Raw genomic sequence first — 230,686 nt, forward strand, 5'->3', positions numbered from 1 at the left:
TGAACAGCGAATCGGTCCTTTATTAAAGGAATTTCGTTTGCAACAGAAAATGAATTGGTTCCCGGCTCATTTCTCTAAAGGGATGAAGCAAAAGGTGATGATTATGAGTGCTTTTTTAACGGAGCCTTCTCTTTATATTATTGATGAACCCTTTGTTGGACTCGACCCGCTCGGTATTCAATCGTTGCTGGAGTGGATGAATAAAATGCGTGATAACGGAGCGGGCATTTTAATGTCTACGCATATTTTGGCAACGGCTGAAAAATATTGTGATTCGTTCATTATTTTGCATAATGGCGAGATTCGTGCACAAGGAACGATTGCGGAGCTGCGGGAGCAATTCCAGTTACCGGACGCTTCTTTAGATGATATTTATATTCAACTGACAAAGGAAGAAGAATGATGAAAAACATTGAGCAATTATGGAAAAGTAGGCTCGATTCTTATTATGGCGAACTGCGCAAATATTTGCGTTATGTGCTAAACGACCATCTGTTATTTGTGGCTGTATTTGGGCTTGGTGCACTACTTTATTATTATAGTGGCTGGGTGAAAACGCTTGATGACAACTTCCCGGCACCGCTCGTTATGGCTGTTACACTGGGCGCGCTCCTAGCTTGGAGCCCGGTTTACACCTTTTTAATGCGGGCAGATACCGTTTTTCTATTACCGCTTGAAGAAAAGATGAACAGTTATTTTCAAAAAGCCATTCGGACAAGCTTTTTTTCACAAATTTATTTATTGATTGCAGGGATGGCTTTCTTGATGCCGATGTACGCTCAAGTAAAGGGGGAGTCTGCTCAATCCTTTTTTCTTTGCTTACTCGTGCTATTAGGCTTGAAAATATGGAATTTACATATTCGTTGGTATGTGCTCAAACAGCAAGAGCGAGAAGGTCATTGGAGTGATTTAGCGATCCGTTTTATTCTGAATGGCGTCTTGCTTTATTTCTTATTTTCTAGCTCGAACTTCCTTTTTGTTGCGGCGGTAGCTGTCATTATGATCGGTTACTTCCTATATTTTAAGAAAGCAGCCGAGCGATTGACATTAAAGTGGGAGACACTTGTGGACTTAGAAGAGAAGAGAATGGCTGCTTTTTATCGCTTTGCTAATTTATTTACCGATGTTCCTCATTTGAAAGGAACAGTTAAACGACGTCAATGGCTTGATCCGCTGTTAGGGAAATTGCCGTTTAGTCAAACATCGACGTATGCCTTTTTGTTCCGCCGTACGTTCGTCCGAATGAGCGAATATTTTGGGCTATATGTCCGTTTGACGGTGATTGCCGCACTCGTGATCGGCTTTAGTGATCAAGCGATATTGCAGCTGATCATTGCATTGTTATTCATTTATTTAACAGGTTTTCAACTGTTGCCGATGATTCGGCGTCATGAAATGAAAATATGGGTCTCTCTTTATCCGGTTCCAACATCTGAAAAAAGAAAGGCGTTGTTGCAGCTTTTAGGCGGTTTACTTATGAAGCAAGCCATTATTTTCGGAGGGATAACGACGATTAGTCAAACACTTGCTCAAGGAGGTCTGGTTTTAATAGCGGGTCTACTTTTTGCAGTGGTTTTCACAAAACTGTATGCGCCATCTCGATTGAAGAAGATGGAGGAGCTATAAAAAATGGCGGCACCGCTGACGGTGTCGCCATTTTTTATTACTGGTCTTCTTTCGGAATGTTGTAGGTCGTGACGTATGATGGGCTTGAGAAGATTTTCGGCTGCTTATCGACGCCTTCTTCCGAGCCACGTTTTGCATGGGCTTTATTGAAATTTTGCGAGTTTTGCCAGCCTTGAAATGATTGCTGATCTTTCCATTGGGTCATAATAATATACGTATTCGAGTTCATCGGACGAAGCACGCGAATTGCAATAAATCCTGGCACTTCTTCAATGAGACGCGCTCGATTTTTAAAGCGGTATTCAAAAATAGGTCGACCCTCATCTGTTACTGGAATATTGTTGAAGACGACATAACCGTGATCCGCCAATTCACCTGATGCATCAATAGCTTCATACTTACGAGGTGATTGAAAAAGCGTTTTCTCTTCCGTTTCGTGCAAAAGTGTAGCTCCCTCTGCATTCTCCATCACAATTATCTTTTCGGCAGCATGTTTGTCTTTCAGTTTCTTTAAAAACTCAAACGTGCCAGATGTAATATATACATTCATTTTCGTCACCTCAATTGATATGGTAGTTACTTTACTATATCACTTTACACTTAGGATTTTCCATGTATTTGCTTTTCGTTTTCCTTTATCTCGTACGGCTCGTTCCAGTTCATACGTCGCTGAGCAAGCGCCTTCCAGATTTCGAGGTGTCCAGCTCCAGGCGCTAGCGACTAGTGAACTTCCATGCTCCTCCTTGCGATAAGTCAACATCGATTCACTGACGTTCATCGTGTTTCCTTTATCTCGATCGGATCATTCCAGTCCATACGTCGCTAAACAGCGCCTTCCGCTTTTCGTGTTGGCCAGCTCCAGGCGCTAGCGACTAGTGAACTTCCATGCTCCTCCTTGCGATAAGTCAACATCGATTCACTGACGTTCATCGTGTTTCCTTTATCTCGATCGGATCATTCCAGTCCATACGTCGCTAAACAGCGCCTTCCGCTTTTCGTGTTGGCCAGCTCCAGGCGCTAGCGACTAGTGAACTTCCATGCTCCTCCTTGCGATAAGTCAACATCGATTCACTGACGTTCATCGTGTTTCCTTTATCTCGTACGGCTCGTTTCAGTTCATACGTCGCTGAGCAAGCGCCTTCCGCTTTTCGAGGTGTCCAGCTTCAGGCGCTAGCGACTAGTGAACTTCCACGTTCCTCCTTGCGATAAGTCAACATCGATTCACTACGTTCACCGTGTTTCCTTTATCTCGTACGGCTCGCTCCAGTTCATACGTCGCTAAACAGCGCCTTCCGCATTTCATGTTGTCCAGCTCCAGGCGCTATCGGCTCGAGGTCAAAAGTCAATCTGTCCAAAAGGTTAAAGAGCAACCTTTCAGCCAGCTCGTCTTTTGCTTGTCGCCGATGGACGAGCGCCTTCCGCTTTTCTGGTCTTTGGCGAATTTATGACATTTGTGCAGTCTTGCTATACTTTTATTCGTAAAACATCTATAGTGTAAAGCGTACAAAAGACAGGGATTTTCATTTATTTCCGAGTAAGGATTTTATATAATGATGGATAGCGACTTTAAATGCGGGGAAAGGTGGAAAAATAAACGTGATGAGAACGATTAATGATACTTTTTTAAAAGCAGCAAAAGGGGAGCAGACAGATTATGTTCCAGTATGGTATATGCGTCAAGCTGGGCGTTCACAACCCGAGTATCGCAAGCTGAAAGAAAAATATTCACTGTTTGAAATTACCCATCAGCCAGAACTATGTGCGTATGTAACGAAATTGCCAGTTGAGCAGTATGATGTCGATGCGGCGATTCTTTATAAAGATATTATGTCACCGCTTCCAGCGATCGGTGTTGATGTAGATATTAAGTCTGGAATTGGTCCGGTGATTAGTAATCCGATTCGTTCATTAGCGGATATTGAGAAGCTTGGAGAGATTGATCCAGCCAATGATGTTCCTTATGTCCTAGAAACGATTCGTTTGCTGACGCAAGAACAGCTGAACGTGCCATTGATTGGCTTTGCTGGAGCGCCTTTTACATTAGCAAGTTATATGATCGAAGGTGGACCGTCGAAAAATTACAACAAAACAAAGGCGTTTATGTACGCTGATCCAAAAGTATGGTTTGCTTTAATGGACAAGTTAACGGAAATGACGATCATTTATGTGAAAGCTCAAATTAAAGCGGGTGCTCGTGCGGTGCAAATTTTTGACTCATGGGTTGGCGCATTGAATGTACAAGATTACCGCACATTTATTAAACCTGTTATGGAGCGTATTTTTAATGAACTGCGTCCTGAAGGAGTTCCATTAATTATGTTTGGTGTCGGGGCGAGTCACTTAGCGATGGAGTGGCATGATCTTCCATTAGACGTTGTTGGCTTGGACTGGCGTTTACCGATTCAAGAAGCACGCGCAATGGGCGTGTCGAAAACGGTTCAAGGGAATTTAGATCCAGCTATTTTACTAGCGCCATGGGAAGTGATTGAGGAACGAGCAAAAGCGATCATCGACCAAGGAATCCAACAACCTGGCTATATCTTTAACTTAGGTCACGGGGTCTTCCCGGAAGTAAACCCGGACACATTAAAGCGTTTAACTACATTTATTCACGAATATAGTGCCGAAAAGCTGAAATAATAAGGTTCTTTTTGGAAAACTTAAAGAAGACATGTTGAAATAGAAAAGTATTTCCATTCCTACGAGGTGAAAGCAATGACAAAAAGAAAAATGGGTTTATTAGTAATGGCTTATGGCACGCCATATAAAGAAGAAGATATTGAACGATATTATACTCACATCCGTCGTGGCCGCAAACCGTCTCCAGAAATGCTTGAGGATTTGCGCTCTCGGTATGAAGCAATCGGAGGAATTTCTCCACTTGCTAAAATTACACAAGAACAAGGGGAAAAGCTAGAGCAGCATTTAAATGCTATGCAGGATCAGATTGAATTCAACATGTATCTCGGACTGAAACATATAGAGCCATTTATTGAAGATGCCGTTGGACAAATGAAAGAGGACGGAATTGAAGAAGCGATATCGATCGTATTGGCTCCACATTTTTCTACGTTTAGTGTGAAGTCTTACAATGGACGAGCAAAAGAAGAAGCAGAAAAGATCGGTGGACCGACTATTGTGTCTGTTGAGAGTTGGTACAAGGAGCCTAAGTTCATCGAGTACTGGGCAGAAAAAATCAAGGAAACCGTAGCCTCTATGACGGAAGCAGAACGTGAAAACTATACATTGATCGCTTCAGCGCATAGTCTGCCAGAAAAAATCATTCAAATGGGCGACCCGTATCCTAACCAATTGAAAGAAACAGCCGATTTAATTGCTGAAAAAGCAGGCGTGAAAAATTACGAGATCGGCTGGCAAAGTGCCGGGAATACACCTGAACCATGGATCGGACCAGATGTACAAGATCTAACTCGCGATCTATTTAATGAGAAAGGCTATCAAGCGTTTATATATGCACCAGTCGGGTTCGTCTCTGATCATTTAGAAGTCCTATATGATAACGATTATGAATGTCAAGTAGTGACGAAAGAGATTGGGGCTAGCTACTATCGTCCAGAAATGCCGAACGCTCAGCCATTATTCATTGAAGCTATGGCGAGTGCCATTATGAAGCATTTAAAAACGAACGCAAAATTATAAAAAGAAGGCGATGCAACTGTGTTGGGAGAAAATAAGAAAGTAGTTGTAATCGGTGGAGGGATTACCGGTTTAACAACCGCTTATTACTTGCAAAAGCAAGCAAAAGAAAATCAGCTTGCGCTCGATATCACATTAATTGAGGCGACTCCTCGTCTTGGTGGTAAAATTCAAACTGTTCGAAAAGATGGCTTTGTGATTGAAAGAGGACCTGACTCTTTTCTTGAAAGAAAGGCAAGTGCGGCTCGACTAGTGAAAGAAGTCGAACTTGGAGATCAGTTAGTCAATAACTCTACTGGCCAATCTTATGTATTAGTGAACGGCAAGCTTCATCCAATGCCAGGAGGCTCTGTGATGGGCATTCCAACACAGGTCGCTCCTTTTATCACAACCGGTCTTTTTTCAATCCCTGGAAAAATGAGAGCGGCGGCTGATTTTGTTTTACCGAAATCCGACCCTCAAACAGACCAATCGTTAGGCCATTTCTTTAGAAGACGTCTTGGAGATGAAGTGGTAGAAAATTTAGTCGAACCTTTATTATCAGGAATTTATGCTGGTGATATTGATAAGCTAAGCTTAATGTCGACATTTCCACAATTTTACCAAGTGGAGCAAAAATATCGTAGCCTCGTATTAGGGATGAAGAAAACGACACCAGCCCCATCAAAGCAAGCTGGGACGACAAAGAAAAAAGGTATTTTCATGACGGTGAAAAATGGGCTAGAGTCGTTAGTAGAAGCGATCGAACAGAAGCTGAATAAAGGTTCTATTTTAAAAGGAACTAGAGTCGATACGATTGAACGCCAACAAGATGGGGGATATGCGCTTGTTTTAAATAGTGGAACGATCCTCCATGCGGATAGTGTTGTCGTGACGACCCCTCATTTTACTTTGCCAGCGATGATGCCACAGTATCGCTTTTTCGATGGACTAAAGGATATGCCAGCTACATCTGTTGCGACAGTTGCGATGGCTTTTCCAGAAGAAGCGATTACAAAAGATATTGATGGCACGGGATTTGTTGTGTCTCGAAATAGCGATTATACGATTACAGCTTGTACGTGGACGCATAAAAAATGGCCGCATACAATACCAGATGGCAAAGTGTTGTTGCGCTGCTACGTTGGGCGAGCGGGTGATGAAGCAGTCGTCGATTTATCAGATGCTGAAATTGAACAAATCGTGCTTGAAGACTTGAACAAGACGATGGCGATTACAGCGACACCAGACTTCACGATCGTTAGCCGTTGGAAAAAAGCGATGCCACAATATACAGTTGGGCATAAACAGCGCATGGCGGATATGTATGAGCAGATAGAAAAAGAGTTACCTGGTCTATTTATTGCTGGAAGCTCCTTCGAAGGGCTAGGGCTACCGGATTGCATTGATCAAGGAGAAGCAGCTGTTCAAAATGTGCTGCAATTTGTGCAGTAGAAAAAGAAGGTATCCATTTTTAGGGTACCTTCTTTTTGATTGCTTATTAGTAGCAAGGTGACTATAAAGTGAAACTTCAATCAGTGGGGGTTTTCTTCATGCCCCCACTGATTGTTAGTTGAACTAATCGGGCTTTTACGGGCTGTTGATCTCCCACCTACACGTCTGCGCTTTTTCTGCCCTGTTGAGGCGGGAGTCTTACAGCCCGTTAATGCGGGATAAAAAAATGTTGCAATTGCTGTGGAGATATAGTAAATTAAATTACATACAAAATGACCGTTTTGTTCATTTGGTCAGAAAAGGAGCGATGACATGTCTGTTGACCGAAAGCAGCAAATTATCGAAGCGGCTACGAAATCTTTTTCGCTGTTTGGTTATAAGGCAACAACAATGGATCAAGTAGCAAAGCTAGCGAATGTCGGCAAAGGGACGATTTATACTTTTTTTAAAAATAAAGAAGAGCTTTTTGATGAAATTGTGCAGTTGCTTATTTCTGAAATGCGCTATCAAGCGGAAGCGGCAGCGGACCCAAACAGCTCTTTTCACGAAAATGTTCATCGAGCGCTCTTTCAAATTTTGCAATTTAGAAAGGAGCATCAGCTAACGATTAAATTGTTCCAAGAAGGCAAAGAGATGGGAACACCAGCTGTGCTTGATGTAATGAAGAAAATGGAAGATGCTGTTCTTTCTTTCATTAAAGAAAAAGTTGCTTGTGCTATTCAAGCTGGAGAAATTAAGCCTTGTAACCCAGAGATTACGGCGTTTATTATGTTTAAACTCTATATTTCCTTAATCGTTGATTGGGAGCAGCATAAAGAACCTTTGAGCGAAACGGATATATTAAGCTTATTTGAGCTTCATTTATTTGAAGGATTATCCTTATAAGGAAAGTCCTTTTCTTTTCACCAAAAATGACCATATGAACAAAACAGTCATTAGTTACTGTTTTTATAGGAGGAGAAGATGAAACAATCATTATTTATGGCTGAAATGAAAGCCATTGTCACCAACCGTAAACTGTTAATTCCGATTGCAGCGGTGCTTTTTATTCCACTTTTATATGCAGGAATGTTTTTATGGGCATTTTGGAATCCATATGAAAACTTAAAAGAGTTACCTGTAGCGGTTGTTAATAAAGATAAAGGTGCCGATTTTGAAGGCGAGAAGCTAGAGCTAGGTAAGGAACTAGAAAAAGAAATAAAGAAAAGTGATGATTTTGATTTTCATATTATGAGTGAGGACGAAGCACAAAAAGGGCTTAAAAACTTAAAGTATTATATGTTAATTGAAGTCCCAGCTGACTTTTCGAAAAATGCAACAACCTTACTAGATGATCAGCCGGAGAAGCTAGAATTAAAATATATCCCTAATGAAGGGCATAATTTCTTAACTTCGCAAATGGGTGAAACAGCGATGAAAGAAATTCGAGCTTCGCTTCAAGAAAATATCACTAAAACGTATTCAGAAACGATCTTTGATAAAATTAAGGAAATGGGTGATGGGTTAGCAAAAGCGAGTGATGGGGCAGGCGAGCTAGATGAAGGAGCGCTTGACCTTTCAGATGGTGCCGAAAAAATTAAAGAGAACTTATCTACCCTTGCTGAAAAATCTGTTCAATTCTCGCAAGGGGTATCTAAAGCAGGAGATGGAACGAAAGAGCTTGCATCGGGTGCTTCTCAATTGCATTCCGGTTTGACTCAGCTAGAAGATGGAGGAAATAAACTGGTAGCTGGAGGAAAAGAGTTGCAAAGCGGTACAGGAGAGCTTGCGGCTGGAGTTTCTAAAGTGCAAGGTGGCCTTCATACTGTGGATGAGAAGATGGGGGCATTAACAGCTGGAACAGAGCAAGCAAAAGCAGGCGTTCAACAATTTCAAGAGAAGCTTCCGGCTCTTACAGAAGGTACGCAAAATTTAGCTGCTGGTGCGAACGAATTAAATAGTGGTTTAAATCAGTTTGAACAGCAATTAATTTCGCAACTAAATAGCGGCATGAATCAACAGATGGAACAATTAATGCCGGCATTACAACAAAGTATGACACCGGAACAAATTGCTGGGTTGAAACAACAAATGGAGCAGCAGCAACAGCAAATGGAACAGCAAGTGAAAGGCGCTGTTGGTCAGCTGAGATCGGGTACTGAGCAACTAGCTGCTGGTTCTAAAGAATTAAATGGAGCAATCAGCGGACAATTGGCTCCTAATATTGATCAATTAAATAGCGGATTGGGAGAATTACAACAAGGACAGCAACAATTAAAAGCCGGTGTTCATGAGTTAGCATCGGGAGCTGATCAATTGGCTACAGGCGTTGACAAACTACAAGCTGGACAAAAGGAATTTGTCGACAGTGTCGGATTATTGTCTAGCAAGATAGGTGAAGCAGAGGCTGGCGCAGCCGAGCTAGCAGGAGGTGCGACCACATTAAGCAATGGCTTTGGTCAACTAAATGAAGGGTCTGCTCAAATGTCTGAAGGGACGAATAAATTAGCAGAAGGTTCTAAAGAGCTAGCTGATGGAACAACAAAGCTAGAGGAAGGAACGAATGAGCTTCATACGAAACTAGAAGATGCAGCAGATCAAGCGAACGAAGTAAAGGCGACCGATAAAACATATGATATGGTCGCTAATCCAGTGAATGTGGAGAAAGATGGAATTAATAAAGTGCCAAACTATGGTACTGGTTTTGTTCCATACTTCTTATCATTAGGGTTATTTATAGGGGCTATCATATTAACGATCGTTTTCCCGTTAAGAGAGCCGGCTGTGCGACCTAAAAGTGGGTTTAGTTGGTTTGTAGGTAAATTCGGTGTGCTATGTGTGTCAGGTGTCCTACAATCCCTCTTAGCGATAGCGATTTTACTATTTGGTTTGAAATTAGAAGTTCAAAATGTACCACTGTTTATAGTGATCACGATTATTACAAGCTTAACGTTCATTGCGCTTGTGCAAATGCTTGTGACGATCATGGGAGACCCTGGAAGATATCTTGCGATGTTAACTTTAATTTTCCAATTAGCAACAAGTGCAGGGACATTCCCATTAGAATTAATTCCAAAAGCATTACAACCGATTCATTTTGTCCTGCCAATGTCTTATTCCGTTTCTGCGTTTAAAGCGGTCATTTCGATAGGGGACTATACATTTATGTGGCAGAACGCTATCATTTTAGGAATATTCGCTGTTGTTTGCCTATTGGTGACAATTGTCTTCTTCAGAGGAATGTACAAACGCCAATATGGTCATCAAGCGGTAACAAATGAACAGTAAAAGATCTATGCTGAAAAGCGGCTTCGCTTTTCAGCATTTTTTTCGTTTTTTCTTCAAATACATTTCACATTTTTTTCTTATAATAGAGAGTAAAAAGAACGCTGGAGGAGGAATATGATGAAAATTCGCTTGTTTTTGTTCGTTATGGCTTGGATAGGGCTTATATCCGGCTGCAGTCATCCTTCATATCCGGCCATTAAAGAGGAAAATTATTTATTGACGTTGAATTTAAGAGATTCCTCTTTAACGTTTATTGATCAAAAGGGAGAGCGAATTGCGGATTGGGTTTTGGAGGACTTGTATACAGGAGGAGCCTTATTTCCAAATGACGACCGCTTACTGCTCTATGGTACGCAGCTAGACCGCGCAGCTATTTTTTCATTATCTGAAGGAAAAATGTTGGATGAATGGAAAGTTCGTGAAGGGACAACAGGCGCTCTTTATTTAAAGGATAGCAAGGAAGTGGTACTTGCTAATAAAAAAGATCGATCGCTCCACTTTTATAATGAAAAAGGAAAAGAAACCGCCATTGTGAAAACGGGGAAATATCCGATGTCACTAGCCGAACATCAAGGAATGCTTTACGTCATTAATTATCAAGATACGATTCTTTCAGAAGTAGATCTGAAGAAGAAAAAGGTCGTTAGAGAGTTTACCATTCCTTCTTCCTCAACAGGGCTAATGATTGAGCCGAATCAAAGGGAATTGTGGATTGGTGGACATGGTCACGGGAAGGAACCGCAATCTCAAGTTCAAGTGTATTCGCTAGATACCGGACAAAAAATCGAGAAAATTAATACCCCGATCATGCCGGTTAACTTTGCTTCTGATGGGAATTATCATTACGTGGTTAGTCATGGATCGAATATGATTTATATGTTAAACGACAAGAAAGAAATAAAAGCAAAGCTTAAAGTTGGAGCGAATCCGTTTACGATTGAGCCATTTGCTAATGAAATTGTCATAGCAGGATATGACAGCGATGAGCTTTATTTTCTTGAAAAGGGGAGCTTAAAGCTTGTTAAAAAAGTAAAAACAGGAAAAGGCCCATTTATGATGTTTGTAAAGGAGGAGAACAAATGACTCATATTTTAATTGTGGATGATGAAGAAGATATGCGCCAACTTATCTCTATGTATTTAGAGAATGCTGGCTTTACAGTGAGCCATGCGGAAGATAGTGAAGCAGCAAGTAAACAATTAGCAAAAGGGAAAATAGATCTTGTGTTACTAGATATTATGCTTCCCGGAAAAAGTGGCTTCGAGATTTGTGCAGATATTCGTAAAACAAGTGAAATTCCGGTCATATTTTTAACTGCCAAAGGGGAAGAGTGGGATAAGGTGAAAGGGTTGCAAATTGGCGGTGATGATTATATTGTTAAGCCGTTTTCACCAGGTGAATTAACAGCGAGAATTCGGGCGGTGTTACGGCGTTTCCATAAGGAAGATACACAAGCAACAACGATTGAAAAAGCAGGTGTTTTAGTAAATTTAAGCTCTCATGCAGTGAAAGTGAAGCAAAAGTCAATTCCGTTGACGTTAAAAGAATTTGAATTATTATTATTGCTGATTAAAAATATTGGTCGCGTCTTTTCGCGTGAGCAGCTGTTAACGATGATTTGGGGCGATGATTACAGCGGCGGGACGAGAACGGTAGATACTCATATTAAAACGTTGCGAATGAAGCTTGGTAAGGAGGTTGGAGCAGCCGTAGTAACCGTGTGGGGAGTCGGCTATAAATTCGAGGAACCGACTGTATGAGCTTAGCGAAAAAGCTGCGGCTGACTCTATTCATTACATTGGTACTTTCGATCGGCTTTGCTTATGCCTTGTCCTATACGCTCTATCAAAAGCTATATGTTGACAGTGTCGAAAAAGAAATGCTCCAAGTCGGCAAAAGCTTGGCGTTAGATTATGATGGCGGGGAACTGACTGATGAATTGATCAAGCAGATCGATTGGTATAATGAAAAGGCTAAGTTTGAAGTGTTTGCAGTTCGAAACCCAAGAGAGCTGGCTGCTTGTGTGCCCTTTGAAATCGACTATGATACATTAATCGGCCCAGCTGAGCGTGAGCAATTGTTGAAAAATGAGCCGGTCAAAAAGGTCGGGTATATGGCCCGATTTGATCGCAAAATTATTTCGGTCGTCGTTCCTTTATTGGAAGAGCAAAGACTGCAAGGGATCATTTATTTATATTTGCCACTGGAAAATATGGAGGAGTTAACAGCTGATTTAACGATTTATTGGGGGATAGGTGCTGCTTTATTTTTTATTCTCTTGTTAGTGATTGGAACAAAATGGGCACGATACTTAACGCGCCCGCTCGAAGAAATGAAGCGAGCAGCTGTCAAATTGTCAGAGGGTGATTTCTCGACAAGGGTCCATGTGAAAACGAAGGATGAGATTGGTCAGCTTGCCGAAACCTTTAACCATATGGCCGAGTCGATTGATGAGGAAGATGAAAAGAAAAAAGAATTTCTCGCTACTGTTTCTCATGAACTACGTACACCACTTAGTTACATAAAAGGGTACAGTGAAGCTCTTTCGTCTGGTATGGTTAAAGGAGAGGAGGGAGAACAACAATATGTTCACATCATTACGAGAGAAGCGAAAAGGATGGAACGACTTGTCAATGATTTGCTTGAGCTGATTAAGTTAGAAGGTGATTCCTCCGCTATCGAAAAGGCTCCGTTACCATTGGCTGAAACGATTCATCAAACCCTTCAAAAGCTAATGCCTGCGGCCAAACAAAAACAGGTCAATCTGACAGAAAAACTTGATCATAATATCATTATTGAAGGAGATGAATGTCGTCTTGAACAAGTGATCGTGAATGTAGTCGATAATGCTTTACGGTATACTGAGGCAGATGGCTTTATTACTGTACACTTGTTTGAACGAGAGGGCAAAGCGGTGGTGAAATGCAAAGACTCTGGTATTGGTATCCCAAAAGAAGACTTACACAAGATTACAGAGCGGTTTTATCGTGTCAACAAGGCGCGGACAAGAGTAGATGGTGGAACTGGTTTAGGATTATCAATTGTTGAAAATATCGTGAAAGGCCATCAAGGACGATTAATGATTGCTAGTGAGTATGGTCATGGAACGACGGTGACAATTGAATTCCCTTTGCTTGAAGAGGATGAATAAAGGAGACGAAAACATGAAGAAACAATGGACGATGATAGTTATGATTTGTGCCCTCTTTCTATTAGGAGCTTGCGGACAACAAAAGCAACAAAATGAAAATGCAGCACCACAACCAATTGAAGCACAATTAACTGTACCTGAAACAGCGGCTGTGAATGAAGAAGTCACATTTACAACGAAAGTGACTCAAGGAGAAGAAACGGTAGAGGATGCTGATGAAGTACAGTACGAAGTGTGGCAAGAAGGCAAAAAAGAAGATAGTGAAATGATCGAAGCAGAGAAAGATGAAGAAGGCAATTACGTTGTTAAAAAAACATTCGAACAAGACGGTATATATCAAGTCCAAGTGCATGTAAGCGCTAGAGGACTACATACAATGCCTAAAAAGCCAATCACTATTGGACAGCCAACTGATGCGACTACAGCCCCATAAGAAACATAACATAAAGAAGAAAGAACCCACTCAAGGCGACGGCAGGTTCTTTCTTCTTTTTATGTTATGGAATTGGAGTTAACGATTTGAAAGATTAAAGATCTTGGATATCTGTACAATCATCACAGTGGTTGCCATAGCACTCATGCTGTTCCTCGATATAAGAACCGCATTTTGTACATTGTTTTGCAGGGATGTTTTTGAAAAAATCAACGATATTCTTCACCATTTTTGTGTTCCCCCTCATTTTTGTTATATAACTGATCTGCTTTATATGTTTATTGTATTATAACAGAAAGTTGTCGTCAACGGTTTTTAGGAATTTTCAGAAAAAATAATCAATAGAAAGAAAAACTCGATCAGTTGAAGTAAGCAGAGTTGCAGAATAAAATGAGAGAGAAATGGAATTGAATAGAGAGGTGTGTAGGGTATGAAGGTTACGATCATCGGGTGTTGGGGCGGTTATCCGAAAGTCAATGAAGCCAGTTCTGGTTATTTATTTGAAGAGGACGGATTTAAACTGCTCGTTGACTGTGGCAGTGGAGTATTATCGAAATTGCAACAGCATGTAATGCCAGAAGAATTAAGCGCAATATTACTTTCTCATTATCATGCCGATCATATAGCGGATATCGGTGTACTACAACACGCTTTATTGATTCAGAAGCATTTAGGGAAAGAAGTGACCACCTTACCGATCTACGGTCATAACGAAGATGCTGCATTCGCTTCGCTTACATATAAAGATTTGACAGCGGGAAGAGCGTATCAATCGAACCAAACATTAACGCTTGGTCCGTTTACGGTCGAGTTTTTACGTACGGTTCATTCTGTACCATGTTTCGCGATGAAAATCTCAGCTCATGATCATACCGTTGTTTACACAGCAGACTCAGCTTTTCAACGACAGTTTATTCCATTTGCGAAAGAATGTGACTTGCTGCTTTGTGAAAGCAATTTTTATAGTGGGATGGATGGTCAAGCAGCTGGGCATATGACGAGCACAGAAGCGGGGAAGTTGGCTCACTCTGCCCGCGTGAGGACATTAGTGCTAACGCATTTGCCACATTTTGGAGAGTTAGCTAAACTAAAAGAGGAAGCAGAAGCTGAATTTCGTGGTACAGTATTATTAGCGAAGCAAAGTTTGGAAATAGAGATATAAATGGGGGATGAATATGTTATTTATTGATAATCAAGGAATCACAGATCCGAGAATCAACTTAGCAATTGAAGAATATGCAGTGAAGCATTTAGATATTAACGAAACCTATTTGCTCTTTTATATTAATGAGCCTTCCATTATTATCGGTAAAAATCAAAACACGATAGAAGAAGTAAATATGGACTATGTTGAAAAAGAAGGCATTCATGTTGTACGACGCTTATCTGGGGGCGGTGCGGTGTATCATGATTTAGGAAATTTGAATTTCAGCTTTATCACTAAGGATGATGGCGACAGCTTTCATAATTTCCGTAAATTCACCGAACCAGTGATTGCTGCCTTAAATAAGCTTGGGGTGCAAGCTGAGTTAAGTGGAAGAAATGACATTTTGGCGAACGGGCTCAAGATTTCTGGCAATGCTCAGTTTTCAACGAAGGGCCGGATGTTCAGCCACGGTACATTACTGTTTAATACGAATATGGACGAGGTTGTTTCCGCTTTAAAGGTAAGAAAGGATAAGATTGAATCGAAGGGAATTAAGTCGATTCGCAGTCGGGTGACGAACATTGCTGAGCTCATGGAGCAAGATATGAGCATTGAAGACTTTCGTTCATTTTTATTACAAGCGATTTTTGAACAAAAAGAGCCGATTCCACAATATAAGCTTGAAGAAAAAGATTGGGAAATCATTCAGCAAATTTCTGAAGAGAGATATAAAAATTGGGATTGGAATTTTGGGAAATCACCTGCTTTCAATATTCAACGTTCTCATCGCTTCCCGGTAGGTTTGATCGATGTTCGATTGGATATTAAAAAGGGGCGAATTCAACATTGCAAAATCTTCGGTGACTTTTTTGGTGTTGGTGAAGTGAGTGAAGTTGAAGAAAAATTAATGGGGATACGCTATGAAAAGAATGAGATTGCTCAAGTATTAGACCAGCTTTCGCTCCCTCATTATTTCGGGAAAATGACGCAAGAAGAATTTTTACAGTTGTTGTATTAAATAGGAAGAGGTTGCTTTGCTTTACGTTGCAAGGTAATCTCTTCCTATTTTTGGTTAGTATTCCTTGCGAGTTTTATTATTTTCATATATAATAAAGATTGAAAATTCAAAAATGAATGACTATTCATTCATTGCAAAGGGGAGTATGGGATGAATCTTTCAGTAGCATTGTCAGAGTCAGTGGCGAAATTTAAGGGGAAAACTGCGTATCATTTTTTAGACAAGACAGCTACATATGAGGAATTGAATGCAGCTGTCAATCAGTTTGCCTCGGGACTTCATCAGCTTGGGATTCAAAAAGGGGATCATATTGCACTTTTATTAGGGAATTCTCCTCACTTTATTATTTCTTTGTATGGGGCGTTGCGAGCTGGAGTAACGGTTATTCCAATCAATCCACTTTATACGCCAGATGAGATCAGCTATATTGTGAATAATGGAGATGTAAAGGGTGTCGTTTTACTCGACAAATTACTTCCGCTTGCCGAAAAAATGAATCAATATTCACCTTTTATTGAGCAGTACATCGTTTGTGAAACAAATGATGAATATGCTAAGGGGATTGATCTGACGTTTCCTAAATTGAAAACGTTTTCTGATTTGTTAAGTCTAGGACAACCTGATTATCAAGGGCCAGAGCTTTTAGATGATGATGTCGCGGTGATTTTGTATACGTCTGGTACAACAGGTAAGCCAAAAGGCGCGATGCTTACCCATCATAACTTGTATTCTAACGCACGAGATATAGGTAGTTACCTACAAATATCACAAGAAGATTGCGTTATCACTGTTCTTCCGATGTTTCATGTGTTTTGCTTAAGTGTCTCGTTAAATGCGCCATTAATTAGTGGTGCAACGATTTTGATTTTTCCACAGTTCAGTCCGAAAGAAGTGTTTGCTTTGGCGAAACAACATCAAGCGACCGTATTTGCCGGTGTTCCAACGATGTATAATTTTCTTTATCAATATCCTGATGGAGATATTGAAAGTTTTTCGAGTATGCGCTTATGTATTTCAGGAGGCTCATCTATGCCGGTTGCGTTGCTTGAAAACTTCGAGAAGAAATTTAATGTTACCGTTTCAGAAGGATATGGATTGTCTGAAGCAAGCCCAGTGACCTGCTTTAATCCATTAGATCGACCGCGAAAGGCGGGTTCGATTGGCTGTTCGATTGTGAATGTAGAAAACAAAGTAGTCAATGAACTAGGAGAAGAACTACCACCAGGAGAAGTAGGTGAATTAGTTGTTCGCGGTCCGAATGTGATGAAGGGGTATTATAAAGAGCCTGAAGAAACGGCTACCGCTTTGAAAGATGGCTGGTTGCATACCGGTGATTTGGCTCGAATGGATGAGGACGGCTATTTCTATATTGTTGATCGAATGAAGGATCTTGTGATCGTGGGGGGCTATAACGTGTACCCTCGCGAAGTAGAAGAAGTTCTCTACAGTCATCCAGATATTGTTGAAGCAGTTGTAGTAGGTGTTCCCGATCCTAATTATGGAGAAAGCATACTTGCTTTTGTTGTTGCGAAAGGTGAGCATTTAAATGAAGCGGTTGTCATCGATTTTTGTCATCATCGTCTTGCGAAATATAAACTCCCGAGGAAGGTAGAATTTTTAGAAGAGATTCCGAAAAATACAACGGGCAAAATTTTAAGAAGGTCATTAAAAAAACAAGTACAACAAAGCTAATCTTATTATAAAGCTTCTTCAGCTAACGAATCAGTTAGGCTGAAGAAGCTTTTTTAGGTCTAAATTTTCTTCTTTAGGACTACATATAATAGAGGAAGGAGGGAATGGTGTGAAAGCAAAGTGGACGGCTCTAGTGATTATAGGCTATTTGTTGTTTTCAGCGTTTATGTACTACTATTTATTTGTAATGTCAACTGGAGATCTTCCTGATATTTATAAAGGGACAAGTGCTGACCCGTCTACTTTTTTAAACGAACAGGAACGTTCTTTAAGCGGTGAGTTTTCGAAAATCAAAAATTTGCTCTTCTTTCTGAGTGCGCCACTTGAATGGGTTATCTACTTTTTCATCGTTCTGTTTGGCTTATCTCATCGATTTGAAAAGTGGGCACAGGAAGCCGTACGCATCACTTTTTTGCGAACGTCGATTTATTTGTTTTATTTGTCTGTTTTTACGTTTATCGTGACATTCCCACTACAATATATAAGCTTTCATTTTTCTAAAGTGTATAATATTTCCGCGCAAACGTTTTCTCAATGGATGAAAGATGAGTTGATTGATTTTTGGATTGGTTACGGCTTAATGATGATTTTGATCTTTGTGATGTACGAGCTGATGAAAAGGTTCAAAAAAAGATGGTGGCTTGCCGCTTGGATGCTGTTTGTACCTTTTACAATCTTTTTAATGTATATTCAACCTGTCTTTATTGATCCGCTTTATAATGAGTTTTATCCGCTCAAAGATAAACAGCTAGAAGCGAAAATTTTATCGTTAGCTGACCAAGCGGATATTCCTGCTAATCACGTGTATGAAGTCAATATGTCGGAAAAGACAAATGCTTTAAACGCTTATGTCACTGGAATCGGTGGCAATGCCCGTATCGTTTTGTGGGATACGACATTAAATAAGCTAAATGAAGAGGAAATTTTGTTTGTGATGGCTCATGAAATGGCGCACTATGTGAAAAAGCATATTTATATTGGGATCGCTAGTTACTTAGTTCTCGCTTTTGTCGGCTTCTGGCTCATAGCTAAAATGATGGAATGGTTGATCAGTCGGCAAGGAGAAAAGTTAAATATAACGGATATCGCCCAATTGCGAACGTTGCCGTTAATTTTTATGATGATCTCGATGCTGTCATTTGTTGCTAGTCCATTTTCAAACGTCCTTTCTCGATTTGAAGAGAAGCAGTCCGATGCGTATGCGATTGAAATGACAGGCGATAAAGCAGCTGCCATTAGTGCCTTTCAAAAGCTCGCAAAGGAAGGATTATCCGAAGTGAAACCACCATTGCTTGTGAAAATTTTTCGTTACGGTCATCCTTCGATGGCGGAAAGGATTTATACGATTGAGACGTATCCATTAAAAGAAATAAAGGAGAAAAAGGGAAAAAATTAAAGGGATATGTAGAACATACTGATAAGTGCCGGGTTTCCTCTTTTTAAAGGGACTCGGCACTTATTTTAAGTTGATGTCTTATGTGTTATAGGAGATTTTTGGTAGAAGAGGAACTCAACGAGAAGAAAATCATTAGGAATTGAAATTTTTCTCTAATTCATTCAACTGATGGGATAGCTTCATAAATGCTTCGCGATCTCCTTTGTCGAGGGTTTGATCAATTGCAACCATGATCCGTTGTTTTTCTTGTTTAAAAAGAATGTCATTTAGCAATTTGTCGATATATACATCGGTAGCATTTCTTTCTTTCTCACGTGGCATCGGGGACCTCATCATTTCAGTAAAATAGTTGTTGTTTTCCATTTTTCATCACCTCGGATACCTTTTTTTTATTATATATGATTTGAAAATAGTAATCAACAGAAATTTTTAAATTTTTAGAAAAATTATTTATTTGTTCTTTGAGACATTAACGGAGAGGGGGTGGTATGATAAAGGTAATAAGTCGAAGGGAAGTGTAAATGGTGGATATTACCTGTGATAATTACATTATTCGTCCTGAAGTGATGTTTATTAAGGCGGTAGAACGAAAGGGAAAAGAACATACAATTGTCGTCGAAGAAAAACGAACATTTGAAGTAACGATGAAACCTCTAGATCTCATCAAAAAAAGTTGTATCGCTTACGGAGCCACTTATAATGGCAGAAGAGCCGCTAGTAAACATTGGCTAGCCACAGACAAAAAACTCCCCATCAACATTGATCATTTGGAAGGAACATACCTATTCCCACTTGCCTCTCACATCGCTAAAGGGAATGGGTGGATTTCTTTATTTAAAATAGAAAGCTTTTCAAAATTGGACAGTAAACACACATCGGTCTTATTTACAAATGGTCAACGATTCTCTTTCCCTATAACTGAACGATCGTTACAGAATCAACAAGGAAAAGCCTCGAGATTAAACATCCAGTTAAAACAACAGATACATAATTCATATAGATGAGATTACAGAAAAGAAAATACATCGATTGGATTGAAATTCCATATTAAGAAGTCATCCATCGCTGTTTTTATCGAGAAATATGATAAAATGAGAAGAAATCAATGTAAAGGGTTAGCTGCTATGGATTTGAACGATATTAAAGAGTGGTTCACACTCGAACAGATCATGGACTTAATTGATCGTTACCAGTCATTCGGTCCGATTCCAGGATTCATTTTACCGTTGCTAGAGGCATTTCTGCCGTTTTTGCCACTATTCGTCTTTGTTTTGGCAAACGTCAATGCGTTTGGCTTATGGTTTGGCTTTATTTTGTCTTGGGGAGGAGCGGTGACTGGTGCGTTTATTATTTTTTTGCTCGTCAGAAATTATGGCCAGCGACGGATGCTTTCTTTTTTGCAAAGGCATGGACAAGTCAAAAAATTAATGAATTGGTTGGACCGTCACGGATTTGGTCCCGTCTTTTTGCTTCTTTGTTTTCCGTTCACCCCTTCTGCCGTCGTCAATATTGTGGCGGGGCTTTCTAACATTAGTGTGACACAATATTTATTAGCGGTTATGACAGGGAAGTTTGTGATGATTTTAACGATTAGCTTTGTTGGATATGATGTGGCAGCGCTTATTGAGCAGCCGATAAGAACAGCAATCGTAGCAACGGTTATTTTCATATTATGGCTAGGTGGAAAAAGAGTAGAAGCTCGCCTAAATAAACAAGAAATGAGAGAAAGGGGCTGATCATATGTCAGCTCTTTTTTGCTTGCTGAAGTAAGGGAACATTTTGATAAACTATGTTAAAAATTTAATCAGCTTTTTCGTTATAATAAAGTAAATATGTTGGGAGGAGAAAGGTATGTCGATTCAGTTTATACTCGGTCGGTCTGGAATGGGGAAAACCGCTTCTATATTAGAGAATATAAAGAGTCAAGTGAAAGAGCAGCCGATAGGGGAGCCTGTTATTTATCTTGTTCCGGAGCAAATGACCTTTTTGTCAGAATACAATTTAGCAGCTGACTCGGCACTTGGTGGAGTCATTCGTGCACAAGTTTATAGTTTCACTCGTCTTGCATGGCGTGTATTGCAGGAAACAGGAGGGATGAGCCGAAAGCATATCTCCTCGGCGGGATTAAATATACTCATTCGCAAAATTATTGAAGATCAAAAAGAGAATTTGAAAATCTTTGCTAAAGCAGCGGATAAAAATGGATTTATTAGCCATGTAGAAGCGATGCTAACAGAGTTTAAACGTTATTGTGTGGGACCAGAGGAGTTAGCTGAAATACGAGAGGAAGTTGACTCAAAAGCGTTAGCAGATAAGCTTCACGACTTGCAAACGATCTATAGCGAATTTGAGCAGTCTCTTATTGGCAAATATGTCGATTCTGAAGACTATTTACGTTTGCTAGCAGAAGCGGTTGCTTCGTCCGCTTATTTACAACAAGCAGAAGTGTATATCGATGGATTTCATAGCTTTACCCCACAAGAATATGAAGTCATTGAGCAACTGATGAAACATGCAAAAAAAGTAACGATCGCTTTAACAGCCGATCAAACGTTTCGAACAAACATCCCGGAAGATACGCATTTATTTCGCCAAACGGGTGAAACGTATTCCACTCTTTATGAACTAGCGAAAAACAGCGGTGGGCGAATAGAAGAAGATCAGCTTTTGACGAGGTCAAGACGCTATAAAGAGGAGAGTTTGCTCCATTTAGAAACTCATTTTGATCACCGTCCAGTGAAGACATATAACGATTCGACAGCGATTTGTTTCTTAGAGGCGACGAATCGACGAGCGGAAATTGAAGGGGTTGCGCGAGAAATACGAAAGCTAGCGCGAGAGGATGGATATCGTTATAAGCAACTGGCGATTCTTGTTCGCAACGGTCACGAGTACCAGCAAGTGATTGAAACGGTATTTCATGATTATGATATTCCTTTTTATATCGATAAAAAAAATCCGATGCTCAATCATCCCGTTATTGAGTTAATTCGCGCAACGTTAGAAATTTTGGCTAGTCATTGGCGATATGAACCCGTTTTTCGAGCGGTCAAAACGGACTTGTTATTTCCGTTAAAGAAAGATTGGAACAGATTACGCGAGCAAATGGATCGCTTAGAAAATTATGTGCTCGCCTATGGTATCAGAGGGGATCGCTGGACGAATGGAGAGCAGTGGAGCTATCGCCGTTATCGTGGATTAGAAGGCGTTCATCGCGGGCAAACGGATGAAGAACAGCGAATCGAGAACGAATTAAATGAATTAAAGCTGATTATTGCCGAGCCGATTTCGCGGTTGTCTCGCCGATTGAAACGGGCGAAAACGAGCAGAGGGTTTTGTGAAGCATTTTATTTATATTTAGAAGAGTTAGAGATCCCTAAAAAACTGGAAAGCTTAAGTGTAGAGGCGCAAGAACGTGGCGATTTAATTACGGCGCGAGAGCATAGTCAAGCGTGGAGTGCGGTGATTGAATTGTTAGATCAGTACGTAGAAGTGCTTGGAAACGAGGCAATGACAGTGAAGAAATTTGCGGCCACAATCGATGCTGGACTAGAAACGTTGAAATTTGCAAATGTGCCTGCCGCTGTCGATCAAGTGATGGTAGCGAATCTTGAGCTTTCTAGGCTCGCAAATGTGGATGTCGCTTTTGTGATCGGTGTCAATGATGGCGTGCTACCTGGCAAGATGCAAGAAGATGGCGTACTAGCAGATGAGGATCGTGAACGGTTGCTTTCACAAGGGGTAAAGCTTGCAGAAAGCAGTAAGACGAAGCTACTTGATGAAGAGTTCATCGCTTATAAAGCGTTCGCGACTCCAGCTAGCCAATTATATCTTTCCTACCCGCTTGCTGATGAAGAAGGCAAGGCATTGCAGCCCTCTCTGTTTATCAAAAGACTAAAGGAGATGTTTCCACTCGCCGAGACGAAACTGCTTGCTAATGAACCGTCAGATTTGCAAGAGCAAGAAGGGTTGCAATACGTTTGCCACCCGAATCCGACGCTATCGTATATCACGACTCAGCTTCAACAAAAAAGGCTTGGCTATCCAATGTACGATTATTGGTGGGATGTTTACAATTTTTACGTGAATACACTAGAGCAAAAGGAAAAAGCAAGCATCGTATTTTCCAGCTTATTTTATAAAAATAAGGCGGAAGTGCTGGAGGAGCAGGTGAGCAAAAATCTATATGGGGAAGAGATTCTTGCTAGTGTTTCAAGAATGGAATTATTCAATAGCTGTCCATTCTCTCATTTTGCCAATCATGGTTTGAAGCTACGAGAACGAGACATGTATCGACTGCAAGCACCAGATATCGGAGACTTATTCCATGGGGCTCTAAAATGGATCACGGAGGAAATTGCAAAGCGAGGGTTACACTGGGGTCAGCTGACGGAAAAGCAATGTTTACAGCTGGCAAAAGAAGCGGTCGTTCATTTAGCACCAAAACTACAACACCAAATTTTATTAAGCTCAAATCGTCATTTATATATTAGTCATAAGCTGGAGCAAATTATCGGTAGAGCTTCTTATATGTTAAGTGGTCAAGCTAAGAGGAGCGGTTTTGCGCCTGTTGGAATTGAACTTGGCTTTGGACCGAAAGCGGAGTTACCGCCACTTTCCTTCACGTTAAAAAATGGAACGAAGATGGAATTAGCAGGAAGAATTGACCGTGTTGATCAAGCCAAAAGTGATGAAGAAGTATATTTGCGCATCATTGATTATAAATCAAGTAGTCGCGATTTAGATATGACAGAGGTGTATTATGGGTTCGCCCTGCAAATGCTGACGTATTTGGATATTGTGTTAACACACTCACAGCAGCTTGTCGGCAAACAAGCACATCCGGCAGGTGTTCTATACTTCCATGTTCACAATCCAATCATTAATAGTAAACAAATGATGACGACGGAACAAATTGAAGAGGAAATTTTTAAAAGCTTTAAAATGAAGGGACTTGTACTGGCAGAAGAAGAGGTTGTTCGATTAATGGATACGAGCCTTGAGGGAGGAAACTCAAAAATTATTTCGGCCGGGATTAATAAATCTAATGGCAAGCTTGCGAAAAGTTCCAAAGTTGCGCATCGACAGCAGTTTGAACAGATGCGTCAGCACGTTCGCAATATTTACCAACAATCAGGGGATGATATTGTCGCTGGTCGGGTCGATATTGCCCCTTATCAATATAAAAAACGAACCCCTTGTGATTTTTGTTCTTATCGACCGGTTTGTCAGTTCGACGACATGATCGAAGACAATCAGTATCGTACGATTATGCCGCAAAAGAAGGAAGAGATTTTTCAAAAGATGAGTGAAGAGAGGGATATATGTGAGTGAGCGATGGATACCAGAAAAGCCGGCGGGGGCGACTTGGACAGATGATCAATGGAAAGCGATCACAGCGACAGGCACCGATATTTTAGTAGCCGCTGCCGCTGGTTCAGGAAAAACAGCGGTGCTCGTTGAACGGATTATTCGTAAAGTGTTAAATGAAGACGAGCCTATTGACATTGATGAGCTTCTTGTAGTGACGTTTACGAACGCCGCAGCTGCTGAAATGAGGCATCGAATTGGACTTGCCTTAGAAAAAGCGATGGAATCTGATCCGATCTCTAAACATTTGCGAAAACAGTTAAGCTTATTAAATAAAGCATCGATCTCGACATTGCACTCTTTTTGCTTAGAAGTGATTCGTAAGTATTACTATTTGATTGATGTCGACCCTTCCTTTCGAATTGCTGATGAGGCGGAAGGGGCATTGTTAAGAGATGAAACGTTAGACGATTTATTTGAAGAAGAATACGGCAAAGAAGGAAATGAAGACTTTTACCATTTAGTCGATACGTTTTCTAGTGATCGTAGCGATGCGCAATTACAAATGATTGTGAGTCGACTTTACGATTTTGCTAAGTCGCATCCTCAACCAGAAGAATGGTTACAGCGTTTGCCGCAGCTATATGATGTCGATGAAGAGACGACTACTATCGATGATTTGCCGTTTATGGAAGCGTTGAAATTTGACATTGAGCTACAGCTTGAAGGGGCGGAAACGCTCGTTAATGAATTGGTGGCAATAGCGAATATGTCAGGTGGGCCATCTCCACGAATGGTGAATTTCATGGCTGACCAACAAATAGTTCAGCGGCTTCGCGAGTCTATTTCCTCTTGGAAAAAGTTATATGAAGAAATGCAGCTGGTGAAGTTCTCCACGTTGAAAACTTGCAAAGGCGAGGAATATGACCAGGAGCTAGTGGATCAATCAAAGAATATTAGAGATGAGTTAAAGAAAATCATCACTTCTTTAAAAGACGACTATTTTTCCCGCAAGCCTGAAACCTATTTGCGTGACATGAAAGAAATGAGAGACATCATCGCTTCGCTAGCTCAGCTAACCCGTAAGTTCGCCGATAAATTTCAAGCGATGAAACGAGAAAAGGGGCTTGTTGATTTCGGTGATTTAGAGCATTTTGCTTTAGCCATTTTAGCTGAACGAAAAGACGGAGGAGATGAATTAATTCCTTCTGAAGCGGCACTGTTATACCAGAAGAAATTTAAAGAAGTGCTCTTAGACGAGTATCAAGACGTCAATTTCGTGCAGGAGTCGATTATTCGTCTAGTTACATCAGGGGTGGAAGAAGAAGGGAACTTATTTATGGTTGGGGACGTAAAGCAAAGCATTTATCGTTTTCGTCTAGCAGAACCGAATCTATTTTTGAACAAGTATAGAAGGTTCTCAACAACGGGTGAAAACACAGGTATGCGAATTGATTTAGCGAAGAATTTTCGTAGTCGTCAAGAAGTGCTTGCTGGAACAAATTATTTATTTAAGCAGATCATGGGTGTGAAAGTGGGAGAAATCGAATACGATTCACAAGCTGAACTAGTCAAGGGAGCTAATTATCCAGAGGAGCCTGCTATGCCTGTAGAAGTCGCCATTATTGAGCAAGCGGGCGCAGTGGAGCAAGAGGATGAGGCGGGTCTAGAGGATGCGGAGCAATCGCAGCTAGAAGCGAGGTGGCTCGTACAAAAAATTAAGGAATTGGTGCAATCAAGATATCCAGTCTATGATCCGAAAACGAAAACCGAGCGCCCGATCCAATATCGTGACGTTGTGATTTTGCTGCGCTCTATGCCTTGGGCTGGAGAAATCATGGAAGAAGGAAGACGGTCGGGCGTTCCCATCTATGCGAAGCTGTCTGGCGGTTATTTTCAAGCGACAGAAGTGGTCATTATGCTGTCATTGTTAAAAGTGATCGACAACCCATACCAAGATATTCCGCTTGCTTCTATACTGCGTTCACTGATTGTGAACTGTTCAGAAAATGATTTAGCGACGATTCGTCTTGCCTCTAAAAAGGGTACCTACTATGAGGCGGTTCAAGCGTTTGCTAAAAAGAAGCCGGTCGTAGAGCATGAAGCCCTTCATGAAAAGATAAATAAATTTCTTGAGAAGTTATCCAATTGGAGAACGCTCAGTAGAAATGGAGCGTTATCTTCTCTCATTTGGCAGCTGTATCGAGATACGCATTTTTATGATTTTGTAGGTGGAATGCCGGGTGGACGGCAAAGGCAAGCGAACCTTCGTGCGTTATATGACCGAGCCAAACAGTATGAAGAAACGTCCTTTAGAGGGCTGTTCCGCTTTTTACGATTAATTGAACGGATTCAGGAGCGAGGCGATGACCTTGGGGAAGCGAAGGCATTAAATGAGCAAGAGGATGTCGTTCGTTTAATGACGATTCATGCCAGCAAGGGATTGGAGTTTCCGGTCGTTTTTGTGGCGGGGCTTGGTCGCCAATTTAACTTAATGGACATTCGTCAATCGTACTTATTCGATAAAGACTATGGGATTGCTGCCAAATATACGAATATAGAAAAACGTATTAGCTATCCATCCTTGCCACAGCTCGCTTTAAGGCGGAAAAAGCGACTAGAGCTGTTAGCGGAGGAAATGCGTGTCCTTTACGTGGCGTTAACGCGAGCGAAAGAGAAGTTGTTTTTACTCGGAACGCAGAAAAATATAGAGAAATCGCTAGCAAACTGGGAAAAAGGATGGAGTAGTACGGACTGGTTATTAAGTGATACCGATCGAGCAGCGGCGATGTCTTATTTTGATTGGATTGGTCCAGCTTTAGTGAGACATCGGGATTGGTCGCTTAGTGATCAGCCGAATCTTGATCATTTGGCAGCTATCCATCATCATGCCTCAAAGTGGAAAATTGAAATCGTGAATCCAGAGAGCTTGTTAAAAGATGAGGAAGAGGCGGATTCACAACAAGTCGATTGGCAAAATAAAGTAGAAAACAATGAGCCAATCGATATTTCTTCCACGTATAAACAACAAATTATCGAGCGCATGAGCTGGCAATACTCGAACCTAATGGCAACGAAACTGCGTTCAAAGCAGTCGGTATCTGATTTAAAACGGATGAATGAGATTTATAATGAAGGAGCAGAGAATGAATTAGTGAGAAGCTTTCAGCGCCCGATTTTCAGTCGCCCGGCTTTTATGCAGGAAAAGGCGCTTTCTCCGACGGAAATCGGAACAGCTGTGCACACGGTAATGCAGCATGTACCACTAGACGGACAGCCAACGGTGGCAGACATTCATTCTTTGCTAGAGAGGCTCATACAGCGGGAATTATTAACGACTGAACAGGTAGAGATGATTGACTCGAATCGCGTCGTTTCATTTTTTGAAACAGAAGTGGGGCAAATGTTGCTGCGGGCTGATCATGTATATCGAGAAACTCCATTTAACATGGGAGTAAAGGCTAGTGAATTACATGTAGATTGGAGCGACCCAGAAGAGGTTGTCCTCGTTCAAGGGGTCATCGACTGTTTAATGGAAGTCGATGGTCAACTATATTTGCTCGATTATAAAACCGATCAAATTACCGGTCGCTTTGCGGGAGGGTTTGCTGAAGCTCGTCCAGTCCTTGAGGAGCGCTACCGCTTGCAAATCGATTTGTATGCTAAAGCGGTTGAACAAATTTGGAAACGGAAGATCGCTCGAAAATATTTATTCTTTTTTGATGGGGCTCACGCTCTACAAATAGATTAATGAACAGCCTGACTTCTTCATTAATGAAGAAGTCAGGCTTAAATCGTTATAAAGTACCAACTATCGGTTGATCAACGCCAGTACTATCTAAAATGGTATTCGTATTTAAACAAGTGTAAGTGACGATAAATGGTCCTGTGTTAGACGATCCTGAGCCTAAGGATGATTTGCTACTCTCTTTAGGTGAGATCACTAATGTATCACCGTAATGGACAATGCCGCCAGACATATTAAATATTTGTAAAGGCCCGATAATGGCAGGCATAAAAATTCCACCTTTTAACTTTGGATTTGTTTAGATGTTAATTTTCGTACGTGTTGAATTCGGCAATATCCTGTTGCTTCATGAGCGGACCCAATGAGACCAACAGCAGCAGTTGATATACCTGTAATATGCACTTGACCGACATGAATAAATGGATAAGCATTAACAATCGATGCTTTCCTCTGTTTCTTAGGACAGAGGATTGTCGGAGGTGGTAATACGACACCTAGTTTCTGAGAGGTATCGATAAAGCCTTTGCTTTGTTCTTGCACCGCATAGACGGTTGAATAGGCTTGTGATTGATGGATGTCCCCAATTTCTAACACTGAGCTGATGAAAATGGTGTTTGCTTCAAGATGATCGATGATAGATAGACGCATGCCCATGACTAAAGTGGAACAAAAGGGCTGATGATTAATGATTCAGGAGGCGTATCAAACGATGAGTACAATGTGATCGTATCGGTGTCTCCAACTTGAAAATAAGAAGAACTTGAGACGGCAATAATTGAAATCTGTCCTACTTCTAATTCACGATTCATCACTTGTAAATTCAACGTACTCACTCCATTTCTGGTATTTTACTAATAAATATGGCGATGGCTTGCTCGATATCTGCTTTTATTTTCGCTAGCACTTTTTCCTTCACTACTTCAGGAGGTTCTTCTTTACATTGATTTAAGTAAAAGCCGATTCTTTCAGGTAATTGCTTTGTCAAATCCCTTTCAATATGTTCTTTCATTTCAGGATTCACTGATCTGTGCAATTGCCCTTCATATGTTTCAATTAATCGATGTAAATTTTCAGCGATAAAGCGATTAGAAGCATCCAATAGTTGCGGCAGTAATGACTGATGATCGGATGAACTTTGCCCTTTTACATTGACAGCGTAATCTTTAATGCCAGATAGCTCACTAGGGCTTAAGCCGATGTTCAACGTACCGGCTAGTGTTTCAACTTTTAATTGGTCAAAGGAATATTCAATTTTATCGACTGAAACGGGAGGGCGCTTTTTTAACTCAACGATCTCTTGTTGAAGTGTTTGCACTTTTTTCGCCAAAGCATGAATTTGTTGCTGTTGCTGTTGAACGTACTGCCAAAGGTTTTGGATATCTTGTGATCGAATCATTAAAGTCCCTCCGTTCAAAAAGAATATTACCGTGGAAGTGGAATAAGAAATGATGGTGTTGGACTAGCTTCTATAGTGACGGTTTCATCTGTTACTGGAGGTGCTTGTTGGGTGAAGCCACCTGTATTCAATAAGTAAGAGGCTTGCTCTACTTGACCGCTTGTGCCGATTTGGAACATCGAGGAGTTGGAAATACTAGTAATATTAATAAATCGAATATTTATCGTTTGGGAAATATGAATGTTCATTAGCTTCCTCCTTACACAGAGCCAATAATCCCTTGGTCGATCCCATCGATATCTAGCATGTTAGTGCTAGATATATTGGAAGATACCGTGAGTCCGTGACCAGTATTAAACGAACCAGCTCCAGAAAAGGTTTTTGTTTGTGCGACGGGATGGATTTGGAATACATCGCCGACATTGAACACGCCGCTTGAAGAGACAGTAATCACAGTTATTGTTCCTACGAGTGCCGGCAAGACATTTCACACCCTCATTCCTTGTATTTAGTGATATGATATGTAAATAAACAAAAATTGTGAAAATGGAAGGGATGAAGTGTGTTTGTATGGCAATCGTAGAAGAAAAACCCCGCATTCAATCGTTAGATAGCTTGCGAGGATTAGCATTGCTCGGGATTTTTTTAGTGAATATGATCTCTTTTCATTCACCTTATTTGTACTACAATCCGTTTGAATGGTGGGATGCAGCTCAAGATTTTCAAAATTATCGTTGGATTGATATTTTCGTTCAAGCAAGCTTTTATCCACTGTTTGCGATGATGTTTGGATTTGGGGTTGCGATGCAACGAGAAAGTGCAATGGGACGAGGAATGTCGTATACTTTAATAGGGGTTCGACGCTTTTCTTTCCTGTTGTTCATTGGAATTATTCATGCGTTTTTGATTTGGTCTGGTGATATTTTAATTAATTATGCAGTGCTGGGCTTTTTGCTTTTATTGTTTTTACGCTTATCTGGAAAAACATTAATAATAATCGGAAGTTCGCTATTATTTATTCCTACTGTTTTTCTAGGTGTACTTTCATTATTGATGGCGAAAGTCGATCCTACCGGTGTCGTGCTGTGGACTGATATTATGGGAATCAATCAGTCAATGGCTGCGTACGGAAGCGGTAGCTTTATGGAGATCACTGCTCAGCGTTGGACGGACTGGTTAGTGACGAACGGACCGGATTCAGTAATTTTTCAGTTGATTACTATCTTTCCTCATTTGTTAATTGGTGCTGGCGCTCAGAAGTTGAATGTGTTTTCTAGATGGAGTGAGCGACCAAAGTGGGCGATGATGACATTTATATCGTTCTTTCTGACGGGCGTGATATTGAAATCATTGCCATATGTTGTGGAGCCGAATCTTGCTTACGTACTCATTCAAGATTTCATCGGCGGCCCGCTGTTGGCGATTAGCTATGCAGCATTAGTTATTGCTTTGGGAAAATGGAAGTATGCAGACAAAATTGGGAAACCGTTCGCCTCTGTTGGCCGAATGTCATTAACGAATTATTTATTGCAATCTGTCATAGGTACATTGATTTTCTATCATTATGGACTAGGATTCTATGGTCAAATTACGTTAACAACAGGTGTTTGGCTCGTACTCGCTATTTTTGCCGCCCAAGTGGTACTTTCTGAATTATGGTTATCTAAGTTGAAGCGAGGCCCGATGGAATCTCTATGGAGAAAGGTCACGTATTTGACTAAATAAAAAAATAAGGGGGAGAAATGATGAAATTTATTAGTTTTCGCATAAATGGACAAGAAACATATGGGGTATATGATGAAAAAGAGAAGCTCGTTTGGGATGTAGTCGCATTAGCTGGTGAGCAATTGCCAAACACGCTCATTGAAGCGATTGATCAAGTAGAGAACTTAGTAAATGTTGTTGCGGAATATGTAGCAGAAGCGGGGAGCAGTGCAGCTATTAGCGCAAGTGAGATTGAGTGGCTAGCACCGATCCCGCGTCCATCTAAAAATGTGATGTGTATCGGTAAAAACTATCGTGATCATGCGATTGAAATGGGTGGGGAGGAAAGTATTCCAACTAATTTAATGGTGTTTACAAAATCCCCAACAGCAGTTATTGGCTGCCAAGATGAGATTCCGGCTTATTCTAATTTGACGGAGGCTCTTGATTATGAAGGGGAGCTAGGTGTCATTATTGGGAAGCGTGGAAAAGAAATCAACAAAGAAGCAGCACTTGATTATATTTTCGGCTATACGATCATTAATGATGTGACGGCTCGTGATATTCAAAAACGCCATAAGCAATTTTTCCTTGGAAAAAGCTTAGATGGCACTTGCCCAATGGGACCGTGGATTGTGACTGCTGATGAGATTGAAAACCCGCATCAACTAAATATTGAAACGAAAGTGAATGGAGAAATCCGTCAGCAATCGAATACACAGTATTTTATTTTCCCGATTGATGAAATTATCTCTACACTATCGAAAGGAATGACGTTAGAACCTGGTGACGTCATTGCGACCGGAACTCCAGCTGGTGTAGGCTTTGGTATGACCCCACCTAATTTGCTGAAAGCCGGCGATACAGTGGAAATTACGGTTGAAAAAGTCGGTACTTTACAGAATAATGTTCGCTAAAACCGAACCTTTACTTTTCTTCCAATTCCCGAACGTGTTACTATGAGGAGGGTGAGAAAGGAGGGGGAGGAAACGTGGAAGCTTTATTTTTTAACAGTACCCATTTACATATTACAACATGGGTGATTGCGGTTATCTTGTTTTTTATCGCGCTTGGAAAATATTCAACAGGTGCACATATGGGGTTAAGACTATTGTATATTCTTGTGTTAGGCACAGGCTTATTGCTTTTCATAAAACATCATTCGATCGATGACATGCTGTATGGTATGAAAATGCTTGCCGGTATTTTAACGATTGGTCTAATGGAAATGGTGTTAGTACGCAAGAAAAAAGGCAAAGAGACAAGCAAAGTGCTAGTTGGTGCAGTTTGGTTGCTAATTATCACTATTTACTTAGGGTTCAAATTGCCAATGGGATTATAAACTTCTTAGTTTAATATGTACGAGAGCCTAGCTTCTTTACTGAATAGTGGAGAAGCTAGTTTTTTTTGATTTTCTCGTGACCACGCCAATATTTGTATTTTTATTGAATTTTCTTTATTGTGATTTGACGTAATGTGTACAAAAGCGTAATCTTAAAAGCGATATGATCATTTTTAGATACGGGGGGAAGCGGAAGTGAAAGGAAGGTTGTGCTCGCTTATACTGTTACCGTTTCTTCTTTTATATGCCTTTCCTGTTAGTGCGGCAGAAAAAGAAGAACGTAAATGGCAAGATGAAACCATGTATTATTTAATGGTGGATCGCTTTAATAATGGTGATAATCAAAACGATCAGGAAGTTAATAATAATGATCCTTCAGCTTATCAAGGTGGCGATCTTGCAGGAATCATTGGTAGGATGGATCATATAAAGGATATGGGATTTACAACGGTGATTTTAAGTCCTGTTTTTCAAAATGAAAAAGCTGGCTATCATGGCTACTGGACGACCGATTTTTATAAAATGAATAAGCAATTTGGCACGATGAAAGAGCTGAAAAAGCTAGTCAATGAAGCACATGAACGTGATTTGAAAGTGCTGGTCGACCTTCCGTTGACGCGTGTGAGCACAGCTCATCCTTGGACGAAAGATGATCAAAAAGCCGATTGGTTCACTAATAAACGTGAAGCCGCACCTGAGAAATGGCTTGGGGAAATGGCGACACTTAATTTAGAAAATAAGGCAGTAACGAAAGAACTCATTCAAGTGGCGAACTATTGGAGCGAGCAGGCAAAGATTGATGGCTATTATTTAAGCGATGCGACGTATGCTCCTGTCTCTTTTTGGGAAGATTTCTCTAAAGGATTGAATGAAGACATCTATTTGCTTGGTGAAAACAGTCAAGACGTGAGTGTAAGTAAGCTTGCACAATACCAAAAAGCTGGCTTAGATGGAATGATGAATGGGTCTATGATGTCTCCATTACGTGAACAATTTAAAAATGTGAACGAAAGCTCGAGCGAAACTCCGAACCTTTTAAAAGAAGTAGAAGCTTCATGGAAAGATCCGCAATTATCTGCTCATTATTTAGATACGAATAAGACGGCAAGATTTACTCGTGATATCGTTCAGGAAAATATGTTCCCAGGCACTCGTTGGATGCTCGCTTTAACCTATCTTTATACGGTTCCAGGCACACCGGTTGTCTATTATGGATCTGAAATCGCTCTTGATGGAGGAGAAGGGGTAGAAAATCATGGCCTCATGAACTTTAGAATCGATAAAGAGTTGATTGATTATATGAAGAAAATTGGCGACCTTCGTCAGCAATTACCAGCTTTGACGAGAGGTTCATATGAGCCGCTATATGAAAAAAATGGCATGGTCGTTTTTAAGAGAGAACATCAAGATGAAATGCTCATTGTAGCGATCAATAATACAGATGAGACACAAAAAGTAACGATTCCAGCTAAAGAGCTTGCGAATGATAAAGAATTACGAGGTTTACTTAATGATAATTTATCGCGAGCAGAAAATGGGGAATTCACGATTATCTTAGATCGAGAACAATCAGAAGTATTTGCTTTGACTGAAAAATCAGGAATTAACATTTCGTTTATTGCTGCCTTAGCGGCTGTGTATATTATTTTTATAGTATTTATCTATCTTGTTTGGAGACGTGGAAGAGCAGCGAGATAAGAAAAAGGCTTCGAAGCTTACAAGAGCTTTGAAGCCTTTTTTGAGATGAAAAATTAGCGGAAGTTGACAAATTGAACGTCTACTGGCAAATCAGCTCCACGAACCGCTGCCATCACTTGCTGCAAATCATCTTTGTTTTTGCCAGTCACGCGCATTTGATCATCTTGAATTTGAGATTTCACTTTTAAGCTGCTTTGCTTAATAAGGGTATTAATTTTTTTCGCTGTATCTTTATCGATACCTTGTACCATTTTCGCTCGTTGTCGAACCATACCTCCTGATGCACCTTCTACTTTTCCATAGTCTAGGTTTTTGATAGGAACGGATCGTTTAATTAATTTACTGATTAAAACATCTTTCACTTGCTCTAACTTATAATCATCATCGGATACGATCACAAGCTCTTCTTTATCGAGCTTGATTTCGCTTTTGCTACCTTTGAAATCATAACGTGTTTGAATTTCTTTCATCGCCATTTGAATCGCATTCGTTACCTCTGAAAAGTCTACTTTAGAGACAATATCAAATGAATTTTCTTTCGCCATAGGAACCTCCAGCATTTAAGTATTTACTACTCATTATAATGGAAGGCTATGTAACCAGCAAATCTATCTTTACTATTACAACCCTAGCCGATCTTCTAAAAAGACGGCGATTCCATCCTCTTCGTTCGTTAACGTGATTTCATTGGCGATGTTTTTCAATGGAGAGATGCCGTTGCCCATAGCGACGCCGACCCCGGCATATTCAATCATTTCTAAATCGTTATCTTCATCCCCAAAAGCGATGATGCGTTCTTTCGGAATGTGAAGGTCAGCCGCTGCTCGTTGGATACCAACTGCTTTATTTAAGCCAGCCTTTACTAATTCAATGACGTGCCAAGGGGCGCCCCAGCGACGATGGTCAATTAATTCGGCGTGAACGTCGCTTAAATGCTTACGAATATTCGGCACATGCTCTTCAACAGCATGAATCAGCAGGCATGTGGGATGCTCTGTTAATGCGCGTCGAAGATCTCCTGTTGTAACGGTAGGGTTTCCCATGCTAAAGACGTCAATCAGTCGTTCATCATGATAATGGAAGTATAAATTGTCCATTACTTCGGCAACAATATTATGGAAATTAAAATCATGGCAAGCTTCCACAATTTCAATCGCTGTCTTTGCATCCATCGGTTCATGATACATTCCCCAAGCATCATTTCTTGGATGATGAACGAAGGCGCCGTTAAAGTTCACGATCGGAGTCGTTAAACCGAGCTCTTTATAGTAAAGCTCACTGGAGCGATAAGGACGGCCGGTGGCAATCATCACTTCGTGTCCTTGCTCCATGGCTGTTTGAAGTGTTTGTTTCGTTCGAGGAGAAATTGTTTTGGCATCGGTAAGCAACGTTCCATCTAAATCTAATACAATTAAATGCTTTTCAGTCATCAAGCGGCACTCTCCTTTTTCTATATGTTTACTTCTTTAGTGTACGCTTTAATAAATCAATATGTCCAATAGGAAAGCTATCAATAATTATAAGCGTAAAGGGTGATAATTGATTCTTCCTTTTGTTATAGTAGAAATAGTGAAATAGAAAGAGGAGGGAAAATGTATGGATCAAGATTTAAAAGAAAACATTATGGGAGCGTTGGAGCAAGTTATCGACCCAGAGTTAGGTATTGACATTGTCAACCTTGGTCTTGTATATGATATTGATATGGAAGAAGACGGAAAGACGATTGTCACGATGACATTAACAGCAATGGGATGTCCGCTAGCAGGTGTCATTGTCGATCAAGTGAAAGCTGCATTGGCTGACATTCCTGAAGTGAAAGAGACAGAAGTGAATATCGTTTGGAATCCGCCATGGACGCGTGACAAAATGTCTCGCTATGCCAAAATTGCTCTTGGGATTCAATAAGAATGCCTTGGCTTAGAAGGCGTTAGGCAAAAAATAAAAAGGATGTAGCTACAGAATAAAGTAGTTGCATCCTTTTTATTTGCTTGTCGTGTCTGGGCAGTTGGCTCCGCTTTTCGGCTAGTCTAGCTCCAGGCGCCAACGACTAGTGGGCTTCTGCACTCCTCCTTGCGATAAGTCAACATCGATTCACTAACGTTCATCGTGTTTCCTTTATCTCGTGCGGATTGCTCCAGCCCATACGTCGTTAAACGGCGCCTTCCGCTTTTGATTAGTCAATTTGGCATATTTCTATTGGGCAGTTTTCACAGTCGATTTCTTTTTTTAAGTATCCAATGTTGTGAATGATTAATTGGCTTTTTTCGATGGACAGAACATTTTTTTTGCGGAGGTCGCTGAACATTCGATTGACGACTTCGCGTGATGTGCCGCAGAGGTTAGCGATTTCTTGATTCGTTAATGTAACAGTAATACGGACTCCTTCTTCGGTCTGTTCTCCGAATGTGTTGCTTAATCGAATGAGCGTAGAATATACGCCACCTTTTTTTCCATGTAAAATTAAGTCGCGCAATTTTGATTGCATTTTTCGGTTGTCTAATTGGGTATATTGGAGCCAACTCATCATTAATTTAGGGTCAGAGGAAATTGCTTCTTCCAGTCGTTTTTTAGTCATAACAAGAGCTTCACCATTTTCTAAAGCTTTTGCGTTATACGAGTATTGTGTGTCCCCGTTAAATAGGGAGAATTCGACGATGATATCATTTTTTCCACAAATGCGCAGTGACAATTCACGGCCATCAGGGACTACTTTACTAATTTGTACTTTTCCACTTAACAGTAGAAAAAGCTCTTTTGCTTCTGTTGCTTCTTGGAACAAGTAATCTCCTTTTCGGAAGAGTTTTACAGTGTTCTCTTCTTCAAATAATTGGACAAACTTTTCTGAAAGAGAAAGGCATCTATTCATCTGATTCTCCTTCTGTAAACAAATTTAATAACACCTATTTTAATAGTAAAAAAAGTAATAAACAACCCAAGAGGCAAAAAAAGTATTTTATTTCTATAAATGGTACAAAAGTTTTGTGAATTAAGTCGTGGTGCTTCTGTTGGAAACACGAGATAATAAGTGGAAAGGGAGACCAAGTAAAATGGTCTCCCTCGTTTGGTGATTAGATGAAGAAAAGTACAAGTGGTCCGACGATAAAGCAGTAGATGGCAAAATACTTTAAGTTTCCTTGAGCCATAATATTCATAAACCACTTTAGTGAAAAGTAAGACATAACAAATGAGCCGATAAAGGCAAGCGCATAAGGAATCGCTAGTTGAGCAAGCTGTGGATCACCTAAAATGTCTGAAAAGCTTAAAATCGCTCCGCCAAGACTAACGGGAATAAACAGCAAGAAAGAAAAACGAAGTGCCGTTTCTTGCTTCATTCCTAGCCCCATCGCCGCCACAATCGTTGCACCGGAACGGCTAATTCCAGGAATTAAGGCAACAGCTTGAGCAAAGCCGATGATTAACGCATCTCTTAATTTCATATCGCCATCATTTTTACGTCCGCGTAAGTTACGAATGGTCCATAATGCAATCCCGGTAATAATTAACGTGATAGCCACCGTACGAGCAGAAGATAACTTGTCTTCAATGAAATCGCCAAAGACCACACCAATTACCCCAGCTGGGATCGTCGCAATAATTAAATAGACGATAAACATAAACTCAGAACGATCATCTGGATTTTTCGTTTTCACATAGCTTAACCCATTAGTTGCAAGGCGAATAATATCTTGACGATAAATCGCCAACACGGCAAGTAAGGAAGCGGTGTTCACCATCAATTCAAATGTTAAACCTTTAATTTCAATTCCGAAAAAGTGTTTCGCCAACTGCAAATGTCCACTTGATGAAATCGGGATCGGTTCTGTAAATCCTTGAAACATTCCTAACAATAAATATTTTAATAACAAAATAGCATCATTCACGGTCATAAACCTCCAACAAATAGTTAACCTTCATCATTTAACACTAAAGAAAGGGAAACTGTAAAGTATTTTGGTTGGTATCCCCTTTTTTCTCCAATTATCAGCATATCACTTTACAAGTTTGTTGGTAAACAAATATAATTATGAAAAAGGTCAAAAAAGGTCAAAAGAGGTGAGGGATATTGGATACGGAACGGATGACGCATTCTTTGCAGCAAGGGTTAGCTGATGCCCAAACGCTTGCGAAAGAGCGTGAACATACAGAAATTGATCTGTGCCACTTATTGTTGGCATTAGTGAACAAGCCGGACAGCTTATTGATCAGAATTATGGAACGTGCCGGAAGTAGTGCTGCGAACTGGAAGGCTTTTTTAGAGGAGCAACTAGCAAAAAAGCCAGTCATTTCAGGAGCGGAGGTTCAATACGGAGCTTATTTATCTGCTAGTGTACAAACGTTGATGCAAACGGCTGATCAGGTGAAAGAAGCATGGGGAGATGAATATTTATCAGTTGAACATATTACCCTTGCTTTAGCCGATACAACCGACTATGAAATGAAGCAATTTTTCACGAGAGAAGCTTTAATGAAAGAGAAAATAGAAAAGGCTATTCATGAAATAAGGGGGAATCAAAAAGTGACATCTCAACATCCGGAAGCGAGTTATGAAGCGTTAAGTAAATATGGACGTGATTTAGTAGAAGAAGTTCGGTCAGGAAAGCTCGATCCCGTCATTGGGCGTGATCAAGAAATTCGCCATGTCATTCGTATTCTCTCTAGGAAGACAAAGAATAATCCCGTATTAATTGGCGAACCAGGTGTAGGGAAAACGGCGATTGTCGAAGGATTGGCTCAGCGGATTGTTCGTAAAGATGTACCCGATGGATTGAAAGATAAGACGATCTTTTCACTCGATATGAGTTCTTTAATTGCTGGTGCGAAATTTCGCGGGGAGTTTGAGGAGCGATTGAAGGCTGTGCTAAATGAAGTAAAGAAAAGCAATGGTCAGATCTTGTTGTTTATCGATGAAATTCATACGATTGTCGGTGCGGGCAAGACAGAGGGAGCTATGGATGCTGGCAATATGTTAAAGCCGATGCTTGCGCGTGGAGAGCTTCACTGTATCGGAGCGACAACGTTAGAAGAGCATCGTAAATATATTGAGAAAGACCCTGCACTTGAGCGTCGTTTTCAACAGGTGCTTGTACAAGAGCCAACAGTAGAAGATACGATTTCCATTTTACGAGGCTTGAAGGAGCGCTTTGAAATTCACCACGGAGTGAATATTCACGACCGAGCGATTGTTGCTGCTGCTACATTATCGAATCGCTACATCACAGATCGTTTTCTACCAGATAAAGCGATTGATTTAGTCGATGAAGCGTGTGCAATGATTCGAACTGAGATTGATTCGATGCCAAGTGAGCTTGATGAAGTGACTCGTCGGGTGATGCAGTTAGAAATTGAAGAGGCGGCGTTGAAAAAGGAAAAAGATCAAGCGAGTAAAGATCGCCTCATTCAGTTACAAGAAGAACTGGTTAATTTAAAGGAAAAAGCGAATGAAATGCGAGCAAGATGGGAAACGGAGAAAGAAGCGATTCACCGCGTACAGGAAAAAAGGGAACAGCTTGAGAAGTTAAGACGTGAGCTAGAAGATGCAGAAAATCGCTACGATTTAAATAAAGCAGCTGAATTACGCCATGGCAAAATTCCAATGATGGAGAAGGAGCTTCAAGATTTGGAAAAAGCAATGGTTGCCTCTGAAAATAATGAACATCGTCTATTAAGAGAAGAAGTGACCGATGAAGAAATCTCCTCCATTGTTTCGCGTTGGACAGGCATTCCAGTGACGAAGCTTGTGGAAGGGGAACGAGAAAAGCTGTTGCGTCTTGAGAGCATTATGCATGAGCGTGTTGTCGGACAAGATGAAGCGGTTCAACTCGTTAGCGATGCCGTGTTGCGAGCACGTGCGGGCATTAAAGATCCAAACCGTCCGATCGGCTCGTTTATTTTCCTCGGTCCAACAGGAGTAGGAAAAACAGAATTGGCGAAGACGCTAGCGCACACGCTATTTGATAGCGAAGACCAAATGATCCGAATTGATATGTCAGAGTACATGGAAAAGCATGCGGTATCTCGTTTAATCGGCGCACCTCCCGGATATGTTGGCTATGAAGAAGGGGGACAATTAACAGAAGCTTTACGAAGAAAGCCATATTCTGTTGTGCTACTAGACGAGATTGAAAAGGCGCATTCAGAAGTGTTCAATATTTTACTACAAATGCTAGATGACGGTCGCATTACGGATTCTCAAGGTCGAACGATCGATTGTAAAAACACTGTTGTCATTATGACGTCTAACATTGGTTCGGAATTTTTGTTAGAACGAAAAGAAAACGCCGAAGAAGTCCAAGAAGAGACGAAAGAGCAAGTGCTGCAACAATTACGGCGCCATTTCCGACCGGAATTTTTGAATCGTGTCGATGATATTGTTTTATTTAAGCCATTAAGTCTTGCTAATATTAAAGGAATTGCTGATCGAATGCTCAATGATTTAAGAAAACGGTTAGAAGAGCAGCAAATTCAACTAGAAGTGACAGAAGCGGCGAAGGAATTGCTTGCGAAGGAAGGGTTTGACCCTGTATACGGAGCTCGACCGCTGAAACGCTTTATTCAGCATCACTTAGAAACGAAGCTTGCTCGTGAGATGATTGCTGGGAAGATTTCCGCTCATGAAACAGCGATTATTGACGTAGAGAATAATGAATTGATGGTGAAATAAAAAATAGGCTGTCCCTCTATAGGGCAGCCTATTTTTTAATGATGTTCTACCGGATCGTTTGGAACAAGGGCAGAAATCACAAATAAAAGAATAGCTACGATGATTGAAATGATAGTACCAGGTAACCAAGTAAATTCAGCTCCAACCATGGAACCAACAACGTAACTTAACATTTGAATCAGTAAGAAAGACCAAAAGAAAGTCATAATATATTGCACCGAATGTTTCCTCCTTCAACGAAAATCTTTTTGTCACTCACCCTTAATCTTAGCATATCAATTAGAACTCAATAAAGAAATATTTTCGCTCCTTTATATTTTTATCTGTTCTTAGTAAAAAATTTCTCTTTTTCTCTTTGTGAAATAACAGTAAGATAGAAAAGGGAGCGATATATTTAGAAGGAGTACGTAATCTATGATAAGAAAAATAATGTTGCTAACATTCATCATCCTTTTGCTAGTAGTTGCTACAGGGTGTCAAACAAAAGATAATTCAGAAGTACTTGGAAAAGTAGGCTTGCTTGTTCCTAAAACGACCAATGATCAAGTATGGGGAACGAAGGGCTATAAAGGAATGATGAAAATTCAGTCTGAATACGATTCTGAAATCTTTTATAAAGAAGGAATGGACTCCCAAGCTTTAGTGGAACGAGCAGTTGAAGAGTTTGAACATAAAGGTGTCACACTTGTATTCGGGCATGGCAGTGAGTACGCTGATTATTTCAATAAGATTGCACCAGAATATCCTGATATGCATTTTGTCAGCTTCAACGGCAATGCGAAAGAGAAAAACACAACTAGCTTAAAGTTTGAAGCTCATGCCATGGGCTTTTTTGGTGGAATGACAGCGGCACAAGCTTCTAAAACAGGAACGGTTGGCATTTTAGCTACTTATAAATGGCAGCCGGAAGTGAAGGGCTTTGTCGAAGGGGCAAAATTTGAACGTCCAGATATTCAAGTTGTCACAAAGTTTGTAGGCGACTGGGATGATTCTGAAAAAGCGATGAAATTGTTAGAGCCGATTTTAGATCAGCGTGCGGATGTTGTTTATCCAGCGGGAGATGGGTATAATGTACCTGTTATTGAGAAGTTAAGAGAGCAAGGACTATACGCTATCGGTTATGTGTCTGATCAATCGGATCTTGGAAAAGAAACGGTATTAACGAGTACGATGCAACATGTAGACAAGTTATATTTACTCGCTGCTACACGCTTTGTCAAAGGAGAGTTGAAGTCAGGAAACCTTCACTTTGATTTCCAGGATGGAGTCATTTCGTTAAGTGAATTTAATTCATTATTGGAAAGGGATTTTGTCAATAGAGTCAACAGAGACATTGATCACTATATTGAAACCGGTAAGCTTCCAAGAAAAGCGGAGGAGAAAAAATGAACGAAAATAAAAATGTAGAGTTTATGCAAATTGCGATGAAATACCTTCCAGAGGCACAGGAGAAATTAAAAGAAGCAGATGTGGAGTTTTCCATGGATTTAATGGAACCTTTCATGGGCATGTTTTTGAAAGTGATGAATGAAGCCTATGAATTAGGAAAAAAAGAGGCAAAAGAGAATAATTAAAATGAAAGAGAGACATCCACTTCAAGGATGCTCTCTTTTTCTATGGAAAAAAGGTGTCACTCGACCGCACTCTACAAATTCCCCCTATTGCAAAATGGAGTTGTTTTCAGTAAAATTAGTACCAAGTCTTAATAATTGATATCATCTTAAAAAAGATGTTGAAAGAAGGGGAAACCTTATGAATACTGGTATTCTTGGAATGGGACGCTATGTGCCTGAAAAAATTGTAACAAATGCAGATTTAGAGAAAATGATGGATACGTCGGACGAATGGATTCGGACACGAACTGGAATAGAAGAGCGAAGAATTGCTGGAGAGGAAGAACGGACTTCTGATATGGGGGTAAAAGCAGCGAAAAAAGCGGTGGAACAAGCTGGCATCCACCCAGAGGACATTGATTTAATTGTCGTTGCTACAGTCACGCCGGATCATGCTTTTCCTTCCGTTGCTTGTATGATTCAAGAGCAAATCGGAGCGAAGAAAGCAGCGGCGATGGATGTTAGTGCTGCTTGTGCAGGCTTTATGTATGGAATTGTCACGGCTAAGCAGTTTATTGACACAGGTACGTACAAATATGTACTCGTAGTGGGCGTTGAGAAATTATCTAAAATACTCGATTGGAACGATCGTAATACAGCTGTGTTGTTCGGTGATGGTGCTGGGGCTGCATTACTTGGTCCCGTTTCAGAAGGACGCGGAATTTTATCGTTCGAGCTTGGAGCAGATGGTACGGGTTTCAAACATTTATATCAAGATCAATATGTTCAAATGAACGGACGGGAAGTATTCAAGTTTGCTGTGCGTCAAATGGGAGAATCTTGTATCAATGTGCTAGAAAAAGCTGGATTACAAAAAGAGGATGTTGATTTTCTCTTGCCGCATCAAGCAAATATTCGTATTATTGAAGCGGCGAGACAACGTTTAGATCTTCCGACAGAAAAAGTGTCGGTCACGATTGATAAATATGGAAATACATCAGCCGCTTCGATTCCGATTACTTTTGTTGAAGAATTAGAAGCTGGTAAAATTAAAGACGATGATTTACTAGTGATGGTAGGGTTTGGCGGCGGCTTAACCTGGGGTGCTATTGCTATGAGATGGGGACGCTAGAACGAAAAACTTTTTTATGAATGCATGAGGAGTGGGAAATATGGAAAAACGTAGAGTAGTCATTACAGGGCTTGGTATTGTTTCTCCTGTAGGAAATTCATTAGAAGAAGCATGGGCAAATGTATTGAACGGGGTAAGTGGAGTGAAGCCGTTAACACGGGTAAACCCGGACGATTATCCAGCAAAAGTAGCAGCTGAAATTAATGATTTTGATCCTGAGCAATTTATGGATAAGAAAGAAGCACGGAAAATGGATCGCTTCACTCAATTTGCTGTTGTTGCGGCAAAAATGGCTGTGAAGGATGCCGATTTAACGATTGATGAAACAAACGCTGAACGAATCGGTGTTTGGGTAGGCTCTGGTATTGGTGGAATGGAAACATTTGAAAACCAATTTAAAACATTTTTAGATCGTGGCTATCGCCGTGTAAGTCCTTTCTTTGTGCCGATGATGATTCCAGATATGGCAGCAGGCCAAGTCTCCATTTATCTAGGTGCGAAGGGAGTCAATTCTTGTACAGTGACTGCTTGTGCAACAGGAACAAACTCGATTGGAGACGCCTTTAAAGTGATTCAGCGTGGCGATGCTGATGCGATGGTTACAGGTGGAAGCGAAGCGCCAATTACACAAATGTCAATGGCTGGATTTTGTGCGAACACAGCACTATCAACAAACCCAGATCCAAAGACAGCGAGCCGCCCATTCGATGCGAATCGCGATGGCTTTGTTATGGGTGAAGGGGCAGGAATCCTTGTACTTGAAGAGCTGGAGCATGCTTTAAAGCGTGGAGCAAAAATTTATGCGGAAATCGTAGGATACGGTTCAACAGGAGATGCTCACCATATTACAGCACCAGCTCCAGGTGGAGAAGGTGGCGCAAGAGCGATGCAAATAGCGCTCAATGATGGCGGTATTTCCCCGGAAGACGTTGATTATATTAATGCTCACGGAACGAGTACACCTTATAACGATAAATTTGAAACGATGGCGATTAAGGAAGTGTTTGGCGATCATGCGAAGCAGCTTTCCATTAGCTCGACGAAGTCAATGACGGGGCATTTGCTTGGTGCTGCTGGAGGAGTGGAAGCCATTTTTACTGCGTTAGCGATTAAAAATGATAGGATTCCACCAACAATTAATTATGAAACACCAGACGCTGAATGTGACCTTGACTATACGCCGAATGAATCACGGAAAAAAGAAGTCCATGTTGCTATTAGTAACTCTTTAGGATTTGGTGGTCATAACGCGACAATCGCTTTACGTAAATTTAATCAATAGCTAAGAAAAGAGATAACTAAAAGTTCCAGTTTAGTTATCTCTTTTTTGCATGTTTCCATTACTTCATCATACATATAGGACAAGCAGAAAAAAATAAATAAAGGAAGAAGCTAATGGCCTTTCGTGTCGTGCTCTTTTTAATCGGGTTTGGATTGACAGTTCTCGGAGGAGTTAGCTGTATTATGTATTTGAACTTGTTGACAGCTGGTTGGACGTTGAAAGAATATGCAAGCTTTATTGTAGGTCGATCAGAATGCTATTTGTTCGTGATTGGTTTTGTGTTGATGGCCGTTTCCATCTATTTCCCGTCTAGGTGGAAAGTTGAGAAAATATAGACTAACAAGGAATAATATGACTTTATTTTGCCCATACTTTAAGACAAATAGATGAAGAAGTGAGGAGGGTCATTATGTTGTATCTTCATGATGTCTGGGTGAATTGGTTTGAAGGAGAGGAGAATGGCTATAATGTATGTCATTTTCACGAATGGCGCAAAGATGACGCTGTTGAATTATTAGACCAAGTGCCAGTCGTATTAATTGAAGAGCCATTATTTGAGTATATTGAGAATCAATTATCTGAACTACCGAAGCAACTCCTTGAAGATGTAAGAAAAAAAGCCTTTCTACGTAAAAATCACGAACGAATTCAGCTTGAACATTGCTTTGTTGTTTCAGATGGAAAGGGAATTTTAGTGATTGACACAATGGGGTATACAATCCCTGTTAGAAAAAGTCGCCTCGTTCCTCGACAGGAACAACTTGTGTACGAAATGTTCCAAGTCCATCCAGTTGAAAAGCATGAATTTGATTCCACTTCAGAAGACAAAGAGTATCATACTTTATCTCTTGATCCGATCAGCATGAAAGGATTAACGCGTAAAGAAAGACAGTTGAAGCAATTGCTGTTCATGGCTTTAGATCAACTGTTCTCATCAAAAAATTCAGCTGAAATTCGCTATTGGTATACCGAGTGGGCGCCTGATAAGTATGAGGAAATTCAATCTATGGACTTTGAAGAAGTAAAGCAAGCTTTCAATCACGAGACAAAGACGGGCTGGTCGAAACACCACTATCGTTTATGCGAAAACCTGATTAAAGGACAAGCTTTTTTCGAAAAACTATGGGAAGTTGAAAACGCTTCCAAAATTAATCAATCAAGTAATCAATGAACGTAAAAAGGAGCTATCCAGAAAGTCAGTTTTCACTGATTTTCTGGAGGCTTCTTTGACTTTACAAACGGTTTCTTCGACTTTTTTGGACATTCCCTTTGCTTGTCGTGTCTGAACAGTCGGCTCCGCTTTTCGGTGTCCAGCTCCAGGCGCTAGCGACTAGTGTACTTCCGCTCTCCTCCTTGCGATAAGTCAACATCGATTCACTAACGTTCATCGTGTTTCCTTTATCTCGTGCGGATGGCTCCAGTCCATACGTCGCTGGGCAGCGCCTTCCGCTTTTCGGTGTCCAGCTCCAGGCGCTAGCGACTAGTGTACTTCCGCCCTCCTCCTTGCGATAAGTCAACATCGATTCACTAACGTTCATCGTGTTTCCTTTATCTCGTGCGGATGGCTCCAGTCCATACGCCGCTGAACAGCGCCTTCCGCTTTTCTATGTTACTTCCTTTTTCTCCCTAGCCCCATAGCGTTTTCCATTTTCTTTAATGTTTTTGAAGCGGTTTGATTTGCTTTGGCTGCACCTTCGTCGAGGATACGGTCGAGTTCTTCTGAATCAATTAATTCGTAATAACGCTTTTGAATTGGTTCCAGGTGGCGAACGACCACTTCGGCTAAGTCTGCTTTAAACTCTCCATAGCCTTTGCCTTCATAGCGCTGTTCAAGCTCCTCGATAGCAACTTGTTCTAAAACAGAATAGATGGAAAGTAAGTTAGACACACCCGGTTTGTTTTCTTTATCAAATTTGACGACGCCTTCTGAATCGGTCACGGCACTTTTAATTTTCTTTTCGATTTGTTTCGGTTCGTCTAGCAGTGTAATAAACGCTTTCGAATTCGGGTCTGACTTACTCATCTTCTTCGTTGGATCTTGAAGCGACATGACGCGCGCACCTGATTTTGGAATACGCACTTCTGGGATGGTGAAGATATCATTATACTTGCGATTAAATCTTTCCGCTAAATCACGAGTAAGCTCTAGATGCTGTTTCTGATCTTCACCAACAGGAACTAAATTCGTGTTGTACAATAAAATATCAGCAGCCATTAATGGAGGGTACGTCAATAAACCAGCAACAACGGCTTCTTTTCCTGATGATTTATCTTTAAATTGTGTCATACGCTCAAGTTCTCCGATATAAGCGACACATTGAAGCATCCAACCAGCTTGTGCATGAGCGGGTACTTCTGATTGAATAAATAGTGTCGCCTTCTCTGGATCAATACCCACTGCAAGGTAAAGAGCTGCTAAGCTACGAATATTTTTGCGAAGCTGTAAGCGGTCTTGTGGTACGGTAATCGCATGTTGATCAACGATACAGAAGTGACAATTATAATCATCCTGTAGCTCCGTAAATTGCTTCATCGCTCCAATGTAATTTCCTAATGTAATCGTGCCGCTCGGCTGAATACCTGAAAAAATATTTTCCATCATTCATTCTCTCCTCATTATTAAATAGTTAAAAATAAGCATAAAAAAACCATCCATCCCCAAAATAGGGACGAATGGTTGGAATCCGCGGTGCCACCCTAAGTTGCTTAAACGCTGTCGCCTAAGCCTCTTTAGCCATTTAACGCATGGGGTACGCCATTTTGCTACTTATAAGTTCGCAAAAGGAGCATCGAAAGTCCATTCCAAACAGTTTGGCTACCTGCTCACAGCAACGCAGGCTCTCTGATAACCAACTTCTGTATGTACTCTTCTTTCTTATACGCTTCAAATATGAGTTGACCCGATTATAAATTAAACAAAAAATGGAGTCAAGAGAACAAAGGCATCTAGCTGATCATAAAGGCAATGACAGCTGTAGTAAGAGTAAGGATGCCACCACCGACTAAAAGCGGATGAGTCCAAGTAAACACGCTCTTTTTAGGATATTCTTCATAAGCTTCTTTTGTATCATCTAAATCATCAAAGCTAGCTATATACTTGCCTTCCTTCGAGGACTTTCTCCACTTCTTAACACTATAACGGACCCCATTAAAGAAGCCACCTTCAATGACAAACAAACTAGCCCCGATTGTTAAACTGATCAATGAAAAAAAGAAAGAAAAGTCTAGAAAGCTTTTTAAGAAATTAGACGAAAACAATGAAAACAATGTAGAAAGAAATATATTCGCGCCAATAATTACAAACAATAAACGAAGAAAATTTGTCAAAATCGTCACCCATTTCCTTTTCATATAAACGAAGAGATTTATAGCGAAAAATGCTATCTTATCCACATCATCATGTATACGTAAATATTATTATACATGTAAAATAATATGGGAGGAAATTTATCAAGAAAGCGCCAAAGTTGTAAGCGCTTTAACGCGGTGAATGATTATTCAATTAAAATATATATCGTTAATATAGCGAAAAAAAACAATTAAACAAAAAAATAGAATTATTACAATAGAGCGAATAAAATGTAAAATAATTATTGCAAAAAAGTTAAGATCGTTTATAATTAGTAAATAAATCTTCTGAATAATCAGCAAGATATCTTAAGTTGAGGGGGTTTTTGAATGAATAAGAAGAAAATGTCTATTTTTCTGGTGCTGTTGCTAACAATGAGTACGTTTTTAGCGGCTTGTGGCGGCGGTGAAGAGAAGGAAAGCTCAAAAGGCGACAACAAAGCAAGTGATAACAAACAGGTATTAAATTTAACGACTACTCAAGATATTCCTTCAATGGATGCAAGCATCGCAACGGATGCTGTTTCTTTTGAAGTTCTAAACAACACGATGGAAGGTCTTTATCGTTTAGGTGAAAATGATAAAGCGGTTGAAGGGATCGCAGAAGGTGAACCAACGATTAGCGAAGACGGTAAAACATGGACATTCAAATTAAGAGAAGCGAAATGGTCGAATGGTGATCCAGTAACGGCTAATGATTTCGTCTATTCTTGGAGACGTGCATTAAATAAAGATACAGCTGCTGAATACGCTTACATTATGTATGATATTAAAAATGCTCAAGCGGTAAACGAAGGAAAAATGAAACCAGAAGAGCTAGGTGTCAAAGCGCTAGATGAAAAGACATTAGAAGTTCAATTGGAAAATGCTGTTCCTTACTTTAAAGAATTAACAGCTTTCGGAACATTCATGCCATTGAATGAAAAATTCGTGACGGAGCAAGGCGACAAGTTTGGTCTTGAGCCAGAGACAACATTATACAACGGTCCGTTCACACTATCTGAGTGGAAAAAAGAAGATAAGTTCGTCATGAAGAAAAACCTAGAATATTGGGATGCGAACACAGTAAAGCTTGAAGAAATTCATACGAAAGTAGTAAAAGATGTACAAGCTGATGTCAACTTGTTCGAAAGTGGAGATGCCGATCGTATTATTGTAGCATCTGAATTTGTGGACAAGTACAAAGACCGAGAAGAATTCTTTACATTTGATCAAGCGTCAACATTCTTTTTACGTTTAAACCAAAAGAATGAAGTATTGAAAAACGTCGATGCGCGTAAAGCAATTGCGATGGCTTTTGACAAAACAGGTGTTACAGATGTCATTTTAAATAACGGTTCAAAACCAGCAGATTATTTTGTACCAGCGAACTTTGTTCAAGGTCCAGATGGGAAAGACTTCCGTGAAACGGCTGGTAATTACTTAACAACAGATGTTAAAAAAGCACAAGACCACTGGAAAACAGCGAAACAAGCGCTTGGTCAGGACAAAGTAACGTTAGAATTACTTACGTATGATGACAGCACAGCTAAAAAAGTAAGTGAATATATGAAAGAACAGCTTGAGACAAACTTAGAAGGCTTAACAGTGAACATTAAATTACAGCCATTTAAGCAAAAGCTTGATCTTGAAACAAAAATGAATTATGACTTCTCAATCTCTGGTTGGGGTCCAGATTATCTTGATCCAATGACATATCTTGATATGTTTGTCACAGGTGGAGCACATAACCAACAAGATTATTCAAATCCAGAATACGACAAATTGATTAAAGAAGCAAAAACGACACTAGTGATGGAACCAGAAAAGCGTTGGGAAAACTTAGTGAAAGCTGAGAAAATCTTATTAGAAGATGATGCAGCGATCGCTCCGTTATATCAAAGATCACGCGCTTACTTACAAAATACGAATGTAAAAGGTATCCTACTTCACAATGCTGGTGGAGATTACTCTTACAAGTGGGCTGAAATTCAATAAGAATGTGCCAGAAATAAAAGGGGAGGGTGTATGCTTTTTTAAAAGCATATACTCTCCTTTTTCCCGAATTAAGGGTTATTTGTCAGAATAAAAAGAATTTTTATTATAAAGTAAAGGAGGGGTAAAAGTGTTAAGATACACGCTTAAACGGCTATTTTATATGCTTATCACTTTATTAATTATTGCAACGATTACATTCTTCTTAATGAAACTTCTTCCTGGGTCTCCATTAACGAATCAAGAAAAGCTTACTCCAGAGCAGCAAGAAATTATTCTTGATAAATATGGACTCAATGATCCTCTTCCAGTTCAATATGTGAACTACATGACAGGTTTATTCCAAGGAGATTTAGGGTTGTCTTTCCAATACGATAACCGCCCCGTATCGACGATGATTGTCGAACGGATTGGGCCTTCCGCATTATTAGGTTTCCAGGCGATCGTTTTAGGAACAATTATTGGTATGATTTTAGGATTAGTAGCAGCATTAAAACATAATACGACAGCTGATTACGTAGCAACAACCTTGTCTGTTTTAGGTATCTCCATCCCTTCCTTTGTATTTGCTGGATTATTACAATACTATTTAGCGGTTCAATGGGATGTATTGCCTGTATTGGGTTGGGAAGATTTCTCTCATTCCATCTTACCAACGATCGCGCTATCGGTTTTTGTCATTGCTACGGTTGCCCGTTATATGCGATCTGAACTATTAGAAATATTAAGCTCAGATTATATTATGCTAGCTCGTGCGAAAGGAATTAGTGCGACTAGTATTATGGTGAAACATGCCCTTCGTAATGCGCTCATTCCGATTATTACCTTACTGGGTCCACTTGCCGTGAACATTATGACAGGTTCCCTTGTGGTTGAAAAGATTTTTGGTATACCAGGCTTAGGTGATCAATTTGTGCGTTCCATTACGACAAATGATTTTACAGTCATTATGGGGATTACTCTTTTCTATAGTGCTTTATTTATATTTGTTGTCTTTATTATTGATATTCTATATGGAGTAATCGATCCACGTATCCGTATAAGTGGAGGGAAGAAATGATGAACATGAATAAATTACAGACGAACGATCAACTTTCTAAAGATCTTTTCCAACCTGCGGATCGACGTGAACATGATGCTGAAAAAATTAGTCGTCCGAGCTTGAACTTTTGGCAAGACTCTTGGCTGAGATTAAAAGGAAATAAAGGGGCTATTATTGGTCTTATCCTAATTATCTTCATTTCATTTATGTCGATTTTTGGACCGTCGATGAATGAATATACGTATAAACAGCAAAATATTTCTCATGCGAAACTTCCACCGAAAGTAGCTGGGCTTGAAAATATTAGCTGGTTGCCGTTTGATGGGAAAGATAAAGATGGCTTTGATATGTATGAAGCAAAGAACGTCAAAGAATATTACTGGTTTGGAACAGATGACTTAGGTCGCGATTTATGGACGAGAACGTGGTATGGAACACGTATTTCGATTTATATCGGGGTACTTGCAGCGGTCATCGATTTAATTATCGGGATTGCTTACGGGGGAATTTCAGGCTTCTACGGTGGCCGAGTCGATACCGTCATGCAAAGGATTATCGAGGTTTTAATAGGAATTCCAAACCTTATTGTGGTGATTCTGTTTATTCTCATTTTTGATCCAGGTATTTTCTCGATTACGATGGCGATGGTTATTACTGGTTGGGTGAGTATGGCAAGGATTGTACGTGGACAATTTTTGAAATTAAAAAATCAAGAGTTTGTGTTGGCTTCACGTACGCTCGGTGCATCAAACAACCGTTTAATTTGGAAGCATTTAATGCCGAACGTCATGGGACCGATTATCGTAACAACGATGTTTACGATTCCGAGTGCGATTTTTACAGAGGCGTTCTTAAGCTTTATCGGTTTAGGTATTCGTCCACCGGAAGCATCTCTTGGATCATTAGTGAATGATGGTTTTAATTCATTGCAAATGTACCCGCATATGTTAATTATTCCATCAATCATTATCAGTATGTTAATTTTAAGCTTTAACTTACTAGCTGATGGATTGCGAGATGCACTTGATCCGAAAATGCGTAAATAATAGAAGGAAAGGAGAAAACAACAATGAATAAAGTACTTGATGTGAAGAATTTGCACGTCTCCTTTGATACGCATGCGGGCGAAGTGAAAGCAGTGCGTGGAGTGGATTTCCACTTAACAAAAGGGGAAACGTTGGCGATCGTAGGAGAATCAGGTTCAGGAAAATCGGTGACGACGAAAACATTAATGCGATTAATTCCGAACCCTCCTGGACGTATTAAAGCAGGGCAAATGTTATTTGAGGGAAAAGACTTAGTACAATTGCCTGAAAAGGAAATGGAGAAAGTTCGCGGAAAAGAAATTTCGATGATTTTCCAAGATCCGATGACATCATTAAACCCAACGATGACGGTTGGAAAACAAGTGATGGAGCCGCTGATTAAGCATCAAAATATGAGCAAGGATGCGGCGAAAAAACGAGCGGTTGAGCTACTAAGTCTCGTTGGGCTTCCGAATCCAGAGGAGCGAGTAAAGCAATATCCGCATCAATTTTCTGGCGGTCAGCGTCAGCGTGTCGTGATTGCCATTGCGCTTGCTTGTAACCCGAAAATTTTAATTGCGGATGAACCGACAACAGCACTTGATGTAACGATCCAAGCACAAATTTTAGAATTAATGAAAGATTTACAGAAGAAGATCGATACATCGATTATTTTTATTACTCATGATCTTGGTGTCGTCGCGAATGTGGCGGATCGGGTAGCGGTGATGTACGGTGGTCAAATCGTTGAGACAGGGACGGTCGATGAAATCTTTTATGATCCACGTCATCCATATACATGGGGATTACTTTCTTCGATGCCGAGCTTAGAGGCATCGGAAGAAACCGCGTTATATGCCATTCCAGGGACGCCACCGGATTTGTTGAATCCACCTAAAGGAGATGCGTTCGCCCTTCGGAGTGAATATGCAATGGAAATCGACTTTGAGAAAGAACCACCGATTTATCAAGTGTCTGACACTCATTTTGTGAAATCATGGCTTTTACATCCTGAAGCACCTGAAGTTGAACCACCGTTAATGGTGCAACAGCAAAAGCGTCCAATGCCAGGCAATTATGCTAAGCCTGTATTGTTTGAGGAGGCTCGTTAACATGGCTGAAAAATTATTAGAAATTAAACATCTAAAGCAATATTTTAATGAAGGCAAGCCGAATATGGTGAAAGCTGTCGATGATGTTTCCTTTGACATTTATCGCGGCGAAACGCTAGGGCTTGTTGGAGAATCGGGCTGTGGAAAATCAACGACGGGCCGCACTATTATCCGTCTATATGATGCTACTGACGGTCAAGTATTGTTTGATGGAAAAGATGTTCACGGTAAAAAGTCAAAATCTGAATTAAAACAATTCAATCGCAAAATGCAAATGATTTTCCAAGATCCATACGCCTCGTTGAACCCACGAATGAAAGTAGCGGACATTATTGCAGAGGGTCTCGATATTCATGGACTGGTGAAGTCGAAAAAAGAGCGTATGGGAAAAGTATATGAGCTGCTTGAAACGGTTGGATTGAATCGTGAGCATGCCAATCGTTACCCGCATGAATTTTCGGGCGGTCAGCGTCAACGTCTTGGAATTGCGCGTGCGCTTGCGGTTGAGCCTGATTTTATTATTGCTGATGAACCGATCTCAGCGCTTGATGTATCGATTCAAGCACAAGTCGTGAATCTATTACAAAAACTTCAAAAGGAAAAAGGATTGACGTATTTATTTATCGCTCATGATTTATCAATGGTGAAATATATTAGTGATCGTATTGGTGTGATGTATTTCGGGAAGCTAGTTGAGTTAGCGCCGAGTGATGTGTTATATGAAAAACCGCTTCATCTGTATACGCAATCGTTGCTTTCAGCGATTCCGCTACCAGATCCGGATTATGAAAGAAATAGAGTGCGAAAAACATATAATCCGAGCATGCATCAATACACGGAAGCAGACGATGTTCAAATGCGAGAAATCGCACCTGGCCACTTCGTCTACTGCTCAGAAAAAGAAATGAAAAGGTATCAAGAGACATATAAATAAGAGATGTTCATAAGGGGCTAACTTCTGAAGTGAGAAGTAGTCCCTTATTTTTTTATGTAAAATATACGTTTAGTCATCGCGCTTATGGGAAAAGATACACATGGCTGTTGTTTTTGTTACACATCACCTTTAAATCAATGTCAAGTGAGTTCTATGAAAGTAAGACTTGATGAAGTCGAAAAAGGAGAGAATTTAATGCATTGGTACGAAAAGCTAAATCAATATTTCCCGATTGAAGAAATGAAATCAAAGGAACATATGGAAACATTGTTAAAAGAGCGCGGAGATATTTATCATAAAGATGAAGGGCCTCATCATGTCCTTGTTTATGTGGAACTCGATGAATTTGTTTTTGTTGATTATTTATTTGTATCTAAGGATGCGCGTGGTCAAGGGCTTGGTCATCAATTAATTGACAAGTTAAAGAAAAAAGAGAAACCCATTATATTAGAGGTTGAACCGGTTGATTACGAAGATACCGATACAGAGAAACGGTTGAAGTTTTATGCTCGGGAAGGGTTTGAGCATGCGACAAGCATCGGATACCGTCGACGCTCTTTAGCGACAAATGAAGTGAATGATATGGAAATTCTTTATTGGTCGCCAACACATGAATCTGAAGAAATGATTTATGAAGGCATGGTGAAAACGTATCGTCTCATTCATAAATATAAAGACGAAGAAATATATGGTGAACCATTTGATCCTGTTCATGAAGTGGTATCTTTAGAAGAAGAGAAGAAAGATGATATATTAAAAAAATGAATGTCTAGGGCAGAATTTGATGAAATAAATAAAATGACTAGATAAAAGTTTAAAGTGATTATGTTCAGGGTATATAGATATTAAATTTACTGAAGCTGAACTAACGTATTTGTTAAAATTATTATTACAAAGTAATGAAAAATGTATTCAACGATCTTCTGTTCATGGTATAATACATACTGTAGCCTTATTTAAAGATTTGTAAGTCTTTATGAACGAAGATTCCTCATGATAAACAACTGGTATTATATTTTATTTTAAGGAGTGTGATTGAGGAATGGTTACTCTATATACATCACCTAGTTGTACTTCATGCCGTAAAGCGAAAGCTTGGTTAGAAGAACATGAAATTCCTTACGTTGAAAGAAATATTTTTTCCGAGCCTTTGAGCATCGAAGAAATTAAAGGAATATTGAGAATGACTGAAGATGGCACGGACGAAATCATTTCGACTCGCTCAAAGATCTTTCAGAAATTAAATGTAGATCTTGAGATGTTGCCACTGCAAGATTTGTTTGAATTAATTCAAAATAATCCCGGATTGCTACGCCGTCCGATTATTATGGATGAAAAACGATTGCAAGTCGGTTATAACGAAGATGAAATTCGTCGTTTCCTTCCAAGGAAAGTCCGCACATTTCAACTTTTGGAAGCTCAGCGGTTGGTCAACTAACATGTATAGAATCCCCCATGCAATTGTATGGGGGTTTTATTTTTGGCATTCCCTCTTGAAATAATGAAAAGATTCAGATAGAATTGCCACACACTGATATTTTTTCTAATCTTTATATTTTCTTTTATGGCTCCTTTATCATACAATAATGATATAAGGTGATGTATATCATCAGGCCATTCTGGGAAAAGCCTAATAATAAGGGGAAAATCCTCAAGTACCCTTAGAGGGAAGGGAGAGGTAGTTATGGAAATTGAGCGCATTAATGACCACACAGTTAAGTTCTACATTTCTTACATTGATATAGAGGAGAGAGGCTTTGATCGTGATGAGATTTGGTATAATCGTGATCGCAGTGAAGAGCTTTTCTGGGATATGATGGAGGAAATTCATGACGAAGAAGGATTTACTGTCGAGGGGCCGTTATGGATTCAAGTTCAGGCCTTAGATAAGGGATTAGAAATTTTAGTCACTCGAGCTAATTTAACGAAAGATGGACAGCGTATTGAACTGCCGCTTCCCGGAGACAAATATCGGGATTTTCCGGTAGATGACCGTCTTGAAGAATTTTTAGATGAACATTTTAATGTCAACGAAGAAGGAGAAGAAGAGACAGGGTTAGAGTTTCTTCTTGTATTTAATGACTTTGAGGACATCATTCAGCTAAGTAAACGTTCGGATGTAGATGATCTTTTCACGCAGCTATATTCTTTTGATAACAAATACTATTTATATGTTGAGTTTGATGAAGAAGAGTTCGATGAAGATGATATTGAAGATACATTAAGTATTCTTTTAGAATATACTCATGAATCGGGTATGACTGTCCATAGACTTCAAGAGTACGGGACATGCGTAATGGAAAAGGATGTATTCCAAACGATCCGTCAATACTTTGACTAATATGTTCGCTGATTTCAATCTGAAATCAGCTTTTTTTTGTTATGGAAGGGATTTCTCCATACAGGTCGAATATTAAGTGTAGACTACATAACAAGGAGTGAAAATATGCTTGTTGCGTTAGATGCGAATGGAAAGCCGATAAATCTTGCGCTCAAATGGTCACAGGAACAATTAAGCATGTTAAGGAAGTCCTCTTATTCTTGTCCTCAATGTCATCATCCCGTCATTTTTAAAGCGGGAGCGATCAAAATCCCTCATTTTGCTCACAAACATACGTCCACCTGTTTTTCTTTTTCTGAAAGTGAATCAGCTCGCCATTTGCAAGGAAAAGCGGATTTGTACGCTTGGATGAGTCATTATAGTAAAGTGCGACTCGAACCGTTTTTGGCGCCGCTTTCTCAACGGCCAGATATATTGGCCGCTGATCAAATCGCCGTTGAATTTCAATGCTCCTCGCTGTCTACGCAATTGTTCATCGAGCGAACGAACGGGTATATCGAACATGGCTATTTGCCTTTTTGGATATATGGAGGCCCTACGATTGCTAGGCAAGAAAACTATTTTAAATTTACCGCTTTCCATCGGATGTTTTTTCAGTATTCTGAGGCTTTTGGGTTTTGGTTCCTAGCTTATTGTCCTGAGAAAGAAGTATGTACCTTTTATTCACGACTTACCCCTGTTACTTCCTCGTTATATACAGCTTCTGTGCAAAATATTCCGCTTTCTCGTTTATCTTTCCCTCCTTTATTTTCTCAACAGCAATCTATCCGAGGATTTTCTTTAGCTCGCTGGTTGAAGCAAAAGCATCAATGGATTCACAAACAACTTTATTTTCAACAAGGAAAATATCACCCTTTTTTCAGTGATGTCTATGAGTCAGGAAACAATCCGTTTTTATTGCCTGAATGGGTTGGTATTCCTGTTCGACATATGGCTCTGTTTAAAAGTCATCCATTAGAGTGGCAGTTTTATTTATGGAAAGAGGGGCTTTGGCATACAATAGAGGAAGCGGTGGCGCGTTTAGAAGCCTATATAGAAAAAGGAAGACTGCAGCTTAATATTTTTCCGCTCATTCAGTCCCCTAATTTATATCAGTTAGTTGAAGAATATATCTCTCTTCTACAAAAGGCTAGTCCTGAAAGTTTAAAAAGTAGTACGCATACGTATCAACAAATGGAGAGAGAAAAAAGGTTTACCGAACAATATGAAGAATGGATTATTAGACGGCTTTTTCTTTGAATTTCGATAGACGAAATACTATGATAAAGTAGTGAAATAGTAGATGTGGAGGGATTTTAGATGACAAATAATCAAAAGGCAAAACAGTTACCTTTAAGAAGTGAGGTACCCGAGGAGTTAACATGGAAGTTAGATGACATTTTTACAAGTGATGAAGCGTGGGAGAAAGAATACACGGCAGTGAAAGAACTTTCTAACAAAGCACAGAGCTTCCAAGGGACACTTGGTGAGAATGCAGAACAGCTGTATCAATTTTTCGCCTATCAAGATCAATTGTTAGAACGTATGGGCAAACTGTATACGTATTCGCATATGCGTTATGACCAAGATACGACGAATGCGCATTATCAAGGAATGGATGACCGAGCGAAAAATTTATATACACAAATTGCGAATGCATTATCATTTGCTACGCCTGAATTGTTAGCGATTGATGAGGATAAGTTAAAAGCATTTGTCGATCAAGATGAAAAGTTGCAAGTGTACAAGCAGGCGATTGCTGAAATTAATTTACAGCGACCACATGTGCTATCCGCGGCAGAAGAAAGCTTGCTTGCTCAAGCATCAGAAGTAACTTCAGCATCGAGCAATACATTTGGGATGTTAAACAATGCGGACCTTGAGTTCCCGACCATTATGGATGAGAATGGAGAAGAGGTGCAAATTACGCACGGACGCTTTATTCAATTTTTAGAGTCAGACGATCGTCGGGTGCGTGAAGAAGCATTTAAAGCTGTGTATGAAACGTATGGCAAGTTTAAAAATACATTTGCTAGTACGTTGAGCAGCCAAGTGAAAAAAGATAATTTTTACGCTCGTGTCCGTCATTATCAAAGTGCGAGAGAGTCGGCTCTTTCTAATAATCATATTCCAGAAACGGTGTATGATAATCTAGTAACGACGATCAACAAACATTTACCTTTGCTTCATCGCTACATTAAGCTACGCAAAAAAGTGCTTGGTGTCGATGAGTTGCATATGTATGACCTGTATACACCGCTTGTGAAAGATGTGAAAATGAAAGTCGGCTATGATGAGGCAAAAGAATATATGGTGAAAGGGTTAGCCCCGTTAGGAGACGAGTACATTAACGTGTTGAAACAAGGGCTAGATCATCGTTGGGTCGATGTCGTTGAAAATAAAGGCAAGCGCAGTGGTGCCTATTCATCTGGCGCATATGGTACACATCCATATATTTTAATGAACTGGCAAGATAACGTGAATAATTTATTTACGCTCGCTCATGAATTTGGCCATAGCGTGCATAGTTATTATACACGTGCTTCTCAACCTTATGTGTATGGCAATTATTCTATTTTTGTGGCCGAAGTGGCTTCTACGTGTAACGAAGCGTTACTGAATGATTATATGTTAAAAAATCTTGACGATGAGAAAAAGCGTTTATATATTTTGAATCATTATTTAGAAGGCTTCCGTGGCACGGTTTTCCGTCAAACGATGTTCGCTGAGTTTGAACATTTAATCCATGAGAAAGCACAAAATGGAGAAGCGTTAACGGCAGATGTCTTAACAACAGCTTATTATGAACTAAATAAAAAGTATTTTGGCGAGGACATGGTTGTCGATGAAGAAATCGGCCTAGAGTGGGCGAGAATTCCTCATTTCTACTATAATTACTACGTGTATCAATATGCGACAGGCTTTAGTGCGGCAACAGCTCTAAGCGCTCAAATTTTAGAAGAAGGCCAGCCAGCTGTTGATCGTTATATTAATGAATTCCTGAAAGCCGGCAGTTCAGACTTCCCGATCGAAGTACTGAAAAAAGCCGGAGTCGACATGAACACAGCCGCTCCAATCGAAGAAGCATGTAAAGTCTTCGAACAAAAACTAGAAGAAATGGAAAGAATGTTGAGTTAAAAGCGGAGCCGACTGTTTTGGGGCGACAAGCAGATGATAGACCGGCAAGATGGCGTTTTTCAGCCATGAAGTCGGGCTAGCATCTGACTCGAGCCCCAAGGAGGCAAAGCTGGATAGGTTAAAAGCGGAAGGCGCTTGCTCATCGGCGACAAGCAAAAGACGAGCCGTATGAAAGGTTGTTCTTTAACCTTTTAGACGGATTGGCTTTTGACCTCGAGCCGATAGCGCCTGTAGCTGGATAGGTTAAAAGCGGAAGCATCTGTTTAGCGACGTATGGACTGGACCGCTCCGCACGAGATAAAGGAAACACGATGAACGCTAGTGAATCGATGTTGACTTATCGCAAGGAGGAGAGGAGAAGTCCACTAGTCGCTAGATGCTGTAGCTAGATAAGTTAAAAGCGGAAGGCAAAAAAGTCTCTACTGTTTAAAGACTTTTTTGCCTTTTCTATTGAAAAAAAAGATAGGAACAAACAGGACGATGAAAAATAACGGTGCTGTTACGTATAAAGGATATAGTTTCATTAAACCTAATAAATTAAATAGAAAGGCGATTACGATCAAGCTGACGTAGAGCCAAAAAGCTAACCATCTCAAACAGTTTCCCTCCTTCAAAGTTATTCCAGTATATGTTAGTTTACGCTTACTATCCCATTGTTATGACAAATATGTGAAAGGTTATACAAAGTGTTGTCAATTACTATTGAAGGTGATAATATATAAAACGTGAAGTTGATCACAAACAAACATATACCCCTTTGTTTGACCGTGAAAAATTTCTCCCATCCCCTTTGTTCGTTAGAAAAGACCTTGTAGTTGATACAAGGTCTTTTCTTATGCCTTCAGATTCAGCTTTAAACAAGTAGCCGCCCGAGATCATAGGCTTAGCTTATAATCTCGGGCGGCTTAGTCTTGTGCATTATTCACTTATATATTCCCAAAAAGATCCGTATTTTGCGGGGATCTTCCGCACTTTTCGCTGTAATTGGAGTTTTTTCATAGCCATCTCTACTTCTTTGATCGGTAGATTATATACTTCGCTTACTTCTTTCGTAGCGACTAGGCGGAAGTATTGTAAAAATTCTTCTAAAGAAGGTGGAACAAGTGGCTCCGGAAGCTCCTCAAGCATCTCCTGCAAAATTTGCACATAAATCTCATAAGAATACAGACCAGAAATTTTAATACCTTCCTCCTCGATATTTTCATTAAAGAAAACAAGAGTCGGTACTTCCTCTACGTCCATTTCTGCTGAAATCTTCATATCGCATTGAAAAGCTTTCGCTGCACTGGAGGAATGAATATCGTTTAAAAACTCCGCTCTATCAAGGCCCGATTGATCAGCGCAATCTGTTAATATCGCAAGATCAGAAATATTTTCATTTTCTAAAAAAAGCTGCTCTTGTAATTTTCGTAAAAAACGGCTTCCATGTCGTCGTCCTTGCAGTTCGGCCGCTTTAATAGCGATTGACGCGATGAAAGGAGAGGAGACGGGGTTATCCATCCAAAGATTCCCGTCACAAGACATTCCCGTTCGAGTAGCTGTTGTTTGCCATTGTTTCGCTAAGCCATTGCATTTATGCTTTTGCAAGTTCAAAGTTGACAGTCTGCCCGTGAGTACTTTTTTTAAACTGAAATAATGACCATATTCGATTTGTAGCTTTCGAATAATCGGCTCTAAAGCCCAACATTCTGGGCATAGAGGATCAACAAACATATAAATCTCCAATGGTTTTTGTTGAGTTGAACAAATTCGATTAAGCAATACAGATGGCTTCAATCTTCTTCACCTGGTTCTTCGGGCTGATTTGTCATGTGATGAGCGGTTAATTCAAGCCGATGATAAAAGAATTCGCTAAATTCCCCATCTATGCCCGTTTCATCCATCGCCTCTGACATGCATTGGAGCCATGCGTTGGCACGTTTAGGGGTGATCGGAAAAGGCATATGACGAGCGCGAAGCATGGGATGTCCATGCTCCTCTGTGTATAAAGGTGGTCCGCCTAAATATTGAGTTAAAAACTGTTTTTGCTTACGAGCAGTTTCAGTTAAGTCATCAGGGAAAATTGGAAATAAGTCAGGATGCTTGCCTACTTTTGAATAAAACAAATCGACAAGCTCCGAAAGTTTCTCTTCTCCGATAAATTCGTATGGTGCTATTGATTTTTCGGCCATACCAATAACTCCTTTTTTCCTTGTAGTAGTAAATTCATTTTAACAAGGGGGATGGTATAACACAAACAAAGTGCCTGCTCAAAAAAATAGTCTTTTAACGAAGCTTATCAAAAGTGCTAAGCAAACTTGGATGTTCACGCATAGGATTCTCTCTTTCGAAGAATCCTATGCGAAGACAAACAGAGAAGCTTAGCACTTATGAATAGTAGGTATTCGTTACTTTTTGAACGTAGTTTTGTGTTTCTTTAAACGGTGGAATTCCTCCATATTTTTTCACATTACCAGGTCCAGCATTGTATGCGGCGAGGGCAAGTTTAATGTTTCCATTAAATTTATCTAGCATTTGTCGTAAATATTTCGCTCCACCAAAGACATTTTGCTCGGGATCAAATGGGTTCGTTACACCGAGGAAGCGAGCAGTAGCTGGCATTAATTGCATTAAGCCTTTTGCTCCAGCATGACTGACGACAGTTGGATTGAAATTAGATTCTTGCTTAATGACCGCTTGAATCAATTTTTTCGGAATATTATACTTTTCCGCTGCTCTTGCGATAATGTCATCAAAATCGGTTTTTAGCGGTTTCCCACCAGGTTTGATCACATCAGCGCCAGGCTTTGTAGGCAGTAATTGTGGCAATGTTACTCCTGTAGCTGGAGAAGACAAAGGCGCCCCATTTTCAAGCTTCAGCCCTTGCATTAACGCTTGTTGTAGCACGGCGCCGAATATTTGTGACGGGTTCGTTGATGTAAGAGGGCTAGTAGGCATCGTTGGCATGCCTTGCATCATACTTGTTTGAATGATTGTTTTAAAAAAATCGTTACTCATCGTTTTCTCCGATCATTTTTCTTTTAGTTGGCGTAATTTTTCTAAGTAAAATCTTCTAACCTTATTATCGGCTATTCGCCTAGGAATTTGAAATTTATTTAGTAAATAGTCAAATATTTCTTTGCCTCTTTGCTCTTCTGTTACTTCATATTCTAATTCATAGTCCTCTTTACCTAAATAGAAACTATTGTCAAAAGTGAGAATGCCTACTTCATACGGTATTTCCGCTCTTTTCGTTGATAACGTGCCGAAATGATGAAAGGAATCGAAGTCTAATCGAAGTGGTTGAAGGACTTCTTGAACGATTCCCTCTGGAAATTTTCCGTTGATCAATAGGGCGTCTGCTTCTTCCTTTAGCAAGAATTGATTGGTTTCTAGGAGACCAATTTCCGCCGGCTGTTTAAGAGTAAGTTCAAATGTGCTTTCTTTTTCTCGGACGCGGAGAGCGCATCCTTGTTCTTTAAGGTGAAACGATTCGGTATCTAAATAATGATTATGCTGTAAAGCGAAACTTTCTTCTTGTACGTGAAAGATTTGAAGTAGTTGCAAAAACTCTTCTTTCGTTAACAAGTTTTTAAACTCAATCTCCAATTGTTGATTCATGCGTACATCCTCTTTTCCTATTAGTTTGTTCGTTACTTTTTATTCTAAAGCTCATGTGTCTATATTTGAAGGGAAAAGATGTGTTAAAATGTATAATGGGCTTTTTTCGATGAAATGTACAAACCGAAACAATAGCAAGAATTAAAGGGGGAATTAAGATGAGAAAGACGATTCATTTTACGAAAGCTGTATGGAATGAGGAAGAGCTAGGTTTGCTTTCGGAGCATCCAGTTGCATTGTCTACAGTGAAAGCAAGCGGACAAATAATTGTTGATTCAGATCAAAAAGCATTTGTTTATTTAGCTGAAGAAAATGATGAATTTATTTATTTATACATACATGAAAGTGTTTGGACGGAGTTGCAGACGGCGATGGAAAAAGGCGCTAGCTTGTTTGCCATTGGAGCGGATGCTCGTCTTCAACTAAGCAACTGGAGTGAAGAGCTTTCTTATTTGATCAATAATATTGAAGGCAACGGCAACTATGGAGAAGAGATGGTTGAAGCGGTAGAGAAGGTCTTTTTGCATCAATAACAATGCAATTATGTTTGAGAGGGAAGATAGATGATACGTTGGGATGAGTTTTTATCACCTTATAAACAAGCAGTAGAAGAATTGAAAGTGAAGCTTAGAGGGATGCGGACTCAATTTGAGCTTGAGGATGAGCATTCGCCGATCGAATTTGTGACTGGCCGAGTTAAGCCGATTGCCAGTATTCTCGAAAAGGCATACGAAAAGGGTATTCCATTTGAGCGATTAGAATCGGAAATTCAAGATATTGCTGGCGTACGAATGATGTGCCAATTTGTTGATGATATTAAAAAAGTAGTACAAAAGCTGCGAATGCGTAAAGATTTTACGATCGTAGAGGAGAAAGATTATATCTCTCATAAAAAGCCAAGTGGTTACCGTTCTTATCATTTAGTGATTGAATATCCGGTTCAAACGATCAATGGCGAAAAGAAAATTTTAGCTGAAATTCAAATTCGCACGCTAGCGATGAATTTTTGGGCGACGATTGAACATTCTTTAAACTATAAATATGACGGACAGTTTCCAGAAGAAATTCAAATGCGGCTACAGCGAGCGGCTGAGGCAGCTTTCAGGCTCGATGAGGAAATGTCTTTAATTCGCGAAGAAATAAAGGAAGCTCAAGCTTTTTTTACAAAGAAAAAAGAGCCAACAAATGAGCGCAGGAAGAAAGAATAAACGGAAAAAGGGTGGCTGACATGAAATTTGCAATTACGTCTAAAGGCGATGCGAAATCGAATGCCTTAATGCATAAAATTCGCACTTATTTGCTTGATTTTAAGTTAACGTATGATGAAAAACAGCCAGATATTGTTATTTCTGTTGGTGGAGATGGGACGCTCTTGTATGCTTTTCATCGCTATAGTTCTAGACTTGATAAAACGGCATTTGTCGGTGTTCATACCGGTCACTTAGGTTTTTATGCGGATTGGGTGCCGGATGAAATTGAAAAGCTTGTCATCGCTATTGCCCGCACGCCTTATCAAATTATTGAATATCCGTTGTTAGAAACCATCATTCGATACCAGCATGGTGGTAAAGAAACAAGATACCTTGCCTTAAATGAATCCACGGTGAAAAGTGTGGAAGGGACACTAGTAATGGATGTGGAAATTCGTGGCGATCATTTTGAACGGTTCCGAGGTGATGGTCTATGCGTATCGACCCCTTCAGGAAGCACCGCATACAACAAAGCACTAGGTGGAGCGATTTTACATCCATCGATTCGTGCGCTGCAATTAGCAGAGATGGCTTCTATTAATAACCGAGTGTTTCGTACAGTAGGCTCCCCACTCATTTTGCCCGCTCATCATACTTGTATGCTAAGACCTGTGAACCGACCGGACTTTCTTGTGACGATTGATCATTTAACGTTGCTTCATAAAGATGTCAAATCGATTCAATATCGAGTGGCTAATGAAAAAATTCGCTTTGCTCGTTTCCGTCCATTTCCATTTTGGAAGCGAGTTCATGATTCGTTTGTTAGCAACTAATGAATAAGAGGTTTCGGTTAATTTGGACTGTTGAAGCAAACGATCACGGTAAGCTGTTGCGAGATTTTTTAGCTAGCAAAAAAATCTCTAAGCGAGCACTGACCGATATTAAATATAACGGCGGTCAAATTTTAGTGAATGATCAAGAGGAAAATGTCCGTTATCGCATAGAGGTAGGGGATCGAATTGAACTGATCTTTCCCCGAGAAACACCGAGTGATGGGATCAAAGGAGAAAGCATACCGTTGTCGATCGTTTTTGAAGATGAGTATGTGCTAGTCGTAGCAAAGCCCGCGGGTATGAATACAATTCCATCTAGGGAGCATCTGACAGGTAGCTTGGCGAACGCTTTAATCGGCTATTATGAACAACGAAGAATCGAGGCTACTGTGCATATTGTTACAAGGCTCGATCGTGATACATCCGGTCTTGTGTTAGTGGCGAAACATCGACATATTCATCATCTATTGTCAGATATGCAAAAAAAGCGGCTCATCTCTCGCTCGTATACGGCTCTTGCTTCTGGCTTGTTTGCCGATACCGTTGGCGTGATCGAACAGCCTATTGGTCGAAAAGAGACCAGTATTATTGAGAGAGAAGTGAGAGCGGATGGTCAATATGCTTACACTCGATACGAAGTGTTAACCCAGTATGAAACCTTTGCTCAAGTTCGATTAAAGCTAGAGACTGGCCGCACCCATCAAATACGAGTGCATCTGTCTTATATCGGACATCCATTATTAGGTGATGATCTGTATGGGGGATCTATAGAGGAAATAGATCGTCAAGCTCTTCATTGTAGTGACTTAGCCTTTCGTCATCCTGTCACTGAAGAAGAGCTCAAGTTCTATTTACCGTTGGCTGCTGATTTGCAGCGGCTGCTGGAGTAGGCGAAGGTCGAAGAAAGTGTCGCGAAGATCGAAGAAACTCATAGTAAAGCCCGCCAATTGAATAAGGCGGGCTGTTTTTTACTCAAAGCTGCGAAATTTTTCTGGAACGAAAGGCATGGAGGATGGGACAGAGACGATTTCTTTTTCAGGATAACGGAAGGCGGAAAGTTTGCCGCCAAAGACAGCGCCTGTGTCGATATTAGCAGTATGATGAATAACTCGTACTTCTTTTGTTGGCGTATGACCGTAAATAATCCAAGGTTGACCATTGTAGTGCTTTGCCCAGTCGCGGCGGACAGGAGAGCCATCAGGATGTTTTTCACCTGTGATGTCACCGTATAGGACGAACGTTTTCACTTTGGAAGTGAATGTGCCGATATCCTGCTGACGGATGCCAGCATGGGCGATAATTAATTGACCTTCATCTAAAATTTGATAAAGTGGCGATTGCTCATAAAGGTTCATAAATTTCTTTTTCATGCGCTTAAAGTCTCGGTTGTCTAGCTGCTCAAGTTCAGCTACGGTTGTTTCTAGTCCATGTGTGACTTGCACGTTGTTTCCGCAAAACCACCGATACAATTTGTTGCAATGGTTGCCAGGAGCGTAGTAAGCCAATTGCTTTTCCCATAAGTCATGTACCACTTCGATCACTTGGAGAGAGGCGGGACCGCGGTCAGCTAAATCGCCGACAAACCCAAGTAATCGTCCTTGAGGATGGACAGGAAGCCCGCCATCCCATGAATAGCCAAGCTTAGTCGTTAACTGTTTAAATTCTTGAAAGCAACCGTGAATGTCTCCAATCATATCGATATTCATAATCAAGCACTCCTTTATTCATTAGTTTTTCCTAGTTAAAACTTAATATAAGATTAATCTTTTTTAAAAGACAACTTCAAATGATTTTGATAGTATAGTGAATACACCTTAATTAATGAGTAGGAAGGAGAGAATTTATGGAAGAACATGCTTCGTTATTTTCATTACTAATCGTTGTTGTGGCTGCTTTTTTTACACCGATATTACTGCATCGATTGAAGTTGAATTTCATTCCAGTCGTCATTGCAGAAATCATTGTAGGTCTTATTTTAGGAAAAAGTGGCTTTGATATAGTTGAACCCGATGCTTGGTTGGAGATTCTATCAACACTTGGATTCCTTTTCCTTATGTTTTTAAGTGGGCTTGAAATTGATTTTTCGGCATTTTCCACAGATAAAAAGCGAAAGAAGAAGCACTTGAAAACAAATGAGGAACCGAATACATTTGTAGCAGCGACTATAGTGTTTATTGGAATACTCGTTTTGTCATACGGGTTATCCTATTTGTTTGTTTTGTTAGGTTTAATAGAAGATGCATTTTTGATGACGTTAATCATTTCAACAATTTCACTAGGTGTAGTTGTTCCGACGCTAAAAGAAGCTCATTTAATGAAGACGGTGATTGGACAAATTATTTTACTTGTCGCTGTTATTGCCGACCTAGTAACAATGATTTTATTAGCTGTTTATGTATCCATTAATAGTACAGAGGGTGGCAACACATGGCTACTTCTTGTTCTCTTTGGAGTAGGTGTTCTGCTTTATTTCGTCGCTAAAAGGTTTAAAAATAATCCTTTTTTCGAAGCGCTCTCGACGGGTACCGTGCAAATTGGTACTCGTGCCGTATTCACACTAATGCTTGTACTTGTGGCTTTATCTGAATATGTAGGTGCTGAAAATATTCTCGGTGCCTTTCTAGCCGGAGTGCTTGTTTCATTGTTAGCACCGAAAAACGAGCTAGTACGTCAACTTGACTCATTCGGATATGGATTTTTAATTCCAATTTTCTTTGTGATGGTCGGGGTAGAGCTTGAACTATGGTCTCTTTTGAGTGATAAAAAGACATTGTTGCTTATTCCATTGTTAATGCTAGCTTTATTTATCTCAAAAATATTGCCGATGCTATATTTGAAAAAATGGTACGATATGAAAACCATTGTGGCATCGTCCTTCTTATTAACATCCACATTGTCACTTGTGATTGCCGCAGCTAAAATTGCCGAGGGTCTTGGAGTGATCACGTCACAAATGAGTGGTACGTTGATTTTAGTGGCAGTTATCACTTGCTTAATTACGCCAGTCGTCTTTAAAAAGCTATTCCCGCCATATATGAGGGAAGAAAAGCAAATCAAAGTGGCTTTCGTTGGAGCGAATCAGTATACAATGCCGATCTCTAAAGAGTTGAAGTCTTCTTTATACGATACGGTTGTTTACCGTAAGAAACCAGAAGTTCAAGAGGGGAATTTAAGCAAGTCTGTTTTTGATATTATCGAACTGGATGAGTTGTCAGTAGATTTATTAGCTGAAAATGGCGTGTTTGATGCGGACATCTTAGTCATTACAACGGGAGATGAAGCGCATAATGCAAACCTTGCGCTCGAAGCAAAAGAGCGAGGCGTAGAACGAGTCATTGCTCATGTGGAAAGAGAAGAACAAGAGAAGCGGATGATTCAAGCAGACATCGAAACGTTCTCTTATTTCCTTTCTTCTAAAGCGTTGCTAAGAGCGCTGATTGAATCGCCAAGTATTATTAGCATCTTAACGAACAAAGAAACATCTTTATACGAAATTGAGCTGCATAATGCTGATTATGAAGGAATCTCACTTAGGAAATTCCCATTTACAGGAGATGTTATCTTCGTTCGAATCTTTCGTGGCAACGAATCCATCGTTCCTCACGGAGATACAGAATTACACTTAAATGATCGCTTCATCGTCACCGGCTCCAAAGAATACGTAGACGAACTAAAACGCGAACTAGAATTTGATTAAACGAAAAGCGGAAGGCGCTGCTCAGCGGCGTATGGACTGGAACGATCCGCACGAGATAAAGGAAACACGATGAACGATAGTGAATCGATGTTGACTTATCGCAAGGAGGATCGAGGAAGTTCACTAGCCGTTAGCGCCTGCAGCTGGACAAAGAAAAGCGAAAGAGCTCTTAAAGCAACCAATATTGTGGACTTTAAGAGCTCTTTTTTGATTCATTGCTTTTCATTTTCAGTAATTCCTGTTAATATTATTACTAGGTACTAATAACTTGTAATAACAGGGGGAACGAAAATGACACTTTCATTAGCTGGAAAAACATTTGTTGTGATGGGTGTAGCCAATAAAAGAAGTATTGCTTGGGGAATTGCCCGATCTTTACACGCAGCAGGTGCTCGTCTTATTTTTACTTATGCAGGTGAACGCCTTGAGAAAAATGTCCGTGATTTGGCAGACACGTTAGAAGGAAATGAATCAATTATTTTACCGTGTGATGTGACGGTTGATGCTGATATCGAAAAATGCTTTGCGCAAATTAAAGAAGAGGTCGGCACGATTCATGGCTTAGCCCATTGTATCGCTTTTGCGAATAAAGAAGATCTAGATGGTGAATTCGTTGATACTTCACGCGAAGGCTTCCTCCTTGCTCATAATATTAGCTCTTACTCACTAACGGTTGTAGCGAAATATGCAAAGCCTTTAATGACAGAAGGAGGCAGCATCGTCACGTTAACTTACTTAGGTGGCGAGCGCGTGGTGAAAAACTACAACGTGATGGGTGTGGCGAAAGCTTCTTTAGATGCGAGCGTTCGTTATTTAGCAGCTGACCTCGGTAAAGATGGTATTCGTGTGAATTCCATCTCTGCTGGTCCGATCCGTACGCTAGCGGCAAAAGGTATTAGCGACTTTAATTCGATTTTAAAAGATATCGAAGAAACAGCTCCGCTTCGTCGAACAACGACACAAGAAGAAGTGGGAGATACAGCTGTTTTCCTATTCAGCGATATGTCTCGTGGAATTACAGGTGAAAACCTTCATGTTGACTCTGGCTTCCATATTATTGCACGATAATATTACTCTAAAACCCGCTTATTAAAGCGGGTTTTTTATTCTTATCTAAGAAGCACAGACATATATTTAACAAGAGCTTTGCAGGAGGTGTTTATAATGAAAAAGAAACAGAAGAAGCGAGAGCCGCTTATGTATATTGAGCAGCCTTCTTTGCATTACCCGGAAGTTAGTATGCAGCAATCGTTCCATACGAAGAATGTGGAGATGAAAGAGTCGGAACGGAAAAAGAAAAAAGAGAAAGAACGTCCTTTAGTTGAAAAATGGGATGTTGAAGGAGAAGTTAGTGAAAGAGCGAAAGAGGAGATCAAACAGACACAGCCGGTAGAAGAGCCGGTAGAAGAGCAGAAGAAACCGTCGTGGTTAGGAATTAAGCCAGTGAAACCGTTTCGGAATATGACCCTCGATGAAAAGCTAGAACATTTGTCTAGACAGTTTATTCCTTTTCCGTGTGAGTTTATTTGCGAAAATCAATCTTATAAAGGAACTCTAAAAGATTGGGCGGATCAAAAAATTGAAGTGAAAAGTTTTAAAGAGGAAATCGTAATAATCGATCGTGAGGAGTTAAAACATATTAAGATTATTGGTCCAAGATAAAGACAGGCGGCGGATGATCGCCCGCTGCCTGTTTGAATTAATCACAAATATTTAAGTTTACGTCTCTAATACATTGTACAGCGCAGAAGCAGTTCAGATCGACAGTTACACAGCTGCGAGTCGCACGGAAGTTTCTTACTTTACACACTTTTTTCAAGTCCACGCAACAGTCATCAGTAATATTTACTGGATCTCTCCCCTCATCTAATGGTACTAATACACGAAGACGAGCACAGCAATTATCGAATACTTCTTCTACACGGAAGAAGATGGATACGCAAACTTCATCACAATGATGATGGTTGCCATCATCAATTGGTCCAAAGAAAGCGAAAAATGGATTTCCCTCTTTCGTCGTTAATGTGAATACACGAGTGTCAGCGTTACGACGACGAGGACCTGCTAAGTCACCAAGCGGCTCCACTAAACAATCTTTACAATCTAAACAATCATCACCAATGTTTTCGTTTTGGAGATCATTAATGGCACGCACCACTTCACAAACACAGCCTCTTCTAGCAGCACCAACATTATCTTTGCAACTCATATAAAAGCTCCTTTCCTATTTTTCTTACAGTATTAACATATGGCTTATACAGGTTAAAGGTATGGATAAATAACCTAGAAAATAATATTTTTTAAAGGTGAAGCATGGATATGACCGTATTGGAAATGCTTATTTTCATTTTGGCTTCTTTTCGTCTTACACGATTAATGGTGTTCGATGAGATTACAGAACTATTGCGAAGACCATTTTTTGTAGAAGTGATGGAGAAAACAGGAAATGGTGAGTTGGAAACGTTTATTGTTCCAAAGGAAAAAGGAGTTGTTGGCTTTTTAGGAAGGCTACTTAGCTGTTACTGGTGTACAGGAGTTTGGGTAGCTGCTTTTTGGGTTCTCTTCTATTTTTGCTTTCCTCTCATAGCCGAACCGCTGCTGTTGATTTTTGCGATTGCAGGAGGGGCGGCGTTAGTTGAAACGGTCGTTCAATATTTGATCAAGGATAACGAATAGTAAGCAGGCAGATGATCAACGAGTCATCTGCCTGCTTATTTATGCTTTAAATTTTGAAATCATTGCATGTAATTCATCTGATAAACGTGAGAGGGAGGAAGCCGCTTGAGTGATTTCTTCCACAGAAGCGAATTGTTCCTCTGTCGCCGAGGCGATGTCCTCCGTATTGTTTGCTGTCTCTTTTGAATGCTCGCCAACTTCTTCAATTGACTGTTGAACTAGTTCAAAGCTAGAAGAGATTTGTTGAGTAGTAGCGGCCGCTTCTTGAATTTTCGCTGTCACTTCATCAATTGAATGAAGAATAGCTGTAATTCCCTTCACTGTTTGTTTAGAAAGTTCGATTCCAGATGAGACGTTTTCTTTTACGAAGCGAAGGCTGTTGACGGTATCGGCGGATTCACTTTGGATCGTTGTCACGAGTTGATGAATATGGCCAGCTGATTGGCTCGTTTCGTCCGCTAATTTTCTCACTTCTTCGGCAACGACGGCAAATCCTTTCCCATGCTCTCCAGCTCTTGCTGCTTCAATAGCGGCGTTGAGGGCTAATAAGTTTGTTTGGGCAGAAATGTCGGTAATCAATGAAGAAATTTGACTAATTTCTGTTGCGCTTGTCGCTAAAGAGTGAAGACCTTTATCTGCTAATTCAACGGATTGATCAATCGATTGCATTTGGGCTAATACTTCATTGACTGAATTAGCCTCTGAATTGGCTTGCTCTTTCATCGTCGTAGAAAGTGAGGCGACATGATGAGTGTTGGAAGCAACATCGCTCATATGACGAAGTGAGTCTCTCAGTGAAGTTAAACTACTTTCCATCACATCATGTTGTTCATTGTTACGGCTCGCGATTAATTGCATCGAATGGCTCACTTGTTCCGCTGTCTCCTTTGAATGCTCTGCGCCCGCCGTTAACTCTTGAGAAGAGGCGGATACTTGATTTGACGACTGGCTAATTTGGACAACGAACGTCCTCAAAGATTCAACAAATGCATTGAAGGAAATGGCTAATTGACCAAATTCATCTTTGCGAGTCACATCCATTTTTTTTGTTAAATCTGCCTCGCCACGAGCAATTTCATCGAGCTGACGGTTGACTCGTTTTAAAGGAGTAAGAATCGTTCGGATTAGTAAGCTACCGAAGATTACACCAGCAATTGTTGACACAATCGTCACGATTAGCAACGTCGTTTTACTCCAACTTGCTTTATTTTCAATCGCCTCTTTTAATTGGGTGACGTCTTGGTCTAACTGATTGACGATGTCATCCACAGCAGGGTCTAACACTTCTTTTCTTAATTTACGTTCTTCACCGAAGTGTAGAGCTTTTGCCGCTTCTGGTTTTGCAGCATAGCTCGTGATGACTTGTTGATTGATCGTTTCAAATTGTTGAAAGCTTGTTGCTAATAATTGTTTTTCTTCTTGATAATAATTTTGATTCAATTGCTCAATCGTTTGTTGAATGTTTGCTGCTTTTTCTTTCATTCCATCCGCAAACTCTTGTTTGCCTGTAATAATATAGGCGCGTTCATCATTAGATAAACCAGCTAAGCGAAATTGAATATGCTTCACATTCTTCTGCATGTCCATTTTGTCTTTTAACACGTTGTTGTCATGAATGGTCGAGCTAATGATGTAAACAGAAAATGATCCAAGACAGACGATGGTTATAATAAAAATGGAAATAACAGATAGTAGTTTTGTTTTAATGTTCATATCGTTTCCCCTTTTTACATAGTGCTAACACTTGAAAATTCCCCAATCATTATTATCGGGGTTTTCGACATTTTTTTTAGAGGGGAAGAAGAATTTTATAAATAAAAATGAAAGAACAAGCGAAATATAAAAGATAAACGGCGGTTCGAATGGAGGAATCAGCATGAAATGGGTCGTTTTCTTTGTGAGTGCCATCCTGTTAATGGGTTGTAATGCGAACGAAGATCAAGAAGAGAGTAAGTTAGCACTCATTAAAACAACAAATCCGGCGCCTATACAACTAGAGAAGAAGGGACCTGAAGTAGAGAGAATAAAGAAGGAAGTCGAGCGGATAGATGAAATATATGATGTAGCTGTCATCAAAGATGATCATCATATTTTAATCGCCTATAAAGTGAAGCACTTACAGCGATTTCGGATGAAAAAAATTGAGAAAGAATTAAACAAACGCTTAGAAAAAGAGTACAAGGATGAAGAATTTATCGTTTCTAGTGATTATAAAATTTTTCTTGAAGTCGTTAGATTAAGGGAGAAAATAGATGAGGGAACGATCAATAAAAAAGAAGCTCAAAAACGATTTAATGACATTCTCGAATTAAAGAAAGAAATGACGTAGAGGGAGGCTATACAGTGGCAAACAATAACGAAAAAAAGACTCCTGCTCAACAACAATATGACAAGTTGAGTAAAAAGCATGAACTGAAAAGGCCACTTATGAAAAATTGTTTAAGGGCTTTCTTTGTTGGAGGAATTATTTGTACAATTGGTCAAGCCATTACTTATTTCTATATTTATTTTTTTAATTTTACAGAGCAGACAGCTGGTAACCCTACAGTGGCGACGGTTGTTTTCCTATCGATGTTGCTTACAGGCTTTGGGGTATATGACCACCTTGGACAATATGCGGGAGCGGGGAGCGCCGTACCAGTCTCTGGTTTTGGAAATGCAGTAATTTCTGCTGCGATTGAGCATCGAACGGAAGGGTTTGTGCTTGGAGTAGGAGGCAATATATTTAAACTAGCAGGGTCCGTCATTGTATTTGGGGTGTTTGCAGCTTTTGTTGTTGCCCTTATTAAAACGATTCTTCTGCAGTGGGGAGGCTTGTAATATGCTAGGTATGTTTTTTTGGGCATTTGTCATCGGAGGGCTGATTTGTGTCATTGGACAGCTTATGATGGATGTAGGTAAGCTCACTCCTGGTCATACACTTAGCTACTTAGTTGTAGCGGGAGCGATACTTGCTGGCTTTGATCTTTATGAACCACTCGTTGATTTTGCTGGAGCAGGCGCGACCATCCCGATAACAAGCTTTGGAAATTCATTGGTGGCAGGAGCAATGCAGGAATCGGAACAGCATGGGCTTGTTGGGGTGCTATCAGGAATGTTTGAAGTCACCAGTTCAGGGATCTCAGCCGCCATTGTTTTTGGATTTATGGGAGCGCTATTGTTTAAGCCAAAGGGATAACAATTATAAATATTCGCCCAAACAAAATTAAGCTTTTCTCATATAGTAACAGTGAGCTTATAAAAAGCGAGGTGAATAGTATGGGTTACGGCTTTGGAGGCTACGGTTGTGGAGGTTACGGCTACGGTGGCGGATATCGCGGAGGTTCTACATTCGTGTTAATCGTCGTGCTGTTTATTTTATTGATTATTGTTGGTGCGAGTTTCTACAATTAAAAAAAGAAAAAAACAGACTTAAACACTCTTCCGTTTAAGTCTGTTTTTTTCTTTGCTTTCAACATTTCACGGCTCTTGCATAAGATAAAAAGGAGAAAAAGGAGGATGAAAACATGGATAACGGATTATTTAAAAATATCGAGAAAAAGACGGGCGTAAATATGAAAGATGTCATAGACCTTGCTAATTCTTTGCAACATGCCAATTTTAAGGATGAAAAGACGGTTAGAGGTGTCATCCAAAGAGTATCAAGATTAGCTAATAAATCGGTTCCGAAAGAGCTTGAAAACCAAATTGTCCAAACAATTATTAAGGATGGCAGTAAGCTAGATATTCAAACGATTACGGAAATGATTAATAAAAAACGATAATAATCTCTCATTTTTCAAGCTCGGATTTCCGAGCTTGAATTTGTTTAACATCGAGAAGAAGTGGGTAAAGATAAGTAAGAAGTAAAAATGATTCAAGGAGGCGAGAACCATGGGTTACATATTACCAATTCCCAACTATCAATATCAACAATATCGTGAACGAGTAGTAAAGGCACATGAAGTGAATTATTCTTTTATTGATCCCGTTCAAAAATCAGTCTTTCAAAAAGCGTTAGAGGAACGTGAAAATCCTAGTCACAACGCGAATCCAAACGAAGCAAAAAGAAAAAACTATAATCCATTTGAAGCACAATTAGCGAAAATTAGTGGTAAAGGAATGCAGTTAAATAAACTGGCTTAAATAGAAAGGGGCTTTAACTTAAATATGGAACAACATTCCTAAAAGGCTTATTCTCACCAACTAGAGAATAAGCCTTTTTCATTTAAAATACTTTTTTCATCGTTTTATGTGGAATACCTGCATCCATATATTCTTCAGAGATGACGTCATATCCTAGTTTTTCATAGAATGGAATGGCATGGACTTGGGCGCTTAATATGACTCCAGGTAGATGCTCTTCCTTGGCTAAATTTTCAAGCGCATTCATAATGAGCTGTCCAGCTCCTTTGCCACGGACATCGGCTAATACACAAATTCTTTCCGCTTTTCCCAGACCATCTTTCGTTCGAAAACGTCCGGCTCCACATGGTTTGTCTGCATCATATAACACGAAATGGGTAGATGAATGTTCATACTCATCAATTTCTAAATCAAGAGGGACAAGTTGTTCCTCTACAAATACTAATTTGCGGATATGAAGAGCATCTTGCAGCTCTTTTTCTGTCTTAGCTGTTATGATTTGCACTATGTGTTATTCCTCTCTTAACAGAAATGTTTCATGAACGGTCCAAGCGCCGTTTTCTAATTGGTAAAGTAAGTGGAAACGATCGACCATTTCTTCTTGATCAAATGAAAGCATATTTAATGAATTATAAACATCTGCGTGTTCAGCATCTGAAAGTTTTTGGGCAACCGTTAGATGAGGGACGTAAGCATATTCAGCTGGTCCACCGACTACGTGATCACCATGAAGCTCTTCATTCATCATCGTCAATGCTTCATTCGGTTCTACTTTAATATAAATGACATTATTTAGTGGTTGGAAAGACTTCACTTTACTAAGCTGGTACGTGAATGGCCGATGCTTTTTAGCCGCATCTTTTAACTGTTCGACTAGCTTTGGTAGGTCACTTTCTTCTGCATCGAATGGACCTTTTAAAGTCAAATGTGGTGGAATTAGAGAGTAATGAGGATCATATCGCTTGCGATAAGAATTAACTAAATCTTGTGTTTTTTTTGATGGGAAAATAACTACGCCAAATTTCATATAACTTCACTCTCCTCAAAAATAAAAAATTGATTTGCATTATTAGAATATTATATCAGATTTTTCACAATTGCGATAGAAAAGTGAATTTTCTATCGCAATTAGTTATTATTACTCAAACATTTTCAAAAGAGCTCTCTTTAAATCTGGCTGCCAGTATTTCCATGTGTGAATACCATCAAATTCATCATAAAACGAATCAAAGCCTTTTTTATCTAGTAAAACATGGAGTTTCCGGTTTGGTGTAAGGAAGTCGGCAATCGTTCCGTTCGTTGTCTTCACCTCTGTTTCTCCTGTACCGATCACATGATAAAGACTTAAATGTTTATAGTCTTCGGCTACTTCCACCGCTTGAAGAACTTTGTCGTCGACATATGGAGAATGCATAATGACTTTGCCAAAGGTATGAGGGTAGCGAAGCGCCGTCATTAAAGAAACGGTAGCCGCTAGTGAATCACCAGCTAGAGCGCGTCCGTATCCAACATGGTATACTGGATACTTTTCATCAAGAAACGGCACAAGCTCATGAGCTAAAAAGCGAATGTAAGCTTCTTGTTGTTCGCCATCAGGATGATACTTTCTTCGGCGGTCCTCCACATTAGCATAAGGAACGCCAACAATAATTAAGTTTTCAATCTCTTCTTCCGCAAGTAGTTCATCAGCCACTCGTGGAATTCGCCCCATTTGGAAGTAATCTTTACCGTCTTGAGCGATTAACAAGGCATACTTATATAACGGTGAGAAATTTGCCGGAAGATATACGAGTAGCTCGATTTCCTCTCCTAGCTCTTTAGAATAAATTTTTTCATCTTGAATGGTGCCGCGTTTGATCGTCATATTTCTCCTCCCAATCACTTCAATATGTTCATTTAATTTTAGCATAAAACCGAGGAGAGTGAGTTTCACATGACTTGTTCGTTTATTTTCATTATAATGGTCATGGGAGGAGAGAACTAAGATGAAAAAAAGAGTAAATTCCCAAGAAGTAACCGAAGCAGCTAAACAACGCTTGCTTGAACGTGGCGTCACAGTGGAAGATATTGCTGAGATCGTGCTGAAAATGCAACAGCCCTTCAACAAAGAGTTAACGCTACTTGAATGTATCGAAAGTGTGGAGAAAGTACTATTAAAACGAGAAATACAGCATGCCATCCTTGTAGGCGTAGAGCTTGATGTATTAGCTGAACAAAAAAAGCTATCTGAGCCACTGCAAACGATCATTGAAACAGATGAAAACTTGTTTGGTGTGGACGAAACGATTGCGCTTGGTGCCGCGCTTGGTTATGGGAGTATTTCTGTCACTACTTACGGCTTTTTAGATAAGAACAAAGATGGAATTATTCGCAAGCTGGATACGAAGACAGGCGGAGGCGTTCACACCTTTTTAGATGATATTGTTGGAGCTATTGCAGCAGGTGCGGCTTCTCGAATTGCCCACCGTATTCGTGACTATGAAGATAGCATCGCTGAAGCGACGGTAGAGAACGGTGAAGAAGAGTTAATAGGATGATATGAAAAAGAGCCTCTTTATTCAAGGGGCCCTTTTTCATTGACATGACTAGGAATGAGTAGTTATGGTAGAATTTGAGATTTTGAGGTGATTTTACTCGATAAGGAAGGGAAAGATGCGAACGATGATCGAGGTGATTCAAGCCAATATTATTCGAAATGGACAACCAGTTTTATCTCAGATAGATGTGAAGATTATGAAAGGGATGTCCGTTGTCGTAACGGGTGCCAATGGCTCAGGAAAAAGCTCGTTGATTAAGTTATTAGCAGGTATGTATGAGCCGCAACAAGGGAGTGTCAATAGAGGCTTTCAATCGTATGCTTACGTGCCAGAACATTTTCCAGAGCACTTACCATTTACTGTTGAAACGTATTTGCACTTAATGATGGAGATGGGGAAGGTTGTAGATCAAGTCAGGCTCGATTCATACATCGAACTTCTCCAGTTACAACCTTTTTTACATACGCCGCTTAAGAAATGCTCAAAAGGGACGAAGCAAAAAGCAGGAATCATTCAGGCATTAATGAAAGAATCTGATGTGCTTTTCCTCGACGAAGCATTTACTGGACTAGACGAATCAGCATGTGAGACAGTAGTGGAGGCCCTACTTGAATTAAAAGGAAAGAAAACGATGGTGTTTGTGTTACATGAAGAACAGCTCGCTCAAAAGCTAGCCACCCATCGAGCCAAGTTGGAAAATGGTCGATTAGTGGATTTCTCTTCCGCACAGCTGATCAGTCCGACTTTACATATCACTTTTTCTACAAAACAACCTTTGTCTAAAAGCATTCACCAAAAGATGAAACAGATATCGGATGAAAAAATGACACTAACAGTAGCAGAGTCAGAATCAGATCTTATGTTAACAGAGCTGTTGAAACAAGGTGCTCACATTCTTGAAGTGAAAGCGGGGAAGAACGCGTGAAATTATTGATAAAATATCAGCTCCTTTCCTTTTTTTACTCGCTTCAATGGATTGCGCCCGTTGTTTTATACAGTTGTTGGATTTTTACTCAATATTATTATCAAGGTTTACCGATTGCTGAAAGCTTCTCTATTTCCGCTCTGTTTTTATTTCCTACGATGGTATGGATTTCGATGAAGCTATTTTCCTTGGAGAAAGGCAGTGAAAAATCGATTCTGCTATCATATGTACGGAAAAAGCAAGTGTTTCTTTATGGGAAAATGATCGTTGTTGTGATCGTGGGCTTGTTGCTAATGGGGGTATCCTTTAGCATTCCACTCATTCTTCGTACCTTTACTGAGCCGTTAACGATGCAGCATATTGGCGCTTTCCTATATAGTCATCTGCTATTTCTGTTCTTTGGCTTGTGGGTCGGTGGACTATTTAGTGTGACGAACCTTGCTGGGAAGAAATATTCATGGGTCGCCGCAGCCTTTTTCACATGTGCATCGGTCGTTGGCGAATCTTTAATGGGAGCGTTGCCGTCCTTTGTAAAATGGCTCGTCTATTTGTTGCCACCGGTGTCAGTAGCGGAGGCAGGGATGGTAGGAAATGTGTGGGCTGTTGTGTATGTAGGTTGTTCTTTATTGGTGCTTGTCGTTCTATTTTTAAGGAGAGAGCGGGTGGGGTAATGAGTCTTTGATTATTTTTCATTCGCAGTTTCATAGAATAATTGCTATCATTTGAAAAAACGGAGGGGGAGTTTATGACAACTTGGAATGCATTAACAAGGCTTCCGGAAATTATCACCGTCTTGATGAGGCATGGCTTTACCGGCTATTTAAAAGATCTTGGCTTAAGTGAAAAAATTCCGTTTTATAAACGGGGAACGACAGAAGAGAAGAAGGAGCATGTCAAGGGGGAGGAACTGCGAGCGGCTTTTGAGGAGCTAGGACCAACGTTTATGAAGCTCGGTCAATTTATAAGCACGCGGACGGACATTCTTTCAACAGAGTGGACAGTCCCTTTGTCTAAGTTACAAAGTGATGCACCCCCGGTTCCTTTTGACGACATTAAACAAATCATCGAATTCGAATCGGGAGGTCCGCTCGAAAGCTCCTTTATCGAATTTGATGAAACACCGATTGGCACGGCTTCCCTTGGCCAAGTCCATCGCGCTATCCTACATTCAGGAGAACAAGTAGCAGTCAAGGTTCGCAGACCGCATATCGAAATGGTCGTGAACCAAGACATTCAAGTGCTGCGCCATTTAGCTGCGATTGCCGAGAAAAATTCAAGCTTAGCCCAGCAGTTTAGCCTTAAAGAAACGATCGATGAGTTTGCCACTTCTTTGTTAAAAGAAATGAACTATCGATTAGAAGCAGCTGAAGCATTAAGTGTGAAAGCACAAATTGACAACGAGTGGATATATGTCCCGGCCATCTTTCCAGACTACACAAGCGAGCGAGTTCTTGTGATGGAATTAGTAGAAGGGAAAAAATTAACATCAGAGGCGATCAATCAAATTAGTCCACAAAGGAGAAAAGAATTAGCAGAAGCTCTAGCTGAATCGGTGCTAGCACAAGTGTATGTGAAAGGTGTGTTCCATGCCGATCCCCATCCAGGGAACTTAATTTTATTAAAAAATAATACGCTTGCCTTAATTGATTTTGGCAATACAGGCCGGCTGTCTGAAGAAATGAAACAATTGTTAGCGGAATGCCTGTTTTCTTTAAATGATCGTGACTCAGCATCCTTATCGCTCGCTATTCAATCGTTGGGAGCTAATCGAGAAGTGGATACGAAAGCGCTGCGTCGCGACTTTGATACTTGGATGAACACATATTTAGATCGCGCCTTACAAGAAGTAAAAATGGGGACGATGTTTCAAGAACTATTTGCGTTGGCTGCTAAACACGGAATTCGAGTTCCGCGCGAATTTATCCAAGTTGGCCAAGCTTTTTTAAAGGTGGAGCAAACAGTCTCCGCACTAGACCCTGATATCCGCTTCAATGTCATTTTAAAAGATACGGGCGAACGACTTATGTGGGAACAATTGCATCCGAAGCGGCTACTACGGGAAACACGCAAGCTAACTCGCCAAATCCAACTATCTGCCCGCAAACTGCCCACCGTCATTAATGAGACGATAAGAAAATGGGAAAAAGGCGAGCCGCACTTGCAAATGAACATCAAACCAGACGACGATATGATGAACCGCATCGAACGAATCGCTCATATGCTCATATTAAGTATTATGATGCTCGCCTTTAGCATTATCATTGCTGGCGTGATTATCGGTATCAAAATCAGCGGAGATAACTCACAGTTAACGAACACGTACACCTTTCAAATCGTTCTATCCATTGCTTTTTTGATCACGATTTTATTTTTAATTACGATTTATATGATGTGGCGGAAGAAGAAATGAAAAAGGCATCAATCCCCAGTCGAGGATTGATGCCTTTTAACGTATGATTCCGACTGGGTTCGAACCAGCGACCTCTACCCTGTCAAGGTAGCGCTCTCCCAGCTGAGCTACGGAATCGTTTAACTGACAAGTATTATTTTATGAAAATTGCGAAGGAAAGTCAATGGTTTTTAGGAAAAGTTTTTCGGTTGATGATGGGAAGTGAAAAAGCTAGCTGCAAAGTAAGAGAAATAGAAGCTGAGATTTAGCTGTCATTTTTCTTACTTAGCGCATGAAATGTTAATTTTTTAAATGTGATCAATTAGTCAAAAAACACGACAATAGCCCCTGAATTATTCGTTTGAATAGTATTATAATATTGGTTGTGTGAAGGATAAGGGTGGATTGAAGTTATAAAAAAGGTACTTCATACTAGTTATATATGATTATATTAAAAAAGTGATTTTTTAGGGGGGGACCACTTTGGAGTTGCAATATTTAATAACCGAGATTAATCGAAGTGTGGATGAGCTAGACTATTCTAAAGCTAGAAAATATATTGAAGAGAATATAGAAGTATTAGAAGGAAATAAAGCTCGATTGAAAAGTAATGCTAGAGAAATTATGAGCTTTGTTAAAGAGAAGGTGAATGCAGGTGTTTTGCCTATTTCTCGACAAGAGTTAGCCGCTATCCATGCGATCAATGCTTACGCTTATCAATTTGATTTGCGAGGAATCAAGGTTGTTTTAAGAGATAAGGCAAAAGTATTTCAACGGGAAGATATTATCGATTTTCTAAATAACGATGCTAAAATAATTTTAGATAGTTTAGGAGTTATTAGAGAACATTAATGAACAGTCAACTACAGTGTTGGCTTTTTTTATTTTAAGAAAGAATAAAAGCTATGCGCCACAGAAAGAGCCTTTTCTTGCTACTAGAAGGTGGAAAGGCTAAGATGAAGTTATAATTAATCAACATCAAGTGATGGAGGAAATTCAAGTGGCAAAAACGATTATTGTACCAGTAGATGGTTCCGAGGCAGCCTTAAAAGTAATCCCGTATGCAACTGAACTAGCTAAAGCATATGGAGACGACCTCCTATTGTTAAATATTCAATCAACACTAAGAGAATTAGGGATGCCAGCGATTTCAAAAGCAAGCAGCATGATCAATCATAGTGAATATTCCGTTTCCACAAAAATTAGAGTTGGCATTCCAGCGATGGAAATTGTTACTGAAGCACGTGACCCAAACGTTCGATGCGTCGTCATGGCGGTCGGAAAAGGGCGGCAAGAAAAAATAGGAAGCGTCAGCAAGCAAGTGTTAGAATTGGCGACGTGTCCGGTGATGTTAGTGCCTGAACATGCGGAAAATAGATAAATAGATCGTTTTGAAAACTCGTTGCTTAATTGGTAGGCAGCGGGTTTTTAGGTGGAAAGGGAAGTGTTCAAAAAAGTCGAAGAACCTGTTTGTAAGGTCAAAGAAATAGCTAGAAAGTCGAAGAATCCGCTCATAAGGTGAAAGAAGCATCCAGAAAATCAATGAAAACTGACTTTCTGGATAGCTCCATCTTGTCATTTTTGTCTGAAATTTGGTTTGATTTTTATAGGAGTGTTTGCGCTAGCTGACATAGCTAATAAGTCCATTAGATATTTAGTGTTTGATTGTTGCTCACTAAGCTTTGCCTTTTCTGATGAAATTTCAATGTTAGATTCTTTTATTTCTGAAATTAATATTTTTGAGCCATCTTGCTTAATGATGTATTGCCTAATATAGCCGTTTTCTCTGCGGGTTTCAAATTTCCCCTTTTTGCCTTTTCCATCTTTATCTTCTGGTAGTTTAAAATCTTCGAATGTATAGGATTTGTTTTCGTTTCTTGAGTTTTTGTATGACATAGAATGGATGCTTTCTATTTTCAATTTGGTTTCACCTCCCAATTATTTGTATCGGTAATATTTAGTGGATTTTGAGGTGTGTGTTGATTTATGATGAAATGGAAGGATTTAGAGTTAATCGATTTTTCTATCCTTGATGTAACAACCATTGATTATTAAAATTCTAAAAAATGGAGGAAGATTAATTATGAAAATTGTTCATACACCGAATCATTTAGAGGCAAAAAATAAGCATGTGGAGAGATGTATTCAGTTTAATGAAACAAACGTGTTGAACATTCAACTAAAAACCAATGAATTCATCCCAGAACACGACTTCAATGGCGATGTTTTAGTCATTGTCAGAAAAGGAAAAGTCCTCTTCGATGTGGAAGGTCAACAAGTAGAATTAACGAATGAGAATGTATTACATATTGATCCTCTTGAAAAACATGGATTGAAGGCGTTGGAGGATTCTGATATTTTGGTTGTTAAAATTTCGAGTTGAGTTTTTGGAGAATGAATGATTGGTATTTGATAAATTTGGTAGGGTGGGCGCTACCTTGACAAGGTAGCGGTCGCTAGTTTGAACCCAGTCTGAATCATACTTGTTGAGAAACCGAAAACCTTGATACATAAGGAGTTGTGGCTTTTTTATTCTATCCAAAAGTATACTTGTATGTTAGGAAGCGCATGAGAGTATATCCAAAGTCGTTTTTATATTGCTGTGATCCAATCGTTTAGAAATCACTTTTGCATGTACACCTTGTGTCAACATCAATGTAGCATGGGTATGCCGCAAATCATGAAATCGTATTCTTAGTACCCTTGCTTCCTTTATTAACTCTTCATAAGTTCTTTTAAGTTTTCAGGGTTTACAGGTATTCCTTTAAATGTAAAAATGAGGTTCATCACCGTAACTTGGGGTTGACAATAAAACTGCGGATTCATCATTAAAAAGAGCTACATATTTATTAGAAATCTTTATGTTTGGCAATGAAGCATATTTTTCAAAGTGTGTCACCTCCGACTTTTGGTGATGAACCTCAAAACACCAAAAGTTGACCTTAAATCTCTTCAAACAATGCTAAAGATAAAATCTATTTTTTTAAGAGTGTCATTAATAGTTTTCGTTCCAATTTTTAAAAAGAGGAAATGCGAGTTCGGAGGGCTTAGATCATTTGAGCCCTCTAACATGGATAGGCTACACTAAGTTAGACAACTCTTATAAGGATAGTACACTAAAATGACTAACCTTAAGGAGCGGGTCAAAATAAGAAGAGAACGTCGAACGTTTATAGCTGAATTTAAGCTACAAATGGTGAAGCTTTATGAAAACTGCAAATCGCGAGAGAATATGATATTATGCCTTCTTCATTAGATCGTTGAATTAAAAGTCACAAGGAAACGGGATCTTTCAAGGCAGAAGATAATCGTACGACAGAAGAAAAAAAGAATTACTTGAACTACGTAAAGAAGTGCAGCGTCTACGAATGGAAAATGATATTTTAAAGGAAGCCGCGCTGATCATGGGACGAAAATAGATGTGATTCGTAACAATACTCACAAATATTCGGTATCAGCCATGTGTGACGTCCTACAAATTCCAAGAAGCACCTCGTATAAGGAAAACACTTATTTAACACAGGTTGCCAAAGAACGTTTTTCGAAAATAAAGCCTGATTCCATTAAGCTACAAGGAATCAGGCTTTTTTACTTAGCCCCTTCCCTCCAAAAGGTTATAATAAATCCATCATTAAAATCTCTAGGGGGCTATTCTATGGATCTACATTTAAAAGGAAAGAACGTACTCATCACAGGCGGCTCAAAAGGAATTGGCAAAGCGATTGCTGAGGCGTTTTTGGCTGAAGGAGCGAATGTGTCGATTGCCGCTCGTGGGCTAGACGCATTAGAGCAGGCGAAAGAGGAATTTGGTGGGAAGATCGCTATTTATGCCGTGGATTTGACGAAGGCGGAAGAACGGGAAAAGCTGATGGCGTCTTTTATTGCTGAGCATGGAATGATTGATGTACTAATCAATAATGCAGGTGGCAGCAATGGCGGTAAAGCAATGGAGACGGAGATGGAGTTGTTTTATGAGGCGATGGAGCTGAATTATTTTTCAGCGGTTCATTTAAGTAAATTAGCGGTGTCACATATGAAGAAAGCGGGTGCCGGGTCGATTGTGAATGTTACGTCGATTTTTGGACGAGAGAGCGGTGGCAAGGCGACGTATAATAATGCGAAATCGGCGTTGATTAGTTTTACGAAGTCGTTGGCAGATGAAGTGATTGTGGATGGTATCCGGGTCAATAGTATTGCGCCGGGGAGTATTTTGCATGAAACGGGCAATTGGAAAAAACGGTTAGAGGCAGATCCAGAGGGAATTCAAGCGTTTGTGGACGATGAGATTCCAGCGGGGCGTTTTGGTACGCCGGAAGAAGTGGCGAATGTCGCTGTTTTTCTTGCATCTGAAAAAGCATCTTGGATTGTCGGTGCGAGCATTAATGTCGATGGTGGTCAATCAAGGATGAATTTTTAAAATTATTTATTTTTTGAAAAAATGATAACTGGTATGATAGTTATATTCGATATTTTCATCAGGAAAGAGAGGAACACAGATGTTAAAACAGCAAATTTCTCCATTAAACAAAGAGATTGGTCAGCAGGTGACCGATTATATTGATACGTTAACGAAGCCGAAAGGGAGTCTTGGTCGTTTAGAAGAGTTGGCGATTCAGCTCGCTGAAATGACGGGGCAGCCTTTTCCAGAGGTGACGCCACCGGGAGTGGTCGTGTTTACGGCGGATCATGGTATTGCCAAAGAGGGAGTATCAGCCTTTCCACAGGAAGTCACGGTGCAGATGGTGAGCAATTTAGTGCATGGCGGGGCTGCGATTAATGTGTTTAGTCGACAAATAGGAGCGATTTCTAAAGTGGTCGATGTCGGCGTTGCGGGTGATGTAAAGGAAGCGAAGGTCTTGAATCGAAAAGTTCGCTATGGAACAGGGAATTTTTCAAAGGAACTGGCGATGACGAGAGCGGAAGCGCAGCAAGCGTTAGAAGTGGGCTATTCAGAGGCGGTCGATTTAATTGAAAAAGGGATTAAGTGCTTAATTGTTGGTGAAGTAGGTATTGCGAATACAACGACGAGCAGTGCGATTTTAGCGAGTATTACTCAGTGTGATCCCGCTTCGATTGTCGGACATGGGACGGGCATTACAACGGAGCAATTGAAGCATAAAGCTGAGGTCATTGAGCGAGCGCTTGCTTTTCATCAACCTAATGTTGAAGACGGCTTAGATATTTTATCAAAAGTGGGCGGTTTGGAAATTGCGGCGATGGCCGGAGCGATGATGGCGGCGGCTGAGCATCACATTCCGATTTTACTAGACGGCTTTATTTGTTCGACAGCGGCGTGTGTGGCGAAATTAATGGAGCCGTTAGCTGCGGATTATATGATTCTATCGCATCATTCTGTTGAACCCGGACATGTGCAAGCGATGGATTATTTACAAAAACAGCCGCTGTTGCAGTTAAATATGCGATTAGGAGAAGGGACGGGAGCGGCGGTTGCTTTTTCGGTTTTGCAATCAGCAACGTTGATGGTGAAGGAAATGGCGACCTTTACTTCGGCGAATGTGTCGAATATAGAGTAAAAGAAAAAGGGGACATGTGTAGTTGTTTATGCATGTCTCTTTTATTTTGTCGTTTATTCATTTTTAAATGAATTATGATCATTTGCATAAAGGGAGATTTATGCCATGGTCTGTTTTTTCTATTGATTACGGAAGAAAACGAGGGTTCTAAGGGGAAATTAAGTTAAATTTGTCTGTTTTGTGAAAAATGGTATAAATATTGCAAATAATTTTAAAATTCAATATTTTTCAGATTCATATTTTATTTCAGGAAGGGTTGTGTTCTATGGAGAACTTAGGAACTTATGTTATTTATGTGATTATGGCTTTTGCGATGCTAGGGGCGTTTGCGGCGATCCGTAATGAAGAAGAAGGAATGGGAAAAGAGTTTATGGAAGGGATCTACACGATTGGTCCGATCTTTATTCCGATTGCGGCGACGTTAGCTTCGATCCCCTATTTATCAAAGTTTATTGAATTTGCTTTTGGTCCGCTTTTTTCAGCGATTGGGGCTGACCCAGCGATTGGGGCTACTACGTTTATTTCTAGTGATATGGGTGGGTATCAGCTTGCCGATGTATTAGCGAGCGATCGAGAAAATTGGATTATTGCTACGGTGAACGGCATTATTATGGGGCCTCATATTATTTTTACAATTCCGGTGGCGCTGGCGATGTTGCAAAAACGTGATCATAAATATTTAGCGCTTGGGATGATGTCGGGGGTTTTGACGGTTCCTATCAGTGTATTTATTACAACGAGCATTTTAGCGTTAACGGATGCGAAAATCCGGGATACGATTAGTACAACAGCAGATTCAACGTATCAATTGTCGCTGTCGATCAGTACGATTTTGATTAATCTTCTGCCATTAATAGCTGTTGGAGTATTTATCGCTATTGGGCTACGGATGTTCCCTAATGCGATGATTAAAGGATTTATGGCGATCGGCTGGTTTATGAGAACGGCGATGATCTTAATTCTTGTCTGTTCTATTGTTGAATATTTTACAGGCGTGTTTTCGACGATATTCGGAGGCTGGGGCTTCGATCCGATTATTGCGGATGCTGAGGATCAATTTAGGGGATTAGAGATTGCTGGGTATATTGGGATTATGCTTGCTGGAGCGTTTCCGATGGTGTATGCGATTCAAAAATATTTAGCGAAGCCGCTTGAATTTTTCGGTAAGAAATTGGGTTTGAGTAGTATAGGAAGTGCTGGAGTAATCGCCGCGACAGCGAATCCACTGGCTTTGTTTAAAATTATTCAAGATATGCCAGCAAAAGACAAAGTATTAACGATTGCCTATGCGATTAGCGGAGGCTGGATGATTGGGGATCAGCTAGCGTTTCCAGCAAACTTCCAACCAACGATTATTATTCCGGTGATGTTAGGGAAATTTCTCGGCGCGATTTTAGCGATTATGTTAGCGTATCGTATTTCTGTCCCGAAAGCGTTAGAGCTTGAAAGGATCGAAAGGTTAGATGAAGAGAGGGATAAAACTCATGAAAGTCAGCCACCTCTTGAAGCGACGAGTTAATAAAAAACGCCAAAAATCGATAAGAAACGATACAATCACAGCGAATATAAGCGGAATTAATGAGAAATTCCCAACTTTAGACTCGAGTTATTTCGAGTCTTTTTTTAGTTTCCACATGATAAAATATTGACATAATTATGAAAAAAGGAGGATGTCATGTCCATTCCAATTATGAAGACAAAGTTAATGGTTCCAACCGTTCATGGAGATTTTATTCGATTGGCAAGACTGTTTAAAAAGCTAAAAACTATATCCGATTATCCGTTAACATTGATTCATGCCGGTGCTGGTTATGGTAAAAGTACGGGGCTTGCTTTGTACGCTCAGGATGAGAGTGAAAAATGTTGTTGGTATACGGTTTCAGCTATGGATGATGACATAATCCCGTTTTTAACTTATTTGATTCATGCAGTACGGTCCAAGTTTCCGATGTTTGGAGACGAGTTATTACAGTATATGGATCAAATGGATCGCTACATACGTGAGGATGAGCTCAATGCTCTTTGCTCGTTGTTTATTAATGAGGTGGTTTCGTTACAGGAGGAGCTAGTGATTATTCTAGATGATTTTCATCAAGTGGAGCATTCCATGATGATTAATCGCTGGATGGAGAAAATGATTGAGCACCGTCCTTATCAGCTTCATATCGTGATCGCCAGCAGAAGTCGTCCAAGCTGGCACGTGCTGACGAAAATGAAGGTGAGTGGACAAGTGCTAGAGATTGGTCAGAAGGATTTAAAGCTGACAATAGAGGAAATGGAATTACTATTTACGGAGTTTTATCATGTGTCGTTAACAGAGAGTGAATTGCAACAAATTTATGAATGGACAGAAGGTTGGGTTATTGCGTTAGGGATGATGGCACAGCACTTGACGGAGAATGGTGATTTAACGAATGTATCGAGTCAAGCTTCGCACTCCTTGCAAGAGCTGTTTCAATATTTGCTGTTTGAAGTGTTCTCCAAACAACCGTCCATGATCCAACAATTTTTAGAGCAGACCTGTATTTTTGAAATGGTTTCTGAACAGAAATGTACGCATATACTGGGCATTCCTTATTCAGGAGAGATGCTTGAGGAGCTGACGAGTAAAAATTTATTTATCCAAAAAATTGGTGAGGATAAGTACAAATATCATGCGTTGTTTCGTGAGTTTTTAGAGAAGCAATTTCGGACGAAACAGCCGGAGCGGTATGAGTTGTTACAGAAGCAAATTGCTTGTTTTTTTGAAGAAAATGGGCAGTGGGAGCAAGCGTTACTTTTTTATAGAAAATTAAATAAGTTAGAGTCGATGGCGGCGATTTTAAATAAATATGGGTTTGTCATGTTACAAAGTGGCAAGCTTGAAGGGCTTTATGATTGGCTTTCGCTTATTCCAGAAACTGAATTAAATGTTTATTATAAACTTTGGCACTTAAAAGGAGAGGTGCTTCGTTATCGATCAGCTTATCAGGAAGCCGAATACTGTTATGATCAAGCGATTATTTATGCGGAAACAAAGCAAGATTATCTTGAAAAAAGCCGGGCGTTAGAAGGGAAAGCCCGCATTTATTTGGACACGATTCAGCCTTATCATGCGGAGCGCCTGTTGTATCAAGCGATTGATTTAAGGGAAAAAAATGAGAAGAGTACAACAGAGGAGATTGCGGAGTTGTATCAGCTTCTAGCTGAAAATTTAATCAATGCTGGAAAGGCTTCCAAAGCGGAAAAGTGGATTCGGCGAGCGAAGGCGTTAAATGTGCCGATCAAAGATCGTCATTTAGAGGCCCGTTTATATTTACGGACCGGCCGATTTAAACGGGCAAAGGAGATGTTAACGGAAACACAGCTAGCGATGGACGTTGATGAGAAAAAAGAATTGCCGCAGTCTCATCGGGAAACGGAGTTATTGCTGTCATTAATTGCTTCATTCACTGGAGATGGGAAGCGAGCGAAGGAGCTAGCTCAAGATTCAATCGATCTCGGTTTACATGTGGAATCACCTTTTGTGGAAGCGTGTGGATGGATTCGTATGGGTCATGCTGTACAGGTCACGGATCAATATGAACTTTCTTTAGCGAAGCAATGTTATGAAACATCTTTGAAAATGATGGATGATCTCCATGTGAGTCGTGGAAAAGCCGAGCCTCAAATGGGATTATGTCTGTTGTTCGGCCGAAGCGGAGAATATGAACGAGCAATCGAGGCGGGAAGAAGTGCTCTGAAGGAGACAGAGAACGTACATGATGTGTGGTTATCAGCTCTCATTACGTTAAGTATGGGACTGGCCGCTATTTATAATCGTCGAACGGAGGATGCGATCGACTTTTTGAAAAAGGCAGAGCAGCTGGCTCGTCTCACAGAGGATGACTATATTAAAATGTTTTGTCATTTCTGGCAAGCAGTTATTTATTATGAACGAGCGGAGAATGAATTATTTATGAAACATTTTTCTCCATTTATGAAGCTTGTTCAATTGCGAGATTATGAATTTATTTTTTATCATCGAACGCTGTTTGGACCGCTCGATTTGCAATTATTTCCGCACTTATTTGTAGAGGCTGCTAAACAAAATGTTTATCCTGATTATATTGCGAGGTTGCTGCACCGAATGGGGTTAGCGAAGCTGCAATCTCATCCGGGTTATACGTTGCGTGTACAAGCTCTTGGTCCTTTTCGCATTTGGCTTGGCGATAAAGAGGTAGAAGAGCGTCAATGGCAACGTGGCAAGGCGAAAGAGTTATTCCAGTTGTTTATTACTCATCATAAACAGTTGCTGCCGAAAGAAGAGATTTTTCAAAAACTATGGCCCGATCAAGATGAAGTCAGCTGTGCCCGGGATTTTAAGGTGGCATTAAATGCTGTGAATAATGTATTAGAGCCACAACGAAAGGCTCGGTCAGCGTCATTTTTTATTAAGCGGGAAGGCACATCCTATGGTCTTAATCCAGATGCCGTGCTTGAAATGGATGTGACTCAATTTGAGCAGTGGATTGAAATGGGGTTAGAAGAAGGAGATAAAGAAAAAGCATTATCGTGCTTAGAAAAGGGAATGAAATACTATAATGGCGACTTTTTAGCCGAGCGTCGTTATGATGAATGGTGCAGCCATGAACGAGAACGCTTGCTCATCTACTATTTGCGAGGAGCTGAAAAGCTGGCTCAACTCGCTGTTCGCAACGAAAACTACGAAGTGGCTATTCAATGGTGTGAAAAAATTATTGAGCGAGATGAAACATGGGAGGAAGCATATCGCTTGCTGATGTACAGTTATTATCGAAAAAACAATCGTCCTCAAGCGATCAAATGGTATCAAAAATGCAATCAAATTTTAGAAGAAGAGCTTGGTGTGCGTCCGCTTGAACCAACGCTATATATGTATCAAATGATAATGGAAGCGAAATAGAGTGATAGTAAGCCCGCATTTTTTTGCGGGTTTATTGGTGTTTGAGTGGGGAGGGCGCATCATTCCCCACGCCGCTGAACAGCGCCTTCCGCTTTTCGATTTGTCCAGCTCCAGGCGCTAGCAGCTAGTGAACTTCCGCCCTCCTCCTTGCGATAAGTCAACATCGGTTCACTAGCGTTCACCGTGTTTCCTTTATCTCGTGCGGATGACTCCAATTCATACGCTGCTGAACAGCGCCTTCCGCTTTTCGGTGATGTCCAGCTCCAGGCGCTAGCGACTAGTGGATTTCCATGCTCCTCCTTGCGATAAGTCAACATCGGTTCACTAGCGTTCACCGTGTTTCCTTTATCTCGTGCGGATCATTCCAGCCCATACGTCGCTGAACAGCGTCTTCCGCTTTTCGGTGTAACTCATTTGTAACTTGTTTTATTTATGATAGGTGTACAGAGGGGATTTTATTTTGAATAGGTAAAAGGGGGAAGAGGAATGAAGAGGGTCACGCGTCATACGTTGTTTTTGTTAATGGTTGCTTTTGTTATGGCTTTTGCTAGTGCTTGTACGTCTAGTGATACGAACAGCGGTGGAGATAGCAGTGGAGGAAATAGTGATGAACCGATTAAAGTTGGGGTGCTCGCTTCATTAACGGGTGGACTTGAGGCGTATGGAAAGCAGACGGTAAATGGCTTTGAGCTTGGTTTAGATTATGCTACGGATGGTACGCAAGAAGTAGCTGGAAGAAAAATCGAATTTATCGTTGAAGATACGGAAACAAAGCCGGAAGTAGCAGTTCAAAAGGCAACGAAATTGTTAGAGGAAGATGAAGTGGACTTTTTAGTTGGATCTTCAAGCTCAGGAGATACATTAGCGGTGTTACCGTTAGCTGAGGAATATGAAAAAATTATGATCGTTGAGCCAGCGGTAGCTGATAGTATTACAGGTTCTGAATTCAATCCTTATATTTTTAGAACAGCACGCAACTCGTCTCAAGATGCGATTGCTGGAGCGGCTGCTATCGCCAAAAAAGGTGTGAAAATTGCTACTTTAGCACCGGATTATTCCTTCGGTCGCGATGGAATTAAAGCGTTTAAAGAAGCGGCAACAAAGCTAGGAGCTGAAATTGTTCACGAGGAGTACGCGGATCAAAAGGCAACAGATTTCACATCTAACATTCAGAAAATCATTGATGCCAAGCCTGATTACTTATTTGTTGTGTGGGCAGGTGCGAATTCTCCTTGGAATCAAATTGCTGATATGAAGCTACAAGAAAAAGGCATCAAAATTTCAACTGGTGCACCAGATATTGCCGCTTTATCTTTAATGAAGCCATTAATCGGCATGGAAGGGTTCACCGTTTATTATCACGAGCTTCCAGACAATGATGTGAATAAGTGGCTCGTTGAAGAACACAAGAAGCGTTTTGATGGCCAAGTACCAGACTTATTTACACCTGGTGGGATGACTTCTGCGATGGCGATTGTTGAGGCGGTAAAACAGACAGATAGTGATACAGATGCACAAACGCTCATTGACACAATGGAAGGGATGAACTTCGAGTCTCCGAAAGGGAAAATGACATTCCGCGCGGAGGATCATCAAGCATTGCAAACGTTATACGCAATTAAGCTGGAGGAAAAAGAGGGAGTAGATTATCCTGTACCGGTTTTAATTAGAGAATTAACACCGGAAGAAACAGCTCCTCCAATTTTAAATAAATAATCTTCATGTGGGCTGTCTCAATTATATGTATGAGACAGCCTGCTCTAAATTGAACACATTGGTGGTGAATAGGATGAATGCACTCATTGAAACGAAGGATGTAAGTATTCGCTTTGGTGGCCATACAGCGGTCGATGCAGTGACTTTTGAAATGCCTGAGCATCATTTTAAATCGATTATCGGTCCGAATGGAGCTGGCAAAACGACTTTTTTTAATTTGCTTAGTGGACAATTGATGCCAAGCAGCGGCCAGATTTATTTTCGAGGAAAAGATATTACGAGCTTATCTCCAACTGAGCGAACACGAACAGGGATTGGACGATCCTTTCAAATTACAAATGTTTTTCCGAATTTAACGGTATTAGAAAATGTTCGCTTAGCTGTTCAGTCGCAGCTAGGGGTGCGTTACCAAATGCTCATTCATTCGAAAAAGTATAAAGAGATGACAGAAAAAGCACTCCAATGGCTAGAACTCGTTCTACTAGCAGACAAAAAAGAGGCATTAGCTATCAACTTGGCACATGGGGAGAAGCGAAAGTTAGAAATTGCGATGCTGTTAGCGCTAGAGACGGATGTTTTGCTTTTAGATGAACCGACAGCGGGTATGTCGCTTGAAGAGGTGCCGGCGATATTAGAAACGGTGAGAAAGATTAAAGAAAAGGGAGATCGAACGATTATTTTAATCGAGCACAAAATGGATATGATTATGGATTTATCTGATTCGATTATGGTGCTGTTTAACGGGCGGTTACTGGCCGATGATACGCCGGAAGCGATTATGAAAAATGAAACTGTGCAAACAGCCTATTTAGGAGGTTTATATGAATGAGCACACTTTTACAAGTGGATCAAATTGAAACGTATATTGACCAATTTCACATATTGCAAGGTGTTTCCTTTCACGTTAAGCAGGGGGAGGTAACGGTTTTGCTTGGTCGAAATGGAGCTGGCAAAACGACGACGCTGCGAACGATTATGGGCTTGAATCCAGCAGCGACAGGAAAGATTCTTTTTAAAGGTCAAGAAATTCAACGGCTACCTACGTATACGATTGCTTTAAATGGAATTGGCTACGTTCCCGAGGATCAGGGGATCTTTTATGATTTAACCGTTGAGGAAAATATGAAGGTGGCTATGAGAAAAGAAAATGAGGTCACAACAGAGCGACTCGAATGGATATTGGCGTTGTTTCCTGATTTGAAAACGTTTTGGCATAAGCCGGGTGGATTGTTAAGTGGAGGGCAAAAACAAATGCTTTCGATTGCACGAGCGTACGTTAATGAAAATGATCTGCTTCTGATTGATGAGCCGAGCAAAGGGCTTGCTCCAATTGTTGTTGAGAAGGTAATGGAGTCGATTATGCAAATGAAGGACAAGACGACAATCGTGCTTGTGGAACAGAATTTCTACATGGCGAGTACGATTGGTGATCGTTTTTATATTGTGGACGATGGGAAAACGGTGACCGATGGTGCGATGCAGGAGTTGAAGGAAGATGAACAGCTTCGAAGAAAATATTTGGGAATCGCTTAAAGAAGGGAGGCTATTTCCGTGGATGTGTTAATGAATCTTGTTTTAAATGGATTAGCGACTGGGATGCTCATATTTTTACTAGCGGCTGGGTTAACGCTGATCTTTGGATTGATGGATGTGTTGAATTTTGCTCACGGTGGTTTGTTTGCTTGGGGAGCTTATAGCGGTGTTTGGTTTTACTCTGTGACTGGAAGTTTCTTTGCTGGAATTGTTGGTGCGATTATTACGGGGTGTTTATTAGGACTGATGACGGAAAAGTGGATTATTAAGCCGGTTTATGGAAATCACGTGCAGCAAATTTTAATTACACTTGGCCTTATGCTCGTATTATCAGAAATGTTGAAAGTCGTATGGGGACCGAACCAAATTTCAGCCGCGCCTCCTGATTATTTAACGGGAAGCTGGGAAGTAGCTGGGGTTACGATCATTAAATATCGTGCGTTTATTATTTTGATTGGCTTTCTTGTCTTTTTCCTCGTTCAATATATATTGAAAAATACAAAAATTGGTCTTGTTGTTCGAGCTGGGGTAATGGATAAGGAGATGATCCAAGCATTAGGGATTAATATTCAAAAGGTGTTTATGCTTGTGTTCATGGTTGGAGCAGGAATGGCGGCGCTTGGTGGTATGTTGTTTGGGCCATATTCCGGTGTGATTCATGCTGGAATGGGGATGGAGTTTGCGATCCTTGCGTTTATCGTAGTCGTCATAGGTGGAATGGGAAGTTTTAGTGGTTCGTTATTTGCCGCGATTTTAGTCGGTTTATCAGGAGCGTTAATGGCTTATTATGTACCGGATTTAGCGTTAGCGGCCAACATGTTGTTAATGGCGATTGTGTTAGTGTTTCGACCGCAAGGATTATTTGGGGCGAAGGGGTGAAAAATGTGGCTTGGTATCAGCAAAACAAACAGACGGTGTTGTATGCGATCATTGCAGCTTTTCTCCTTTTATTGCCGTTTATTTATGATTCACGTAGCATGTTAATTTTGTTCGCGCAAATCTTTATTTTTGCCATTTTTGCGATGAGCTATGATATTCTTCTCGGCTATACCGGAATTGTTTCTTTCGGTCATGCGATGTTTTTTGGAATTGGCGCTTACACGATGGGGATCTTTATGAAGCAATTTGAGCCGACGCCTTTTTACTTTTTAGTAGCCGTACTTGCTACGATTTTATTGACTGGGTTATTAAGCTATGTTGTTGGCTTGTTGACATTGCGCCTGAAAAGTCATTTCTATGCGATGCTTACGCTAGCTCTTTCTGGCTTATTTCTAGTATTAGCAGAAAAATGGCGGACGTTGACATTTGGAAACGATGGGTTTACCTTTCGCGTGCCAGACTTCGCCAAAGATCGTACTGATTTTTATCTTATCTGTCTAGTTACGATGATCGTTGTGTTTGTCTTGTTACAGCGGTTTACTCATTCGCCATTAGGCAAAGTATGGCAAGCGATTCGGGAAAACGAGCAGCGAACAGAGTCACTTGGTTATCAAGTGCTTCACTATAAAATTATTGCCTCGGTTGTCGCTGGAGTCATTGCGGGCTTAGCGGGAAGTTTATATTCGGTGTCGTTGCGATTTGTGAATACGAGTGTGTTTGCGATGGATGTGACCTTGGATGCGTTATTAATTACGATCATCGGTGGCGTAGGGACATTGGTCGGAGCCATCATTGGAGCTGGCTTAATTGAATTTGCTCATCATTGGTTAACGGAGCTGGCGAAAGTACATTGGATTTTTGAACGGTGGATTATCTTCTTTGGGATTATTTATATTTTAGCGGTTATGTTCTTTCCGCAAGGCATTGTTGGTACGTTAGCAAAACTAAGAAGTAAGCAAAAGAGCAAGAGACAAGAAGTTCCGCAACAGAAAAAAGATATAGCGAGTTAAAGTATCGTCATATATCTTTTAGAAACGACAATTAGTGGAAAATAGCTGGCGATATAAGCAGGAATTTTCGTTTATATCGTGGAAGAAAGGAAGAGTTAGAATAAATTCCTAATTTTTGACGAATGAACGTACGAGGGGTGTAAAAACATTTCAATAAGGGAAAAGGGGAATAAACATGACGACTGTTGCATTAAATAAAGTAACATTAGCTAATGGAGAATCATTGTCGTATCGAGAGCGCCAAGGTGGAAATGAACCATTATTATTAATTCATGGAAATATGACTTCTTCTAAACATTGGGATGTGCTCATTGATCATTTGGACAAGCAGTATAAAGTATATGCTGTTGACTTGCGTGGGTTTGGAGGCTCGACTTATCATGAGCCAATTCAGTCGATTAAAGATTTTTCTGATGATGTGAAACAGTTTGTTGATGAAATTGGCTTGAAAAATTTTTCTATCGTTGGTTGGTCGACTGGTGGGGCTGTAGCTATGCAGTTCATTGCGGATTATCCGGGGCTGTGTGATAAGCTGATCTTATTGGCGCCTGCTTCGACTAGAGGTTATCCATTTTTCGGATCGACTCCAGAGGGGTTGCCGGATCTATCGAATCGCTTAACGACATATGAAGAAATAAAAGCGGACCCTGCAAAAACGATTATGATTCAAAAGGCGTATGATATGAATAATCGAGAGCTACTTAAAGGATTGTGGAACATGTTAATTTATACAGAGAAGCAGCCTGAGCCGGCTCAGTTTGAGGCATACGTAGATGATATGCTCACTCAGCGGAATTTAGCTGAAGTATATCATGCGTTAAATACGTTTAATATTAGTAAAGATCATAACGGAGCGGTGGATGGAACGAATCAAGTAAAGGACATTACAATTCCGGTTTTAGTGTTGCGTGGTGATCGAGATTTTGTTGTTACGGCGGAAATGACAGCGGAAATTATCGAGGATTTAGGCGATTATATTGAATTTGTTGAACTAATGAATTGTGGTCATTCTCCACTTGTTGATGATCTGGAGCAATTAAATTCAGAAATCACAAAATTTTTAGAGAAATGAGGAACAAAGAATGAGATTAAAAGACAGGGTTGCGATTATTACGGGGGCAGCTAATGGGATCGGTCTTGCGGCGGCGGAGCTTTTTGCTAAACAGGGGGCAAAGGTTGTTATCGCTGATTTTGATGAGGAGCTAGGCGCAAAACGTGTTCAAGAGTTGACTGAAAAAGGCTATGATGTCGCTTTCTCAAAGGTGAACGTCGTTGATCGTGATAGTGTCGATGCAATGGTGAAGTTAACAATAGACCGCTATGGTCATGTTGATATTTTAGTAAACAACGCTGGTATTACACGAGACGGAATGCTTTGGAAATTGTCAGCGGATGATTTTCAACGGGTGCTAGATGTGAATTTAAAAGGGGTCTTTAATTGCACTCAATCCGTGATCCCTCATATGATTTCACAAGGGAGCGGAAAGGTGATTAACACGTCATCTGTCTCAGGTGTCTATGGAAATGTCGGACAGACGAACTATGCGGCAGCTAAAGCTGGCGTGGTCGGTATGACAAAATCATGGGCGAAGGAGCTTGGACGAAAAGGCATCAATGTCAATGCCGTCGCTCCTGGATTTGTCGAAACTTCCATGGTAGCAACTGTACCTGAGAAAGTTTTAGACCAGCTAAAAACAACGATTCCACTTGGTCGCTTAGGAAGTCCGAAGGATGTGGCTAATGCGTATTTATTCCTTGCTTCTGAGGAATCTAACTATGTGAATGGAATCACGCTTCATGTCGATGGCGGAATTATGATGTAATTATATATTTGTTCAAAAAGCAGGGGAGAAATCCTCTGCTTTTTTTGTAACTATGTTGTAACTCCCAAACAGTATGATCAATACATAGGATGGAGAAATGAAAGAACGGATGACATTTACGTTGGAAGTGAGGGGGAATAATGTGAAATGGGAATTAGACTGGCTTGAAAATAGGACACGATTAACACCATGGAAAACAGCAGTGATTGACGCAGGACTTCAGCAACAGTGGAATTATCAACAGATCAATCAGCGAGCGCAAGCTTTAGCTTGTTTTTTATTAGAAAAAAAGGTGAAGAAGGGAGATCGTGTCGCTCTAATCTCGCCTAATCATATTAGCTATTTTGATTTCATGTTTGCTTGTGCCAAAATCGGGGCGATCTTTGTTCCGGTTAATTGGCGCTTATCTATTCAAGAAATGAATTACATTTTAGCGGATTGCTCGCCCAAGTTAGTTGGTTACCATGATGTATTTAAAGATATGATGGAGGCGCTTTCGTTTCAGCAAGATCGCTATTTTGGCGTTTCATCATTTGAATATGAAGTGAGAGTGAGCCAAGGAAATGAACGACTATTGTCGGTTGCTACAATCGAACAGGAAGATCCATTCATGATGATCTATACAGGTGGAACAACAGGAAAGCCAAAGGGGGTTATCTTGTCTCATCGGGCGATTTTATGGAACGGATTGAACACCGCTGTTAGCTGGAATTTAACGGCGGATGATACGACGCTTACGTATTTGCCGATGTTTCATACAGGGGGATTGAATGCTTTAACGACACCATTACTGATGCTCGGTGGTACTGTTGTCATCGGCCGTCAGTTTGACCCGCTTGAGGCGATAGACACGTTAAATCAATATCATTGTACGATTGCGTTATTCGTGCCAACGATGTATCAAATGATGATTCAGGAATCAGCATTTGATGAAAGCTCATTTCCGTCGATGAAGGTGTTTTTATCTGGAGGAGCTCCTTGCCCATTAAGCGTATACGAAGCATTTATCAATAAAGGAGTGGCGTTTAAGGAAGGGTATGGGTTGACGGAAGCGGGACCAAATAACTTTTATATTGATCCAGAAGAAGCGAAATTGTATCGTGGTTCCGTCGGCAAGTCGATGCTCTTTAATCAAATCAAGCTGTTAAAAGAAGATGGAACAGAAGCGGCTGTAGGCGAGGTTGGGGAGTTGTTAATTCAAGGAAAGCATACGTTTTCTGCTTATTGGAATAATCACGCAGCAACGGCTGAGGTGTGGCAAGATCACTGGCTACATACCGGTGATTTGGCGAAGGTCAATGAAGCAGGCTATTGCTTTATCGTTGGTCGCAAGAAAGAAATGATCATTTCAGGTGGAGAAAATATTTATCCGCTTGAAGTTGAGCACTGCCTTTTACAATTTCCAGCGATTGAAGAAGCGGCTGTAATCGGGTTACCAGATGATAAGTGGGGAGAAAAAGTCGTGGCTTTTATCGTCACGTCTAACCAGCAGCCGATTCCAGAAGCATCACTTAAAGGGCATTGCCAACAAGCTCTAGCGAAATATAAAATCCCTAAACAATTTATGTTTATCGAAGAACTTCCGAAAACGCATGTTGGAAAAATCGATAAGAAGATGTTAGTCGAGATTGGAAAGGGATCTGTTAACATTTAAGTAACTTGTGAACTTTCTCCTTCTTCAATAGTAGCTAGCTGAAGAAGGAGAGAAGTTTTAATTGAGAACAACAGAAGGGGATTGAATAGCAGGGTTTTTCGAAAAAATAACCACGCCGTCACGGGCAATTTGTTTTTTTAATTCTTCATTTAATTGATCAGTAAATACAATGTCACAAGAATATATGCCAATGATTTCATCTATGTCTTCTGTTATTGCTCCTTTTGAACCTCTGTTGACTTGAATACATAAATCAATATCCGAATGAATAGTTGCTGTATGCGTGGCGCGGGAACCAAATAAGATCACAGCTTCTATTTCTTGTTTATGATTAAAGTAGTTTATTAACGATGCGTATGTTTTTTCATGAATACCATACATTTACATCACTTGCCTTTCAAGCTTTTCGAGTAGTTGTTCAATGGCCTCCATATATTTTTCTACAATGTTATTTTTTATCCTTTCATAATCATCTTCATTATAAATGTGAGCAGTAGCGTTTCTTGATAATAAAATTTCATTCCATATGGCAATATCCTCAATGAAACCTTCTTTGAAAGCTTGTTTATAACAACCACGAAGGTTATTAATTTCTAGCCCAGATGATTTGAAAATTTTTGAAAGTAGTTTCCAAAGTAGATCTTCTAACATTTCATACTTTTTAATAATGGAGTCACGATAGACTTCCTTTGTTAATTCGTCTGGTTGTTCTATATTTTCCATGGCTTGAATTACATTTTTTAAGTACATAAACATACGAACGGCGTATTGGTAGGATAGTCGAATTGACTCCTCATATTTTTGATGAAATTCGTTCATTCATCTCCCTCACCTTCTGTTTTTTTTTATTTTATCATTAAATCGTAGTGAGATGTTTGAAGCAATAAGAAAAATGGGAAGCTAACTGCCCCCCATTTTTCTTATTCATCATGAATGTTTCTTCCTGCTTCGCCTTCTTTTTCAAATCGAGTCGCTCCTCCGTAATGCAAGGCTTGATCTCGATCGGATTCCACTTGTCGTTTGTTTTTAAGCTTCTTTTCTTGTCGATCTTTTCCCATGTGAATCACCTCCATTTTTAAGCTTTCCTGCATCGATGATTTCATACATCTAATTTCCTTCTTTCGGACATGCTAAAAGAGTAACCTTGAAAAGGAGTGAATAATGTGGGGCAAAATCACCTCTTTAAGCCAGGACAAAAGGCACCAAATAATGGAGCTTATGTAGAGATTGGTGAAACGGGAAGTACGGTTAATAAACCGAAGAAAGTGAAGCTTGAGGCAGGCGATAGATTTCCGGAGACGACTAATCGAGATCGAGTGTGGATGTATCAGCGCAAACCTTAATCAACTTGGAGGGAAGTATATGAGAAATAAAGCAAAGGATTTTCCGATCAAAAGCATGAAAGGGGAAGCCGGAGAAGCGCGAGCTAAATCTAACAATGCTTCCAAACGCCCGAATGGCACGATTAATACGGACCCGCAAGATCGGATGATGGCGGCCAATCAAACGACTGGAGAAGAGACTTAAATAATGAAGAAGGAACTTGGGCATTCAAGCTGCGAGTTCCTTTTTTTGTTAGGGGGTATGCTATACTAGAAGAAATAACATGAATGTAGACAGGGGGACTTACATTGCCTTGGTGGATACTACTTTTGTTGGCTATGCCTGTAGTAGGGGTGGTTGGATATACATCGCTTGACCGTTGGATGGGAAGACTCGATTCAAAATCGGAGGTGAAAACGGCGGTAGCTCAATTAAACCAAGTGAAAGAATGTGGAACATGTGGGCGTTTCAGTCGGAATTATCAACGACAGCTTGCTCGTTACGATCTTTTGTTGAAAGGAAAGTCGTTGAAGCAAACTGGTAATATTTTTAATGTTGAGCCATGTCCCCATTGTCAACAAGAAGCCGCTTTTCAACCTATTCCTCATACTTTTACATTCCATGATCATCATTTAGATTGTTTACCGTTAGAAATAACAGAATATGCTGAGCATCAAAGGCAGATTGAAGAGTGTGAGCAGCTTTTGTATGCAAGTAAAGTGAATGAATCTTTTCGAAGGCGTTTAGTAGAAGGTGAATAGGTGACCAATAAACCTCGTGGCATATGAGGTTTATTTTGTCATGAGAAGATTCTTTGGACTAATCACTCGATCATTCTCAAAAATAGATTAATTTCATACAAACAATATATTGTTCAGATTGACTAAGATCGCATACAATGATTAACAAGAAGAATAGTTTGAATATTCTTTGAAATGTGCGGTTATTTTAGAAAGGGTGATACGATGAAATCAAGTAACTTTCCACTAAAACAAGGACTTTATGATCCGACCTTTGAGCATGATGCTTGTGGAATTGGATTCGTTGCAAATATAAAGGGAAACCCTTCTCGTGAAATCGTTAAACAAGCAACAGTAATGCTTTGTCGCTTAGAGCATCGTGGCGGACAGGGAAGTGACCCGGCTACAGGTGATGGGGCAGGGATGATGGTACAGTTGCCACATCAATTTTTTCAACTAACTTGTTCAGAATTTCACATACCCGAAGTTGGTCAGTATGGCGTAGGGATGTTGTTTTTACCACAAGATGTTGAGAATCGAATGAAATGTGAAGAACTGCTCAATCAAATCATTGCAGAAGAAGGGCAAAAGGTATTAGGTTGGCGGACGGTTCCGGTAGACGATACGAATATTGGGGAGACAGGTAGAGTTAGTCAGCCATTTATTCGCCAAGTGTTTATTGAGAAATCAGCTGAACTGACCGATGAACGATCATTTGAACGCAAGCTCTATGTCATTCGTAAGCGAATGGAGTTGGCTGTTGAAGAGCAGAATTTCGCTGGAGAAGAAACTTTTTATGTAGCTAGCCTCTCCACTCGAACGATTGTATATAAAGGAATGCTAACACCTGATCAGCTAGATACGTATTATCTCGATTTACAACATCCGTCCTTTGAATCGGCGATGGCTCTTGTTCATTCGCGTTTCAGTACAAATACTTTTCCGAGCTGGGAACGAGCGCATCCGAATCGGTATATGATTCATAATGGCGAAATCAATACGTTAAAAGGGAACGTTAATTGGATGAAAGCGCGTGAGCAATTATTGGCATCGGACTTATTCGGAGACGATATGAAAAAAATCGTGCCTGTCATTGATACAAATGGCAGTGATTCATCGATGTTCGATAATTGTTTAGAGTTTTTAACGTTATCTGGACGGTCGTTACCTCATGCGGCGATGATGATGATTCCAGAGCCTTGGGATAAAAATCCACTAATAGATGAGTCATTACGGGCTTTTTATGAGTATCACAGTTATTTCATGGAACCTTGGGACGGACCGGCAGCTATGGCATTTACCGACGGCCGTCAGATTGGGGCGATGCTTGACCGAAACGGGCTACGTCCAGCTAGATATTATGTAACGACCGATGATACGATTATTTTTTCATCAGAAGTGGGCGTGTTAGATGTTCCTGCGGAAGATGTGTTAATGAAGCGGAGATTAAGTCCGGGGGAAATGTTGCTAGTTGATTTAAGTGAAGGACGAATTGTTCCAAATGAAGAACTAAAAAGTAAAATGGCTAACGAAAAACCATATCAACAATGGTTAAAGGCAGGAATCATTTCGATTGATTCAGTTGAGCAAAAAGAACAAATGGATGATCTTCTATTCCCTTTGTCGAAGTATCAACAAGTATTTGGCTATACGTATGAAGAACTGACAAAGCAACTAGCACCGATGGTTACGGAAGGGAAAGAGCCGCTCGGTTCGATGGGAAATGATACGCCGCTCGCTGTGCTTTCGAATAAACCTCAGCTTTTATACAATTATTTTAAACAACAGTTTGCTCAAGTGACGAATCCACCGATTGATGCGATCCGTGAAGAGTTTGTCACGTCGACGATTACGATGCTAGGAGCGGAAGGAAATTTGCTTCATCCAGCTGAAAGCAGTTGCCGTCGTATTCGCCTAGAAACACCGATTTGTTCAAATGCTCAGTTAGCAAGTATTCGTCAACAGTCAAAGTTCCGAGCTCAAACGTTTGCGATGCTGTTTGAAGCTAAAAGTTGGGAACAAACATTAGCTGTAGCTATGCAACACCTATTTCACTCTGTCGATCAAGCTATTGACGCTGGCGTAAGCTTAATTATTTTATCGGACCGTCAAATGAATGAAGAATTAGCTCCTATTCCTGCTTTATTAGCGGTGAGCGGGCTGCATCATCATCTCGTTCGTCAAGGCACAAGAACGAAGGCTAGTATTATAGTAGAAACAGGTGAAGCACGTGATATTCATCAATTTTGTACATTGATTGGTTATGGAGCGGATGCAATTCATCCGTATCTTGCCTTCGCTAGTACGAATAAGATGATTGAAAATGAACAGATCAAACAGATTTCTTATGCGGAAGCAGTTGAAAAATATGTCGATGCGGCGACGAGCGGCATTGTTAAAGTGATGTCTAAAATGGGGATTTCCACGATCCAAAGCTATCGAGGAGCACAAATTTTTGAAGCAATTGGTATTGGTCAAACAGTGATTGATCGTTATTTTACTGGAACGGCTTCGCAAATTGGGGGCATTTCTTTAGAGACGATCGCAAAAGAAACGCTGCTGCGTCATCGCCAAGCTTTCTGCTCTCAAGAGGAATCACTCGAATCAGGAAGCGATTTTCAATGGAGACAGGATGGGGAATTTCATGCTTTCCGCCCAACGACGATCCACACGCTTCAGCAAGCTTGTCGAACGAATAATTATAACTTGTATAAAAAATATGCCGAGCTGGCGAATGAAGAGCAGCTCATCTTTTTAAGAGGATTGTTTGGCTTTAAAGAGACAGAGGCGATTCCGATTGAAGAAGTCGAATCGGTGGAAGCCATTTGCCGTCGCTTTAAGACAGGTGCGATGTCGTACGGATCATTAAGCCAAGAAGCTCATGAAACGTTGGCGATTGCGATGAACCGCATCGGAGGAAAGAGCAATAGTGGAGAAGGAGGGGAACATCCAGATCGCTATTTACCTGATGAAAATGGAGATTTGCGCCGCAGTGCGATTAAGCAAGTAGCGTCTGGTCGTTTCGGTGTATCGAGCCAGTATTTAGTTCATGCAACAGAAATTCAAATTAAAATGGCCCAAGGAGCGAAGCCGGGAGAAGGCGGACAGCTACCAGGAGAAAAAGTGTATCCATGGATCGCGGAAGTACGCGGGTCCACACCGGGGGTTGGCTTAATTTCACCGCCACCGCATCATGATATTTACTCGATTGAAGACCTTGCTCAACTCATCCATGATTTGAAAAATGCCAATCCAGCCGCGAGAATTAGCGTGAAGCTTGTGGCGAAAGCTGGTGTGGGAACTATTGCTGCTGGGGTTGCTAAAGGGCTGGCTGATGTGATTTTAATTAGCGGATATGAAGGCGGAACAGGTGCCTCTCCGCGAACAAGTATTAAACATACGGGGATTCCGTGGGAGCTCGGACTCGCTGAAACACATCAAACGTTGATGTTGAATGATCTTCGCAGTCGAGTAGTTTTAGAAGCGGATGGTAAGCTGATGACCGGACGTGATGTCGTTGTGGCGACTTTACTAGGAGCAGAGGAATATGGTTTTGCAACGGCTCCTCTTGTCGTATTGGGGTGTGTACTGATGCGAGTTTGTCATCTAAATACTTGTCCTGTCGGTGTAGCGACACAAAATCCTGATCTCCGGAAAAAATTTATCAGTACAGCTGAGCATGTGGAAAATTTCATGAGATTTATCGCTCAAGATGTCCGAGAAATAATGGCAGCATTAGGATTTCGAACGATTGATGAGATGGTCGGTCGCATAGATACACTGGTCGTAAATGACAAGATTAAAGCGCATTGGAAAGCGAAAGAACTAGATCTGTCCTCACTTCTTTATCAACCAACCCTCTCTAAAGAAGTCGGAATATTCTGTCTAGAAAAACAAAATCACCGTTTAGATCAATCGCTTGATGAAACAGAAATCTTATCTGTTTGTCAACCGGCTCTTGAGAGGAAGCAATCGGTGCAAGCAAGTTTTGCGATTCAAAATGTGCATCGGACAGTTGGGACGATTTTAGGCAGTAAAATCACGAAAAAATACGGTCAGAAAGGGCTCGCCGAAGATACGATCCAATTAACATTTACAGGGTCGGCTGGGCAAAGCTTTGCTTCCTTTTTACCGAAAGGCGTCACGATGTCGCTTCAAGGAGATGCGAATGATTATGTCGGTAAAGGATTGTCTGGAGGAAAGGTGATTGTGAATCCAGCTGAAAAATCTATCTATCTGCCTGAAGAAAATAGCATTATCGGTAATGTCGCTTTTTACGGAGCGACAGCTGGTGAAGCGTATATTCATGGTCTTGCAGGTGAGCGTTTCTGTGTTAGAAATAGCGGTGTGCACGCAGTTGTCGAAGGAATTGGTGATCATGGCTGCGAGTATATGACAGGCGGACGTGTCGTGGTGCTTGGAGCAGTTGGTAACAATTTCGCGGCGGGGATGTCTGGTGGAGTGGTATATGTGTTTACTCAAGGAACCAACGATTTTCAACGACACTGCAATCAGCAAATGGTGAGTTTAGAATCGTTGGAAGCAACGGCTGATCAAGAAGAAGTCAAACAAATGATTATTCGTCATTATCAGTATACGAATAGTTCTCGTGCGCGACACATTTTAGATCATTGGGAAGAACTATTACCGCAATGGGTGAAAGTGATTCCGAAAGAATATAAGCAGATGGTGGAATCGATTGAACAAATGCAGCAGGCGGGACTTTCATTGCAAGAAGCAAAGCTCCACGCTTTTATCGAAAAATCGCAATTAAAAAAATTAGAGCATGCTTAATGAGAAAGGAAGTGACATATATATGGGGAAAGCGACAGGGTTTATCGACTATGAGCGGCAAGCACCAGAAGAAAGACCTCCTTTAGACCGAATCCGCGATTGGAAAGAATATCAACAATCTTTATATGATGATCAGTATCAAACTCAAGGGGCTCGCTGCATGGATTGCGGAACGCCGTTTTGCCATACCGGCATTCAAGTGGCAGGGATGGCGATGGGCTGCCCGTTATACAATTTGATTCCTGAGTGGAATGATCTTGTCTATCGTGGTCGCTGGCAAGAAGCACTAGAGCGCTTATTAAAAACAAATAATTTCCCTGAATTCACCGGTCGGGTATGCCCCGCTCCGTGTGAGGGGTCATGTACAGTAGCAATTAGCGATTCGGCGGTTACGATTAAATCGATTGAGCGAGCTATTATTGATAAAGGTTTTTCAGAAGGTTGGATCGTACCGAAGCCACCGAAAACGCGTACGGGAAAAAAAGTAGCGATTGTCGGTTCAGGGCCAGCCGGACTTGCGAGTGCTGATCAATTAAACAAAGCAGGGCATTTTGTAACGGTCTTTGAGCGAGCTGATCGCATCGGTGGTTTGCTCACTTATGGAATTCCTAATATGAAGCTAGAAAAAAGCATCGTCGAGCGGCGTGTCCGATTACTACAAGCGGAAGGAACCACGTTCGTTACGAATACGGAAGTCGGAAAGGATATTTCCTCACAACAATTACGTGCGGAATTTGATGCGGTCATTCTTTGTACAGGAGCTCAAAAGCATCGAGATGTAGCGATTGAAGGCCGAGAGTTAAAAGGAATTCATTTTGCGATGGATTACTTAACGCTCAATACGAAAAGCTTATTAGATTCCAACTTTGAAAATGGACAGTTCATTTCAGCGAAAGGGAAAGATGTGATCGTCATTGGAGGGGGAGATACGGGGGCGGACTGTGTGGCTACCGCTTTGAGACATGGATGTAAAAACGTCGTCCAGTTCGGTAAACATCCACAGCTGCCAACAGAAAGAAGCAACGATAATCCGTGGCCGCAGTATCCTCAAGTGTTCTCACTTGATTATGCCTATGCAGAAGCGGCTACTCAAACAGGTAAGGACCCTCGTGAATATTGCATTTTAACGAAAAAGTTTGTTGGCGATGAAGCTGGTCATGTAAAGGAGCTTCATACGGTACAAATGGAAAAAGTCATTGGCAAGGATGGGCGAGTTGTCTTTCATGAAATTCCTGGAACAGAGAAAGTATGGCCAGCTCAGCTCGTACTCATTGCGGCTGGATTTAGTGGGCCAGAGCAAGAAGTCATTCAATCCTTCGACCTTCATCAAGATGGACGGGGGCGTGTAGAAGCATCTTTTGGAACATACACAACGAACGTGGATGGTGTTTTTGCGGCAGGAGATGTACGCAGAGGGCAAAGTTTAATCGTTTGGGCGATTAATGAAGGACGCGGGGTAGCTCGTGAATGTGACCGTTATTTAATGGGCGAAACATTTTTACCTTAAAACGAAGGGAGCTAGTGAAATGACTAAATATAATAAAGAAGAGATTGTTCGTTTAGTTGAAGTAGAGAATGTGAAATTTATCCGCCTTCAGTTTACCGATATTTTAGGAACGATTAAGAATGTAGAAATCCCTTCGTCTCAATTAGAGAAGGCGTTAAGTAACAAGATGATGTTTGATGGGTCTTCGATTGAAGGGTTTGTCAGAATTGAAGAATCTGATATGTATTTATATCCGGACTTGGACACGTTTGTCATTTTTCCATGGACGGCCGAAAAAGGGAAAGTCGCTCGCTTTATTTGCGACATTTATCATCCTAATGGTCAGCCATTTGAAGGCGATCCCCGTAGTAATTTAAAGCGTCTATTAAAAGAAATGACCGATTTAGGATTTACTGAATTTAATTTAGGGCCAGAACCAGAATTTTTCCTGTTTAAGTTAGATGAAAAAGGAAATCCAACCCTTGAGTTAAATGACCAAGGCGGTTATTTTGACTTAGCTCCGACCGATTTAGGTGAGAATTGTCGCCGCGACATCGTGTTGGAGTTGGAGGGAATGGGCTTTGAAATAGAGGCTTCTCATCATGAAGTCGCTCCTGGTCAGCATGAAATCGACTTTAAGTATACAGATGCGGTGAAAGCGTGTGATGATATTCAAACATTTAAGTTAGTTGTCAAAACGATTGCCCGTAAGCACGGCTTGCATGCCACTTTTATGCCGAAGCCATTGTTTGGCGTGAATGGTTCCGGGATGCATTGTAACCTCTCCTTATTTAAAAATGGTGAAAATGCGTTTTATGATGCCAATGGCGAGTTGGAGCTAAGTGAAACGGCACGTCAATTTATCGCTGGAATTATCAAGCATGCCCCAAGTTTTACCGCAGTTACGAATCCAACGGTCAATTCTTATAAACGGTTAGTCCCAGGTTACGAGGCACCATGTTACGTTGCTTGGTCCGCGAGAAATAGAAGTCCGCTTATTCGGATTCCAGCTTCTCGAGGGTTAAGCACTCGCGTGGAAGTTCGCAGTGTCGATCCAGCTGCCAATCCGTATTTAGCGATGTCAGTCCTTCTTGCAGCTGGTTTAGATGGCATCAAAAATCAACTAACGCCACCGAAATCGATCGATCAAAATATTTACGTGATGACGAAAGAGGAAAGAGTGGCGAATGGTATTGTCGATTTACCAGCGACATTAGCGGAGGCGCTAGATCAATTAAAAGTGAATGAAGTCATTGTGAATTCGTTAGGCGCTCATTTATTTGAACATTTCGTTGAAGCAAAACAAATCGAATGGGATATGTTTAGAACTCAAGTTCACCCATGGGAACGGGAACAGTATTTGACGCAATATTAAATCTACTCAGGGCGCAGGCAGAAAAAATCCTATTTAAAGAAGGTGAATGCTTGTGTGTGGAATTACAGGTTGGATTGATTGGGGTCAAAATGTCAGCAAACAAGTGTCAGTTGTGGAAAAAATGGTCGCGACATTAAGTAAACGAGGACCAGACGCTTCTAATGTTTGGAGTACCATTCATGCGGCACTGGGCCATACGCGGCTTGTCGTTGTTGACCCTGCTGGTGGCGCTCAACCGATGGAGAAAGATGGCTATACGCTAGTGTATAATGGTGAGCTTTATAATACGGAAGAATTGCGTAAGGAGTTGGTGAAAAAAGGGCATTCCTTTCGCTCTCATTCCGACACAGAGGTGTTATTGACTGCTTACATCGAGTGGCAGGAAACATGTGTTGACTATTTCAACGGGATTTTTGCTTTTGCTATTTGGGATCAGCAACGTGAGCGACTGTTTGTAGCGAGAGATCGGCTTGGCGTCAAGCCTTTATTTTACAGCGAGAAAGGGCAGTCTTTCTTATTTGCATCAGAGTTGAAAGCGTTGTTAGCGCATCCGAACATAAAAAGCGAGGTCGGACGGGAAGGGTGGCAAGAAGTGTTCGGATTAGGACCTTCCCGAACGCCTGGGCATGGTGTTTTTCGTGGAGTAAAAGAGCTGCGACCTGCCCACGCCTTAACGTATGATCGTCAAGGAATGAGGATTTGGAGATATTGGAATGTGAAAAGCCAAAAACATGCCCATTCATTGCAGGAAACGATCGAGCATGTGAGATTTCTCGTTCAAGATGCGGTGGAACGACAATTAGTAGCGGATATGCCCGTTTGTACTTTTTTATCAGGTGGCGTCGATTCAAGTGCCATTAGTGCGATAGCTTCTAATTACTTCGCCAAAACGAATCGTGGGCCGTTACACACGTACTCGATTGATTATGAGCAGAACGAGCAGTTTTTCCAGGCTAATGTTTTTCAACCAGATGTAGATTCTCCATGGATCGAGCGCATGACACAATATATAGCATCTATTCATGAGTCAGCTGTGATTGACAATGAGCAACTTGTGCAAAAGCTAAAGGGTGCCACAATGATGAGGGATTTGCCAGGTATGGCGGATGTGGACTCGTCGTTACTATGGTTTTGTGAGCGCATAAAGAAAGACTTTACTGTGGCGTTGTCAGGTGAATGTGCCGATGAGATATTTGGTGGCTATCCTTGGTTTTATAAAGAAGACATGTTGAAGGAAGAAGCCTTTCCGTGGATGAGATCGCTAGATGAGAGAGAGCAGCTGTTGTTACCACACTGGCAAACGAAGCTTGATTTAAAAGGGTATGTACAAGAAAAATATAATGAAACAGTGAAGGAAACCCCTCAATTAGTTGGAGAAAGTCCTTTGGAAGCAAAGCGGCGGGAAATGTTTTATCTCAACATGATTTGGTTTATGACGACATTGCTTGAGCGGAAAGATCGTATGAGTATGGGGGCAAGCTTAGAAGTTCGTGTTCCGTTTGCTGATCATCGGCTCGTTGAATACGTCTGGAATATTCCTTGGGAAATAAAAATGTTGAATGGGCGTGAAAAAGGGCTGTTGCGTCGCGCTTTAGAGGGAATACTGCCCGATGATGTCCTCTACCGCAAGAAAAGCCCCTATCCGAAAACTCATCATCCAGAATACACAAAAAGAGTAAAACAGCAATTGACAGCGATTATTGAAAACAAAACCTCTCCTTTACTTGAATTACTTTCCAAGCAAAAAATGAAAGAAATCATCGATACAAATGGCTCATCACTGAAAAATCCTTGGTTCGGGCAGCTGATGACTGGTCCTCAACTCATGGCGCATCTCATTCAAACGAATCAATGGCTTAAACACTATCATATTAACATTGTGGACTAAATAGGCGTTGGGGCGAGCTGCCCCAATGCTTAAAAAATGAAAGGGGAATTCGGAAGAAGGGTTAATTGGTTTGGATATGAGCGAAAATGACAGCCCAATTGTGGGTTCGATTGGTGAAAAAATTGAAAGAATTAGGCTGTCAAACATTGTTCGATGTATATGAACGCTACAGGAAGTGAGGCCCCGTCTTAATTACGTATAAGACGGGTTTTTGTTTTGAAAGTAGACAGAATTTTTGCGGAAGTGTCCGTTATTTGTACAGGTGAGTGTCCGTATCAATGAATTTTCCACGAAATATCGTTGGCACGATATTTGCAATTAAGTTAGGTAGTTACGTGAAAAAATTATTGACCGATTGAGCGTGCGTTCATTTTGCAATTAGGAGGGAAAGTAAATGACTCATCGCTATCTGACAGAAGAGCATCAAATATTGCGAGCATCATTTCGGAAGTTTTTAAAGAAGGAAGCCGAGCCTTATTTTGAAGAGTGGGAGAAAAATCGTATCATTCCTCGCGAGTTTTGGAACAAGCTAGGGGAACAAGGTTTTTTATGCCCAGCTGTGGATGAAGAATATGGGGGCATGGATGCTGATTTTGGCTATTCGGTTGTAATTACAGAAGAGTTGGAACGAATCGGGACGAGTTTAGTCGGTGTCGGGTTACATAACGATATTGTCGTACCTTATATCGATTCGTATGGAAATGAGGAACAAAAGGCTCGCTGGTTGCCTAAATGTGTGACAGGGGAGTACATCACCGCTCTTGCGATGACGGAACCTGGAGCTGGGTCTGATTTAGCTAACATTAAAACGACTGCTGTCCGTGAGGGAGATCATTACATTATTAATGGAGAAAAAACATTTATCACGAACGGCATCCATTCTGATTTAATTGTTGTGGCTTGCAAAACGGATACAAAAGTACAGCCGGGATATAAAGGCATTAGTTTAATTGTCGTTGAACGCGATACTCCAGGGTTTAGAAGGGGGAAAAAGTTAGAAAAAGTTGGTCAATGGGCACAAGATACGGCCGAATTAATTTTTGAAGATGCGAAGGTACCGGTCGCCAATTTGCTTGGGCAAGAAGGAAAAGGCTTTTATTACATGATGGACAAGCTTCAGCAAGAACGCCTCATCGTTGCTATTGAAGCAGTTGCCAGTGCGGAAGAAATGTTGGCGCTTACGATAGACTACGTGAAAAGCAGAAAGGCGTTCGGAAAATCGATTAGTCAATTTCAAAATACGCAATTTAAAATGGCGGAAATGGCGACAGAAATCCAAATTGGTCGAACATTTATTGATGATTTAATTGTGAATCATATGCAAGGAAAAGATGTCGTCAATCAAGTGTCGATGGCGAAATGGTGGACGACGGATATGGCGAAGCGAGTAGCGGCTGAATGTATGCAGCTTCACGGAGGCTATGGCTACATGGAGGAATATCCGATTGCTCGTAGATACCGTGACATAGCTGTTCTTTCGATCTACGCGGGAACGAATGAAATCATGAAACAAATTATTGCTAAAAATTTAGAACGATAAAAAGGAGCGTGTCAAGTAAATGAGAGAAGTTGTAATTGTAGAAGGTGTTCGTTCAGCAGTAGGTAGACGTAAAGGAGCATTTAGTCATACGCGTCCAGATGATTTAGCGGCAGCAGTGCTAAAAGGACTCGTTTCTCGGGCCGGAATTTCAGCGGATATGGTCGAGGATGTTATCTTCGGTTGTGTGTCGCAAGTAGGGGAGCAATCCGTCAATATCGCCAGACAAGCTTCATTAATCGCTGGTTTTCCAGTAAGTGTTCCAGGAACAACGATTGACCGTCAATGTGGTTCGAGTCAGCAAGCGGTCCATTTTGCTGCTCAAGCGATTGCAGCAGGTGATATGGATATTGTAATCGCTGGTGGAGTAGAAAGTATGACGCGCATACCGATGTTTTCTAATCGATTAGACGCTGAATGGAGCGAGCAGCTCACTTCTCAGCATGAAATCATTCATCAAGGTTTATCGGCTGAAAGAATAGCTGATAAATGGGAATTAAGTCGTGAGATGTTAGATGAATATTCTTATAATAGTCATCAAAAAGCGTTAAAAGCTCAAGCTGAAGGCAGATTTAATAAAGAAATTTTGCCGATTGAAGTGACGCTAGAGGATGGGTCTAAAAAGCTGATCAGTGAAGATGAAGGTCCTAGACAAGAAACAACGGTGGACATATTAAACGGCTTGAAGGCGGTCTTTAGAGAAAATGGAAAAATCCATGCGGGAAATGCTAGTCAAATGAGCGATGGAGCTGCCGCCTTGTTAATTATGTCTCGTGAAAAAGCGGAGCAGTTACAGTTAAAGCCTCGTTTTCGAATCGTTGCGCGGACGGTTGTCGGCTCTGATCCGACGTTGATGCTGACAGGCCCGATTGACGCAACAGAGAAAGCATTGGAAAAAGCAGGACTAGCGATTGAGGATATCGATTTGTATGAAGTGAATGAGGCATTTGCTTCTGTTCCACTTGCTTGGTTAGCAGATACGGGTGCTAATCTAGACAAGTTGAATGTGAACGGTGGAGCGATAGCTTTAGGGCATCCGCTTGGAGCGACAGGAGCAAAATTGATGATTACGTTAATGAATGAATTAGAACGAACAAAAGGCCGTTACGGCTTGCAAGCGGTATGTGAAGGTCACGGCATGGCGAATGCAACGATCATTGAGCGGATCGATTAATTTTTTACCGCAGACAAGGGGGAATGGAGATGGAATTGAATCAAAGTGTAGCTGTTGTAACGGGTGGAGCGTCAGGTTTGGGGGAAGCGACGGTCAAACATGTCGTGGAGCATGGTGGAAAGGCTGTTATTTTGGATATGAATGAAGCGAATGGGGCCGCTCTTGTGGAACAGCTTGGACATGAACATGTTATTTTCGTCAAAACAGATGTAACGAATGAGACAGAGGTTACACATGCTCTAGATCAAGGGATTAAAGCGTTTGGCACAATTAATGTAGTCGTTAATTGCGCTGGAATTGGTACGCCGAAGAAAGTGCTGTCGAAAGGGAAGGCGGCTAGTTTAAGTGCCTACAATCAAGTGATTCAAGTGAATCTTGTCGGTACATTTAATGTTATTCGTTTAGCTGCAGCGCGCATGGTCACAAATGATGCAAATGAAAAAGGAGAGCGAGGAGTCATCATTTCCACCGCATCCGTGGCGGCGTTTGAAGGTCAAATTGGTCAAGCGGCTTATAGTGCCTCGAAAGGTGGTGTCGTCGCGATGACATTACCAATCGCTAGAGAGTTAGCAAAGGATGGCATTCGAGTGATGGCAATTGCACCAGGGTTATTTGAAACACCGATGTTTAACACGTTACCAGAAGCAGCGCGGGTAGCACTTGGGGCGATGACGCCATTTCCATCACGACTTGGTAGGCCACAAGAATATGCTCAATTAGTGCAGGCGATCGTGGAAAATTCGATGTTAAACGGAGAGGTGATTCGCCTAGATGGAGCGATTCGTATGCAGCCGAAATAAAAATAGCAGAGTTTTATGAAGGAGCTGACATCCATCATTATCGTCAGCTTCTTTTCTTTTGAAAATAAGTTTACAATTAGTAAATTTTCTTTTATATTAATTTCTTTTTATTTACATTTGTAGTAGAAAATATGATATAATTTTCTTAATGAATGTAAAAGGGGGGGGACGAAAATGAAGTCGACTGGGATTGTACGGAAAGTAGATCAGTTGGGTAGAATTGTTGTTCCGAAAGAATTGCGGAAAAATTTGTCGATCGATATAAAGGATGCTATGGAAATTTTTGTGGATGAGGATAAAATCATTTTAAGAAAGTATAAGGCAGAACAGGCTTGTATCATTACAGGTGAAGTGACAGCTGAAAATATCAGTCTATTTGATGGGAAAATCCATTTAAGCCCAAATGGGGTAGAACTGTTAAAGAAAGAATTACAACAAATTGGTGACAATTGATAGCAGGATGAAACATTTACCTCATGGATTTTCGCTATATCGATAAACAATCTCTTATATATGCCGATATAAAGGGTGTAAAAAGGCAAACTTGATGAAAATCAAGGACGCAAAGCTACGGACCTAAGCAGCTTTCGCTGTATGGCCGCCGGGCCGCCATTCTCCTTTTTGAAGTGAGATGGCAACTTCGATGAGGAGATGTTCAGCATGATGGTATTAAGAAAGCTTGTATTCGTATGTATCGCTGTATTACTGTTAGAAAGCGCGGGTTTAGCTATGTTCAAGCAAAATGTGGTGGCAAACGAACAACCGATACGAAAAGCAACATGGCTATGGCATACGAAAGAGATTGTATCTAATAAAGATCAGTTATTAGACTTTATGCAACAAAACCAAGTAACAGATGTCTATTTGCAAATCAATAAGGACATTTCTGTAAGTGCTTACAAAATATTCATTAAACAAGCAAGTGCAAATGATATAAAGGTACATGCACTCGATGGTTCATCATCATGGGTATCTAGTAAAGGACTTGCCTCTCAAGAAAAATTTTTTGCTTGGGTACAGGACTATCAGCTCCAGGCCGCATCTGAAGAACAATTTTCAGGAATTCATTTAGATGTGGAACCTTATTTATATACAGGCTGGAAAAAGCGATATCAACAAACAGTTCAATCTTATCAATCATTACTGATGAAAGCCAATCAATCAGCTCAACAGTTAGGTTTACCGCTCGCTGCAGGTATTCCGTTTTGGTTTGATAAACGATTTTATAATAATCAATTTGGAAAAGGGAAGCTATCTGATTGGGTGATCGCTCATACAGATTCTGTGACAATTATGGCTTACCGTGATCAAGCGTTAGGTTCAAACGGGATCATTAAGTTGGCTCAAAATGAAATCAACTATGCAGCAGCGATGAACAAGAAAGTATCTATCGGTGTAGAAACACTAGCTTCAGGAGAGGGAGAATTTATCACTTTCTATGAAGAAGGACAAGCAGCGATGTGGGAGCAATTACAACTCGTACAGAATTCCTATGAAAAGCTATCCAGCTTTGATGGATTTTCGATTCATTACCTACAAAGCTGGATGAAGTTAAAACAATAAATTTACAAAAAAACGCGGCCAATCAAGCCGTGTTTTTTTGTATGCTGTTTACTTTCCGCAAAACAAGGCTAAACTTCCCTAGTCGAAGAAGCTTAGCACTTATTGAGAAAGCCATTGTGAACGACGAAGAAAAAATGAAGAATTTGTAAAAAGGGATGATCTGCTTAGTATACGAAAGAAGCACCAATGATAATTAACAAAATGAACAAAACGACGATTAAAGCAAAGCCGCCGCCGCCGTATCCGTAACCTTGACCCATGTCTTCACCTCCTTATTGAGGGGGAATAATACATAGTATGAAACACGGGCAAAAATGTTTAGACTTTTACAGCTTGTCTATTGAGAGAATGGGGGTTTTATTTGGTGGAAAAGTATGTAGTCAGATGCAAGTTAGAGGAAAATAAAAAATCCTCCCCTCTACAATAAAGAGGGAAGTGATTGATTTAATGATCAAGCAAAATCATTTCATTTTGCTTCTGTTGAATTTGTAACTTCATTCGTCTTAGCTGTTCTTTTTGCTGAGAATTGGCACTATGACTTAACTTATCAAGGTTGTTAAGGGTCTGTTCGAGCGTAAGCTGTGCTTGGCTATACTCGACATCATTGTCATGTTCTTGAGTGGAAGCCTCTTTATATTGCTGTTCGGCAAATTCAAGAGCGCCTTTGCATTGCTCGATAAAATGTTCTACCGCTTGTCTTGTTGCCACATGAATCATCTCCTCACTCGGAAATTGATGAAATTCATCCTCTATAGCTTTTCCGCTTTTCGTTTGGATTATCAATGGATTTTTTGCAAATAGTATAAGCAGGAGGTGTTTCTCATGGGTAAAAGTAAAAACCGGGGCAACCCAGTAAGCGGTGTAACTCCTCAAGGATACTCTGGTGGAGGCAAAGGAGACACAAGCCCGAAATCTCGCTTAGAAAATATCGCTAAACATAGTAATACGAAAAGATAACAGGAAGAGAGGGTGTCATGCTGAGACACCCTCTAATTTTCATTGTACAAATCACTAATGTAAACTTGTTTATTAAACTAGTTTACATTAGTGATCCCCCATTGTAAAATAAAGTTACTTTCATTGACAGAGGGGGATATGAATGAAAACGAGGGATATTACATACGTTGCTTTATTCGCTGCGGTGATGGGAGCGTTAGGTTTAATTCCGCCGATTCCATTGTCATTTACGCCAGTTCCGATTACGTTGCAAACGATGGGAGTTCTTCTCGCTGGGGGAATTTTAGGTGCGAGGCTTGGATTTTTTAGCATCGTGACATTCTTATTGCTAGTCGCAGCTGGTGTTCCACTTTTGACAGGTGGGCGTGGGGGATTAAGTGTATTCGTGGGGCCGAGCGCCGGTTATTTATTCGGTTATGCGATCACGGCTTTTGCGGTCGGCTATCTGATTTCACGTTTTGAGACAACTACATTCAAGAATATTTTGTTTGTAAACTTAACGGTAGGTATGTTTATGCTCTACCTGTTTGGCATTCCCGTTCAATCGTTTGTGATGGACATTCCGTTAGTAGAGACGATAAAAGTTAGTCTTGTTTTCATTCCAGGAGATGTATTGAAAGCAACATTTGCTTCCTACTTAGTTTATAAGTTGCGGAAGTCACCCGTTATTTCCAGACAATTAGTAAAGGTTAGCTGAGGCACTTAATGTGTCTCTTTTTTATTTTTTGAGTTTTGAGCAATTGAATATTCAGAAAAAATATTGATTATCTATAATGAATGTGATAACTTATTACTCAATTATGAAGTTTAAACTTCTTTAATTAAATAAATGTAGCTTAAACTTCATATAAGGAGAATTTAATATGGAGATATTTAGTGAAATAAAAGAGAAGTATTCACAGTTATCTAAGGGGCAGCAAAAAGTTGGTGAATATTTGCTGAAGAATCCAGAAGAAGTTGCATTGCAACCGGCAAACCAAATTGGTCATCGCATCGGTGTGAGTGAAACGACCGTCATCCGTTTTTGTTATTCATTAGGGTTAAGTGGATATTCACAGTTGCAAGCAATGGTTCGGGAGCATCTCATTCATCAGAAAAGCCACTTAAATAATTACTATTCTTCCAAAAAAGCGATGGCTCGACAACCGCATTTATACGCACAGGTGATGGAAAACGATGCGGAGAATATTAGAAAAATGCAAGCTAATATTCGAGAAGCGGATATTGAGCAAGCGGTGATCAAAATCATGGAAGCGAATAAAGTATATATAACAGGAATGCGAACGGCTTTCGCACCAGCTCAATGGTTTTCCTTAGTGTTAGGGCTAGCGCGAGATGACGTTTATTTATATCAGCCGGCTATGGATGATTTAATGGCTATGCTTCAGCAAGTGAATAAACAATCTGTGTTTATTGCTATTACATTTCATCGCTACGTAAAGGAAACGGTGAAGTTAGCTGAAATGGCGAAAGAGCAAGGAGCATTTGTTATCAGTATGACCGATTCGGAACTAGCTCCTATTGCACAATGTAGTGATATTACCTTCGTGATTGGAGAAGGGAAAGATACCATTTTAGATGTGTTTCCTCCGCTTTTTTCATTGCTAAATGCACTAATAGCGAGTATTTCTGTTCAATATGATGGATCAATAAAGGAACGGCAAGAAAGGTATGAACGGCTCAGTTCCGATTATTTATTTTTTAAATAGAGAAGAGAAAGGAAGTCTTGTTGTGAAAAAACAACTAGAGGATTTAAAACCGACTATTCAGCAACTATATCAACATTTGCATACTCACCCTGAAATTAGTTGGGAAGAGGTAGAAACGACAAAATATTTAGCTGATCTATTAAGGAGTTACGGATTCCAGCCACAAACATTTGATGATTGCACTGGGCTAGTAGTGGAAGTAGGGGAAGGAGAAGTCGCCGTTGGACTGCGCTGCGATATCGATGCCTTATGGCAGGAGGTTGATGGGGTCTTTACTTCTAATCATTCTTGCGGGCACGATGCTCATATGACGATGGCTGTTGGAGCACTATTGCTGTTGAAAAAGTTGTCCTATCAACCGAAAGGAAAATTAGTTGTAATTTTTCAACCAGCTGAGGAACAAGGAACTGGTGCATTAAAAATGATTGAAAAAGGTGTAGTTGATGAATTGGATTATTTGTATGGTGTTCATGTAAGACCTATTCAAGAATTGTCGCATAGACAGGCCTCTTCAGGTATTCGACACGGAGCATCTAAATTTATTGCAGGTGAAATTATCGGGGAAGATGCCCATGCGGCAAGGCCTCATCTTGGAAAAAATGCGATTGAGATTGGTGCTGATTTAGTCCAATCTTTAAGTCAAATTCATATGGACCCAGCTATTCCTTCTTCCGTTAAAATGACTAAGTTTCAAAGTGGGGGAGAATCGAGCAATATTATTCCGGGAACAGCTTCTTTCTCGTTAGATCTTCGGGCACAAACGAATGAAGCCATGAATGAATTAACGGAGAAAGTCGCTCAAGTATGTAAAGGATTAGAGATCCTGCATCATGCGACGATTGCCATTGAAACGAAATCTACGACAGCGGCAGCCGTCATCTCAGAAGAAGCATCTGACCTTATGGGCAAAGCCATTAGCAAAGTGCTGGGCCATGAGAAGATGGTTGCTCCCATCGTGACGACTGGGGGAGAGGATTTTCATTTTTATACGTTAAAAAATCCAAAGTTAAAGGCAACGATGCTAGGTCTTGGCTGTGACTTACAACCAGGGCTGCATCACCCTAAGATGACGTTTAATGAAGAAGCCATCTATTCAGGCATCGAAATATTAGCTGAAACGATCATGAGTACATTTCAACAACAGGAAGGATGAGGAGTATGACGAAAGATTATATAATTCGGTCATTCCAAGATCGCAGTGATTTTGAAAAAATGCAGGAGTTAGAGCAAAAAGTTTGGGGAAGTGAACCGATTCCGATCCCACAAACATTAACGGTTCATCAAAATGGCGGTTTATTAATGGGGGCTTTTGCAGGAGAGCGGTTAATTGGTTTCAGTTATGGCTTCCCTGGTTTTTCTAACGGTCACACGTACTTATGCTCGCATATGTTAGCGATTGATCCTGACTACCAAAAAACAGGCATTGGCAAGGTATTAAAGGAAGCGCAAAAACAAGAAGCAATTCATTTAGGCTATGATTTATTAACATGGACATTTGACCCGTTAGAAAGTGTGAATGCTTATTTGAATTTGACGAAATTAAAGGCGATCTGTAATACATATAAAGTGAATTGTTACGGAGAGATGAAGGATGGATTAAATAAGGGCCTCCCTACGGATCGCTTGAAAGTGGATTGGTGGATTCAAAGTTCCTATGTAAATGGAGAGCAAACATTTACTGATGAGCAAGCAACAGTACTTGCCGACTATGAAGTAACACCAGCAGGTTTTCCGAAAATCTCGTTGATTCATTCTGGAGATGTAAGCAGTAAAGGCAGTGTGCTCGTTCCTATCACGAAAAGTTTTCAGGAGATTAAAGTGAAAGATCAGGATTTAGCGATGGATTGGCGGATGAACATACGTGATATGTTCACACGCCTGTTTGCTGAAGGGTATGCTGTTGTCCAATTGATTCAGCGACCTGATGAGCCTGTGCATTATTATTTATTTGTCAAAAAGGATGCAATAAATTTAGAGAAGGAAGGATAAAATGAACATTCAAGAAGTTGTGTTACGACATTTGAAAATGGAATTGAAGTTTCCTTTTACGACTAGCTTTGGCACGATCCAAATGAGAGAATTTATTTTAGTTGAAGTAAAGGATGCAGAAGGAAGATCGGGTTGGGGAGAGTCCGTCGCTTTTATGTCGCCTTTATATAGTGAAGAGACACTTCAAACGAACTGGCATATGCTAGAAGATTTTCTTATTCCGATGTTAAAAGGAAAAGAAATTTCTCACCCAGATGAACTAACGGAATTATTTGCTTCCATTCGAAAAAATAATATGGCCAAAGCAGCTATTGAAGGCGCTGTTTGGGATCTATATGCGAAGAGACAAAACCTGCCTTTATACAAATGCCTCGGTGGGGAACGAACGTCGATTGAGGTTGGGGTCAGTATTGGTATTCAAGACACCATTGAAGAGCTGCTTGCGCTTGTTAAACAGCATGTAGAGGAAGGTTATAAACGAATTAAAGTGAAGATTAAGCCGGGTTGGGATGTCGATGTAATTCGAGAAATCCGCCGTATTTATCCGGATATCGCTTTAATGGCTGATGCTAACTCTGCTTATCGATTAGAAGATTTGGAACTATTAAAGCAGCTAGACGAATTTAACTTAATGATGATTGAACAACCGTTAGCATCGGATGATATCGTTGACCACGCAACGGTTCAAAAAGAATTAAGCACGCCGATTTGTTTAGATGAAAGCATCCATTCTTGTGAAGATGCACGTAAAGCTATTCAACTAGGAAGCTGCAAAATTATTAATATTAAAGTCGGCCGAGTGGGCGGTTTAACCGAATCGAAAAAGATTCATGATTTATGTAAAGAGAAGGGAATCGATGTTTGGTGTGGCGGAATGCTTGAAGTAGGTGTTGGCAGAGCTCACAATGTTGCACTAACGACGTTGAGTAACTTCACATTGCCAGGGGATACGGCAGCTTCTTCTCGTTATTGGGAAAAGGATATTATTCAGCCAGAAGTGATTGTAGATGATGGCTTGATCACGGTGCCAGAAACAGCGGGAATTGGTTATGAGATTGACTTAGAAATAGTAGATCAATTTACATTAAGAAAGAAAGCGTATTAAGAGTAGAAAGATTTGTTTGACGTAAAGAAGCCACCGATATCAGTGGCTTCTTCAAATTTTAAGGAAGAAAATCAGTCAACGACTTTTGGCTTTGTAGGCATTAATTTATCAATGATACTCACGAGTCCTACAGTTGAAAGAATGATAATAATGGAAGGAAAGAGAGTATCAACTTCAATTCCATACTTATTGAAAGCAGAGGCTAACAGGTAGCTGATAATAAAAGAAAACAATAATATACTAAACAAATTTACGGTTTTTTTCATTATGTTCTACTCCATTCTATTTTCATATGGGCTCGTTTTTTAAGCACGTAACCACTTCCAAATCTCCTTCGGGGTAGCATTTTTTCCATACATTAAAATACCGACTTTGAATATCTTTCCTGCTAGTTTCATAAATAGCCAAATACTAAACAGTAGGATAGCAAGAGATAGGCTAATTTCTAGCCAATTCCATTTTTCTAAAATCGACAAACGAATAAGCAATACACTTGGTGAAGTAAACGGGAAATATGAAGCTGCTTTGGCAATAAGTCCATTTGGGTCAGATAAGATCGGACTAATAACGACCAATGGTAAAAATGGAATCATGAGAACAAAACCCTGAAAATTACCGGCAGTTGTCATGTCTTCTACTGTTGCTCCAAGTCCAACAAAAATGGCGGCGAATAGAAGATAGCCTGATACAGCGATAAATAAAAAGAGTAATAATTCAGGGACCAATAAGTATTCTAGAATCGGTAAATCTAGTTTCCAAATCGCTAGCGGGATGGCAAAGCCTAACCATACAATCACTTGGGTGATGCCAAGAACAAAATACCCGATGATTTTTCCTTGCATTAAATCTGTTGGTGTTAACGAAGATAAAACGATTTCTGCTACTTTTTCTTTCTTTTCTTGTGAAGCACTTTGGAAGATCATCATCCCAGTCATCACGATAGAAAAGAGGATGACACCGGCAAACGCACCAGGTATGATTCGTTTAAGTGGATCCTCGGCATTTTCTTGGTCGGTTTTTGTTTCTATGCTGCCTTTACTTGCTACAGGCATGGCCTTGAATCCAACACCTTGTGAAATAATTTTCATTTGTTCGGGCGATAAACCGAGAGTTGCTATTTGGAATTGTCGCAAAGGTTGCTCTAACACACTAACTTCATCGATAAATTCCTCATCCATATCTTCGCTCATAAATACTTGGATGTTTCCTTGTTTTAAAGCAGACTCAGTTAACGGAATGTACACCGTATTTTCCGAATTCTTAAGACGTTTCAGCATCTCTTTCTCATCTAATTCGGTTTGTTCAATTTCCCAGTCTACAGCTTTTGCCGTCTCTTTTAACTGAGACCAAATGTTCAATTCATTAGAAATATACACTTTTACAGGTTCCGGTTCACTATTAAGTTTGTCTAATAGTGCAGGCAAAGTAGCAAATATTAAAAAGATAATCGGAGTGGAAAACAGGGAGATGAGAAATGATTTGTTTTTCATATTCTTTTTAATTTCCCACTTGGCGACTTTAAGGCTATTACGCATTTTTTTCACCTACATCCTTTAATATATTTTTATCAGTCGCAATATCAATAAATATTTCATGAAGTGAAATGCGATCGATGGATAGCTCTTGAATCACGAGATTGTCCGGCAGTTGCTTGAGCCAAATAGGAACTTGGACATCGGGTGTTAAATAGAGGATTGAGAGTTCATCTTCTTGCTCGATTCTTTGAACATCTGGTAATTGTTCAAGCACCGATCGGTCATTTTTTCCACGTATGCTGCATTTAAAGTTAGCATATTGTGTTTTCACTTCTTCCATCGAGCCATAAATTACTTTCTGGCCATGATGAATCATAAAGAGACGATCACATAATTCTTCTACTAAATTCATTTGGTGAGAGGATAGAAGAATCGATGTCCCATTTTCTGCTAATGTTCGTATTTCTTTCTTAAATAATTCTTGACTCACAGGATCTAACCCTGAAAACGGTTCGTCTAAAATCAATAGTTCGGGTTCATGAATAATAGAAGCAATAAATTGTACTTTTTGCCCCATTCCTTTTGATAGTTCTTCAATAGATGCATTTTCTTTTCCGGCAAGGTCAAACTTTGCTAAATACTCTAATGCTCGTTTTCTCGCTTTTTTAACAGGATAATCTTTCAGATCGGCTAAGTAGAGCAAAATATCTATTATTTTTGCATTTTTATAAAGCCCACGTTCTTCTGGCAAATAGCCAATTTTATGACGTGGAATCTCTTTTGAAGAATGGTGATGAAAGTTGACTGAGCCTTCATCTGGATACAAAATACCCATAATATTTCGGATCGTTGTCGATTTACCAGCACCATTTGGCCCGAGTATCGCCATAATTTCGCCTTTACGAACTTCAAAGGAGATGTTTTGGATGATGCGTTTGTTTTTAAAAGATTTTCCTAATTGGTTAACGGTAAGTATCGTTTCTGTCTGCAATGCTCTCATCCTTTCATAATTCATCTTATCAAGAGGTTTAATCTGATAATGTGTATATATCCACATAAACACTATACAGGATAAAAACTAGAAATACTAGGTATTTTTTTGCTAAAAGGAAAAAATATCATTAAGCGAGTAGTAAGGGGGTGTTATAAAAACGTCATTAAATAGGTGTGAATGAATGCAAAGTAAAAAACGACCAACCGTAATCTAAAATATCTTTTACAAAGGATACATTTTAAAGGAGTGGCTGCTCTATTATTTCAATGGTTAAAAGCAACAAAATTTTAAGCAGGAAAAGTCTTAATTTTAGTTAAAATAAATATATAATTCAGAATATTTTTAATATAAAATCAAATAAACATTTTCTTTATTAAAAACCAAAATATATGGAGGGGGTTATCTAGTTGAAAAAGCCGGAAGTAAGAGTGAGTGAAAAATTAAGTGAAGCGTGCACACTGCCATCATGGCTTTATACAAACCAGGAAGTGCTTGAAGTGGAAAAGCGAGAAATATTCAAGAAGACGTGGCAATATGTCGGCCATATTAGTCAATTTAACAAACCAGGCGACTATATCACAACTGAAGTAGCGGATGCTCCTATTATTATTTCTTATGGGAACGATCAGGAATTGCGGGCGTTTTATAATGTTTGCACACATAGAGCAGCAAAGCTTGTTGAAGGAGAGGGGAATAAAGCTATTTTTTCCTGCCCTTATCATGCTTGGACATTTAAATTGGATGGATCGTTGAATAGAGCACCGAATATGAATGGGGTTGAAAACTTTGAGCATAAAGATTTTTGTTTAAAGAAGATTCAATTGGAAGTGTTTGAATCGTTTGTCTTTGTGAATTTAGACCCTCAGGCACCCTCTATGTCTACGTTATTCCCTGATTTATTTCAACATGTGAAAACTCAAAACCTCGGCGATTTTAAAAGAGTACGCGTTAAGGAATCGATCTGTCAATCAAACTGGAAAATTGGGATTGATAATTATCTAGAATGTGATCATTGTTCGATTGTCCATAAAGCGTTAGTTTCTAAATTAGATATGAACCAGTACGAAGTGGCTCAATACGAAAATTATTCTTATCAAGGTACTCCGCTTAAAGGAAAGACGAGTGAATTTAGCTTAGGAGAAGGTGGAAGGTATTATTGGCTTTATCCCAATACTTGGTTTTCATTTGATCCTGGACCGGCTAATCTGTCTATTCATCAATCCATTCCTATTGATCACAAAACGACGAAATATGTGTACACTACTTTTTTTAAAACAGATGAAATTACAGAGGAAGAACAAAGCTTAATGGCCATTGATGAATTAGTAAGGAAAGAAGATCTAGAGATTTGTGAGACGGTTCAAAAAGGAATAGAAACTGGTGTTTATACACAAGGAAGATTTTCGTTGACAGAAAACTGTGTTCATCAATTTCATTTACTGCTACAAAAAGACTTGGAAGAAAAGCTACCATTGCAGCCAGCACCATCATCCGCATTTTAATTCATTGATTCGCTAAATAGATTTTATCTAAAAATTTGTAAGCGTTTACTTCTGTCGATGCTATGAAAATATGACGAAGGAAGGTGGATTGGATGAATGGGAATCATGCAGGCCAATCGCAATTGAAGCGAGCGATCAAGAGCCGACATTTATTTATGATGTCGCTCGGTGGAATTATAGGAACAGGGTTGTTTTTAGGTTCTGGTTATGCCATTGGTGAAGCTGGTCCGGCTGGAGCGATATTGGCTTATTTAGTAGGCGGGCTCCTCATGTTTTTAGTAATGGTCTGTTTAGGTGAGTTATCTGTTGTGATGCCTGTATCGGGTTCTTTTCAGGCACACGCTACGAAATTTATTGGTCCTGCAACCGGTTTTGTCATTGGCTGGGTGTATTGGTTCAGTTGGGCGTTGTATGTAGGGCTTGAATTTATTGCAGCCGGTTTGTTAATGAAGAGGTGGTTTCCTGATGTGCCTGTTTGGATTTGGTGTGCTTTATTCGTCCTCTTACTTTTCTTCATTAACTCACTGGCAAGTAGAAGTTTTGCTGAGACTGAATACTGGTTTGCTGGTATTAAAGTGTTGGCGGTCATTCTCTTTATTATCATAGGTTTAGCTGCGATGTTTGGTGTATTGAAGATGGAAAGTGAACCGGCTCCATATTTGTCTCATTTTATTGGAGATGGATTATTTCCGGCAGGTATGGTCGGTGTATTTATATCGATGATGACGGTCATTTATGCGTTTCAAGGATCAGAAATTATGGGCGTAGCAGCCGGAGAAACAGAGGAACCAGAAAAGAATATTCCGAAAGCGATTCGTAATATTGTTGTGCGTGTTGTATTGTTTTACATTATGGCTATTTTTGTGTTGTCAGCGCTTGTTCCATGGCAAGAAGCGGGGGTGTTAGAAAGCCCGTTTGTGACGGTGTTTGATATGGTAGGCATCCCGTATGCCGCTGATATTATGAACTTTGTTATTTTGACGGCTATTCTATCTGTTGGAAATACCGGCTTGTTTGCTTGTACACGTATATTATATTCACTTTCCTTAGATGGGATGGCACCGAAAGCTTTCTCGAAATTAAACAAGCGTGGGGTTCCTTCTAACGCTTTAGTTGTTACTCTCATATTTGCTTTAATTTCGTTACTGACAAGCATTGTAGCGGCAGACACGCTATTTGTTATTTTACTCGCAATTAGCGGAATTGGAGGGACGTTAACGTGGATGGCGATTGCTGTTGCTCAATTGATGTTCCGGAAACAGTATATTCAAAATGGGGGGCAAGTGGAGGATTTGAAGTTTAGAGTTCGCTTCTATCCATTTGTACCGATCCTCTGTATCATTATGTGCGCCTCCATCTTTGTGTTTACTGCATTTGATCCTGTTCAACGAATCTCTCTTTATTGGGGGTTGGGTTTTATAGGAGCATGCTATTTGTATTATTATATGATGTTCACAAGGAAGCAGGCGACTTTGCCAACAACTCCAGATTTAGAAGCAAGCCCTATCATTAAAAAAGAAATTTAACATAATCTGAGAGAAGTCCTCTTCCTCAAGTGCGAAGCGATAAGTGGGGGAAATTCATTCATTGAACATATGAAAAAGCCACCAACCGAAATCCGGCTGGTGGCTTTTTCGATGAGTATCGACAAAACTCGGGGAGTGACAGGCACTCTCTCTTACATGTAACCCCAAATCATTGTGAACATTGATCCAAGAATTGTGATGACTCCAACAAATAAAGCGTAAGCAATATTTATATATAGAGAAGCTTTGTCAGATGTTTCTCCAATGTGCATGAATAGCAGTAATTGAACGCTAGCTTGAGCTGCAGCAGTAACGAGTAATACCGTCATGCCAGCTGTAAATGACATATCAAAATACCAAACTGTTAGGGCAGCAAGTGAAAGGACTAGTGAAAAAACGAATCCCATCACATGATGTCTAGGGAAATATTGTTTCATTATTACATCAATCCTTTCAAGTATACGAAGCTAAAGATAAAAATCCAAACAACGTCAAGGAAGTGCCAGTATAAAGAGAAGATAAACGATTTATTTGTTGTTTCAGGCGTTAAACCGTGTTTCTTCACTTGCATCATAATAGCTGTTCCCCATAGTAAGCCGAACGTAACGTGAAGTCCGTGAGTACCAAGTAAAGTGAACAAGCTAGATAAGAAGGCGCTTGTTTGCATTGTAGCTCCTTCATGAACGTATGTGACGAATTCGAAAATCTCAACGCTCAAGAATCCTAAACCTAACACTAAAGTGATACCAAAGAAAGTCATCATTGCTTTTTTCGCACCAAGGCGCATCGCATTGATACCAAGGCCGATTGTAAAACTACTTGTTAATAAGATGATTGTTTCTAGCATAACTGGTCCCATCTCGAAAATTTCAGAACCAGATAGGCCGTTACCTGTACGGTGTTCTAATACGAAATATACAGCAAATAGGGTGGAGAAGAGGGCAATTTCTGCCCCTAAAAAGACCCAAAATCCTAAGATCTTTAATCGATTCTCCTCTGTACTATATTCTAAAGGTAGCGAGTTATCTATTTTCATTTTCCTTCACCTCGCAATGCTTTTTCCGTGCGTTCAATCTCTTCAACAGAGACATAGTAGCCATGATCTTGTTCAAATGTGCGATAAGTCATTGTCGCTAGTACAACTAGACCAGCAATGATCGCAAGATTCCACCAGTTGAACACTGCGAAGAATCCTAAGAAGAAGAAAGCCACACCCATGATAAACGGTTGTCCGCTATTGTTTGGCATATGAATTGGTTCATATGGACCATCATCTGTTAGTGGCTTATTATCTTTCTTAGCAAACCAATAAGCATCAATTGATTTAATTGTTGGTACTTTTGCAAAGTTGTAGAATGGAACTGGGCTGTGCGTGCTCCACTCCAATGATCTTGCATCCCAAGGGTCGCCGTTCGTATCACGAGGGCTGTAACGGATGCTCCAATAAATGTTGTAAACAAGAATAATGAAACCAATCGTTAAGCCTATGGCACCGATAAATGAAAGCATATTTAATGGGCCATAGCCTGTACTTTCTGAATACGTAAACATACGACGTGTCATCCCATCAAGTCCTAGAATGAATAGTGGGAAGAATGTCACGTTAAAGCTAATAATAATAAACCAGAAAGAAATCTTTCCAAGACGCTCGTTCAAACGGAAACCGAATACTTTCGGGAACCAGAAGTAAAGTCCAGCGATTACTGCGAAAACAGTCCCTGGAATCAATACGTAGTGGAAGTGAGCAACAAGGAACATTGTATTATGGTATTGATAGTCAGCACTTGCCATCGCAAGCATAACTCCGGTTACCCCACCGATTGTAAAGATCGGAATAAAGGCAAGGGAATAGAGCATTGGCGTAGTAAAGCTGATTTTCCCTTTACGTAAAGTAAATAGCCAGTTGAATATTTTAACTCCGGTTGGTACAGCGATCGCCATTGTTGTAATGGAGAAGACACTGTTAACCATCGCGCCATGTCCCATTGTATAGAAGTGATGCGCCCATACAAGGAAAGATAGCAAGGAAATAACAACCATACTCGCAACCATTGACTTATAACCGTATAGGTTTTTACGAGCAAATGCAGAAATGACTTCACTGTAAATTCCAAAAGCAGGTAAGATAACGATATATACTTCAGGATGTCCCCATACCCAGAACAAGTTTGCCCAAAGCATGTCCATACCACCATTGTCCATCGCAAAGAATTGCGTACCGAACTGGCGATCTAACATCATTAATGCAAGAGCAACTGTTAATACAGGGAAAGCAAATACGATAATTACGTTTGTAATTAATACGGACCAAGTAAACATTGGCATCTTCATTAAAGTCATACCTGGTGCACGCATTTTTAGAATTGTGACGATGAAGTTAATTCCCGTCATTAATGTCCCAAGTCCCGCAATTTGTAGGGCAATTGAGTAATAGTTATTTGCTACTCCTGGGCTAATATCTGGACCTGATAACGGGAAGTAAGCCGTCCATCCAGCGTCAGGAGATCCACCGATTACGAAGGAGATGTTTAATAGCATCGCACCGAAAAAGAACAACCAAAAGCTGACAGCGTTCAATCGTGGAAATGCTACGTCACGTGCTCCGATTTGAAGTGGAATAACAACGTTCATCAATCCAATGATAAATGGCATAGCCATAAATAAGATCATGATGAGTCCGTGTGTTGTAAAGATTTCATTGTAATGTTGTGCGTTTAAAAGTTTGTTGTCTGGCACCGCTGTTTGTGCACGCATTAATACAGCGTCGACGCCTCCGCGGAAAAGCATCAATAAAGCAGCTATGATGTACATGACACCAATACGTTTATGATCAACAGTTGTTAACCATTCAGTCCAAAGATAACCCCATTTTTTAAAATAGGTTAATCCTGCAACGATGGCAACCGAAACGACGACGATGCTGACCATGGCACCGTAAATCATTGGATCACCGGTTACGAAAAATTCGTCCCATTTCATAGGTGTGACTCCTTTCATGCTTTGAAATAATAATTATTCCCCATGATGTTGCGTATGCTCATGATGTTCTTCAGAGGATGGGGAAGTTTTGTTTTCCTCGTCTGAATTTCCATGATTGTGTCCACCGTGTTCACCTTCTGGAGCAGGGCGGAATTCTAAATGAGTGGAACTATATGTTTCACGTCCAACGAACTCAGCTTTTAAAAGTTTATCAAACTCTTTTTCTGTTAAATCAGACGCTGTGTCTTTTACGTCAGTTACCCATTCATCATAATCAGCTGGAGTCATTGCTTGTGTTTCAAACTCCATATGAGCGAAACCTTTACCATTAAAGTTTGAGTTTCTACCTACATAAGATCCAGGTGTATCAGCAACTAGGTTAATCTTTGTGACCATGTCACTCATTGCGTATTTCTGTCCAGCTAACTGTGGAATCCAGAAGCTTGTAATTGGACCGAATGAATATAGTCGAAATTCAACTGGTCGGTCAGTCGGAATGTTGACATAGTTAACTGTCTCAATTCCTTCTTCAGGATAGCTGAAATGCCATTTCCAGTTAGAAGAAGAAGCATAAATAACTAATGGTTTTTCTTCAGCATACCCCTTTGGTGTCGTTTCCACCTCATATGTTGTCTTTACAGTAACAACAGATAAGAAAGTAACGATAAGGATTGGAATAAGTGTCCAAATGATTTCTAGCCAGTGATTTCCTTCCTCATACGGAGGTTCATAATCTTTATCTTGCTTCGAAGCACGATACTTTGTAAGCACATACACATAAAGTACGTAAACAACGAGTAAGATACCAGCCATCACGATAATTGAAAGAATAATCGTGTCAGATAAAGTTTTGGCAGATGGTCCTTTTGGATCTAAGACCATCAATGAATTTCCACAACCAGTAAGAACTGTGGAAATAGTGAAAATAACAAATAAAAAAGCCCATTTCATCTTCATATTGTACTCCTTCCTTAAACATAGTGAAACACAGCCAAACAATATGTTTGACTCCTTAAGTATTTCAAAATAATTCTCTATGGATAATAGCTGTAAATTACTTGAAATATATATCCATATCTCATATCTTAGTCTCATTTGATTTAAAAGACAATTAAAAAACAATTTTGTCACAAAAGTTTCAATATTGTAAGTTAATGATTAGGAAATAGTGATTTAAATGGTAAAAGCCGGTGAGGAGTCTAGTGTTAAATTATCTTAATATTATATTTATTTATGAAGTCACCTCGTGAGAAGAGATGGAGTTTTGTATAAGTTTGATTTTAATTTTCAATTGAAAAAGACCGCTGCATAGAAAGTAGCGGTCCTTTCGACAAAATCCGGGGAGTGACAAACACTCCTTTACTTAAAGAAAGCCTTGTCGATATTGTATTTGGCTTGAAGTTTGTTGATGATGTAGGTTTCATAAATTTCTCGTTCAACTGGGTCTTCAATATAACAAACAGCAATTTTGTATACTTCGTCTCTATGATTTTTGATTGGAGATACTGTGTCTTCGAAGTTTTTGCGAATTCGCAGTCTGAGCTTTCTTGCTTTCCCTACATAAAGCAGTTGATCATGAACATCGAAAAACATGAAAATGCCGCCTTTATCACGAGCGATTTTCGTATAATCAGTAAAGCCATACTCGGTACTTAGTTCTGGTTCGCCCGGTTCTCCAACTTGTTTATTTTTCTTAATGACGATATTTGGTTCAGGAATCGTAATTTTAATCAATCTAAGTCACTTCCTACTATTATTTATAGAACTCATTTTCAATGGATACCCCACTATAGCACACTTCTGGTGTTTTCACCATAGATAGGAGAGTGAGCTGTTTTTTCATTGTCTTCCTATTTATATAGCCCTATAATTGAGATATCTCACAATAAAAGAGGTGGTATAGTTGACACTTGATGAAGTAATGGATCAACTTGAACAGTTAGGTACAGAACAAACGAAGAAAACATATACTCGTCATGGAGCGAAAGAACCTTTCTTTGGAGTGAAGGTTGGCGATTTAAAAAAGTTGGTTAAGCACGTTAAGAAGGATCAAGAGTTAGCTTTAGCATTATTTGATACGAATAATCATGATGCGATGTATTTAGCAGGACTCTCAGTCAATCCGAAATTGATGGAAAAAGAAACGCTGCAACAATGGGTCAAAAAAGCTAATTGGTATATGCTTGCGGAGTATACCGTAGCTAGTGTGGCAGCAGAGAGTTCCCACGCTCTTGAATTAGCTAGAGAATGGATCAATTCAAAGGAAGAAATGGTTGCAACCTGTGGATGGAGTACGTACGCCAATTATTTATCGATCACTCCAAATGAGGAGATAAATTTAGAGGAAATTCGATCGTTCATGAATCGAGTCAAAGAAACAATTCATGAAGAACAAAATCGAGTGCGTTACACGATGAATGGATTCATCATTAGTGTAGGGACGTATATCACATCTTTACATGAAGAGGCAATGAATGTTGCTGAGCATATTGGAAAAGTCCATGTAGATGTTGGGCAGACAGCTTGTAAAGTACCACTTGCAAGCGAATATATTGAAAAAGTAAAACAAAGAAACAAAGTTGGGGTCAAAAGAAAAACTTGTATATGTTAACAAATAAGGTAAACGTAAATAACTAACAAGGCTGCAGGATATTTCCTGCAGCCTTGTTTAATAACCACCCATTTTTCATTCGAAGTTTTTGATATTTCATACAAGGTAATTGACAAGTTGTGTGAAATGAATACAGTTAAATGGCCAATCAGGCATAATGTATGTAAAGAGAGGTGATCAATCATGAAGGTGAAAATTGACATCAATGATGAGCATGATGAAACATATATTACTATTCAAGCGAAGGAGTGGTCAGAAGAATTAGAGTATATCCTGAAGATGATTAAGAACACGAATTCGAAACGATTATTGGGTGTTGAGCAAGATCAATCTATTTTAATACATCCGAATGAGATCGATTATGTATTTGCTGAGAATCGAAAAGTATTTGCGGCGATAGCTCAACAAAAGGTTGAGTTGAAAATGAAATTGTATGAAGTGGAATCTTTACTTAAAAGGCTTCACTTTACTCGTTTTTCTAAATCGGTGATCGGTAACCTTAATCAAATTCTCCGTTTTGAGCTCGTTTTTAACGGTAATCTTTGTGTTCATTTTAAATCAGGAAATAAGGAATACGTCACCCGAAGCTATGTTGCTGAAATAAAAGAAAAATTAATTCTAGGAGGTGGTTCTCATGGGGATTGAAGCAGTGAAAAGAGGATTAGCTGGGCTCGGTTTTGGAGCGGTGATCACCTTTATCGCTTTAACAGTTTTGGATAGGGGGAATATTGATATTTCTCTGCATGAAATTCGAGTTCAAATACTAGCGAGTTTAGCGATCGGAGGGTATTTTGGCATCGCTTCCCTTATCTTTGATATTGAAAAATGGAGTCCATTAAAACAGACGATTTCTCATTTCTGCCTTTCGATGGTTATTTTTTATCCTATCGCACTAAGTATCGGTTGGATTCCGCTGCAATTTGTGTTCATTTTCATAAGCTTAGTAATCTTCATACTTGTCTATGGCTTATTTTGGTTTAGTTTCAGGTGGTATTTTAAACGAATGGAAAGAATTTTAAATGCTTCAATAAAGGGGGAGAAGGAATAAAGGTGAAGTGGGATTCGTAAATAGCCCGAATCCCACTCTTTTTTATTTGTCTTGTCGGACCTTCCTAATTTGCTTCATTAAATGGTTGACGAACACATCATCTCTTACAAGCCATGCAGCGTAATATCTTTTTAAGAAGCTTTCTCCATCTATAAAGCTAGAAAAAGTTTCTGTTATTTTTGATTTACTATGATTGACGGCCCATTTATGATCGTTTATAGGATGAAGCAGAAACGTTTCTTCTGCCCGACTTTCATATAAGGAACCAAAGGAGGATTCTTTCACGTTGTAGCGGTTTCTTTTGGCATCTTCTCGTAATGGTTCGAGATGAAAGGTGCTAGTAACAAACAATTTATAAGCGTCTTCTGTTAATGAACAGCCGGCCGCTTTTGCGTGTCCACCACCTCCAAAATCGTTGGCAACCTCGGATACATCAATATGATCGTGTATCGTTCGGAAACCTAGTCGCTTACCTCCGATATTAATAATGGCAATATAATCAAGATGCGGATATTCTTTTCCTAGTTCATTGCCAAGCTCTGAGTGATACGATTCTGCATAGACGATACCGGCAAAGTATTCTCCGATTGGCGCTTGGATGAGCTCTCGACGTTTCCGGCGAATATAACGTTCGATTTTGTTTTCTTCCATATCTAATATTTTTTGCTCAAATTCATCAAAGAAGAAGTGATCACTATGTTTTAATCGGTGAACCATTTTTTCTTCAAATTCATCAATCGATATTAAAAAGAAGAGAGCATTAAGTCTTTGTGCATCTTGGTTATCATTTTTCTCCCATTCCCAAGTATCGTACTGTCTGACGAGTTCCACAAATTCAGTCACTGCGGGAGAAGGCTCCAGTAGTTTGTGTTTGATCAGGTATTCATATAGAAGGGAAGTGGCAGATGTTAATCTTCTTTCATTATCTTCCATCACAATATGTCCCCAATCGTACTCATTCAGATGCAGAGCGGTTTTATGATGGTCGAGCAGTTGGATTTTTCCTCCTGCTTGATAAAACTCATTGAGTCGCTTTTCATTTTCCTCGTTCACCGACAAATCCGTAATCAACAAAAATGTTTCTTTATCGCCGTTTTCTAAAAACCATTGTACTTCATGGTTGAGACTTGAAATCGAGTTGTAGCGAATTTGAACTTGTTTTCCGAATGCAAGCTTCGCTAGAATACCACAACCAATCCCATCTAAATCATTATGTGATAACAGTCGATACATATATTTCACCTCATATTTAGTATGGCGAAACATGAGGTGAAATATTAACAAAACGGACTCGAAAGCAGAAATGAATTCTTTCGAGTCCGTTTTGTTAAATTAATTAGCTTCAAGTTGCTTCAATTTTTTATCGAGAATTAAGTTGCCAAATGGAATAAAGGCAACAATAACGGAGACAATTGGCCATAGTAGATTCCATCTTGTTTTAAAGGTGACGTACATAATGACTAGGCAATAGGTGATAAATAAAGCGCCATGAATGGAGCCAACGATTCGTACAGCTTCAGGAATATCTGCCCAATATTTAAGAGGCATCGCAATAAAAAGCAGGATTAAAAGAGAGGCTCCTTCAAAGTGGCCCATCAATCGTAATTTGCCGATCGGTGTTTTGAGCATCTATATATTTCCTCCAATCGAATAAATTTCAATAATAGTTGATTCAAAGAAATCAGTGTATCTTTCTTCTAGGCAATCAATAATATCGTTCTATTATGAGGGAAATCGAGTGAAAAGTACATTTTATTGCTTCAAGGACAAACATCCTTTCTTAAGTGAAATAAATGCATATATTACTAGTAAAAGATAGAAAGGAGAAGAAATAGTGGGGAAATATTGTGAATTAAATGATCGAGTGGCAGGTTTAGAAGTGAAATTAGAAAAGATTTTAGCTCAACTTCAAAAACAAAATCAATATCAAGGTCAATACCAAGATCAATATCAATATCAAAATCAATGGCAAGCGCAAGGTCAATATGATACAGAAAAAGATACAGTCATTCTTAAAGATATCGGAAACCCGCGCGTCCATCTACACAACAATCATTTCTTGTTAATCGTTATCTTTATCTTTGTTTTCTCTGGCGGAGCACCTTGTTCAGGTTCAACTGTCGATAACTAAAATCGGTCATAAAAAATTTATGCAGGAAAGAGGTGAATGTGATGAGTAAATACTATGATCTATATGAAAGAGTAGAACATTTAGATGTTCAATTAGAGCAGATTTTGGCACAGCTTCAAAAACAAAATCAAAATCAATGGCAAGGTCAAGATCAATATCAATGGCAAAATCAATACCAAGCGCAAGGCCAGTATGATGAGGAAAAAGATACAACAGTTCTTAAAAATATCGGAAACCCGCATGTCCATGTACACAACAACGACTTTCTCATTATCATTGTTTTAGTATTCATTTTCCACGGTAGAAAGGGCAATGATAGTGGATTTGCAGACGGACAATCATTAGCATCTTTATTAGAGATGCTGAAAGAATTCGGTAAATAATTTAGATGAAACAGAAAGCTCCACTCCTCACTCAAGAGAGGGGTGGAGCTTATTTAGTAAGGTAGCACTAGTCACTTAAAACTGTACAGCTAGTTTTGCTGCTTTTTCCTTGCCTTGTTCAATGATTTCCTCAGCTTTGTCTGGGAATTGGTTATGACCTTCGACAATGACAGTAGATAGATCGGTAATTCCTAAGAATGTAAGAATGCTTGTTACGTAGTTAACCGCCATTTCCATTGATTGAGCTGGTCCTTCAGAATATACGCCACCTCTTGCGTTAAGTAGAATGGCTTTTTTATCTGTCAGCATTCCTACAGGGCCTTCAGGTGTGTAACGGAATGTTTTTCCTGCTTGACATAAATAGTCAAAATACGTATGTAAAACAGCAGGAACTGTGAAATTCCAAAGCGGAAAGGCGATGACAATTTTATCAGCGGCAAGGAATTGATTTAAATATTGATTCACTACATCAGTAGCTTGTTGTTCTTCAGCTGTTAATTCCATTCCTTTTGCTAGCTTGAACATCCCATTAATCTTCGTTGTATCGTAATAGGACAAGTTTTCTTCAAATAAATCTAATTCGGTAATCTTCGCTTCTGGATGAGCTTCTTTATAACTATCAAGAAATGCTTGGTAAAGTTGTACGCTGACCGCTTGTTCTAACGGTCGAGAGTTTGCTTTAATAAATAATACATTTTCCATCTGGATCGCCTCTTTTGTGTAAATTTTGCTTAATAATATGTATAAGTCACTACGTAGAAAAATATTTGAATTTAAGATGTTGCTATAGCAACTTTAAGGACTCAAAAAGAATGAGAACTATCGCAAATTCTCACGCATTTTTGATAAGACAGCTCTAACAGTTTGCAACTCTTCTTCTGAAATTCCTTTGTAAATTTGCTTGTTAATCTCCTTCGCGATCGGAATAATGATTTCTTTAAGGTCGGCTCCTTTTTCTGTAAGAAATACTTTGAGAGAGCGGCGATCATGCTGACAGCACACTCTACGAATGAGCCCTTTTTGCTCTAAGTTTAGTAGCATGCGGGCAATGTTAGTCTTGTCTTTTTTTAGCTGTTCAGCAATCTCCTGCTGGCTTAGTCCATCTTTCTTCCAAAGGAGCATCATCACTAAATTCTGTTCTGGAGCGATGTTGAAAGGAGCTAGTCTACTTTTCACTTCACTCGTAATGAGTAAATCGGTTTGATGAATGTAAATACTAATATATTCATCTAAGGATACATTCAAATTGATCACCTACAAATAGTTGCTATACATACTATTAACAATGATAGTGTAATCAATGAGATGTAGACTGTCAATCACTAAGTTTGGCGTTGTAAAAAATGACTCCAGTTATTATAGGAGAGTCACTTGCTTTTTTTGTTCTGGGTTTAAACTTTTCAAAATCCAAGGCTCATTCCTCCTTGTACTTACCAGCTATTAATGCTTATTCCAAATCAGGCACATTGATCTCGGTATATTGTAAATCAATATCTTTTGGGATTTTAATTTGCAGAATGCCTTCTTTAAAATGAGTGACGGCTCCTTTTTTCTTCACGATAGCTGGGAGAATGACTACTTTTTTATCCTCAGGTGTGGGGATACCTTCAATAATGACTTGATTCGATGTATGGTAAATCTTTAAATGGGAAAACATTGAAGCATCTTCTACTGGGAATTTTACATACACATCTTCATGTGTTTCAAAGACAGAAATATGGATGGTTGGAGCTTCTTTCTTCGGAGACGAATCGATCGGTTGTTGATGATTAGTAGAGGAAAAAGGAGTGTGTTTAAGAAAGTCTAATGATTTTTGCTGTTTCTGTAAAGAATCTGGCATCGATTGTGCGAAGACGTTCTGTACGTATTTTTCAATATCACCTTGGTTAAATTGTTTCATCCACTTTTGCCATTCTTCATTAGAAGAGAAGGGCGACTGAAAAGGAAACATAAGGTTCACTCCTTTCGTTTTCATATTCATGATATTAATAATAAAGGACATAGATGTTCTTCCTTTTTCTGTCCTCTAATTATTATATGACAGCAGCGGAGAAAAGGAATCAAATGATAATGATTAAAATTGGGTAGAGTTTACGTGTATTGGGTCTGCAATATCGCCATAAGATGAATTGGAGCCTTGGGACTTAGCGTTGGCTGTATGTGCATTATGAAGAAAAAGGGGAGGGTATGACAGGTGCTTGTCTTCCGTTTTCATTCAACGTGGAGAAAAATGGTTGACATTTCTATTTATTTACGATAAATTTTGCATAAGGTAAAATATTTTTACCTAAGTAAACTTTTGTTTGAGAGGAGGGGACTAAGTTGTCTAGTTTTTTATTACCGAAATTGCCCTATGATTATGATGAATTAGAACCGTTCATTGATGGTCGAACGTTAGAAATTCACCATGGGAAGCATCATGCAACGTATGTGAACAATTTAAATCATGCGTTGGAAGGATATGAAGGTTTACAAGAGAAATCTCTTGGCTATTTGCTTTCTCATCTATCAGAGCTTCCGAAAGAAATCCAAACCGCTGTTAGAAACAACGGTGGAGGTCATTATAGTCATAGTCTATTTTGGGCGTTAATGAGTCCAAGTGGAGGCGGTGAGCCAAATGGAGATATCGCCAAAGTGATTGATCACTATTTCAACTCCTTTGATAATTTCAAGGACAAGCTATCGCAAGCAGCGATATCAAGATTTGGCAGTGGTTACGGTTGGTTAGTGATGGACGGTGAAGAACTGTCTGTGATGAGTACAGCTAATCAGGATACACCGCTAATGGAAGGGAAGACGCCTTTATTAGTAGTCGATGTGTGGGAGCATGCCTACTATTTGAAATACCAAAATCGACGTCCAGAGTTTGTAGCCAATTGGTGGAACACGGTCAATTGGGATGTAGTGAATGAATTGTATTTAAAAGCTAAGCGTCAAATTGCATAAGGGTAATTGGAATGCCATAATAACCTCCTGGGCCTGGTAACCTAGGAGGCTTTTTTTTACGGACTTAATACCGTTTTTGGAATGTACATAAAAAATTTTTCTGATATAATTACAAATGAAGATAGATTTCCCAATGAAAGCGTTTTCTATCAACCTTAATTATTTTATAAAGGAGCTGCTTCATATCGGCGATAAATAGATCGGTTACTGTCATAATTATATAATATAACAAATGTTGGTGTTCGATTAGGGGGAATAAGGTGAACGGCTCGTTTTCACCTTATTGATAGCTATGTAGGAGGAGTTATTTAGTATGTCTTTAGAAGGGATTTTTCTAGTCATTGTATCAATTATTTTATTGGCGATCGTTGTGCCATTAGTTATCTTTGTTTATTTATGGAAATCGGATCATAAGCAAAAACAACATGCTATTTTACGTAATTTCCCAGTTTTAGGGAAGGCTCGTTATTTGTTTGAAATTATTGGGCCGGAATTTCGGCAATATTTCTTTGATAATGATACTGAAAGTAAACCGTACTCACGTATGGATTTCTTAAATGTTGTATTGCCATCTAAATATTTAGATTATGTGATTCCATTTGGCTCTAAACGTGACTTTGATAAAGAAGGTTATTATATTCGAAATGCGATGTTTCCTAAGCAAAAAGCAGAATTAGCTGTTGATAATGAGGAAGCGGTTTCAACAAAGAAATATATTATTGACAAAGAGAGCCTTATCAACCGTAAAGAACATGCGGAAGAAGTGTCAGCTGATCCATGGTTATTAAAAGAAGAAGATACGATTATTGTCGGTCCGAAGAGAAAGCAGCCTTTTTTCGTTCGTGGACAAATCGGTATGAGTGGAATGAGCTACGGTGCCCTTGGTGAAAATGCGATTACAGCTTTATCAGAAGGTTTAGGTCTTGCACAAGGGACGTGGATGAATACTGGGGAAGGTGGGGTTTCCCCTTATCATTTACAAGGAAATACCGATATTATTATGCAAATTGGTCCGGGACTTTTCGGTGTGCGTGATACAGAGGGGAATTTTTCTTGGGAGAAATTTAAAGAAAAAAGCGCGATTGAACAAATTAAAGCATTTGAATTAAAATTGGGACAAGGAGCGAAAATTCGCGGCGGTCATATTGATGGATCAAAAGTATCGCCAAATATTGCGGAAATTCGCGGGGTTGAACCATATCAAACCGTTGATAGTCCAAACCGCTTCAATCAATTTAATGATCTAGCATCTATGTTTGAATTTGTTGAGGAAATGCAGCAAGTAGGCGGGAAGCCAGTAGGAATTAAAATCGTTGTCGGTGCCTATGATGAAGTGGAACAATTAGCTAAATATATGAAGGAAACAGGAAAAAACCCTGACTTTATCACTGTTGATGGCGGGGAAGGTGGTACAGGTGCTACCTATCAAGAGTTAGCTGATAGTGTTGGTTTGCCAATTAAAAGCGCCCTCTCTTTGCTAGATAAAGCTTTGCGTCAACATGGTGTGCGCGATCAAGTGAAAATTTTTGCTTCAGGTAAATTGTTTACACCGGATCGTGTAGCTGTAGCTTTAGGGATGGGAGCGGATTTAGTAAGTATTGCGCGTGGATTTATGTTTTCTGTCGGTTGTATTAATGCTCAGCATTGTCATACGAATAAATGTCCAGTCGGTGTGGCGACGACAGATCCGGAATTACAACGTGCGCTCGTTATTGATGAGAAAAAGTATCGTGTTGCTAACTATGTAATCGCTATGAGAAAAGGGCTGTACAATATTTCTGCAGCTACTGGAATCGATAACCCAACACAGTTCTCTAAAGAGCATATCGTTTTCAAAGATGCTTATGGGCGTGTGACATCACTACAAAAAATTGTACAGGATGAAACGTCTGAACGAATGAAAGAGCATTCTTTTGTAGGGTAAAGGGCGATTAATATCAGTTGAAAAGTCCACAGAACATATGAACAGTTCTGTGGACTTTTTTATTATAAAAAAACAGAAAATTAAAATAAAACTTGCTTTTTTAGTGTGTATATAGTATTTTTTGATTAACGAATCATTAATCATTATTTTAGAGGGAAAGTATTGAGGTGGATTGTTTTGTCAAATGAGTTTATCAGTGATCAAGAGGCACTAGAAGCATATGATGTAAAAAAGTATCGTACACCCGATGGTTACACGAGTGATATTGTGATTTTCACGATTACTCGAAATGAAAAGACAGAGTTAGGACGTTCGCTAAGCATTTTGTTAATTAAACGAGCAATGGAAAATGCAGAAGGTCAACCGAATATAGAAGGAGGCAAATGGGCGCTTCCTGGAGGGTTTGTTGGACCTCATGAAACGGCCTTCGAAGCGGCGCTGAGAGAGTTAGCGGAAGAAACGGGTATTCATGGGATTCATTTGAAGCATTACGGAGTCTATGATAAAGAGGGAAGAGATCCTAGAGGGTGGATGATTACGAATGCTCATTACGCGGTCGTTCCAGAACATTTGCTTGTTGAGAGAAAAGCCGGTGATGATGCAGCGGATGTTCAATTATTTCACGTTCAAGAAGCGTTGGAATTACCGCTCGCTTTTGATCATAAAGAAATTATTCAAGACGCCTTGCGAATCATCCAAGTGGATATGCTACAGACGACGCTGGCAAAAGAGTTTCTTCCGCAAGAGTTTACTCTGTCGGAATTGCGAAGTGTGATTTTGAGCGTATCGGAGGAGATCGTCGATGAAGTTGTGAAATCAGAACCGTTTTTTTGGCGGAAAGCACCGCGTCTTCCGTTTCTTGAACTCGTCACACTAGAAAACGGTCAACCAAAGACGACGCAAAGAAATTCGAAATATAAAACGAAGCTCTATCGCTTTAATGAATATGTACCAATTAAAAGTATTTATAAATAAAAGGAGTGGTCAGGATGAGTAAGAAAGCATTAATTAATGTCGATTATACGAATGACTTTGTCAATGGAGCGTTACCTGTAGGGGTACCGGCTGAAAACATTGAGGAGAAACTCGTTTCGATCACAGAACAGTTTTTGACAGAAGAGCATTATGTTGTTTTAGCGATTGACCTTCATCATGAGCAAGATGCTTATCATCCAGAGACAAAGCTGTTTCCACCCCATAATATTGCAGGTACGAACGGGCGCACATTGTATGGTCAGTTACAAGAGCTGTATGAGAGATGTCAAGAAGATGACAACCTTTATTATATGGATAAAACGCGTTACTCTGCTTTTGCTGGGACAGATCTTGATATAAAACTGCGAGCACGTCGTATCACTGAAGTGCATATTATTGGTGTTTGTACAGATATTTGTGTGCTCCATACAGCGGTAGATGCTTATAATAAAGGATATGATATCGTCATTCATAAAGAGGCGGTCGCTAGCTTTAATGAGCAAGGCCATAAATGGGCACTCGGTCATTTTGAAGCTTGTTTAGGAGCAAAGGTGGTTTAAATTTGGAGGGGATAAATATGAGCAAAAGATATCAAGATGATGGGCTAGCCTTACATACAGACTTATATCAAATTAACATGGCTGAAACGTATTGGAACGATGGCATTCACGACAAAAAAGCGGTATTTGAATTGTATTTTAGAAAGCTTCCATTTGGAAATGGCTATGCCGTTTTTGCCGGGTTAGAACGAATCGTGGACTACTTGCAAAATTTTAAGTTCACCGATAGTGACATTGACTATTTACGCAACGAGGTTGGCTATGAAGAAGATTTTCTCGCCTACTTGCAACAGATGAGGTTCACTGGCACGATCTTTTCTATGAAAGAAGGAGAGCTTGTGTTTGGAAACGAACCGATTCTTCGCGTAGAAGCTTCCCTTGCTGAGGCGCAAATTATTGAAACAGCCTTGTTAAACATTGTGAATTACCAAACATTGATTGCGACGAAAGCATCGAGAATCAAACAAGTCGTTGGCGAAGAAGCAGCGATGGAGTTTGGCAGTCGCCGCGCACAGGAAATGGATGCGGCCATTTGGGGAACACGAGCCGCTTTTATCGGTGGCTTTGAAGGTACTAGCAATGTTAGAGCTGGGAAACTGTTTGGTATTCCGGTATCAGGCACACATGCCCACGCCCTCGTTCAAACGTATAAAGATGAATATATTGCTTTTCATAAGTATGCTGAATGTCATACCAATTGCGTCTTTTTAGTGGATACATACGATACGCTGAAATCAGGGGTACCAACCGCAATTAAAGTGGCGAAAGAGCTAGGAGATCGTATCAATTTCGTCGGTATTCGTTTAGATAGTGGAGATTTAGCGTATTTATCAAAGGAAGCGAGAAAAATGCTAGATGATGCCGGCTTCCCTCAAACGAAAATTATTGCGTCGAATGATCTTGATGAGTATACGATTATGAACTTGAAGGCAGAAGGAGCACAAATCGATAGCTGGGGCATTGGAACGAAGCTAATCACTGCCTTTGACCAAGCGGCTTTAGGGGCTGTGTATAAACTAGTATCGATTGAAAATGAACAAGGAGAGATGGAGGATACAATCAAAATTTCCGGCAATCCAGAAAAGGTAACCACTCCAGGTTTGAAGCGAGTGTATCGTATCATTAATAAAGCGAATGGAAAAGCAGAGGGAGATTATATTGCAATGCAGGGTGAGAATCCGCAAGAAGAACAGCGCCTGAAAATGTTCCACCCTGTTCATACGTTCATTTCAAAATTTGTGACCAATTTTGAAGCGAAAGAGCTTCATGAACAAATCTTTGTTGATGGAGAACTTGTGTATCATATGCCGGAAATTAAAGAGATTCAACAATATGTGAAAGAAAACTTACAGCTTTTATGGAAAGAATATAAGCGTTCTTTAAATCCAGAAGAATATCCCGTCGATTTAAGTCAAGCTTGCTGGGATAATAAAATGAAGAACATCGAGGAAGTTTGGCAAAAAGTCAAAAAGATGGATGTATAAATTAAAAGAAAGATGAATCACTACTTTTCACACGATCCTTTTATCGAATACAGATAGAAGAATCGTGTTTTTTTATCTTATCTATGAGAGATTTCTGTTTGTTTTTGCGATATACTATTAATAATTATATAATTTAGAAAAAACAAACATCTATGTGGAGGAGCGAAACGTAATGAAAAAACAATATATGAACATGGAAACGTCGGTTATTCATGCAGGCTATGATGCCAAGGAGCATTTAGGTAGCTTGTCGACACCAATTTTTCAAACTTCTACTTTTACCTTTGATAGCGCGGAGCAAGGGGAGAAGCGATTTGCCGGTGAAGAGGAGGGGTATATTTATTCAAGGCTAGGTAATCCGACCGTACGAGCGTTAGAGGAGCGGATTGCGGAGCTTGAAGGAGCGGAGGCAGGACTCGCCTTCGGTTCAGGGATGGCAGCTGTGTCTGCGATTTTATTTTCTTTAACAAAAGCGGGAGACCATATTATATGTTCGCAAGGTATTTACGGTTGTACATTTGGTTTGTTGGAATTGATGAAAGAGAAATATGCCATTACGCATGACTTTTGTGAGATGGAGACGGAGGAGCAAATTCGCCAACGGATTCGACCTGAAACCGCTTGTATTTACGTCGAAACGCCAATTAATCCTACGATGAAGTTAATTGATTTAGAGATGGTGGCGAAAGTAGCGAAGGAAGAGGGGGTTCCAGTGGTCGTTGATAACACTTTTTCCTCGCCGTATTTACAACAGCCGTTACAGTCTGGATGTGACGTCGTTCTTCATAGTGCAACGAAATTTATCGGTGGTCATGGCGATGTGATTGCAGGTCTTGCTGTTGGAAAGAAGGAGTTTATTCAGCAAGTAGCGATGACGACGTTAAAAGATATTGGCGGAGTGATTTCTCCATTCGATGCTTGGCTCTTGTTAAGAGGAATGAAAACATTGCCTGTTCGAATGGATCGTCATTGTGAAAATGCGGCTTATATTGCTGAACAATTAAAGCAGCACCCCTTCGTGAAAAGGGTGTTCTATCCAGGGGATACAGAAAGCAAAGATTACGCGATTATGAATAAACAAATGAAAGCCGGGGGAGGGCTAATTTCCTTTGAAATCGATGGCAGCAAAAAAGAGGCTCAAGCTGTACTAAACAAACTCTCACTCATTAAAATTGCTGTTAGCTTAGGGGATACAGAAACGCTAATTCAGCACCCGGCGACGATGACGCATTCTAGTATACCGAAAGAAATTCGAGAACAAATGGGCATTACCGACCAACTCATCCGTCTGTCGGTCGGTCTTGAAGAGAAACAAGATATTTGGCAAGACCTTGAGCAAGCATTGACTGATAGCAGATAATTCTATATTCAAGAAAGAGGGTGACTCGATTAAAGGAAATCTGATTGTTTTTTTGATTGTGACATTCACTAGCGTTTTAATCGGTTTTCTTCTCATTTAAAAAAGAAAAAGTCTTAAGCTTTTCTTTCGTGCGTCTGTCCGTTATAGTAGAAACTGAAAACTACTACATAAGGAGACGATATTATGGCGAAAAAAGGAACAATCATTATGGAAAACGGTGAAAAAATCGAATTTGATTTATTCCCGAATGAAGCACCGAATACAGTAGCCAACTTCGAGAAGTTAGCGAATGAAGGCTTTTACAATGGTGTGGTGTTCCACCGCGTCATCCCAGGCTTTGTGAGCCAAGGAGGAGATCCGACAGGTACAGGTGCTGGCGGTAGCGGTACAACGATTAAATGTGAAACAGAAGGCAACCCTCATAAGCATGAAGCAGGAAGTCTTTCGATGGCTCATGCTGGAAAAGACACAGGTAGCAGCCAATTCTTTATCGTTCACGAGCCACAACCTCATTTAAATGGCGTTCATACTGTATTTGGAAAAGTGACGTCTGGACTTGAAACGGTTCTTGCGATGAAAAATGGCGATGTGATGAAGGAAGTAACGGTAGTAGATGCTGAATAAATAAGCGGAAAGAGAGAAGCGACGAGCTTCTCTTTTTTCATGTAAGCATGAGAAGCATAAAAACCTATGGGAGTATGTTAAAATGAGCGGGAAACGATGAAAAGGGGTGTAAGGATGAAAATTGAAATATGGTCTGATTTCGTTTGTCCTTTCTGTTATATCGGAAAGCGTCGGTTAGAAAAGGCTTTGGAGCAGTTTCCGCATAAAGACGAAGTGGACGTCGTGTATAAAAGCTATGAGCTCGATCCGAATGCGAAGCAGGAAGATGAACAACATATTTATGAAGCGTTAGCTGAAAAGTATGGAACGAGCGTAGAGCAAGCAAAACAGATGACGGAAAATGTTAAGCGTCAAGCAGCTGAAACAGGATTACCATTTAATTTTGACAACATGAGATCGGTGAATACGTTTCGAGCTCATCGACTCGCTAAATATGCGAAGGAGCAAGGCAAAGAAAAAGAAATGGTTGAGCGCTTATTAAAAGCATATTTCACCGACTCAATGAACGTGAATGATCAAGCTGTACTTGTGGGATTAGCGAAAGAAGTAGGGTTACCCGAAGAGAGTGTGCAAGAGCTACTTGTCAGCGATCGTTTCGCTGAAGAAGTAAGAGCGGATGAGAATTTAGCACGAAAACTCGGTGTGCAAGGAGTTCCGTTTTTTGTCATTAATGAAAAATACGCTATTTCAGGTGCTCAGCCAACTGAAGCTTTCCTAAACGCTTTGGAAAAAGTATGGGAAGAAGAAAATGAAAGCCCTGTTCTAACGGATTTGTCAACAAAAGCGACAGGTTCCACTTGTACAGATGAAGGTTGTGATATTTGAACAAAAACCAGCGACTTCATACTTGAGGTCGTTGGTTTTTGTTCGGTTTTTACGAAAGAATTCGGCTTGCTGGAAAGTAGATTTCTACAATGGTTCCTTTTCCAACTTGTGAACGAACGTTTACACTAGCACCGTGAAGAGTGGCGATTTGTTTAGCAATGCTCATGCCAAGGCCGGCTCCTTCGATTCGTTCGTCTGTATTTGTTCCACGATAGTAGCGTTCAAATAATTGCTCCATTGTATCTTCATCCATGCCAATGCCGTTGTCTTCAATCCAAATGTATAAGCCATCTTTTGAGTGGGAGAAGCGAATTGTTACAGTTGTTCCGCTCGGATTATGCTTGATCGCATTAAAAATTAAATTATCCATCATGCGCTCAAACCACTTTCGATCGGCTTCTATTTCTACCTGTGCCATTATAGGGTCGAAATGAAAATGATAATCTTGCAACGTTCGATCATGAATAAATTTAGACGTAATTGTTATAAGAAGCTCATTCACTTCGATCGGTTGTTTTGCAAGATGAAGTTCATTGTTTTTTAACTGGAAGGCGAGTGAAAAGTCTTCAATTAAATGAAGCATATATTCACCCTTTTCGCGAATGGTTTGCCCCATTTCTTCCAGTTCTTCTTTCGACCAATCGTATTGGCCGCTTTCTAATAAATGTCCATACCCTTGGATTGTGGATAGTGGGGTACGAAGGTCGTGGGATATACCTGTCATCCATTCTTCTCGTGTTTTTTCTAGTTTAGCTCGTTCTTTTACAGATGAATCGAGCTTTTCGGCCATCGCATAAAAGGCATTGATCACTTCTTTGTACAAACGATAGCGGATTCGCACTTTTCCGTTTTTACGAAAGATTTTTTTCCTTTCATTCTCTGTTAGCACTTCTTCATAATTTCCCTGTTCCATTCTTTTTAGCCAGCTTGTAAAAATAAATAGCGGTTGGCCGTAACGAAAGCCATTCCAAAAGGATAGGCTAAGAGTGATGAATAGAATGATCGCACCGACAACGCCAAAGCCGAGGGCATATTCCTCCATAACGGATAATGTTTGATTTTTATCTTTCTTTTTTGGTAGATGCAGAAGCCAAGTATAATTTGTAGATGGATCTGTATGAACAGATGTGGTCGTTGAATAAATACCAGGTGTCATTTTTTTAGATACGATAGCTAACGGCTCATATTTTTTTGTGTTCATCGGTTTACCGATCGTGTTAATAATCTCTCCATCTTTATTAACAATTTGAAGCGTACCGTCTAAATGTTTGAGTTCTTCCTCAAGATCCTCCCTGTCACTGCTAGAAATATGCCCTTGATGATTATACGTCGTCATAAGATCTTTAAGGATGTGTAACGGCTGATCTATATACCCGACCATAAACACATAAGGGGTTTCGTAAGTGTTGTCAATTTCTGCTAAGACGGTATATTCATGTAGCTGTTTATGCTGCTCAATGTGTAAAATATCTCCAAAGGAGTATTGTTTAGGCAGTGAGGATGGCGTATTGCTCGCTTCGATGACCTTTCCTTCGTAGTTAACCACTTGAACCCACATATCTTGTTCTTTTAAGATTTCTTTCCATTTAGCATCAATTTTAGCTTTTTCTTCTTCAATGGCTGTTTCCATTGTTACATATTCTAAAATACCAGCTGGATAATTTCTGCGAAGCTCTTGATTAGCTACATATTCTATGAATCCAAAAAATAAAGTGAAAAATAAAACAATGATCGCGATCGACAATGTAACGAATTGAATAGAAAAATGAAAAATTAACCTTCTTCGTAATGGTTTCATGTGATTTTTCCTTGAACAAGTTTGTATCCAAGTCCACGAACTGTTAATAAGTATTGTGGTTGGCTTGGGCTCACTTCGATTCGCTCTCTAATTCGTCTAATATGAACGGGTACAGTATTGTCATCGACGTAATGATTGAATCCCCAAACCGCCTCAAGAAGCTCTGATTTAGAGAAGACTTTATTCGGGTGTTTACACAAATACAGCAAAAGTAAATACACTTGAGTCGGACAAGAAACCGTTCGTCCTTCAACGATTAATTCTCCTTTATCTTCATCTAATAAAAAGTGTCCAAAATGATATTGTTTCGGCCGATTCTCTACGGGTAACGTTCCGGCAGTAGCGAATCGGCGAAAGTGAGCTTTAATTCTTGCGGCAATTTCAAGAGGATTAAAAGGCTTTGTGACGTAATCATCTCCACCAGTAGCAAACCCTGTTAATACGTCGAGATCAGACACTTTCGCTGTAACGAATAAAATATATGCCTCTGAGATTTCGCGAATTTTAGGAGCTAGTTCGAAACCACTGTGATCCGGAAGCATGACGTCGAGCACGATCAAGTCGATTTGTTTTTGTTCTACGATCGCGAAAGCCTCTTTCGCTGTGTGGGCGGTATAAATATGTTCAAACCCTTCTTTACGTAACACCGTTTCAATCATCTTAACAATCGCTTTTTCATCATCCACAAGCAAAATGTTTCTTTTTTCCATTCTTTATACACCTCGTTTCTTATAGTAGCATATGAACATTACGAGAACTTGAACAGAAGAGAAAGAGTTTATGAAATGTTAATCTATTGTTTGTTTCCAAGAAATCTTTCTTGTGTAAATTAATAGTATCAATACATGTGAGGAGAATTTGATGGATAAATATAGAGTTTCGACAATTGATGGTATGAGGGGCTTTAGTTTATTAGGGATTTTATTAGCCAATATGCTGATCTTTCAATATGGAATTTGGGGAAAAGATGAAGTTGATTTTTATTCATTATCAGCCACTGACTTGGGAGCTTATAAACTAGTCAAAGTGTTAGTGGAAGGTAGCTTTATGCCGATTTTTACATTTTTATTTGGTTATTCGATGATTAAAATGAAGGAAAGTTTGGAACGCAAAGGTGTTTCGATAAAACGATATTTTGTCAGACGATTTTTATTCTTAGTGTGTGCGGGGCTTTTACACTCCACTTTCTTATGGGAAGGAGATATCCTTTTCTTTTACGGCTTCATGGGCTTTTTCCTATTACTATTTATGAATCGCAGTAAAAAGACGCTACTTATTTGGGGAACAGCTTTATTAATCATTATGTCATTTTTAGGATATGGCAATGTGGAAGAATCAGCCGAAGACAAAAAAATTATGGCAGAATATGTTGAGAAAACAAAGGATATTTATAGTAGCGGTAGTTATGCTGAAATTAAGCATCATCGCAATACTGAAGATCCTTTAAATTTACCAGAGGCTTTTTATGTAGTTATTTTAATTTTGTCGCCACTACTTACTGCTCCGCTCTTTTTATTCGGAATGTTTGCAGCAAAGGCGAATGCATTTGTTCACTTGCAAAAGGAGCGATCGTTATATGTAAAAGGTACGCTGCTTTTGTTACCAATCGGTATTGTGCTAAAGGTGATTCCGTATGTGAGTGAATCGGCTTGGAATGGTGTAGTGGAAATGCTTGGAGCGAGTTTGTTAGCGCTTGGGTACATCTTTCTGTTTGCTCTTCTCTATACGAGGAAAGCTAATAACATATTTCCTGCGGCGTTTGAAAGTGTGGGCAAGTTGTCATTAACAAATTATTTAATGCAGACCGTGATTTGTACGACGATTTTTTATGGCTATGGTTTCGGGTTGTTTGGGAAATTAGGTATGATCTGGGGGATAGGGTTAGCAGTTATGATTTATGCTCTACAAGCAGTCGCCAGTCATTATTATTTAAGAAGGTTCAAAAGAGGACCAGTAGAACAATTGTTAAGAATATGGACGAATTTTTCATGGAATGGTCAAGTTAGCCAGAAAAAGCGGCAAATTGAGGGGGAGCCTAAAAAAGTGGAGGGGATGTAGAATGCCGAAATGAATGATTTTCGGGTTCTTTCTGGAGGTTATTGGGTGTTACTCTTGCTTTTTGTAGCTATTCGCTTCCTGTTGAAAAGCATTTTTGGCAAAAGGTTGGATACTTGCTAGTAGTGAGAGGCATCTTTCTCGCACCTGATTGGATTAATAAGGAAGATGAAAGCACCTGAGAAATCAGGTGCTTCTTATATTGGAATATTTTCTATTTTAGTGTAAAATTACACTAAAATAGAAAGAGGGTAAATATAAATGAAAAAGAAGACCAAAGTGGTACTAAGTATTTGGAGTATCATCGTTATCGGTGTTGGGGCATTTATTTATTCTGAATTGTTCGGACTTCCTTGGAAAAAAGCACAAATAGCAAACGAGTTGAAGCAATACCTTGAAGAGAAATATGATGAGAAGTTCGTATTAAATCAGGCTTATTATAATTTTAAAAACGGAAGATATTGGGGAGAGTTTTCTCCTGAAAATGATCAGTCCCTTGAATTTTATGCAGAGCAGGGCTATGCAGATTACAAGTATGTTGATGCATACCCTGAAGAGATTTGGGTAAGAGAGTTTCAAGGAGAAATTGAACCGATTGCGAGAAGGATCTTTCCGGACCTTGACGGAGTAGGTACCGGTTATGTAACTGAAAGTATCGACATTGTAAAAGGTCCGGCTGTACCAACGTATCGTCAAGTCAATGCTAGCGTGTCGGCGAGTGTATCATTCAGCAGAAAGTTTCAAGGTTCAGAGCAAGAGTGGCAAAATATACTGGAACTTGTTCAAGAAGTTCAAAAGCGTTCAAATAAAGCGGACATTTCTTTCCATTACGATGAAGAAAAAGATCCAAACGATGAATCTGAAGTTTTTATCCCTTGTATGTCGAAAGAAGGTTATCCGGTAAATAATATAAAAGATGTGAAAAAAGCGTGTGAAGTCATTAGGTTTGAAACGAATGTTAATTAAATGCAGTAGAGAGAAGGGGGCTATTTATTAGGCTCTTTTTCTATTAAAAAGTTGCTGAAAGTTTCATATGAAAATTCCTCGTTTTTAGTATAAAATTACACTAGTGGATACGATTTAAAACAGTTGTGGTCATGATATTCGTGTTTCCCAAAAGTTTTTAAACGACAATTTCTCATGTGGAAAAGGAATGAAGGTGGATATATATGAATAAGCAACAAGTAAATGAGCTATTGTCCAGTAAGCTCAAATTGATTCGCACCGAAAAAGGTTATACGCAAGAGAAAATGTCAGAAGTGCTTGGCATTTCTAAAAAGACGCTCGTGCAAATTGAAAAAGGAAGAACGCTTGCTGGCTGGACAACGGTTGTCGCAATATGTACTTTATTTCGTGAAAGTGAAATTCTTCAAGGATGCCTCGGGGATGATCCGGTGGAGATGGTTGAGACAATTGCTCATACTAGCATTAGTACGCCTAAAGAGAGAACGATGGGTGGCCGTGTTTGGTGGCGAGAAGTGGAGTCCAGTCAAGGTGTTCGTTTACAGCAAAATGTAATTAGCGGTCATTTTCGTATTTTAGATAAGGAAGATTATCGGCTATTTAGCGGATATGACAAGGAAGAAGCGTATCGAGAGTGGCAAACAGTTTGTCAAAGTGGGGAGAATGAATGAAAACTAGAAGAAAAAAAAATTTAGTAATTAGTCTAATATTACTTGGGTGTATCGGTAGTTTCGTTTATGCATATTTTAAAGGCGTGCCCTGGAAAGAGAAGCAAGTGGCAAACGAACTTCAGCAATATCTTGAAGAGAGATATGACGAATCTTTTGTTTTGAATAGTACGTTTTTTGATGAGGAAGAAAGAGTGTATGGAGCGACTTTCTCACCAACTAAAGATCAATCGATGGTCTTTAATGCACGAAAAGAAAATGAAGCCGCAATATTTATGGATGATTACCCAGAAGGTGTGTGGCAAAGAGAGTTTCAAGAAGACGTCGAGCCAGCAGTTAGAAAAAACTTTCCGAAATTAAAAGATTGGTATGTCGGTACAGCTTATGGTCAGAGCGGCGAATTAGTAGAAGGCCCAACGATTCCAACCTATCAAGAAGCAGGTGCTTTTATGTGGGTAGAGGTGAGTAAAGCAGGAGTTTTTAACGATTCAGAGCAACAGTGGGAACAAATTTATCAGCTCGTTCATGAAGTACATCAACTAACGAGTACCGCGGAAGTATCCTTCTCCTTTGATGAAAAAAAAGGAGTGAATGAAGAGGCGGAAGTATATATTTCTTGTATGCCAGCAGAAGCGATTCAAGTGAAAAACATACAAGATGTGAAGAATGCTTGTGAAGTGAATCGGTTTGATTGAAAGAAAAGTAACGAATCACCCGATGGAAAAACATCGGGTGATTCGTTTTAGTAGGAAAACCATTGTCTTTGAAAATGAGGAGAATACCAGTTCCAAAATTCAACCTCTCCTATTGTAACAAAGCTGATGAATGAACTATCTTTAAGTTTTAATAATTCCTTCGTAGGGCCGGTTATCACAATTCCATATGTCTTTACACCATTTTTCTTTACATACTCGTACCGTTCGTTTAATTTTATTTCTTGATTTTCTCCATTATTATAAAATGGTTCGACCCACTTTTGATGATCCTTTAGTAACTTCATCATTTTGACAGCGTCTGCTTCTAATGTTTCATCGCTATACTCTTCTCTACTTGGATAGAGCTCAATGTTCGAAGGGAATCCAAAAATTTGTTCGCGAATTAAAAAGGAGTCGTCTGTCTTTTTCTGATATTCATAGCCCGTATCTAGTGCATACCAATTGATGTCATATAAATCTTCGTTTAAAGCTTCTTTATTGATCTCCTTATACACTTCTTCTAATGTCAGCGTGTGTGTAAAAGAAATAGCCAACTCAGTGACGGTGCCTTCAGGTAGCTTTTCTAACACTTCCCAATACTCTTTTTGAATATCATCTTCTAATTTTTCATGATAATCTGGATGAACAAAGGCAAACTGATCTTTCGTGCTGCCGTTATGCCATTCAATTGATTGATTCACAAAGGAAAATCGTGCGTTTGTATGCAATTTTCCAACTGAACGCTGCTCTCTGCCAATCGTTTTTTGTAACTCAGCTACTCGTTGTTGGTTAAAGAGTGAACCGATCTTCGTAGTGCTTGAGCCGACTTCAAGACCGGGATTTAGTGCTTGAAATGCTAGACTAGACACGGCATTAATTTTCTCCCCACGATCGCCAATTCCGTAATAAACAGTTGAAAAAATACTACCGACAAGGTACACAAGCAAAGCAAGTCCTAAGAGAAAAGAAAGTTGATTCCAGCGCTGTTTCCACTTCGCTTTCCGTAAGATGTTTCTTTCATTTGGTAGAGGGAGTATGGGCTCTTTCTTTTCAGACATATCCATATAATTCTGGCAGTGGATACATATTTCGATATGTTCAATCAACTGTTGCTCTTCTTCTTGTGAAAGTTCCTCTTTCTTTAATAAACTTCGAAAATGTTGGCATGAATCTTTTTCCATCAATCTTCTTCCCCCAGTCTTTTTCTTACCTCTTTTCTAGTCCGATGCAAAATGACTTTTACGTTCGCGATGGTCAAGTTTAAAAGCTCCGCAATTTCCTCATAAGAAAACCCATAATAATCACGCAGTAAAATAGCATGTCTTTTCGTTAAAGGAAATTGCTGGACAATATGAAGCCAGTCGTTAATTTTCGCTTGAGTCAAAACGGTTTGTTCAGTACTCTGAACAGTTGGCAGCATCGTTTCTGTCATTTCTTGTTGGTGCCGCTTCTTTTCGCTTCGTGTCCAGTCGATAAATGCATGATAGGCAATCTTAAATAGCCACGGCTTAGGACTTTCGCCTTGATAACTGTCCAGATGAATATAAGCACGATAAAAGGTTTCCTGCAAAAGCTCTTCAGCGACATGAGAATTACGAGAAAGAGAGAGAAGGTAAGTATATAAGTTTTGAAAATAAGTGCGATATAAATCTTCAATCGACATCGATCAACCTCCCTCAATAACATAACGGAAAGTGGATAGAAAGGTTACACTTATTGAAGAAAATTCTTACATATTACGAAAAAAAGTGAGAAGAGAGCGACATCAGCTCTCTTCTCACTTAATAATTAGGAGGTAAAGAAATTTCACTAGTCTTCTTACTAGCTAAATCCAATTGATAGAGGTGATATTCAGGTTCATCTTCACCGAACTGTTTATCGACCATAAAGTAAACAGTTTGAAGGTCAGCGGCTATCACTGGGCGTGAAGTTGCTTTACCTAACTGTGTTAGCTGTGTTTCTTGATTTGAAGCAGGGTCGAATTGAAATAGCTCGTATTCAAAGATGCCATTTGTTTCAGAATTGGCTACAGCTTGGAAAATGATTTCGTTCCCTATAAAACTGAAATCATAGATATCTTCTTTGTAATCAGGATCGGAATAAACTTTCGCCTTGTTTGTTCCGTTCAATGAGATTTGGAAAATACGTTCTTTCATTTCAAACACATCATCAGCTGTTTGTTCCCCTTTATCATCGACCATTGCGACATAAGCATAACGTCCTTGTTCATCAACTTGTAAGGAATTCATTCCATACTCTTTCAGTTTCGTATGTTGAGTTTGCTTTTTCTCTTTCAAATGATATTCAAAAATGTCGATATCGTGCGGACGCTTTCCAGTGATCGGAGAGTAATTTTTAAAAGTACCTGCCTGTAAATAAAAAATAGATTGGTCATTTTTAGCTAATTCTATTTCGGTGATAAGTTGCTGCTCTTTAAATAAAGTTGAGATTTCTTCTGTTTGAATATTGATGGACACAACCCAGCTATATGGTGTTTGAGCCATATCTTTATTAGAAACTATGTAAACTAATTGTGATCCATCAGCAGAAAAACTTGGATCTAAGATCATTTTATCGTTATCGTATTGAATGAGTTCTTTTTCAAGCTTTTGCTTATCATTTTTAATTCGAAGAGATGGTTTCCCATCTGTAAAAGTAATATAAGCAATCGTTCCGTTTGACGAAACATCATAATGTTCGGCTAAGCCGTTTGTCTTTGCATGCTCTTCTTTTTGAAATAGAAACCCTAAGGCTAAAAGAAGAGCTAGAACGAGCAAAGCTGAGGCGATGATCCACGTTAATCTTTTTTTCATGTTGGTTACTCCCTTGTGAAAGTGTTTCGATTTCTTTTTTATAAAAAGAATTCAGGCGCAAAAATAAAAGTAGCTACTATTAGAGAAAGGAAGAATGGAATAATAGCGATAATATAACTAAAAGTTCGATTTTTGTTCCAGAGAACTAGCTGGAGTTTATACAATCCGCTCCAGATGATAAGAGGTGAAGCAAACAGCAGCATTTTTGGTTGTAGTTTTCCAAACAGGGCGAACCCTGCCCAAATAAAAAAGAGAGAAAACGTGCCAATGATAAGACCAGATGTAATGTTAATGAAGTGAATGGCTTTTTTGTCTGTATTCATCTTTCCTGATGTTCCGGTGAGGTTCGTTTGATAAAGGAAAAACACATTTGTCATAATGAGCAATATCGTTCCGAACGCTAATGAGCTGGACAATGTATGGTTCAAGCTGTTAGCCATCAAGTATTCATAGATCAGTACAAGCAAAGACATTACTAATAAACTGTTTTGATACCTCTTTCTAAGATGATTAGTTAATGGCAGTAAAGCAAGAATTAGAAAAGCTGTTCCACAAGCGAAAGCAAGCATCAGCCAAAAAATATGGGCATCTCCGTTCGTAAATAGTTGCATTAAATAAATAGTGATTGTCCATATTAAAGAAGCGAAAGCAAACGTTAAATACATTTCTTTTCGATACGGCGTGAACACTTGTTGTAATTCGGAACTGACGATCTCCACATTTCCGAATTGTTGAATCGCTAAGTTTTCGGCTTCTTTTAGTGGATAACCTTGCTTCAAAAGTTCATCTCGAGAAATTTCTAGGTGAATGAGCATTTCCTCGTACATGTCTTCTTTTTCTACTTGAGAGCAGTCGAGCTTGAAAACGATCTCTTGAGCAAATTGTTCAAGTCGACTACTCATGTCAAGTCACCTTGCACTTTGCGAATTAAATTTTCGACTAGATTCCAGTTTTTCTTTTTCTCTTCTAATTCGATCAAACCTGAAGCCGTGATTTTATAATATTTTCTTCGCCCAGCTGCTTTCTCCAACCAGTAGGATTCGATCCACTCTTTCTTCTCAAGCCGCTTTAAAGCGGGGTATAATGTACCTTCGCTCATTTCATATGTATGATTGCTTGAATCGCGCAAAATTTTGATCATTTCATAGCCATACAAGTCTTTTTGAGAAATGAGCGAAAGTAAGATTAAATCAATGCTACCCTTCATCATTTCTTTATCCATTGCATTCACCGCCTTTAGAAAGTATTGGAATAATTACATAGTAATACAATGTGCATCGTATTACAAGGTTGGTAACTAAAAAAAGGAGCCCTTTTGCTCCTTTTTTTAGTCATTTATTAGTTAGAAAGCTGCATGTTCTCCACTTGTGGAATAAAATCTTCTACTGATAAATCTGGATTCAGCGGCATTAGGACGTAACGTAAGCCGTCTTCATCCCAACTGACCGCGTTGATTTCTGCCGTGATCTCCGCTTTTTGTCCACGAACTGTAGTACCATCTTCAGTTGATAGTTCAACGTCTTTTCCTTCAGGTGTCGGAAAAACACTTAATGATACATAAGGTTCTTGATCTTTTTTGTATTCGATATTCACTTCTGTTCGGTTGATTTCGCCTTTTAATTCATCCGCTGTAATCGTAGTACTTTGAGCAAATTCTTCAGGGAAGATAAGAAAAGGTTGGCCAAGTGCTTGTTCTGCTTCTTCCATTTTAACAGGTTTTTCTGTTTGCATATCCTCTATAGAGTCAATTTTCACATCTTTAGGAATGTCTAAAGTGAATGTATCCTTTTTGAAAGAAGGGGAGAAGTCTACGTTTTTGTAAGTTGTTTCTGTACGCATATCTTCAGTAACCATCGTTGATTTTAATACAAACCACGTTTTTTGATCAATCCAAAGGTCGGTTTCTCCCATTAACGTATTTTTAGATTTTGGTTGTAATTTTAAATGTTGAGTGTTAATACCATTAATTTTTTCTTCACCTACGACTTTTTTGTCATGAGTTTCTTTCATGGCATCGAGCATGGCAATTACTTGGTCTTTTGGTGACATGTTGTCTGCTGCTTCTGTCATATCCATGCTGAGCGCTTTTCCTGTTGCTTCGTCGTACATAAGAACTTGTTTGCCATCATTGAGAGCAATCGATTTTTCCTTTGTCATTGCATTTTCAGTAATGATCTTCTTTTGGCCATCCTTGTTGGAAAATTCCTTTACAATCGCATGCTCGATTAACTTGTCACCTTCAAATACCTTCATTTCCAGATCGGCACTATAAGAATCAGGAGTGTGCTCCGACTCGATTACATTGGCAATCAGTTCATCAGCTGAGGCTGTTACTTTATTTGAGCATCCGCTTATAGAGCCTAACATAATAACGGCGCTTAAGCCGATCATTGTCCACGTTGTTTTTTTCATCATTATCAACCTTTCATTTTATCAGAATTTGTATAAAGAGAGCAGGCAATGAGCGTTCCGTATTCTGGTTCTGACCAAAGAGCGATAGAACCGCCATGCTGTTCAATGAGCATTTTGACAATGCTTAAGCCAAGGCCAGAACTTCCTTTTGCCCGTGCGTCATCACCTTGAACGAATGGTTCAAAGATTTTATTTTGCAGTGAGTAGGGAATAGCTAGACCTTCATTTTGAACGATTAAGATCGTTTCGTCTTTTCTCCATGCGTCAAGCTTTGGAGCGATTGGTTGAAACACCCAGTCAGGAAGAGGGCAATGAGCTTCGATGGCTGCTAATCCAATATGTCGATGTTCGTTCGTGTGACGGATAGCATTTGCCATCAAGTTGTCCATGATTCTCATCATTTGTTTTGGGTCGAGCAGGTAACTAGCATGTACGTTTTGTTCAGATAGTAAAGTAATGTTTTTATGTATGCATTGTTCTTCATATCCGGACAATAACATATCGAAAAATTCTTCTCCATCTACTTCAACAAGATTTAAGGTCGTCTTTGCGGATTGCAAAGATGTGTAAACCGATAAATCATCGAGCATTTGCTTCATGTACGCCATTTTATCGAAGAGAATCTTTTCATATTCTCGCTTTTCTATTTCTGTTAACGTTTGATGATTACGCAATGCTTCTGTATACGTTTGAATTGTAGTCAACGGCGTCTTTAAATCATGAGAAAGTGAGGCAACAATGAATTCTTTTTCTTGCCGTTGCTTGTTTAAAAGCTGATTGGATTCATTAATCTTTTCTTTCATTCGATTAAAATGCGTGATCAATTCACCGATCTCATCTTTATTGACAGCTAAGGTGCTGTCGGTGGCTTTTCCATCAGCAAATGCCGTCATTTGGATACTTAACTGCTTTAACGGCTTGTTTAATTTACGGTTGACCAACAATAAAATGAGTGTATAAAGAATGACAATAAACAAAGCTAGCAATACCGCCAAAATAAACGTACGATATTTCACACCTTCTACCCAATGATCTCGCCCGATCGTTATTTCATAAAGGCCGATAAGTTCTCCATTATGAAACAATGTTTTTTTGATCGTGTAGGAACGAGACTTTTTTTGTAATTCATTTACATGTTGGTATAACTTTTGACGGTCTGCAAAACTAGCATTTGTTGTCGCTGGTTTCAGTGATTCATATAAGATCAGACCATCTGGCCGATAAAGAGAGATCTTTCGGCTAGCGTTCGTCAGCTTTTTCAGTGATTCATAATATTCAGGTGTATGAAGCTGGTAGAAAGAAGGATCTTGCAAATGTGGTTCAATGGCAGCGATTCGATTCTCCACTTCAAAGCGTTCCTTCATAAACAGATTTTCATGATAGTTATTTAAGCTGATGTACAAAAGATAAAGGGTGATGATAGGAAGTAGTATCGCCACTAGAAACACAGCCATGAGCCAATATTTAATTTTCATGATAGCGGTTCCCCGATAAAGCGGTATCCTTCTCCCCATACTGTTTGAATAAATTTAGCGGAACGGCTGTTGTCTGATAGTTTCGTTCGCAAAGATTTAATATGGACAGTGATGGTATTATTGGCATCAATGTTTTCTTGTTGCCAGATCCATTGATAGAGGTCTGATTTAGAAAAGGTTTGAAAGGGATGTTTCACAAATAGAAAAAACAATTCCTTTTCTTTTGCTGTTAAAAGCAGCGGTCCATCTTGCAAATAAACAACTTGTTTCGTGAAATCAACCGCTAGTCCATCGCGATATTCGATCCGATTTTGTTTAGTGGACTGTTGATTAAAGCGGCGGTATCTTCTTAAATGGGATCGAATACGAGCGCTTAATTCTTCAAGGCTAAACGGCTTTGTTACGTAGTCATCTGCTCCGAGACCTAGCCCTTTGATTTTGCTGTCATCTTCATGTTTGGCACTAATGATTAATAATGGGACATCGCTTTCAAGACGAATCGCTTCGCACAACGAGTAGCCATCCAGTTCTGGGAGCATTAAGTCTGCTAGGACGAGACTATATGAATCTTGGCGAAAATCCTCTATACCTTCTTTGCCAGTCGAAGCCCAAGTGACATAATAACCGTTTTTACGCAAATGATCACATACAATACGGGCAATTTCATAATCATCTTCCACTAATAATATTTTTTCTTGTTGCTCCATCGTTTGAACCCTCTCTCTATTTCTATTGTAAGAAAAATGAACGGTCATCTTTCAAATTTAATATTCTCTTAATAATTTACACCCTATTTACGTTTGATCAATAGGGATAATAGGGAAAAAATCAGTATATATTAGAATAGATATGAAACAGAGTGAACGGTGCAAGGGAATAACTGAGCGACGCAACAATGAAAATTCCGGAAAATGAAGGAGGAATTTAGATGCGCGTACTAGTGTTAGGAGCAGGGTTAATGGGAAAGGAAGTGGCGAGAGATTTAGTGAACAGTGAACGAGTGTTGAAAGTGACACTTGCTGATATGGATATGGAGAAAGCGAAAAACATCCGTAGTAGCCTACAGTCGTCGAAGCTTGAGGTGGCATTTGTCAATGCGAAAAAAGAGGAACAGTTAATTCATATAATGGGCGGACATGATATCGTGGTGAATGCTCTGTTTTATTCCTTTAATGAGAGTGTGGCGAAAGCGGCTATTTCGGCAGGGGTACATTGTGTCGATCTCGGTGGTCATATCGGTCAGGCAACGGATCGGATATTAAAGCTTCATGATCAAGCAAAGGCAGCCGGGGTGACGATCATTCCTGATTTGGGAGTGGCACCTGGTGCGATCAATATTTTATCAGGGTATGGTGCTAGTCAACTAGATGAAGTGAAAGAGATAAAATTATATGTTGGCGGGATTCCGTTGCGGCCATCACCACCGCTTGAGTATAATCATGTGTTCTCGATGGAGGGTGTGTTCGATCATTACACTGATCCGTCCTTTATTATTCGTGATGGCAAAAAACAGGAGATTGCTTCTTTATCAGAAATTGAGACGGTTTATTTTGAGAAATTCGGCCCGTTAGAAGCTTTTCACACCGCTGGAGGAACGTCCACTTTAGCTTATTCTTATCCTGATTTAGATGGTTTAGAGTACAAAACGATTCGCTATCCAGGTCATGCAGAGAAATTTCAATTGCTTATCGATTTGAATTTAACACGCAACAATTATTTCGTGGAAATCAACGGTCAGCAAGTAAAGCCGAGAGATGTCCTCTTGAAGGTACTAAATCCGATTGTCGATCTAAAAGATGGAGAAGATGTCGTTTTATTAAGTGTATTAACGACAGGGTCGAAAGAAGGAAAAGCGGCTAGTTATCGTTATGAGATGATTACTTATAAAGATCAAGAGAATCATGTCACCGCGATGGCAAGAGCAACGGCGACTACGATTTCTATTGCGGCACAAATGATTGGGAATGGAATAATCACGAAGCGAGGGGTCTATCCTCCTGAACAGATTGTTCCTGGTGAGATGTATATAAAAGAAATGGAGAAACGAGGGGTAACGATTAAAGAGAAGATGAATGATAAATAGGGTATTTTGGTTTATCTTGCATTAACGGGCAGTAAGATCCCCGCTGAGCAACAAAATTATCTAGGCGGGGGATCAACTGTCCGTACACACTTTTTACAGGCTGTTAAAGAGTTGGTAGCTTTCTTTGTCGGTCACCTCGTATCATTTTCACCTTAATCTGTACATCAGGTAGCTTTAAACTGTTTTGTGTTAGTGGAACTTTCCCGTCTTCTTCTACTTTTGCCCATGCTTTAACATCCTCTCGATATAAAATTTCAGACAGTCGGAATAAGTCTGAGTTTGTTTTTAAGCCTTCTTCATATGCCATCATTACTTCTTGTTTCAAAGCCTTTTGAGCTGCTTGTTCTATTTCTTTCAGCTTTCGCTCGGTCACAATTTCTTGTAATAAGGCGGTAGCATTGATTGATAATTGGAAATGAACATCGCTTCCTTTCACTAACGGCTTCTTTTTAATTTTGACTTTTTCAACTAATACACTAACATTTAATCCTTTCACGTTAATACTGAGTTCTGCCCTTTTTAAATCAGTATTTAGCCACCTTAGTCCTTTGACTTTTTCGTAGAATATTATATCTTTTAATTTTTTTTCCGTTATCGATGCAATCCCGGCCATTTGAATGTTTGTTTTCATTTGCACGTCAGACTCCCATGACTTTTCTACTGTTTTTACATAGGGAATAAACGTTTCATGAGGCGGTTCATGTAAAGCAATTAACAATTCTCTCATATCAACGGCTCTAATCAAAGAGTTTTGTTCGTATGAAGCCTCTGGTTGGTTTAATTTAGTATAAGCTGTTGATGTTTCTAGAGGAGGGAGGGTAGTCATAATATCAAACACCGGGTCTTTTGTCGCGAAAATATATGTTTTATATCTAGTTTCACGGTAGCGATCAAACAAATCAATCGTTGCTTCTAACACCTTATTTTTTAAAGCGTCTTCCGTAAAAATAAGAAAAGATAAATGGCCCCAAAATAAGCGACGTTGAGACGAGCGGTAAATATCAAATAACGCTTCATTCAATGTTTTCCCTTTACCTCTGCCAACAATGACGGTCGCTTGTTGCACGCCACTTGTTGATTCAGACTTAGCAATTAAACTAGGATTAAGTATTTGCAAATAGGCAACGAATTCGCCATCTTTATAGTCGACGCCTAAACCTTGAATGTACACCATTCGTTCAGGTTCGTTAGCATCCCAACAGCCAGCTAGAGGAATCATCAATATGCATAGTAGTATATGTTTAACATGAAGCCTCATGAAGAACCTCCTTGTCTTATAATTGGCTTCTAAGCTGTTAAAGGGTTGGTAATCTTCTTTGGCTCTGGCCTCGTATCACTTTCACCTTAACTTGTATATCAGATGCCCTTAAACTGTCAGTTGTTAATGGGATTTTTCCATCTTTATTCATTTTCTTCCACGCTTGAACATCTTCTCGATACAAAGTTTCAGACAATCTAAAAAGGTCAGAATCGGTTTTTAGCCCTTCTTTATATACGGAGATTATTTCTTGTCTTATCACTTTTTCCGCTACTTTTTCTATTTCTTTGAGGTTTCGTTCTGTTACGATTTCTCTCAATAAGACGGTGACATCGATTGATAATTTGAAGCGAACATCATTGCTTTTCACTACCGGCTTTTTTTTAGCTTTGACTTTTTCAATTAATACACTAACATTTGAACCTTTCACTTTGATGCTGAGCTCTGCCCTTTTTAAATCATTGTTTAGCCATCTCAATCCTTTTATTTTTTCATAGGATATGACATCTTTTAATTTCTTTTCTGTGATTGATGCGATGCCGGCCATTTGAATGGCTGGTTTCATTCCTTCGTCAGATTTCCATGATTTCTTTGTTATTTTTACATAAGGAATAAGTGTTTCGCGGGGCGGCTCATTTAAGGAAATTAATAAATCTCTCACATCAACGTGCTTAATAAATGAACTTTGTTTGTATGAAGCATCTGGTTCATTTAATTTAGTATAAGCTGTTGATGCTTTTAAAGCAGGAAGGGTGGTCATCAGATCAAATAGCGGTTCTTTCGTTGCGAATATGTGTATGCCATATCTAGTTTCGCGGTAGCGATCAAACAAATCAATGGTTGCTTCTAACCCTTTGTTTTTTAAAGCTTCTTCTGTAAAAATAAAAAAAGATAAATGACCCCAAAATAAGCGGCGTTGAGACGAACGGTATACTTCAAATGCTGCTTCATTTACTGTTTTCCCTTTGCCTCTGCCAACAACGACGGTCGTTTGTTGCACGCCGCTTGTTGATTCAGACTTAGCAATTAAACCAGGATTAAGCATTTGCAAATAGACAACGAACTCACCGTCTTTATAATCGACACCTAATCCTTGAATATACACCATTCGTTCGGGTTCATTAGCATCCCAACAGCCAGCTAAAGGAAGAACCAACATGAGAAAAATGATGCATAATAGTATACGTTTAACATGAAGCCTCATGAAGAACCTCCTTGTTTTGTCTTGTCTCTAGGGTTCATGGAATTTGGTCGTTTATCATCCAGTCGAGCCGGTAACTTAATAAGAGTTTTTAACGTGTTTTTTAGGCTCATTTCACTAGCTACTTGTAAATAAGAAATGCCTAAAGAATGAAACTTAGCGATGTACGTACCTACAAAGAAAACTGAAACGAAGAAGCCGAATAAGCCGAAAAAAGCAACGAAAGTAATAACAAAAAAACGAATTAAAGCGACAGTACCAACTAGTGACTGATTGATTAATGTAAAGGTAGCAATCGTTGAAGCGGCTATGATAACTAGCATTGCTGGACTAGTTAATCCAGCGCGAATAGCGGCATCGCCAATAATTAATCCTCCAATGACGCTTAATGTTTGACCAACTGAAAGCGGTAGCCGCATCCCAGCTTCGCGAAATACTTCAAATAAAAGAAGCATAGTAAAGGCTTCTATTGCTGTAGGTAAAGGTACTCCTCGCCGTGATTCAACCACAGTAGCTAATAAAGTAAAGGGGATTTGGTTTTGATGAAAGGCGGTTAACGCTACCCAAAACCCTGGGAGAAATGCGGCAACAGCAATGCCGAAAACCCTTAATAGCCGCTCGAAAGCACCATATAAGTAATTTGATTCACTGTCTTCAGCTGTTTTTAATAAGAAGAACAGGTTAATAGGAGTAATATAAGCAAAGGATACACCGTCAATTAAAATCACAAAGCGACCACTTAGCAATGATTGCACAGCAAAGTCAGGACGACCTGTATAACCATGTCGAGGAAATAGAGCGAACGGATGATCATCATTAATTAACTCTTCTAGTTGTGTTCCGCTATATAGACCGTCTACGTCTATAGATGAGATTTTTGCTTTTATTTCATTTAAAGCTTCTGTATCAACGAGATCTGCCATATACAGAATAGAAAGTTTCGTTTTTGACCGTTTTCCTACTTCGAATTTTTCACTTATGAGACTAGTGGTACGCAATCTCTTTCTAATTAACGCTTGATTAATCGTAATATCTTCAATGAAGTTATCACGAGGACCTTTAATGGCAATTTCTATATTCGAATCTTCTGTATCTCGTTGAGGCCGATCAGAGATATCTACTGAATAAATCGTTTCTTCTGAACGGAATATTAGTAACAACTTACCTGAGAAAATTTCCGTTTCAGCTTCTTCAGTACTAGTAACGATTTGTAACGTAGGGAGTTGCAGTGCCTGTAACGTTTCTTCTGTAAATTCATTAGGCTGGTTCTTTAAAAAATCTGCTAGTTTTTTTGGCACCGTTTTATAGAGCATATCGATGTTAACGAGTCCAGTGCAATATATAAGAGTGATTGATTCATGATGAAATTGTAAATGAGAAAAGGTTACATCCGAACAATGTTTAAATGTTTCCTTTAAGGTTTTTTCATTAAGAGTGGATGGTAAAGTTTTTTTATTAAAAGTTGATGCCAATTTCTTTTCTTTAATGATTTCATCTAGCTTTTTCGTTTTTTTTAAAGAAACTTTATTAAACTTCATTGGATACCCCTCCGTTCTCGAATTGTTTGAAATATAGTGATTACCCCCATGAGGATGGAAAAGCTAAAGAAGAACCAAAAGGTAGTTGGTAATACATACTTTCTTAAATAGGAATTGAACTGAAAATCAGTGATAGGTGCAAGAACCATCGCACCGATAACAAATAGTAAAAGAAACAAAATAAGATTCTTTTTTTGTTTTTGAATCGGCAATAACTCTTTTATTAAAAAGAGTAATAAAGTAATTCGAATAAACACGCCTGAAAGCCATTGGTAAATCGATAAAAAGTCTACATGCTCAAAAAACTTTCCAATAGATACGAGACCCCATTCTTCAAACGGAGGAAATCTTTGTAGTTTCGCTTCTTCTGGTCCGAACTCTACAATCGCTCCAATTAAAGGTCCCATCGTTAATGCTGTTAATATGAAAATAATGACAGTAAAGTGACGGAATTTTAATGGGGTATTTAGCTTATGTTGTAGTAAAAGAAAGATAAAGATTTCAACCATACCAGACGATTGGTAAATAACCCCATCTAAAACAGGAGAGATACCATGTTCTAACATCGGTAATAGCAATGAGTGATTTTTAAACTGAAAATTAACGATGGCAACAAAGAAACCGAAGATGGTGATAAAGAATAAAAGGAATACATTTAGAATGTTAAGAGTTTGCATTCTTTCTTTAGCTAAATACCAACATATAAACAGAAAGAGAATCGTCAATAAAACAGGCGGGGTTTCCGGCATATAAGCGATCGTCGTCCAAGTGATCGTTTCTCTTAAGGCAATCCCGCACATAAATAGCAAATAGAGAATAAGTAGAAACACAATCAGATTCGTTGCTTTATTCCCTATTGTTTCAGAAAGCCATATAATAAGCGGTTTATTGTTTGTCTTTTTATGAATAAACAATAATAAAGGTACCCACATAAATGTTAGGAGCATCGTTAGAAGAACGCTCATCCAAGCATCTCGTCCTGCGACAGATACTAATGGAGAAATCACAAATACGTGATTTTTTAACCCAATTGCCGTCATCGCTAGCAATATTAGTTGTAATGGAGAAATCGCATCTGGCTTGTAAATAGTAACCACCTACAAAATGTTTGATAAGGATAGTTTTGACCAGAAAGGATGGAATATGTATCAAAAAATAAAATAATTCAGCATCCATTCAGAATTAAATAAAAATTCCGATAAAACTATAAAATTTTCTATTTTCAAAAAAGAAAAATATGTTAAACTAAAATAGATTTGGTATAAATATTACATAAATGGAGGGAGACTTGAGTCTCTCTTTTAAAAGAGGAAAGGTGATGGCGTTGATTACAGAAAATTTAGAAATTATAACGAAAAATTATATCGCAGGTGAATGGAAAGAACTTCAAGGGGAAAGCGTATCCGTGTATAACCCATCGAATATTTCCGAAAAAGTAGGAGAGATGCGCTTTTCAACAGAAGAGCAAGCATTTGGAGCAGTAGATGCTGCTCGCGAAGCTTTACCTGCTTGGAAGAAGAAATCAGGCAGTGAAAAATCTGCTGTTTTATATAAAATGGCTGACGTGCTTGAAAAATCGGCTGAAAAAGTCGCTTCATTAGCGAGTCGTGAAATGGGAAAACCAATCGGTGAAATGCGTGGAGAAGTGATGCGCGGTGTGAACTTGCTTCGGTTCTATGCAGCGGAAGGCGTCCGTCCTGATGGACAATTGATTCCTTCTAGTGAGCAAAATGTCGTTCAGTATTCAAGAAGAGTGCCGCTTGGGGTTGTGGCGATTATTACTCCATGGAATTTCCCAGTAGCGATTCCGATCTGGAAAATTGCTCCTGCTCTTATTTGTGGTAACACAGTTGTGTGGAAGCCAGCGGAACATGGGGTATTAACGGCTACGTTATTGATGGAAATATTTGAAGAAGCGAATGTACCAAAAGGTGTCTTAAACTTAGTCATCGGTAAAGGACGAGTGGTTGGGAATGTATTGCTTGAAAAAGCGGAAATTGATGCGGTCAGCTTTACTGGTTCTACGGCAACAGGTCAGCGTGTAGCGGCGTCATGCGCACAGCACAATATTAAGTATCAAACAGAAATGGGCGGGAAAAATGCCGCGATCGTGTTAAAGGATGCAGATTTAGAGAAGTCTGTTCCCATTATTTTAGGAGGTGCTTTCCGTTCAGCTGGACAAAAATGCACAGCGACAAGCCGCATCATTGTAGAAAAAGCAATTTATCCTCAATTTGTTGCAGCGATTCAAAAGGAATTAAGTGAAGTTGTTGTAAATGAAGCAAGTGAGAACCCGTATTTAGGTCCTGTTGCTTCGAAAAGTCAATATGAAACGGTTTCTGAATATGTAGAGTTAGCTCGTCAAGAAGCAAATGTGATCGGTGAAGGACCACTGCAAACGGACAAGCAAGGCTACTTCATTCAACCAATCGTTGTCGATGGCATTACAGCTGAGCATCGTCTATTCCAAGAAGAAATTTTTGGTCCAGTGGCTGCGGTCGTACAAGTAGAGGATTTTGAAGAAGCAATTGACGTGTGTAACGACTCATTATACGGATTAAGTGCGGCGATTTTTACAAACGACATGAACAAAGCGATGCGTTTTCTTGATGAAGTAGATGCTGGGATGGTGCGTGTCAATCAAGAAACATCTGGTGTCGAATATCAAGCTCCATTCGGTGGAATGAAATGGTCTAGCTCACACACAAGAGAACAAGGGCAAGCGGCATTAGATTTCTACTCTCAAGTGAAAACTTGTGCGATTAAATATCAGTTATAAGCAAGAAAAACTCCAGATGCTTAGTCTGGAGTTTTTACTATTTTTACCCGTTTCATTCGATTGTATTCCATTTCTTGAATGGTGAATTGGAGATGCTCATATTGTAATGTAGCGCCTTCTTTCGGTACATAACCAAACTCTTTCATAAGAAAGCCAGCTAATGTTCCTTCTTCTTCTGGAAGCTTCGTTTGAAAAGCTTCGTTCAAATGGCGGATAGAAAGCAGACCGTTGCAAATGATCTGGATGTCGGTCAATTGTTCAATGAGCAACTCATCATTTTGATCCGTTTCATCGGCAATCTCCTGACCAATCATCGCTTCGATAATATCCTCATGCGTAATGATCCCAGCTGTTCCTCCATATTCATCTAGAACAATGGCAAGGTGCTTCCTTTCTTTTAACATCTTTTTGAAAACTTTTTCAATGGGAGTCGATTCGATGACGAAAAGCGGATCGTTATCTGAGAATGTTTCTAAACTTTCTTCAGGTGTTAACGACCATTTTAACAAAAGCTTGGAATGAAATACTCCAACGATATGATCCATATCATTCTCAAATACCGGATATCTCGTATAGTTGTTAGCTAAAATAATCGCTTCTGTCTCTTCAAGTGTACTTCCAGCAGGGATACCGACAATGTCCATTCGCGGTGTTTTTAATGCATCATGTACACCCTTTGCATAAAAGTCAATCATTCCTTTAATTCGCAACGTTTCTTCACTATGAAATGTCCCTTCTTGAGAAGCAATATCCACCATTGTTTTCAATTCCTCTTTCGACAACGACGCTTGCTTTACTTGTCCTTTAGAAAGGAATGAAATCACCGCGCCTGTAAATTTAGAGAGTAGGAAAGTAAGTGGCTTTAAAAGAAGTACTAAAAGCGAAATGACAGGAGCGACCTTATAAGCGAGTTTATCCGCGAATGTAGCAGCAATTGTTTTCGGAAGGACTTCGGCAAAAATGATTAAGCAAACAGTCAAAATACCCGTCGCAATCCCGACATTAAATCCGTATTTTAGGGCAATGATCGTCACGAGTGTTGGCAACATAATGTTGGCGATGTTATTTCCGATTAGAATCGCTGTGATCAATTCATCTGGCTTCGAGACAAGACTAAGTAAGTGTTGGGATTTTTTATCGTTATTTTCTGCTTTTGTCTTCAATTTCATTTTATTGACAGCAGTAAGTGCGGTTTCACTACCGGATAGAAAAGCAGACATCAAAATAAAAAACAGGATAGCAAACAGCATGACAAACCTCCAATGACTATGTATATAAACTAATAGTGCTATTTATTATTATTGCAAATAATCGGTTATTGATAAACAAAAAAGTTTTATAAAAGAACGTGAAATCGTTTTGAGGCATATGATAAAAGTGCCTAGGAAGGGGGAATTTACTTGTCAAACTATCAGCAATTTATAGAAGAAGCGAGACAATGGTGTGAACAGGGAGAAGGCAAGGTTGAGGCTGAACGATTAATGAAATGGCAAGAACAGCTAGAGGAGTTAGAGACAGTGGTCGATCAACAGCTATTACAAAAAAGAATGGCTACTTTATATAGGGAATGGCAGGAATGGTATTATCACTTGAATAATGAAAGAAATGGTGGTCGTGTTCCGATCGGCGGGCATAAGCTGCCGCCACTACCTTATCGATACGATGCGTTAGAGCCGTATATTGATGAAGCAACGATGAGGCTCCATCATGATATTCATCATCAAAGCTATGTCGATGGCCTGAATAAGGCTGAAAAGGAAATGGAGAAGGCGAGACAAAAGAATGATTACGCCTTGATCAAGCATTGGGAGAGAGAGGTCGCTTTCAATGGAGCGGGCCATTATTTACATTCAATTTTTTGGAAAGTGATGTGTCCACAAGGTGGCGGTCAACCTACAGGTGAGTTAGAGCGAGAAATCAAGCATTCTTTTGGCAGTTTCCCTTCGTTTAAACAGCATTTTTCCGCAGCAGCTGAAAAGGTTGAGGGCTCAGGCTGGGCAATTCTTGTTTGGGCACGGCAAGCGAAGCGGTTGGAAATTCTTCAAGCAGAAAAACATCAAAATTTGAGTCAATGGGATGTCATTCCTTTGCTCGTTCTTGATGTGTGGGAGCATGCTTATTATTTAAAGTATCAGTCGAAGCGAAAAGAATACATTGAAAATTGGTGGAATGTTGTTTGTTGGGATGAGGTAGCGAAGCGACTAGCTGAGGCGAAAAATAAAAATTAAAACGTGAATCTTTTAAAATTTTACTTTATAATAGAGAAAAAATGTTTGAACTGCTAGAGGTGCCTTATTGTGGCTGAGAGAAAAACGAATGTTTTTCAACTCTTTGAACCTGATCTGGATGATGCCAGCGTAGGGAAGTAGTGGATGAGTATTTATTTCATTAACTATTGCCGGGTCCAGGTTTGATTGGAGCCGGCTTTTTCGTTTGGAAAGGGAGGATTGGAATGAATCGCGTGAACAAATTAACTTATATGGCCTTATTTGTAGCTATTGCTACTTATGCTTCTTCACTGATTTGGTTTCCAGCTGGAGTGGCGAAAGCGTACCCTGTTCAGCATGCGATTAATGTGATAGCAGCGGTGTTACTTGGGCCCATTCCCGCTGTCGTCATCGCCTTTGTGACGAGCTTGCTTAGAAATTTACTCGGGACCGGGTCATTACTTGCGTTTCCTGGAAGTATGATCGGAGCCTTTCTTGCAGGCTATCTTTACCAAAAAACGAACCGGATGTGGACAGCTTCTGTCGGTGAAGTGATCGGCACTGGGATGATGGCTTCCTTGTTTGCTGTACCTTATGCCAAGATCTTTATGGGAACGACGGTTGGCGCCTTTTTCTTCTTGCCACCTTTCCTTGTCAGTAGTCTATCTGGTGCTATCATTGGTCTTATTTTAGTGAAACGTCTTGTGAAGTTGAAAGTATGGAAAAAGTCTATTGCCAGCGAAGTGCAGCAGTAAGGTGGCAGCAATTAGTGCCACCTACTTTCGAGCTTAATTCAAAATGATTGCTTTTCTATAATATACGAATAGAATGAAGATAAGTGATGAGTAGAGTAACATTCGAAATCTATTGAAGATTCTATTCCTTTGTGGTACAACTAAGACAAGTTCAATTAAATAAGATTCACCACTAGGGGTGCTTTTGAAGCTGAGAGAGGTTGATGACCTTAACCCTTATAACCTGAACTAGGTAATACTAGCGGAGGGAAGCGGTGTTGTAATAATAGGTGCCTGCCATTTGGTAGCGTACTATGCGTGTTTACAGCTGCTTCTTTTCTAGAAGTAGCTTTTTTTGCATTCGGAGGTGAAAGACATGGAGGAAAAGGTAACGTTTCTTATGAAGCAAGTGGAAGATCGACAGGAGGAACTGATCGCCCTTGTAAAAACATTGATTTCTTATCAAACGCCGGCACCGCCAGCGAGAAATACGAGCGAGGCTCAACAGTATATCGCAAATTTGCTGAAAGACTTAGGTTTTTCGGTTGATGTGTGGGAGGTCTATCCTAATGACCCGAATGTCGTTGGTACATTAAAGGGGAGAGATGGAGAGAACTACAAAAGCTTAATTATGAATGGTCATATCGACGTAGCAGAAGTAAGTGCTGATGAAGTTTGGGAGACAAGCCCATTTGAGCCGATCGTGAAGGATGGAGCGATTATTGGTCGAGGAGCCGCTGATATGAAAGGTGGCCTGGCTGGAACTTTATTTGCACTTCAATTGCTACATGAAGCGGGGATTCAACTTCCAGGTGATTTGATTTTTCAATCGGTCATTGGGGAGGAAGTTGGTGAAGCAGGTACGTTAGAATGCTGTAAGCGTGGATATACAGCTGATTTTGCAGTCGTAGTAGATACGAGTGATTTACATATTCAAGGGCAAGGTGGAGTGATCACAGGCTGGATCACTTTGAAAAGTAAACAAACACATCATGATGCAACAAGAAGAAAGATGATTCATGCGGGTGGTCGTTTACATGCGGCTAGTACGATTGAAAAAATGATGAAGATCATTGAAGGATTACAGGAATTAGAACGTCATTGGGCGGTCATGAAAAGCTATCCGGGCTTTTTACCAGGGACGAATACGATTAATCCTGCAGTAATTGAAGGTGGACGTCATGCCGCTTTTGTTGCTGACGAATGCCGTTTATGGATTACTGTTCATTACTACCCGAACGAAACATATGAGCAAGTCGCAAAAGAGGTAGAAGATCATATTAGAAAAGTGGCAGATGGGGATATATGGATGAGGGATAATCCACCTATTTTTGAATGGGGAGGAACATCGATGATTGAAGATCGAGGAGAAATTTTCCCTTCCTTTGAGGTCGATCCTGATCATCCAGCTGTTCATACATTGATGCAATCACATGAAAGTGTTTTCACTCGATCGCCTATTTTAGATGTATCACCAACTGTTACAGATGGTGGCTGGCTTGCTAATGCAGGGATTCCGACAGCTCTTTATGGTCCTGGTGATTTAGAAAATGCTCACTCAGTCAATGAGCAGTTATCGATTGATCAACTTATTCAATTTACAAAGGTCATGATTCGTTTTATTTACCAATGGGGACATACAAAAAAGTAGTTGAAAAATACAGAAATTAATCATTCAAGGAGTGGAGAAAAATGAAATTTAGTGAAAGATTACATCAGAAATTACAGCCGATTTGGAGACAAAATCATAATCATCCGTTCGTGAAAGGAATGGGAGATGGCACGCTGGATAAAGACAAGTTTCGTTTTTATATGGTGCAAGATTATTTGTATTTAATTGATTATGCGAAAGTGTTTGCTTTAGGGGCAGTGAAAGCGAATGATTTGGAAACGATGGGGAAATTCGCGGCTTTATTAGATTCGACGCTCAATATGGAAATGGAGCTTCACCGTCAATATGCCGCTCGCTTTGGCATTTCAAGAGAGGAATTAGAGCAGGCACAACCTTCACCGATTACGCTTGCTTACAATCATTACATGCTGTCTGTTAGTCAAACAGGCGGATTACCGGAAGTGTTAGCAGCTGTATTGCCTTGTGCGTGGAGCTATTGGGAGATTGGAAAAGAATTAAATGAAATTCCGGGAGCTAGTGAGCATGAGTTTTATGGTAATTGGATTCAAATGTATAGCTCGGAGGAATTTGGTCAGCTAGCCATTTGGTGTATTGAACTTCTTGATCAACATACGGAAGGAAAAACAGAAGCCGAGCTTGATAAATTAGAAGAGATTTTCTTAAATACGACCCGTTTTGAATACATGTTCTGGGATATGGCCTACAAAGAAGCGATGTGGCCGGGGAATGAATAAACCGGTATTAACGTTTCAAGATGTGACCTTTTCTTATGATCAAAAGGAAGCGATTCTTGAGAAGTTAAATGTACAAGTGTTCGACCGAGAGTTCATTAGTATTGTCGGTGCGAGCGGTTCAGGGAAAAGTACGCTGTTTCGATTAATTACTGGCTTAGAGCAACCTAGTAGCGGGAAAATTTTAATTAACGGAGTAGAGCATAAAAGTCGATTAGGGCAAGTAGGCTATATGCCACAGCAAGATTTATTAATGCCATGGAGAACGATTTTAGAAAATGCGGCACTTCCGCTTGAAATTAAAGGAGAGTCTTCCCCGAATGTCCTTCCCCTTCTGGAAGAGTTCGGATTGAAGGGTGTCGAACAGCGTTACCCGAATGAGCTGTCAGGAGGCATGAGGCAGAGAGTTTCCTTTTTACGAGCGGTATTAAGTGGATCAAATGTGCTGTTATTGGATGAGCCTTTTAGTGCGCTTGATGCGATTACTCGGCTGTCTATGCAAGAATGGTTACTTGCACAATGGGAAAAGCGGAAAACGACGGTTTTGTTTATTACGCACGATGTCAATGAGGCGTTGTTTTTATCCGATCGTATTTTTATTTTTTCCGAAACGCCCGTACAGCAGTTAAAAGAGGTCAAGGTACCTTTGCCAAGACCGCGACATTTACAAGATTTAAATGCTCCGTCGATTCTAGAGTTGAAAGATCAATTAATTGAGCAGCTACGTCAGAAGGTGACAACGTGAAGTGGAGCAAGGAATATATGCCAGCGACATTATTAATCTTGTTGTTTTTAATAATTTGGGAAGTGATCGCTCGCTCGATGAATATGGTGTTTATTTTACCGCCACCAACCGGTATTCTCACTAAACTGTGGGAGCTGAAAATACCACTACTCACTGAGCATTTACCAGCTACTTTGTTGATTATTATCATTGGATTATCCATCTCGATCGTATTCGGCGTTAGTATGGCGATTTGGATGAATGCTAGTCAAGTAGCTGAAAGAGCGTTTTACCCAATCATTATTTCTTCACAAATGATTCCGGTCATTGCCCTTGCTCCGATTTTTATTTTGTGGTTTGGGTATAGCATTTGGAGCAAGGTTGTTGTGACGATATTAATCACCTTTTTTCCGATTACGGTCAGCACGTTTGATGGCTTGCGTTCGAGTAGCAAAGAATTGAAAGAGCTATTATTAACGATGGGGGCTGGAAAAAAAGAGATTTTCTTTAAGCTAAGCGTTCCGTCGGCGTTGCCTCATTTTTATTCAGGATTAAAGGTAGCTGTTACATTAAGTGTGATCGGAGCAGCCATTGGGGAATGGTTAGGAGCTCAAGCGGGGCTCGGTTATTTCAGTCGGCGGATGATGACTCAGTTTGACGGAGCGGCCGTATTTGCGCCTATCGTTCTATTATCAGCAGTTGGAATTATGATGTTTACGATTGTGAAAATATTTGAAAGACGATCATTAAAATGGAGGAAAACAGAATGAAGAAATGGTTATTAATAGCGGTTAGCATCGTTTTAGCAGCGATGCTGACAGCGTGTACTTCAAAAGAGAAGGAAGAAAAGAAGACGGCCTCAAATGAAGAGAAAAAAGAACTGAAAGATGTCAGCATTATGCTCGATTGGTATCCGAATGCGGTGCACAGCTTTTTATATGTAGCACAAGAGAAAGGTTATTTTGAAGAGGAAGGGGTTAATGTAGATATTCAATTCCCTGCGAATCCGACCGACCCTATTCAATTAGCGGCTGCTAGTAAAGTGACGCTTGGGATTTCTTATCAGCCGGATGTCGTAATGGCGCGTACCGATCAAAACATCGCAGTGAAATCTGTTGGGGCGATTGTTCGTTCGCCATTAAATCGAGTGATGTTTCTAGAAGATAGTGAGATTCAAACACCGAAAGACTTAGAAGGAAAAACGATCGGTTTTTCAGGTATTCCTTTAAATGAAGCGATTATTGATACGATGGTACAATATGATCAAGGCGATCCGAAGAAAGTGAAAATGGTCGATGTCGGCTTTGAATTAAATGCCGCTGTTGCTAGTAAAAAAGCGGATGCGGTCGTAGGTGCTTATGTGAACCATGAAGTGCCGTTATTGAAGCATGAAGGAATTGAAACTCGTAATTTTGACCCATCAAAATACGGCGTACCTAACTTTTACGAGTTGGTTGCGGTAACAAGTGATCAAACATGGAACGAGCAGCAAGATGAGATTAAGGCGTTTTGGCGTGCAGCGGAGAAAGGCTTTGAATTTACGGAACAACATCCTGATGAAGCGCTTCAGATTTTATTAAGCAAGCAAGATGCCGCGAACTTCCCGCTTATCGAAGAAGTAGAAAAACAAAGCTTAGATATTTTGCTACCAAAGATGAAATCTGAAAATGGATTTGGTAGTCAGGAAAAAGAACCTTGGGAAGAAACGAGCAAGTGGATGAAAGAAGCTGGATTGATTAAGAAAGATCCGAACATCGATGAGCTGTTTGTTAATATATCTGAGTGAACATAATCAAGCGGAAAGGATGTTAACAGCATGAATACATCTAGCATTGGAACGACATTGGAAAAATTACGTGAGCAGCAACCATTGATTCATAACATTACGAATGTGGTCGTCACGAATTTTACCGCAAATGGATTATTGGCACTAGGAGCATCGCCTGTGATGGCTTATGCAAAAGAAGAAGTAGCTGATATGGCACGAATTTCTGGTGCGTTAGTTTTGAATATCGGTACATTGGATGAAGAGAAAGTGGAAGCGATGATCATCGCTGGGGAAGCAGCTAATGAAGCAGGTGTTCCTGTTATTTTTGATCCAGTAGGTGCTGGAGCGACCACCTATCGAACGGAAGCGGCTCGTAAAATTGTTCGTGAAGTAAATGTGGCTATCATTCGCGGAAATGCGGCTGAAATTGCTCATGTGACAGGGCACCAATGGGAGATCAAAGGTGTTGACGCCAAAGAAGGGCAAGGAGATACGATTCAATTAGCTCAAGAAGCGGCGAAAAGCTTAGGAATGTCGGTCGTCATTACCGGCAAAACGGACGTCATTACGGATGGAAGCAAGACGTATTTGGTTCATAATGGCGATGCGATGTTAACGAAAGTGACGGGGGCCGGCTGTTTATTAACCTCGGTGATCGGAGCGTTTGCCGCGGTGGAAAAAGATATAGTGTCAGCTGCTCTGTCGGCTGTCGTCACTTATGGTGTGGCAGCGGAGCGGGCGATTGCAATGAGTGGAGAAAAGGGCCCCGGTAGTTTTCAAATCGAGCTTTTAAACAGCTTGTCGAAGGTATCAGCAGAGACCATTCAATCATTAGCACGGTTCGAGTAACGATCATTATTATTTGAGGTGAATCAACATGACAGTATATAAAGCATTGACGATTGCAGGATCAGATAGCGGTGGAGGAGCAGGGATACAAGCCGATGTAAAAACATTTCAAGAGTTAGAAGTGTACGGCATGTCTGCATTAACCGCTGTAACAGCTCAAAATACGTTAGGGGTTCATGGTGTGTATCCGTTATCTGTTGAAGCCGTTGAAAAACAGATCGAAGCTATTGGAGAAGATATGGGGACTGATGCTTTAAAAACCGGAATGTTATTCAGCGGGGAAATCATTCGCGCGGTGGCGAAGCAAATTGAAAAGTACAAATGGGAAAAAGTCGTCGTTGATCCAGTGATGATTGCCAAAGGCGGAGCGTCTTTATTGCAGGAAGAGGCGATTCTAGCAATGAAAGAAGTGTTGCTTCCGCAGGCGCTCGTTATTACGCCTAACATCCCGGAAGCTGAAGTTCTTGCAGAGATGAGTATTCATAATCTTGAAGACCGCAAAATCGCCGCCGAAAAATTATATCATGCCGGCGTGAAGAATGTTGTCATAAAAGGTGGACACGCAGATGATGGAGAAGAATTAATCAACCTTTTATTTGACGGAAATGAATTTACTTATGTCAAAAGTTCACGAATTCCCACGAAAAATACACATGGAACGGGTTGTACATTTGCAGCGGCGATGACGGCACAATTAGCGAAAGGTCAAACGGTGCAACAAGCAGTAGAAACAGCGTCTGCATTCGTTCATGTAGCGATTGAACATGAGTTGCATATTGGCGGCGGGCATGGACCGACGAATCATTGGGCTTATCAAAAGGGGCGTCAATAAATGGATCATTTAAGACAACAGTTGAAAGTATACTTTATTATGGGTACAGCTAATAGTATACGTTCCCCGAAACAAACATTGGAGGAAGCTATTAAAGGCGGCATCACGATGTTTCAGTTTCGGGAAAAAGGAAATCAAGCTTTAATAGGTGAGGAAAAACTTCAGTTGGCCAAAGAACTACAGGCGATTTGTAAAGAACATCATATCCCGTTTATTGTGAACGACGATATTGATCTTGCCATCCAATTAAATGCAGATGGCGTTCATATCGGGCAGGATGATGAAAGCGTGGCGGTCGTTCGTGAGAAATTACCGAATCAAATTATCGGTGTATCGGCTCACACGATTGAAGAAGTAGAAGCAGCGATTGCCGATGGAGCCGATTATTTAGGTATAGGTCCAATCTTTCCTACTAAAACAAAAGCCGATGCAAAGGAAGTGCAGGGGACGACATTGATTGAAGAAATTCGGGCAAAAGGGTTTACCATTCCGATTGTAGGTATTGGCGGAATTACCGTTGAGAACGCCAGTGCCGTTGTTCGTGCAGGAGCGGACGGCGTTTCGGTGATTACAGCGATTAGCCAGCATCAGTCTCCAGAGATGGCCGCTAAACAATTATGGGATTCAGTTAAGAAAAAAGGATAAATTAGGTAGTTGGTGTCTACAAAACTTTCTTTTCACCATATATTATCAGTATATGAGTGGTAGGAGGTTAAAAAAATGACAAGCCGACCTCAAAAGAAAAAGTCAGGCTGTGGATGTGGAAAAAAGAAAAAAGTATCTAAGACTCATTCATCTGCTCAGCAACAAGAAATGAATAAAAAAAAGAGATAGCACGACTTATTGCTCATTCAGGCTGTTCCAAATGGTTAACCTCTACTTGGGACAGCCTTTTGTGAAGAAAAAATAACGACACAAGGGAACTGAATTTTTGTCGAATAGCATGTATGCAGAAACAAGTATAATTTTGTCGGAAAATTTTTAGTGAAATCTTTGATCATTTCTTACATAATAAATAGGGGAGGGATGGTTTGTGAACAATTTGAGTATGAATATGAAAGAAATTGAGCTAACAGCAAAATGGTTTACTACGGTAACCAATGATCTGCTAATTTTATTAAATCAAGAAGGACAAATTGAGTACATCAATCCTTCCTTTGAGAGAGCTATGCAATATTCTTTGTCAGAAATCAAGAATCAGAGTTACTTAACCTTTGTTCACGAACAAGACCGAGAACATACATTTGAACATATTGAGTTATTAAAAAAAGATCAGTTTATCCCGTTTATTAACCGATATAAACGAAAAGATGGTACATATTATCGTCTGCATTGGGTTATGATGGCTGTTTCAGGAAGCGGTTACATTCAAGGGGTAGCTAAGCCAATTGAATATAGTAATAATCATGGAAAAGTCCTGTCTACTCGCACATGGTATAACTCCTTTTATGGTTATTCAGGAGAAGCCGCTCACATGTTTGATCTTGAGGGTCGAGTCATTGCTGCCAATACAGCGTTTGAAAAATTATTTGGATGGACAGCTGAAGAAATAATTGGTAAAGAATTAGAAATTATTCCGCCGGATCGACAATATGAATTTGATCAAGCGAAAGAAGAAGTTCTGAACGGCAGTCGGATTGTTAACTTTCAAACACTTCGAGTAAAGAAAGATGGTACGATTTTTCCCGTTTCGGTAACGTATTCGAAAATCTGTGACGATAGCGGAGAAATTGTCGCTCTTTCTGCAATCATCAAAGATTTAACGGAGCTCGTTAACACGCAGAAAATTGTCGAACAGCAAAGCGAGTTTATGGCTGAACAAGAGAAGTTGTTGAAGAATATTTCTGATAACATTAATGAAATCGTTTGTCTGTATGATATTCAAATGGGCAAATATGTTTATATTAGTCCTTCTTATGAACGAGTATGGGGGTTTGATTTACAAGAGGTGTATAAGGATGCAAACGTCATATTCGATACCGTTTATGAAGAAGACATTGATCAAGTTCGAGCCTTTTTTCTAACGCCTCATCATTACACTGCAGAATTAGAATATCGGATAGTGACGAACAGCGGAGAGGTGAAGTGGATTCGTACAAAAATAACACCAGTAAAGGATAACGATGGAACGATTGTCCGATATTTGAGTATTTCTGAAGATGTATCAGAATTAAAAGAAAGTGAACTATTAATAAAGAAGTCGGATAAGCTCGGTGTAGTTGGTCAACTGGCTGCTGGAATTGCTCATGAAATAAGAAATCCGTTAACGGCTGTCAAAGGCTTTCTACAATTACTAAACCAAGAAACGAAAACAAAGTATGCGGATATTATTCTTACTGAACTTGAACGAATTGAATTTATCATGAACGAGTTTTTAATGCTCGCTAAGCCTCATGAAGAAATGAAAATGGAAGAAAAAAGCGTCCTCGATGTATTAAAAGAAGTGATAACCTTTATGGGGCCTGAAGCGATCTTAAATCAAGTAGAAATCATTACGGAATTTACAGATGAGCCACTAATGGTGATTTGTGAACAAAAGCAATTAAAGCAAGTGTTCATTAATTTAATCAAAAATGCGATAGAGGCGATACCTTCGGGTGGACAGATTTTCATTCGAACAATGGTGAAGTCGAATGGATTTGTTTGCATAGAGGTGGAGGATAATGGGATCGGTATTTCAAAGGAGAGAATTGAACGATTAGGCGAACCTTTTTATTCTAGTAAAGAGAAGGGGACGGGACTAGGCTTGGTGGTGAGCTTTAAAATTATTGAAAACCACAAAGGAACCATTCAAATTTCTAGTGAAGAAGGAAATGGAACGACAGTACAAATGCTGTTACCGCTAGTGAAATAAAGACAGGCTAAACGAGTCAATTGTTTAGCCTGTCTTTATTGTTTTTTCTGCTAAAAGTTTTAGTATGAGTATGTCAATTTAACTCATACTAAAAATGTTTCGGAAACTGGTGTAAGGGAGTGACCGTGTTGTTGTCAGCTGAGAAATTGTCAGCTTTTCTGTCGCAACTCATGATGGAGAAGCAAGAGCTTGAGCGTCGGCTTCAGGATCATCGTCATTTTGGTCTAGAAAGAAGCCATCCTCATGATTCGATGGGTGAGCTGTCAAGTTATGATAATCACCCTGCTGATGAGGGGACGGAGCTATTTGAAAGAGAAAAAGATATAGCATTAAATGAGCATGAGCAATATGAGCTAGATAATATTAATCGAGCGATACAGGCGATTGAAGAAGAGACGTATGGAACGTGTATCGTGTGCGGTCAAGACATTCCAGTAGAGAGGCTAGAAGTGTTGCCATCTACTATTTATTGTATTGAGCATACGCCGGATCGAACGATTTCTCGTCATCGACCGGTTGAAGAAGAAGTATTAAGTCCACCATTTGGTCAATTTGAATATGATGGTCATCCAAATGAATCGGTCGTGTATGATGCAGAAGATGCATGGCAAGAGGTTGCAAAATGGGGGACATCTGAAACTCCATCAGATTTTGCTGCCCCTCCTGCTGATTATGATCATATGTACGTTGAATCTGATGAAAATATTGGATATGTGGAGGACTATGAAAATTTTGTTGGAGTAGATATTACAGGGGAACAGGTAACTGTTTATCCAAATAAACAACATGAACGCTATGAAGAAGAATTAGATGAGGAAGGCATCATGACTTCGTTTGGAGATTTGCCTCCATATGAACGTGAACCCTATACAGAAAGAACGAGAGATCAGTAAGGTTTATCAAAAGGTTCATCCGAACATTTTGTCAAGCGACCGCTCAAATCATGGTATGATAGGATAAATAAGTCATGGTAGGGGTCGGTTCGTATGTATGTAGTGCTTGTCAATCCAAAAGCAGGAAATAACCAGGGCGTCAAACGATGGCAACAATTAGAGAAAATATTTGTGAGCAAAAAAATGGCTTACGAAGCCTTCGTAACAGCATCTGAACAAGAAACGCGTGAGATTGTTTGGGAATTTAAAGAAAAGAATACGGTGACGGCTTTTATTGTGATCGGTGGAGATGGAACGATCCATACTGTGATTCAAGACTTAGCAGGAAGTGATATTCCGATAGCTGTATTGCCTATGGGATCTGGGAACGATTTAGCGAGAACTCTAAAATTAACGAACAATCCGAGCAAGCTAACTGAAGCCATTTTGAAACAGGAAGTAAGAGAGCTTGATGTCCTTCATGTAAACGGGAATTATTGCTTGACGATTGCAGCAACTGGCGTGGATGCGGAAATTACTGATCATGCCGCTCGTTCCTTTTATAAGCGATGGTTCAATTTTTTGCGAGTAGGTTCACTCACGTATATGCTCAGTGCTCTATTAGTCATTCCGAGATTTAAGCCGAGCCATGTAAAAATTAAAGTGGATAATGATCAATATATTGCTGAGAAGGTATGGATGGTCGCTTGTGGAAACACGCAAAGCTACGGTGGTGGAATGAAGGTTTGTCCGCTAGCTCATCCAACAGATGGAATTGTTGACCTTGTATTTTTGCATACAGTTAACAGGCGTATGATCATCAGCAAGTTATTACCTAAAGTGTATGCAGGGAAGCATATTAACAAGGATGGAGTCACGTATTTAAAAGGGAGAGATATTCGTATCTCTAGCGATCGTCCGTTGAAGATCATTGCTGATGGAGAGATTATAGGAGAAACACCTGTAGCTATTCGAATAAAGCCGAATGCCATTAAACTAATTGCCACATAAAAACTGGAGCGGCCAAGGCTACTCCAGTTTTTATTTTGTGGAAACGAGTTAAGCGACTTCGCTTTGCTTCGAGTGAACTTTTTTCATGAATAAGTTCACATCTTTTGGAACTTGTCTATCTAATTTAGACACGATATATACCGTTAAGAAGCCGATTGGTACAGTGATGATACCAGGCACTTTAAACTGCAGAGCAGGTGGAAGAGCGGAAGCAAAGAAGATCATAATCATCGAAACCGTAAGTCCAACAAGAAGACCAGCAATCGCTCCTTTTTCTGTCATTCCTCTCCACCAAATTCCGAATAGGAAGATCGGTGTAAACGTACTTGCAGCAACGGTAAATGCTAAAGCAACTAAGTGACCGATGGAAGCTTCTTTTACTAATAAGCCTAAGGCGCCATATAACACACCAAGAATGACGATGGAAATCTTTCCAGCCGTAACGCGTTGCTTTTGGGTTAATTCCTTTTTAGAGAAAGAAGCGTATAAGTCGTGAGCAAGAGCTCCCGAACTAGCAATAAATAGACCGGATAGATTCGAGAAGATCGCGGCAAAAGCACCAGCAATGACAAGTCCGAGTAACCATTTTCCACCTAATGCTTCGGCGATCGATGGTACAACCATATTGTCTCCACCAGTAATTAAGTTCTTCATAACTTCAGGGCTGACATTTCCTTCGATAAATAAAGCGCGTCCTACAACCCCAAGATAAACAGCAAATAAGAAGAAGACACTAGCAATACCAATCGCCATTAACGCCGATTTACGGGCTGCTTTGGCGCTTGGATTTGTGTAGAAGCGTAATAAAATATGAGGTAGACCAATGGTTCCTAAAGATAAACCAATGACTAATGATAATGTGTGTAAGAAATTAGGTGTGATAACTCCTGATGTAGACCAAGCTTGTCCATCTACAGCGACGTCTTTTCCGTCTTGCGTGAATTGAGCTGTGTTAGCGATTGTACCACTAAATTCCGTGATCGCAGCTAATATTTTTTCGTAATGAAGTCCACCATAAATGGCCGCTCCTACCATGATCACGAACGCACCGAGGCGAATCCATAGTTCTAATGCTTGGTTAAGAGTCGTTCCTTTCATGCCTCCAACTCCGACATAAAGAATCATAACGGAACAAGTAAAAATAATACCGAATTCATAAGAAGTGCCAAAAAACATACTTAATATTTGAGCAGCACCAAGCAGCTGAGGAGCGGCATAGAAGCCTGAGATTGAGAGAACGACGAGTACAGCTACTAAACGGGCGCGTTTGCTGTGGAAGCGATAGGCAACGAAATCAGCTACTGTATAAGCGCCAAATCTTCTCAACGGACCAGCAACGAATATGGCTAGAAGCGTTAATCCGATGGAAAAGCTAAACGTATAAAATGCTCCATCATAACCGATTGAAAAGGTTAAACCAGCTAATCCTAGAAATGTGGCAGCGCTTAAGTAGTCGCCAGCGATAGCGGAACCATTAGTAAACCAGCCGAAGGAACGACCACCAACGAAGAAATCACTAGCGCTAGAACTTTTTTTCGACAAATACGTAATATAAATAATCGTACCCATCAAGATAACCGTAAATAAATATTTAGGCTCTAATAATGTTTGGATCATGCGGTGTTTCCTCCTTTTGCTTCATTCTCGCTAACGGGCTGCTCATACTGTGCCAATCGTTTTTCATAACGCTTCGTATGAATATAAGCAATCAAGAATGCCATTCCCATCCCGATAATCGTCGTTAAAAACCAAGTGACCGACATCCCTCCCCAAAATTGGAAGAAAGCAAAGTCTTTAAAAAACCAATTAATGACTGGGATGAAAAAGATAAATAAATAGTAGAAAGAAGAAAGTCCTATACCTGTTCGAAATTCTGATTTCATAATGGCACTTGTGTCGGAATCTAGTGGTGGTAATTGAGCGGCATCAATCAGCCCTTGCGATTGATCTGTCATTTCGTATTCTTTTTCCACACATATCTCCTCCTTTTCTCAAATTATATATAATAATCCAACGAAAACCCTTACAATATAATATCAGAATATTATAAAAATTTGCTTGTTTTTGTCATTTGAGCACGTTACTATTGTTTATAGGAGGGTGGAGCTATGAAGTATAAGGTATGTCTTTCTCATGTAAGTTTAGCTATCTATCCTTTGCTGAAGGAATGGCTAGAAGAAAGGTTTGAAGATCGCCTTTTCGTAATTGATCGAGCTTATTCAGATGAACCCATTCATATTAAAATTGTTCAAGTCAGTCAGTTATATGATTGGGTGAAAGTAAATCGATTAAAGAAGCATTATGATTGCTATTATATATTGCTGCTTGATGAGGAGTGGGTGAATACAGCTCCCATTGCTATTCGCTTACAAATGCAATCTTTATTATTAAACCCAGTGAAAAAATCGGCTTTTTTTCGAAGTATCAATGAAGCAATTAATGTGCTAGACCAACAAGAAATCGCTTTGATTCAAGTGAAAGAGAAGAAAATTATCTCGGTACATAAAACAAAAATGAAGCTCAATGAATCGATGGAACATTATATACTAAGAAGGCTTTTGCATGAGGACATTGATTCGGAAAGTGAAATGATGGAGTCTTTATCCCTGTTTAATGCAAATGAATTTCCGAATACAGTGTGCTATGTACAAGGCTTTATTCATCTCGATGGTCATCCGATTGATGAAAATCAGTCCGTTCAGCTTATATGCTCGAACTTTAAACAGGAATTTAAGGGAGTTGTCCCTCGAGTATACTTCCTTCCTTTCCGCCGATCTTTAATTATTTTATTTCGGCAAACAGACAATATTTCTTCTATAAAAGAATGGAGGGAAGGCCGAGCAACCTTTGAAAAAATTGTTGATCGTCTGTTAAAGGAGTATCGAATTCAAATCTATATTGGAGTTGGCTCGCTTTATAATGATCCGTTATTGTTGCATCATTCGTTTAAAGAATCGAAAGTGGCAAGAGCGCTTCCGCCCTATTATGAAGTGTCCTTGCGATATTTCGAGGAAATTTCAAAAGAGCCCGATATAAAGAAAAGCACGGAATATATTGAAGATCACTTTTCAGAAGAAATGACTGCCAAAGATGTCGCGGGTCATGTGAATTTAAGTTATTCTCATTTCATTCGTTTGTTTAAGAAAGAAACGGGAAATACATTTTCAGAGTATATTACGTTTGTTCGTCTAAGAAAAGCTGTTTGGATGCTACGATATACAGATAAAACGATCGAAGAAATATCGGATGAAGTAGGCTTTAACACGCCTAATTACTTTAGTTCAACCTTTAAAAAAGTCATCGGCATCACCCCGAGGGAATTCCGGTTAACAAAGGAAATTGTTTTCGTATGAGAAGATGAGCAAAACTTTCACATAAAGAAAGCAGCACCGAGGTGGCGCTGCTTTCTTTTATTTAACTACTTGAAATATGTGGTTTTTTTTCAAGACGGGTTTTATTTTGAAGAGTACGTGGTGAAGAATTTCTCGACGATAGACGGAGTAAAGCGCTGGAGTGAGATGTAATGTCTTCATAAATAATTCAATGCGACGATCAATGTAACGATTCATTTGGTCTTGATAAAATAACTCTCTTGTTTTGATTTTCTCTTCTACCTCTTTTGAAAGTCGTACAGCAAATTGAGAAACAGAATAATCAAGTGTTCCGCAGAATTCAGCTACTGTCATAGCTCATTCCTCCTTCCTCCCAACATTGTAAATTGCTTATAAATACATCTTAACACATTCTTTACAAAAACTTAACATAAATATATTTATTTTTTTTTATTTTTATGGTATAAAGCCGCAAATGCGCAAATATTTGGATATTTATGGAGTTATTCCTAAAATTTATAGGTTATAAACAAAGAGTGACTCAAACGAAAAGTTTGAGTCACTTTGTTCTATTATTCACTTGCTTGTTGAACCGTTCCTTCTTTTGCTGGTACGGAACGTTTGAGAAACAGTGCGAGAATGAGCGCAATGGAAGCGATAGCGACCGAGACCGAGAACGAAAAATTAATGCCATGCAGGATGGCTTCATTCATGATCTGTGCTTTCATCTCACTTAACTGAGTAGCGGAGGAAAGATTTTGCATTGCTTCCTCTGATAATCTGTTTGCTTCTACTTCTGTTCTATTTTGCATCAATGTCACAAGAAAAGCGGAACCGACAGCACCTGATACTTGCTGCAGTGTATTGTTCATAGCTGTTCCATGCGGATTCATGTCAGCGGGTAATTGGTTCAGTCCGTTCGTCATCACCGGCATCATTACCATCGACATACCAAACATACGAAGAGTATAAATCATCATAATATATCCGTAGGAAGTCTCTAATGTTAATTGGCTAAACATATAAGTTGTTAATATCGTGATCGTTAAACCGGTCACTGCCAACATTCGTGCACCAAACTTATCAAATAATTTACCTGTAATCGGAGACATAATCCCCATCACAAGAGCTCCAGGTAGCATTAATAATCCGGAATGAAGTGGAGAAATACCTCGCAATGTTTGAACATAGATCGGCATTAATAGCATTGCTGAAAACATAGCCATTGAAATGACGACAGAGATCGCAGAAGAGAGCGCGAACATTGGATAACGATAAATACGAAACTCCAAAAGTGGCTCATCTAGGCGCAGCTGTCGAATAATAAATACAATGAGCGAAAGGACTCCAACGATAACGGAACCATAAACAAGTAGAGAATCCCAACCTTTTTCTCCAGCGGAACTGAATCCGTACAATAACCCACCAAAACCAATGCTTGATAAGATAAGCGATAACACATCGAGTTTGATTTGGCGTTGTGGTGTAATGTTTTTTAGTTTGAAAAAGGCAAGTAGTAAAGTGATGGCCGCAAATGGAAGAACGACATCGAATAATGTACGCCAAGAGTAGTGTTCAATAAGCCAACCTGATAACGTAGGGCCAATAGCGGGGGCTGTGATCATCACAAGCCCAAACATCCCCATCGCTGCTCCGCGACGTTCAATCGGAAAACTAACAAGCATAACGTTCATAAGTAAAGGCATCATCATGGCTGATCCTGACGCTTGAATCATTCGAGCGAACAATAGCACGTTAAGGGATGGGGCAAGACTAGCTAACAAAGTACCTGCTGTAAATAAAGTCATCGCAAAAATAAATAATTTTCGATTGGTGAATTTTTGGATGAAGAAAGCACTAGCAGGAATCAATATGCCGTTGACGAGCATATAACCTGTAGACAGCCATTGCACAGCTGAAGCCGACGCATTAAATTCTTCCATGATCGACGGAAGTGCGACATTTAATAGTGTTTCGTTTAAGATCGATACGAAAGCACCGACAAATAAAATAGCAATCATTCCATAAGGCGGTTTATTTATTGTTTCTTGTGTATTCAAATTTGCACCCTCCTATACTAGGTGTATAAAATAATATACTTATGTTATAGCAGGATCTTATTTTATACCGTTGTTACAAAAATAGCAACAAAAAAATTAATGAGGTTGATTCATCCTTGATAATAGGCTACGATACGGTTGTACAGGTAGTTCAATTGTGTAAAAATGAGGTGATTAAATGATGGATCGGAAACGCCAAGTCATTGAAATGGCACATATCCTTTTTATTGAAAAAGGCTATTCGACGACATCCATTCAAGATATTTTAGATAAAAGTAAAATTTCTAAAGGGACATTTTATAATTATTTCTCATCAAAGAAAGAATTATTAATGACGATATTTGAAATGATTAAGAGCGAAACGAATAAACGGCGTGTAGCTATCCTCGCTGGGCGATCGACTTCAGATCAAGAAGCATTTATAGAGCAAATTGCGGTCAAAATGAAAGTGAATCAAGAAAACAATTTATTCGCTCTTTTCCAAGGGGTATTTGCTTCAGGGGATGAGGAATTAAAGAAAGTAGTAAAAAGTCATCATTATGAGGAAATACAATGGCTACAAAAGCGAATGTTGGAATTATATGGTGAGGAGGTTTTGCCTTACTCATTAGATTTAGCAGTTGGACTGTTTGGGATGATGCAAAACTATATTCACTTCTTTCTAATGGTCGATCAAGGAATGGATATTGATAAAGTCATCCATTACTCTATTCGTCGCTTAGAAACGATTGTTGTCGATGTGAAAGAACGAGGCGACCAGTTACTAGAAGTTGATCTATTAAACAATCAGTTTTCGGAAACAAACTTGTTAAAAGTAAATAAAAAGCGGTTGATCATTCAGAAAATTAATATGATGTTAAAAGATGCGGATGAGGAGCAGAGTGAATTGTTGCTTTTTGTGCAAAATGAATTCAGTCAACAGGAACCCCGTCGAGCGATTATTGAGGCCGTTGTAGTTGCCATTGTTAATTCCGTAGAACTTAAAAGTTACATACAAGATTATTTTGAAATAAGTTGATAGGCGATTGCATTATTGAATCGTCTATTTTTTTATCCAATTTTAAATTATAAGAAAATTAAATAAAAAAACCTTGTCACTTTTCATGCTTTTTTCTATAATTAGAATACCGAATAACGGAATTTTGGTTCCGAATAATGGAACGAGGTGTGGGCGATGAATAAAACAGTTTTAAAATCAATGGAGATTATCCAACTATTTTTTAATGAGGAACAGCAAACTTTACAAGAAATTGTTGAAAAAACAAGCTTGCCAAAAACATCTGCGTATCGAATGGCAGAGTCACTATATGAACTTGGTTTTTTGCAAAAAAATGATGAAGGCGCTTACAAACTGGGGCTTCTTTTTTTACAACTCGGACAACTTGTGGCGGAGCGGTTAGAAATTAGAAAAGTGGCACTTCCGATGATGCATGAATTAAGAAAAGAGACAGGTGAAGCCGTCAATTTAATTATTAGAGAAAAAGATGAAGCGGTCTATATAGAAAAGGTCGATACGACAGAACGAGTGAGAGTGTATACACAAATTGGACGACGAGCACCTTTATACGCTGGAGCATGTCCACGGATTTTGCTTGCTTTCTTATCAGCTGAGGAAAAAGAAGGACTGATCAACCGAGCAACAATAAAGAAGTATGCCGATGGAACAATTGTAGATAAAGATGTACTTCGACAAATGTTAGTAAAAAGTAGAGAAGAAGGGTATTCGATTAGCCATTCTGAACTTGAAAATTATTCTTCAGCGGTGGCGGCACCCATTTTTGATCATATGGGAAAAGTCATTGCAGGAATCAGTCTTGTCGGGCCGGAAGCTCGTTTTCAAGATGAAGCCCATGTAGAATTTTTAATTATTAAATTAAAAAAATCAGCAGAAAAAATATCTAAAGAAATGGGATGGAAGGGGGATATAAGGGATGAAGGAACGGATTATTCCACTTGGTGATCGAGCGGTAACGGTTCGACTAGGCGATGAAATCAGTATGGATGTTCATCGAAAAGTTCGTGCTTTTACTAGACATTTAGAAATAGAGAAGTGGCCGGGAGTAGAAGAGTGGGTTCCGTCGTTTGCTGCGATCACGATTTACTACGATCCTTTACAAATAAGCTTGCAAAAATTAAAGGAACGAATATTAGAAGACATTGAAAAAATTGCCCATGAAGAAGAAAAAGAGCCGCGTTTACTTCGTATTCCGGTTTTATATGGCGGAGAAAGTGGTCCAGATCTTAAAGGAGTAGCGGCCTTTCATCAACTCGATGTTGAAGAAGTAATTAAACTTCATACAGAACCAGAATATATTGTATATATGATCGGATTCGCTCCTGGATTTCCTTATATTGGAGGGTTGTCGGAGCGGCTTTATACACCGAGAAAAGAAACGCCTGATTTACATATTCCTGCTGGTTCTGTCGCTATAGGAGGTCAGCAGACCGGAGTGTATCCCATTCAATCTCCAGGTGGATGGCATGTCATCGGTCGGACACCTTGGGACTTATTTAATCCAAAACAGCAGCCTCCAAGCTTACTTCATGCGGGTGACAAAATTAAATTTGTAGCAATTGATGAATGTCAATTCGAGGAAGAGAGGAGGAATATACCGTGTCGATGCTGATTACTCGTTCTGGATTTTTTACTACTGTTCAAGACCGCGGTCGAACGGGAAACAGACAATATGGTGTAGTGGTGTCTGGAGCAATGGACGATTTATCGCTTCGTCTTGGCAATTGGTTAGTTGGAAATGAATGTGGAGCTGGTGCACTAGAAATGACGATGACAGGAGCGAGCGTTCAATTTGATGAACCTGTTTTTGTTGCTTTCACTGGAGCAGAAGCGAGCATTGAATGCCAAGGGAAGCCAATTCCGATGTGGCGTCCCGTCTATATACCTCAAGGAAGTGAAGTACATGTGAAGCGATGTATACAAGGTAGCCGCGTCTATTTATGCATCGCTGGAGGAATAGATGTACCGAAAATATTAGGTAGCCGATCAACTTATGTTCGAGGTCCATTCGGTGGTTTTGAAGGTCGAGCGTTGAAAAAGGGGGACAGCCTTCCGATTGGCCGACCAAATGAAATGATTCAAGCAGTGATTGATGCTATACCTAAAGCAAATGTTCGTGTATTAGCGACGAATTGGGGAATTGCTCCTTCCGTTTATCAATGTTTAAAAAATACTCGTGTGCGCTGTATAGAAGGAAGTGAGTATTCTTACTTTACGACCGCCTCACAACAAGACTTCTGGCGGACACCTTATAAAATTACACCAGAATCCGATCGAATGGGTTTTCGACTAGACGGTACTCGTTTAGAAATGAGTGGGTCAAAAGAAATGATTTCTGAAGCAGTGGCGATTGGGACAATTCAAGTACCTTCATCAGGTCAACCGATCATTTTAATGGCCGATCGGCAAACGACAGGTGGGTATCCGAAAATAGCGAATGTGATAACCTTTGATATTCCTACCCTTGCCCAAAAGCTCCCTAGAACGGAGCTGCATTTTGAGTATGTCACACTAGAAGAAGCTCAACGATTATATGTGCAACGAGAGCGGGAATTGCAAATGATTCGATCAGCTATTCAGTTGAAATGGAGAAAGGAGAAGAACAATGAAAGTAGATATTAACTGTGACTTAGGGGAAAGCTTCGGGGCTTATCGAATGGGGACAGATGAAGAGATTATGCCTTTTATCACGTCTGCTAATATTGCTTGCGGCTTTCATGCCGGAGATCCTGTTGTGATGCGCCAAACAGTAAAATTGGCATTAAAGCATGGGGTAGCTATTGGAGCTCACCCGGGATTTCCAGATCTCGTTGGGTTTGGACGCCGGCCGATGGAACTTTCTATTGAAGAAGCATATACATCGGTTTTATACCAACTGGGTGCTTTATCTGCTTTCATTCAGGCAGAAGGAGGAAAACTACATCACGTAAAGCCGCACGGAGCGCTTTATAATATGGCGGCAAAAGACAAGGAACTAGCGGAAGCTATTGTTCAAGCCATTGCAGACTTTGATGCCTCACTCATATTATACGGATTGTCGGGAAGTGAATTGATTAAAGCAGGTAAGGAAGCTGGGTTAAAGGTAGCTGAAGAAGTATTTGTTGATCGCACCTACCAAACAGATGGGTCATTAACAAGCAGACGAGATCCTCAAGCCTTTATTGCTACGGACGAAGAAGCTGTTCAACAAGCGCTTCGTATGGTGCAGGAAGGGAAAGTGCAAGCAGTGACTGGAGAAACAATTGACATTTCAGCACATACCATTTGTATTCACGGAGATGGTCCTCATGCCCTCATTTTTGCTAGTTATATTCGTAAAGAGCTTGAAAACCGAGGAATCATCATCCAGACGATTAAATAGAAGGGGGAAACAGCATGAATTCACAAAAAAAAGGTAGCACGTTAAATTGGAGTGTGTTGCTTGGTGCGGCATTTTTAATGGCCACATCAGCCATCGGTCCTGGTTTTTTAACACAAACGACCGTTTTTACGCAGCAATTAGCTGCCAGCTTTGGCTTTGTTATTTTAATTTCAATTGTTTTAGATATCGGTGCTCAAACAAATATTTGGCGAATCTTAATAGTTTCAGAAAAGCGTGCTCAAGATGTGGCGAATTTGGTTTTTCCGGGGCTTGGTTATTTGATTGCTGTTCTCATTGTTCTTGGAGGAATCGCCTTTAATATTGGAAATGTTGGTGGAGCTGGTCTTGGAGCGAACGTAATATTTGGGGTTTCTCCTGTCACAGGTGCTATTATTAGTGCGGCGATTGCCGTAGGAATCTTTCTTGTAAAAGAAGCAGGAATATTAATGGACAAATTTACACAAGTAATGGGCTTTGTCATGATTGCTCTTACGGTGTATGTAGTATTTCAAGCCGATCCTCCAGTAGGAGAGGCAGTAATCAGAACATTCGCTCCAGAAAAAGTGGATTTCTTAGCGATTGTGACGTTAGTTGGCGGTACTGTTGGTGGTTATATTACTTTTGCTGGTGGTCATCGTTTGTTAGATGCAGGAGTGAAGGGAGTAGAGGCGATTCCTCAAGTAACAAAAAGCTCTATTTCGGCTATTGGAATTGCATCTATTATGAGAATTTTCTTGTTTTTAGCTGCTTTAGGTGTTGTGTCTCAAGGGTTTATTTTAGATGGAGATAATCCTCCAGCATCTGTGTTCCAACATGCTGCTGGAGATATTGGCTATAAACTATTTGGTGTGGTTATGTGGGCAGCAGCCATTACGTCTGTGATTGGTGCTGCTTATACATCCGTTTCCTTCATCCGTACTTTCCACCCGTGGTTAGAGCGCCATCATAAAGCAATTATCGTTGTTTTTATTATTCTTTCTACGACTATTTTTGCAACGATTGGCCAGCCGATCAAAGTGTTGATTCTTGCTGGTGCATTAAATGGATTAATCTTACCGATTGCTTTAGGTGTGATGTTAATTGCCGCACATAAACAATCCATTGTCGGATCTTATCGCCACCCACTTTGGATGACATTGTTTGGAATTATCGTAGTAGTATTAATGGCATACATGGGGGGATTTACATTATTCAATGAATTACCTAAATTATTTGGTTTCTAATTAGAAAAGGTCGATCATCATATTGAAGCATATGGTGATCGACCTTTTATTATAAAATAATTTCAGCAGGTTTTACTTGAATAGCTGATAGCTGGTAGGTTTTGTGACGTAGGGAATCAACATTAATATGTTGACGAGCGACACCTGAGTGAATAGCAGCGGCGGCTACAGCAGCGGCTACTTCTGGTGCAACCCGGGCGTCAAATGCTGAAGGGATAATATAATCATCTGCTAGTTCATGGTCTGCTATGAGGGAAGCGATGGCGTGAGCAGCGGCAATTTTCATTTCTTCATTAATATCAGTTGATCGAGTATCAAGTGCTCCGCGGAATATCCCTGGGAAAGCAAGAACATTATTTACTTGGTTAGGGAAGTCTGAGCGTCCTGTGCCAATCACTTTAACTCCGGCTGCTTTTGCCTTTATCGGATCAATTTCTGGGTTAGGATTGGCCATCGCAAAGACGATCGGATCTTGTGCCATTGTACGGACCATTTCTGATGTTAACGCTCCAGCAGCAGACACACCAATAAATACATCACTATTGATAATCGCTTCTTCAAGTCGGCCTTCTATTCGGTTAGGATTAGTAAACGTTGCGATGTCTTCTTTTACAGAGTTCATCCCATGAGGTCTTCCTGCATATATCGCTCCTTTAGAATCACACATAATGATTTCCTTTACGCCAAAGCTATATAATAAGTTAGCGATAGCGATCCCGGCAGCACCTGCGCCATTTATAACGACTTTAATATCGCTAAATGTTTTGTGCACGAGCTTTAAGGAATTAATTAAGCCAGCAAGTGTGACGATGGCTGTTCCGTGTTGGTCATCGTGGAAAATGGGAATATCCATTTCTTTTTTTAACCTTTCTTCGATTAGAAAGCAATTAGGTGCTTTAATATCTTCCAAATTGACGCCACCGAAGGAAGATTGCAATAATTTAACGGTCTTGATCACTTCTTCAGGATCTTTCGTGTCGATACAAATAGGGAAAGCATCAACGCCCGCGAAATTTTTAAACAAAATGGCTTTTCCCTCCATAACGGGTAGCGAGGCATCTGCTCCGATATCACCAAGACCTAAAACGGCTGTCCCATCTGAAACGACTGCAACAGTATTCGCCTTCATAGTATACTCATATATCTTTTCGGGATGAGCATGGATCTCTAAGCATGGTTCTGCTACTCCAGGCGAATACACTAGACTTAAATCTTTAACATTCTTTACATTTAATTTCGCTGACGTTTCTAACTTTCCTTGGTGGTGTCGATGAATTTCTAAAGCATCTTCTCGCAAATTGTGCATACGTTTACTCTCTCCTTTTGTTATTTAAGTAAAATTCTCTAAGAAGCCTGCATTATAAGTTAATGTTTTTTATTGTATAATAGGCTAAAAAGATAATCAACAAAATTTTCAGAAAATTAACAAAAATATCTAATTGTTTATCCCGCATTAACGGGCTGTAAGACTCCCATCTCAACATGACAGAAGGAGCGCAGACATGTAGGTGGGAGATCAACAGCCCATAAAAGCCCGATTGGTTCAACTAACAATCAGCGGGGATGAAGAAAACCCCACTGATTGAAGTTTCACTTTATTAGAAAAAAATAAATATTCAAAAAAGAGTTGCTATTGATCATTTGATCCTGTACAGTAATAAAAACGAAAAATTTTAAATTAAATAGGTTCTTATCAAGAGAAGTGGAGGGACTGGCCCGATGATACTTCAGCAACCGACTATTTGTAAGTCAAGGTGCTAAATCCAGCGGACGAAAAGTCCGAAAGATGAGAAGAAGTGATAGAAAAAGCCTTCTTCTTAAGAAGGCTTTTTTGTTTTTTCTAAATAAATCGCTACTAGTAAGGAGAGGATAACATGGGAAATAAGCATATAGAGACGATTTTAGCGCAAATTGGGAATCGGAGTGAAGAACAGACGGGGGCAGTGAATCCACCTGTTTATTTTTCTACCGCTTATCGCCATGAAGGAATTGGGCGTTCTACCGGATTTGATTACATTCGTACAGGAAATCCGACTAGACAGATTGTAGAACAAGCAATAGCCGAGTTAGAAGGAGGAGATGCGGGGTTCGCTTTTTCTTCAGGTATGGCGGCTATTCATACGATTCTATCGTTAACTGAGCCTGGAGATGAATGGCTTGTATCTGCGGATCTTTATGGAGGCACTTATCGATTGTTCGAGAAAATGTGGAAAAAGTATCGCGTATCGTTTACTTATGATAGCTTTCAAAATTTGTCTAAAACGAGAGAGAAGCTATCGCCAACTACAAAGGTCATCTTCCTTGAAACGCCAACGAACCCTCTTTTACAGGAAGTAGATATAAAAGCTGTAGCCGCTTTTGCTAAGGAGAATGGGCTGTTATTGATTGTTGACAATACGTTTTATACGCCATTGCTTCAACGTCCACTTTTAGACGGAGCGGATATTGTCATCCATAGCGCGACGAAGTATTTAGGTGGACATAACGATGTATTGGCTGGACTAGTAGCTGTGAAGGGTGAGGAGTTAGCAGGAAAAATAGCAGAGCTACAAAATGCCGCCGGAGCGGTCTTATCACCGTTCGATTCTTGGTTATTAATTCGGGGGTTAAAAACATTAGGGCTGCGAATGAAGCAGCATGAAGAAAACACTAAGCAAATAGCAGAATTCTTGCGATGTTGTCCGGAAGTAACGGATGTTTTTTATCCAGGGCGTGGAGGAATGCTATCTTTCCGAATAGCTTCAGAAAATTGGGTCGATCCTTTTTTACAAAGCCTTCAGTTGATCTCATTTGCGGAAAGTCTCGGTGGAGTTGAAAGCTTTATTACGTATCCCGCTACACAGACTCATATGGACATTCCAGAAGAGGTACGGCTCGAGCGTGGAGTTTGTAATCGTCTGCTTCGATTTTCGGTCGGGATTGAGCATACTGAAGATTTATTAGCTGATTTAACACAGGCATTTAACATAATGAAAGAGGAGTGATAGGTATGGAAAAAACATATTCCTTTCAAACGAAATTATTGCATAATCGTCATAAATTTGATGAACAAACAGGCGCAGTAAGCGTTGCTGTGCAGCATGCGTCCACCTTTCATCAAGCGGATTTTGACCAATTTGGCAATTATGATTATAGTCGTTCAGGCAATCCAACAAGGGAAGCATTAGAGGAAGCGATCGCTGAATTAGAAGGCGGAACGAGAGGATTTGCTTTCTCATCAGGTATGGCAGCTATTTCTACCGCGTTTTTATTACTTTCGCAAGGAGATCATGTTTTAATCACGGAAGATGTATACGGGGGCACGTATCGAATGGTGACGACCGTGTTAAACCGATTTGGGATTGATTATACATTTGTTGATATGAGCAATTTACATGAAGTGGCTTCAAACATAAGAGAAAACACGAAGCTTATTTATATCGAAACACCGTCTAATCCATTATTAAAAGTGACTGACATTCGTGGGATCGTTAAGCTAGCAAAGGCACATTATTGTTTAACTTTTGTCGACAATACGTTCTTAACACCCGCGTTACAACAGCCTCTTGAGTTAGGTGTCGACCTTGTTCTGCATAGTGCAACAAAGTTCTTGTCCGGTCATAGCGATGTATTAGCTGGGCTGGCTGTAACGAAAGACGAACAATTAGGCGACCGCTTATATCAGCTTCAAAATACGTTTGGCGCTGTATTAGGTGCTCATGATTCTTGGCTTGTATTAAGGGGCCTGAAAACTCTTCATGTACGCTTAGAGCAGTCTTCCGAAACAGCTAAAGAGTTAGCTGACTTTTTACAAAAGCATGAACTAGTCGAGAAAGTTTATTACCCTGGGTTAACGGATCATCCAGGACATGAAGTACATTCCTATCAAGCAAGAGGGGCAGGGGCCGTCCTTTCGTTTGAATTGAAAAATGAAGAGGCAGTTAGGCAGTTTGTTCAACATATAAACATTCCTGTGTTTGCTGTTAGCCTCGGAGCAGTAGAATCGATCCTTTCCTATCCAGCTAAAATGTCACATGCGGCGATGCCTAAAGAGGAAAGAGTTAAGCGTAGCATAACAGACGGGTTGTTGCGATTTTCTGTCGGATTAGAATCTTCAGCGGATTTAATTGCAGATTGTCGTCAAGCATTGCAACAAGTAAAAGCTATCAGTGCATGTAGCTGAAAATCCATATAAAGGGTCTGCTATCTGTTTAATTATCTGTGCAAGCAGACCCTGAAAAATGCCTCAAGAAGTCTACTTCATTCGTCTTAAAAGGAAGCTTGCAATAAGTACTAAAATGACAGCTCCAATTAAAGCGGGAATAATCGCAATTCCTGCCATCGTTGGTCCCATAGCTCCAAGCAACTTGCCACCAATCCAAGCCCCGATAATGCCAGCGATAATATTACCGATAATCCCACCAGGAATATCTTTACCAAGAATAACTCCAGCGAACCAGCCAATGAGTCCTCCAACAATTAAATACATAATGAAGCCCACTTTTTATTCCTCCTTATCATGTTTGCTTAGTTTAGTTTATTTATTCCCTTATTCGCTTATGCAAACCGTCAATTATTAACTAAGTTTAACGTTTTTTTGTATTGTAAAAGCCGACCGCATACCTGTAAATTATGTGCGGACGGCTGATGACACCGATATTAAATTCTACTTTCTACTTCTTGGCACACTTCTTCAGCACTCCTGCCGCTTGCTTCAATAATTGATCTTTTTGTCAGTGTTTCTTGAATGCCCATTAAGTTTGCATCTAAGCCTGTAATGACACAACAATCACATTGCTGTATGTCGGATTCATTTTTTAAATCGACAACTTGATGACCTTTTTCCTGCAACGCTTGCTTCACGTTTTGAAGAGTAAGTTCGACACCGATTGTGGCCAATGATAACACCTCCTGATGATATCCTTTTCTAAAAGGACAAATATTATTCTTCACTAATGATCTATATAGTATGTAAACAGCAACTCTTTTTTTTAATGGTTCACTTACTCACACAAAAAGAAAAACACCAGGAAAATTTGTTTTCCTAGTGTTTTTTTCGCTCGCTTTAAATCAACATCCCAGCGATTGCCGCACTTAATAACGATGCAAGGGCACCAGCAAGAACTGCTTTAATTCCTAAGCGGGCAATATCTGACCGGCGATTCGGTGCTAGGTTGCCAAGACCACCGAGCAAGATGGCCATCGATGAAATGTTAGCAAATCCGCAAAGAGCAAAGCTTAAAATTGCCGCTGTTTTTTCAGATAAATTCGGGATTTCAGGGGCGAAATTCGAATAGGCAACAAATTCATTAATGACTACTTTTTGGCCGATATAATTACCGGCTTGAATGGCTTCTTCCCATGGGACTCCAATGGCAAAAGCAAGTGGAGAAAAGATATAGCCAAGCAGGAGTTCAAGCGACAGATTTTCTATGCCGATGAGCCCGCCGATGAAGCCAAATATCCCATTAATCATAGCTACTAAGGCGATAAAGGCTAGAAGCATGGCACCGATATTTAACGCTAATTGTAAACCGGTACCCGCTCCTTTAGCGGCCGCGTCAATTACGTTTGTGGAATCAGAATCTACTTCCATTTCGAATTCTTTCGGTTCAGGTTCTGTGCTCGTCTCAGGAACGAATAATTTTGCCATGACAAGTCCAGCAGGAGCAGCCATGAAGCTAGCAGCTAGCAAATACTCTAGAGGCACGCCTAATAATGAATAACCGACAAGAACAGAGCCAGCGACAGAAGCTAATCCACCTGTCATGACCGCAAATAACTCCGATTCCGTCATTTTATTAATATAAGGCTTAATCACAAGTGGTGCTTCCGTTTGTCCGACAAAAATATTGGCTGCAGCTGAGATTGATTCTGCTTTTCGAGTGCCTAGTAATTTAGCGAGCGCACCACCGATAAATTTGATGAAAGCTTGCATAATTCCTAAGTAATAGAGAACAGAAATTAAAGCAGAAAAGAAAATGACGACGGGTAACACGTTTAAAGCAAAGACAAAGGTGATGTTTGATTCCTTTGTATATAACCCGCCAAATAAAAAGTCAATTCCTGCTCGTGAATAGTCAATAATGGCATTGACGAGCATTGTGAAGTCCTGCATTCTCGCTTGTCCCCAATCCCATTTTAAAACGATAAAAGCGAACAAAAGCTGAATGGCTAGTCCACCAAGTACAGTTCTCCATTTAATCATTTTTCTATTTGTAGAAAAAACATAGCCAATTCCAAGAATGACTAAAATCCCAAATAGACCCCAAATATACGTCATAATTAATTCACCTCTATATTTCACTTTTTGACACACCGGTGTATAGTTTATAATGAGATAAAAAGATATACAATAATAAAATAGTCCGTTTTTCACAGTAAAATTTAACAGGGCGCTATTATTAATATTTTACTTAAATGAAGGAGCATAAACATGAAAATAAGAAAAACATTGTTACATGACAAAGAAATCAAAGTATATATATACGAAAATAAAAAAGAAGAGAGCTTTGTTGTAGCTGTTCCAGCCCAGCAGTGGTCTATTTCTTTTACGTATGAAGAGAGCGGAGAAAGCTTAGTAAACGAAATGTCTACTTCATTAATAAAAACAGGGCTAGAAGAGGAGCCTGCTGTCGGATTAGCTCACCGAATTTATCAATGGACGTGCGAAATGTAATAGACATTTCTTGCGTTTTTCGCTATATTTTTTTCAGGGCAATTGACGGATTTTAATTTTGAAAGGATTTGGCTACTACATGGCTTCATTAAAAGAAGAAGTTCTCTCTAGAAGAACATTTGCGATTATTTCCCATCCAGATGCGGGAAAAACAACATTAACAGAGAAATTATTACTGTTTGGAGGCGCCATTCGTGATGCCGGAACAGTAAAAGGAAAGAAAACAGGGAAATATGCGACATCTGACTGGATGGATATTGAGAAGCAACGGGGGATTTCGGTCACTTCCTCTGTGATGCAATTTCAGTACGATGATTATCGAGTCAATATTTTGGACACACCTGGACATCAGGACTTCAGTGAAGATACGTATCGAACGTTAATGGCAGTAGATAGCGCCGTCATGATTGTGGATGCGGCGAAAGGAATCGAAGCACAAACGATTAAGTTATTTAAAGTATGTCGCATGAGAGGGATTCCTATTTTCACCTTTATTAATAAATTGGATCGACAAGCAAAGTTACCACTAGAACTTCTAGCTGAGCTTGAAGAAGTGTTAGGCATCGAGTCTTATCCGATGAACTGGCCGATTGGAATGGGAAAAGAATTCTTTGGTATTTATGATCGTTTTAATCAGCGAATTGAACAATTTCGTGTGGACAATGAGGAGGACCGTTTCCTTCCTTTGAATGAAGACGGAGAATTAGCCGTTGATCATGACATCAAGAAATCCTCTTTATACGATCAAACATTAGAAGAAATTATGCTTCTTGAAGAAGCAGGGAATGAATTTTCAGCAGAACGAATTGCTAACGGGACATTAACACCAGTATTCTTTGGGAGTGCGTTAACAAACTTTGGTGTGCAAACATTTTTAGAAACGTATTTGCAATTTGCTCCACCGCCACAGCCACGTAATTCTGATAAAGGCGAAATTGATCCGGTTAGTGACCAGTTTTCTGGCTTTATCTTTAAAATTCAGGCGAATATGAACCCTGCTCACCGTGACCGCATTGCTTTCTTTCGAATTTGTTCAGGAAAGTTTGAACGTGGGATGAGCTTGACGTTAACACGAACAGGGAAATCATCTAAAGTGTCACAGTCGACGCAGTTTTTAGCGGATGACCGTAGTACTGTTAATGAAGCAGTGAGTGGAGATATTATCGGCTTATACGATACAGGAACGTATCAAATTGGTGATACGTTAGTCGGAGCAAAACCATTCTTTCAATATGAAAAGCTCCCACAATTTACACCGGAGCTGTTTATGAAAGTATCAGCTAAAAACGTCATGAAACAAAAAAGCTTTCATAAAGGGATTCAGCAGTTAGTGCAAGAAGGGGCCATCCAGCTTTATAAAACGATGCACACAGAAAACTATATTTTAGGTGCGGTAGGTCAGCTTCAATTTGAAGTGTTTGAGCATCGAATGAAAAACGAATATAACTCAGAAGTGATCATGGAGCCAATGGGTTCGAAAATTGCTCGTTGGATTGAAAATGAACAAGATGTAAAAGAAAGCTTATCGAACTCTCGTAGCTTGCTTGTAAGAGATCGCTATGACCGTCTCGTCTTTTTATTTGAAAATGAATTTGCTTTACGTTGGTTCAGTGATAAGAACGAAAACTTAAAATTGTATAATATTATGGAATAAATAGGTCAAAACCAGTTAGAAAACTCATTTTCTAGCTGTTTTTTTTTACTTATATAGAATAATGGATTGACACAAGTGTTCAATTAGATAATAATGAAAAGTACATGCTTCAATGCAGAAAAGCGTTCAAGCAAAAAAGTAATTGCATATATTAGAGGTGTACAAAATGTTTAAAGTTGAGTCATTAATGAGGCCTACGTTAATGCAAGCGTTGGTATTAGTTGGGGTCATCATTACAGTTATTAGTTCGTCGATTATTAACCTCGGGTCTGTCCCGCATATCCCTATTCTTATTTCGATCTTATTATTGCTAGCTTTTGGGGTATTCAAAAAAGTTCCATTCAAAAAGCTTGAAGGCGGTATGTTAGATGGGGCGAAAAGTGGAATGGGTGCCGTCTTTATCTTTTTCTTTATTGGTGTTTTAGTAGGTAGCTGGATTTTGTCTGGAACAATTCCAACGATGATCCACGCCGCTTTTGGACTAGTGACACCTAAATTTTTTTATAGTGTCGTTTTTCTTGTGACAGCGATCGTTGGTTTAGGCATTGGAAGTTCTTTAACGACGGTAGCAACGCTTGGAGTCGCCTTTATCGGTGTGAGTCAAGCGATGGATGCGTCTGTTGCGATTACGGCCGGTGCGGTCGTTTCTGGTGCCTTTTTTGGTGATAAGATGTCTCCTTTATCCGACACGACAAATTTAGCAGCATCGATTGTCGGTGTTGATTTATTTGAACATATTCGCAATATGGCGTGGACAACGATTCCAGCTTTCTTCATTACCGTGCTATTATTTGCGGGAATTTCACCGGAAATGACAGGAGTGGATTTCCCAAAAATCCAAGCGATCAAGGCTACGCTACTAGAGATGAATCTAGTTCATTGGTATTCTTGGTTGCCAGTGGTTCTATTATTCATCCTCTCTATTAAAAGAGTGTCTCCTTTTGTTACGTTAGCATTAAGCTCTATATTGGGGATTGCGTTATCATTTATTCATTCAAATCATACAATCGCTGACGTCTTTCAAGTGATCTTTTCTGGATATGTAGCAGAGACAGGAAATGCGGAAGTAGATGCTTTATTATCAAGAGGTGGAATGGAAAGCATGATGTTTACGGTTTCTCTCGTGTTGCTTTCTTTAAGTCTCGGAGGCTTATTATTTTCACTAGGTATTATTCCACGCCTGTTCGAGGCGATTGAGCATCGTTTACAAAAGGCATGGAGTGCAGTAGCTGCAGCAGCTACTTCTGCTATTGGTGTGAACTTTATTATTGGAGAACAATATTTATCGATCTTATTAACAGGAGAAGCCTTTGGACGGCAATTCGAAAAAGTAGGGCTTGCGAAGAAAAATTTATCAAGAACACTTGAAGATGCGGGTACGGTGATCAATCCGCTCGTTCCATGGAGTGTATGCGGGGTGTTCATTACGAAAATGCTCGGCGTCCCTACCCTTGACTATTTACCATTTGCTTTCTTTTGTTTATTAAGTCCACTGTTAACCGTTCTATTTGGTGTGACAGGATGGACATTAACGAAAACTAAATAAGAACGAAAAAGGAGATTAACAAATTTCACTGTTAATCTCCTTTTCGTTTGTTAAATAATTCGTTGGGGGAAAATATGAGAGGGATTAAAGTTGTACGTTGTAAGCGTGTGCATTATAGTTAGAAAGATAAGGGAAAGATCGAACATGTTTGGAAAGGAGAATTTTTTTTGAAAATCAGTAATTTTTCTATCAAGAGACCGGTTTTTACTACAGTGATCATGTTTTTAGTGATCATTTTAGGTGTTGTGTCTCTATTAAAAATTCCATTAAAGCTTATACCGGATATTAACCCTCCTATTGCGGTGGTTGTCACTTCTTATGAAGGGGCGAGTCCGACAGAAGTGGTAGAGAAGGTAACAAAGCCGCTAGAAGAAAGTTTGTCGACACTTCCAGGGATTAATAATATTACATCGACAACGAGGGAAGGGTCGAACTTATTGTTACTCGAATTTTCTTGGAGTACGAAAATCGACGATATTCAATCAGACGTCTTACAGCGAATTGATCGTACACCGATTCCAGATGAGGCGAACAAGCCACAGTTTTTAAAATTTGATCCCTCTCAATTTCCTATTATTCAGCTGTCGCTTCAGGCAACGGATAATCAGGGGAACTTAGAAGAGCTTGCGTCTGAACTTGAAAAGGATTTAGCAACTGTAGAAGGAGTAGCTAATGTAAGCGTGACGGGCTCTTTAGATAAAGAAGTAAAGATCGAGTTAAACGAAGAAAAGCTTGAAGAATACAATTTAGCTCAAGCGGACGTTGTGCAACTGATTCAAGCGAACAATATTTCTCTTCCAGGCGATACGGTTGAATCTAATGGAATGTCGTTAACGACAAGAATTGTGAGTCAATTAACGAGCATAGATGAGATTAAGCAACTAGTGTTAACGGTTAATCCGCTTAATGGAGAAGAAATTACAGTAGGCGATGTAGCTAGTGTCGAATTAACAGAAAAAGATACTGGAACGATGACAAGAGCGAATCAAAATCCTGCTACTTTATTAAGTGTGTTACAACAAGCAGATGCTAACACAGCAGAAGTATCTAAACAGTTTCAGCAGAAATTAAATGAGCTTTTGAAGGAAGATCGCTACAAAAATATTGAATCAGACATCTTATTCGACCAAGGAGATTATATTCGTCTTTCCATTGGGAATATCGGAAACTCACTTCTTCTTGGTGGCGTGTTTGCGATGCTTGTCTTATTTATCTTTCTCAAAAATGTTAGAAGTCCACTTATTATCGGTGTGGCGATTCCATATTCGGTTATTGTGACCTTTGTATTAATGTATTTTGCTGATTTTGACTTAAATATTATGACGCTCGGTGCACTAGCTTTAGGAATTGGAATGCTTGTCGATAATGCGATTGTCGTCATCGAAAATATTTACCGACATTTATCGATGGGGAAAGACTCGAAGCAAGCGGCTCGTGACGGAGCGAAAGAAGTGGGCGGAGCGATTACAGCTTCTACATTAACAACCGTCGCCGTTTTCCTACCGGTTGTTTTTATATCCGGTATTCTCGGTCAAATCTTTAAAGAATTTGCTTTAACGATTTCCTTTAGTTTATTAGCTTCATTAGTGGTTGCGTTAACCGTCATTCCGATGATGGCGAGCCGCTGGTTGAAGGTACCTGAAACAAATAGACAAAAAGAGCAAACATCAGTGATGTCACGTTTCGAAAAAGCTGTTCGTTGGTCGTTACATCATCGCTTTCTTGTATTAGCGATTTCATTCGTGTTGTTGATGGGCGGAGCTTTTGGGTTAACGACAGTTGGATCACAATTCCTTCCACCGACAGATGAAGGGTTCTTCAATATGCGAGTCGAGCTTGAAAACGGGACGTCTTTAGAGGAAACGAATCGTGTCGTGAAAGTGATTGAGGAAGAATTAGAAAAACAAAAGGATATTGAGGTGTTTGTTAGTCTCATTGGGTCGACGCAAGAAGGTTCCTTCCGAGGAACAGGTTCAACGAATGTAGCTGAGCTCTATGTCAAATTAGCTCCGCTTGAGAAAAGAGATCGATCTGTTTTTGCTTTAGTAGACGATATTAAGAAAGATGTCATCACAGCTACAGAAAACGTCAATGAAACAGCGGAGGTTACGTTTAACTTACAGTCTGCTTCTGGAACAAGTCCACAAACGCTCACCTTTAACGTCCGGGATATGAGTAAAGAGAGATTGGATCAAGCGGTTCAAAAGATCGAAACAGCTCTTAAGGATATTAAGGAGATTACTGAGGTAACGACGAATCGAGAAGAAACGGTTAAAGAAATTCAAATGACGGTCGATCGAGAGAAAGCGTTAGAGGCTGGACTTGCTCCTGCTCAAATTGCTTCGATCGTTAATGATGCTACTCGAGGAGTGATTGCGACACAAATTATTAACGAAAATGATGAAGTGCAAATGGTAAAGGTTCAATATGATCAAACGGTCACAAAAAATATAGATAACTTAAAAAACTTGCTAGTGAAAACACCTTCCGGAAACTTCATGAAGCTGCAGGAGCTTGCTGATATTCAAATTCAGCAAGGGCCGGTTAGCATTCAACGGATTAATCAACAAGAAGCCGTACAGTTTACAACGATGTACACGTCCGATACCAATCTTGGAGCGATTTCGAAAAAAGTCGATGAGAAAATCGCTGAACTTCATTTATCAGATGAAACTAAAATCACGTTCAGTGGAGACCGTGACCTGTTAGAAAGCTCTATTGATGATATGGTTATGGCCTTATTGTTAGCGATCATATTAATTTATATCGTTATGGCTGCACAATATGAGTCATTTAAATATCCATTTGTGATCATGTTTACCGTGCCATTAATGGTTGTTGGTGTGTCGATTGCCTTGACTGTGACGAGAACACCTTTAAGTATTCCAGCTGTTATTGGTGTCCTCATATTAGCTGGGATTGTCGTCAATAATGCAATTGTCATTGTCGATTACATTATTCAGCGAAAAGAGAAAGAAGCCAATAGTTATGAAGCGATTGTTTCTGCTGTTAAAGACCGAGCACGCCCAATTTTAATGACAGCATTAACAACTATTCTTGGATTAGTTCCATTGGCGATAGGAATCGGTGGAGGAACGGAAATTAACCAGCCGATGGGGATTGCCGTTATTGGCGGATTGATTTCGAGCACGTTTTTAACTTTGTTTGTTATTCCAGTCGTCTACAGCTTCTTTGATCGGGAAACGAGACGAATGAATGCAAATAAGTGAATAAATGGTTTACAATCGGTTTTGTTTTTTTTATAATAGACGTACAAACAACTGAACCTTCGTTGACGTTAGTCAAAGGGGAGTAGCCGTTAGGTAGTTTATTACCTAGAACAAAGTCGTCATTTCATGGATTAGTGTCCATCGGCTTTGTTGGCATGATGGAAGATCATGCTCAGCGAGACCTTTGCCTTTTTGGGCAAAGGTCTCGCTTTTTGTTGTTTCGTATTCAAAATCAAGATACTATTGGAGGAGATTTCATTTATGGATGCAGCGTTGTTACTTGAATACGGCTGGGTATTACTCGTTCTTGTCGCTCTAGAAGGGATTTTAGCCGCTGATAATGCGATTGTTATGGCAGTTATGGTCAAACATTTACCGAAAAAAGAGCAGAAAAAGGCGCTATTTTACGGATTGTTAGGTGCATTTATTTTCCGTCTTGCTTCTTTATTCCTGATTTCGTTCTTAGTGAATATTTGGCAAGTTCAAGCAATTGGAGCTATTTACTTACTGTTCATTGCCATTAACCATCTATACAAAAATTGGAGAAGTAAAAATGGTACAGAAAGTCATGAAATTAAGGAAGCAAAAGGTTCTTCTTTCTGGATGACCGTGTTGAAAGTAGAAATTGCTGATATTGCGTTTGCGATTGACTCGATGCTTGCAGCGGTTGCCTTAGCACTAACTTTACAGCCAATCGGCACATTCCAAGTCGGTGGCATCGATGGTGGTCAATTTATCGTCATGTTCCTTGGAGGATTTATCGGGGTGATCATTATGCGATTTGCGGCTACTTGGTTCGTTCGCATATTGCAAAATTACCCTTCACTAGAAACTGCCGCTTTCTTAATTGTTGGTTGGGTAGGTGTGAAGTTAGCTGTCTTTACTCTAGCTCATCCTAAAATTCAAATTCTTGACGAGCATTTCCCGGAATCTACTGGATGGAAGCTAACTTTCTGGATCGTGTTAATAGGGATTGCATTGGGAGGTTACTTATTTGCTAAAAAGAAAGGCCCAGTAACTGAACAAACAGAGGAATCTCATTAAGAGAATAGTTCGTTTTAAAAAGGGTGTGATACCGAAAACTTGGTATCACACCCTTTTTATTTATGAATGATGATTTAGGAAAAAAGTATGCGGACGGCCGCTAGCAGGTTCAAAGTAAACGAGTAAATAATTATTTTGCTTTACCCACTGACCATCTTTAGGGATCATCGTTAAGTCTTCAATGACTGTATGTTTATATAGCTCTTTTTCTGTTAGGCCAAGGGCAACAAAGTCTTGACCAAGACGTTCTGGTGCTTGTAAAACCTCTTGGTATAAAACAGACCGCTCTTTTTTGTCTAGTGTCGGTTTCCACCAAGGTTTTCTAGGCTTGTAGCGTTGGTTCACTAAATAATCATATTTCATTAAGCTTTGAATATCGCTAATGTTTGAGATGTTTGAAGCAGTTAAAAACTGTACTAATCGTTCAAATAAATTCTCTAATTGATGACCGATACGTTCCCAGCCTTGTTGCTCCCAATAAGCACCGAAAGATTGAAAAAAGTCAAAAGGTGTGTCGAACGTATTAGTAACTAAGTGTTCAATTGTTTCATCCATTCGGTGGTCATTCCAATATTTCTCAAGAACGTCTTCTACTTGTTTAATCTTCACCATATCAGCAAATGAGAGGACATTATTGTGTAAGATTTCATAAGGGGAATGATCCATATAGACGTAATCATGCTCCTGGGCTCGTAGACGTAATCCAGTGCCGCGTAGCATCTTTAAAAATCCAAGTTGCAGTTCCTCTGGTCTTAACGCAAACACATCATTAAATGTTTGGCGGAAGGAAGCGTAGTCCTCTTCTGGCAGACCAGCAATTAAGTCGAGATGCTGATCAATTTTTCCTCCTTCTTTCACCATCGTGACGGTTCTAGTTAGCTTTGACCAATTTTGTTTACGCATGACAAGCTCATTAGTGGCATCATTTGTCGATTGAACACCAATCTCAAAGCGGAATAGCCCCGCTGGTGCGTTGTCATTTAAAAACTGAATGACTTCTGGGCGCATAATATCCGCTGTAATTTCAAATTGAAATACGGTTCCAGGAAGATGCTCATCAATAAGAAATTGGAACATTTCCATCGCATAGCTACGGCTAATATTAAAGGTCCGGTCGACAAATTTAATTGTTTTTGCTCCATGAGCCATTAAATAGCGAATATCATCTTTAATTTTTTCACGATTGAAATATCGAACCCCTACTTCAATAGAGGATAGGCAAAATTGACAGCGGAACGGGCAACCGCGGCTCGTTTCAATATAAGTGACACGCTTCGATAATTGTGCTTGATCCTCCTCAAAACGAAATGGTGATGGAAGTTCGCGTAAGTCTAGTTTATTGCGTTGCGGGTTAATATTCGGTTTCTGATCTGTACGATAGCCGATACCGTGTACGTTACTCCAATCTTTGTCGCCGCTCATTTCATCAAGCAGCTGTTTAAATGTTTCTTCACCTTCTCCGATCACAATAAAATCCGCTTGAGGGATGCGTTCGAGCCAATATGGCACATCATAACTGACTTCCGGGCCTCCTAAAATGATCATTGTATTAGGCAACACTTTCTTTATCATTTCAACGACTTTAATCGTCTCTTCAATATTCCAAATGTAGCAGCTAAAGCCTAAAACATCCGGCTGTTTTTTGTAAAGGTCTGTTACAATATTAATAACAGGGTCTTTAATTGTATACTCAGCAAGCTCTACCTCATAATCGGGCTCAGCAAATGCTTTTAAACAGCGAATTGCTAAGTTCGTATGAATGTATTTTGCGTTTAATGTACTAATGACTACTTTCATTGAATACTCTCCTTATTGCTTTTCTGAAATTTTTTGCGAAAGATCTTTTTAAACTTGGACCATTTCGTTTCAATAATAGGCTCGGTAATTGTTGTAATAACAGACGATGATAACAACATCGTTAATAGTAGAGAAACCGTTAATAATAAAATAATTGATTCTGTCCCATCTTGAAAGTCGCTATCGCGAAAGCTTTTTATAATGAAACCATGTAGTAAATAAACATAAAGCGTATTTTTTCCCCAAGCAGTGAAAAAGAATTTTTTCTTTGGCACAAAAGCAAAGAAAGTAGCGATCATGATAAAATTTAATACATAAAGAATGGCTCGAATGATCATTCCTTCTCCATTTGTCACTTCAAGGTCAGCGTAAGAAATCGAGCCGAAAAGCCAATTGAAATCAAAATCTGGATGGGTATAAGCGCTGAAAAAGATTGCTGTCGCACTTACGAGTAAAGCTATTTTCGCGATGTTGTTCGATAGTAATTGGAAATGCTCCTTTTTCAAATAGTAGCCGACTAAGAAAAACGGAAAAAACACAAATGTACGTCCAAAGCTGAGGACATCTAAGTGATCATTTAGGGAATTAACAGTGATGCCAGCGACAAAGGCCAATATAAGTAAGATAGGAGATGACAAATTCAGCCATTTCACAAAGATCAGCAGTAAAATGTTCCAAAAGAATAAGCTCAGCAAAAACCATAAGGACCAATGAGGAATCAGCAAATCGATTTCAAATGAACGGGTTTCATATAAGTAAAAATAAAAGATAGAATAAATGACTTGAAAGGTCAAAAAGGGCAATAAAATCTTTTGAGCTATTTTTTTGACATAGCCTTGTTTATAAAAGCTTTTCGCAAAGAAACCAGAGACTAATACAAATGCAGGCATATGGAATAAATAAATGCTAACGTATAGAGCGAAAATGAGTGAATTATCACTAATATACGAGCGAAGAAAATGACCAAAAACGACAAAGAAAATTAAAATGAATTTTGCGTTGTCGAAGTAGTAATCTCTTTTAGACATTGATATTCATCACCTTTTGAAAATGAATTATAAACACATCCTTGCATTATACATGATTTTTATTTTGTCTGCTAATACAATATAAGAAAGAGGTGAGGAGCATGAAGAAATTATTTACATATATGGAGAGCCCGATCGGTCCTTTATCGATTGTGAGAAATGAAAGAGGTATTTGTGCGGTGCAGTTTTCAATATTGGGGGAGGGGGAGGAGATCGGCTTTGAGCCAAGTGACTCATTGTTAGTAGAAGCAGTTCGTCAATTGGAGGAGTATTTCCAAGAAAGTCGTATGAGCTTCGATCTGCCAGTGGATATAAAGGGAACAGATTTTCAACAGTCTGTTTGGGAAACTTTGCGACATATTCCTATTGGCGAGACGAGATCTTATAGTGAGATTGCTGAGCAAATCGGCAATAAAAAAGCGGTTCGGGCTGTTGGACAAGCTAATAAAGCAAATCCTGTTCCCATTATCATTCCATGCCATCGAGTGATCGGAAAAAATCAATCGTTAACAGGGTACGCGGGGAAAGAAATTGACAAAAAAAGAGAGTTGTTAAAAATAGAAGGGGTTTTATCCCGCATTAACGGGCAGTAAGCCCTCGGCTGATTGATATAAAAAAAGGGTGTCTCGGAAGCCGAATGGCTTGAGACACCCTTTGATTCATTCATTAGCAGGCGTTTGCAGTGGAATGGAAATAGTGACGGTTGTACCAAAACCAAATTCACTTTCAATTTCAATCGTTCCATCAAAGGAGTCGATGATTCGTTTACAAACGACTAGTCCGAGACCCGTTCCATCTTCTTTAGAGGTAAAGAAAGGTTTAAATAACTGCTCTTGCTTTTCCTTTTCAATTCCCGGTCCATTGTCGGTAATCGATAATTGGCAACTATTTTCTCGTTTTAATATCGTTAATCGTAGCTCGCCACCGCTATTCATCGCTTCAAATGCATTTTTTGTTAAATTCAAAATGACTTGCTTCATTTGATCGATATTGACTTTTATCCAAATTTCTTGTTCAGGCAAAGTGAATTTATAGTCAACAGAGTACAAATTAGCTTCTGAATAAATTAATGGGTTTAAGTCAGAAATAATGTCTTTCATATCTACTATGCTAACTTTTTGAGCAGTTGGTTTTCCTAGTATTAATAACTCACTAACGATTTGATTAATACGTGCCACTTCTTTGTTAATGATCGAAAAATAAAATTCATCTTCTTGGTCATTATATTTCTCATTTAACAATTGAACAAGCCCTTTAATACCAGTTAATGGATTTCTGATTTCGTGAGCTGTACTAGCTGCTAACGTTCCGATTAATTCTAGCTTTTGCGTTTCCTGCTGCATTCTTTCGAGGTTCGTTTGCCGTTTGAGCATCATATATTTAATGAATAAATAAATAATGTGCACGATGACAATAAAGGCAACTGCGAATAGGAATGTATATCCGATAAAGTTATTATTTTTTTGTTCGTCCGTTGAAACGACTAAATTCCAAGGGAGCTGAGAAAGTGGATATTTAAAAGAAAGTTCGTTGTTTGAAGTACTAGGTCCTTCATTAACCGAAAATACAGGGATTTGCTTGGCGTTTTCAAAGAAAATAGAATGCTCTGGCGTCAGTACTCTCATAATATTTTTCATATAGTCTAGTCGAATATGAGAGACGATGATAGCTTCTACTTGTTCATTTTTTAAAACTGGTGTAGCAACGGCAATGACGGCCTGATTATTTGAAAGAGTTTCAACTTCATCAGATACAGCGGTATCCTTCGTTAACAGTACTTCTTTAATATATTGTTTATCTCTTAAATTGTATTGCTTTAAATAATCATTCGTTCCAACAGATAAGTTTCCCTCGAAATCAAGCAAATAAATGCCTCCATAACGGGGGTCTTGATTAGCCATTTTTTTTAATATGCTTTGTACTTTATCTAAATTGTTCAGCTCTTCTTCAATGCTAACAGCTAGTATATCTAAACTTATTGTTGTTTCACTGATGAATTGATCCATTTGATTTTTATGCAAGCTGGCAATCCACTCTAGTTCTTTGTTATGTTGTTCACCGGCTCGATTAGAAAGGAAATCATAAAAGCCGATAATAGCTAGAATAGAGGGGAGGATAACGACAAATATATATATAAATCTTCTATGTTTTTTCATTGATTTTCGTCCTTTAAAAGAAGTCATTCTTTTGTATTATAACAAAAAAATTGTTATTTCTCGAAATAAGTTGTGAAAAGGTGAATTTTTACATAAAATGATGGTTTAATTAAGGAAGAAAAACAAATAGCAAAGTAACAGAGAGAAGGGGTTAAATGGCTGATGTGAAATTGATTATTTTAGAAACAAGCGACCTACACGGGGCGATGCTTCCTATTCAGTATAGCTCGAACACACCGACTGACATTGGATTAGCTAAACTGGCTTCTTATATTAAAAAAGTAAAAAAGGAGCATGAACATGTATTAGTCATCGATAATGGAGATTTTATGCAAGGTACACCTTTAGCTAGCTATTATTTTCAGATGTTGAGACAAGAGAGGCATCCGGTGATTGTAGGAATGAACCATTTACAATATGATGCGGCTGTTTTAGGCAACCATGAATTCAATTATGGATTGGATATTTTAGTAAAGGCAGCCGATGATGCTACGTTTCCTTTTTTAAGCTGTAATATTTTACATGGTGAAACGGCTGATCCTTTCTTTGGTAAACCGTATATCGTCAAAACCTTTTCAACAGGAATAAAAGCAGCGGTTCTTGGCGTAACGACTCACTATATCCCTAATTGGGAAAAGCCAGCACATATTGAAGGACTAGCATTTGAAGATACGGTTACGGCAACCTCTAAATGGGTTAAGCATATTCGAGAAACAGAACGGCCAGATATTATGATTGTTTCCTACCATGGTGGATTTGAAGTTGATTTAGCTACCGGGGAAAGCATTGAACCAGTTGAAAAAGGAGAGAATCAAGCATATCGTCTATGCACGGAGGTAGAAGGAATCGATGTGTTGCTCACCGGGCATCAGCATCGTCAAGAACAGCAAATGGTCAATGGAGTAGCGATTGTCCAACCGGGATATAATGGGGCAGCAATTGGTCAAATAACAGCGGAATTTGTGAAAAAAAATGATCAATATAAGTTGCAACAAGTGACACCTGAAACGATACTAGCGGCAGATTTAGAAGCGGATGAGCGACTTGTAGATCTCATAGAATCTTATGAACAAGGAACGCAAAAGTGGCTAGATGAAGTGCTTGGTACAGTAGAAGGAGATATGATTATTCAGGATCCTTTTCAAGCGAGATTGGTAGAACATCCAATGATTGAATTAATTAATAAAGTACAGATGGAAGCCGCAAATGTCGACATTTCTAGTACGGCTCTTTTTCATAATGGTTCACCAGGGTTACCTCATAATATTACGATGCGAGATATTGTGGCTAACTATATTTATCCTAATTCATTAATGGTGATTGAAGTAACGGGGGAGGAAATGAAGCAGGCGTTAGAGCGCTCAGCTTCTTACTTTACGCTCATTGATCATAAACCAGCTGTTAGTGCAGAATTTTCATATCCGAAGCCACAGCACTATAATTATGATATGTGGGAAGGGATTGAATACACGATTGATCTCACGCGTTCACCAGGCAGTCGAATAACCGAGGCAGCCTATCATGGGCAACCGCTTCAGAGTGATCAATTATATAAAGTAGTTATGAATAATTACCGTGCAGGTGGGGGCGGGGATTACTTGATGTTTAAAGGGAAAAAGGTTATAAAGGAAATACAAACCGATATGACGGAGCTTCTTTCCGCCTATATTCGTAAACGTGGAACGATAACAGCGGAAGTGAATAACAATTGGACAGTTATTACTCCTTCCGTGTAAGTAAAGAAATGAGTGGGAACGTATGAATTATGAAAAAAACAAGCAATCTTTGAAATTATTTATTGTATTATCAAGGGCGACGAAAGTCATCAATGAACAAGTGAATGAATACATTTATGAGTCAGGGTTAAATCCGACAGAGTTTGCCGTGCTAGAACTGTTATATCATAAAGGCCCTCAGCCCTTGCAGCAAATTGGCAATAAAATTTTAATGGCAAGTGGGAGTATTACATATGTGGTTGACAAGCTAGAGAAGAAAAACTTGCTTGCTCGCAAAACGAATGAGAAGGATCGCAGGGTCATCCGTGCGGAAATAACAGATCAAGGTAGACAGTTAATTGACGAAATTTTCCCTCAGCATGAAGAAAATATTCATCAATTAATGAACATATTATCAGAAGAAGAAAAAGAGACAGCGATTGCTTTAATCCGAAAGCTAGGAGTGTCGATTAAAGATCTATCGTGAGAAAGAGGGGATTAGGATGAAGTTTACCGAGTATGTATATGAACGACCGAATATTGAAGAAGCAGCGATTCAAACAGATGAGTTGCTTCAACGTGTTGCAGAAGCACAGACAGCGACTGAACAGATGGAGCTGTTAAATAAAATCAATCAAATCCGCAATCGTATGAGCACGATGGTAGACCTTTGCTACATTCGTTATACGATTGATACGACGGATGAATTTTATCAACAAGAACAAGCTTATATGGATGAAATGTCACCGAGAATAGAAGAGATCTCGTCTAAATTAAACCGAGCGTTGCTTGCTTCTAGCCATCGTCCTGAACTTGAAAAAGCGTTAGGGAAGCAACTATTTGCCACAGCGGAAGCGCAAGTGAAAACTTTTTCTAAAGACATTATCCCTTTGCTTGAGAAAGAAAACAAGCTGTCTTCGCAATATACTCAACTGGTCGCTTCGGCTCAAATTGAGTTTAATGGCGAAACCCTTACGTTAGCCCAGCTAGAACCTTATGCGGAAGTCGCTGATCGTACGCTCCGTAAACAGGCAGTGGAAGCTCGCTTTTCCTTCTTTGCTGAGCATGAAGAGAAGTTTGATGAGCTATATGATCAATTAGTGAAAGTCAGAACAGAAATGGCTCATAAGCTTGGATTTGAAAATTTCACTGAACTTGGCTATTATCGTTTAAATCGAGTTGATTATGATGCTTCGATGATCAAAGGCTATCGAGAGCAAATTAAACAGCATATCGTTCCGTTAGCAACGAAATTAAGAAGTGAACAGAAAAAGCGAATTGATGTGGATTCTTTAAAGTTTTATGATGAAGCGTATCGATTTACGACAGGGAACGCCAAGCCAAAAGGGGACGCCGACTGGATCGTCAAAAACGGAAAGAAAATGTATGAAGAATTATCACCTGAAACAGCGGAGTTCTTTCAGTTTATGCTCGATCGTCAATTGATGGACCTCGAAGCGAAAAAAGGGAAAGCCGGTGGTGGTTATTGTACGTATATGCATAATTACCGCTCGCCATTTATTTTCGCCAATTTTAACGGTACATCTGGAGATATTGATGTATTGACGCATGAAGCGGGACATGCTTTTCAAGTATACTGCAGCAGAGATTTCTCTGTACCTGAATACTTATGGCCAACGTATGAAGCGTGCGAAATTCATTCGATGAGCATGGAATTTTTTACTTGGCCGTGGATGGAACTGTTTTTCAAAGAAGATACGGAAAAGTATAAGTATGCTCATTTAAGCGAAGCGATCTTATTTTTGCCTTATGGAGCAGCTGTCGATGAATTCCAGCATCGAGTGTATGAACAACCGTCCCTTACACCTGCAGAACGAAAGCAAGTGTGGAAAGAAATCGAGAAAGACTATTTGCCGCATCGCGATTATGATGGGATTCCATATTTAGAAGCGGGTGGTTTTTGGCAACGTCAAGGCCATATATACGATGTGCCTTTTTACTATATTGACTATACGCTAGCTCAAGTATGTGCCCTGCAATTTTGGAAGCGCATGGATGAGGATCGAGAAGCAGCATGGAAGGACTATGTGGCAATTTGTCAAATCGGAGGCAGTCTCTCTTTTACTGACATCGTTGCAAAAGCAAATCTAATGTCACCTTTTGAAGAAGGATGTATTGCCTCTGTGTTACAGCCAATTGAAAAATGGTTAGAAGAAAGAAGCGACAAAGTAATCTAAAAAAGTGCCCAAACTTGGGCACTTTTTTAGATTACGCTGTGATTTTGATTTGGTCTTCTTTCATCACTGCTTGCAATTGCTTCACTTCTGGATGATCTAAAATAAAGTCAGCGATGCGATCTTCTAGCTGTTCTTGAATGACGCGGCGTAAAGGACGAGCGCCGAATGCCGGATGGTAGCCGAGTTCACTTAACTTCTGCTTCACTGCATCTGAGACTTGCAGTGCCATTTGTTGCTCTTGTAAGGTGTCACTTAATTCTGCAAGCATTAAGTCAACGATTTGTAATAAGTGATCTTTATCTAGCGCTTGAAACTCAATAATGTTGTCAAAGCGGTTTAGAAACTCTGGTTTAAAGAAGTTGCTTAAAGAATCTAAGATTGAGTTTTCATTCGAAGTAGTACTCTTTTCAAATCCTACTGTGATCCTTTTTGTAGAGACCCCAGCGTTGCTTGTCATAATGATGACCGTATCTTTAAAGCTGACGGTTCTTCCTTGGCTATCTGTTAAGCGACCATCTTCAAGAATTTGCAAAAACATGTGCTGTACATCAGGATGGGCTTTTTCGATTTCATCTAGCAAAATAATGCTGTATGGGTTACGGCGAACTTTTTCTGTTAATTGTCCAGCTTCTTCGTGACCAACATATCCAGGAGGAGAACCAATTAACTTCGATACACTATGCTTCTCCATGTACTCACTCATATCGAGACGAACCATTGCGTCTTTTGAGCCGAATAATTCTTCTGCTAATGTTTTTGTTAATTCTGTTTTTCCGACACCTGTTGGACCGACAAATAGGAAGGAGCCAATCGGGCGTTTTTTGGATTTTAACCCGGCACGACTGCGACGAATCGCTTTCGCCACTTTTTGAACAGCTTCTGCTTGGCCAATTACTTTCTTTGCAAGATTTTCTTCTAAATGCTGCATTTTTTGCTGTTCATCTTGCTGTAGCTTTCCAACTGGAATACTTGTTTTTTGTTCGATCAAGTATTGAATTTCCTCAAGTGTTACGACAGGTCGTTCTGTTGATCCTTCTGTTCGTTTCAACTGATCTTCTAGTTTCGTTTCTTCATCGCGAAGCTTCGCCGCTTTTTCGTATTCTTCTTTTTGCAGAGCCGCTTCTTTTTCTTTTGATAGTTCTGTTAGTCGCTGTTGGATCGTTTCTGTATCTTGCGTGTTAATCGTTAAGTTTAATTTTGATCCAGCTTCATCCATTAAATCAATCGCCTTATCTGGAAGGAATCGATCCTGGATATAACGGTTAGAAAGAACAACGCAAGCTTCAATCGCTTCTTTCGTAAAGGTGACTTCATGGAAATCTTCGTATCGTTTTTGTAACCCTGTTAAAATATTGATCGCTTCTTCCACAGATGGTTCATTGACTTGTACCGGTTGGAAGCGGCGTTCGAGTGCCGCATCTTTTTCGATCTGGCGGTATTCTTTTAATGTTGTCGCTCCGATTAATTGAAGTTCCCCGCGGGCAAGTGCTGGTTTTAAAATATTTCCGGCATCCATTGAACCTTCTGCAGAGCCAGCTCCGACAAGTAGATGGATTTCATCGATGAAAAGAATGATATTTTTATGATGCTGCAGTTCTGTAATTAATTGTTTCATTCTTTCTTCAAATTGACCACGAACTCCTGTATTGGCAACGAGTGAAGCCACGTCAAGTAAGTAGACTTCTTTGCCTTTTAATTTAGCTGGTACGTCGCCTTCTGCTATTTTAAGGGCAAGTCCTTCAGCGATCGCTGTTTTTCCGACCCCTGGTTCCCCGATTAAAACGGGGTTATTTTTGTTGCGGCGATTTAATACTTCCATGACTCGTTTTACTTCTTGCTCACGCCCGATGACTGGATCAATAATACCGGCTTTGGCCATATTCGTTAAGTTTCGTCCGAATTGGTCAAGAAAGCCGTTGTTACTGTTATTTGTCTCTTTTGGTGGTACGTTCATTTGCTCTGCTTTTTGAGTGCTAAATTCTTTAAAGAACTCATTCATCGGGAAGTGTCCAAATCCTTGTGAATGAAAGGACTGACCAATGGTTTGTTTATTTTTTTGATAGCATGTTGAGCATAACAGCATTTGTTTCTCTTGACCGTTCACATTCATTCGTAATTGCACATTCGCTCTTTTTTGTTGACAGTTTTGACATAACATCTAGTTTCAACCCCTTTATTAGTTAGTTTTGACTTTGACTATCTTTGACCTTATATCCGTATTATACTTTGACCTTTTTTGACTTTCAAGGGTTTTGTTTGAAGTTGCTGCTTTTTTCTTCTTAATATCAATTGACAAGCATAAAGTGAAGTAATGGTGAAGAAGTGAGGGATGCATAGTGAGAACTTGGAGCGGTGCCTGCCAGGTAGCAGCAGTTTATGTAGGGACTGTCATCGGGGCTGGTTTTGCTACTGGTAAAGAAATTGTGCAGTTCTTTTCACAATTTGGTTTTTACGGACTGATTAGTATTGTCATTAGCGGACTATTATTTATTTTTCTTGGAGCGAAAATGATGCTCACAGCTATTGAATGGCAAGCTTCTTCCTTTGAAGAATTTAATCAATTTCTTTTTGGGGAAAAGTTAGGGAAAGTTGTGACAGCTATACAGTTTGTTATGTTGATTGGTGTTCTAGGAGTGATGCTTGCAGGGGCAGGTGCTCTATTTGAAGAAAGGCTTCAGTGGCCAGCAAATGTCGGCATTCTTTTAACGATTTTTGTTGGATTTTCAATTATGACGAGAGGGATACAAGGGCTGTTAGCTGTAAATGTATTCGTAGTTCCACTTATGTTGTTATTTCATTTTCGACTAGCAACAGAGGCGGTGGTTAGTCCTTCTTTTTTTGAGAGCCTATTAGTAGGTAAAGGTGACGATTGGACATGGAAAATGTGGACAGCTCCTTTCGTTTATACAGCTCTGAATTTAACGCTAGCACAAGCAGTGTTAGTTCCACTTGCTTATGAAATCAAGGACAAGCAGGTGATTAAACGAGGCGCTTTTCTTGGAGGAGTGGCTTTAATGCTGCTGTTGATGGCCAGTCATATGAGCCTTGTTCAAATAGATAATTTCACTTCATATGAAATTCCGATGGCAAAGGTAGTAGAGGTATATATGCCGACTTTTCATTATATATATGCCATCTTAATCTACGGAGAAATATTTACTTCGGTGGTCGGCAATGCTTATGGGCTAAAGCAACAGCTAGAGAGACGGGTGAACTGGGGGCCAAGCGTTCTTTTTGCGGTCATCTTTACGAGTGGATGGATTCTTAGTCAAATTTCCTATAGTACGTTGTTAGCTTTTCTATATCCGCTGTTTGGATGGATCGGTCTAGTTTTTCTGCTATTATTGTGGAAAAAATAATAAAAGCAGACGGTAGACGCCTGCTTTTAGTCATTGTTAATGAAGTGGAAGGAAAATAATTAACAATAAATCAAACACTAAATGAGAAATAATTAATGTTGGGATGCTACGTTTCCAAGCATACAAAGCTCCCCAGAACAAGCCAGCTACTAAAGCAGCAAGCATCCATACGATTTTTTCAGAATATATAAAGATGGACGCATACAAAGACGCACTCACTAATATCGCTGTTAAATCATTAAAATGGTTGGAGAGACGCTTTTGAATAAATCCTCGCCAAAATAATTCCTCTCCAGGAATAAACACTAATAAAAGCACGATATAGTGCCAAGAAAATTGTGGAGAGTACCATTTATACATAGAGGTCACTTGTTTTTCTAGGGAAAAAGGAAGAACGGGAAGCAACAAATGTCCAATCCAAAACAACAGATACAGAAGAAGCCCTGATAACAAACCATACTTAATAAAGCTAGTAGTCTTTTGTTTATCATCAATTTTCTCATTTATGATTACAAAGCTAATGAAAAAAAGGTTTGCAGCTGTATATATGTACCAAAATATATCACGGTCAGAAAAAGTAATATAAAGCAAAATATGTGCTAGTACAAGGCTGACAGCTAACCGCCAATCTTTAAGAACTGTCATTGTGTCAAACTCCTTTCTTTACTACAGCCATTATTTTAACAAAAAGCGGCTTAAATTGTAATGAATAAGTTTTGACAGAAAAAAGTCTGCCCCCCCGGGGGGACAGACTTTTTTAGTAGATTGTATATTATGAAAAATTAACAATGGTGTAATTTTTATGATTGACGACCGTTTTCTCTTCTAGCTCTAAGTCATCAAAATTATCCATGATCGTTAAATCGACGATCACCGAATTTTCATTTACTTTTTCAACGATTCCTTGTAAGCCATTTTTGAATTCAATGATATTACCAACTTCTGCTTTCGTCATCTCTGTCTCTCCTTCACGTATAAATATAGAAAAGGTTACTTATTAGGTGTTTCTTGACGTTTACTCATAATCTTTTTAGAATTACGTAGTAGAATGAAACCGATCGTTATTATAGGGATCATTCAAGAGTATTACTTCACAGTTTGCCTTATTTTTGTAAAAGAGTAAAGTGATATGTATAAATTTATTTAAAATTCAGAAAGGGGTGGCGACGGTGACGATAGAAGAGGCTTCAAATATGTTAGATCAATTAAAAAATGGCGAGATCGAGCACTTTCAAATAAATAAAGAACAGTTCCTTAGTTTTCAACATGTGCTAGTTAGTAGAGAGGACTTTAAGCATTTTCGAGGTGTTGCTCAACGGGGAGGCTCTGTCATCTATTATTATTTGGAGGAAGCGAGAAGTTAACTTGGTTATCATATTCTCAATAAAAAGGCAATAATCATTTTTCTAACTAATTGCACATAGGACGCTTTTCTTGTAATGTAATGCTACATCTATTTTTTATACAAAAAAGGAGTGAAATGAGAAATGGTGGAGAAACAATTTACTGTCACAGCAGAAACGGGCATTCATGCACGTCCAGCTACTTTATTAGTTCAAACAGCTAGCAGATTTTCTAGTGAAATTGCGCTAGAATTTAAAGGGAAGAAAGTGAATTTAAAATCAATTATGGGTGTTATGTCGCTTGGAATTGGTCAACATTCCAAAATTGTGATTAGTGCAGAAGGAAGCGATGAGCAAGATGCTTTACGAACGATTAATGATGTATTGAAAAACGAAGGGTTAGCAGAATAAAATAGGTCTAATCATCTGTTTTCATATGTTTATGTAAGAAAAATGAGGGTAATGTATACATAACAGCTCATGAAATAGCTGAAACCATAGTTTCATTCTCATTTTTCCCTTATTTGATCGAAGCTGCCTCATAAAGAGGGCTGGTCACCGATACGAATATCTTAATAGATATCGTTGTTCGGAGTTAGCCTTCTTTATTAGAGGCAGCCTTTTTTGTTTAGGACAAAAAAATAAAAACTGAAAGAAAATTCAAATTACATTATAATGGTTAATGTAACTTTAGGAAAGGGTGGGGTTTTCTTGAATATTTCTTTTGAAGGAAAGACAGCGTTAATTCTTGCCTCTAGTCAAGGGCTAGGTCGGGCGATCGCTGAGAAGTTAGCACAAGGTGGAGCTAATATTATGCTAGCGAGCCGTAATGATGAGAAGCTGAAAGAAGTAAAGGGTCACTTACAGAAGGAGTCGTCCGGAAAAATCGAGTATGCTGCGTGTGATATTACGAAAGTGGAAGATATTAAACAGCTAGTCGAACGAACAGTAGCGACATTTGGCACGATTGATATTTTAGTCAATAATGCTGGTGGGCCACCTGCTGGATTGTTTGAAGACATGACAGATGATGATTGGCAGCAGGCATTTGAATTAAACTTATTTTCCTATATTCGTGCCATTCGTGAAGCGTTGCCTCATTTGAAAAAACAAGGCGGAAAAATTATCAATATTGCTTCTTCATCGATTAAAGAACCAATTGCTGGACTGATTTTGTCGAACACATTTCGCACAGGAATTGTCGGGCTGTCTAAAACGTTAGCAGAAGAATTCGCTCCACATCAGATTTTAGTCAATACAGTGGCTCCTGGAAGAATTGCGACTGAACGTGTGCGTCATCTAGATGAAGTGAATGCGAAGAAACAAGGGATTTCAGTGGAACAGCAAGAGGAACGAATGAAAAAGAAAATTCCTCTTGGTCGTTACGGTAACCCTGAGGAGTTCGCTAATGTAGTTGCTTTTCTCGCTTCAGATGCCAATACATACGTAACAGGAAGTAGCTTTCTTGTAGATGGCGGAATGGTGCGGTCTATTTAAAAAATAAAAATCGCATAAGGTATGTTTAAAGCCGCAGGGGATTGGGAATATTGTAAATAAGCATGATTGATTGGAGATTCTCACTCACAACCCCCTTTTTTGGGACCTGCTGAATGGCAGGTCTCTTTTTTTATGGTCTTATTTTAGTTAAAGGTGGAGAGAAAATGAAGAAGAAAATTGGTTTTATCGGCACGGGCGTTATGGGGAAAAGTATGGCACGCCATTTGTTGCAAGCACAATATCCGCTGTACATTTATACACGTACAAAAGAGAAAGCGAAGGAACTGCTTGATCAAGGGGCTGTTTGGTGTGAGCATCCTGCAGAAGTTACAAAGCAAAGTGATGTCATCTTTACGATCATTGGAGAGCCAAAAGATGTAGAAGAGGTGTATCTTGGCAGTGAAGGAATTGTTGCTGCTGGTCGAGTTGGACAAATCGTCATTGATATGACCACTTCAAAACCAAGCTTGGCGCAACAAATTTATGTGAAGGCGAAGGAAAAAGGAATATTTGCGTTAGATGCTCCGGTTTCTGGTGGAGATACCGGCGCTAAAAATGGTACTCTTGCGATTATGGTCGGTGGAGATCAAGAAGCCTATGAAAAGATGTTGCCGATTTTTGAAATCATTGGACAAAATATTGTGTATCAAGGAGAAGCGGGAGCGGGTCAACATGCGAAAATGTGTAATCAAATTGCCATTGCGACTAATATGATCGGTATTTGTGAAGCATTGCTGTACGCGCAAAAAGCGGGGTTAGATCCAGAGACGGTATTAAAAAGCATTTCTAGTGGAGCGGCAGGCAGTTGGTCATTGTCGAATTTAGCTCCCCGCATCATAAAAGGAGATTTTGAACCGGGCTTTTATATTAAACATTTTATTAAAGATATGAAAATTGCTTTAGAAGAAGCTGAGAAAATGGAATTGAACTTACCAGGGCTTGCGATGGCTAAAGACATGTATGAAGAATTAGCTTCAAAAGGAGAAGAATTGAGTGGGACACAAGCATTAATTAAGTATTGGCGGGAAAGTTAAACATATGAAAAGGCTGACCAAAAGAAATGAAGGTGGTACTTCAATTTTTTAAGGTCAGCTTTTTCATAATGTTTTATTTTTGTTTATTCATAAACGCTTCGATACGATCTAATCCCTTTTGAAGCTGTTCCATTGAGCAAGCGTAAGAGAGGCGGAAATACCCTTCCCCATATTCAGAAAAGGCACTGCCAGGAACGACAGCGACTTTTTGATCCGTCGCTAATTTATAGCAGAAATCAAACGATGTTTCTTTTACATATGAAGGGATTTTAATAAAAAAGTAAAAAGCCCCATCTGGTTTTACCACTTCAAAGCCAAGAGAGGATAAACGTTCATACACATAATCACGTCTTTGTTTATATTGATCTCGCATCGGAAGAGCATCATCAATCCCTGCTTCGACCGCTTCTAAAGCTGCCATTTGTGCAACAGATGAAGCACATGATACGTTATATTGGTGAACTTTTAATATGTGCTTGGTGATCGTTTCAGGCGCAAATAAAAAGCCGATTCTCCAGCCTGTCATTGCGTGAGATTTGGATAAGCCGTTTAATACAATCGTTTGCTCTCTTAAAAAAGAAGCGATCGATACGTGAGGACGGTCGAAAGTTAGCTCACTATAAATTTCATCCGCAATAATAAAAATATCCTTCCCACGCACTAAATCGGCAATAGCTTTTAGTTCTTCTTTTGAAAGACTAACACCTGTTGGGTTAGACGGATAAGGTAAGATAATCGCTTTCGTTTTTTCACTAAGTGCCGGACGGATTTTATCAGCGGTTAGCTTAAACTCGCTATCGCGTGTATCAATCGTTTTTAAATGAGCACCACACATATGAATAATCGGTTCGTAACCTGGATAAACAGGACCAGGTAGAATCACTTCATCTTCGGGAGAAAGAATCGTTCGTAACGTGATATCGATCGCTTGGCTAGCACCGACGGTTACAATGACCTCTGATTCTGGAGAGTACGTTAAAGCGTATTTCTTATGTACATAGTTCGCTGCGGCTGTTCGCAGTTCAATGTAGCCCGCATTATGAGTGTAAGTTGTATAATCACTTTCAATCGCTTTTATTCCTGCTACTTTCACATGCTCGGGAGTAGGAAAGTCAGGTTGTCCGATCGTTAACGAAATCATATCTTTCGTTCCACTTACGAGATTAAAAAATTTGCGAATGCCTGATATTTGAATATTTTTAACTTTTTCGTTAATGCAATGTTCCAAAGAGAATCGCCACCTTTCCATTATGTATGCTATTGTATCATTGAAAAGAGCTTTGTTAATTTTTTTTAAAAATAATGTTAATAAATATAAAAATTTTTGCAGGATACGTCGAAACAAAACATGATATAGTAAAATAAAGAATAGGAGGACGAAAGCCTTATGAAGCATGAACAAGGAATTTTATTAGAAAGTGGTACAAATGAACTTGAAATTGTTGAATTTGAAGTGCAAAATAATAAATATGGAATAAATGTTATAAAAGTGAAAGAGATTATCCAACATTTGCCAATAACGTTGATTCCTCACTCACATGAACATATTGAAGGTGTGATTCAACTTCGGGGAGAAGTACTTCCTGTTATTAATATGGCCAAAGTTCTCGGTGTGCCGATCGTAAAAGATGACTCAAATGATAAGTACATAGTGACTGAGTTTAATAAGCAAAAAGCAGTATTTCATGTTCAAAACGTGACGCGTATTCATCGTATTTCTTGGGAGGATATTGAAAAGCCTTCTGATATGTATCAAGGAGGTAACAACCAAGTTATTGGTGTTGTTAAGGTGAGCGGTCAGATGATTCTTCTACTTGATTTTGAAAAAATTATTTTAGATATCAATCCTGAATCAGGTATACATGTGGGGCAACTGAAGCAATTAGGAGCTAGAGAGCGCTCAACTAAAAGCATTGTTGCTGCAGAAGATTCTCCGCTATTAAGAAAACTACTTCATGATACGTTATCTGAAGCTGGATATGAAAATGTTGAGTTTTTCGAAAATGGAAAGCTGGCTTTTGATTACTTAGAATCTATTGCAGCGGAGTCTGATATTACCCAAAAGGTTCAGTTAGTGATTACTGATATTGAAATGCCGCAAATGGATGGCCATCATTTAACAAGAAGAGTGAAAGAGCATCCAGCTTTAAAACAACTTCCTGTGATTATCTTCTCTTCATTAATTACGGAAGACCTTCGCCATAAAGGAGACGGAGTTGGAGCAAATGCTCAAGTAAGTAAGCCTGAAATTGCTGAATTAGTGAAAAATATTGACCGGTTAGTGTTGTAAGAGTTGAAATAGAAGAAAAACACCGGTTACGATAGCCGGTGTTTTTTTGAAGAAAGTATTCGCTGTTTCAATTAATAAGATTGACCAAGAGGTTTAAAAACAGGCTTTTTGTAGCGTTTCTTGCTAGAGGAAGGGTGGGTTTGTTTTTCCTTCATGCCAGTGTATGCTTGAAGAATTTTCTTAGCTTCAATTAAATTCATGCTTGAGCGAGGGTTGCGTTTTTTTTGATCTAAACGACCGAAATGAGGCAAGTTATGAAAATCCTCCTTGCAAGGTGGCATATGAAAAGTGTACTCTCCGCAAGTCACGAGTACATCAGATTGTTGTTGACTGTTTTTTGGATTGTTGGAAAAGTGTAAACCAGTTTTTTTTGCTCGACCTTCCTGTATCATTCTAATTAATGCTTTTTTCTTCAATAAGTATAAAAATTTCGGGTTTATTGCTGTTTTAGCATGCCGATTGACAGTAAAGATTGCTTGAGCGAGGTTCGCAGTTGATGGAGAGTGAGGGAGAGATTTATTTTGACTGTTTGGATTATTCAATGAAAAGACTCCTTTCGTACTATTTTTTCATTATTATATCTCGTTTTTTTCTTTATGGAAAGGGAATCCCATGTTTTAACTCATATTTTTTCGTGAAAAATAGATTTAAAAAAAGAGAGTAGTGTTGCAAATGATTAAAAATAATAAAATCTCCATTATCGATATCGGTTCAAATACTGTCCGTTTGGTTATTTATAATCTTAGTAATTCTGGTTTTGAAGAAGTGGAAAATGTAAAGGCTCCTATTCGTTTAGGTAGGTATTTAGATGAAAACAAATGGCTATCTGAACAAGGAATCCAAGCCTTAAAGGATGTATTACATAGCTTTAAAGAATTGTTAGATAGTTACGGTGTTTATGAAGTGGATTGTACAGCGACAGCCGCTGTTCGCCAAGCATCAAATGGGGAAGAAGTGTTAAAAGAAATTAAAAAAGAGATTGGCTTTAATATTCGAATTTTGTCTGGTGAAGAAGAAGCTTATTACGGCTTTACCGCTGTGACTCAAACCGTGAATCTTGACTCAGGATTATCGATTGATGTTGGAGGGGCGAGTACGGAAATTACTTATTTTGAGAATCGCCAATTAATCGAATCACATAGCTTTCCTTTTGGTGCTGTGACGCTGAAGGAACAATTTCTTAAAGGGAATGGCATGGCAGAGCGGGAACAAAAAGAACTGATCTCGTATATCAAAAGTCAATTTGCCCAATTTCCTTGGATTGAAAACAATGAAGGAGCGATCGTATCTATTGGAGGAAGCGGTCGAAACCTTGCAAACGTAGATCAAATTAAAAGAAATTATCCATCACTAGGCGTACACGGATATAAAATGTCGGTCGAAACGATTAAAGAATTACGAAATGAACTTTCTTCGATGTCTTATGACGACTTAGAAAAAGTAGATGGTCTTTCTAGAGAAAGAGCGGATCTTATTTTGCCAGCATTAGAAGTATTTTATCAATTGTTGTTGCATTCTAAGTCTAAACAAATGATCATCAGCTCTAGAGGGTTAAGAGATGGAGTGATCATGGAGAAGTTATTGAAGACGAAAGCCCAAACAGAATGGGAAGCGAAAGAACAAGGGACTAATCGTCTGTTACATAGTTATCAAAAAAATGAACAGAGCTCTGAACAAGTAGCCATGCTAGCTAATTATTTGATAGCTGAAATGAAAAGAATAAAAGTGATACATATAAGTGAAGAAGATGAATATCTCGTGCACCAAGCTGCTCTATTGTTTTATCTCGGAGAATATATTTCAAGTAGTTCAAAAGGTCCTAATACATTCTACTTATTGACTAACTCCGTTTTTGATGGGTATTCACACAAAGAAAAAGTGAAAATTTCGATCTTGGCTTCTTTTACTAACAACTCAGCTTTTAAGCAAAACATAGAGCCGTATAAGCATTGGTTTACGAAAGAAGAGATTCAACAAATGAGAGAATGGGGAGCTTTACTTAAATTGTGCTATAGCTTAAATAGTACGAAAAGAAATGTGGCAGAAGAGATTCAAATTTGCCAAAAAGATGGTACAATGGAATTAAATGTGTTTTGCAATAAAAACTATCTAGCTGAGCAATATCAAAGTGAAAAACAGAAAAGGCATTTAGAAAAAGCGTTACAGTTACCTATTCAACTTATTTTTATTAGACAATAAAACAAGAAGGTGCAAACAATGGGGGAAAACATGAGAACGGATTTATCAAGTCCACAATATTATAATAACCGAGAACTAAGCTGGCTAGCTTTCAATGAAAGAGTTTTGCAAGAAGCGTCGGATCATCAAAATCCATTGCTTGAGAAGCTGAAATTTCTTGGAATTTTCAGTTCGAATTTAGATGAGTTTTTCATGGTACGCGTAGCTGGATTAAAGGATCAAGTGAAAGCAGGCTTTAATAAGCCGGAGAATAAAGCAGGTCTAACACCAAAACAGCAGTTAAATTCAATTAGTCAAAAGACACAAACTTTAGTTGAGCGTCAATATGAAGTATTAAATAAAGAGATATTACCAGATTTGGATAAAGAGGGGTTTCATTTAGTTCCTATAGAGAAATTAACTAAAGAACAGTTGAAATTTCTTCGAGAGTATTTTGATAATGAGATTTTCCCCGTATTAACACCGATGGCCATTGATGCGTATCGTCCTTTTCCGATGCTATTAAATAAAAGTGTTAACTTGCTTGTGATGCTCGAAAATGACGAGCCGGATGCTGAAGGTGATCGCGTGGCAATTGTTCAAGTACCTTCTGTGCTAGGACGAACATTACAAGTGCCAGCTGCGGATGGCGAGTATTATTATG

Annotated in this window: 233 protein-coding genes, 1 tRNA gene, 1 pseudogene, 5 riboswitches and 1 other annotated feature (2 of these 241 cut by a window edge); of the genes and pseudogenes, 153 read left to right on the plus strand and 82 right to left on the minus strand. The window is 39.7% G+C overall.

The window, feature by feature from the left end; genetic code table 11:
* A protein-coding gene (locus tag ACSVDJ_RS04955; protein WP_439169682.1) for an ABC transporter ATP-binding protein crosses the window boundary here: on the plus strand, positions 1–403 show its 3' portion. Its footprint begins 332 nt before the window's first position; the window shows 403 of its 735 coding nt (coding positions 333–735); the start codon falls outside the window, past its left edge; the stop codon is at positions 401–403.
* Positions 400–1,626, plus strand: a complete 1,227-nt coding sequence (locus tag ACSVDJ_RS04960; RefSeq protein WP_439169681.1) for an ABC transporter permease — start codon at positions 400–402, stop codon at positions 1,624–1,626. The genes ACSVDJ_RS04955 and ACSVDJ_RS04960 overlap by 4 nt, the downstream gene beginning before the upstream one ends.
* A 37-nt stretch (positions 1,627–1,663) precedes the next feature.
* Here ACSVDJ_RS04960 and ACSVDJ_RS04965 read toward each other — a convergent pair whose 3' ends face one another.
* Entirely contained in the window at positions 1,664–2,176 is a 513-nt protein-coding gene (locus tag ACSVDJ_RS04965; protein ID WP_439169680.1) for an antibiotic biosynthesis monooxygenase family protein, read from the minus strand.
* A 39-nt stretch (positions 2,177–2,215) separates the two neighbouring features.
* Positions 2,216–2,404: a hypothetical protein gene (locus ACSVDJ_RS04970; protein ID WP_439169679.1), complete on the minus strand. Its 189-nt coding sequence runs from the start codon at positions 2,402–2,404 to the stop codon at positions 2,216–2,218.
* Between the two features lie 821 nt (positions 2,405–3,225).
* Here ACSVDJ_RS04970 and hemE point away from each other — a divergent pair.
* From hemE to ACSVDJ_RS05015, 9 genes are all read left to right on the plus strand, one after another.
* A complete protein-coding gene (gene hemE, locus ACSVDJ_RS04975; RefSeq protein ID WP_439169764.1) occupies positions 3,226–4,266 on the plus strand; it encodes a uroporphyrinogen decarboxylase in 1,041 nt (346 codons plus the stop codon).
* Between the two features lie 75 nt (positions 4,267–4,341).
* Positions 4,342–5,286, plus strand: a complete 945-nt coding sequence (hemH, locus tag ACSVDJ_RS04980) for a ferrochelatase (RefSeq protein WP_439169677.1) — start codon at positions 4,342–4,344, stop codon at positions 5,284–5,286.
* 21 nt (positions 5,287–5,307) lie between these two features.
* Entirely contained in the window at positions 5,308–6,717 is a 1,410-nt protein-coding gene (hemY, locus tag ACSVDJ_RS04985; protein ID WP_518620139.1) for a protoporphyrinogen oxidase, read from the plus strand.
* 312 nt (positions 6,718–7,029) lie between these two features.
* Positions 7,030–7,602 carry a TetR/AcrR family transcriptional regulator gene (locus ACSVDJ_RS04990; RefSeq protein ID WP_439169675.1) on the plus strand — a complete coding sequence of 191 codons (573 nt, stop codon included), beginning with the start codon at positions 7,030–7,032 and terminating at the stop codon, positions 7,600–7,602.
* A gap of 78 nt (positions 7,603–7,680) precedes the next feature.
* The gene (locus ACSVDJ_RS04995; RefSeq protein ID WP_439169674.1) at positions 7,681–9,984 is read left to right on the plus strand and encodes a YhgE/Pip family protein; all 2,304 of its coding nucleotides are present in this window, start codon (positions 7,681–7,683) and stop codon (positions 9,982–9,984) included.
* Between the two features lie 114 nt (positions 9,985–10,098).
* Positions 10,099–11,067 (plus strand): YncE family protein, encoded by a 969-nt coding sequence (locus tag ACSVDJ_RS05000; RefSeq protein ID WP_439169672.1) that lies wholly within the window; start codon positions 10,099–10,101, stop codon positions 11,065–11,067.
* Positions 11,064–11,744 carry a response regulator transcription factor gene (locus ACSVDJ_RS05005; protein ID WP_439169671.1) on the plus strand — a complete coding sequence of 227 codons (681 nt, stop codon included), beginning with the start codon at positions 11,064–11,066 and terminating at the stop codon, positions 11,742–11,744. Before ACSVDJ_RS05000 ends, ACSVDJ_RS05005 begins: the two co-directional genes overlap by 4 nt.
* Positions 11,741–13,135 (plus strand): sensor histidine kinase, encoded by a 1,395-nt coding sequence (locus tag ACSVDJ_RS05010; RefSeq protein ID WP_439169670.1) that lies wholly within the window; start codon positions 11,741–11,743, stop codon positions 13,133–13,135. The genes ACSVDJ_RS05005 and ACSVDJ_RS05010 overlap by 4 nt, the downstream gene beginning before the upstream one ends.
* A 13-nt stretch (positions 13,136–13,148) precedes the next feature.
* Positions 13,149–13,568 (plus strand): FixH family protein, encoded by a 420-nt coding sequence (locus ACSVDJ_RS05015; RefSeq protein WP_439169669.1) that lies wholly within the window; start codon positions 13,149–13,151, stop codon positions 13,566–13,568.
* A gap of 94 nt (positions 13,569–13,662) precedes the next feature.
* On the opposite strand, the gene yhfH is transcribed toward ACSVDJ_RS05015, so the two are convergent.
* Positions 13,663–13,797 carry a protein YhfH gene (gene yhfH, locus ACSVDJ_RS05020; RefSeq protein ID WP_439169668.1) on the minus strand — a complete coding sequence of 45 codons (135 nt, stop codon included), beginning with the start codon at positions 13,795–13,797 and terminating at the stop codon, positions 13,663–13,665.
* Between the two features lie 201 nt (positions 13,798–13,998).
* Here yhfH and ACSVDJ_RS05025 point away from each other — a divergent pair, with 201 nt between their 5' ends.
* The 4 genes from ACSVDJ_RS05025 (at position 13,999) to ACSVDJ_RS05040 (ending at position 18,821) form a co-directional block, all read left to right on the plus strand.
* Positions 13,999–14,730: an MBL fold metallo-hydrolase gene (locus ACSVDJ_RS05025; RefSeq protein WP_439169667.1), complete on the plus strand. Its 732-nt coding sequence runs from the start codon at positions 13,999–14,001 to the stop codon at positions 14,728–14,730.
* A gap of 13 nt (positions 14,731–14,743) precedes the next feature.
* Complete coding sequence (gene lplA, locus ACSVDJ_RS05030) at positions 14,744–15,733, plus strand: lipoate--protein ligase (RefSeq protein WP_439169665.1); 990 nt, start codon at positions 14,744–14,746, stop codon at positions 15,731–15,733.
* Between the two features lie 150 nt (positions 15,734–15,883).
* Positions 15,884–17,425 (plus strand): fatty acid--CoA ligase family protein, encoded by a 1,542-nt coding sequence (locus ACSVDJ_RS05035; RefSeq protein ID WP_439169664.1) that lies wholly within the window; start codon positions 15,884–15,886, stop codon positions 17,423–17,425.
* A 166-nt stretch (positions 17,426–17,591) separates the two neighbouring features.
* Entirely contained in the window at positions 17,592–18,821 is a 1,230-nt protein-coding gene (locus ACSVDJ_RS05040) for a M48 family metallopeptidase (protein WP_439169763.1), read from the plus strand.
* Between the two features lie 132 nt (positions 18,822–18,953).
* On the opposite strand, the gene ACSVDJ_RS05045 is transcribed toward ACSVDJ_RS05040, so the two are convergent.
* A complete protein-coding gene (locus tag ACSVDJ_RS05045) occupies positions 18,954–19,184 on the minus strand; it encodes an IDEAL domain-containing protein (RefSeq protein WP_439169663.1) in 231 nt (76 codons plus the stop codon).
* Between the two features lie 158 nt (positions 19,185–19,342).
* On the opposite strand from ACSVDJ_RS05045, the gene ACSVDJ_RS05050 reads away from it, so the two are divergent.
* The 4 genes from ACSVDJ_RS05050 to addA all read left to right on the plus strand — a co-directional run bounded on the left by ACSVDJ_RS05050 (position 19,343) and on the right by addA (position 27,882).
* Positions 19,343–19,825, plus strand: a complete 483-nt coding sequence (locus ACSVDJ_RS05050; RefSeq protein WP_439169662.1) for a competence protein ComK — start codon at positions 19,343–19,345, stop codon at positions 19,823–19,825.
* Positions 19,826–19,945: 120 nt separating this feature from the next.
* Positions 19,946–20,557, plus strand: a complete 612-nt coding sequence (locus ACSVDJ_RS05055; RefSeq protein ID WP_439169762.1) for a TVP38/TMEM64 family protein — start codon at positions 19,946–19,948, stop codon at positions 20,555–20,557.
* Between the two features lie 115 nt (positions 20,558–20,672).
* The gene (gene addB / locus ACSVDJ_RS05060; protein WP_439169660.1) at positions 20,673–24,155 is read left to right on the plus strand and encodes a helicase-exonuclease AddAB subunit AddB; all 3,483 of its coding nucleotides are present in this window, start codon (positions 20,673–20,675) and stop codon (positions 24,153–24,155) included.
* Entirely contained in the window at positions 24,130–27,882 is a 3,753-nt protein-coding gene (gene addA, locus ACSVDJ_RS05065) for a helicase-exonuclease AddAB subunit AddA (protein WP_518620149.1), read from the plus strand. Before addB ends, addA begins: the two co-directional genes overlap by 26 nt.
* Positions 27,883–27,928: 46 nt before the next feature.
* Here addA and ACSVDJ_RS05070 read toward each other — a convergent pair whose 3' ends face one another.
* From ACSVDJ_RS05070 to ACSVDJ_RS05095, 6 genes are read right to left on the minus strand one after another with little or no spacing between them, the layout of a single operon-like run.
* Entirely contained in the window at positions 27,929–28,147 is a 219-nt protein-coding gene (locus ACSVDJ_RS05070) for a spore germination protein (RefSeq protein WP_439169657.1), read from the minus strand.
* A gap of 14 nt (positions 28,148–28,161) precedes the next feature.
* A complete protein-coding gene (locus ACSVDJ_RS05075) occupies positions 28,162–28,527 on the minus strand; it encodes a spore germination protein GerPE (RefSeq protein WP_439169655.1) in 366 nt (121 codons plus the stop codon).
* 8 nt (positions 28,528–28,535) lie between these two features.
* Positions 28,536–28,703 carry a spore germination protein GerPD gene (locus ACSVDJ_RS05080; RefSeq protein ID WP_094834612.1) on the minus strand — a complete coding sequence of 56 codons (168 nt, stop codon included), beginning with the start codon at positions 28,701–28,703 and terminating at the stop codon, positions 28,536–28,538.
* Between the two features lie 5 nt (positions 28,704–28,708).
* Entirely contained in the window at positions 28,709–29,275 is a 567-nt protein-coding gene (gene gerPC / locus ACSVDJ_RS05085) for a spore germination protein GerPC (RefSeq protein WP_439169653.1), read from the minus strand.
* A 26-nt stretch (positions 29,276–29,301) separates the two neighbouring features.
* Complete coding sequence (locus tag ACSVDJ_RS05090) at positions 29,302–29,523, minus strand: spore germination protein GerPB (RefSeq protein ID WP_439169651.1); 222 nt, start codon at positions 29,521–29,523, stop codon at positions 29,302–29,304.
* Between the two features lie 11 nt (positions 29,524–29,534).
* Positions 29,535–29,756 carry a spore germination protein gene (locus ACSVDJ_RS05095; protein ID WP_439169649.1) on the minus strand — a complete coding sequence of 74 codons (222 nt, stop codon included), beginning with the start codon at positions 29,754–29,756 and terminating at the stop codon, positions 29,535–29,537.
* A gap of 89 nt (positions 29,757–29,845) precedes the next feature.
* Between ACSVDJ_RS05095 and ACSVDJ_RS05100 the strand changes: the two genes are divergently transcribed.
* The 4 genes from ACSVDJ_RS05100 (at position 29,846) to ACSVDJ_RS05115 (ending at position 34,019) form a co-directional block, all read left to right on the plus strand.
* A complete protein-coding gene (locus ACSVDJ_RS05100) occupies positions 29,846–31,000 on the plus strand; it encodes a DUF418 domain-containing protein (protein WP_439169647.1) in 1,155 nt (384 codons plus the stop codon).
* Positions 31,001–31,020: 20 nt separating this feature from the next.
* The gene (locus ACSVDJ_RS05105; RefSeq protein WP_439169761.1) at positions 31,021–31,896 is read left to right on the plus strand and encodes a fumarylacetoacetate hydrolase family protein; all 876 of its coding nucleotides are present in this window, start codon (positions 31,021–31,023) and stop codon (positions 31,894–31,896) included.
* 74 nt (positions 31,897–31,970) lie between these two features.
* Positions 31,971–32,321, plus strand: coding sequence for a YisL family protein (locus tag ACSVDJ_RS05110; RefSeq protein WP_439169646.1), 351 nt, complete (start codon positions 31,971–31,973; stop codon positions 32,319–32,321).
* Positions 32,322–32,516: 195 nt separating this feature from the next.
* On the plus strand, positions 32,517–34,019 hold the full coding sequence (locus ACSVDJ_RS05115; protein WP_439169644.1) for an alpha-amylase family glycosyl hydrolase: 1,503 nt from the start codon (positions 32,517–32,519) through the stop codon (positions 34,017–34,019).
* 53 nt (positions 34,020–34,072) lie between these two features.
* Here ACSVDJ_RS05115 and ACSVDJ_RS05120 read toward each other — a convergent pair whose 3' ends face one another.
* Positions 34,073–34,564, minus strand: coding sequence for a YajQ family cyclic di-GMP-binding protein (locus ACSVDJ_RS05120; protein ID WP_439169643.1), 492 nt, complete (start codon positions 34,562–34,564; stop codon positions 34,073–34,075).
* A 75-nt stretch (positions 34,565–34,639) separates the two neighbouring features.
* Positions 34,640–35,449 (minus strand): Cof-type HAD-IIB family hydrolase, encoded by an 810-nt coding sequence (locus ACSVDJ_RS05125; RefSeq protein ID WP_439169760.1) that lies wholly within the window; start codon positions 35,447–35,449, stop codon positions 34,640–34,642.
* A gap of 166 nt (positions 35,450–35,615) precedes the next feature.
* Between ACSVDJ_RS05125 and ACSVDJ_RS05130 the strand changes: the two genes are divergently transcribed.
* Positions 35,616–35,924, plus strand: a complete 309-nt coding sequence (locus ACSVDJ_RS05130; RefSeq protein ID WP_439169641.1) for a metal-sulfur cluster assembly factor — start codon at positions 35,616–35,618, stop codon at positions 35,922–35,924.
* A gap of 268 nt (positions 35,925–36,192) precedes the next feature.
* Here the strand turns inward: ACSVDJ_RS05130 and ACSVDJ_RS05135 are convergent, their stop codons facing one another.
* Together ACSVDJ_RS05135 and ACSVDJ_RS05140 are read right to left on the minus strand one after the other, a co-directional pair.
* Complete coding sequence (locus tag ACSVDJ_RS05135) at positions 36,193–36,885, minus strand: Crp/Fnr family transcriptional regulator (protein WP_439169639.1); 693 nt, start codon at positions 36,883–36,885, stop codon at positions 36,193–36,195.
* Between the two features lie 202 nt (positions 36,886–37,087).
* Positions 37,088–37,900, minus strand: coding sequence for an undecaprenyl-diphosphate phosphatase (locus ACSVDJ_RS05140; RefSeq protein WP_439169637.1), 813 nt, complete (start codon positions 37,898–37,900; stop codon positions 37,088–37,090).
* Positions 37,901–38,082: 182 nt separating this feature from the next.
* Between ACSVDJ_RS05140 and clpB the strand changes: the two genes are divergently transcribed.
* The gene (gene clpB, locus ACSVDJ_RS05145; RefSeq protein WP_439169636.1) at positions 38,083–40,680 is read left to right on the plus strand and encodes an ATP-dependent chaperone ClpB; all 2,598 of its coding nucleotides are present in this window, start codon (positions 38,083–38,085) and stop codon (positions 40,678–40,680) included.
* A 35-nt stretch (positions 40,681–40,715) separates the two neighbouring features.
* Here the strand turns inward: clpB and ACSVDJ_RS05150 are convergent, their stop codons facing one another.
* Positions 40,716–40,898 (minus strand): YjzD family protein, encoded by a 183-nt coding sequence (locus tag ACSVDJ_RS05150; protein WP_439169635.1) that lies wholly within the window; start codon positions 40,896–40,898, stop codon positions 40,716–40,718.
* A 196-nt stretch (positions 40,899–41,094) separates the two neighbouring features.
* Between ACSVDJ_RS05150 and ACSVDJ_RS05155 the strand changes: the two genes are divergently transcribed.
* From ACSVDJ_RS05155 to ACSVDJ_RS05180, 6 genes are all read left to right on the plus strand, one after another.
* Positions 41,095–42,069, plus strand: a complete 975-nt coding sequence (locus tag ACSVDJ_RS05155; protein ID WP_439169634.1) for a BMP family ABC transporter substrate-binding protein — start codon at positions 41,095–41,097, stop codon at positions 42,067–42,069.
* Entirely contained in the window at positions 42,066–42,254 is a 189-nt protein-coding gene (locus tag ACSVDJ_RS05160) for a ComZ family protein (RefSeq protein ID WP_439169633.1), read from the plus strand. The genes ACSVDJ_RS05155 and ACSVDJ_RS05160 overlap by 4 nt, the downstream gene beginning before the upstream one ends.
* A gap of 178 nt (positions 42,255–42,432) precedes the next feature.
* Complete coding sequence (locus ACSVDJ_RS05165) at positions 42,433–43,365, plus strand: beta-ketoacyl-ACP synthase III (protein WP_439169631.1); 933 nt, start codon at positions 42,433–42,435, stop codon at positions 43,363–43,365.
* Between the two features lie 40 nt (positions 43,366–43,405).
* Entirely contained in the window at positions 43,406–44,647 is a 1,242-nt protein-coding gene (gene fabF / locus ACSVDJ_RS05170; RefSeq protein WP_439169630.1) for a beta-ketoacyl-ACP synthase II, read from the plus strand.
* Positions 44,648–44,760: 113 nt separating this feature from the next.
* A complete protein-coding gene (locus tag ACSVDJ_RS05175) occupies positions 44,761–44,982 on the plus strand; it encodes a YuzI family membrane protein (RefSeq protein WP_439169629.1) in 222 nt (73 codons plus the stop codon).
* Positions 44,983–45,056: 74 nt separating this feature from the next.
* A complete protein-coding gene (locus ACSVDJ_RS05180; RefSeq protein WP_439169627.1) occupies positions 45,057–45,818 on the plus strand; it encodes a YjbA family protein in 762 nt (253 codons plus the stop codon).
* Positions 45,819–45,879: 61 nt separating this feature from the next.
* On the opposite strand, the gene ACSVDJ_RS05185 is transcribed toward ACSVDJ_RS05180, so the two are convergent.
* From ACSVDJ_RS05185 to ACSVDJ_RS05195, 3 genes are all read right to left on the minus strand, one after another.
* Positions 45,880–46,185 (minus strand): hypothetical protein, encoded by a 306-nt coding sequence (locus ACSVDJ_RS05185; RefSeq protein ID WP_439169626.1) that lies wholly within the window; start codon positions 46,183–46,185, stop codon positions 45,880–45,882.
* A gap of 71 nt (positions 46,186–46,256) precedes the next feature.
* Positions 46,257–47,249 (minus strand): tryptophan--tRNA ligase, encoded by a 993-nt coding sequence (gene trpS / locus ACSVDJ_RS05190; RefSeq protein ID WP_439169625.1) that lies wholly within the window; start codon positions 47,247–47,249, stop codon positions 46,257–46,259.
* Between the two features lie 60 nt (positions 47,250–47,309).
* Positions 47,310–47,535 (minus strand) — a binding site (T-box leader).
* 58 nt (positions 47,536–47,593) lie between these two features.
* Positions 47,594–47,998, minus strand: a complete 405-nt coding sequence (locus tag ACSVDJ_RS05195) for a DUF3899 domain-containing protein (protein WP_439169623.1) — start codon at positions 47,996–47,998, stop codon at positions 47,594–47,596.
* 327 nt (positions 47,999–48,325) lie between these two features.
* Between ACSVDJ_RS05195 and ACSVDJ_RS05200 the strand changes: the two genes are divergently transcribed.
* The 10 genes from ACSVDJ_RS05200 to pepF all read left to right on the plus strand — a co-directional run bounded on the left by ACSVDJ_RS05200 (position 48,326) and on the right by pepF (position 59,540).
* A complete protein-coding gene (locus ACSVDJ_RS05200; RefSeq protein ID WP_439169622.1) occupies positions 48,326–49,972 on the plus strand; it encodes a peptide ABC transporter substrate-binding protein in 1,647 nt (548 codons plus the stop codon).
* 127 nt (positions 49,973–50,099) lie between these two features.
* Complete coding sequence (opp3b, locus tag ACSVDJ_RS05205; RefSeq protein ID WP_439169621.1) at positions 50,100–51,029, plus strand: oligopeptide ABC transporter permease; 930 nt, start codon at positions 50,100–50,102, stop codon at positions 51,027–51,029.
* 5 nt (positions 51,030–51,034) lie between these two features.
* Positions 51,035–52,057, plus strand: coding sequence for an oligopeptide ABC transporter permease (gene opp3C / locus ACSVDJ_RS05210; RefSeq protein WP_439169759.1), 1,023 nt, complete (start codon positions 51,035–51,037; stop codon positions 52,055–52,057).
* A gap of 23 nt (positions 52,058–52,080) precedes the next feature.
* Positions 52,081–53,148 carry an ABC transporter ATP-binding protein gene (locus ACSVDJ_RS05215; RefSeq protein WP_439169619.1) on the plus strand — a complete coding sequence of 356 codons (1,068 nt, stop codon included), beginning with the start codon at positions 52,081–52,083 and terminating at the stop codon, positions 53,146–53,148.
* 1 nt (position 53,149) lies between these two features.
* Positions 53,150–54,082 (plus strand): oligopeptide ABC transporter ATP-binding protein OppF, encoded by a 933-nt coding sequence (oppF, locus tag ACSVDJ_RS05220; RefSeq protein WP_439169618.1) that lies wholly within the window; start codon positions 53,150–53,152, stop codon positions 54,080–54,082.
* Between the two features lie 195 nt (positions 54,083–54,277).
* A complete protein-coding gene (locus ACSVDJ_RS05225; protein WP_439169617.1) occupies positions 54,278–54,847 on the plus strand; it encodes a GNAT family N-acetyltransferase in 570 nt (189 codons plus the stop codon).
* A gap of 277 nt (positions 54,848–55,124) precedes the next feature.
* Positions 55,125–55,520 (plus strand): transcriptional regulator SpxA, encoded by a 396-nt coding sequence (gene spxA, locus ACSVDJ_RS05230; protein WP_095479844.1) that lies wholly within the window; start codon positions 55,125–55,127, stop codon positions 55,518–55,520.
* 246 nt (positions 55,521–55,766) lie between these two features.
* Positions 55,767–56,423 (plus strand): adaptor protein MecA, encoded by a 657-nt coding sequence (mecA, locus tag ACSVDJ_RS05235; protein WP_439169616.1) that lies wholly within the window; start codon positions 55,767–55,769, stop codon positions 56,421–56,423.
* A 105-nt stretch (positions 56,424–56,528) separates the two neighbouring features.
* Complete coding sequence (locus tag ACSVDJ_RS05240; RefSeq protein WP_439169615.1) at positions 56,529–57,662, plus strand: competence protein CoiA; 1,134 nt, start codon at positions 56,529–56,531, stop codon at positions 57,660–57,662.
* Between the two features lie 60 nt (positions 57,663–57,722).
* Positions 57,723–59,540 (plus strand): oligoendopeptidase F, encoded by a 1,818-nt coding sequence (gene pepF, locus ACSVDJ_RS05245; RefSeq protein WP_439169613.1) that lies wholly within the window; start codon positions 57,723–57,725, stop codon positions 59,538–59,540.
* Between the two features lie 419 nt (positions 59,541–59,959).
* Here the strand turns inward: pepF and ACSVDJ_RS05250 are convergent, their stop codons facing one another.
* The 5 genes from ACSVDJ_RS05250 to ACSVDJ_RS05270 form a co-directional block, all read right to left on the minus strand.
* Positions 59,960–60,064, minus strand: a complete 105-nt coding sequence (locus ACSVDJ_RS05250; protein ID WP_518620598.1) for a hypothetical protein — start codon at positions 60,062–60,064, stop codon at positions 59,960–59,962.
* A gap of 394 nt (positions 60,065–60,458) precedes the next feature.
* Complete coding sequence (locus tag ACSVDJ_RS05255; protein ID WP_439169758.1) at positions 60,459–61,253, minus strand: ClpXP adapter SpxH family protein; 795 nt, start codon at positions 61,251–61,253, stop codon at positions 60,459–60,461.
* A gap of 59 nt (positions 61,254–61,312) precedes the next feature.
* Positions 61,313–61,711, minus strand: a complete 399-nt coding sequence (locus ACSVDJ_RS05260) for a globin domain-containing protein (protein ID WP_439169612.1) — start codon at positions 61,709–61,711, stop codon at positions 61,313–61,315.
* Positions 61,712–61,907: 196 nt separating this feature from the next.
* Positions 61,908–62,537, minus strand: coding sequence for a lytic transglycosylase domain-containing protein (locus ACSVDJ_RS05265; RefSeq protein ID WP_439169611.1), 630 nt, complete (start codon positions 62,535–62,537; stop codon positions 61,908–61,910).
* Between the two features lie 12 nt (positions 62,538–62,549).
* Positions 62,550–63,140: a CYTH domain-containing protein gene (locus tag ACSVDJ_RS05270; RefSeq protein ID WP_439169609.1), complete on the minus strand. Its 591-nt coding sequence runs from the start codon at positions 63,138–63,140 to the stop codon at positions 62,550–62,552.
* Positions 63,141–63,298: 158 nt separating this feature from the next.
* On the opposite strand from ACSVDJ_RS05270, the gene ACSVDJ_RS05275 reads away from it, so the two are divergent.
* From ACSVDJ_RS05275 to ACSVDJ_RS05290, 4 genes are read left to right on the plus strand one after another with little or no spacing between them, the layout of a single operon-like run.
* Positions 63,299–63,673, plus strand: coding sequence for a UPF0738 family protein (locus tag ACSVDJ_RS05275; protein ID WP_439169608.1), 375 nt, complete (start codon positions 63,299–63,301; stop codon positions 63,671–63,673).
* A gap of 30 nt (positions 63,674–63,703) precedes the next feature.
* Positions 63,704–64,348 carry a GTP diphosphokinase gene (gene yjbM, locus ACSVDJ_RS05280; protein ID WP_439169607.1) on the plus strand — a complete coding sequence of 215 codons (645 nt, stop codon included), beginning with the start codon at positions 63,704–63,706 and terminating at the stop codon, positions 64,346–64,348.
* 20 nt (positions 64,349–64,368) lie between these two features.
* Entirely contained in the window at positions 64,369–65,163 is a 795-nt protein-coding gene (locus ACSVDJ_RS05285) for an NAD kinase (protein WP_095479835.1), read from the plus strand.
* Entirely contained in the window at positions 65,163–66,053 is an 891-nt protein-coding gene (locus ACSVDJ_RS05290) for an RluA family pseudouridine synthase (RefSeq protein WP_439169606.1), read from the plus strand. The genes ACSVDJ_RS05285 and ACSVDJ_RS05290 overlap by 1 nt, the downstream gene beginning before the upstream one ends.
* A gap of 78 nt (positions 66,054–66,131) precedes the next feature.
* Here ACSVDJ_RS05290 and prpE read toward each other — a convergent pair whose 3' ends face one another.
* On the minus strand, positions 66,132–66,869 hold the full coding sequence (gene prpE, locus ACSVDJ_RS05295) for a bis(5'-nucleosyl)-tetraphosphatase PrpE (protein WP_439169605.1): 738 nt from the start codon (positions 66,867–66,869) through the stop codon (positions 66,132–66,134).
* 137 nt (positions 66,870–67,006) lie between these two features.
* Between prpE and ACSVDJ_RS05300 the strand changes: the two genes are divergently transcribed.
* The 4 genes from ACSVDJ_RS05300 (at position 67,007) to ACSVDJ_RS05315 (ending at position 70,522) form a co-directional block, all read left to right on the plus strand.
* Positions 67,007–68,860 carry a monovalent cation:proton antiporter family protein gene (locus ACSVDJ_RS05300; protein WP_439169604.1) on the plus strand — a complete coding sequence of 618 codons (1,854 nt, stop codon included), beginning with the start codon at positions 67,007–67,009 and terminating at the stop codon, positions 68,858–68,860.
* 69 nt (positions 68,861–68,929) lie between these two features.
* Entirely contained in the window at positions 68,930–69,124 is a 195-nt protein-coding gene (locus tag ACSVDJ_RS05305; RefSeq protein WP_518620172.1) for a hypothetical protein, read from the plus strand.
* Positions 69,125–69,151: 27 nt separating this feature from the next.
* Positions 69,152–69,928, plus strand: a complete 777-nt coding sequence (gene fabI / locus ACSVDJ_RS05310) for an enoyl-ACP reductase FabI (protein ID WP_439169603.1) — start codon at positions 69,152–69,154, stop codon at positions 69,926–69,928.
* 96 nt (positions 69,929–70,024) lie between these two features.
* Complete coding sequence (locus tag ACSVDJ_RS05315) at positions 70,025–70,522, plus strand: CotO family spore coat protein (RefSeq protein WP_439169602.1); 498 nt, start codon at positions 70,025–70,027, stop codon at positions 70,520–70,522.
* 37 nt (positions 70,523–70,559) lie between these two features.
* Here ACSVDJ_RS05315 and ACSVDJ_RS05320 read toward each other — a convergent pair whose 3' ends face one another.
* Positions 70,560–71,069 carry a CotY/CotZ family spore coat protein gene (locus ACSVDJ_RS05320; protein ID WP_439169601.1) on the minus strand — a complete coding sequence of 170 codons (510 nt, stop codon included), beginning with the start codon at positions 71,067–71,069 and terminating at the stop codon, positions 70,560–70,562.
* A gap of 104 nt (positions 71,070–71,173) precedes the next feature.
* On the opposite strand from ACSVDJ_RS05320, the gene ACSVDJ_RS05325 reads away from it, so the two are divergent.
* The gene (locus tag ACSVDJ_RS05325; RefSeq protein ID WP_439169600.1) at positions 71,174–71,536 is read left to right on the plus strand and encodes a DUF1360 domain-containing protein; all 363 of its coding nucleotides are present in this window, start codon (positions 71,174–71,176) and stop codon (positions 71,534–71,536) included.
* 39 nt (positions 71,537–71,575) lie between these two features.
* Here the strand turns inward: ACSVDJ_RS05325 and ACSVDJ_RS05330 are convergent, their stop codons facing one another.
* Entirely contained in the window at positions 71,576–73,249 is a 1,674-nt protein-coding gene (locus ACSVDJ_RS05330) for a methyl-accepting chemotaxis protein (protein WP_439169599.1), read from the minus strand.
* A gap of 163 nt (positions 73,250–73,412) precedes the next feature.
* Here ACSVDJ_RS05330 and ACSVDJ_RS05335 point away from each other — a divergent pair, with 163 nt between their 5' ends.
* The 6 genes from ACSVDJ_RS05335 (at position 73,413) to ACSVDJ_RS05360 (ending at position 75,661) form a co-directional block, all read left to right on the plus strand.
* A complete protein-coding gene (locus ACSVDJ_RS05335; RefSeq protein ID WP_439169597.1) occupies positions 73,413–73,865 on the plus strand; it encodes a YhcN/YlaJ family sporulation lipoprotein in 453 nt (150 codons plus the stop codon).
* A 14-nt stretch (positions 73,866–73,879) separates the two neighbouring features.
* The gene (gene spoVAC, locus ACSVDJ_RS05340; RefSeq protein ID WP_439169596.1) at positions 73,880–74,356 is read left to right on the plus strand and encodes a stage V sporulation protein AC; all 477 of its coding nucleotides are present in this window, start codon (positions 73,880–73,882) and stop codon (positions 74,354–74,356) included.
* A gap of 1 nt (position 74,357) precedes the next feature.
* Positions 74,358–74,714, plus strand: coding sequence for a stage V sporulation protein AE (gene spoVAE, locus ACSVDJ_RS05345; RefSeq protein ID WP_439169595.1), 357 nt, complete (start codon positions 74,358–74,360; stop codon positions 74,712–74,714).
* A gap of 80 nt (positions 74,715–74,794) precedes the next feature.
* Positions 74,795–74,929, plus strand: coding sequence for a YjcZ family sporulation protein (locus ACSVDJ_RS05350; RefSeq protein ID WP_439169757.1), 135 nt, complete (start codon positions 74,795–74,797; stop codon positions 74,927–74,929).
* A gap of 113 nt (positions 74,930–75,042) precedes the next feature.
* Complete coding sequence (gene spoVIF / locus ACSVDJ_RS05355) at positions 75,043–75,300, plus strand: sporulation-specific transcription regulator SpoVIF (protein WP_439169594.1); 258 nt, start codon at positions 75,043–75,045, stop codon at positions 75,298–75,300.
* A gap of 109 nt (positions 75,301–75,409) precedes the next feature.
* On the plus strand, positions 75,410–75,661 hold the full coding sequence (locus ACSVDJ_RS05360; protein WP_439169593.1) for a hypothetical protein: 252 nt from the start codon (positions 75,410–75,412) through the stop codon (positions 75,659–75,661).
* Between the two features lie 82 nt (positions 75,662–75,743).
* On the opposite strand, the gene ACSVDJ_RS05365 is transcribed toward ACSVDJ_RS05360, so the two are convergent.
* The 3 genes from ACSVDJ_RS05365 to ACSVDJ_RS05375 all read right to left on the minus strand — a co-directional run bounded on the left by ACSVDJ_RS05365 (position 75,744) and on the right by ACSVDJ_RS05375 (position 77,525).
* Positions 75,744–76,166, minus strand: coding sequence for a GNAT family N-acetyltransferase (locus ACSVDJ_RS05365; protein ID WP_439169592.1), 423 nt, complete (start codon positions 76,164–76,166; stop codon positions 75,744–75,746).
* A gap of 6 nt (positions 76,167–76,172) precedes the next feature.
* Positions 76,173–76,688 carry a 2'-5' RNA ligase family protein gene (locus ACSVDJ_RS05370; protein ID WP_439169591.1) on the minus strand — a complete coding sequence of 172 codons (516 nt, stop codon included), beginning with the start codon at positions 76,686–76,688 and terminating at the stop codon, positions 76,173–76,175.
* Between the two features lie 111 nt (positions 76,689–76,799).
* Positions 76,800–77,525, minus strand: a complete 726-nt coding sequence (locus tag ACSVDJ_RS05375; RefSeq protein ID WP_439169589.1) for an alpha/beta hydrolase — start codon at positions 77,523–77,525, stop codon at positions 76,800–76,802.
* A 121-nt stretch (positions 77,526–77,646) separates the two neighbouring features.
* Here ACSVDJ_RS05375 and ACSVDJ_RS05380 point away from each other — a divergent pair, with 121 nt between their 5' ends.
* From ACSVDJ_RS05380 to ACSVDJ_RS05395, 4 genes are all read left to right on the plus strand, one after another.
* A complete protein-coding gene (locus ACSVDJ_RS05380; RefSeq protein WP_439169588.1) occupies positions 77,647–78,198 on the plus strand; it encodes a phosphatidylglycerophosphatase A family protein in 552 nt (183 codons plus the stop codon).
* A 115-nt stretch (positions 78,199–78,313) separates the two neighbouring features.
* Complete coding sequence (locus ACSVDJ_RS05385; RefSeq protein ID WP_439169587.1) at positions 78,314–79,123, plus strand: ABC transporter ATP-binding protein; 810 nt, start codon at positions 78,314–78,316, stop codon at positions 79,121–79,123.
* Positions 79,120–79,794, plus strand: a complete 675-nt coding sequence (locus ACSVDJ_RS05390) for a hypothetical protein (RefSeq protein WP_439169585.1) — start codon at positions 79,120–79,122, stop codon at positions 79,792–79,794. Before ACSVDJ_RS05385 ends, ACSVDJ_RS05390 begins: the two co-directional genes overlap by 4 nt.
* Before the next feature lie 74 nt (positions 79,795–79,868).
* Positions 79,869–81,533 (plus strand): ABC1 kinase family protein, encoded by a 1,665-nt coding sequence (locus tag ACSVDJ_RS05395; protein ID WP_439169584.1) that lies wholly within the window; start codon positions 79,869–79,871, stop codon positions 81,531–81,533.
* 44 nt (positions 81,534–81,577) lie between these two features.
* Here the strand turns inward: ACSVDJ_RS05395 and ACSVDJ_RS05400 are convergent.
* Positions 81,578–81,650: transfer RNA gene (locus ACSVDJ_RS05400), tRNA-Val, on the minus strand.
* 345 nt (positions 81,651–81,995) lie between these two features.
* On the opposite strand from ACSVDJ_RS05400, the gene ACSVDJ_RS05405 reads away from it, so the two are divergent.
* Together ACSVDJ_RS05405 and ACSVDJ_RS05410 are read left to right on the plus strand one after the other, a co-directional pair.
* Complete coding sequence (locus tag ACSVDJ_RS05405; RefSeq protein ID WP_439169583.1) at positions 81,996–82,364, plus strand: hypothetical protein; 369 nt, start codon at positions 81,996–81,998, stop codon at positions 82,362–82,364.
* Between the two features lie 148 nt (positions 82,365–82,512).
* The gene (locus tag ACSVDJ_RS05410) at positions 82,513–82,893 is read left to right on the plus strand and encodes a universal stress protein (RefSeq protein WP_439169581.1); all 381 of its coding nucleotides are present in this window, start codon (positions 82,513–82,515) and stop codon (positions 82,891–82,893) included.
* A 194-nt stretch (positions 82,894–83,087) separates the two neighbouring features.
* Here ACSVDJ_RS05410 and ACSVDJ_RS05415 read toward each other — a convergent pair whose 3' ends face one another.
* Positions 83,088–83,432, minus strand: a complete 345-nt coding sequence (locus ACSVDJ_RS05415; RefSeq protein WP_439169580.1) for a hypothetical protein — start codon at positions 83,430–83,432, stop codon at positions 83,088–83,090.
* A gap of 163 nt (positions 83,433–83,595) precedes the next feature.
* Here ACSVDJ_RS05415 and ACSVDJ_RS05420 point away from each other — a divergent pair, with 163 nt between their 5' ends.
* The gene (locus ACSVDJ_RS05420; protein WP_439169578.1) at positions 83,596–83,895 is read left to right on the plus strand and encodes a cupin domain-containing protein; all 300 of its coding nucleotides are present in this window, start codon (positions 83,596–83,598) and stop codon (positions 83,893–83,895) included.
* A 146-nt stretch (positions 83,896–84,041) separates the two neighbouring features.
* On the opposite strand, the pseudogene ACSVDJ_RS05425 reads toward ACSVDJ_RS05420, so the two are convergent.
* Positions 84,042–84,284: pseudogene (locus tag ACSVDJ_RS05425) on the minus strand (tyrosine-type recombinase/integrase); the annotation flags it as partial.
* 883 nt (positions 84,285–85,167) lie between these two features.
* On the opposite strand from ACSVDJ_RS05425, the gene ACSVDJ_RS05430 reads away from it, so the two are divergent.
* The 4 genes from ACSVDJ_RS05430 (at position 85,168) to ACSVDJ_RS05445 (ending at position 91,949) form a co-directional block, all read left to right on the plus strand.
* Positions 85,168–85,929, plus strand: coding sequence for an SDR family NAD(P)-dependent oxidoreductase (locus ACSVDJ_RS05430; RefSeq protein ID WP_439169574.1), 762 nt, complete (start codon positions 85,168–85,170; stop codon positions 85,927–85,929).
* 79 nt (positions 85,930–86,008) lie between these two features.
* Complete coding sequence (cobT, locus tag ACSVDJ_RS05435) at positions 86,009–87,046, plus strand: nicotinate-nucleotide--dimethylbenzimidazole phosphoribosyltransferase (protein ID WP_439169572.1); 1,038 nt, start codon at positions 86,009–86,011, stop codon at positions 87,044–87,046.
* Positions 87,047–87,311: 265 nt separating this feature from the next.
* Complete coding sequence (gene eutH / locus ACSVDJ_RS05440; RefSeq protein WP_439169571.1) at positions 87,312–88,565, plus strand: ethanolamine utilization protein EutH; 1,254 nt, start codon at positions 87,312–87,314, stop codon at positions 88,563–88,565.
* Between the two features lie 156 nt (positions 88,566–88,721).
* Positions 88,722–91,949, plus strand: a complete 3,228-nt coding sequence (locus tag ACSVDJ_RS05445; RefSeq protein ID WP_439169569.1) for an AfsR/SARP family transcriptional regulator — start codon at positions 88,722–88,724, stop codon at positions 91,947–91,949.
* 59 nt (positions 91,950–92,008) lie between these two features.
* Here ACSVDJ_RS05445 and ACSVDJ_RS05450 read toward each other — a convergent pair whose 3' ends face one another.
* Positions 92,009–92,284, minus strand: a complete 276-nt coding sequence (locus tag ACSVDJ_RS05450; protein WP_439169568.1) for a hypothetical protein — start codon at positions 92,282–92,284, stop codon at positions 92,009–92,011.
* Positions 92,285–92,435: 151 nt separating this feature from the next.
* Between ACSVDJ_RS05450 and ACSVDJ_RS05455 the strand changes: the two genes are divergently transcribed.
* From ACSVDJ_RS05455 to ACSVDJ_RS05490, 8 genes are all read left to right on the plus strand, one after another.
* On the plus strand, positions 92,436–93,665 hold the full coding sequence (locus ACSVDJ_RS05455) for a substrate-binding domain-containing protein (RefSeq protein ID WP_439169566.1): 1,230 nt from the start codon (positions 92,436–92,438) through the stop codon (positions 93,663–93,665).
* A gap of 73 nt (positions 93,666–93,738) precedes the next feature.
* Entirely contained in the window at positions 93,739–94,494 is a 756-nt protein-coding gene (locus ACSVDJ_RS05460; RefSeq protein ID WP_439169565.1) for an ABC transporter ATP-binding protein, read from the plus strand.
* Positions 94,491–95,198: an ABC transporter ATP-binding protein gene (locus ACSVDJ_RS05465; protein WP_439169563.1), complete on the plus strand. Its 708-nt coding sequence runs from the start codon at positions 94,491–94,493 to the stop codon at positions 95,196–95,198. Before ACSVDJ_RS05460 ends, ACSVDJ_RS05465 begins: the two co-directional genes overlap by 4 nt.
* A gap of 18 nt (positions 95,199–95,216) precedes the next feature.
* The gene (locus ACSVDJ_RS05470; RefSeq protein ID WP_439169561.1) at positions 95,217–96,077 is read left to right on the plus strand and encodes a branched-chain amino acid ABC transporter permease; all 861 of its coding nucleotides are present in this window, start codon (positions 95,217–95,219) and stop codon (positions 96,075–96,077) included.
* 5 nt (positions 96,078–96,082) lie between these two features.
* The gene (locus ACSVDJ_RS05475; protein WP_439169559.1) at positions 96,083–97,087 is read left to right on the plus strand and encodes a branched-chain amino acid ABC transporter permease; all 1,005 of its coding nucleotides are present in this window, start codon (positions 96,083–96,085) and stop codon (positions 97,085–97,087) included.
* A 175-nt stretch (positions 97,088–97,262) separates the two neighbouring features.
* Entirely contained in the window at positions 97,263–98,159 is an 897-nt protein-coding gene (gene phaZ, locus ACSVDJ_RS05480) for an intracellular short-chain-length polyhydroxyalkanoate depolymerase (RefSeq protein WP_439169557.1), read from the plus strand.
* 10 nt (positions 98,160–98,169) lie between these two features.
* Complete coding sequence (gene fabG, locus ACSVDJ_RS05485; protein WP_439169555.1) at positions 98,170–98,910, plus strand: 3-oxoacyl-ACP reductase FabG; 741 nt, start codon at positions 98,170–98,172, stop codon at positions 98,908–98,910.
* Between the two features lie 142 nt (positions 98,911–99,052).
* A complete protein-coding gene (locus ACSVDJ_RS05490) occupies positions 99,053–100,564 on the plus strand; it encodes a class I adenylate-forming enzyme family protein (protein ID WP_439169553.1) in 1,512 nt (503 codons plus the stop codon).
* A 57-nt stretch (positions 100,565–100,621) separates the two neighbouring features.
* Here ACSVDJ_RS05490 and ACSVDJ_RS05495 read toward each other — a convergent pair whose 3' ends face one another.
* From ACSVDJ_RS05495 to ACSVDJ_RS05505, 3 genes are all read right to left on the minus strand, one after another.
* Entirely contained in the window at positions 100,622–100,945 is a 324-nt protein-coding gene (locus ACSVDJ_RS05495) for a nucleotidyltransferase domain-containing protein (protein WP_439169552.1), read from the minus strand.
* A complete protein-coding gene (locus ACSVDJ_RS05500) occupies positions 100,946–101,383 on the minus strand; it encodes an HI0074 family nucleotidyltransferase substrate-binding subunit (RefSeq protein ID WP_439169550.1) in 438 nt (145 codons plus the stop codon).
* A 101-nt stretch (positions 101,384–101,484) separates the two neighbouring features.
* Positions 101,485–101,622: a YpzI family protein gene (locus ACSVDJ_RS05505; protein ID WP_439169548.1), complete on the minus strand. Its 138-nt coding sequence runs from the start codon at positions 101,620–101,622 to the stop codon at positions 101,485–101,487.
* A gap of 105 nt (positions 101,623–101,727) precedes the next feature.
* On the opposite strand from ACSVDJ_RS05505, the gene ACSVDJ_RS05510 reads away from it, so the two are divergent.
* The 12 genes from ACSVDJ_RS05510 (at position 101,728) to ACSVDJ_RS05565 (ending at position 117,244) form a co-directional block, all read left to right on the plus strand.
* On the plus strand, positions 101,728–101,907 hold the full coding sequence (locus tag ACSVDJ_RS05510) for a YjzC family protein (RefSeq protein WP_094834764.1): 180 nt from the start codon (positions 101,728–101,730) through the stop codon (positions 101,905–101,907).
* A gap of 19 nt (positions 101,908–101,926) precedes the next feature.
* Positions 101,927–102,091, plus strand: coding sequence for a small, acid-soluble spore protein K (locus tag ACSVDJ_RS05515; RefSeq protein WP_095480186.1), 165 nt, complete (start codon positions 101,927–101,929; stop codon positions 102,089–102,091).
* 104 nt (positions 102,092–102,195) lie between these two features.
* A complete protein-coding gene (locus tag ACSVDJ_RS05520) occupies positions 102,196–102,648 on the plus strand; it encodes a hypothetical protein (protein WP_439169546.1) in 453 nt (150 codons plus the stop codon).
* 204 nt (positions 102,649–102,852) lie between these two features.
* Positions 102,853–107,421: a glutamate synthase large subunit gene (gene gltB, locus ACSVDJ_RS05525; RefSeq protein ID WP_439169545.1), complete on the plus strand. Its 4,569-nt coding sequence runs from the start codon at positions 102,853–102,855 to the stop codon at positions 107,419–107,421.
* Between the two features lie 22 nt (positions 107,422–107,443).
* Positions 107,444–108,928, plus strand: coding sequence for a glutamate synthase subunit beta (locus ACSVDJ_RS05530; RefSeq protein ID WP_439169543.1), 1,485 nt, complete (start codon positions 107,444–107,446; stop codon positions 108,926–108,928).
* Between the two features lie 19 nt (positions 108,929–108,947).
* Positions 108,948–110,282 carry a type I glutamate--ammonia ligase gene (gene glnA / locus ACSVDJ_RS05535; protein WP_439169541.1) on the plus strand — a complete coding sequence of 445 codons (1,335 nt, stop codon included), beginning with the start codon at positions 108,948–108,950 and terminating at the stop codon, positions 110,280–110,282.
* A 52-nt stretch (positions 110,283–110,334) separates the two neighbouring features.
* Positions 110,335–112,170 (plus strand): asparagine synthase (glutamine-hydrolyzing), encoded by a 1,836-nt coding sequence (gene asnB / locus ACSVDJ_RS05540; RefSeq protein ID WP_439169756.1) that lies wholly within the window; start codon positions 110,335–110,337, stop codon positions 112,168–112,170.
* A 394-nt stretch (positions 112,171–112,564) separates the two neighbouring features.
* Positions 112,565–113,710, plus strand: a complete 1,146-nt coding sequence (locus tag ACSVDJ_RS05545) for an acyl-CoA dehydrogenase family protein (protein WP_439169539.1) — start codon at positions 112,565–112,567, stop codon at positions 113,708–113,710.
* Positions 113,711–113,729: 19 nt separating this feature from the next.
* Positions 113,730–114,881: a thiolase family protein gene (locus tag ACSVDJ_RS05550; RefSeq protein ID WP_439169537.1), complete on the plus strand. Its 1,152-nt coding sequence runs from the start codon at positions 113,730–113,732 to the stop codon at positions 114,879–114,881.
* A gap of 29 nt (positions 114,882–114,910) precedes the next feature.
* Positions 114,911–115,681, plus strand: coding sequence for a 3-hydroxyacyl-CoA dehydrogenase (locus ACSVDJ_RS05555; protein WP_439169535.1), 771 nt, complete (start codon positions 114,911–114,913; stop codon positions 115,679–115,681).
* A 174-nt stretch (positions 115,682–115,855) separates the two neighbouring features.
* Positions 115,856–116,134, plus strand: coding sequence for a transcriptional regulator AbrB family protein (locus ACSVDJ_RS05560; protein WP_439169533.1), 279 nt, complete (start codon positions 115,856–115,858; stop codon positions 116,132–116,134).
* Between the two features lie 74 nt (positions 116,135–116,208).
* Positions 116,209–116,295: riboswitch (cyclic di-GMP riboswitch) on the plus strand.
* A gap of 46 nt (positions 116,296–116,341) precedes the next feature.
* Positions 116,342–117,244, plus strand: a complete 903-nt coding sequence (locus ACSVDJ_RS05565; protein ID WP_439169531.1) for an amidase — start codon at positions 116,342–116,344, stop codon at positions 117,242–117,244.
* A gap of 164 nt (positions 117,245–117,408) precedes the next feature.
* Here the strand turns inward: ACSVDJ_RS05565 and ACSVDJ_RS05570 are convergent, their stop codons facing one another.
* Positions 117,409–117,504 (minus strand): YjcZ family sporulation protein, encoded by a 96-nt coding sequence (locus ACSVDJ_RS05570; protein WP_439169529.1) that lies wholly within the window; start codon positions 117,502–117,504, stop codon positions 117,409–117,411.
* Positions 117,505–117,688: 184 nt separating this feature from the next.
* The gene (locus tag ACSVDJ_RS05575) at positions 117,689–117,952 is read right to left on the minus strand and encodes a YtzC family protein (protein ID WP_439169526.1); all 264 of its coding nucleotides are present in this window, start codon (positions 117,950–117,952) and stop codon (positions 117,689–117,691) included.
* A 114-nt stretch (positions 117,953–118,066) separates the two neighbouring features.
* On the opposite strand from ACSVDJ_RS05575, the gene ACSVDJ_RS05580 reads away from it, so the two are divergent.
* From ACSVDJ_RS05580 to menC, 6 genes are all read left to right on the plus strand, one after another.
* A complete protein-coding gene (locus tag ACSVDJ_RS05580) occupies positions 118,067–118,201 on the plus strand; it encodes a small, acid-soluble spore protein L (RefSeq protein WP_439169524.1) in 135 nt (44 codons plus the stop codon).
* A gap of 142 nt (positions 118,202–118,343) precedes the next feature.
* Positions 118,344–118,898, plus strand: coding sequence for a biotin transporter BioY (locus ACSVDJ_RS05585; RefSeq protein WP_439169523.1), 555 nt, complete (start codon positions 118,344–118,346; stop codon positions 118,896–118,898).
* Between the two features lie 166 nt (positions 118,899–119,064).
* Positions 119,065–119,910: a MurR/RpiR family transcriptional regulator gene (locus tag ACSVDJ_RS05590; protein ID WP_439169521.1), complete on the plus strand. Its 846-nt coding sequence runs from the start codon at positions 119,065–119,067 to the stop codon at positions 119,908–119,910.
* A gap of 22 nt (positions 119,911–119,932) precedes the next feature.
* Positions 119,933–121,063 carry a M20 peptidase aminoacylase family protein gene (locus ACSVDJ_RS05595; RefSeq protein ID WP_439169520.1) on the plus strand — a complete coding sequence of 377 codons (1,131 nt, stop codon included), beginning with the start codon at positions 119,933–119,935 and terminating at the stop codon, positions 121,061–121,063.
* Positions 121,064–121,068: 5 nt separating this feature from the next.
* Positions 121,069–121,899, plus strand: coding sequence for a GNAT family N-acetyltransferase (locus ACSVDJ_RS05600; RefSeq protein WP_439169519.1), 831 nt, complete (start codon positions 121,069–121,071; stop codon positions 121,897–121,899).
* A gap of 1 nt (position 121,900) precedes the next feature.
* Positions 121,901–123,004: an o-succinylbenzoate synthase gene (menC, locus tag ACSVDJ_RS05605; RefSeq protein ID WP_439169518.1), complete on the plus strand. Its 1,104-nt coding sequence runs from the start codon at positions 121,901–121,903 to the stop codon at positions 123,002–123,004.
* A 71-nt stretch (positions 123,005–123,075) separates the two neighbouring features.
* Here the strand turns inward: menC and ACSVDJ_RS05610 are convergent, their stop codons facing one another.
* The 3 genes from ACSVDJ_RS05610 to ACSVDJ_RS05620 are packed head-to-tail and all read right to left on the minus strand — an operon-like array spanning position 123,076 to position 125,479.
* Positions 123,076–123,270 (minus strand): hypothetical protein, encoded by a 195-nt coding sequence (locus ACSVDJ_RS05610; protein ID WP_439169517.1) that lies wholly within the window; start codon positions 123,268–123,270, stop codon positions 123,076–123,078.
* Positions 123,271–123,309: 39 nt separating this feature from the next.
* Positions 123,310–124,494, minus strand: a complete 1,185-nt coding sequence (locus ACSVDJ_RS05615) for an ABC transporter permease (RefSeq protein ID WP_518620204.1) — start codon at positions 124,492–124,494, stop codon at positions 123,310–123,312.
* Positions 124,495–124,531: 37 nt separating this feature from the next.
* Complete coding sequence (locus tag ACSVDJ_RS05620) at positions 124,532–125,479, minus strand: ABC transporter ATP-binding protein (protein ID WP_439169514.1); 948 nt, start codon at positions 125,477–125,479, stop codon at positions 124,532–124,534.
* 401 nt (positions 125,480–125,880) lie between these two features.
* Between ACSVDJ_RS05620 and ACSVDJ_RS05625 the strand changes: the two genes are divergently transcribed.
* Together ACSVDJ_RS05625 and ACSVDJ_RS05630 are read left to right on the plus strand one after the other, a co-directional pair.
* Entirely contained in the window at positions 125,881–126,975 is a 1,095-nt protein-coding gene (locus ACSVDJ_RS05625; protein ID WP_439169512.1) for an aromatic ring-hydroxylating oxygenase subunit alpha, read from the plus strand.
* A 92-nt stretch (positions 126,976–127,067) separates the two neighbouring features.
* A complete protein-coding gene (locus ACSVDJ_RS05630) occupies positions 127,068–128,501 on the plus strand; it encodes an amino acid permease (protein WP_439169511.1) in 1,434 nt (477 codons plus the stop codon).
* A 152-nt stretch (positions 128,502–128,653) separates the two neighbouring features.
* Here the strand turns inward: ACSVDJ_RS05630 and qoxD are convergent, their stop codons facing one another.
* The 5 genes from qoxD to ACSVDJ_RS05655 all read right to left on the minus strand — a co-directional run bounded on the left by qoxD (position 128,654) and on the right by ACSVDJ_RS05655 (position 133,184).
* Positions 128,654–128,938 carry a cytochrome aa3 quinol oxidase subunit IV gene (gene qoxD, locus ACSVDJ_RS05635; RefSeq protein WP_094834787.1) on the minus strand — a complete coding sequence of 95 codons (285 nt, stop codon included), beginning with the start codon at positions 128,936–128,938 and terminating at the stop codon, positions 128,654–128,656.
* A gap of 2 nt (positions 128,939–128,940) precedes the next feature.
* Positions 128,941–129,537, minus strand: a complete 597-nt coding sequence (gene qoxC, locus ACSVDJ_RS05640) for a cytochrome aa3 quinol oxidase subunit III (protein ID WP_439169510.1) — start codon at positions 129,535–129,537, stop codon at positions 128,941–128,943.
* On the minus strand, positions 129,534–131,480 hold the full coding sequence (gene qoxB, locus ACSVDJ_RS05645; RefSeq protein WP_439169508.1) for a cytochrome aa3 quinol oxidase subunit I: 1,947 nt from the start codon (positions 131,478–131,480) through the stop codon (positions 129,534–129,536). Before qoxB ends, qoxC begins: the two co-directional genes overlap by 4 nt.
* 33 nt (positions 131,481–131,513) lie before the next feature.
* A complete protein-coding gene (gene qoxA, locus ACSVDJ_RS05650; RefSeq protein WP_439169506.1) occupies positions 131,514–132,437 on the minus strand; it encodes a cytochrome aa3 quinol oxidase subunit II in 924 nt (307 codons plus the stop codon).
* 402 nt (positions 132,438–132,839) lie between these two features.
* Positions 132,840–133,184, minus strand: a complete 345-nt coding sequence (locus ACSVDJ_RS05655; protein ID WP_439169755.1) for a nucleotide excision repair endonuclease — start codon at positions 133,182–133,184, stop codon at positions 132,840–132,842.
* Between the two features lie 199 nt (positions 133,185–133,383).
* Here ACSVDJ_RS05655 and ACSVDJ_RS05660 point away from each other — a divergent pair, with 199 nt between their 5' ends.
* The 3 genes from ACSVDJ_RS05660 to ACSVDJ_RS05670 all read left to right on the plus strand — a co-directional run bounded on the left by ACSVDJ_RS05660 (position 133,384) and on the right by ACSVDJ_RS05670 (position 135,139).
* Positions 133,384–134,091 (plus strand): DNA alkylation repair protein, encoded by a 708-nt coding sequence (locus ACSVDJ_RS05660; RefSeq protein WP_439169505.1) that lies wholly within the window; start codon positions 133,384–133,386, stop codon positions 134,089–134,091.
* A gap of 183 nt (positions 134,092–134,274) precedes the next feature.
* Positions 134,275–134,736: a LytTR family DNA-binding domain-containing protein gene (locus ACSVDJ_RS05665; RefSeq protein ID WP_439169504.1), complete on the plus strand. Its 462-nt coding sequence runs from the start codon at positions 134,275–134,277 to the stop codon at positions 134,734–134,736.
* Positions 134,726–135,139: a DUF3021 domain-containing protein gene (locus tag ACSVDJ_RS05670; protein ID WP_439169502.1), complete on the plus strand. Its 414-nt coding sequence runs from the start codon at positions 134,726–134,728 to the stop codon at positions 135,137–135,139. The genes ACSVDJ_RS05665 and ACSVDJ_RS05670 overlap by 11 nt, the downstream gene beginning before the upstream one ends.
* 42 nt (positions 135,140–135,181) lie before the next feature.
* On the opposite strand, the gene ACSVDJ_RS05675 is transcribed toward ACSVDJ_RS05670, so the two are convergent.
* Positions 135,182–136,372: a DHH family phosphoesterase gene (locus ACSVDJ_RS05675; RefSeq protein WP_439169500.1), complete on the minus strand. Its 1,191-nt coding sequence runs from the start codon at positions 136,370–136,372 to the stop codon at positions 135,182–135,184.
* Between the two features lie 99 nt (positions 136,373–136,471).
* Complete coding sequence (locus tag ACSVDJ_RS05680; protein ID WP_100403248.1) at positions 136,472–136,768, minus strand: DUF3817 domain-containing protein; 297 nt, start codon at positions 136,766–136,768, stop codon at positions 136,472–136,474.
* A 205-nt stretch (positions 136,769–136,973) separates the two neighbouring features.
* Here ACSVDJ_RS05680 and ACSVDJ_RS05685 point away from each other — a divergent pair, with 205 nt between their 5' ends.
* Both ACSVDJ_RS05685 and ACSVDJ_RS05690 read left to right on the plus strand, forming a co-directional pair.
* Positions 136,974–137,270, plus strand: coding sequence for a hypothetical protein (locus ACSVDJ_RS05685; protein WP_439169498.1), 297 nt, complete (start codon positions 136,974–136,976; stop codon positions 137,268–137,270).
* A gap of 41 nt (positions 137,271–137,311) precedes the next feature.
* Positions 137,312–137,653 (plus strand): hypothetical protein, encoded by a 342-nt coding sequence (locus ACSVDJ_RS05690; protein WP_439169496.1) that lies wholly within the window; start codon positions 137,312–137,314, stop codon positions 137,651–137,653.
* Positions 137,654–137,728: 75 nt separating this feature from the next.
* Here the strand turns inward: ACSVDJ_RS05690 and ACSVDJ_RS05695 are convergent, their stop codons facing one another.
* From ACSVDJ_RS05695 to ACSVDJ_RS05705, 3 genes are all read right to left on the minus strand, one after another.
* Positions 137,729–138,355 carry an FMN-dependent NADH-azoreductase gene (locus tag ACSVDJ_RS05695; RefSeq protein ID WP_439169495.1) on the minus strand — a complete coding sequence of 209 codons (627 nt, stop codon included), beginning with the start codon at positions 138,353–138,355 and terminating at the stop codon, positions 137,729–137,731.
* A gap of 117 nt (positions 138,356–138,472) precedes the next feature.
* Complete coding sequence (locus ACSVDJ_RS05700) at positions 138,473–138,907, minus strand: MarR family winged helix-turn-helix transcriptional regulator (RefSeq protein ID WP_439169493.1); 435 nt, start codon at positions 138,905–138,907, stop codon at positions 138,473–138,475.
* Between the two features lie 193 nt (positions 138,908–139,100).
* Positions 139,101–139,634 carry an Hsp20/alpha crystallin family protein gene (locus ACSVDJ_RS05705; protein WP_518620211.1) on the minus strand — a complete coding sequence of 178 codons (534 nt, stop codon included), beginning with the start codon at positions 139,632–139,634 and terminating at the stop codon, positions 139,101–139,103.
* 341 nt (positions 139,635–139,975) lie between these two features.
* Between ACSVDJ_RS05705 and ACSVDJ_RS05710 the strand changes: the two genes are divergently transcribed.
* The 8 genes from ACSVDJ_RS05710 (at position 139,976) to ACSVDJ_RS05745 (ending at position 148,351) form a co-directional block, all read left to right on the plus strand.
* A complete protein-coding gene (locus ACSVDJ_RS05710) occupies positions 139,976–140,599 on the plus strand; it encodes a superoxide dismutase (protein ID WP_439169490.1) in 624 nt (207 codons plus the stop codon).
* A 313-nt stretch (positions 140,600–140,912) separates the two neighbouring features.
* Entirely contained in the window at positions 140,913–142,523 is a 1,611-nt protein-coding gene (locus ACSVDJ_RS05715) for an FMN-binding glutamate synthase family protein (RefSeq protein ID WP_439169489.1), read from the plus strand.
* A gap of 177 nt (positions 142,524–142,700) precedes the next feature.
* Positions 142,701–143,498, plus strand: a complete 798-nt coding sequence (locus ACSVDJ_RS05720; RefSeq protein ID WP_439169487.1) for an NUDIX domain-containing protein — start codon at positions 142,701–142,703, stop codon at positions 143,496–143,498.
* 14 nt (positions 143,499–143,512) lie between these two features.
* Complete coding sequence (locus ACSVDJ_RS05725) at positions 143,513–144,058, plus strand: cysteine hydrolase family protein (protein WP_439169486.1); 546 nt, start codon at positions 143,513–143,515, stop codon at positions 144,056–144,058.
* Positions 144,059–144,075: 17 nt separating this feature from the next.
* Positions 144,076–145,542, plus strand: coding sequence for a nicotinate phosphoribosyltransferase (locus ACSVDJ_RS05730; RefSeq protein ID WP_439169485.1), 1,467 nt, complete (start codon positions 144,076–144,078; stop codon positions 145,540–145,542).
* A gap of 172 nt (positions 145,543–145,714) precedes the next feature.
* On the plus strand, positions 145,715–146,902 hold the full coding sequence (gene megL, locus ACSVDJ_RS05735) for a methionine gamma-lyase (RefSeq protein WP_439169484.1): 1,188 nt from the start codon (positions 145,715–145,717) through the stop codon (positions 146,900–146,902).
* A gap of 183 nt (positions 146,903–147,085) precedes the next feature.
* The gene (locus ACSVDJ_RS05740) at positions 147,086–147,526 is read left to right on the plus strand and encodes a peptidylprolyl isomerase (protein WP_439169483.1); all 441 of its coding nucleotides are present in this window, start codon (positions 147,086–147,088) and stop codon (positions 147,524–147,526) included.
* 114 nt (positions 147,527–147,640) lie between these two features.
* Positions 147,641–148,351 carry a DsbA family oxidoreductase gene (locus ACSVDJ_RS05745; RefSeq protein ID WP_439169482.1) on the plus strand — a complete coding sequence of 237 codons (711 nt, stop codon included), beginning with the start codon at positions 147,641–147,643 and terminating at the stop codon, positions 148,349–148,351.
* Positions 148,352–148,400: 49 nt separating this feature from the next.
* Here the strand turns inward: ACSVDJ_RS05745 and ACSVDJ_RS05750 are convergent, their stop codons facing one another.
* The gene (locus tag ACSVDJ_RS05750; protein WP_439169480.1) at positions 148,401–150,149 is read right to left on the minus strand and encodes a sensor histidine kinase; all 1,749 of its coding nucleotides are present in this window, start codon (positions 150,147–150,149) and stop codon (positions 148,401–148,403) included.
* On the minus strand, positions 150,146–150,859 hold the full coding sequence (locus ACSVDJ_RS05755; RefSeq protein ID WP_439169479.1) for a response regulator transcription factor: 714 nt from the start codon (positions 150,857–150,859) through the stop codon (positions 150,146–150,148). Before ACSVDJ_RS05755 ends, ACSVDJ_RS05750 begins: the two co-directional genes overlap by 4 nt.
* Before the next feature lie 151 nt (positions 150,860–151,010).
* Here ACSVDJ_RS05755 and ACSVDJ_RS05760 point away from each other — a divergent pair, with 151 nt between their 5' ends.
* From ACSVDJ_RS05760 to ACSVDJ_RS05775, 4 genes are all read left to right on the plus strand, one after another.
* Positions 151,011–152,207, plus strand: a complete 1,197-nt coding sequence (locus tag ACSVDJ_RS05760) for a DUF418 domain-containing protein (RefSeq protein ID WP_439169478.1) — start codon at positions 151,011–151,013, stop codon at positions 152,205–152,207.
* A gap of 258 nt (positions 152,208–152,465) precedes the next feature.
* Entirely contained in the window at positions 152,466–153,170 is a 705-nt protein-coding gene (locus ACSVDJ_RS05765) for a YfjL-like protein (RefSeq protein WP_439169477.1), read from the plus strand.
* Positions 153,171–153,373: 203 nt separating this feature from the next.
* Positions 153,374–153,838 carry a helix-turn-helix transcriptional regulator gene (locus tag ACSVDJ_RS05770; RefSeq protein ID WP_439169476.1) on the plus strand — a complete coding sequence of 155 codons (465 nt, stop codon included), beginning with the start codon at positions 153,374–153,376 and terminating at the stop codon, positions 153,836–153,838.
* The gene (locus ACSVDJ_RS05775) at positions 153,835–154,530 is read left to right on the plus strand and encodes a hypothetical protein (protein WP_439169475.1); all 696 of its coding nucleotides are present in this window, start codon (positions 153,835–153,837) and stop codon (positions 154,528–154,530) included. The genes ACSVDJ_RS05770 and ACSVDJ_RS05775 overlap by 4 nt, the downstream gene beginning before the upstream one ends.
* 47 nt (positions 154,531–154,577) lie before the next feature.
* On the opposite strand, the gene ACSVDJ_RS05780 is transcribed toward ACSVDJ_RS05775, so the two are convergent.
* The 8 genes from ACSVDJ_RS05780 to ACSVDJ_RS05815 all read right to left on the minus strand — a co-directional run bounded on the left by ACSVDJ_RS05780 (position 154,578) and on the right by ACSVDJ_RS05815 (position 161,937).
* Entirely contained in the window at positions 154,578–155,711 is a 1,134-nt protein-coding gene (locus tag ACSVDJ_RS05780; RefSeq protein WP_439169754.1) for an anti-sigma factor, read from the minus strand.
* Positions 155,711–156,193, minus strand: coding sequence for an RNA polymerase sigma factor (locus ACSVDJ_RS05785; RefSeq protein ID WP_439169474.1), 483 nt, complete (start codon positions 156,191–156,193; stop codon positions 155,711–155,713). The genes ACSVDJ_RS05780 and ACSVDJ_RS05785 overlap by 1 nt, the downstream gene beginning before the upstream one ends.
* A gap of 118 nt (positions 156,194–156,311) precedes the next feature.
* Complete coding sequence (locus ACSVDJ_RS05790) at positions 156,312–157,343, minus strand: TolB-like translocation protein (RefSeq protein ID WP_439169472.1); 1,032 nt, start codon at positions 157,341–157,343, stop codon at positions 156,312–156,314.
* A 38-nt stretch (positions 157,344–157,381) separates the two neighbouring features.
* Positions 157,382–158,245, minus strand: a complete 864-nt coding sequence (locus tag ACSVDJ_RS05795; RefSeq protein WP_439169471.1) for a permease prefix domain 1-containing protein — start codon at positions 158,243–158,245, stop codon at positions 157,382–157,384.
* A complete protein-coding gene (locus ACSVDJ_RS05800) occupies positions 158,242–158,565 on the minus strand; it encodes a PadR family transcriptional regulator (RefSeq protein WP_439169470.1) in 324 nt (107 codons plus the stop codon). The genes ACSVDJ_RS05795 and ACSVDJ_RS05800 overlap by 4 nt, the downstream gene beginning before the upstream one ends.
* A 116-nt stretch (positions 158,566–158,681) precedes the next feature.
* Positions 158,682–159,758: a LolA family protein gene (locus tag ACSVDJ_RS05805; protein WP_439169469.1), complete on the minus strand. Its 1,077-nt coding sequence runs from the start codon at positions 159,756–159,758 to the stop codon at positions 158,682–158,684.
* Between the two features lie 2 nt (positions 159,759–159,760).
* Positions 159,761–161,230: a HAMP domain-containing sensor histidine kinase gene (locus ACSVDJ_RS05810; RefSeq protein WP_439169468.1), complete on the minus strand. Its 1,470-nt coding sequence runs from the start codon at positions 161,228–161,230 to the stop codon at positions 159,761–159,763.
* Positions 161,227–161,937, minus strand: coding sequence for a response regulator transcription factor (locus tag ACSVDJ_RS05815; protein ID WP_439169467.1), 711 nt, complete (start codon positions 161,935–161,937; stop codon positions 161,227–161,229). Before ACSVDJ_RS05815 ends, ACSVDJ_RS05810 begins: the two co-directional genes overlap by 4 nt.
* A 221-nt stretch (positions 161,938–162,158) precedes the next feature.
* On the opposite strand from ACSVDJ_RS05815, the gene ACSVDJ_RS05820 reads away from it, so the two are divergent.
* Positions 162,159–163,313: a saccharopine dehydrogenase family protein gene (locus ACSVDJ_RS05820; protein WP_439169466.1), complete on the plus strand. Its 1,155-nt coding sequence runs from the start codon at positions 162,159–162,161 to the stop codon at positions 163,311–163,313.
* A gap of 103 nt (positions 163,314–163,416) precedes the next feature.
* Here ACSVDJ_RS05820 and ACSVDJ_RS05825 read toward each other — a convergent pair whose 3' ends face one another.
* From ACSVDJ_RS05825 to ACSVDJ_RS05840, 4 genes are read right to left on the minus strand one after another with little or no spacing between them, the layout of a single operon-like run.
* Positions 163,417–164,571, minus strand: a complete 1,155-nt coding sequence (locus tag ACSVDJ_RS05825; RefSeq protein ID WP_439169465.1) for a Ger(x)C family spore germination protein — start codon at positions 164,569–164,571, stop codon at positions 163,417–163,419.
* Positions 164,572–164,608: 37 nt separating this feature from the next.
* Positions 164,609–165,775: a Ger(x)C family spore germination protein gene (locus tag ACSVDJ_RS05830; protein ID WP_439169464.1), complete on the minus strand. Its 1,167-nt coding sequence runs from the start codon at positions 165,773–165,775 to the stop codon at positions 164,609–164,611.
* Positions 165,772–167,310, minus strand: coding sequence for a spore germination protein (locus tag ACSVDJ_RS05835; RefSeq protein ID WP_439169462.1), 1,539 nt, complete (start codon positions 167,308–167,310; stop codon positions 165,772–165,774). The genes ACSVDJ_RS05830 and ACSVDJ_RS05835 overlap by 4 nt, the downstream gene beginning before the upstream one ends.
* Positions 167,307–168,407 (minus strand): GerAB/ArcD/ProY family transporter, encoded by a 1,101-nt coding sequence (locus tag ACSVDJ_RS05840; protein WP_439169460.1) that lies wholly within the window; start codon positions 168,405–168,407, stop codon positions 167,307–167,309. The genes ACSVDJ_RS05835 and ACSVDJ_RS05840 overlap by 4 nt, the downstream gene beginning before the upstream one ends.
* A gap of 221 nt (positions 168,408–168,628) precedes the next feature.
* On the opposite strand from ACSVDJ_RS05840, the gene ACSVDJ_RS05845 reads away from it, so the two are divergent.
* Positions 168,629–170,089, plus strand: coding sequence for an aldehyde dehydrogenase family protein (locus ACSVDJ_RS05845; RefSeq protein WP_439169459.1), 1,461 nt, complete (start codon positions 168,629–168,631; stop codon positions 170,087–170,089).
* Between the two features lie 20 nt (positions 170,090–170,109).
* Here ACSVDJ_RS05845 and ACSVDJ_RS05850 read toward each other — a convergent pair whose 3' ends face one another.
* Positions 170,110–171,339, minus strand: a complete 1,230-nt coding sequence (locus tag ACSVDJ_RS05850; RefSeq protein WP_439169458.1) for a hemolysin family protein — start codon at positions 171,337–171,339, stop codon at positions 170,110–170,112.
* A gap of 150 nt (positions 171,340–171,489) precedes the next feature.
* On the opposite strand from ACSVDJ_RS05850, the gene ACSVDJ_RS05855 reads away from it, so the two are divergent.
* The 13 genes from ACSVDJ_RS05855 (at position 171,490) to ACSVDJ_RS05915 (ending at position 184,304) form a co-directional block, all read left to right on the plus strand.
* A complete protein-coding gene (locus ACSVDJ_RS05855) occupies positions 171,490–172,317 on the plus strand; it encodes a superoxide dismutase (protein ID WP_439169457.1) in 828 nt (275 codons plus the stop codon).
* 45 nt (positions 172,318–172,362) lie between these two features.
* Positions 172,363–172,470: riboswitch (TPP riboswitch) on the plus strand.
* Positions 172,471–172,541: 71 nt separating this feature from the next.
* Positions 172,542–173,051: an energy coupling factor transporter S component ThiW gene (gene thiW / locus ACSVDJ_RS05860; protein ID WP_439169456.1), complete on the plus strand. Its 510-nt coding sequence runs from the start codon at positions 172,542–172,544 to the stop codon at positions 173,049–173,051.
* 164 nt (positions 173,052–173,215) lie between these two features.
* Positions 173,216–173,318: riboswitch (TPP riboswitch) on the plus strand.
* A gap of 88 nt (positions 173,319–173,406) precedes the next feature.
* On the plus strand, positions 173,407–174,681 hold the full coding sequence (locus ACSVDJ_RS05865; RefSeq protein ID WP_439169455.1) for an acetylornithine deacetylase: 1,275 nt from the start codon (positions 173,407–173,409) through the stop codon (positions 174,679–174,681).
* A 41-nt stretch (positions 174,682–174,722) separates the two neighbouring features.
* Positions 174,723–175,397 (plus strand): thiaminase II, encoded by a 675-nt coding sequence (gene tenA / locus ACSVDJ_RS05870; RefSeq protein ID WP_439169454.1) that lies wholly within the window; start codon positions 174,723–174,725, stop codon positions 175,395–175,397.
* Entirely contained in the window at positions 175,390–176,139 is a 750-nt protein-coding gene (locus ACSVDJ_RS05875; RefSeq protein ID WP_439169453.1) for an ABC transporter ATP-binding protein, read from the plus strand. Before tenA ends, ACSVDJ_RS05875 begins: the two co-directional genes overlap by 8 nt.
* A 17-nt stretch (positions 176,140–176,156) precedes the next feature.
* Positions 176,157–176,888: an ABC transporter permease gene (locus ACSVDJ_RS05880; protein ID WP_439169753.1), complete on the plus strand. Its 732-nt coding sequence runs from the start codon at positions 176,157–176,159 to the stop codon at positions 176,886–176,888.
* Positions 176,885–177,904, plus strand: a complete 1,020-nt coding sequence (locus tag ACSVDJ_RS05885) for an ABC transporter substrate-binding protein (protein WP_439169452.1) — start codon at positions 176,885–176,887, stop codon at positions 177,902–177,904. The genes ACSVDJ_RS05880 and ACSVDJ_RS05885 overlap by 4 nt, the downstream gene beginning before the upstream one ends.
* A gap of 30 nt (positions 177,905–177,934) precedes the next feature.
* Complete coding sequence (gene thiM, locus ACSVDJ_RS05890) at positions 177,935–178,735, plus strand: hydroxyethylthiazole kinase (protein WP_439169451.1); 801 nt, start codon at positions 177,935–177,937, stop codon at positions 178,733–178,735.
* 28 nt (positions 178,736–178,763) lie between these two features.
* A complete protein-coding gene (gene thiD / locus ACSVDJ_RS05895; protein WP_439169449.1) occupies positions 178,764–179,567 on the plus strand; it encodes a bifunctional hydroxymethylpyrimidine kinase/phosphomethylpyrimidine kinase in 804 nt (267 codons plus the stop codon).
* Positions 179,568–180,212, plus strand: coding sequence for a thiamine phosphate synthase (gene thiE / locus ACSVDJ_RS05900; RefSeq protein WP_439169448.1), 645 nt, complete (start codon positions 179,568–179,570; stop codon positions 180,210–180,212).
* A 388-nt stretch (positions 180,213–180,600) separates the two neighbouring features.
* Positions 180,601–182,421 carry a PAS domain S-box protein gene (locus tag ACSVDJ_RS05905; RefSeq protein ID WP_439169447.1) on the plus strand — a complete coding sequence of 607 codons (1,821 nt, stop codon included), beginning with the start codon at positions 180,601–180,603 and terminating at the stop codon, positions 182,419–182,421.
* A gap of 128 nt (positions 182,422–182,549) precedes the next feature.
* Complete coding sequence (locus tag ACSVDJ_RS05910; protein ID WP_439169446.1) at positions 182,550–183,314, plus strand: yteA family sporulation protein; 765 nt, start codon at positions 182,550–182,552, stop codon at positions 183,312–183,314.
* Positions 183,315–183,407: 93 nt separating this feature from the next.
* Positions 183,408–184,304, plus strand: coding sequence for a diacylglycerol/lipid kinase family protein (locus tag ACSVDJ_RS05915; RefSeq protein WP_439169445.1), 897 nt, complete (start codon positions 183,408–183,410; stop codon positions 184,302–184,304).
* Between the two features lie 48 nt (positions 184,305–184,352).
* On the opposite strand, the gene ACSVDJ_RS05920 is transcribed toward ACSVDJ_RS05915, so the two are convergent.
* Both ACSVDJ_RS05920 and ACSVDJ_RS05925 read right to left on the minus strand, forming a co-directional pair.
* Positions 184,353–185,921 carry a sodium/solute symporter gene (locus tag ACSVDJ_RS05920; RefSeq protein WP_439169444.1) on the minus strand — a complete coding sequence of 523 codons (1,569 nt, stop codon included), beginning with the start codon at positions 185,919–185,921 and terminating at the stop codon, positions 184,353–184,355.
* Positions 185,918–186,277, minus strand: coding sequence for a hypothetical protein (locus ACSVDJ_RS05925; RefSeq protein WP_439169443.1), 360 nt, complete (start codon positions 186,275–186,277; stop codon positions 185,918–185,920). The genes ACSVDJ_RS05920 and ACSVDJ_RS05925 overlap by 4 nt, the downstream gene beginning before the upstream one ends.
* 135 nt (positions 186,278–186,412) lie before the next feature.
* Here ACSVDJ_RS05925 and ACSVDJ_RS05930 point away from each other — a divergent pair, with 135 nt between their 5' ends.
* A complete protein-coding gene (locus tag ACSVDJ_RS05930; protein WP_439169442.1) occupies positions 186,413–187,657 on the plus strand; it encodes an AraC family transcriptional regulator in 1,245 nt (414 codons plus the stop codon).
* 57 nt (positions 187,658–187,714) lie between these two features.
* Here the strand turns inward: ACSVDJ_RS05930 and ACSVDJ_RS05935 are convergent, their stop codons facing one another.
* Both ACSVDJ_RS05935 and ACSVDJ_RS05940 read right to left on the minus strand, forming a co-directional pair.
* Positions 187,715–187,990: a hypothetical protein gene (locus ACSVDJ_RS05935; RefSeq protein WP_439169441.1), complete on the minus strand. Its 276-nt coding sequence runs from the start codon at positions 187,988–187,990 to the stop codon at positions 187,715–187,717.
* A gap of 218 nt (positions 187,991–188,208) precedes the next feature.
* Positions 188,209–189,657, minus strand: a complete 1,449-nt coding sequence (locus ACSVDJ_RS05940) for a DHA2 family efflux MFS transporter permease subunit (protein ID WP_439169752.1) — start codon at positions 189,655–189,657, stop codon at positions 188,209–188,211.
* A gap of 217 nt (positions 189,658–189,874) precedes the next feature.
* Between ACSVDJ_RS05940 and ACSVDJ_RS05945 the strand changes: the two genes are divergently transcribed.
* From ACSVDJ_RS05945 to ACSVDJ_RS05970, 6 genes are all read left to right on the plus strand, one after another.
* Complete coding sequence (locus ACSVDJ_RS05945; RefSeq protein ID WP_439169440.1) at positions 189,875–190,714, plus strand: TetR/AcrR family transcriptional regulator; 840 nt, start codon at positions 189,875–189,877, stop codon at positions 190,712–190,714.
* Positions 190,715–190,870: 156 nt separating this feature from the next.
* Positions 190,871–191,656 (plus strand): IclR family transcriptional regulator, encoded by a 786-nt coding sequence (locus ACSVDJ_RS05950; protein ID WP_439169439.1) that lies wholly within the window; start codon positions 190,871–190,873, stop codon positions 191,654–191,656.
* A complete protein-coding gene (gene pxpB, locus ACSVDJ_RS05955; RefSeq protein WP_439169438.1) occupies positions 191,628–192,323 on the plus strand; it encodes a 5-oxoprolinase subunit PxpB in 696 nt (231 codons plus the stop codon). Before ACSVDJ_RS05950 ends, pxpB begins: the two co-directional genes overlap by 29 nt.
* Positions 192,278–193,333, plus strand: coding sequence for a 5-oxoprolinase/urea amidolyase family protein (locus tag ACSVDJ_RS05960; protein WP_518620235.1), 1,056 nt, complete (start codon positions 192,278–192,280; stop codon positions 193,331–193,333). The genes pxpB and ACSVDJ_RS05960 overlap by 46 nt, the downstream gene beginning before the upstream one ends.
* Positions 193,317–194,072 carry a 5-oxoprolinase subunit PxpA gene (gene pxpA, locus ACSVDJ_RS05965; RefSeq protein ID WP_439169437.1) on the plus strand — a complete coding sequence of 252 codons (756 nt, stop codon included), beginning with the start codon at positions 193,317–193,319 and terminating at the stop codon, positions 194,070–194,072. Before ACSVDJ_RS05960 ends, pxpA begins: the two co-directional genes overlap by 17 nt.
* 14 nt (positions 194,073–194,086) lie before the next feature.
* Positions 194,087–195,295 (plus strand): NRAMP family divalent metal transporter, encoded by a 1,209-nt coding sequence (locus tag ACSVDJ_RS05970; protein ID WP_439169436.1) that lies wholly within the window; start codon positions 194,087–194,089, stop codon positions 195,293–195,295.
* A 49-nt stretch (positions 195,296–195,344) separates the two neighbouring features.
* Here the strand turns inward: ACSVDJ_RS05970 and ACSVDJ_RS05975 are convergent, their stop codons facing one another.
* Positions 195,345–196,601: an NAD(P)-dependent malic enzyme gene (locus tag ACSVDJ_RS05975; protein WP_439169435.1), complete on the minus strand. Its 1,257-nt coding sequence runs from the start codon at positions 196,599–196,601 to the stop codon at positions 195,345–195,347.
* A 381-nt stretch (positions 196,602–196,982) separates the two neighbouring features.
* Positions 196,983–197,088: riboswitch (SAM riboswitch) on the plus strand.
* An 81-nt stretch (positions 197,089–197,169) separates the two neighbouring features.
* On the opposite strand from ACSVDJ_RS05975, the gene ACSVDJ_RS05980 reads away from it, so the two are divergent.
* Positions 197,170–198,279: a methionine biosynthesis PLP-dependent protein gene (locus ACSVDJ_RS05980; RefSeq protein WP_439169434.1), complete on the plus strand. Its 1,110-nt coding sequence runs from the start codon at positions 197,170–197,172 to the stop codon at positions 198,277–198,279.
* A 5-nt stretch (positions 198,280–198,284) separates the two neighbouring features.
* Positions 198,285–199,457, plus strand: a complete 1,173-nt coding sequence (gene metC / locus ACSVDJ_RS05985; RefSeq protein WP_439169433.1) for a cystathionine beta-lyase — start codon at positions 198,285–198,287, stop codon at positions 199,455–199,457.
* A 72-nt stretch (positions 199,458–199,529) separates the two neighbouring features.
* On the opposite strand, the gene ACSVDJ_RS05990 is transcribed toward metC, so the two are convergent.
* From ACSVDJ_RS05990 to ACSVDJ_RS06000, 3 genes are all read right to left on the minus strand, one after another.
* The gene (locus ACSVDJ_RS05990; RefSeq protein WP_439169432.1) at positions 199,530–199,775 is read right to left on the minus strand and encodes a GlsB/YeaQ/YmgE family stress response membrane protein; all 246 of its coding nucleotides are present in this window, start codon (positions 199,773–199,775) and stop codon (positions 199,530–199,532) included.
* A 158-nt stretch (positions 199,776–199,933) separates the two neighbouring features.
* Entirely contained in the window at positions 199,934–200,173 is a 240-nt protein-coding gene (locus ACSVDJ_RS05995; RefSeq protein ID WP_439169431.1) for a YkuS family protein, read from the minus strand.
* A gap of 166 nt (positions 200,174–200,339) precedes the next feature.
* Positions 200,340–201,557, minus strand: coding sequence for a NupC/NupG family nucleoside CNT transporter (locus ACSVDJ_RS06000; protein WP_439169430.1), 1,218 nt, complete (start codon positions 201,555–201,557; stop codon positions 200,340–200,342).
* Between the two features lie 153 nt (positions 201,558–201,710).
* Here ACSVDJ_RS06000 and ACSVDJ_RS06005 point away from each other — a divergent pair, with 153 nt between their 5' ends.
* The 5 genes from ACSVDJ_RS06005 to ACSVDJ_RS06025 all read left to right on the plus strand — a co-directional run bounded on the left by ACSVDJ_RS06005 (position 201,711) and on the right by ACSVDJ_RS06025 (position 209,427).
* Positions 201,711–201,953 carry a YueH family protein gene (locus tag ACSVDJ_RS06005; RefSeq protein ID WP_439169428.1) on the plus strand — a complete coding sequence of 81 codons (243 nt, stop codon included), beginning with the start codon at positions 201,711–201,713 and terminating at the stop codon, positions 201,951–201,953.
* 79 nt (positions 201,954–202,032) lie between these two features.
* Complete coding sequence (locus tag ACSVDJ_RS06010) at positions 202,033–203,607, plus strand: peptide chain release factor 3 (protein ID WP_439169426.1); 1,575 nt, start codon at positions 202,033–202,035, stop codon at positions 203,605–203,607.
* 166 nt (positions 203,608–203,773) lie between these two features.
* Positions 203,774–205,153 (plus strand): Na+/H+ antiporter NhaC, encoded by a 1,380-nt coding sequence (gene nhaC / locus ACSVDJ_RS06015; RefSeq protein WP_439169425.1) that lies wholly within the window; start codon positions 203,774–203,776, stop codon positions 205,151–205,153.
* A 167-nt stretch (positions 205,154–205,320) separates the two neighbouring features.
* Positions 205,321–208,383: an efflux RND transporter permease subunit gene (locus ACSVDJ_RS06020; RefSeq protein ID WP_439169424.1), complete on the plus strand. Its 3,063-nt coding sequence runs from the start codon at positions 205,321–205,323 to the stop codon at positions 208,381–208,383.
* Between the two features lie 65 nt (positions 208,384–208,448).
* Positions 208,449–208,557, plus strand: a riboswitch (yybP-ykoY riboswitch).
* An 87-nt stretch (positions 208,558–208,644) separates the two neighbouring features.
* Entirely contained in the window at positions 208,645–209,427 is a 783-nt protein-coding gene (locus ACSVDJ_RS06025) for a MeeY/MeeF family manganese export membrane protein (RefSeq protein ID WP_439169423.1), read from the plus strand.
* A gap of 60 nt (positions 209,428–209,487) precedes the next feature.
* Here the strand turns inward: ACSVDJ_RS06025 and ACSVDJ_RS06030 are convergent, their stop codons facing one another.
* On the minus strand, positions 209,488–211,224 hold the full coding sequence (locus tag ACSVDJ_RS06030; protein WP_439169422.1) for a B12-binding domain-containing radical SAM protein: 1,737 nt from the start codon (positions 211,222–211,224) through the stop codon (positions 209,488–209,490).
* Positions 211,221–212,252, minus strand: coding sequence for an acyltransferase family protein (locus ACSVDJ_RS06035; RefSeq protein WP_439169421.1), 1,032 nt, complete (start codon positions 212,250–212,252; stop codon positions 211,221–211,223). Before ACSVDJ_RS06035 ends, ACSVDJ_RS06030 begins: the two co-directional genes overlap by 4 nt.
* A gap of 101 nt (positions 212,253–212,353) precedes the next feature.
* Here ACSVDJ_RS06035 and ACSVDJ_RS06040 point away from each other — a divergent pair, with 101 nt between their 5' ends.
* The gene (locus tag ACSVDJ_RS06040; RefSeq protein WP_439169420.1) at positions 212,354–212,845 is read left to right on the plus strand and encodes a methylated-DNA--[protein]-cysteine S-methyltransferase; all 492 of its coding nucleotides are present in this window, start codon (positions 212,354–212,356) and stop codon (positions 212,843–212,845) included.
* Positions 212,846–212,911: 66 nt separating this feature from the next.
* On the opposite strand, the gene ACSVDJ_RS06045 is transcribed toward ACSVDJ_RS06040, so the two are convergent.
* The gene (locus ACSVDJ_RS06045; RefSeq protein WP_439169419.1) at positions 212,912–214,408 is read right to left on the minus strand and encodes an ATP-binding protein; all 1,497 of its coding nucleotides are present in this window, start codon (positions 214,406–214,408) and stop codon (positions 212,912–212,914) included.
* A 155-nt stretch (positions 214,409–214,563) separates the two neighbouring features.
* Between ACSVDJ_RS06045 and ACSVDJ_RS06050 the strand changes: the two genes are divergently transcribed.
* From ACSVDJ_RS06050 to ACSVDJ_RS06060, 3 genes are read left to right on the plus strand one after another with little or no spacing between them, the layout of a single operon-like run.
* Positions 214,564–216,144, plus strand: coding sequence for a bifunctional metallophosphatase/5'-nucleotidase (locus ACSVDJ_RS06050; protein WP_439169418.1), 1,581 nt, complete (start codon positions 214,564–214,566; stop codon positions 216,142–216,144).
* 22 nt (positions 216,145–216,166) lie between these two features.
* Complete coding sequence (locus ACSVDJ_RS06055; RefSeq protein WP_439169417.1) at positions 216,167–216,610, plus strand: MarR family winged helix-turn-helix transcriptional regulator; 444 nt, start codon at positions 216,167–216,169, stop codon at positions 216,608–216,610.
* Positions 216,611–216,626: 16 nt separating this feature from the next.
* On the plus strand, positions 216,627–218,321 hold the full coding sequence (locus ACSVDJ_RS06060; protein ID WP_439169416.1) for a M3 family oligoendopeptidase: 1,695 nt from the start codon (positions 216,627–216,629) through the stop codon (positions 218,319–218,321).
* Positions 218,322–218,352: 31 nt separating this feature from the next.
* Here ACSVDJ_RS06060 and ACSVDJ_RS06065 read toward each other — a convergent pair whose 3' ends face one another.
* Positions 218,353–220,479 (minus strand): ATP-dependent Clp protease ATP-binding subunit, encoded by a 2,127-nt coding sequence (locus tag ACSVDJ_RS06065; protein WP_439169415.1) that lies wholly within the window; start codon positions 220,477–220,479, stop codon positions 218,353–218,355.
* Between the two features lie 178 nt (positions 220,480–220,657).
* Between ACSVDJ_RS06065 and ACSVDJ_RS06070 the strand changes: the two genes are divergently transcribed.
* A complete protein-coding gene (locus ACSVDJ_RS06070; RefSeq protein WP_439169414.1) occupies positions 220,658–221,680 on the plus strand; it encodes a YkvI family membrane protein in 1,023 nt (340 codons plus the stop codon).
* A 36-nt stretch (positions 221,681–221,716) separates the two neighbouring features.
* Here the strand turns inward: ACSVDJ_RS06070 and ACSVDJ_RS06075 are convergent, their stop codons facing one another.
* Both ACSVDJ_RS06075 and ACSVDJ_RS06080 read right to left on the minus strand, forming a co-directional pair.
* A complete protein-coding gene (locus ACSVDJ_RS06075; protein WP_439169413.1) occupies positions 221,717–222,325 on the minus strand; it encodes a CPBP family intramembrane glutamic endopeptidase in 609 nt (202 codons plus the stop codon).
* 127 nt (positions 222,326–222,452) lie between these two features.
* Positions 222,453–222,635 (minus strand): YkvS family protein, encoded by a 183-nt coding sequence (locus ACSVDJ_RS06080; protein ID WP_094834870.1) that lies wholly within the window; start codon positions 222,633–222,635, stop codon positions 222,453–222,455.
* Between the two features lie 214 nt (positions 222,636–222,849).
* Between ACSVDJ_RS06080 and ykzS the strand changes: the two genes are divergently transcribed.
* From ykzS to ACSVDJ_RS06100, 4 genes are all read left to right on the plus strand, one after another.
* Positions 222,850–223,044: a protein YkzS gene (gene ykzS, locus ACSVDJ_RS06085; protein ID WP_518620246.1), complete on the plus strand. Its 195-nt coding sequence runs from the start codon at positions 222,850–222,852 to the stop codon at positions 223,042–223,044.
* Positions 223,045–223,167: 123 nt separating this feature from the next.
* On the plus strand, positions 223,168–223,434 hold the full coding sequence (locus ACSVDJ_RS06090) for a phosphocarrier protein HPr (protein ID WP_439169412.1): 267 nt from the start codon (positions 223,168–223,170) through the stop codon (positions 223,432–223,434).
* 264 nt (positions 223,435–223,698) lie between these two features.
* Positions 223,699–224,520 (plus strand): SDR family oxidoreductase, encoded by an 822-nt coding sequence (locus tag ACSVDJ_RS06095; protein ID WP_439169411.1) that lies wholly within the window; start codon positions 223,699–223,701, stop codon positions 224,518–224,520.
* A 164-nt stretch (positions 224,521–224,684) separates the two neighbouring features.
* Positions 224,685–225,554 (plus strand): NAD(P)-dependent oxidoreductase, encoded by an 870-nt coding sequence (locus ACSVDJ_RS06100; protein WP_439169410.1) that lies wholly within the window; start codon positions 224,685–224,687, stop codon positions 225,552–225,554.
* A gap of 73 nt (positions 225,555–225,627) precedes the next feature.
* Here ACSVDJ_RS06100 and ACSVDJ_RS06105 read toward each other — a convergent pair whose 3' ends face one another.
* Entirely contained in the window at positions 225,628–226,782 is a 1,155-nt protein-coding gene (locus tag ACSVDJ_RS06105) for an aminotransferase A (protein WP_439169409.1), read from the minus strand.
* 159 nt (positions 226,783–226,941) lie between these two features.
* Here ACSVDJ_RS06105 and ACSVDJ_RS06110 point away from each other — a divergent pair, with 159 nt between their 5' ends.
* Positions 226,942–227,844 carry a chemotaxis protein gene (locus tag ACSVDJ_RS06110; RefSeq protein WP_439169408.1) on the plus strand — a complete coding sequence of 301 codons (903 nt, stop codon included), beginning with the start codon at positions 226,942–226,944 and terminating at the stop codon, positions 227,842–227,844.
* A 71-nt stretch (positions 227,845–227,915) separates the two neighbouring features.
* On the opposite strand, the gene ACSVDJ_RS06115 is transcribed toward ACSVDJ_RS06110, so the two are convergent.
* The gene (locus ACSVDJ_RS06115) at positions 227,916–228,386 is read right to left on the minus strand and encodes a YkyB family protein (protein WP_439169407.1); all 471 of its coding nucleotides are present in this window, start codon (positions 228,384–228,386) and stop codon (positions 227,916–227,918) included.
* 130 nt (positions 228,387–228,516) lie between these two features.
* Between ACSVDJ_RS06115 and ACSVDJ_RS06120 the strand changes: the two genes are divergently transcribed.
* Both ACSVDJ_RS06120 and ACSVDJ_RS06125 read left to right on the plus strand, forming a co-directional pair.
* Positions 228,517–230,043 carry a Ppx/GppA phosphatase family protein gene (locus ACSVDJ_RS06120; RefSeq protein WP_439169749.1) on the plus strand — a complete coding sequence of 509 codons (1,527 nt, stop codon included), beginning with the start codon at positions 228,517–228,519 and terminating at the stop codon, positions 230,041–230,043.
* A gap of 18 nt (positions 230,044–230,061) precedes the next feature.
* On the plus strand, positions 230,062–230,686 hold the 5' portion of the coding sequence (locus ACSVDJ_RS06125; protein ID WP_439169406.1) for an RNA degradosome polyphosphate kinase. Its footprint extends 1,478 nt past the window's final position; the window shows 625 of its 2,103 coding nt (coding positions 1–625); its start codon is at positions 230,062–230,064; its stop codon lies off the right edge, out of view.

Origin of the sequence: Bacillus sp. Hm123 (assembly GCF_051842975.2) — a bacterium.
Lineage (GTDB): Bacteria > Bacillota > Bacilli > Bacillales > Domibacillaceae > Bacillus_CE.

Coding starts and splice junctions, on each gene's coding strand:
- ACSVDJ_RS04960 (WP_439169681.1), top strand. CDS start 400: ATGATGAAAAACATTGAGCAATTATGGAAAAGTAGGCTCGATTCTTAT.
- ACSVDJ_RS04965 (WP_439169680.1), bottom strand. CDS start 2,176: ATGAATGTATATATTACATCTGGCACGTTTGAGTTTTTAAAGAAACTG.
- ACSVDJ_RS04970 (WP_439169679.1), bottom strand. CDS start 2,404: ATGAACGTCAGTGAATCGATGTTGACTTATCGCAAGGAGGAGCATGGA.
- hemE (WP_439169764.1), top strand. CDS start 3,226: ATGAGAACGATTAATGATACTTTTTTAAAAGCAGCAAAAGGGGAGCAG.
- hemH (WP_439169677.1), top strand. CDS start 4,342: ATGACAAAAAGAAAAATGGGTTTATTAGTAATGGCTTATGGCACGCCA.
- ACSVDJ_RS04990 (WP_439169675.1), top strand. CDS start 7,030: ATGTCTGTTGACCGAAAGCAGCAAATTATCGAAGCGGCTACGAAATCT.
- ACSVDJ_RS04995 (WP_439169674.1), top strand. CDS start 7,681: ATGAAACAATCATTATTTATGGCTGAAATGAAAGCCATTGTCACCAAC.
- ACSVDJ_RS05000 (WP_439169672.1), top strand. CDS start 10,099: ATGATGAAAATTCGCTTGTTTTTGTTCGTTATGGCTTGGATAGGGCTT.
- ACSVDJ_RS05005 (WP_439169671.1), top strand. CDS start 11,064: ATGACTCATATTTTAATTGTGGATGATGAAGAAGATATGCGCCAACTT.
- ACSVDJ_RS05010 (WP_439169670.1), top strand. CDS start 11,741: ATGAGCTTAGCGAAAAAGCTGCGGCTGACTCTATTCATTACATTGGTA.
- ACSVDJ_RS05015 (WP_439169669.1), top strand. CDS start 13,149: ATGAAGAAACAATGGACGATGATAGTTATGATTTGTGCCCTCTTTCTA.
- yhfH (WP_439169668.1), bottom strand. CDS start 13,797: ATGGTGAAGAATATCGTTGATTTTTTCAAAAACATCCCTGCAAAACAA.
- ACSVDJ_RS05025 (WP_439169667.1), top strand. CDS start 13,999: ATGAAGGTTACGATCATCGGGTGTTGGGGCGGTTATCCGAAAGTCAAT.
- lplA (WP_439169665.1), top strand. CDS start 14,744: ATGTTATTTATTGATAATCAAGGAATCACAGATCCGAGAATCAACTTA.
- ACSVDJ_RS05035 (WP_439169664.1), top strand. CDS start 15,884: ATGAATCTTTCAGTAGCATTGTCAGAGTCAGTGGCGAAATTTAAGGGG.
- ACSVDJ_RS05040 (WP_439169763.1), top strand. CDS start 17,592: ATGTACTACTATTTATTTGTAATGTCAACTGGAGATCTTCCTGATATT.
- ACSVDJ_RS05045 (WP_439169663.1), bottom strand. CDS start 19,184: ATGGAAAACAACAACTATTTTACTGAAATGATGAGGTCCCCGATGCCA.
- ACSVDJ_RS05050 (WP_439169662.1), top strand. CDS start 19,343: ATGGTGGATATTACCTGTGATAATTACATTATTCGTCCTGAAGTGATG.
- ACSVDJ_RS05055 (WP_439169762.1), top strand. CDS start 19,946: ATGGATTTGAACGATATTAAAGAGTGGTTCACACTCGAACAGATCATG.
- addB (WP_439169660.1), top strand. CDS start 20,673: ATGTCGATTCAGTTTATACTCGGTCGGTCTGGAATGGGGAAAACCGCT.
- ACSVDJ_RS05070 (WP_439169657.1), bottom strand. CDS start 28,147: ATGCCTGCCATTATCGGGCCTTTACAAATATTTAATATGTCTGGCGGC.
- ACSVDJ_RS05075 (WP_439169655.1), bottom strand. CDS start 28,527: ATGCGTCTATCTATCATCGATCATCTTGAAGCAAACACCATTTTCATC.
- gerPC (WP_439169653.1), bottom strand. CDS start 29,275: ATGATTCGATCACAAGATATCCAAAACCTTTGGCAGTACGTTCAACAG.
- ACSVDJ_RS05090 (WP_439169651.1), bottom strand. CDS start 29,523: ATGAACATTCATATTTCCCAAACGATAAATATTCGATTTATTAATATT.
- ACSVDJ_RS05100 (WP_439169647.1), top strand. CDS start 29,846: ATGGCAATCGTAGAAGAAAAACCCCGCATTCAATCGTTAGATAGCTTG.
- ACSVDJ_RS05105 (WP_439169761.1), top strand. CDS start 31,021: ATGAAATTTATTAGTTTTCGCATAAATGGACAAGAAACATATGGGGTA.
- ACSVDJ_RS05120 (WP_439169643.1), bottom strand. CDS start 34,564: ATGGCGAAAGAAAATTCATTTGATATTGTCTCTAAAGTAGACTTTTCA.
- ACSVDJ_RS05125 (WP_439169760.1), bottom strand. CDS start 35,449: ATGACTGAAAAGCATTTAATTGTATTAGATTTAGATGGAACGTTGCTT.
- ACSVDJ_RS05130 (WP_439169641.1), top strand. CDS start 35,616: ATGGATCAAGATTTAAAAGAAAACATTATGGGAGCGTTGGAGCAAGTT.
- ACSVDJ_RS05135 (WP_439169639.1), bottom strand. CDS start 36,885: ATGAATAGATGCCTTTCTCTTTCAGAAAAGTTTGTCCAATTATTTGAA.
- ACSVDJ_RS05155 (WP_439169634.1), top strand. CDS start 41,095: ATGATAAGAAAAATAATGTTGCTAACATTCATCATCCTTTTGCTAGTA.
- ACSVDJ_RS05160 (WP_439169633.1), top strand. CDS start 42,066: ATGAACGAAAATAAAAATGTAGAGTTTATGCAAATTGCGATGAAATAC.
- ACSVDJ_RS05165 (WP_439169631.1), top strand. CDS start 42,433: ATGAATACTGGTATTCTTGGAATGGGACGCTATGTGCCTGAAAAAATT.
- fabF (WP_439169630.1), top strand. CDS start 43,406: ATGGAAAAACGTAGAGTAGTCATTACAGGGCTTGGTATTGTTTCTCCT.
- ACSVDJ_RS05175 (WP_439169629.1), top strand. CDS start 44,761: ATGGCCTTTCGTGTCGTGCTCTTTTTAATCGGGTTTGGATTGACAGTT.
- ACSVDJ_RS05180 (WP_439169627.1), top strand. CDS start 45,057: ATGTTGTATCTTCATGATGTCTGGGTGAATTGGTTTGAAGGAGAGGAG.
- ACSVDJ_RS05185 (WP_439169626.1), bottom strand. CDS start 46,185: ATGAACGTTAGTGAATCGATGTTGACTTATCGCAAGGAGGAGGGCGGA.
- trpS (WP_439169625.1), bottom strand. CDS start 47,249: ATGATGGAAAATATTTTTTCAGGTATTCAGCCGAGCGGCACGATTACA.
- ACSVDJ_RS05195 (WP_439169623.1), bottom strand. CDS start 47,998: ATGAAAAGGAAATGGGTGACGATTTTGACAAATTTTCTTCGTTTATTG.
- ACSVDJ_RS05200 (WP_439169622.1), top strand. CDS start 48,326: ATGAATAAGAAGAAAATGTCTATTTTTCTGGTGCTGTTGCTAACAATG.
- opp3C (WP_439169759.1), top strand. CDS start 51,035: ATGAATAAATTACAGACGAACGATCAACTTTCTAAAGATCTTTTCCAA.
- ACSVDJ_RS05215 (WP_439169619.1), top strand. CDS start 52,081: ATGAATAAAGTACTTGATGTGAAGAATTTGCACGTCTCCTTTGATACG.
- oppF (WP_439169618.1), top strand. CDS start 53,150: ATGGCTGAAAAATTATTAGAAATTAAACATCTAAAGCAATATTTTAAT.
- ACSVDJ_RS05225 (WP_439169617.1), top strand. CDS start 54,278: ATGCATTGGTACGAAAAGCTAAATCAATATTTCCCGATTGAAGAAATG.
- spxA (WP_095479844.1), top strand. CDS start 55,125: ATGGTTACTCTATATACATCACCTAGTTGTACTTCATGCCGTAAAGCG.
- mecA (WP_439169616.1), top strand. CDS start 55,767: ATGGAAATTGAGCGCATTAATGACCACACAGTTAAGTTCTACATTTCT.
- ACSVDJ_RS05240 (WP_439169615.1), top strand. CDS start 56,529: ATGCTTGTTGCGTTAGATGCGAATGGAAAGCCGATAAATCTTGCGCTC.
- pepF (WP_439169613.1), top strand. CDS start 57,723: ATGACAAATAATCAAAAGGCAAAACAGTTACCTTTAAGAAGTGAGGTA.
- ACSVDJ_RS05250 (WP_518620598.1), bottom strand. CDS start 60,064: ATGAAACTATATCCTTTATACGTAACAGCACCGTTATTTTTCATCGTC.
- ACSVDJ_RS05255 (WP_439169758.1), bottom strand. CDS start 61,253: ATGTTTGTTGATCCTCTATGCCCAGAATGTTGGGCTTTAGAGCCGATT.
- ACSVDJ_RS05260 (WP_439169612.1), bottom strand. CDS start 61,711: ATGGCCGAAAAATCAATAGCACCATACGAATTTATCGGAGAAGAGAAA.
- ACSVDJ_RS05265 (WP_439169611.1), bottom strand. CDS start 62,537: ATGAGTAACGATTTTTTTAAAACAATCATTCAAACAAGTATGATGCAA.
- ACSVDJ_RS05270 (WP_439169609.1), bottom strand. CDS start 63,140: ATGAATCAACAATTGGAGATTGAGTTTAAAAACTTGTTAACGAAAGAA.
- ACSVDJ_RS05275 (WP_439169608.1), top strand. CDS start 63,299: ATGAGAAAGACGATTCATTTTACGAAAGCTGTATGGAATGAGGAAGAG.
- yjbM (WP_439169607.1), top strand. CDS start 63,704: ATGATACGTTGGGATGAGTTTTTATCACCTTATAAACAAGCAGTAGAA.
- ACSVDJ_RS05285 (WP_095479835.1), top strand. CDS start 64,369: ATGAAATTTGCAATTACGTCTAAAGGCGATGCGAAATCGAATGCCTTA.
- ACSVDJ_RS05290 (WP_439169606.1), top strand. CDS start 65,163: ATGAATAAGAGGTTTCGGTTAATTTGGACTGTTGAAGCAAACGATCAC.
- prpE (WP_439169605.1), bottom strand. CDS start 66,869: ATGAATATCGATATGATTGGAGACATTCACGGTTGCTTTCAAGAATTT.
- ACSVDJ_RS05300 (WP_439169604.1), top strand. CDS start 67,007: ATGGAAGAACATGCTTCGTTATTTTCATTACTAATCGTTGTTGTGGCT.
- ACSVDJ_RS05305 (WP_518620172.1), top strand. CDS start 68,930: ATGAACGATAGTGAATCGATGTTGACTTATCGCAAGGAGGATCGAGGA.
- fabI (WP_439169603.1), top strand. CDS start 69,152: ATGACACTTTCATTAGCTGGAAAAACATTTGTTGTGATGGGTGTAGCC.
- ACSVDJ_RS05315 (WP_439169602.1), top strand. CDS start 70,025: ATGAAAAAGAAACAGAAGAAGCGAGAGCCGCTTATGTATATTGAGCAG.
- ACSVDJ_RS05320 (WP_439169601.1), bottom strand. CDS start 71,069: ATGAGTTGCAAAGATAATGTTGGTGCTGCTAGAAGAGGCTGTGTTTGT.
- ACSVDJ_RS05325 (WP_439169600.1), top strand. CDS start 71,174: ATGGATATGACCGTATTGGAAATGCTTATTTTCATTTTGGCTTCTTTT.
- ACSVDJ_RS05330 (WP_439169599.1), bottom strand. CDS start 73,249: ATGAACATTAAAACAAAACTACTATCTGTTATTTCCATTTTTATTATA.
- ACSVDJ_RS05335 (WP_439169597.1), top strand. CDS start 73,413: ATGAAATGGGTCGTTTTCTTTGTGAGTGCCATCCTGTTAATGGGTTGT.
- spoVAE (WP_439169595.1), top strand. CDS start 74,358: ATGCTAGGTATGTTTTTTTGGGCATTTGTCATCGGAGGGCTGATTTGT.
- ACSVDJ_RS05350 (WP_439169757.1), top strand. CDS start 74,795: ATGGGTTACGGCTTTGGAGGCTACGGTTGTGGAGGTTACGGCTACGGT.
- spoVIF (WP_439169594.1), top strand. CDS start 75,043: ATGGATAACGGATTATTTAAAAATATCGAGAAAAAGACGGGCGTAAAT.
- ACSVDJ_RS05360 (WP_439169593.1), top strand. CDS start 75,410: ATGGGTTACATATTACCAATTCCCAACTATCAATATCAACAATATCGT.
- ACSVDJ_RS05370 (WP_439169591.1), bottom strand. CDS start 76,688: ATGAAATTTGGCGTAGTTATTTTCCCATCAAAAAAAACACAAGATTTA.
- ACSVDJ_RS05375 (WP_439169589.1), bottom strand. CDS start 77,525: ATGACGATCAAACGCGGCACCATTCAAGATGAAAAAATTTATTCTAAA.
- ACSVDJ_RS05380 (WP_439169588.1), top strand. CDS start 77,647: ATGAAAAAAAGAGTAAATTCCCAAGAAGTAACCGAAGCAGCTAAACAA.
- ACSVDJ_RS05385 (WP_439169587.1), top strand. CDS start 78,314: ATGCGAACGATGATCGAGGTGATTCAAGCCAATATTATTCGAAATGGA.
- ACSVDJ_RS05395 (WP_439169584.1), top strand. CDS start 79,869: ATGACAACTTGGAATGCATTAACAAGGCTTCCGGAAATTATCACCGTC.
- ACSVDJ_RS05420 (WP_439169578.1), top strand. CDS start 83,596: ATGAAAATTGTTCATACACCGAATCATTTAGAGGCAAAAAATAAGCAT.
- ACSVDJ_RS05430 (WP_439169574.1), top strand. CDS start 85,168: ATGGATCTACATTTAAAAGGAAAGAACGTACTCATCACAGGCGGCTCA.
- cobT (WP_439169572.1), top strand. CDS start 86,009: ATGTTAAAACAGCAAATTTCTCCATTAAACAAAGAGATTGGTCAGCAG.
- eutH (WP_439169571.1), top strand. CDS start 87,312: ATGGAGAACTTAGGAACTTATGTTATTTATGTGATTATGGCTTTTGCG.
- ACSVDJ_RS05445 (WP_439169569.1), top strand. CDS start 88,722: ATGTCCATTCCAATTATGAAGACAAAGTTAATGGTTCCAACCGTTCAT.
- ACSVDJ_RS05455 (WP_439169566.1), top strand. CDS start 92,436: ATGAAGAGGGTCACGCGTCATACGTTGTTTTTGTTAATGGTTGCTTTT.
- ACSVDJ_RS05460 (WP_439169565.1), top strand. CDS start 93,739: ATGAATGCACTCATTGAAACGAAGGATGTAAGTATTCGCTTTGGTGGC.
- ACSVDJ_RS05465 (WP_439169563.1), top strand. CDS start 94,491: ATGAGCACACTTTTACAAGTGGATCAAATTGAAACGTATATTGACCAA.
- phaZ (WP_439169557.1), top strand. CDS start 97,263: ATGACGACTGTTGCATTAAATAAAGTAACATTAGCTAATGGAGAATCA.
- fabG (WP_439169555.1), top strand. CDS start 98,170: ATGAGATTAAAAGACAGGGTTGCGATTATTACGGGGGCAGCTAATGGG.
- ACSVDJ_RS05495 (WP_439169552.1), bottom strand. CDS start 100,945: ATGTATGGTATTCATGAAAAAACATACGCATCGTTAATAAACTACTTT.
- ACSVDJ_RS05500 (WP_439169550.1), bottom strand. CDS start 101,383: ATGAACGAATTTCATCAAAAATATGAGGAGTCAATTCGACTATCCTAC.
- ACSVDJ_RS05505 (WP_439169548.1), bottom strand. CDS start 101,622: ATGGGAAAAGATCGACAAGAAAAGAAGCTTAAAAACAAACGACAAGTG.
- ACSVDJ_RS05515 (WP_095480186.1), top strand. CDS start 101,927: ATGAGAAATAAAGCAAAGGATTTTCCGATCAAAAGCATGAAAGGGGAA.
- gltB (WP_439169545.1), top strand. CDS start 102,853: ATGAAATCAAGTAACTTTCCACTAAAACAAGGACTTTATGATCCGACC.
- ACSVDJ_RS05530 (WP_439169543.1), top strand. CDS start 107,444: ATGGGGAAAGCGACAGGGTTTATCGACTATGAGCGGCAAGCACCAGAA.
- glnA (WP_439169541.1), top strand. CDS start 108,948: ATGACTAAATATAATAAAGAAGAGATTGTTCGTTTAGTTGAAGTAGAG.
- ACSVDJ_RS05545 (WP_439169539.1), top strand. CDS start 112,565: ATGACTCATCGCTATCTGACAGAAGAGCATCAAATATTGCGAGCATCA.
- ACSVDJ_RS05550 (WP_439169537.1), top strand. CDS start 113,730: ATGAGAGAAGTTGTAATTGTAGAAGGTGTTCGTTCAGCAGTAGGTAGA.
- ACSVDJ_RS05555 (WP_439169535.1), top strand. CDS start 114,911: ATGGAATTGAATCAAAGTGTAGCTGTTGTAACGGGTGGAGCGTCAGGT.
- ACSVDJ_RS05560 (WP_439169533.1), top strand. CDS start 115,856: ATGAAGTCGACTGGGATTGTACGGAAAGTAGATCAGTTGGGTAGAATT.
- ACSVDJ_RS05565 (WP_439169531.1), top strand. CDS start 116,342: ATGATGGTATTAAGAAAGCTTGTATTCGTATGTATCGCTGTATTACTG.
- ACSVDJ_RS05570 (WP_439169529.1), bottom strand. CDS start 117,504: ATGGGTCAAGGTTACGGATACGGCGGCGGCGGCTTTGCTTTAATCGTC.
- ACSVDJ_RS05580 (WP_439169524.1), top strand. CDS start 118,067: ATGGGTAAAAGTAAAAACCGGGGCAACCCAGTAAGCGGTGTAACTCCT.
- ACSVDJ_RS05585 (WP_439169523.1), top strand. CDS start 118,344: ATGAAAACGAGGGATATTACATACGTTGCTTTATTCGCTGCGGTGATG.
- ACSVDJ_RS05590 (WP_439169521.1), top strand. CDS start 119,065: ATGGAGATATTTAGTGAAATAAAAGAGAAGTATTCACAGTTATCTAAG.
- ACSVDJ_RS05600 (WP_439169519.1), top strand. CDS start 121,069: ATGACGAAAGATTATATAATTCGGTCATTCCAAGATCGCAGTGATTTT.
- menC (WP_439169518.1), top strand. CDS start 121,901: ATGAACATTCAAGAAGTTGTGTTACGACATTTGAAAATGGAATTGAAG.
- ACSVDJ_RS05610 (WP_439169517.1), bottom strand. CDS start 123,270: ATGAAAAAAACCGTAAATTTGTTTAGTATATTATTGTTTTCTTTTATT.
- ACSVDJ_RS05615 (WP_518620204.1), bottom strand. CDS start 124,494: ATGAAAAACAAATCATTTCTCATCTCCCTGTTTTCCACTCCGATTATC.
- ACSVDJ_RS05620 (WP_439169514.1), bottom strand. CDS start 125,479: ATGAGAGCATTGCAGACAGAAACGATACTTACCGTTAACCAATTAGGA.
- ACSVDJ_RS05630 (WP_439169511.1), top strand. CDS start 127,068: ATGAATGGGAATCATGCAGGCCAATCGCAATTGAAGCGAGCGATCAAG.
- qoxD (WP_094834787.1), bottom strand. CDS start 128,938: ATGAAACAATATTTCCCTAGACATCATGTGATGGGATTCGTTTTTTCA.
- qoxC (WP_439169510.1), bottom strand. CDS start 129,537: ATGAAAATAGATAACTCGCTACCTTTAGAATATAGTACAGAGGAGAAT.
- qoxB (WP_439169508.1), bottom strand. CDS start 131,480: ATGAAATGGGACGAATTTTTCGTAACCGGTGATCCAATGATTTACGGT.
- qoxA (WP_439169506.1), bottom strand. CDS start 132,437: ATGAAGATGAAATGGGCTTTTTTATTTGTTATTTTCACTATTTCCACA.
- ACSVDJ_RS05665 (WP_439169504.1), top strand. CDS start 134,275: ATGAAGGTGAAAATTGACATCAATGATGAGCATGATGAAACATATATT.
- ACSVDJ_RS05670 (WP_439169502.1), top strand. CDS start 134,726: ATGGGGATTGAAGCAGTGAAAAGAGGATTAGCTGGGCTCGGTTTTGGA.
- ACSVDJ_RS05675 (WP_439169500.1), bottom strand. CDS start 136,372: ATGTATCGACTGTTATCACATAATGATTTAGATGGGATTGGTTGTGGT.
- ACSVDJ_RS05680 (WP_100403248.1), bottom strand. CDS start 136,768: ATGCTCAAAACACCGATCGGCAAATTACGATTGATGGGCCACTTTGAA.
- ACSVDJ_RS05690 (WP_439169496.1), top strand. CDS start 137,312: ATGAGTAAATACTATGATCTATATGAAAGAGTAGAACATTTAGATGTT.
- ACSVDJ_RS05695 (WP_439169495.1), bottom strand. CDS start 138,355: ATGGAAAATGTATTATTTATTAAAGCAAACTCTCGACCGTTAGAACAA.
- ACSVDJ_RS05705 (WP_518620211.1), bottom strand. CDS start 139,634: ATGAATATGAAAACGAAAGGAGTGAACCTTATGTTTCCTTTTCAGTCG.
- ACSVDJ_RS05715 (WP_439169489.1), top strand. CDS start 140,913: ATGTCTTTAGAAGGGATTTTTCTAGTCATTGTATCAATTATTTTATTG.
- ACSVDJ_RS05725 (WP_439169486.1), top strand. CDS start 143,513: ATGAGTAAGAAAGCATTAATTAATGTCGATTATACGAATGACTTTGTC.
- ACSVDJ_RS05730 (WP_439169485.1), top strand. CDS start 144,076: ATGAGCAAAAGATATCAAGATGATGGGCTAGCCTTACATACAGACTTA.
- megL (WP_439169484.1), top strand. CDS start 145,715: ATGAAAAAACAATATATGAACATGGAAACGTCGGTTATTCATGCAGGC.
- ACSVDJ_RS05740 (WP_439169483.1), top strand. CDS start 147,086: ATGGCGAAAAAAGGAACAATCATTATGGAAAACGGTGAAAAAATCGAA.
- ACSVDJ_RS05745 (WP_439169482.1), top strand. CDS start 147,641: ATGAAAATTGAAATATGGTCTGATTTCGTTTGTCCTTTCTGTTATATC.
- ACSVDJ_RS05750 (WP_439169480.1), bottom strand. CDS start 150,149: ATGAAACCATTACGAAGAAGGTTAATTTTTCATTTTTCTATTCAATTC.
- ACSVDJ_RS05755 (WP_439169479.1), bottom strand. CDS start 150,859: ATGGAAAAAAGAAACATTTTGCTTGTGGATGATGAAAAAGCGATTGTT.
- ACSVDJ_RS05760 (WP_439169478.1), top strand. CDS start 151,011: ATGGATAAATATAGAGTTTCGACAATTGATGGTATGAGGGGCTTTAGT.
- ACSVDJ_RS05765 (WP_439169477.1), top strand. CDS start 152,466: ATGAAAAAGAAGACCAAAGTGGTACTAAGTATTTGGAGTATCATCGTT.
- ACSVDJ_RS05770 (WP_439169476.1), top strand. CDS start 153,374: ATGAATAAGCAACAAGTAAATGAGCTATTGTCCAGTAAGCTCAAATTG.
- ACSVDJ_RS05775 (WP_439169475.1), top strand. CDS start 153,835: ATGAAAACTAGAAGAAAAAAAAATTTAGTAATTAGTCTAATATTACTT.
- ACSVDJ_RS05780 (WP_439169754.1), bottom strand. CDS start 155,711: ATGGAAAAAGATTCATGCCAACATTTTCGAAGTTTATTAAAGAAAGAG.
- ACSVDJ_RS05785 (WP_439169474.1), bottom strand. CDS start 156,193: ATGTCGATTGAAGATTTATATCGCACTTATTTTCAAAACTTATATACT.
- ACSVDJ_RS05790 (WP_439169472.1), bottom strand. CDS start 157,343: ATGAAAAAAAGATTAACGTGGATCATCGCCTCAGCTTTGCTCGTTCTA.
- ACSVDJ_RS05795 (WP_439169471.1), bottom strand. CDS start 158,245: ATGAGTAGTCGACTTGAACAATTTGCTCAAGAGATCGTTTTCAAGCTC.
- ACSVDJ_RS05800 (WP_439169470.1), bottom strand. CDS start 158,565: ATGGATAAAGAAATGATGAAGGGTAGCATTGATTTAATCTTACTTTCG.
- ACSVDJ_RS05805 (WP_439169469.1), bottom strand. CDS start 159,758: ATGATGAAAAAAACAACGTGGACAATGATCGGCTTAAGCGCCGTTATT.
- ACSVDJ_RS05810 (WP_439169468.1), bottom strand. CDS start 161,230: ATGAAAATTAAATATTGGCTCATGGCTGTGTTTCTAGTGGCGATACTA.
- ACSVDJ_RS05815 (WP_439169467.1), bottom strand. CDS start 161,937: ATGGAGCAACAAGAAAAAATATTATTAGTGGAAGATGATTATGAAATT.
- ACSVDJ_RS05820 (WP_439169466.1), top strand. CDS start 162,159: ATGCGCGTACTAGTGTTAGGAGCAGGGTTAATGGGAAAGGAAGTGGCG.
- ACSVDJ_RS05825 (WP_439169465.1), bottom strand. CDS start 164,571: ATGAGGCTTCATGTTAAACATATACTACTATGCATATTGATGATTCCT.
- ACSVDJ_RS05830 (WP_439169464.1), bottom strand. CDS start 165,775: ATGAGGCTTCATGTTAAACGTATACTATTATGCATCATTTTTCTCATG.
- ACSVDJ_RS05835 (WP_439169462.1), bottom strand. CDS start 167,310: ATGAAGTTTAATAAAGTTTCTTTAAAAAAAACGAAAAAGCTAGATGAA.
- ACSVDJ_RS05845 (WP_439169459.1), top strand. CDS start 168,629: ATGGCGTTGATTACAGAAAATTTAGAAATTATAACGAAAAATTATATC.
- ACSVDJ_RS05850 (WP_439169458.1), bottom strand. CDS start 171,339: ATGCTGTTTGCTATCCTGTTTTTTATTTTGATGTCTGCTTTTCTATCC.
- thiW (WP_439169456.1), top strand. CDS start 172,542: ATGAATCGCGTGAACAAATTAACTTATATGGCCTTATTTGTAGCTATT.
- ACSVDJ_RS05865 (WP_439169455.1), top strand. CDS start 173,407: ATGGAGGAAAAGGTAACGTTTCTTATGAAGCAAGTGGAAGATCGACAG.
- tenA (WP_439169454.1), top strand. CDS start 174,723: ATGAAATTTAGTGAAAGATTACATCAGAAATTACAGCCGATTTGGAGA.
- ACSVDJ_RS05875 (WP_439169453.1), top strand. CDS start 175,390: ATGAATAAACCGGTATTAACGTTTCAAGATGTGACCTTTTCTTATGAT.
- ACSVDJ_RS05880 (WP_439169753.1), top strand. CDS start 176,157: ATGCCAGCGACATTATTAATCTTGTTGTTTTTAATAATTTGGGAAGTG.
- ACSVDJ_RS05885 (WP_439169452.1), top strand. CDS start 176,885: ATGAAGAAATGGTTATTAATAGCGGTTAGCATCGTTTTAGCAGCGATG.
- thiM (WP_439169451.1), top strand. CDS start 177,935: ATGAATACATCTAGCATTGGAACGACATTGGAAAAATTACGTGAGCAG.
- thiD (WP_439169449.1), top strand. CDS start 178,764: ATGACAGTATATAAAGCATTGACGATTGCAGGATCAGATAGCGGTGGA.
- thiE (WP_439169448.1), top strand. CDS start 179,568: ATGGATCATTTAAGACAACAGTTGAAAGTATACTTTATTATGGGTACA.
- ACSVDJ_RS05915 (WP_439169445.1), top strand. CDS start 183,408: ATGTATGTAGTGCTTGTCAATCCAAAAGCAGGAAATAACCAGGGCGTC.
- ACSVDJ_RS05920 (WP_439169444.1), bottom strand. CDS start 185,921: ATGATCCAAACATTATTAGAGCCTAAATATTTATTTACGGTTATCTTG.
- ACSVDJ_RS05930 (WP_439169442.1), top strand. CDS start 186,413: ATGAAGTATAAGGTATGTCTTTCTCATGTAAGTTTAGCTATCTATCCT.
- ACSVDJ_RS05935 (WP_439169441.1), bottom strand. CDS start 187,990: ATGACAGTAGCTGAATTCTGCGGAACACTTGATTATTCTGTTTCTCAA.
- ACSVDJ_RS05940 (WP_439169752.1), bottom strand. CDS start 189,657: ATGATTGCTATTTTATTTGTCGGTGCTTTCGTATCGATCTTAAACGAA.
- ACSVDJ_RS05945 (WP_439169440.1), top strand. CDS start 189,875: ATGATGGATCGGAAACGCCAAGTCATTGAAATGGCACATATCCTTTTT.
- ACSVDJ_RS05950 (WP_439169439.1), top strand. CDS start 190,871: ATGAATAAAACAGTTTTAAAATCAATGGAGATTATCCAACTATTTTTT.
- pxpB (WP_439169438.1), top strand. CDS start 191,628: ATGAAGGAACGGATTATTCCACTTGGTGATCGAGCGGTAACGGTTCGA.
- ACSVDJ_RS05960 (WP_518620235.1), top strand. CDS start 192,278: ATGTCAATTCGAGGAAGAGAGGAGGAATATACCGTGTCGATGCTGATT.
- pxpA (WP_439169437.1), top strand. CDS start 193,317: ATGAAAGTAGATATTAACTGTGACTTAGGGGAAAGCTTCGGGGCTTAT.
- ACSVDJ_RS05970 (WP_439169436.1), top strand. CDS start 194,087: ATGAATTCACAAAAAAAAGGTAGCACGTTAAATTGGAGTGTGTTGCTT.
- ACSVDJ_RS05975 (WP_439169435.1), bottom strand. CDS start 196,601: ATGCACAATTTGCGAGAAGATGCTTTAGAAATTCATCGACACCACCAA.
- ACSVDJ_RS05980 (WP_439169434.1), top strand. CDS start 197,170: ATGGGAAATAAGCATATAGAGACGATTTTAGCGCAAATTGGGAATCGG.
- metC (WP_439169433.1), top strand. CDS start 198,285: ATGGAAAAAACATATTCCTTTCAAACGAAATTATTGCATAATCGTCAT.
- ACSVDJ_RS06000 (WP_439169430.1), bottom strand. CDS start 201,557: ATGACGTATATTTGGGGTCTATTTGGGATTTTAGTCATTCTTGGAATT.
- ACSVDJ_RS06005 (WP_439169428.1), top strand. CDS start 201,711: ATGAAAATAAGAAAAACATTGTTACATGACAAAGAAATCAAAGTATAT.
- ACSVDJ_RS06010 (WP_439169426.1), top strand. CDS start 202,033: ATGGCTTCATTAAAAGAAGAAGTTCTCTCTAGAAGAACATTTGCGATT.
- nhaC (WP_439169425.1), top strand. CDS start 203,774: ATGTTTAAAGTTGAGTCATTAATGAGGCCTACGTTAATGCAAGCGTTG.
- ACSVDJ_RS06025 (WP_439169423.1), top strand. CDS start 208,645: ATGGATGCAGCGTTGTTACTTGAATACGGCTGGGTATTACTCGTTCTT.
- ACSVDJ_RS06030 (WP_439169422.1), bottom strand. CDS start 211,224: ATGAAAGTAGTCATTAGTACATTAAACGCAAAATACATTCATACGAAC.
- ACSVDJ_RS06035 (WP_439169421.1), bottom strand. CDS start 212,252: ATGTCTAAAAGAGATTACTACTTCGACAACGCAAAATTCATTTTAATT.
- ACSVDJ_RS06040 (WP_439169420.1), top strand. CDS start 212,354: ATGAAGAAATTATTTACATATATGGAGAGCCCGATCGGTCCTTTATCG.
- ACSVDJ_RS06045 (WP_439169419.1), bottom strand. CDS start 214,408: ATGAAAAAACATAGAAGATTTATATATATATTTGTCGTTATCCTCCCC.
- ACSVDJ_RS06050 (WP_439169418.1), top strand. CDS start 214,564: ATGGCTGATGTGAAATTGATTATTTTAGAAACAAGCGACCTACACGGG.
- ACSVDJ_RS06055 (WP_439169417.1), top strand. CDS start 216,167: ATGAATTATGAAAAAAACAAGCAATCTTTGAAATTATTTATTGTATTA.
- ACSVDJ_RS06060 (WP_439169416.1), top strand. CDS start 216,627: ATGAAGTTTACCGAGTATGTATATGAACGACCGAATATTGAAGAAGCA.
- ACSVDJ_RS06065 (WP_439169415.1), bottom strand. CDS start 220,479: ATGTTATGTCAAAACTGTCAACAAAAAAGAGCGAATGTGCAATTACGA.
- ACSVDJ_RS06075 (WP_439169413.1), bottom strand. CDS start 222,325: ATGACAGTTCTTAAAGATTGGCGGTTAGCTGTCAGCCTTGTACTAGCA.
- ACSVDJ_RS06080 (WP_094834870.1), bottom strand. CDS start 222,635: ATGACGAAAGCAGAAGTTGGTAATATCATTGAATTCAAAAATGGCTTA.
- ACSVDJ_RS06090 (WP_439169412.1), top strand. CDS start 223,168: ATGGTGGAGAAACAATTTACTGTCACAGCAGAAACGGGCATTCATGCA.
- ACSVDJ_RS06095 (WP_439169411.1), top strand. CDS start 223,699: ATGGTTAATGTAACTTTAGGAAAGGGTGGGGTTTTCTTGAATATTTCT.
- ACSVDJ_RS06100 (WP_439169410.1), top strand. CDS start 224,685: ATGAAGAAGAAAATTGGTTTTATCGGCACGGGCGTTATGGGGAAAAGT.
- ACSVDJ_RS06110 (WP_439169408.1), top strand. CDS start 226,942: ATGAAGCATGAACAAGGAATTTTATTAGAAAGTGGTACAAATGAACTT.
- ACSVDJ_RS06120 (WP_439169749.1), top strand. CDS start 228,517: ATGATTAAAAATAATAAAATCTCCATTATCGATATCGGTTCAAATACT.